Below are 230,686 nucleotides of genomic sequence, written 5' to 3' on the forward strand. Positions count from 1 at the left end.
AGAAAGCAAGAGAAATAGCAAAAGCTAAAGAAGAAGAGAAAACAAGAGAAATAGCAAAAGCTAAAGAAGAAGAGAAAGCAAGAGAAATAGCAAAGGCTAAAGAAGAAGAGAGAGCGAAAGAAGCATCTAAAAACAACATACAGTCTGCTAAACGTGAATTAACGGTAGTAGCGACAGCGTATACTGCTGATCCAAGTGAAAATGGTACATATGGTGGACGCGTTTTAACTGCGATGGGGCATGATTTAACGGCAAATCCGAATATGAGAATTATCGCAGTTGACCCGAAAGTAATCCCATTAGGATCTAAAGTATGGGTAGAAGGCTATGGAGAAGCGATCGCTGGTGATACTGGAAGTGCAATTAAAGGTAATCGTATTGATGTTTTAATGGGTTCAAAAAGTAAAGCTATGAATTGGGGAAGACAAACTGTTAAAGTGAAAATTTTATAATAACAATAATTATCCAAATAGAAGTCAGTTCTCTTTATTGAGGCTGGCTTTTATTTTGTTAGTAGAAGGATAATAGGATTTTTAAAGGGCTTATTACTAAATCTGTAATTAAGTTACCAGCTTCATTACCAAAAACAACGGTAAAGCTTATAAATATGAAAAATGAAGATATACCTACAGATGAAGATAGTTACTGGGAAGCTTTTGACTTGTTCGGTTCTGAATATGTATGTAGATTATTAGGGGCACCATTATATGCGGATCTTCCAGAGCATTTGGCGTGTCCAACTTGTTCTAAAGAGATGAAGTATGTTGCTACAATTACACAAGATATCGAGGAACGTGAACTTATTTCAGTAGTTGATTTCCAGTTTGGGGAAATGAATATATACTATTATTTATGTAAAGATTGTTCAATTATAAAAACGGAAACACAAAGTACATAACAAGACTAACATATTATATTAGTCTTGTTTTTGTATCGCAACATCATTAAGAATTGCATCAAATATATCTTTTTGCGTAAAGTTATCTGTAAAAATAGTTTCTGTGGCAACCTTAATAGTATCGTGCGGATTATACCATTTTTGTAGGGAATCCTCACCAAATTCATGTCGTTTGTCTCTTGTGTTATGTCGTCTAATAGTTTCCTCTAATGATAAATCAAAGTAATATGCAAATGCATTTTCATCAAAATAACGAATTAATTCTTTTAACATCTCACCATACCTATGACTGTTCAATATACCTTCTAAAATAACAAATTCACATTTTCCTTTTCCGTACTTCGTAATTTCAAATAGTAAATCATGTGATAAATTACCCATTGTGTCGTGTACTCTAAGCATATCTCTACGTACAACATCCTGTGATACTAAAAGTGTTCCTTGTCCGAAATGTTCTTGTAGTTGTTTTGCAATCGTTGTTTTACCACTTGAGGAGTTTCCTCTAAGAATGATTAAAGTGGATGTAAGTATAGGATTAGACATAATGTATTTCCCCCCAACAGCATTAATTATATAGAAAATTTTAACAAATAAAGTGAGGAAAGTGTATAATTAATATGATGGATATTTAAGGAGGGGGTAAGATGGGAGATATATTAAAAAATGCACAACCTATATGGAAACGGACTTGGTTTCGTTATCTAGGGGCATTTTTTATTGTTCAGTTACTGTTTACCCCGCATTAAAGGGCAGTAAGACCCCCACCTCAAAATTCAGCGAAAGCGAAGAAGTTAGGTGGGGGGATCAACTGCCCGTAAAAGCCCGATTGGTTCAACTAATAATCAGTGGGGGATGAACAAAACCCCCACTGATTAAAGTTTCACTTTATTTTGTGTGAAATCACTGCGTGGGCGCCAAACTTTAGGCCAGGCGGAGAGTTTTTTAATAGAATATTAAATTCTCAATTTTTCACTGAATGGTTCACACTCTATACAATCCCGCAATTTAACGTATTTACAGCATTTTTTGCGATTACATTACTACCATATGCATTAGTAGGTGCAATGAAAGATGTAACAGCAAGAAAAAATATAAAGAAATAATAGAGGTATAATATGCTTTTTCAAAAAGAAGGTTTATTGATTAGATACGTAATGGAAGATGATGCATCTATCATTTCTAAATGGTTAACGGACCCAGCAGTCCTGCGGTATTACGAAGGACGAGATAATCCGCAATCTGTAGAAAAGGTGCTTGATCATTTTATACATAGTCCAAACAGTAATGAAAAAAGATGTTTAATAGAATTTGATACCATTCCGATTGGTTACATACAAATGTACCCAGTGGATTCAGAGTGGAAAGCGTTATATGGCTATAAAGAATCGCAAAATGTATGGGGTATGGACCAATTTATCGGTGAACCAGCCTATTGGGGAAAGGGAATTGGAACAAAACTCGTTCAGGCAGCAATTACATATATTATGGGTGAAATGGGAGCAGAAGCAATTGCAATGGATCCGAAAGTAAATAATGAACGAGCAATAAAGTGTTATGAAAAAAGTGGATTTAAAAAAGTAAAGATTTTAAAGGAACATGAGTTGCATGAGGGGAAATTAGAAGATTGTTGGATGATGGAATATAAACAATAATAATGGCTTATACAAATAAAGGGGGATGTGTGAAATGAAAAAAGCATTAATCGTAATTGATGTGCAAGCGGGTATGTATACAGCTGGAATGCCAGTACATAATGGGGGAAAGTTTTTACAAACATTGCAAGAGCTTATTAGGGAATGTCGTTCAAATGATATTCCAGTTATTTATATCCAACATAACGGTCCTAAAGACCATCCGTTAGAAAAAGGTACGGATGGATGGCGAATCCATGCGGCCATCGCTCCGCAAGAAGGAGATAATATAGTTGAAAAGACGACTCCAGATTCATTCCATAATACAAACTTAAGCGAAGTGTTACAAGAGAAAGGAATTGAACATGTTATTCTTTCGGGAATGCAAACAGAGTATTGTGTAGATACGACAACGCGCAGAGCATGTAGTGAAGGGTATAAAGTAACGTTAGTGAGTGATGCGCATAGTACATTTAATACAGAAGTGTTACGTGCTGAAGATATTGTGAAACATCATAACGCAGTATTGGGAGCGTTTGCGGATGTTGTTGCAGTAAAAGACTTAAAAGTGGCTGCCTCTAAATAAGAGGCAGTTTTTTATTAGAAAAAATAGCGTCAAATATTGTTAGTAAGTCGGTATTTTGAAATAATCACTTATATAATTTCACGTACCATAATGAAAAAATACAAAAAAGGAGCACCACATAATTAAAAAGGGCGCTCCTGCATTAAAATGTTACTTTTTCTTATCTTTATCCAATATATTTTGTTCTTCAGCAAACTCTGTACCATATGCAAAGCGGCGATTAATACGAATGTTATCATTGTTGTGCCTTGTATGAGAGTTAGAGAAGCGATGAACGATTACTTCAGATAAAGTGAAGACGATGGCAGAAAGGATACTGCCCCATGCAATTTGCATATAGTTGTCTAATAAAATATTACCGAAAATCCATACGCTTAAATATGTTAATAAGAAATCCGACATAATGGCACCAGTATTGCCAATTCGATTTAAAATAATTTTATCAACGAACATGTAGGATACGATTGTAACAAAGAGACTGAATGAAATAATTTGAACAAACGTTGCAGGGAAAAATAAAGCAAGCCCAATGCTAAATGCAATAATGCACGATATAAACTTGATAAGCACTACTGTGAAATCATTCAAAATTTACACCTCCGATTTATACATAGTTTTTCAATAAATTCTGGAGTTCATACATTGTAACGGATTTATTTACATAAAACTTTTTCATGTTCGGAATTTAGTCTAAATATTATAAAAACAATGAAAAAATGTTATAGTAAAATGAGAGTGTATGACATTTTTAGGTAAGGGGGAATCCAAGATGTGGATTACTTCAGAAGTAGAAATTCCAGATGAGTTAATTGATCACCTTGAGCAAGGAAAGTTAGTGTTATTTGTTGGAGCGGGAGTTTCTATGAAAGGGAAATCAAACTTACCGAATTTTGATGATTTAGTTGATGAAATTGCAAAAACGTTATATGTCGAAAAACGTGAAATAACAGAGCCACATGATTATTATCTTGGCAAAATTGCGAAAACAAAAGATGTACATCAAGTCGCAAGAGATCTCGTTCATATAGAGAAATCAAAACCGAATCCATTGCATTATGCAATTCCAAGGTTATTTCCTTTAGATACAGATATCCGCATTGTAACAACAAATTTTGATCAACATTTTACAACTGCAATTAAAGAAATAAATAGAGATATCAATGTTTATTACGCTCCAGCTTTACCGACTGGAAGAGCTTTTAAAGGTCTTGCTTACATACATGGTAATGTAGAACAGGAGAAAGAGGCTTTAATTTTAACAGATGGTGATTTTGGAAGGGCTTACTTAACGGAAGGGTGGGCGAGAAGGTTTTTAGTTGATCTATTCTCAAATTACACCGTTTTATTCGTTGGATATAGTCATAATGACCCAGTAATGAAATATTTAGCAACTGGTTTACCGCCAAGTACAAGACGATTTGCTTTTGTCGCACAAGGAGAAAATACATACCACTGGGAACATTTAGGGATAAGACCAATTGTGTATCCGAATAAGGTGAATAATCATCAATCCCTTGTAAAAGCGGTAAAACGCTGGGCTGAATTAATGGGTGATAATTATATTACGAAAAGAATGCGTATTCGGGATATTGTAACGGTTCCCCCGTCAGTAGAACAGGAACAATTATCATACATAAAGCAATCAATTAAAAAAATTGAAACAGTACGTTACTTTGTGGAATTTGCTCATGATTATGAATGGGTCGAATGGTTAGAAGCAGAAGGTAAATTACAAAATTTGTTTATGCTTACGCCAAACTATAATGAAGTAGATGAATTACTTGCAGAATGGTTAGTGGAACAATTTCTTTTTAGTCATCAGAAAGAATTATTTCAATTAATTTATAAAAACTATTCTAAAATATCACCGTTATTATGGAGAACAATTTGTAACTACTTAAACGAAACGAAGAGTAAGATGGACCCGTTGTTGTTTGCAAGGTGGACACTCCTTTTATTAGAAACAGCTGAAAAAGATAGTAGCTCTATAGAAAAGATTTCTAAGTTACTGCAAAAATGTTCTTTTCCTGAGCATAAAGAAATTGCCTTATTGTTACTAACTTTTATTTTAGACGGAAAACTGAAGTTGAAACGTGTAAGGAAATGGGGAAATGATACGCAAGAATCAATAGAACTCGAGGAATCGAGTCGCTTACCAGTATCTACATTTTCTCATGTGGAGCAAATTTGGAACGAAAAGATGAGGCCATATATCGCTTATTATGCTGTTCCAATTATGATGATTGGATTAGAAAAATTGAGAATGTTGTCGTTAAGACAAACGGCACTGAAAAAAAGAAATAAGGAAAATGTAGAGAAAGAGTTTCATCAAAATGACCTTGCATTTTTAATACGAATTGTAAAAGAGTGTCTAACTTATTTATGCGAAAACAATGAGAAAAAAGCGGATTATTATATTACAGAAATGATAGAAGCAAATAGTGTACTTCAAAAGCAAATTGCAATTGATGCGATGAATAAAAATATTTTTGTTCGTGTAGATGACAAAATGAAATGGTTGTTACATGAAGGACTTCTTTTAGATTTCACTTATAAACACGAAGTTTTTCAACTTTTAAAAAGGCATTATGCACATTGTTTAGAAAAAACAAAAGAAGAAGTCACTCGAACTGTAATAAAGCATCTTACAGAAGAGAGGGTATTTGATGCATGTCTCGTATTAGACATATTATTCAAGTGTGATTCAAATAGTCCATCTACGGCAAATGGGTATGAGTTAATGAAGCAAAAGCATCCTCATTTTCATTCCGAACGATACAGTGTACAAAAGAAAGAGGATACAGAGCAAAGTATTACTTGTAATGTAACTGCTGACGGATTATTGCAACTGAAAGATGTTGAAATTATGAAGCAAGTTCAGCAATTTTCGCAAGATTGTGTTTTTGAACAACGCCATTTTTTAGAGATGTTATCAAAAGCATGTAAATTAAATACAGAGTGGAGTATTTCATTTGCATACCAATTAGTAGGAGTGCAAGAAATAAGTAATGAAGTATGGTTTGTTTGTATTAGAGAATGGCGAAATAATCGAGGATTGACAAATGATCAAATCCAAAAAATTATTCCGCTATTGCAGAAATTTGTTAGAAATACTGCTTTTCATTGGTTAATTAGTAGTTTTCTATATGAAATTAGTAATCGACTAGAAGAGTTAGAAGAGAATAGTATACGTGTTGTAAAACGATTTGCTTTTTCAGTGTTTCCTCAAGTTATGAAGAGTGATACAGACTTTAAGCTTGGGAAACAAGATTTTTACAATGAATCAATTCAGCATCCAGTTGGAAAAATGACAGCTGTATTATTAAAGTTGTTATCATATGATCATTTATACGATCGTAATGTATATGAATATTTATTTTTATTTGAAGAACAAGTAAGAGTTAATTCGGAACGAACAAACTTTATGTTTGCTCGTTTAATAGCAGATATTACATTTCTATATCATATTGAAAAACAATGGTGCCGAAAATATTTGTTACCATACTTAGATTTAAAAAAACAAAATGAGATTACGGAATATGCATGGGCCGGCTTATGTTACACGCAAATAAATTTACCTTTATTTACAGAAATGAAGCGATTTATTAAGTATGCGGTAGAACATTTGGAAGTATTACATCCGCATACGAGAGAAGCTTTCTTGAAGTGGCTTAGCTTTGTATTTATTAAATGTGTACTATATTGGGAGCAAAAAACAGATTGGTTATACCCGTTACTCATACTAGAAAATGAAGAAAATAAAATTAAGTTTATGCAGTTTTTATGCTATTACGTCAAAACATTAAGCGTAAAAGAACAACAAAAATTTTGGACAGCTTGGCTCAGTGTATTTTTGCGAGAACGACCAAAAATGGGTGAGATAACTGCGAGAGAATATGTAATGCTTTTACGTATTATTTTATACATGGATGAAATATTAGAAAAAGGATTATGTATTATGTCTCGTACATTTTCAAGTGTACATGGTAAATGTACAGGTGAGGAAATGAAGCGGTTATTGATTGAAATGCTTCATAAAAAAGAAAGTATGAAAGCGCATAAAGAAATGTTTGCAAATGTGTTTTTTATTTTACTACAAACATGTCACGAAGCCGTTTTATTTGAAAAAGAAATCATAAAAATAAAAGAATTATTAGTTCAGTATGAAGTAGAGGAATATGTTTTACATTTACTAGAAAATGAAATAATTCGCATAGGAATTGTAATGGGTGATTTACAAAAAGAATTATAGAACGAAAGTGGAATTTTAAAAAATATATAAAAAGTTGTTGACAGTGTTTTGAAAAGCGTTCTATAATACGAATCATACTTATTCAATTTCAAAAACATTTGAATAAACAAAGTGCAATGAAGAGATCACAGTAGTGGTTAGTCTTACTGTAACAGAGAGCTGGTGGTTGGTGTGAACCAGTACAGGGATAATCATGAATTACAGTCTTGGAGCATCTTTTTCGTAATAAAGATAGTTTTTCTTTATGAGGAAAAAGCGGTCAATTGATCGTTAACAGTGAAGAGAGGTAGACGGAAAGTTAGTCTACAACTAGGGTGGTACCGCGATAAATATCGTCCCTACTGATTTATTCAGTAGGGACTTTTTGTATTTTAGTGGTCCAACTTGAAAATTAAATAGTCATGCATTGAAAGGAAAAGCAGTAGTTGTTGTTTCCCTGTAACAGAGAGCTGGTGGTTGGTGCGAACCAGTACATAAACAAGAGCGAATTACAGTCCTAGAGCATCTTTTTCGTAGTAAAGATAGTATTGTCTTTATGAAGGGAAAGACGGTCAGATGATCGTTAACAATGAAGAGAGGTAGACGAAAGAAGTCTACAACTAGGGTGGTACCGCGATAAATATCGTCCCTACTGATTGGATCAGTAGGGCTTTTTTGTACAAAAAAGTGGATTTTTAACTAGTAGTTTATGTCTGTGTACGAATTATTAGTTTAAAATAAGAAGAGGTATCGATTCCACTATAAATTTGTATAATTAGTCAGTTCAGAAAATAGAGAATTTTTTATTCTCTTACTATACTTTTAAAACATTAGAGGAGGATTTCCAAATGGCAAATCATGAATTAGATCAATTACGTAAACAGGTAGATGAAATTAACTTACAACTATTACACCTTTTAAACAAACGTGGTGAAATTGTTCAAAAAATTGGAGAGCAAAAGCAAGTACAAGGCACGAAACGCTTTGATCCAGTACGTGAGCGTGAAGTACTTGATATGATCGCAGAGCATAACGAAGGACCATTCGAAACATCAACAGTTCAACATATTTTCAAAACGATTTTCAAAGCAAGCTTAGAGTTACAAGAAGATGATAACCGTAAAGCGTTACTAGTATCACGTAAAAAGAAACAAGAAAATACAATCGTTGATGTAAAAGGTGAATTGATTGGAAACGGAACACAAACGTTCATCATGGGACCTTGTGCAGTAGAAAGTTTAGAACAAGTTCGTCAAGTAGGGCAAGCGATGAAAGACCAAGGCTTAAAATTAATGCGCGGTGGTGCATTCAAACCGAGAACTTCTCCATATGATTTCCAAGGTTTAGGAGTAGAAGGACTTCAAATTTTACGTCAAGTAGCAGACGAGTTTGACTTAGCAATTATTAGTGAAATTTTAAATCCGAACGATGTTGAAATGGCATTAGACTACGTTGATGTAATTCAAGTTGGCGCACGTAACATGCAAAACTTCGATTTATTACGAGCTGTAGGTAAAGTTAACAAACCAGTATTATTAAAACGTGGATTAGCAGCAACAATTGATGAGTTCATTAACGCAGCGGAATACATTATTGCGCAAGGTAACGATCAAATTATTCTTTGTGAGCGCGGTATCCGCACATACGAAAGAGCAACACGTAACACATTAGACATTTCTGCAGTACCAATTTTAAAGAAAGAAACACATTTACCAGTTATCGTTGATGTAACACATTCAACTGGACGCAGAGATTTATTATTACCAACAGCGAAAGCGGCACTTGCAATTGGCGCAGATGCAGTAATGGCTGAAGTTCATCCAGATCCAGCAGTTGCATTATCAGATTCTGCACAACAAATGGACATTCCAGAATTCCATAGATTCATGGATGAGTTAAAAGGTTTCAAAAATAAATTATCTTAATTCCATATCATATATGCGTTGAAGAGGAAACAGTAGTGCTTATCTCACTGTTAAAGAGAGCTGATGGTCGGTGTGAATCAGTACAAAGGTAAGCATGAATTACAGCCTTGGAGCATCTTTCCCGACAACTTTTGGAGGGGAAGACGGTCAAACGATCGTTAAAGAAGAAGAGAGGTAGACGAAAGAAGTCTACAACTAGGGTGGTACCGCGATAAACATCGTCCCTACTGAGCGCTCAGTAGGGACTTTTTTGTACAAAAAAATAGTAAAGGGGCAAGAGAAATGAGATACATTACAGCTGGAGAATCACATGGACCGCAGTTAACAGTTATTTTAGAAGGTGTACCAGCAGGTTTGACACTTACGGCGGAACATATTAATAAAGAATTATTAAGAAGACAAAAAGGCCATGGACGCGGAAGACGTATGCAAATTGAAACAGATACAGTTGAAATTGTAAGTGGTGTTCGTCACGGGATGACACTTGGATCACCGATTACGTTAATTGTAAAAAATGATGATTTCAAACATTGGACGAAAGTAATGGGTGCAGAGCCAATTTCGGAAAAAGAAAGTAAAGACATGAAACGTACAATTACAAAACCACGTCCCGGACATGCAGATTTAAATGGAGCAATTAAATATGGTCATCGTGATATAAGAAACGTATTAGAGCGGTCATCTGCAAGAGAAACGACAGTTCGTGTAGCTGCTGGTGCAGTTGCAAAACAAATTTTAAGCGAATTAGGCGTGGAAATTGCAGGACATGTTCTTGAAATTGGTGGAGTAAAAGCAAAACATATTTCAAACTTATCAATTGAAGAAATTCAAACAATTACTGAAAACTCACCAGTTCGATGTTTAGATAAAGAAGTAGAGCAAGAAATGATGAATGCGATTGACAACGCAAAAAGTAGTGGAGATTCAATCGGTGGTATTGTGGAAGTCATTGCAGAAGGTATGCCGATTGGCGTCGGTAGTTACGTCCATTACGATCGTAAATTAGATGCAAAACTTGCTGGTGCAATTATGAGTATAAATGCATTTAAAGGTGCTGAAATCGGCGTAGGTTTTGAAGCGGCACGACAACCAGGAAGCAAAGTGCATGATGAAATTCTGTGGGATGAAGAAAAAGGATACACGAGAAGAACGAATAATGCCGGCGGTTTAGAAGGCGGTATGACAACAGGTATGCCAATTATCGTAAGAGGCGTGATGAAGCCAATTCCTACTTTATACAAACCGTTAGCAAGCGTTGATATTGATACGAAAGAAGCATTCCAAGCGAGTATTGAAAGATCTGATAGTTGCGCAGTACCAGCGGCGGGTGTAGTAGCTGAATCTGTTGTGGCATGGGAACTTGCAGATGCACTAGTCGAACAATTCGGAAAAGATCGTATGGAATTATTAAAACAAAACATTATGCAACACAATAACTACGCAAAAGAATTTTAATAAAAAGGTGGGTTTAACGTGCAAGTAAAAGATCAACTATCATCATTACAACCATATAAACCAGGTAAATCACCAGAACAAATGAAAGAAGTGTACGGAGATCATTCGTTTGTGAAATTAGCATCGAATGAAAATCCATTCGGCTGTTCGTCACGTGTTTTAGATGAGTTGCAAAAATCGTGGTTGGAACATGCTTTATATCCTGACGGAGGTGCTACAACGCTCCGTCAAACAATCGCAGATAAGTTACATGTGAAAATGGAACAAGTACTTTGTGGTAGTGGTTTAGATGAAATCATTCAAATAATAAGCCGCGCCGTATTACGAGCGGGAGATAACATTGTAACAGCAGGTGCAACATTCCCACAGTATCGTCATCATGCCATTATAGAAGGTTGCGAAGTGAAGGAAATTGCGTTAAATAACGGTGTATACGACTTAGAAGAAATTTCTTCAGTAGTAGATAACGATACAAAAATTGTATGGATTTGTAACCCGAACAATCCAACAGGCACATATGTGAATGACCGAAAATTGACTCAATTCATTGAAGGTATTAGTGAAAATACGTTAATTGTCATTGATGAAGCGTACTATGAATACGTAACAGCAAAAGATTTCCCAGAGACATTACCGCTTTTAGAAAAACATAAAAATATTCTTGTACTTAGAACATTTTCTAAAGCGTACGGATTAGCTTCTTTCCGCGTTGGATATGCGGTTGGACAGGAAGAGTTAATCGAAAAATTAAATGTCGTTCGTTTGCCATTTAACGTATCTTCATTAGCGCAAAAAGCAGCGACGACTGCTTTTGGTGATGACGAGTTTATTGAAGAAATAGTTCGTGTGAATATAGAAGGATTACAACAATACGAGAGCTTTTGTAGGGAAAATGATATTCCATTTTATCCATCGCAAACAAATTTCATCTTCTTGCCAGTTGAGAATGCTGGAGAGATTTATGAAGCTTGTGCACACGCAGGATTTATTATTCGTCCGTTCCCGAATGGTATCCGTATTACAGTCGGAACAAGGGAGCAAAATGAAGGGGTGATTTCAGTGTTACAACAACACTTTGAAAATAAAAAAAGAAAGTCTCGAGATGAGGAAAATGCGTAAAAAGGTAGTATTAATTGGAACTGGTTTAATCGGAGGCTCTCTCGCATTAGCAATTAAGAAAGAGCACGATGTAACGATAACAGGTTATGATATATTTCAAGAACAGGTAGAGCGTGCAAAAGAATTACACGTAGTAGATGAAATAGCAGTTGATTTACAGCTTGCATGTGAAAAGGCACATTTAATTGTTTTTGCTTCTCCAGTTGAAGAAACGAAGAAGCTATTACACAAACTTGCGTCATTCCGTTTACGAGAAGATGTTATAGTGACTGATGTTGGTAGTACAAAAGGCACGATTATGAATGAAGCAGAAACTTTATTTTCAAAGGAAGTATCTTTCATTGGTGGACATCCAATGGCAGGTTCTCATAAAACGGGAGTTGAAAGTGCAAAAGCGCATTTATTTGAAAATGCATTTTACATTTTAACACCGATGCATCATGTGCCAAATGAACATGTGGAAGAGTTAAAAGATTGGTTAAAAGGAACGGGGTCACATTTCCTTGTTTTAAATACAGAAGAACATGATTATGTAACAGGGATCGTTAGTCATTTCCCGCACCTTATCGCAGCAGGTTTAGTGAAGCAAGTAGAGAAACATGCAGGAGATAATCCGCTCATTCATCAGCTAGCTGCTGGAGGGTTTAAAGACATTACACGTATCGCATCTAGTAGTCCGAAAATGTGGAGTGATATTGTAAAGCAAAATCGTGAGCATTTAATGGTATTATTAAAAGAGTGGATCTCTGAAATGGAAGATTTATATAAAACAGTTTCTACCGGAGATGCATGCGAGATTCAAAACTATTTTGCAGATGCGAAAGAATACCGTGATTCTTTACCAGTAAGAAAGAGAGGGGCAATTCCTGCCTATCACGACTTATACGTCGATGTATTAGATAAGGTGGGGGCATTGGCTCATATTACGAGTATTTTGGCGCGCGAGGAAATTAGTATTACGAACTTGCAAATATTAGAAGCGCGTGAAGGACTGCTTGGGGTATTACGTATTAGCTTCCAAAGGGAAGAAGATCGTATGAAAGCAAAACTAGCGCTTGGAGAAGAAGAATACCAAACTTATGAAACAATTTAAATGAGAAGGTGAAAAACGTGAAAGAAAGAACAATACAACCTGTTAATAACGGATTGAATGGCAATATTACAATCCCAGGTGATAAATCCATTTCACACCGTGCTGTTATGTTCGGTTCTATTGCAGAAGGGAAAACAACAATTAAAGGTTTCTTGCCCGGTGCAGACTGTTTAAGTACGATTTCATGTTTTAAAGAAATGGGAGTAGAAATTACGCAAAACGGTGATGAGGTTACTGTAGTTGGTAAAGGATTAGAAGGTTTACAAGAACCGAAAGCTGTATTAGATGTTGGTAATTCTGGTACAACAATCCGATTAATGTCAGGTATATTAGCTAACACACCATTTTTCTCTTGCGTACAAGGTGATGAATCTATCGCAAAAAGACCGATGAAGCGTGTAACAAACCCATTAAAACAAATGGGCGCAAACATAGACGGCCGAGAAGAAGGAACATTTACACCGTTAACAATACGTGGCGGAGATTTAAAAGCAATTGAATATATTTCTCCTGTTGCAAGTGCACAAGTAAAGTCAGCTATTTTACTTGCAGGTCTTCGTGCAGAAGGTGTAACAGCTGTTACAGAACCACATATTTCCCGCGACCATACGGAAAGAATGCTTGAAGCATTTGGTGTTAAAGTAACTCGCGAAGGGAAAACAGTGAAGCTGTCAGGTGGACAAAAATTAACAGCAACAGACATTCAAGTGCCAGGTGACGTATCATCAGCAGCATTTTTCTTAGTAGCAGGTGCAATCATCCCAAATAGTAAACTAGTATTACAAAATGTAGGGATGAATCCAACCCGTACCGGTATTATTGATGTTTTAGAAAAAATGGGTGCTATGTTCACTGTAGATCTAATTAACGAAGGGGCATCGGAACCAGCTGCAAATATTACAATCGAAACATCTTCATTAAAAGGAATTGAAATTGGCGGAGATATTATCCCTAGATTAATCGATGAGATTCCTGTAATCGCATTAGCGGCAACGCAAGCAGAAGGAATTACAGTAATTAAAGATGCACACGAATTAAAAGTAAAAGAAACAAACCGTATTGATACAGTCGTTGCTGAATTAACGAAACTAGGAGCTCGCATAGAAGCAACTGATGACGGTATGATCATTTACGGAAAATCAGCTCTAAAAGGCAATACAGTAAATAGTTATGGTGATCACCGTATCGGAATGATGCTTGCAATTGCTGGTTGCCTGGCAGAAGGAAAAACAATTATTGAAGATGCAGAAGCAGTAGGTGTATCATATCCTGCATTCTTCGAAGAACTTCAAAAGTTAGCTAAATAAAGTGAAACTTTAATCAGTGGGGGGGCTTCATCCCCCACTGATTATTAGTTGAACCAATCGGACTTTTACGGGCAGTTGATCCCCTACCTAAATTCTTTGCTTTCGCTGAATTTTGAGGTGGGGGTCTTACTGCCCGTTAAAGCGGGATAAAGTAATGAGAAGCAGATACAGGATGTATCTGCTTTTTTATATTGAATTTGTGTCGTTAAGTCATTATAATTTCATTCACCGCACTGTAATATTTTAAATTATGGTACAATTCAAATAAAGGAGGGGGGAGAAACATATGAACGTTATACGATTAAAAGAAGATAAATTTAGAGAAGCACTACGCTTATCAGAATACGCTTTTCAATATAAAGTAGAAGAAGAACGAATGCAGCAACAACTTACAAAAATGAAGGAAAGTCATGAAGTATACGGTATTATGGAAGGTGAGGACTTAGCTGCAAAACTACACCTCATCCCGTTTCATATTTACATAGGTAAAGAAAAATTTAAAATGGGTGGCGTTGCAGGAGTAGCGACGTATCCAGAGTACAGAAGAAGTGGGTATGTAAAAGAGCTACTTCAACATTCACTTCAAAAAATGAAAAAAGATGGCTTTACAGTCTCTATGTTACACCCATTTGCTGTTACATTTTACCGTAAATACGGCTGGGAACTTTGTGCGAATCTTCTCGTATGTCATTTGACAAAGAGTGATTTAGTTATGAAAAAACAAGTGAATGGTACTGTGAAACGTTTCAATAAAGAAAATCACCCAGAAGAGGTCGAGAAGCTTTATGAAACATTTGCAGAACGTTTTTCTGGTATGCTAGTTCGCAATGAAAAATGGTGGTTACAAGCTGTTTATGAGGATTTAACATTAGCAATTTATTACGATGAAAATAAAACTGCAGCCGGCTATATGTTATATAAAATAGAAAACTATAAAATGACAGTAGATGAATTTGTTCCACTGCATAATGAAGCACGAAATGGTCTATGGAATTTTATTTGCCAGCATGATTCTATGATTAAAGAGCTTGAAATGACAGTAAGTGAAAACGAACAGTTGTTATATACATTGCAAGAACCACGTGTGAAAACAGAAATAAAACCATATTTTATGGGAAGAATTGTAGATGTAGAGCAGTTCTTAAAACAGTATGAGTTAAACTGGAACAATGTACAACAAGAAGTCATTTTACATATTACAGATTCATTTGCACCGTGGAATAATGTATCGGTGAGACTTGCAAATTATGAAATAGCAATTATAGAAGAACCAATGGATAAAGGGATCAACCTAGATATAAATGCACTATCTACAATACTGCTTGGATACAAACGCCCATTAGAACTAAATGAATTAGAATTAATTAGTGGAAGCGAAGAGGAAATACGGGCATTTGAGAATGTAGTACCAGTGCGCAAGCCGTTTATTTATGATTTCTTTTAATTTGCATATAAGATGGAGTTGTTTCGAACAAAATTTTGGGATAGCTCCATCTCATTGTATTAATTTTTGTCGGTAAGTTGATATATCCTGAAAATCGCTGATATAATTTTATTCACATACAAGAGAATAGAATCGCAACTATACGTTGTCACGCACTTGACTTTTATTCCCTGTAATTTATAATTAAAAACGGAATGAATTTTCATTCCTGAAAATAGAGGTGGAAAAAATGGCTAAAAACAAACAAGAGGATATTTTTGATGCTGCGATGCAACTTTTTGCAGAGCGTGGTTACGATGGTACGACAATTCCAATGATCGCTGAAAAAGCAAATGTCGGTGCGGGTACTATTTATCGCTATTTTGAAAATAAAGAGGCGCTTGTTAACTCATTATTTTCAAAAAGTATGTTACAGCTTTCTGAAATGATAAAAACGGATTTTCCTGTTGAAGCAAATATTCGTGAACAGTTTAGTCATACGTATAACCGTTTATTTGAATTTGCGAGAAACAATGTGGATGCTTTTTTATTTACAAATTCTCACTGTGATAGTTATTTTCTTGATGAGCAGAGTAAGAAAATATTTGACGATTTTATAGGCTTCTTTATGAATATTATTGAAGATGGAATCGCAAAAGGTTTGCTTCGTCCATTGCCTCCAGTTGCTTTAATTATTATTGTATATCAACCGTTAGAAAAATTAACGAAAGTAATTGCAACAGGGCAATTAGAATACTCGAAAGAGTTAGTAAAAGAATTGGAAGAAAGCTCTTGGAACGCTATTAGAATCATTTGATTCTATAGCTTTATAAGGACAGGAATGAATATTCATTCCTAAATAGAATTAAAAAATGAGAGTAGGAGAGGGTATTTGTGCAACTAAAGGAATGAATATTCATTCCGGAAAGACTAGTTTAATAGAGTTTACAAATAATGTAATAGAATAATAGGAATGAATATTCATTCCGTAACTAACGTAAATTTTAATCGCGGGAGATGATGCAAATGAGCAAGCTGAAAAATTGGAGAAGTTTATCTTTTCTATTATGGATAGTTATTACCATTACAATGATCGTAACGATGCCTAATATGGATAAATTAGTGAAAGAAAAAGGGCACATTACGATTCCTAATACAGAACAAAGTAGTATTGCTGACAAAATGATAAAAGAAATGGATAAAGACGGGACAGAAAAGTATGACATTATAGTTGTTTTTAATAGTGACAGTAAAACAGCTTTAACGACTGAGCAAAAAGAGGAAATAATAAAAACAATCAACGCTTTGCAAAATGAAAAAGAACAATTAGGAATTAAAGAAGTTGTTTCACATTTAGATAATAAAGAATTAGAGAAACAATTAGTTTCTAAAGATAATACGACTATTTTAACGCAAATATCGATAGATAAAAAGCATGGTGAAATATCGAAAGTTACAAATAACCTTCATAATAAAGTGAAAACGAAAGGGGTAACAACGTACTTAACAGGAAGTGATTTAATAGCAGGAGATTTCCTTACATCTTCTCAAGAGGGAGTGAAAAAGACTGAAGTTATTTCAATCATTTTCATTCTTGTAATATTAATCATTGTATTCCGTTCACCTATTGTTCCAATTGTTTCTCTTCTTACTGTTGGGGTATCATATTTAGTTTCAATGGGGATTATTGCTCATTTAGTAGATCAATTTAATTTTCCATTTTCTAACTTTACACAAGTGTTTGTTGTTGTTGTCCTGTTTGGGGTTGGAACAGACTATAACATTTTATTATTTACGAGATTTAAAGAAGAATTAAGTAAACAAGAAAACGCATTTTTGGCTACGAAAGAAACATTTAAATCGGCAGGGAAAACCGTTTTATATAGCGGGATAGCAGTACTAATTGGTTTTGCATCTCTTGCTTTAGCGAGTTTTAAACTATATCAATCTACTTCAGCGGTAGCAATTGGTGTCGCAGTTTTATTACTAGTATTAACTACGTTAAATCCGTTTTTTATGGTGCTTTTAGGAAAAGGGATGTTTTATCCCGTTAAAACATTTAAAGGTCATGAAGACAGTCGTCTATGGGGATTCTTTGCGAAAAACTCAGTAGTGAGACCATTTGTAGCTTTAATTATTGTATTCGTGATATCAATTCCTTTTATATTAAAATATTCTAATACACTTAATTACAACGATTTATTTGAAGTAGACAATAAATATGAGTCGAAAATGGGGATTAACGTAATAGAAGAACATTTTCCACCTGGTTTTTCTTCACCAAGTACGTTAGTCATTCAATCGAATAACAAGTTAGATGAGGCGAGTTCGCTTCAAACTTTAGATGAACTAACTGATAAGATTTTGAAAGTAAAAGGTGTTTCAGAAGTATATTCACCGACACGTCCAACTGGTGATAGGATTAAAGAACTATATATAAATAAACAAGCGGGTGAACTAAATACAGGTTTAGGAGATGCCAATGGTGGTATAAAGGAAATTAATGATGGATTAACTACTGCGAAAGATAAGATGGGTAATAAGGACTCAAATAGTCTTGCGAACGTTCAAAAGTTAATTGATGGAACAAATGAAGCGAAAAGTGGTGTATCAGCATTAGGAACAGCTTTAAATCAACTATCCAATGGCATAAATGACGGAGCACAAGGTGCGCGGCAAATTGAGAGTGGGTTAACTTCAGTAAATGAAAATATAAGTGTATTATCTCAAGCAACTTCACAACTTCATGCTGGCTATACACAGTTAGAAAAAGGTTTAAGTTCTTACGATCAATACTTCGGAAGTATTTCTCAAGCGATTGACGGTGCGAAGAAAGGTTATGAACAAATTGAAATGTTAATGACCAATTTCATTCAAACGAAACCAGAATTAGCAAATGATCCTAACATTCTGCAGACGATAGGAATTGCTAAAGAGGCTCAAAAGCAATTAGGTGGGCTTTCAAATGAATTAAATAAATTGAAAGCGCAGCATAATGCGGCGATGGGATCATTTAAAGAAGCGAATCAATCGTTATTGAAAGTGGATAATGGCTTAAAAGAAATGAACAATGGAGTTACTAAGTTACAAAAAGGAGCAGCTGATCTTAAAAATGGATTAAATGAAGGTGCTTCAGGTTCAAAACAAATTGCGAACAAGTCATCTGAGTTACAAACCGGATTAACGAAAATAAACGATGGGCAAGGTCAGCTATTAACCGGACTGAAAGACTTGCAAGAACAGATGGGTCAATTACAATCCGGACTAACTAAAAGTACAGAAGGCCTTGAAAAGGTAAGTAATGGCCTAGGGGATGCTCAGAAATATTTAGGAGAACTGAACGAATCAAAAAGCTCTGAGAAATTCTATATTCCAAAAGAAGTTTTGGAGGGAGAAGATTTCCAAAAAGCTTTGAATACGTACATGTCACATGATAGAAAGACTGCTAAAATGACAATCATTTTAGACGTAAATCCGTATTCAAAAGAAGCGATGCCAATTATTCAAGAAACCAATAACACAATAGATGGTACTTTGAAGGGGTCGGAATTAAATCATGCGAAAACAGCAATCGGAGGAACGACAGCTAGAAACGTTGATTTAAAAGAAGTAACTGGGCAAGATTTCTTACGTACAGCTACAATTATGTTAATTGGAATCGCGATTGTATTAATTGTGATTACACGTTCATTATTAAACACCATCTTTATTATTGGATCGTTACTATTAGCTTACTTTGCATCATTAGGGATAAGTGAACAAATTAGTACGCATATTTTACATGTAGATTCATTAAGCTGGAATGTTCCATTCTTTAGTTTCATAATGATTGTCGCTTTAGGAGTGGATTATAGTATTTTTGTAATGATGAGATACAATGAGTTAGAAGGGGACCCAGCGACGAAAATTGTAACTGCTTCTCGTCATATCGGAGGAGTCGTATTATCAGCGGCACTTATTTTAGGTGGTACATTTGCTGCATTAATCCCTTCAGGTGTATTAACGCTTATACAAGTAGCATCCGTAGTTGGCGTTGCACTTCTTCTATTAGCTTTAATTGTGATGCCGATATTATTACCGGCGTTAATAGGGTTAACGAGTAAAATGAAGAGTTACAAAGAGAAAATAAGAAATAAGAAGAGACTGTAGGGAATGATTTCTCTACAGTTTTTTCGGTATATAATATTTCAGATGAAAATGAATCCGATGTATGACAGAATGAGCAGTGAAAGGTTATATGAGAAAGAGGTCGATGATATACATACAATAGCTAGGGGAATGGACAAAAACTATCCGATTTCATTGTAGAAAGGTAATCAACCGTTGCTATTCATCCAGCTTCTACTATATAATAGCTATAGTCTACAATAATTGAGTCGTAATATGCGATTTTTTAAGACAATCGGTGAGAAAACGCTGAAATAAGCGGTATTAGTAGGAGGACACAAATGATTACAGTAAGTAACGTTAGTTTGCGTTTCGCGGATCGCAAATTATTTGAAGATGTTAACATAAAATTCACGCCAGGTAACTGCTACGGTTTAATCGGAGCAAACGGTGCTGGTAAATCTACATTTCTAAAGATTTTATCTGGGGAAATTGAACCATCAACAGGTGACATACATATTACGCCAGGTGAGCGTCTAGCAGTATTAAAACAGAACCATTTCGAATATGAAGAGTTCCCAGTATTAGAAACAGTAATTATGGGTCACACGCAACTTTACAAAGTAATGCAAGAGAAAAATGCTATTTACATGAAAGAAGACTTTAGTGATGAAGATGGTATGCGTGCTGCTGAACTTGAAGGTGAGTTCGCTGAGCTTAACGGTTGGGAAGCTGAGTCAGAAGCTGCAATCCTTCTTAAAGGTTTAGGTATTGGTGAAGATCTTCATGATAAGAAATTGTCAGAATTAACTGGGGCAGAGAAAGTAAAAGTATTACTTGCTCAAGCTTTATTCGGTCAACCTGACATTCTATTATTAGATGAGCCTACCAACCACTTGGACTTAAAAGCGATTCAATGGTTAGAAAACTTCTTAATGAACTTTGAAAACACAGTTATCGTAGTATCCCATGACCGTCACTTCTTAAATAAAGTATGTACGCACATGGCTGACCTTGATTTCGGTAAAATTCAACTTTATGTTGGTAACTATGACTTCTGGTATGAGTCAAGCCAATTAGCTTTAAAATTAACACAAGATGCTAATAAGAAAAAAGAAGAGAAAGTAAAAGAGTTACAAAATTTCATTGCACGCTTTAGTTCAAACGCTTCTAAAGCGAAACAAGCAACTTCTCGTAAAAAATTATTAGACAAAATTACATTAGATGATATTAGACCGTCATCACGTCGTTACCCATTCGTTGGCTTCACACCTGAGCGTGAAGTAGGAAATGACTTATTAACTGTTGAAGGTCTTTCTAAAACAATTGATGGTGAAAAAGTGTTAGATAATGTGTACTTCACTTTAAATAAAGGTGATAAAGTTGCATTTATCGGCCGTAACGATATTGCGATGACAACATTATTTAAAATTCTTATGGGTGAAATGGAGCCTGATAGCGGTTCATTCAAATGGGGTGTTACAACCTCTCAGTCTTACTTCCCAAGAGATAACTCTAAGTACTTTGAGAATAGTGATTACAACTTAGTTGAATGGTTACGTCAATTTTCTCCACAAGATGAGTCTGAAAGCTTCTTACGTGGTTTCTTAGGCCGTATGTTATTCTCAGGTGAAGAAGTTAAAAAGAACGTTTCTGTATTATCTGGAGGCGAAAAAGTTCGTTGTATGTTATCTAAAATGATGTTAAGTGGTGCGAACGTAATCACACTTGACGATCCAACGAACCACTTAGACCTTGAGTCAATCACAGCGTTAAACAACGGTTTAATTGCATTCAAAGGTACAATCTTATTCACATCTCATGACCATCAGTTCGTGCAAACAATTGCAAACCGCATTATCGAAGTAACACCAAACGGTGTAATCGATAAAGAGGCTACTTATGATGAGTTCTTAGAAAATGAGGAACTTCAAAAACAAGTAGATGCAATGTACAAAGGTCAATAATATATAATGAAAAAACTCGCTCTTTTTAGAGCGAGTTTTTTTGTCGAGAAAACGTAACATCGCTGGTCGGTCAAATGAATAATTATTCAAATATAATATTAATGAACAGGAGAATTTTTTCATGTATGAAGGGATGTAATGACTTTAAGATTTAAAGAGTTAGTTGAAGAAGGGAAATGTAAGTGGAGTAATATAATCAAATCGTATTATTTTGTCATGTGAAATATGTACCAAATTTGGAGATAGAATAGTTTGCGAATGAGTTTATAAAGGTATATAGTATGGGGTGTCATAATTAGGGGATGAATCTTGGGAGAAAACAGGAAATGTTACAAATTTATTTTGTTAAATAGAAACCAAGGTCAAAATGTCTAGAAAGAAATAGTTGAATAAATACTAGCTTCAAATTATAATTACTAATATTCTTCATATAGTTAAATAAAGATAATCTATTTGAAGAAGAAAATTTGAATAGAGAGACAGACTTATAAAAAAATAAGCCTTGGATGATCAAAAGAGGTGGAGAAATGAAACAGTTCTTATTAAAGAGCAAAAGTGTGTTAAGCAATCATTTTGGATTCTTTCTGTTTGCCGTTATTTTATTGTGGCTCAAAACATATGCAGCTTATGTAACGGAATTCAATTTAGGAATTTCAAACACAATTCAAAAATTCTTGCTGTTTTTTAACCCGCTTAGTTCAGCAGTTCTATTTTTAGGACTTGCATTATTTGCAAAAGGGAAACGATCTTATATTTGGTTAATTATCATTAATTTGTTATTGTCGATTCTTTTATACGCAAACGTAGTATACTATCGCTTTTTCAGTGACTTTATTACGTTCCCGACATTAACACAAACGAATAACTTTGGAGATTTAGGTGGTAGTATTCTTGCGTTGCTACATCTTTATGATCCATTATACTTCTTAGACACGATTATATTAATTGTGTTAGTCGCAACAAAATTTGCAAATCCAAAACCAATTCGTGTTGCGAAGCATAAATTATCTCTAGTATTTGTAGCAGGTATTTTATTATTCAGTGTTAACTTAGGTCTTGCAGAGTCTGACCGTCCTGAATTATTAACAAGAACGTTTGACCGTAATTATATTGTGAAATATTTAGGTGCATACAACTACACAATTTATGATGGAATTCAAAGTGCGAAAGCATCGACAGAACGAGCATTAGCTGATGGCGATAATATGACAGAAGTACGAAATTATTTAACATCAACTTATGCAAGTCCAAATCCTGAGTATTTCGGTAAAGGAAAGGGAATGAACGTAATTTACATTCATTTAGAGTCATTCCAAAACTTCTTAATTGATTACAAATTAAATGGTCAAGAAGTTACACCGTTCTTAAACTCATTTACAAAAGATGCGAATACACTTTATTTTGATAACTTCTTCCATCAAACAGGACAAGGGAAAACATCTGATGCGGAGTTTATGTTAGAGAATTCAATGTTTGGTTTACCGCAAGGTTCTGTCTTTACAACGAAATCTCATAATACGTATCAATCAGCACCAGCTATTTTAGGACAACAAGGATACACATCAGCAGTATTCCACGGTAACTACAAAACATTCTGGAACCGTGACGATATTTATAAATCATTTGGTTTTAATAAATTCTTTGATGCGTCATACTACGATATGAATGAAAAAGACGTAGTAAACTACGGGTTAAAAGATAAACCGTTCTTTAATGAATCTATTCCGTTATTACAAACGTTGAAACAACCGTTCTATACGAAGTTTATTACGTTATCGAACCATTTCCCTTATCCAATCGATAAGGCAGAAGCAACGATTGAACCAGCAACAACAGGTGATTCATCAGTAGATACGTACTTCCAAACAGCACGCTATTTAGATGAATCTGTAAAAGGCTTCATCGATTACTTGAAACAATCTGGTTTATATGATAACTCAATTATTGTTATGTACGGAGACCATTACGGTATTTCAGATAATCATAACGCAGCAATGTCAAAAGTAATGGGTAAAGAAATGAACTCATTTGAAAATGCACAGTTACAACGTGTACCATTAATCGTTCGTGTACCAGGAGTGAAAGGTGGCGTACAACATCAATACGGTGGTGAAATTGACGTTCTTCCAACGCTATTACACTTACTAGGTACAGATACAAAGAATTATGTTCAATTCGGTTCTGATTTATTATCACCAGATCATAAACAAGTCGTTGCGTTCCGTAACGGTAACTACGTAAGCCCAACAGTTACTGCACTAAACGGCAAATACTATGATACAACTACTGGAAAACCTGTAGAATTTACAGATGAAATAAAGAAAAATGAACAAATGGTTCAAAACTCACTAAAATACTCTGACCAAGTCGTGAATGGTGACTTATTACGATTCTACACACAGGAAGGATTCACTCCAGTAGATCGTTCGAAGTATAACTATAACAACCGCGATAAAAACAAAACGAAGGTAAAAACGACTCCGGAAGGGGAAGCTAAATAAATAATAAAAGGCGCTATTCATATGAATAGCGCCTTTTATTTGTAAATATACCATCATTATGAGACAGAACCAGCTGTTGCTTTTTGTTTAGCCTTTCCGAAGAAAACTACACCGATGATGATAATAATGATAAATGCCCATTTAACGAAAGGGTTACTTTCGAAAAATCCAGCGAACCATTTCTCATCTACAATCATTTTCGCGGCAGTATAAGCTAAAACGGCTGCTCCAATCGTAATGATGACAGGAAAACGATCTACCCATTTTAAAATCAATGTACTGCCCCATACGACTACTGGAATAGACACTAATAATCCGATGATTACTAAAGAAAAGTTACCATGGGCAGCTCCTGCAACAGCGAGTACATTATCGATGCCCATTAACGCATCAGCAATAATAATGGTTTTAATAGCAGACCAAAATCCTTCTTCGGCCTTAATATCATGATCTTTGCCTTCAGCAATTAATTTATAAGCAATCCATATAAGGAGTACACCACCAATTAGAAGTAGCCCTGGTATTTTTAACAACCAAACAACAACTAAGGTAGCGAGGGCTCTAATCGCGATTGCCCCGATAGTTCCCCATATAATAACTTTCTTTTGCTGATCTTTCGGTAATCTTCTTGCTGCTAATCCAATTACAATGGCATTATCACCGGCTAACACTAAATCAATTACAATGATGGCAAGTAGGGCGGACAAATATTCGGCTGAAAGAAAATCCATATACACATCACTCCTTAAGAGTAATATGTGCTAAAGTGTTGATAATATAAAAAATAGGATTGAATTTGTATATTCAATCCATAATTTCTTACTGTATTTTGATATATGTTTTAATTTCGTATAAGTCGCTTTTGTATTCTTTTTTGTTTATCGTTTCGCTTTCTTAATTTTCGATTCATCTTTTTAATGCGGTTTTCTTTTCTATTATCCCAGTTATCACTTCGAATTTTACTAATAGACTTATCTGTCTTAGCACGAAAACGTCTTACTTTTTTCACGAAGGAAAGGGGTGTTTTGCCGATAACACCTTGTTTTTCTAACGAATCCTCTTTACCTAGACACCAATCAGGATGAGATAATAAATAGTCGAAATCAAATATTATCCCGTATTCTTTATCCATATATGTATACCATTCATCTAAAGTACACTTATTTTTTGTATGTAAATATGTTGATCCATCAGTCATAGCACAGCACCAATAGTCAAAATAGCTCCATAGTACCCATTCTTTCGGTACATCTAGTGTTAAAATTACCATTTTTGAATTTGTTCTACCCCAAGCTTTATGATTTCGATTTGGGTAATTATTTGCTTCCCAGACCCAAATAGGATAGTTACCTTCGTAATGAGGCAATCTTGTTTTAGCGACGCGCACCATCCAGTCATATGAATATACATCGTCTGGATCGATGAATTCTTTATTACCTTCTAAATAACCAAGTTTCTTAAATTGTTTCCATGCTTCTTCAGTTTGTACTGTATATACGATCATATGGCACCTACTTATTTAAACTAAATTATAGTATAACATGTGATTTTGAATTTTTATTGATATTAGAGAAGGGGGAGTTTGAGTCGAATATACGAGGAGTAATTCCCAAAATGATAAAAAGACTTGATTCCCAGCTAAAGGAAATCAAGTCTTTTCATTACATACGATTATCATGCCAGAAGTTTAATGGGAAGTGTTCGTTCTCATTATATGCTTCTAATTCATATCCTTTTTCTTTCAGTCCTTTAATAATTCCAGGAACTGCTTTTACTGATTGTGGATGAATATCATGCATAAGGATAACTTCTGTTGGATTTGTAGCACCATGTAACACGTTTTCTACAATTTTAGCAGATGCAGCATCAACTTGCATTTTGTTATATTTCCAGTCTAAAGAATCAATTGTCCAATCCCAAACTTTTAAGCCATTTTCTACAACTTTGTTGCGAAGAGCTTCGTTTAATCCTGGCATAGAGCCGTAAGATGGACGAGTTAATACTGGTGATTTACCTAAAACACCAGCGATTAAGCCTTGGTCTTCCTTCATTTCATCTACGTAATGACCTTCAGTGTAAAGTTTCTTGTAGTTATGAGTCATACTGTGCATCCCAACGTAGTGACCTTCAGCATCTTCGCGTTTTACAAGATCAGGGAAAGCTTTTACGTTTGAACCAATTAGGAAGAATGTTGCTTTTGCATTTTCTTTCTTTAACATATCTAAAAGCTCAGCTGTGTATTTTCCAGGACCGTCATCAAATGTTAAATAAGCGACTTTTCTAACTTGCCCGTTATAATGTTTTGGAGCTTCTTTCGGAGCAAGAGATGTTTGAATCTCACTTACAAGTTGAACAGATTTTGCTTCATCCTCTGTACTAGCTAGAGCAGTATGTACTGATCCAAAAGCCACTTCGTATGTGAATAATACCCCCGCACAAACTAACATAGCCCTTTTTACTAAAGTTGTCATTCGAATTCCATTGTGCATAATTTTCCTTCTCTCTATAAAAGTTCTACTCTACTATATTAGCAATTATAGGTAGGGAAATGCAAAAAAACTTTTTTACAAGTGTAAAAAAGTTTACTCAAAAGTATGCAAGATTTTATATCAATTGCAGTTTTGAAAAATAGGATGAATTTAAACTTTATTATTTAAACTTTCAATCACCAAATCATACTTTCGTATCATTTCATTTTCGTTCCAATTATTGATTCGAATATTTTTGTTTTTTATTAAAATATTGGTAAAGAAACAATTACATGAAAAAAGGAGTGGGAATATGGATAATTATATTTGCACTACATGTGGAGTACAGTATCCCGAAAATGAAGAAGCACCTTCTCGCTGTAAAATTTGTAATGAGGAAAGACAATATGTTAATCCAATTGGGCAGTCATGGACAACATTAGAAACGATGCAAAATAGCAATTTATACAAAAACGAAATAATAAAAGAAGAAAGCGGTTTGTATAGCATTACTACTAAACCTAAATTTGCGATTGGACAAACAGCATTTTTAATACAAAGTAAAACTCTAAATGTTATGTGGGATTGCATTAGTTATTTAGATGATAAAACGATACAACGTATATATGATTTAGGTGGTATTCAAGCAATAGCACTTTCTCATCCACATTATTACTCTACACAAGTTAAATGGGCGGAAACATTCAATGTACCTATTTATATTCATGAAGATGATAAAGAGTGGGTGGTTCGTCCGAGTAAGCAAATTAAATTTTGGTCTGGGGAGCATCTGATATTATCGGAAGAACTTACATTGCATCGCTTAGGAGGCCATTTTAAGGGTGGAACTGTTATACATTGGAAAGACGGTAATGAAGGGAAAGGTATTTTGTTATCAGGTGATATTATACAAGTAGTTTCGGATCGGAAATGGGTAAGTTTTATGTATAGTTATCCCAATCTCATTCCATTACCAGCGAATAAAGTTAGAGATATGGCAGAGAAGGTAAAAGATATCCAATTTAGTCGACTATATAATGCATTTCATGGTGTGGTGGAAGATGCGAATAAAGCTGTACAAAGATCTGCTGATCGGTATATAAAGGCCCTGCAAGGAGAACTATTTCATACGTAATAGCTTGTAATTCATCTCTATATTTATATAACTAATTTTATATGAATTTTATACTAAAGTCCTATTGTTTATTAACTAATAGGTCTTTCAACTTAGGAAGTTCACACTAATGAGGGATGTTAAAGGGAATATATGTAACCTATACTAATTACTATAAAGCTTTGGAAAATGAAAAGGAGGAGATTTGCATGAAGAATTGGGTTCAATTTAGAATTGCAAGACCAACAGATAAATTTGAAGAAGTGATAAGTTTTTATGAAACAGGATTAGGTTTAAAACGTATAGGGGAATTTCACAATCATGAAGGATATGATGGGGTTATGTTTGGCTTACCAGATGAAGAGTATCATTTGGAGTTTACTACACATGTTAATGGAAGTCCATGTCCGGCACCGACAAAAGATAATTTACTAGTTTTTTATATGCCTATTAAAGATGAAATTGAAAAGATAGTGAATCGATTAAGTAATATGGGCTATCATGAGGTAGAACCTGAAAACCCGTATTGGATAGAGAAAGGAACCACAATAGAGGATCCAGACGGTTGGAGAATTGTGCTTATGAATGCATCTGAATAAGAAAACTATTTTCATATGAAATAGAGTGTAACAAAATGATTTAGACATAAATCCCTACAGTGTTTGTAGGGATTTTTATATAAGAAATTTTTATTGAGAGAGTTATTAAAATGTAGAAAGTATTTTGGCTAAGAACAAATGTAGTAAACATAATTTATGAAGGAGGTATAAAAGTATGATAGTAAACCATTTTGAAGCGTTTTCTAAACATGTTGGAAATACACCGCTCGTGAAATTAGAATGCAAAGAAACGAAGGATCTTTCTATCTATGCTAAATGTGAATGGCATAACCCTACAGGATCGATTAAGGATAGGGCAGCACTTGGAATGATTAATAAATATTTACAAGAAGCGGACAAAAAACAAAATATTTTAGAGTATAGTGGTGGAAGCTTAGCGAGGTCAATTGGGTGTATTTGTAATTATTTAGGGATTCAATGCACGTTAGTTTTAAGTTCTGGAACCGATAAATCTCTATTAAATGAACTTGATCGTTATGGTGCTAACGTAATCTTAGTTGATAAATGTAAAGGGTTCTACGCAGTAATTGAGAAAACAATAGAGATTAGCAAACAAAAGCCAGAATTATATTTTTTATTCCAACATTATAATAATGCAAATCTAGTAAGTCATATAGAAGGTACAGGGCGAGAAATTATTGCACAAATGATTGGAAAACCAATACATGCATGGGTAGCATCTGCTGGTACTGGTGGAACTCTAATGGGAGTCTATACAGCAATAAAGAATTATACAAAAAATGTTGAACTACATTTAGTAATGCCTGCTGAATTGCCTTATGGTTCGGAACAACCACCAAATGATTTAAAGAAATATGCTGGATCAGGTGGGTTCGGCTTAGGAAGGAAACAACATTTCATAGAACAGGAAGAAAATTTGATAGAAAAACAATGGACTTATTCATATGAAGATACCCTGTATGAAATGGCACGTTTTTACAAAGATACTGGTATAAAAATAGGAACTTCTGCGGCAGCGAATTTATTAGCAGCTAAACAAATTGGGAAAGAAAAAGGTGCGAATTTTAATGTAGTTACAGTTTTTCCGGACGCAGGGTCAATAGAAGAGTGGTCAGATGTAAAAAATTCAGTTGAAAAAATAGGTGATTGAGAGGACCATTAAAAGTTCTTTCGTAGTTTATATCTTATTCTACGCAAAATTGATACCATCAAAAAACTGTATGTTTAACATGTACAGTTTTTTGATGGTATAGCTGTGCAATGTTTAGAAATTTCACATACCGTATTTTAAAAATATATATAGGAAAAACAAAAAGTGATGTAGAATATATCGTACATACATATATACAGTCAACATAAAAGATAAAGAGGTGGGTATATGTTACTTGAGGAAGTAATGCAGCAACTAGAGGAATATGGAACAGAACAAAATCGAAAAACGTATAAAAACCACGGAGCGAAAGAGCCGTTATTTGGAGTTAGTTTTGCGAATTTAAAATTGTTAAAAAAGAAGATAAAAAAAGATCACGATTTAGCAGTTGAATTGTGGGAAACGAAAAATATGGACGCAATGACATTAGCAACTTATATTTTAGACCCGAAAAAAATAACGACAGAACAGCTTAATAGTTGGATTCAGGATGTTGATTATTACTGTTTAATGGATGTTCTGATGACATCTATATGTACTTCGCCAATTGCAATAGAAAGAATGGAAGAGTGGACAAAGTCTAATGATGAATGGATTGGAAGAGCTGGCTGGTCTTTATTAGCAAATATAGCGATTAAAAATAAAACGCTACATGATGATTTCTTCTCTCCGTACTTAGAAGAGATTAAAGAAAATATACATAATGAAAAAAATAGAAAAAAAGAAGCGATGAATAGTGCTTTAATCGCAATAGGAATTCGTAATGAAGACTTAGAGCGACAAGCGATTGAAATTGCAAGTGAAATTGGAAAAATAGAGGTTGATCATGGTGCAACATCATGTAAAACACCAGATGCAGAAAGCTATATAAAAAAAGCGAGAGAAAGAGCTGAAAAAAAGAAAGTGAAATAAGAAAAGAGGATCGGTTATGAAACCAATTGAAGCAGCACAAAACATAATTACATTACAATTTCCGAATTGTGATGTAGCTTTACTCGGCGGAAGCGTTGCACGAGGAGAAGCGACGAAAACATCTGACCTTGACATTGTAATAGTCGATCAAAGTTTAACTTCTTGTTATAGAGAATCTTTCTATAGTAATGGATGGCCTGTTGAGGTGTTTGTTCATAATTTCGAAACATATAAAACCTTTTTCAAAATGGATTGTGATCGAGGGAGGCCGTCGTTACCACAATTAGTTTCAGAAGGGATTGCCTTAAAAGGGGAACAGGAAATTGTTGAGAAATTAAAAAAAGAAGCGAATGATTTACTACATAAAGGACCAGCTAAATGGACCGAAGAAACGATTAAGCAGAAGCGATATTTTATTACGGATACTTTAGATGACTTTATTGGTGCAACAAAAAGAGAAGAAGAATTGTTTATCGCTAATTTATTAGCCGATTTAGTACATGAATATGTATTAAGAGTAAATGGTAAGTGGCTTGGGAGTTCAAAATGGTTTATTAGAGTGCTAAAAAGATATGATGAGCAATATGCAAACAAATTTGTAGCCGCTTTTGATCATTTTTATAAAACGGGAGGGAAAAATGAATTAATTCATTTTATAGAAAAGACGTTAGAACAGTATGGTGGAAGAGTGTTCGAAGGATTTTCTATTGGTAAATAAAGAGAGGAGAAAAAAATGAATGTACCATATGTTCAATTAAGAGAATTGACACTAGATGATGTAGAAGATCGCTATCAATGGTCATTAGATAGAGATGTAACAAAGCATTTAGTTTTACCAGATCAATATCCTCCGTTCACTCGTGGAGATACGAGAAACTGGATTGAAGCTTGTATAAGCCGAAAAAATGGTTATGAACAAAGGGCAATCGTTACTGAGACAGGTATACATATTGGATGGGTAGACCTTAAAAATTTTGATAAAACAAATAAAAATGCTGAACTAGGAATTGCGATTGGAAATAAAGACTATTGGGGTAAAGGATTTGGAATGGCAGCTCTAAACAGCATGTTACAAATAGGTTTTTCTCAGTTTGAATTGGAGAAAATTTGGTTACGTGTAGATGAAGATAATACAAAAGCTAAAAAGAGTTATGAAAGTGCCGGATTTGTATGCGAAGGGTTAATGAGAAATGATCGATTGAGACAGGGAAAGTTCATTCATCGCTATCGTTACAGTATATTAAAAGAAGAGTATGAATCAAAAAAATAATAACCTATAAAAATATTATGTAAATTAAAAAGGGGAAAATAAAATGATTCGATTACTTACAAAAGCGGATGCAAAAAAATATTGGGAGTTGCGTTTACAAGCACTACAAGTAAATCCAGAAGCATTTATAACGACTTATGAAGAAGCAGTACGTCAAGAAAACCCTCTTGAACGAGTTGCTAGTAATCTTTCATCCAACAGTAGTTTTACATTTGGTGCTTTTAATAATGAAAATCGTTTAGTTGGGGTTGTTACTTTATTAACAGAAGAAAAAGACGCATATAAGCATAAAGGACATATCGTTGCAATGTATGTAGATACTGAAAATCGAAGAAGTGGTCTTGCACGTGATTTAATACGTAAAGCAATTGAAAGGGCAAAAGAGATGAAGCTAGAGCAATTGAATTTAGGGGTTGTGTCAACGAACGAACCAGCCAAACGATTATATGAATCAATGGGATTTAAAACATACGGAATTGAAAAAAGGGCTATAAAAATGAATGGTGTGTATAGTGATGATGAACATATGGTGTTGTTCTTTTAAGAGAGGAAGTTTTGTATGAAAGATCTCCATTTAGAAAGAAAAATGGACCCTCAAGTAGCGATTTTGTATGCGACGGTTGCTGATACGTTTAATAGATTGCAAAGGTTAGTCGAAGGTACTGAAGAGAACGAACTATCCTATAAAGGGTCTGAAAATAATGAAAATAGTATTGGGCAGTTACTTCAGCATTTAGCAGTTGTTGATTTACATTGGGTGTATCGTTTCAAGGGAGAAGATGTTCCGCCAGCATTTGAAAATAAATATGGTCCTATGTTAAATGAAGTAGGAGAATTACCAAGTTTAAGAAAAAACACATTGCAAGAGTTAATGCAAGATTATGAAGCAGTGCAAAAATTGTTTTATGAAGAATGTATGAAACTAACAGAAACTGATTTAACGCGGGAAGTTTTGTATGAAAAAGGCGAAACTGCGACAATAAGATGGGGAATATGGCATATAGCAGATCATAATCGGTATCATCAAGCTCATATAAGTCGATTGAGGAAATTATACAGAGAATATAAACTACATATTCTTTAATTTTTGAATGAACGAACGCCCCTAAATAATAATTAAAGGAGGCGTTTGTTTTTATTCGTTCGCTTTTCTTCCCAAGCTATCATTAAATTTTTATGATAATCTTTTGGTTTCTCAATAGAAAACCAGTAAATTGAATGTGCAATAGTTGGTAGCCATCTTTTATAGCGGATGCGTATATTTTCATGGTGAGTATAGTGGGTCGAGATTAAAGTAGATTTTGACCCTTGAAAATTTTGATATGTAATGGCCTCGATTTCATACCAATGCACTTTATTCCCATGTAAATCTACTACAATTCCTTCATCATCCTAAAGTGAAATGTAAGTTTGAATGTAGATTTTTCATCGCGTATACTAAAATATAGGTCATAGAGATAAAAAATTAAATACAAGGGGTTTTACAATGAAAGCAATTGTTATAGGAATACTGGCATCATTTTTCTTTGCCTTTACTTTTGTTTTGAACAGGGCAATGGACTTAGAAGGTGGAAGCTGGATTTGGAGTGCATCATTACGGTATTATTTTATGGTTCCAATGCTATTACTTATTGTTATGTATAGAGGGAACTTAAAGCAACTCTTTCAATATATGAAAAACAATCCGAAAGAATGGTTAGTGTGGAGTATCGTTGGATTTGGTCTCTTTTATGCACCGCTTAGTTTTGCTGGAGCGTTCGGACCAGGTTGGCTCGTTGCATCAACATGGCAAATTACAATCGTTGCAGGGATTTTGTTAACACCATTTTTTGCGGTGGATCCACTACATAAAAAACTTCCGATGAAGGAATTAGTAATGTCGGGCATTATTTTATTCGGTGTCGTTCTCATGCAAGTAGAACATGCTTCTTCATTAGGTATTCGTGAAACCGTTTTATGTGTAGTTCCTGTACTTATTGCAGCATTTGCGTATCCTCTTGGAAATAGAAAAATGATGCAAGTTTGTAAAGGGGAATTAGATGTATTTCAGCGAGTACTCGGTATGACATTAGCAAGTTTACCATTTTGGTTTTTATTATCTGGTTACGAAGTATCAACAGGCGGATTACCGTCAAGTAGCCAAGTTTTTCAATGTTTTATTGTAGCAGTTAGCTCTGGGTTAATCGCGACAGTATTATTTTTCTTTGCAACAGATCTTGTGAAAGATGATCCGCAAAAATTAGCAACAGTGGAAGCGACGCAGTCTGGTGAAGTTTTATTTGCGCTAGTAGGAGAGTTGATTTGGTTATCTGCACCAATTCCATCATCATTATCTTGGATTGGTATGAGTCTCGTTATTATTGGAATGATACTTCATAGTTATGTGGCTGTCGTTGTAAAAAAAGAAGAAAAAATAACGGCGTAATGAGATTAGCTCTTTTTATTAAGAGCTAGTCTTTTTTCATAGAAAGGGATGAAAGTATGAATTTACAGTGTGTTAAACAAATTGAGAAAGATTCAATATTAAATGTGCTACAATATGCCGTCGGTCCAAATGAAATAAGCTTAAAGAAAGCAGTAATATTTTATCAAAGTAATAAAGGGACTTTGTACAAATATGAAGAAAAAGCTTGTCTAGGTATTGAAATAATCGGAGAAACTAAAGCACGCATATGTCATATAGCAGTGGCTCCAGATTATCGTCAAAAAGGAATTGCACTGCAAATGATTAAAGAAGTGGTAAGGATATATCAATTGACTTATATAGAAGCGGAGACAGACGATGGGGCGGTAGAATTTTATAAAAGAATTGGTTTTCAAGTTAAAAGTTTAGGAGAAAAATATCCAGGGATAGAAAGACTTCATTGTTACATGGAAAAATAGTATAAAAATATGTATATGGAGTATAGTTTGAAAAAATAGGATTTACATTTTTCTTCATTTCAAAAAAACTCTCGCTCATCATTATCTACGATTTTAATAGAGTTTTGAGGCTTCAGTATAATAATATACATATTTTTGTAGTAATGAATATGATTAAGTTAAAAATTGAGAAAAATATGATAATATATTTATATAAAAGTTTAAATTTACGTGGCTAGTGGGGGAACCAATATGAAAATGAATGAAATAGTAGCAAGTACACAATTTCCAAATACAATCGAAACAATAACAAAAGATTTAAAAGCATTAGGAGTCGAAAAAGGAATGACAATTATCGTTCATTCATCACTAAGTTCTATCGGGTGGATATCTGGTGGTGCCGTTGCTGTAGTAGAAGCATTAATGAAAGTTGTTACGGAAGAAGGAACGATAATAATGCCAACGCAATCTTCGGATTTGTCCGATCCGAAACATTGGTCAAGACCACCTGTACCGGAAGACTGGTGGCAAATTATCCGAGATAACGTCCCAGCATTTGATTCACGTATAACCCCAACAAGGGGAATGGGTGAAATAGTTGAATGTTTTCGTACATATCCGAATGTAGTACGTAGCAATCATCCGTTAGGAAGTTTTGCTGCATGGGGAAAACATGCAGTAGAAATAACAATGAACCATTCGTTATCAATGAGCTTTGGAGAAGAATCTCCATTAAGAAAAATATATGATTTAGACGGGTACGTATTATTAATTGGTGTTGGATATGATTCCAATACGTCTGTTCATTTATCCGAGGTGCGTTCTGGTGCATGTGAGTTAATACAAGTAGGAGCACCTATTATAGAAAACGGTGAAAGAGTGTGGAAAGAGTTTGTTGAAATGGATTACGAATCTGAGAAGTTTGTAGAAATTGGTGTGGAGTTTGAGCGAGAAGGAACTGTAAAAAATGGGAAGATAGGGAATGCAACGTGTCGTCTAATGAAACAGCGTGATATAGTTGACTTTGGAACAGAATGGTTTCGTAAGAAAAATTAGTAAGGGATGGTTACAATGAAGGGGAAAAAGGTATTAATTACGAGCGGTGGTTGTCTAGAAAAATGGGATCAAGTACGCGGGCATACGAATATGGCCAAAGGTACAATCGGAAGGATAATCGCAGAAGAACTTCTAGCTAAAGGGGCACATGTTATATATTTACACGGTTATTTTGCGGAGAAACCGAGTGATGTACATAGAGGGTTAGAATTACATCCATTTGAAGGAATCGTTGATTTACAAGATAAAATGAAAAGTATCATATCACATGAAAAGGTTGATGCAGTCATTATGGCAGCGGCTGGATCAGATTGGATTGTAGAGAAAATTTGTGATCAAGATGGTAATGTTCTTAATATGAACGGAAAAATTTCAAGTGATATAGCACCGATTATTCACTTTCAAAAGGCTCCAAAGGTATTAAAACAAATAAAAGAATGGGACCCAGAAACAGTACTTGTTGGTTTTAAACTTGAAAGTGATTTAAATGAAGAAGAACTGTTTGAAAGAGCAAAAAATAGAATGAAAGAAGCAAGGGCGAATGTAATGATTGCGAATTCACCACATTCTTTATATTCGCGCGGGGCTGTGCATTATGTAATTGGACAGGATGGTAAAGGAAAGTTGTGTAATGGGAAAGATGAAACAGCGAAAGAAATTGTCAAAAGCTTAGAGGTATTATGTAATCGTGTCACTGCTTTTTAAAATTAAGTTTTTAGATGAGAATGAATCCGCATAGTAATAAGTAAGCGAAACTTTAATTGGTGGGAATTTTACTTTTACACGAATGTGAAGCGTATACCAATCAAGAGCTATACACAGAATAATTGGTGAGGAGTGGATTCTATGGAACATTTATTAAAGCAAGCTATTAAACTTAGAAATGAAAAGAAATATGCGCAGTCTAAAGAGATGCTTATAGGATTAACAAACTTTACAAAGGATGCAGAAGTACTGTATCAGTGTGCGTGGATACATGATGTAATGGGGCTAGAAACAGAAGCAGTTCCGTATTATGAGCAGGCAATCGCAAATGGACTTGATGGCGAATCGCTTTGCGGTGCTTATATTGGTTTAGGAAGTACATATCGTTGTATAGGGGAATATGAAAAGGCAATTACAGTATTAGAAGCTGGGGTGAAAAAATTTCCAGAGAACGCTCCGATGAAAGTATTTTTATCATTAGCAAAATATAACGTAAACGATCACGAATCAGCGATGAAATTATTACTTGAAACTGTCGTGAAAGTAGAGGAAGTAAAAGAATTTGAACGTGCCATTTCATTTTATAAAGACCATTTAAATGAGGTTTTTAAATAAAGGAGTGAACGTATGAAGGTTACACTATCACGAAGGCGAAAAGGTATTTGGATTGGACTCGTCTCTTTAATTATGCTATCAAACTATTTATTGTATGCCCTTCCAATTGTACCAGTTGCGCCGAAAGAAGTTGTGCTTGGGTCATTATTAGATTGCTTGTTTGTCATTCCAATCATCACATATTTCTTCATTATTCGAAAAAGATACTCGTTAACATATATAGTTCCTGTTGTAATAGCTGGTTATATTTTTGCAAGATTTATTATTCCAAGTGATTATTTACAAGCTTTTTCATTCATCTCTTATATTATTGCTGCGGCTGAAATTGCATTTGTAGGTCTAGAATTATTCCTTCTCTATAAAATTGTTAGAGTGCTTCCTAAAATAATAAAAAAATATAAAGAATATAGAAGAGAAAATTATTCCTTTTCTTATGCAATTGATGCAGCGTTTGACGCTACTATGAAAAGAGGTAAGTTAATAGATGTCATTCTAACAGAGTGTAAGTTAATCTATTATGCGTTTTTATCGTGGCGTGAAAAAGTACCAACAGGTAAATCTGTATACTCATATCATAAAAAGACTGGTGCTATAGGTGTGTATATCATGATTATTCACGCAACAGCAATTGAAAGCATTGGTTTTCATTATTTACTACATCAGTGGAATCCAGTAATAGCATGGATTTTACTTATTTTAAATGTATACGCGATGATTTATTTTATAGCTGAAATACAAGCGATGCGCAAAAATCCACTTGTCGTAACAGAAGAACAAGTAATCATTCAAATCGGATTAGGAAAGAAAATTGTTATGCCATTTACACAAATTGATAATATTGCGTTCTACAAGGGTGAATTGCTAACGGCAAAAGAAGGGAAGCAGGTATTGGATGCAACTGTTATGGAGTTCATAAAAGAACCTGCTACTTTTGAAATAACATTAAAAGAGCCAGTGAAAGCGCAGTTGTTATACGGCTTTTCTAAAACAGTAAGTCGTGTTTACTTAAATGTTGATGAAGAACGAAAATTTTATGATGCGGTTAAGGAAAAGTTAAAACATGAGTAATAGTACTGTTAGTTGCATGAAAACAAATGAGTTTCCGTTAGAAGTGAAAAAATATGAAACATGGATAGTGAAAAACTCTTTCTAAATAAGAAGGAGTTTTTATTATGTACTTGTATAAATCATTATATAAAAAACTATACACTTCTTTATCACTACATAAATAGATATAATTGAGGATAGAACTAGCATAAGGGGAAACAAAATAATGAATAAGTTACTTACATCGAAAATTGAAATTATAGAAAGAAAAATCCGGTATAACTCAACAATAGTAGATCACAATTGCTTATTACTTGAAAAGCAATCACAAAGTATCGTTTTATTTCACGAGGTGCAGTATTCATTTACAATGACTGCAAATGATACTAAGTTAACAATCCCAAAAGGGAGTTATACAATCGCATATTACTGGAGAGATCGTCCGTACAATTTATACGTATGGAGAGATATAAAAGGAAAGTATTTAGGTTCCTATTTTAATATCGTAAAAAACACACAAATAAAAGATGAAGTGGTTTCCTTTGAAGATTTAATCATCGATATTATGGTACTTCCAAATGGAGAATATTTCATATTGGATGAGGATGAATTACCAGAACCATTAGGAAATTTCGAAGGTGGTTATGTGAAGAAAGCTCTTTATGAATTAAAAGAAATCATTCAAAAAGAGCTTCCACCAATAGTTTTGGAGACAGCCAGGGTGCGGAGGAAATAAAATTTAATTACATAAATATTTTGAATGGAAATGAGTAGTCTCAAGTTATATGATCTAACTTTTTTGATAAATCTAAGGTTAGTAGCATATCTCTTGAGATTACTCTTTTTTTGTAGAAATTTCGTCGCTTAGTTATTAAATCGATTTTAAATTTATGAAATAATATTGACTGAATCAAGTTCAGTCGTTTATGATTGAATCAGATTCAGTCGTGGTGAAAACATTGTAGGAGATGACGTATGAAAAGAATATCAAAAGAACCAGATGTAAGACGCCAAGAGTTAATGGATATTGGTTTTGAACTATATATGAAAAATGGTATGAAAGGATTTGGCATAAAAGATGTTGTGAATCATGCAGGTGTAGCAACGGGCTTATTTTATTATTACTTCAAGTCTAAAGAGAATTTTGTTGATGAAGTTTTAAATGACTGTATTGTGAAAAATATGGAGTTAATTGAAGAAATACTTGTTTCAAATGAACGGTCTGTCATGCAAAAGATGAAAGATTCACTAGATATATTTTGGACATTTATTGAAAAGTTAGCACCCTATAAAAATGTGAGTTCGTTTCAGACGGAACAACATTTTCAACTGGAACAGAAATTATTCGCACGTATGCAACCGTTAATTAGACAAGTAATTGAAGAGGGAGTAAACATAGGGGTTTTTTATACTGATAACTCATTATTAGCTTCTGGGTTTATTCTATACGGTCTTAGCAGTATTGCTCATTCAGAAGTAAAGTTGAATCTAGATACAAAACATGAAATGGTTAATTTAGTATTAACTACACTACGATACAATCAAAAGGAAGGAGAAAGTTTATGAAAATTATTATCGATGGAAATAATATCTCACAAGAGCAACTTATAAAATGGAAAAGAGAACGGATAAAAAAAGTATTATATATATTAGGACATAAAGAGCCTGAAATAAATGATACAGACGTCATGATAAAACAGCTAACGGAAATAAAGTTGCGATATACATACAATGAAATGTACGAAAAGTTGAAATCAAAACTTAGATTAAGTGCAATAGGTATGCGTATCTGTACTCTTTTATCTGGCGATAGACGAAAATTTTCAAAAACTAGTATTTATTTAGATGGGATTACAGCAGAAGAAGCCATACATGGAATTGATAGTTTGATGCTTGAACAATCACGTGAAAATAACAAAGTGAATTTATCTGCTTGTCCTGATCACTATGTACTAAGACCCTTTGGGGAAAATGAATTAGAGGTTATCGAAACTACTGGTAATTCTCCGTTTCCAGTTCAATTTTTCATTGTTTTTGGTGACGAAACCGGATTGAAAACACCGAGAGATAAATCTTATCAATACCAATCAACAGGTGTTGCACGTATGAAAGATGGTACTACTATTGGTGGAGTTCGACATCAATTTAAAGATACTGATACAGGGATAGAAGTAAGTCTAGTTGTTGAGTTCCCAGCCCTTTGTCCTAATAGTCTAATTAAATCCCATCAAATGCATTTAGCGTGTGAGTTTTCTTATTGGTTACAGTGGATTAAAGATCAGAAAAAATAGTAAGTAAACGTCGTTTAAATAAACAAAAGTAAAATGTTCAAACAAATCATATGTATGTTTTAATAAAACCTAGTTGACTTATCGGAAATATTTGTATAATATGTACTTAATTCCATAACGTATTGCTGATTGGAGAAACCAAAGGCATTTTATCAACAGATAAAATGCCTTTGGTTTTTTTATTGCACAAATACTGAATCTGTTCATTTATATGAATCATTTTAAGGAGGGAAAGAAATGACTGTTTCAATTGATGGGGTATCAAAATATTTTTTGAAACAAACTGGTACGGTTCAAGTGCTAGAGAATATTAATTTTCAATTAGAGGAAGGGGATTTTGTTACAGTAATTGGTCCGAGTGGGTGCGGAAAAAGTACATTACTAAAAATTGTTGCAGGTCTAGATAATGATTTTGAAGGTGAAGTTGTTATTGACGGGGAGCCTATCTTAAAAACGAGCAAGAAACAAGGTTTTATTTTTCAAGAACATAGGCTTTTTCTATGGTTAACAGTTGAAGAAAATATAGCGGCAGATTTGTCGTTAAAAGATAAGTATGTGAAAGATAAGGTGAGAGAATGGGTTGAAATCGTTCGGTTAGATGGCTTTGAAAAATCGTATCCGAAAGAAATTTCAGGCGGGATGTCACAACGTGTTGCGATAGCGAGAGCGTTATTAAGAGATCCAAATGTATTATTACTTGATGAACCTTTTGGAGCGCTGGATGCTTTTACTCGAAGTCATTTACAAGAAGTATTGCTAAATATTTGGGAGCAGAAGAAAACAACAATGATATTCGTTACACATGATATAGACGAAGCGATATATCTTTCAAACCGAATCATCATTATGAGTGCAAAACCAGGGAAAATACATAAAGTGATTGAAAATAATTTGCCTTATCCGCGAAATAAAACTTCTCAATCGTTCCAACAACTTCGAACGAAAGTATTACAGCAGTTTGAATATGGAGGGTTGATTCAAACAAGTATATAGGAAAAGGGTGATTTTATATGTATAAAAAATTTAAAATTCTTTCTTTTGCTTTAGCTATATCAGTATGTTTATTAGGATGTGAAAAAAGTACAGCAAGTAGTAAGAAAGAAGATGTAACAATACAAATTGGTATACAGCAAGGGTTAAGCCCGCTATTACTAGCAAAGAAAAAGGGGTGGTTTGAAGAGGAGTTTAAAAAAGAAGGAGTTAAAGTGAAATGGACAGAGTTCCAAAGTGGACCTCCTTATTTTGAAGCAATCGCATCAAACCGATTAGACTTTGGTGAAGTAGGGAATTCTCCAGTCATTTCAGCGCAAGCAGCAGGTATTGGATTTACCGAAATCGCCAATACAAGTTATGCGAGAAAAGGAACTGGAATTCTCGTTCAAAAAGATAGCAAGATTGCGAGTGTAAAAGAGTTAAAAGGTAAAAAAATTGCAGTAGCAAAAGGAAGTAGTGCCTTTAATTTATTGTATCGAGCACTTGATAAAGAAGGGATTGATGCAAAAGAGGTAAATGTCATTCAATTACAACCAGATGAAGCGCAGCCTGCATTTGAATCAGGATCAGTAGATGCATGGGCGATTTGGGACCCTTTCATATCATTACATACGTTAAATAAAGGTGCGAAGGTGATTGCAGACGGTGAAACATTAAATGTCTCTTCACCAGAATTTTTAATTACGAGAACAAAATTTGCGAAAGAACATCCAGAATTAGTTGAGAAATTCCTCAAAGTTTATGAGAAAGCACGTGTATGGCAAGATGCTAACTTAGATGAAGCAATAAAAGTATATACTTCTGTAAAAAAGATAGATGCGGAGATCGTAAAAGAAGTGTTTAATCACGACAAACCAATTTTAGTTCCGGTAACGAAGGAAATAATAGCAGAACAACAAAAGACAGCGGATTTTCAATATAAGCTCGGTTCTATAAAGAAAGAAACTAAGGCGGAAAAAGTTGTAGATAATTCTTTCGTAGAAAAAGCATTGAAAGCGAAGTGAAAAGAGGTTTTGTAAAGTGGAAAATACGAAAGCTGTTATGAAACCAGCGAGTATAACGATTGAGAAAAACAGAGTTAAGAATGTGCGAAAGTTAAATGTAAAAGTTTTAGTAAGGGCAATTACTATACCGGTTATTATATTAATAATTTGGCAGTTAGCTGGCGTATTCGGTCTTGTTTCTAAAACAGTTTTACCAACACCATTAGATATTTTTTTAGCTTTCCAAGAGCTTATTAAAACAGGAGAGTTATTCGGCCATTTAAGTATTAGTGTATTCAGGGCTGCGGCTGGTTTCTTTATTGGTGGGGGCTTAGGAATCATTTTAGGAACGATTGTTGGATTTTCAACGAGAAGTGAGCAATATTTAGATCCATCTGTGCAAATGTTAAGAACTGTACCTCATCTAGCTGTTGCGCCACTTTTCGTATTATGGTTCGGTTTTGGTGAAACATCGAAAGTGTTATTAATTGCAGATGGTGCATTTTTTCCTTTATACGTAAACGCATTTTTAGGTATTAGAGGTGTGGATTCAAAGTTATTTGATGTAGCGAGAGTGTTAGAGTTTAGCAAAAGAAAACTAATTACGAAACTCATTTTACCATCTGCATTGCCTAACCTTTTACTAGGAGCAAGGTTATCGTTAGGTGTTGCATGGGTGAGTTTAGTAGTAGCAGAACTTATGGGATCTACAGAAGGTATTGGTTATATGATTATGGATGCAAGGCAATTTTCAAATACAGATATCGTATTTGTCGGCATAATTATCTTTGCATTTGTTGGGAAGTTTTCTGACTCTCTAGTACGTTTACTAGAAGCGAAGTTTTTAAGATGGCGAGATAATTTTAAAGGTGAGACTGGGAATTAACATATAAATTATTAGGGGTAATTTATATAGAATGTGTTAGTATACGATTCAAAATAAATAAGGGGTGTGTAAAGGCATGGAATTATTATGGTTTATTCCGGCTTATGGAGATGGTCGATATTTAGGAACGACAAAACGAGGAAGAGCAGCTGAATATGGTTATTATAAGCAAGTTGCTGCGGCAGCTGATTATTTAGGATATACGGGTGTTTTACTTCCAACTGGTCAAGGATGTGAAGACCCTTGGGTGTTAGCTTCAGCTCTTGCTGCTGAAACAGAAAAACTAAAATTTTTAGTAGCAGTGAGACCAGGACTAATGTCCCCTACAGTTGCAGCGAGGATGGCATCTACATTTGATAGAATTTCAGATGGGAGACTGCTTATTAATGTAGTAGCTGGAGGAGATCCAGTTGAACTACAAGGAGATGGATTATATCTTGATCATGATGAAAGGTATGAAGCAGCGGATGAATTTTTAAAAGTTTGGAAATCGACATTGCAAGGTGAAACGATCTCTTTAGAAGGAAAACACATTCAAGTTACAGATAGTAAAGTTGTATTCCCACCAGTTCAAACGCCATATCCTCCTATATATTTTGGAGGATCATCAGCTGCTGGAAAAGAAGTAGCAGCTGAACATAGTAATGTATATTTAACGTGGGGAGAGCCGCCAGAGCAAGTAAAAGAAAAAGTAGAAGAAGTAAGAAAACTTGCAGAAGAGAAGGGGCGTACAGTCCGATTTGGCATTAGATTACACGTAATTGTAAGAGAGACAGAAGAAGAAGCATGGGAAGAGGCCGAACGTTTAATTCAATATGTGGATAATGAAACAATTGAGCTTGCTCAAAAGACATTTGCAAGATATGATTCGGTTGGTCAAAAACGGATGACACATTTAAATAAAGGTACGAGAGAGTCGTTAGAGATAAGCCCTAATTTATGGGCTGGTATCGGACTTGTAAGAGGTGGGGCAGGTACTGCACTTGTAGGCGATCCGCATACAGTAGCAGAAAGGATAAAAGAATATGAATCGTTAGGAATTGATACGTTTGTTTTATCAGGATATCCGCATTTAGAAGAAGCGTATGAAGTGGCAGAATTGTTATTCCCATTATTGAAAGACAAGAAGAAAGAAGAAAATAAAATTGTTGGTGAAATGATTGCTGATGCATATGCATTAAAAAAATAGTGAGAAATAAAGTTTCACTTATTTATTGCTTCATTTTGTTTACTGCCTGTTAATAGGGTATAAAAAATCCGCAAGTTATTCGCTTGCGGGTTTTCATCGTAAATTATTAGAAAATATGGTAAAATCAAAGGGTAACTTAAGGTGCGGTTGGTTGTTCAATTATCACTTCTCCGAGTAGGAGGGGGGTGATAATACGTGAGTGAAATAGCGTTGCTACTGCAGGGTGGACTGTTTCTCGTTGCATTGTTAACGTTCGTCGTCGTTTTAATAGACAAGCTCAAAAAATAACAACCCACCTATGCCTATAGAATGTGGGTTGTTTTGTTTGTAAGAAACAAATAGGATAAATGAACAATCCAATCTGCTAAGTTACGTGGACTAGTGTGTAGCCGCACACTAGTCTTTTTTATTTATATACAATTTATAATTGGTTTATGTGATTGTATTGTTCTTTTCATACTCATTATAACACAGTGTCTTTTCATCAAGAAAGGAGACCGTATGTTCTGGTATCTATTATATAGTAGGTGCTTTTTCTTTGAACAGCCCATCCATATACTGTTTTAAACTTTGGACATAAAATTTCTGTGTATTCACATTATTTACACCGACAATGGGTGATGGAAGGTCAAATCTTTTTTCTGATAAATGAACGACAACATCAAAGATGTCAAACAAGCGAATGAAGCAAAACAGACCGTCTTTATCGCTAAGTAAAATAAAGTAATGATTTTCACTACTTGTATTTAGCGTATTCCATAAAGAACTTTTGCTTAAATCACGTACAATGCTTTTTTCTTTTAGTTCCACGAAATCTGCATTTGAGAGAATGGTAGAGATATCAATTGCATCTTGATCTTCAAAGTAGCCATCAACTGCTTGTACAGCGAATGTATAAGCCATTTTTAATATACTCATTTTATATTTACGGTTATCTAATAGTAATTCACGTTGAATAGAACTCGCTACTTTCGTTACACGTTCCTCTTTCCAAATTTCATTATGTAAGGAAATATCGTGCTTTTTACATAGTTTCATAATTAATGCATTAGAATAAAGAATTTCGTCGCTTACTTCGACAACATCAGTCTCAGCAGCCGCAAGTTCCTCACCGTGCTCATTCGTATAGAGTGGGGAATCAATTTGTCTTTTCATTTGTTCAATCTTAAATTGACTCAATTTATGCCTAATTAAAGGACGATCAATATTTGTTGTCATTTGTTCATGACAAGTATCACAAATTGAGTTTGTGAAATAATATCCACATAATATTTCTGGAATGACATATTGTTCACTAAGTTCTTTCGTATCTTTTCTGCAAATGATGCATTGTGTCATTTTTATCACCTTTACCTGCAAATTTGTATGTAATCTCATTGTAGTGTATTTATTGGTATTTTGGAATATTGTAAAGGAAAATATTATGTGAAATTCATACTTATTTTGGTACAATGAAGAGAAGTGCTAGTTTAAAGGAGGCCATTTTTTTGAAATCAAAAGTGCACTTTTGGACATTAGAAGTGCTAATGGTTGTAGGAATCATATTTATTTGCACAAAAATATCATTTTTATTTCAACCGATTGGTATCTTCATATCAACATTATTTTTCCCAATCTTAATCGCGCTTTTTTTATACTTCATATTTAATCCTGTATTAATCTTTTTGGAGAATAAAAAAGTACCTAGAAATTTAGCGATATTGCTGTTATATCTTTTTATCATAACATTAACTGCGGTTGGCGTTGGAGTAGTTGTTCCTACGATTTCACAACAGCTAATGGACTTAGTAAAAAATATGCCAGGCTACATAAAAGAGGGAAAAGTATACATACAAGAATTATCACATCATAGGTTGTTTGAATGGTTATCTACACAAAACTACGTTTCCATTGAAACAATTGAAAAAAATGCGATTGAATACTTAAAAGATATACCAAATACAATTACGTCGAGTGCAACGGCTTTATTTGGTATTATCACGAACGTTGCATTAGTTGTATTTACTGTACCGTTCATTTTATTTTACATGTTTAAAGATGGACATGCCTTTCCAGGAAAAGCGGTAAGTTTATTACCAGAATCTTACCGTGAAGAGGGGCTTCGTATCATTAAGGAAACGAACGAAACATTATCTGCATATATTCAAGGGCAAGCGCTCGTTTGTATATTTGTAGGTGCGTTTACTTTTATCGGTTATTTAATTATTGATTTACCGTACGCTTTCGTTTTAGGAATTATCGCAGCATTTACAAACATCATTCCTAACTTAGGTCCATTTATCGGGGCAGCACCAGCTGTTATTGTAGGACTGTTCGTATCTCCGATGCAAGCCTTATACGTAATTATTATCGTAACAATTGTACAACAGTTTGAAAGTAATATTATTTCACCACGTATTATGAGCTCGAAATTAAATATTCATCCACTAACAATTATTATTTTAATTTTAGGGGTAGGTAACTTTGCGGGAATTATCGGAATGATTTTAGCAGTACCAGTTTATGCAGTAACAAAAACAGTTGTTTCGAACTTAGTGAGATTGTTTAAGACGAAGAGAAGTAACCGAAAATAGTAAAAACTGAGGAAGATACACCGCTTTTTAAGTGGTGTATCTTTTGTTTATAAATAAATAATTAAAAGTGGGTTAATTTGATTTTATTATATATTTTTTATACATCAAATTCAGTGATAAACTTGTGTGGTATAAGCTCTATAAAACTATGTGGAATCCCTCTGAACTATCCAAATCATTTCCTTACAGCGTGCTATCAACATCATAATCGACTCCTTTCAATTCCATATAGTTAAACGATTAAAGGTGAGTGTAGTATTTGCTTCTACGATCTCGAATTTCATTAATAACTTGTTTATATTGTCTTTCTTGTTTTAATTCATTTTGAGATATTGTTTCTTTTTGAATGGTAATGGTTAAAAAGAAAAGGTGAAACTTCATATGTGAATTCCTCCTTTCGAATTGGAATTACAGATGACTACAGTAATGACTTTGTCTTTCTTTTACAGAATTCATAGCCTGATTAATTTGTCGTTCATGAAGCATTTCAGACTCAGAAAATTTATTTTTTTGAATGGTAATGGTTAAAAAGAATACTTTAAATTTCATAAAATAATTGCCCCTTTATAAATGATTTAGAAAAAACGAGTGTAATAAGAAATTATAGGTGACTACAGTAATGACTTTGTCTTTCTTTTACAGAATCCATAGCCTGATTAATTTGTCGCTCATGAAGCATTTCAGACTCGGAAAATTTATTTTTTTGAATGGTAATGGTTAAAAAGAATACTTTAAATTTCATAAAATAATTACCCCTTTATAAGTGATTTAGAAAAGACGAGTGTAATAAGAAGATTGGCGCTCTTTTACTTCGTCCATAATGCTTTGGATGTGTTGTTCACGTAAAATCTCTTTCTGTGAAAACTTACGTTTTTGAATGGTGATGGTTAAAAAGAATGCTTTAAATTTCATGAATATATTACCCCTTTAAAATATATTTTTAATACATTTGAGTGTAGTATGAACTTTTAATGTCAGTTATTTTATCAGTCAGTTGTTTTAACTGTTGTTTACGATTGATTTCAGTTTCAGATAAAGTATGTTTTTGAAGCACAGTCGTAAAAAAGAAAATATGAAAAGTCATAAATGAATTCCTCCTTTCAAAAAGGAATTACAGGTGATCACAGTAAAGTGCTTGGCGCTCCTTAACATCATTCATAGCTTTTTCAATTTGCTCATTATGAAGAATTTCATCTTTGGAAATTGTATTTCTTTGAATCGTAATACTTAAAAACAATACGCTAATAGTCATTGAATGTTGCTCCTTTCTTAGAAAAATAATGTAAGAGACTAAAAAATCGCGCAAAAAAACCACAGGAAGATACAGTTCTCCTATGGCTGGGCGTGAAAAAGCCACAGGAAAGTATACGACCTCCTGTGGCGAATTTATGAATTAAATGAAATAAAGTACGATTTTCAATTCTCCATTAGGGTGGTCGAATTCATATTTAATTGTCCAGAAAACACAGGTGCAGTTAACGCTAAAGTTAATGCATGTAATTGTAATTTCATCATTTCCTTCGACCTCCTTTTAGAATTTTTTTCTTACGTTAGTAAGTATATACAATTAATGGATAATTGTAAACATAAAAAATGAAAATTTTTAATTTTGATTAAAATGCGTATATTTAAAAAGGGATTTGAAAGTAAATATTGTAATTAACGAAATATCGATAAAAATGGGGGATGCTAAATGAAATATATGCATCATAACATAATCGTTATGCTAACAATTTTTTTATTCATTACGGCTTGTTCTAACGGGGAAAGAATAAAAGATATATATGATGTTAGGTCAGATGATTTTAAGAAATATACTGGGACATACGTTGGTAATAATTCAGATGTGGTTGCAATTATTCATCATTTACCTGGTGGTGGAACAGTTCAAAGTATAAGTTTAGAAAATGAAAATATAAAAGTGAACTATGGTGCAAAAGAGAGTGGAGCTCTTACAGAAGAAATGATTGAGACGTATTGGTTTGATGAGAAAGATACGATGAAGAAGAATTTTCTCTTTAATGCTACCTATCTAGTAATTTTAGTACCAAACGCAAAAGCTTATGAGTTTCAAATAGAAAATAAAAACTTTAAGATAATGAGGGAAGAAATGTTATCAATTTTGCATAGGGAATTCGATGATTTTCCAAAAGAAAAAGATATATGGGATAAAAATAAAGTTATAAAGTTCTTTAACGGCAATGAAGAAAAAATTAAAATGCTTGTGGAAGATAAAGATTTTCGGAAATCTTTATTTGCTAAATATCCAGTGAGCCAGTTGAAATAATGGAGGGGAGAAGATGGAGTTAGTATACAAAATTTCTTATCATAGAATGCAGGATCATTATTTACCTAAATTAGTACAGGCAATTAGGCTCGTTAGTGAAGAAGATTTGTGGAAAAAAGAGACCTCTGTTAATTCAATTGGTGGAATCGTACTACATATTTGTGAACATTTACAGAGAAATACAAGGCGTTATAAGGATCCAAATACAGTTTTTGAAAATGGAATTGAAGAATATTTTCCAGTGAAACAAATAAGCTCTGAAGCTTTGTTAAAAACTGTTGAAGAAATATTTGATGAGTGGGGCAAAGCATATATACAGGTCTGGGAAGAAAAAAGGCATATTGATCTTCAAAGTCTATTACATTTGGTTGAGCATACAAGCTATCATTTAGGGCAAGTAGTAGATCGTACAAAATGTATTGAGGGACAACAGTTTAATTTTTGTCAAAATGGTATAAATGAAAAGAATTTGAGAACAAGAGTTGAAACTTCGAATTTTTAGAAAGAGAGACATTCTTAATTGAATGACTCTCTTTTTTGTAAAAGAAATTTATGGAAAAAAATAATTCTATGTGATATGGTTAATTACATAAGTAATGAACCTATGAACCTAAGGTGGTGAAAATGTGAAGCCGACTCTAGAACAAAATAAATTAATATACATACAAATTGCAGAAACGATTGAATCTGATATTTTAAAAGACATATTGCTTGAAGAAGAACAAGTTCCATCGACAAATCAATTTGCGAAGATGTTACAAATAAATCCGGCTACCGCAGCTAAAGGGGTGAATGTATTAGTGGATGAGGGAATTTTATATAAAAAGAGAGGGATCGGGATGTTTGTTGCAAAAGGAGCAAAAGAAGTTGTACTAAAAAAAAGACAAAATACTTTTATGACTGAATATTTACCTAAAGTGTGGGAAGAAGCGAAAGTACTAGAAATATCAAAAGATGAATTGATGGATATGATCCAAAAGATTACGAAGGAGGGGAAAGAGGGATGATTGCACTTGAAACGAAAGATGTAACGAAAAAGTATAAAAAGAAAATAGCTGTAAATGAAGTAACGATTTCATTGGAAGAGAATAAAATATATGGTTTGCTTGGAAGGAACGGAGCAGGGAAAACGACTTTATTAAATTTACTAGCAGGACAAATTACTTCAAGTAGTGGAAGTGTATCAATATTTGGTGAAGATGTTTTTGAAAATAGTAAAGCGATGCAAAATATTTGTTTCGTTAGAGTAAAAGAAGAGTCTCATTTAAGTTATAGCGTAAAAGAAATTTTTAAGATATGTAACATGTTTTATAAAAATTGGGATCAGAAGTTTGCTGAAGAACTGGCGGGTAAATTTCAGCTTAATATAACAGAGAAATACCATAAACTATCTCATGGCATGCAAACAGTTGTAGGAATTATTAAAGGGTTAGCAAGCAGAGCGACAATTACTATTTTTGATGAACCAACTACAGGATTAGACGCAGCACATCGTGAGTTATTTTATAGTTTACTACTAGAAGATTACGGGGAGTATCCCAGAACAATTATATTATCAACACATCTGGTAGAAGAAGTAACCCATGTTATTGAAGAAGTAATTATCATAAAAGAAGGTGCACTTGTTGTTCAATCAACAGTGGAAGATTTATTGCAACAAGGTCATATTATTTCAGGGCAAAAAGGTAAAGTGGAGGAGTTCTTGATTAATAAAAAAGTTATAAATAAAGAAATTTATGGGAATAAAGGTATTGCTGTTATATGGGAAGAGCTTTCTAATGAAGATTGTTACTCTCTTGAAAAAGAAGGTTTAGTAATTGATAGAATTACATTACAAAAACTATTTATTCACATGACTGGTGGTGAAGTGGAATGACGATGTTAATGAAACAATTGAGGTTACATATAAATTTTCATTATAAAGCAATTTTAATATTTTGGATTGTAGCTTTATTAATAAAAGGAGCTTTATATGCTGCTCATTTAAATGAAGCGAAAGTTGGTTATTTACCCGAAATTATCAATAATCCTTCAATTGCAATTATGATTTTTATAGTAGGGAGTGTTTTCATTGTTCAAGATGATTTATTTCGTTTAGCAGTTTCATTTGGTATAACGAGAATACAATATTTTATCGGAGCGATTTGTTATATTGTGTTGCAATCCGCATTGTTTTCATTCCTTCAAATACTATTTTTACAAGATATAAAATATAACTTAGTAAATGTTAACTTTGGAGAGCAATTAATACAACAGTTTATTTTACAATTTTTATTTTATGTTACGATAGCATGTTTCTTTCAAGTAGTAGTAATTTTTAAGCAAAGATTTCAATGGATTGGTCTCATGATTGGTGGGTCGCTTTTCCTTTCAACAAATAGTGTGCTGTATGGAGAAGTAGGGATAAAAGGATTGTTATTTACAAATGATGTATCTTTAATAGATATCCCTTATTTTATTGTTATTTCAATTGGATTAACAATTCTTTATATCATAACTAGTAGTATATTTATTCGTAAAGTATCATTTGAACGAACAGTTTAAAATAGTGATAGATTATTTTTTTAGGGAGAAGGAAAATATATGGGAGACACGTCCTCACTAATAACCGTCTTTTTATGCATTGCACTACTAATATTTTGGCGTCGTTATCGCTCCATGCATAAGTCAATAAAGGGATCAGGAAAACGTATTTTATGGCCATTACTATTTTTAACACCAGGTATTGTATGGTTTTTAAGTCCCGTACATCCAGCTATATTGCAAGTAAGTATAGCGGTATTCATTGGTGTACTTTTTGCTGTGCCGCTTATAGTATTAACAAATTATGAACGAAGAGATGATGGGAATATTTATACGAAAAAAAGTGCAGCTTTTTTAATTACTTTTATTGCACTTGTCGTTTTGAGATACGGTTCAAGAAAATATATTGTTGACTTAGATCAGCAAACAATAGGTTTATTATTTTATGTTGTTGCAGTATCGTATATTTTTCCTTGGAGAATTGCCTGTTATATAAAGTTTAGAAAAGTTTGGCAGGAAAATAATAATCATGCTATATGAAAACTTCTCATTTGAGAAGTTTTTTTATTTTTACAGGTAAGCAAAACAAGTTGTTGAAGGGCAGGCTGTCATAGAATATGATACATATTATAATGAGGAAAAGTTGAGGGGATAAAAATGCGTACAATTTTACTTTTTCTAAACAACATGTTCATTAGCGAAATCGAGGACATTAGGCAAAAACATGATCCTTTATTTGGATTAATTTCACCGCATATTACAATTGTATTCCCATTTGAAAGTTCGATTTCAAATGATGAGCTGAAATTACATATTATAAATGTATCAAAACCGATACAGAATATAGAAATTGAATTTACGAATCAAATTACAAGTGAAAGAGAATATTTGTTTTTACGAGTTGAAAAGGGGAAAGAACAAATAGAGGAACTACATAATATTCTATATACAGGACCTTTATTACAATTTTTGAAAGAAGACATTCCGTACATCCCGCATGTAACAGTCGGAAGAAAAGAAAGTGCCGAATTAGCTGCTGAAGTAGTGAAGGAGATTCCTAGTTTTCATGGGAAGTTAAATTGTGTGATTGATAGAATAAGCGTGGAGCGAATTGGAGAGAACGGGGAATCAATTATTGAATTTGAAATGCCATTTCTAAAAAGCTGACAAAAGTCAGCTTTTTATTTCGTAGCATGAAGTAATGCACCAATTGCACCGCTATTACCACCATCTTGTAAAAAGATTGGTGTTTTATTTTGATATTCGGTGTAGCTACTAATAATATGTTGAAGTTGTACGTTATTACATAAAGTCGAACCAATATAAATAATATGTTCAATGTTTTTTGTTTCAGCGAATTGAAGGCTTAATGCAGTAACGACTTCACCAACAAGTCCTTGTACAGTAGCTAGTATATCGGAGCTACTATTATTTGATTCTGTAATGGCTGCTTTTCCGAAGTTACTAGCAGTTAAGTTATTATCGATAGGGGAAAGAATACCACCATAAATATCTCCAACCGTAATATCTAGTTCTTTTCTAGATCCTACTTTTGTTAGAGGGATTACATCTTCAAAATGATCTATATTTGTTAACAATTTTGAAAGTCCCATAATAGTCCCACCACCAACTCCGGTTCCACCAGCGCGAATATATTGTTGATTATAAACGTAATGGATAGAAGTACCTGTACCGATATTGGTTAAAATAAAATTGCGTATAGCATGTTTTTCTTCTTTTAATATGTATTGGACACCTGCAAGAGTAGCTTCAAATTCGTTTAGCTCTATTATTTTATATGAACCTGTAAGCAGATGCTGTAATAGTTTCGATTTACCACCCGTAATACATATTTGTTTTATGCCATTGTTGTTTTTAATCCAATCTATTATTTTATGTTGTTCATGCGAATAAAATTTTTCAAAAGTTAATAGCTTTTTTTTGTTAAAATAAGCTATTTTCGTTAATGTGCCTCCAGCATCGATACCGATAGTACGTTCCATTTTCCTGCTCCTAACTACGTAATATGTTTTCCTATTTACTCAATCGGTTGAGAATAGATATTTCCAACTGATATAAGGAACACTTTAATCTGCTTGATATATTAATAGTTTTTCTATAGTTACAATAGGCTGGTCGTTTACAGTTGCAATACCTTTACCAAGAACAAAACCTCGGCGATTGCGCGTTAGCTCATAATGTAAATCAAGTTTATCACCGGGATATGCTTTTCCGTGGAATTCAACTCCATCTAAAGAGGAGAGGAATCCTAGTCCTTCAGAATCACTTGTATGTACAAATGCACTAAGCTGAGCAAGTGCTTCTACAATTAACATATGAGGCATATGTTTGTGACTATCATTTATAAACCATTCGTTATTTGTAATGAGTTTATATCCTGTAACGAATTCATCTTGTTTTACATTTGTTACTTTATCAATCATTAAAAATGGATAACGATGGGGAAGTGTGTCTTTAATATGCATATGAAAGTACCTCCAATTAATAATACCCCTGCTAAAGTTAAGCAGGGGAGCCGGAATTAATTTTTAACTAATTCATTTACTTTTTCAAGGACGAAAATGCCGCTATTTCTAATGTTTTCAACAACTTGTTGCAACACTTCTTTATCTTGAACGAGTGCAATACGTACGAAGCCTTCTCCGTGAGGTCCAAATGCATGACCAGGTGTAACAACGACATTCGCACGATCCATTAATGCATAAGCGAAGTCTAGAGAAGTCCATCCTTGTGGAATTTCTGCCCAGACAAACATACTACCAGCTGGCTTATCGACATTCCAGCCAAATGTTCGGAATCCATCGATTAGTGTATCTCTACGTTCTTGATAAATTTCACGGTTTTTCTCACAAAACGTAGCACCGTTTCTTAGTGCAGCACATGCCGCTTTTTGAATTGGTAAAAATACACCGTAATCGGTATTAGATTTAAATTGAGTAAGTGCACGAACAATTTCTTCGTTTCCAATCATATATCCAATACGGCTACCTGCTAAACTATAACTTTTTGACAAAGAATTGATTTCTACGCCAACTTCTTTAGCACCAGGTACAGAGAGGAAGCTAATTGGCTTATTACCATCAAAATAAAATTCGGCATAAGCAAAATCATGGACAACGATAATATTATGCTTTTTCGCGAATGCGATTACTTCTTTAAAGAAATCTTCATGAGCCATTGCTGGAACGGGATTCCCTGGGAAGTTTAAAATCATCATCTTCGCTTGATCGGCAATTTCTTCAGGGATGACTTCTAAGTCTGGTAAGAAATCATTCTCTTTCTTTAAAGGCATGTAGTAAGATATTGCACCAGCCATTTGAATACCTGTTTCATAAGCTGTATATCCTGGATCAGGAACTAATATAATATCACCTGGATTTGCATAAACCATAGGTAAATGAACGAGCCCGTCTTGTGAACCCATTAATAATAAAACTTCTTTATCCGCATTTAATAAAACGTTATGAGTATTGTTGTAATATTCAGTTACAGCTTCGTGAAATTCTTGAATACCTGATAATGTATACCCGTAGCTCTCTTTCTCACTCGCTGTATGTACCATTGTTTCTCTTACAAAATCAGCGGGCGGCATATCAGGATTTCCGATGCTCAAATCAATCATGTTATGACCTGCTGCAATTTTTTCTTTTTTATAGGCTCCTAATTCACTAAATATAGAAGATTGGAATGCTTTCATTCTAGTTGCTAACGTGTAAGTCATCAAAACCCCTCCTAAAACAGTGCTTTCATTCTGCGTTTTTAATTATTCTGAAAACACATGTTTATATTTTATCATTTTTTTATGAAAATTAAAATGATTGACAAATTTAGAGGAAGGATTAGCCTATTTTGAAAAGTATCGATGTAAATAGCGTAGATGTGTTAATTGAAATGTCTATTATAGGATTCATTTTATATAACTTAAGGTATTCTCTAGTTTTTATTAAGTATATTTCTCATGTTTTGAATGAAAAAGAATACGAAAACAAGGGCTATTTTTGTGGCCGATTTCTAAAGTGAAATAACGCAGAAAATATTTTCTGCGTCTCCTCTGAAATGTAATCATTTCTTTTTATATGTGCATAATTTTTCGGCTGTCAAAAAGTATACATTTAGTGTACCGTCGGCAACTTTTAAAGTTTGGTCCGATGTAAATGAATTACCATAATCAATGTGATATACATTAGAATTTTTGACAAATGAGCCTTTATATAAATCGTCTTTATTCTTTGTTGTTTGCATTTCTACTAAATTTTGCACAATTTCCTCTTTATTTTCTTTTTTGACAACTGTTTCAAATTTATAATATACAGGGCATTCACCATTTTTATTGTCAACGACTTCCCAAGAACCGTATATATCGTTATTGCTGCATCCACTAAGTAGGATGATTAGTATAGGAATTGTAAGTAGAACCTTTTTCATTTTGTGCTCCTTTCTTTTAAATTTGAATAAACGTGCGAATACGATAGGGATATTATAATAAATAAAGTTTAAATTTTTTTAAAGAATTATTTAATTTCATATAAAAATTTAGGAGAAATTAAATAAGCATGAATCTAGTGTAAAGTCAGATTCATGCTAGTACCATAGCCTATGTTATGTCTTTTTTGAGCATAAATAAAGAGGAAAGCAGAATCACTATTCCATTTAATATATATACGCTTGCGATCATAAAGGCTAACGTACCTGCGCCAAATCCTGCTTTATCGAATATAGAAGCAAATGTTGCGATAGTCAAAAAGATAATGGGAGTCAGTAGTAAAAATATGAAACCTGCCACGATTCTTTTTTTAAAACTATGTCCAGATAAGGAAATGGCTAAAAAGTTTAGGATGCTAAACAGAGCAATTGCAAAGAGCAGGACAATAAATACTTCGATGCCACCAGACATTTTACCACTCCTTTTATAAAGAGTATTTTTTATAATCTATTCGAAATTAAAGGAGGATACTCCTTTAGGTAATTTCAATAAACGTAATAAATAGGCGTATTATAAAACAAAGAAGTATGGATTCAATATTAGATCCATACTTCTTTGTTTATTTTATAAATTCGCAGATTGCGAATGCTGTTTTTCATAATGTTTCTGCTTAGAGAGGGAAATAGAAATAATCAATAATGAAACGACTCCGAAGATGAGAACCATATATTGTAACCCAATTGTATCTAAGAAGAAGCCTGTGCCAAGTAAGACGATTTGGAACATAACCCTCTCAAACATATTACGGAATGAGAAGAGGCGACCGTGATAACTTTTTTCCACTTTCGTTTGGAAAATCGTCGACATAATAGGGAAGAAGCAGCCAACACTAAACCCAAACAACCCAAATGATGTAAGAGCCATCCATTTTATATCGCTAAAGAACAATGACAGATGTGCAAAAGCAGTACAAACTGCGAAGAAATATAGTAATTTTTCAGGTTTGAAATGATCAGATAGACGTTTAATTACGAAGGCACCTATCATAAATGCGACACCTTCAATTGTATATATGAACCCTTTAATCGTAGGATCATGTTGCATTTCGCTAATGTTAATAACCATTAAATTAAACCCAGCTATAAATAATAGAGGGATGATACTTAATATAAGTGCTGTAAAAGCAATAGGAATTCCTTTTAAAATACGAAATACTTCCATAAAGCTATTATCTTTTGCAGCTTGTTTACTTGGTGTTGTTGATTTCTTGTCTTCGAATTGTAGGAAGAAAGTCGAGAGGAATAATAAGGCGTATGCTGCCATTGAGAAGGCATACATGTACTGTAAACTCATCACAACTAAAAGAATTCCACCTAGTGAAGTACCTGCAATACGAGCAATTGTACCAACATTCATATGTACACCGTTCATTTGTAATAACTCATGCTCACGTACGATGAGTGGAATTACAGATTGTAATGCAGGGAAATAAAATGCTGCTGAAATTTGAAGAGCAACCATAAATGCAATCATAAATGCGATACTTTCAAATTGAATAGCAAAAAACATGAAAATAACACTTAAAACTCGACCAAACCCAGCGTAAAGAAGAACCTTTTTCTTTTCATACTGATCGATGACACGGCCAGCCATAGGTCCAACTAGAACACCGGCTAATAGTCCGATAAATAATATAACTGATTTCATGAAATCAGAAGGGACATATTTTTGCATAAATTCAAGGTTGCCAAGAATACCAAGCCATAATCCTAGACCTGCAATAAACTCCCCAATTAAAACAATCCAAACGTTTTTATTACGCCACATAACATAAAACCTCTCCATCTTTTAAAATGAAAAACTCGTATATAAAACCTCCTTATTTATGTATTATTTTCATACGAACTTTTTTAGAGTCAGAGTCTATATTACGTGTTTCATAAGTGGATTTCAATCTTTTTGATTTGCCGAAAATTTGATTCGTTAATTGATGAAATAAGCAATTGAAATGTAAAAGACATATGGTTAAAAATAGGGGAAATAAAAAAGCAAGAACGTATAACTACGCCTCGCTTTTCTCAAGTACAAAATTAAATATTAGATTCACTTAGCAACATTTTTGCTCTTTTCCAATAGCTAAAGCGCTAAAAGATAGAGGACCAACAACTTCTGCACTAGCACCACTAGTAAGGTTTTCTACAGTTAATGAATATTCGTGTGTTCCACTGCTAACGTTTTGATCTATAGCTTGAAATGTTTGTACGTAAAATTGTTCAGAATCTGTAGATTCAATACCTACTTGTGCATTAAAAATTTCAATATTATCACGGAAAATTCGGAATAAAACTTGTGAAGTCCCAGTTATTCCTTCTACACCAATTGTAGCGATTAATTCTACTCGATTATTACGTGAATCTCTACTTGAAATTCTCAATTTCAAATTTGCTAGAATTGCTTTATTTGGAGAAGAGGGGATTGCAAAAGTTGTTTCACCAGTTTTACTAATAGGTTGAGTAGCTTGGTAATCAATGATATGAGTCATATTCTTCACTATTTTCATATACTAGAATATGAAAATAGTGAAGAATTAGCTTGGACAAATACTAGATTATTTAATAGAGTCAACAACAATTATTGAAAAGAAGAAATTCACATAAAAGCATTAAGAATATATCAAAATAAGATGATATTTTTCTTAATGCTTTTTGTAATTAAGCAGAGTATTCTTCTTTACGTACTTCAAAAAATTCATTACGTCGTAAGTAATTATAAATTTTCTCTGAAACCTCTTCTTCTTCAGACACCAAGAAACGATGATCAAAAGCGTAGAAAGATTGACCTTTAATTAATTTTACGTAATACATATTAAACGCCTCCTGACACTAGATTATTACTTGCTTCATATTTATGATGGCCTATATGTCTGCTAAAAATACTTGGAGTTTCAAAGGGGGTAAGCAGAGGGATGAAAGAGCTTACAATTCTGTAAGGTTTATGTCACCTTTTTCGATAGTTTACATTCGCTAATTTCTTCTATACTACAAATAAGTTACATAAAATAAGGGGGTAAAAAGATGGATGAAGTAATTGGAGAAGTTGTAGCAGGTATTTGTGAATTTGTAGTGGAAGTAACAGCGGATGCTATAGGAAATTTAGTTTCCGGAAATGATGAGGAAAAAGAAACATTATAATAATTTGTAAAAGAATAAAGTTGATCGAATTATAAAGGCTGATTTCTAAAGGGGATTCAGCTTTTTTATTTTTTACATTATATTAACTTAATTTGAATATTCATTTGTTATCATATTTAAGAAGCCTATATAAGGAGGTGAATAAACAAATATGTCGAATTCAGGGCCTGATTTATCTGTTTCTCGTTTGATTGTGGTAAATATAGAGGAAAAAGAATATCATTTTATTGTTCGTGAACATCCGATTGTAGGGAAATTTATATCGCTATTTGAAAATGGAAAAGAATATGGTTTAATAGATAAACAAATCGCTAATAAAGATAAATTTATTACATCGGAGCTTACTAAGTTAGATTATTTTAATATAGATGTTTTATATCTTACACCTGGGTGGATATGGATTGGTATGGATCAATTTGGTTTACATGCTCGTGAGGCTACTTATAACGAAGTAGATGTTATTATGAAGTTGAAAGAGGATTTATATTATATAGATATATATGAAGAAATAAAAATGTAGTAAATATTTAGTCAGGTTAGGGGGCAAGTTCCCGTAGCCTTTTTTGTTTAATAAAAGAACGTATAATCATATTATTTTGATTATAAGGGAACGTGATGAGAAGTGAGATGAAAAGAGGATTTGAAAATACATGAAGAGAATTGTAATAATTATATGAGTCGTATATGTAAATAACAATAGAAAGAAGATGATAATATGAGTAAAGAAGAGCTTGTGAAAAAACAGTTTGGCAGTAATGCAGATAAATATGTAAATAGTAAAATACATGCTAAAGGACTGGATTTACAATATGTAGTTCAACAAGTTGAGTCTCGTCATAATAATCGTCTTCTTGATGTTGCTACTGGTGGCGGACATGTGGCAAATATGTTAGCACCCATGTTTGAAGAAGTAGTTGCACTTGATTTAACAGAACAGATGTTAGAAAAAGCAAAAGTTTTTATAAAGCAGAATGGGCATGAAAATGTATCTTTTGTAGCAGGAAACGCAGAGGATTTACCATTTGCAGACCATTTTTTTGATACAATCACATGCCGGATTGCAGCCCATCATTTTACGAATCCGGCTCAATTTATTTATGAAGTAAATCGTACATTGAAGGATAATGGATTATTCATCTTAATAGATAATGTTTCGCCAGAAAATAATGAATATGATACATTTTATAATTTTATAGAAAAAAAGCGAGACCCAAGTCATGAACGAGCTCTAAAAAAGACAGAATGGCTTACTTTATTAGAAAAAAACGGTTTGCAAATGCAGTCATGTCTTACTTTTGATAAGAAGTTTGATTTTGACTGGTGGTGTAATATGATGGATGTCCCTTTACAAAAGCGTGAAAAATTAACAGAATGTATGATGAAAGCACCAAACGAAATGAAGGGATATTTTAATATTCAATTTAAAAATAATAAAGTAGAATCGTTCTATACTGAAATGGCTATGTTTATATGTAAAAAAAGTACAACGTTAAAAAGATAAATGTGTTGCAGTCTTTCTGAAGTACGATATACTTAGTACAGAGAAACTGAGAATTGAGGAATAGTTATAATGATTCGTGTACGCATTGAAGGTTCTGAGGAAGAAATGCTTGAATTTATGGGGAAAATGCCAGACATTCCTGGATTTGAAAAGACACATATGAGAGAGCCGAGAAAAGGAAATAACCCGAAATACGATTCAAGTAAAAATGTACTTGCATATTTGTCTTATAAAAAGATTGAAGTCGCCAATAAATAGGCGACTTTTTTAGTTTGCGCTGTTTCACCGCCTTGTCTTTTTCACATAATAATAATAGTAGATTATGCTTAAGAGGGGTGAGAATAGTTAATAAGAAAATTATCTTTTTTGGAGATTTTGGTATTGATGACGCCGTAGCGTTAATTTATGCAAATAAAACATGTAAATTAGATATTCTAGGTATTGTTGCTGAGTACGGGAATGTATCACGAGATATCGTTACGGAAAATGTTTATTTTTTAGAAAGGTACTATGCTACACAAGTGAAAATTATTGAAGGTGCGAGTAGACCGATGACAGCTGAAGAGCCTTTGTTTTTCCCTGAAATCCACGGGGATCACGGTTTAGGTCCTATTACTCCACCTGAGATGAGAATTTGTAAACGAGAAAATTTTTGTGAATTAATCAAATTAATCGAACCTTGTCCAGAAGATATTATAATTGTGGCGACAGGGAGACTAACGACGCTTGCTACGTTATTTTTATTGTATCCAAATATAATGGATCGTATTTGTTCGTATTATATAATGGGCGGCGCTTTCCTATTTCCAGGTAATGTTACACCAGTATCTGAAGCGAATTTTTATGGTGATCCAATTGCAGCAAATATTGTTATGAAATATGCGAAAAACGCTAGCATATACCCGTTAAATGTAACACAGGGCGCGCTTATTACGCCTGAAATGGCCAATATAATAGATAAACAAGGAACTGGACAGGCGAAACTCATTAAACCAATGATTGATTTTTATTATGAGAATTTCTATAAAAAAGAATATCCGGGTATTGGTGGAAGTCCTATACACGATTTACTACCGTTTATCTCGTTTATAAATGACAGTATTTTCGAATATAAAAAATCGGCAGTGTGGATTAGTACGACAAATGATGTGACTAGGGGCCAAAGTGTAGCAGACTTTAGAAAAATAGCTGAGCCAACAAGGTTTGATGATCGGCCGATTCAAAGAATTGCTGTTGGTTTTAACTATGCAGCTTTTAAAGAAGAGTTTATGCGAACAATATTGAAGCCAGATTGTTCTTAATGTGTGTAATAACAAGTCGGATAAATCGTTAGTTCAAAAAAAGGTTTAATCTGTGTGTATTATTCTCAAAAATCTTAAAGTTGAACAACATGAATAACTTATGAAAAATGTCACATAACTAATGGTAAGCAATTGTTTCTAATTATATTTTGATTGGTGAAATGTAAAGGAGGTTATTATATGATTTGGTCTTTAATCGTCGGTGGTATATTAGGATGGCTTGCGAGCTTAATTACTGGAAAGGACGTACCTGGTGGTGTAATTGGTAATATTATTGCTGGTATTATCGGTTCTTGGGTTGGTTCGAAATTACTTGGTAGTTTTGGTCCAGTCATTGGCGGATATGCAATTATTCCAGCTTTAATCGGTGCGATTATTTTAATTTTCATCGTAAGTTTCTTATTACGAGCAATGCGAAAATGAATGTAAGGACTGTTTACATTTGTAAGCAGTCCTTTTTATATGTTATGCTAGTATTATACAATCAGGAGGTGTCAGCATTGAAATCATTTACAGTAAATTTCCATCAAGAAGATAATGCAAAAGCGACAACAGTACATAAATTAAGTGAAGAGGACTTCAATAAAGCAACTGAAAAAGGTACTCGTCATTTATTTGATTTAGATACAAACGTTGGCTTCTTCGTATTCTTTGATGCAGAAGATGCAGAAGGAAATGATCAATACTTAATGTTACAATATGAAGGGGATCATGAAGAACCAACTGCATGCTACGGATTTGATTTAAAACTATACTATCAATTTTTAGCACTATACTTAAACGATCTTGAATTCCAAGGCGAAACAGATGAGGAAGAGGAAGAATACGGTCCAATTCATCATTTAGCGCATTTACTTTATCATATTGTTGAAGATGGTAAATCAATCGAAGTGTAATATACATATTTGAAGCTGCTCTTTTTGGGCAGCTTTTTTATATGACATTGAAATGGTGTACTGTAAGCTAAATAAGGTGAAATTTTAATCAGTGGGGGTTTTGTTCATTCCCACTGATTATCAGCCCTCACCAATTTAGCTTTTACGGGTAGCAGGGCCCCCACCTAACTTCTTTGTTTCCGCTGAATTTTGAGGTGGGGATCTTACTGCCCGGCAAATAGCGAGATAAATTAATAATAGAAATTTATTTATTACTTTCATGTTAGCGTCGTAAAACACCTGTTATAATGATTGTAATTAAATTCTTGGAGGCTAATTCTATGCTTGTAGATGTAAAAGCTTTTATTAAAGCTGCAGGTTTAACATGTATTTCATCATTAAGTGGAGATAACACGTTTGCTTATAATTTTGAAACAGTAAAAAACACTATCGCTACATTTTTTAAGAAGCTAAGATTTACCGTTTAATTTCATTTCAACCAGTAGGAAAAGAGTAATCACTTCCTACTGGTTTTTTTGTTTCAAGGAGCTGTTGTGACAGCATGTTTTAAGTTATAGATAGAGGATATTATCATTGAGAAGAGAAGGTTTAAAGAAGGAGATGAATACGATGATTAACAATATAATTCCAAGTTTTTTAAAATTATGGGAAAGTGACGATTTAGAATTAGAAGTCCTTAATTAATACTATACTTCGCATCCGGTTGATTATCGAAATGAATAAAATACAATAGGGGGTAAAAATGATGAAGGTATATTTGAAAATAGTTATGTTATTTCTTGCTTTTACATGCACATTTGCATTAGCAGCATGTAAAGGGACAGACGAAAAAAAGGAAGCAAATCCAGCCTCGGAAAATCATAAAAATGAACAAAGCAATTCTTCAGAAGAAAAGAAAAATCTTGAAGCAAAACCAAGTAATGAAAAAACAACAAAACCATCAGCTGAGCAAGATTCGAAAGATAGAACACTTAATCAAAAATCAATTAACCACGTTAAAGATTTGTTTGAACTAGCAAAAGAAGGAAAGGTACCTAATGTGCCATTTGGAGCCCATACAGGGGATATTGAAGAAATTGAAAAAGCGTGGGGGAAAGCAAATAAAACCGAATATGCAGGGAATGGAATGTACGCAACTTTTACAAATAAAAATGTTGTTTTCGGATTTAATAAAGGGTCACAAGTTTTTGATGTACGCTCATATCATGCAGAACTAAAATTGATTACATTACAAGAAATTGAAAAAGCATTAGGAAAACCATCTTCAGTTAAAGAGAATGGTGAAGATAAAATATATGTATACAAAGTAAATAACCAGTATGAATTGAAATTTGTCATTCCAAAATCGACTGGTAAGGTCGATCATATTTCCGTATTTTCGCCAGAGGATAGTATTAATAAAATGGCAGGATAAGAAATTAAGTGATTTCAAAAACACCTCAATTTCTTGAAGTGAGGTGTTTTTAGTTGTAAACAAGGAACGTCTCCTGTCATATAAAACATACTTTCATATGCGAAATACTTCACTTTTATTTTTTAGCATTTATCCAATAAGAAATGTTGATTTACTGAAAAAGTAGTAACCTATAAATTATGTGTAGGATGGTTCACGATTTTTTTACGTTCCAAACTTTGAACAAATAGCGCTTGAACAATACCTCCAACTAATAAGAAGCTAGCACAAATATAAAACAGCATACTTCCATTTAACTTACTTAATATAACTGCACCAATAACTGGTCCACACGTTCGAGATATATCCCAGTGTATACCGTAAATTGAAAAATATAAACCACGTTTATCATGAGGTGCAATTTCTGAAACGAATCGTAATAAATGGTTTAGAGCAATACTTTCTCCAATGACTAAAAAGAGTAAGGTGAAGAATAACGACAATATCGTCGTTGAATAACTAAAGCCAACTGCAGCTATTGTATAGCAGGCGTAAGAAATAAGGATGATTTTCGCCATAGAAAATCGTTCAGACCATTTTACGAGGAAGATTTGTAGAATGATTTCCAAAATGGCTTTGCATGTTGAAATAAATGCGAGTATGAATACGAGATTAGGAAATACATGTTCTGCAAAAATACGATAATTCGTCTCAGTTTGTGCATAAAAAAAGCTAATAGGAAGTGTAGAAACCATAAGACCGAATATGGCGTAATGTTTAAAAACAAATTGCTTTGGTGAACTTGCCTCAACTGTTTGTTTCGACTTACTTATAGGTGGAACAGTTTCTGGGAGCTGGGTCCAAACAACAACAGCATATATCGTAAGAGTTACACTTTGCACGATAAATAAATATTCTGGGTGAGTATTATAAAAACTTGCACCGATTAAAGGGCCGACTACGGATCCGATTGCTCCCATCGTTTGTAGGAGAGCAAAAATCTCTGCTTGCTGCTCTTGTTTTGTTAAATCAGCAATTTGTGCACGCTGAGCTGGAATGTATAAGGAACGGCCAATACCATTAATGACATATAACAGTGCAAATATAAAAACGGATTGAGCGAAAACGAAACTACCGATTGCAACACCTTGTAGTAATAATCCGAGTAACATAATCTTTTTTCGGCCATATTTATCAGTAATTCCTCCAGCAATAAGTGTAAATAAAATGTCTGAAAGTGGCTGCAGTCCGAAAATCAGCATAGTTATTATTACATTGCCGTTTAACATTTTATTGACGTAAATAATCATAATGAGAGCTAACATAGATTCAGTCGTTCGGGTTAATAATTCACCGCACAGTCTAATAAAAATAGGTTTATTGTAACGAAGTAAGAGATAATTCAATATTAATTCCTCCTTTCTATATTGAAATGATAAGATGAAAGGAGAGTTGGAAAAAGGGTAGAAACAATAGGGAGTATTTTTCACCTTTTAGGGGGAGTATGATGTTTATTTTAGATCAATACATTGAACTATGGATTGCTTATGGAAAAGGGAAAAAAGAGGGAGAACGATTGGAAGTAACAGTGCAAAATATATCTAGAACACTATTTTGTACAGAGCGTAATAGTAAATTAATTATAAAAAAATTAGATGAGTTAAATTGGATTAAGTGGTTTCCAGGTCGCGGCAGAGGAAATCGTTCTAAGTTAATATTTCAAAAGCACCCGATGTCTTTAATTTTAGATAGAGGAAAAGAAATAACGAAAAAAGGGGATGTGAAAAGCGGAAGCATATTTGTGGAACGCTATAGCTCACATTTTCCATCGGTAAAGGGAGAATATCACTCCTGGGTGGATTCAATATTTGGTCATAAGGTTGAAATGACATCTGAAGGGAGAAGAGATGTACTCCGGTTGCAAGTACAAATGAATTTAGATATCACATTAGATCCTGTATACGCTACAATGCGTTCAGAATGCCATATGGTAAAACATATATTCGACACACTCGTGTATGTAGACGGTAATACAAACATTATAGAGCCAAGACTTGCATTTCACTGGGAATATAATGACGCTGAAAAAATATGGACGTTTTACTTACGAAAAGGAGTTCACTTTCATAATGGAAAACAACTTACTGCACATGATGTTATATACTCGTTGAATCGATTTATGAAGCTGGAAAATAATGCACACGCATGGATGTTACAACACGTTGAAAATATCCGTTCAGTGGATGACTACGTTTTCGAAATTCAATTACATACGGAAAATCGAATGTTTTTACATATGCTAAGTGCAGAACAGTGTTCTATCGTGAATGAAGATGAAGCAGGAGGGTTAATTGGAACAGGGCCTTTTCAATTATATAAAAGTAATGAAAATCTGTTCATTTTAGAAGGACATCCTTTATATTTTCGTGAAAGACCTTTTTTAGATCGTATTGAGTTGTGGAATGTAGAACAAGGTGTAAGTACATACGATGTTTTAGTAAAGGCGCAGTATAAAGATAAAGAAAAATATAATAAAGAATTGTCTCGGCTTGAGTCGAACGTGACATATATAACATGTAATCTTACGAAAGAAGGACCAATGCAAGATGCGTTATTTCGGAAAGCGTTATATCAAATCATTCATGGTTATACAATCGTTCAAGAACTCGACGGAGAACGTGGAGAAGTGGCAAAGAAACTAATATTAGCAAATGAAAGCATAGTAGATATTGACGAAGATATCGAAAGTTTAATTAAAAGGAGTACTTATCATAGTGAAGTGCTACAACTCTACACATTTACAGGACGAGATCATGTTGAAGATGCACAATGGATACAAAAAGAGTGTGCGAAGTACGGGATTCGTGTAGAAAATAATTTTCTTGAGATAGAAGAGCTATTGGAAGTAAGTACGATACAAAAGGCCGATATGATGCATGATAGTGCCACAATAAGTGAACGAATAGAAGATAGTTTATTATATATGTTTCTTACAAAAAATAGTTTTATTCATGGACAAAGCAGCATGGACTTTCATGAAAAGTTGTCTCCTTATTTTAGACAAGAAGAATTAGAGAAAAGAGTTACACTGTTACGCGATATCGAGGATACTTTGTTACGTCAAATTCATATTATTCCTTTATATCGTAATAAACAAGAGGTAAGTACACATGAAAAAGTTCAAAATATAATGATTAATTCACAAGGTTGGATTGATTTTTATAATATTTGGTTTAAATCTTGATATATAAGGGCTTTTGCACATTTTCATAAGATGTGTAAGAGCCTTTTTTTATGTGAGAATAGGTTTGTTTTACACATTGTTACGCTACTTGTGATAAAAGTCTATTTACAGCGTAACAGTGTTATGTTACATTGTTATCAGGAAGGAGTGTTATACAGTTGAGTACAGATTTAATTTCAAAAAAAGATTTATTAGAACTAACTGGTATTTCATACGGACAGTTATATAGGTGGAAAAGAAAAAATTTAATTCCGGAAGATTGGTTTGTACGAAAATCAACGTTTACAGGTCAAGAGACATTTTTTCCGAAAGAAAAGATATTAGAGCGTATCGATAAAATCCAAACGATGAAAGAGGATTTATCACTTGATGAACTAGCGAACATGTTTTCACCGAGTGTGAGAGAAATTCTTTTAACAAAGGAAGAGATTTTACGCAAGGGGATTGCATCAGAACCAGTTTTACAATTTTTCATAGAACAAACGAATAAAACAGCAGAGTTTCAATTTGTAGACATTCTTTATGTGTACATGTTAGAAGAATTACTACAATCAGGAGAGATTAGTTTAGAAGAAGGAAAAATGGTCTTGCAAGTTTTACGTGAAAATTATGAAGCAATGAAACATAAAACTTGTGACTTAATCATTGTCCGAAAGTTAGGTATTTCGACATGTTTATTAGTTTCAAACGTGGACGATTTAATTTTTGAAAAAGGCACCAAAATCGTTTTACGCGAAGCGATTATGAAATATACCGAAGCATTAAAAACTAAATTGTTGTAGTGGAGGAGAAAGTATGCGTACAGATAATTTGATTATAAATGGTTACGGTTCATCGAATGGTGGCGAGTTTCATAAAGTGCAATTAAACGGAAAAGGAACTGTGAATGGAAATGTTGAATGTGAGCAATTTGAATGTAACGGTTACGGTGCAGTTACTGGCGATTTGAAAAGTAGCAGTGCACGAATTAGCGGATCTGGTAAAGTTGATGGCACAGTTCATGCTGAAACGATGCGAATTGATGGAAAAGCAACAATTACGCAAAATGTAAAAGCAAACAGTTTGAAAATTGCAGGAAAAGGTACGATAGGTGGAAATGTTACTGGTGAAGAATTTAAAGTCAATGGTCAAGCTACAATTGACGGTAATTGTGAAGTGGATACTTTTTCTTCAGAAGGACAATTTACAATCGGTGGTTTATTAAGCGCAGATGAAATTAATATAAATATTCACGGTACATGTCGAGCGAAAGAAATTGGTGGTCAAACGATTAAAGTAAGACATAGATCAGGTACATTTAGTAGGCTATTTAAAACAGTATTTGGCTTGCAGTTAGAAGCTGAACTATTAGAAGGTGACAATATCGATATTGATTATGCTCACATAAGAACGGTAAGAGGAAACAATGTTACAGTAGGAGCAAACTGTGAGATTGAACTGATTGAATATACGGGTGTTCTTACTGTTGATAAAAATGCAAATGTAAAAGAAATTAAGCAGGTTTAACGGAAGGGAGAAATCAGTATGGAACATCCACATAGTCTCACAGTAAATGGTTCTGGTAATTCAGCAGGCGGAGATTATAATAAAGTGAAGATTCGCGGTGAAGGAACAATTACCAATGATATGAGTTGCAATGAGTTTAAAACGTACGGAACGAGTGATGTACGCGGTAATGTGAAAGTGAAAAACTATGTCGTGTATGGAGATAACGAAGTACAAGGAAATGTAGATGCGGAATATGTAAAAGTATATGGTAATACACAAATTCATGGTGATGCTCATATTGAAAAAACAAAAGTTAGAGGTATGATAGATATTGCAGGAAAGTTTTCAGGTGATTTCGTAGATGTAAAAGGTGCTTTAAATGTGAAGGGAGATATTGAAATAGAAGATTTATCATTAACTGGTGGTCTTGAAAGTGCTGGATTACTTAATGCTGAAAATATTCAAATCTCACTTCGTTATGAAGGCAGTAAGGTAAGAGAAATTGGTGGTAAAAAGATTACTGTTCGTAAAAAAACGAGATTTATTCCTTTTACTAGTCATGCTGGAAACCTCCAAACTTCGATTGTTGAAGGAGATGATATCTATTTAGAACATACGATTGCTGAAGTTGTAAGAGGCAACAACGTCACAATTGGTCCTGGATGTGAAATTAGTGTTGTAGAATATCATACTAGTTTTAATCAAAAAGGTAATGCAGTCGTAAAAGAACATAAACAAATATAAGTAGTATGAGGGAGAGCAAGAGAGATGGTTGAGAAGAATAATAAGCTCGGCTTTGTTGTGGCGGGCTTATTGCTAGGTATTTTAATGGCATCGATGGATAATACCATTGTCGTAACGGCGATGGGAACAATCGTTGGTGACTTAGGAGGCCTCGAAAACTTTGTATGGGTCGTTTCTGCCTATATGGTCGCAGAAATGGCAGGCATGCCGATTTTCGGTAAGCTATCAGATATGTATGGTAGAAAGAGATTCTTTATTTTCGGTTTAATTGTCTTTATGATTGGTTCGGCACTTTGTGGTACTGCTGAAAATATTACACAGTTAGGTATTTATCGTGCCATTCAAGGTATTGGCGGCGGGGCATTAGTGCCAATTGCGTTTACTATCGTTTTTGATATTTTCCCACCTGAAAAACGCGGGAAAATGGGTGGCTTATTCGGAGCGGTATTTGGATTATCTAGTATTTTCGGGCCATTACTTGGCGCTTATATTACCGATTACATTAGCTGGCACTGGGTATTTTATATTAACTTACCACTTGGCATTTTAGCACTTATTTTTATTACATTCTTTTATAAAGAATCACGCGTTCATAGAAAGCAAAAGATTGATTGGTTTGGTGCAATTACTTTAGTTGGTGCAGTAATTTGTTTAATGTTTGCTTTAGAACTAGGTGGACAAAAATATGATTGGGATTCTAGCTTTATTTTAAGCTTATTTGGTGGATTCGCCATTTTAATCATCGCATTCATTTTTATTGAACGAAAAGTAGAAGAACCAATTATTTCATTTGAGATGTTTAAGCAGCGCTTATTCGGAATGAGTACAATTATTGCTTTATGTTACGGTGCTGCATTTATGTCAGCAACTGTGTACATTCCGTTATTTATTCAAGGTGTATACGGTGGTACCGCAACAAACTCAGGATTATTACTTTTACCGATGATGTTAGGATCAGTCGTAACAGCGCAGTTAGGCGGATTTTTAACAACTAAACTTAGCTACCGAAACATTATGATTATTTCTGCGGTTATTATGCTAATTGGACTATTCTTATTAAGCACGTTAACACCAGAAACAAGTCGTGCATTATTAACAGTTTATATGATTATTATCGGATTTGGAGTCGGTTTCTCATTCTCTGTACTAAGTATGGCAGCTATTCACAACTTCGGTATGGAACAGCGCGGGTCTGCGACTTCAACGAGTAACTTCATTCGTTCGTTAGGAATGACACTAGGCATTACAATCTTCGGAATGATCCAAAGAACAGGTTTCCAAGATCAATTAGAAGAAGCATTTAAAGGGATGAGCGGGGGAATGAATACAAACGCTTTAGGGGATTCAAGAGCTATTCTATCAGAATCGGCAAGATCTCAAATCCCTCCGCAAATATTAGATAAGATTATTGACGCTCTTTCTAGTTCAATTGTTCAAACATTCATGTGGGCATTGGTACCAGCTGGATTAGCATTCATATTCATTTTCTTTATGGGAAATGAGCGCATGGTAATTAAGAAACAACAAACGAATAAAAAGAGTGAAACATCAAAAGCGTAATGAAAAAGCTCCTTTCTAATTGGAAAGGAGCTTTTTCGTATGTACGGATTTAGATTAGCCTTCGATAATTTCGTATTCTTCGTCTGCTAATAGTAAAATTTGTGTTTTCTTACCTTTGTTTTGAACTTCGATTACATCGTAAGCACCTAAGTCTCTTACTTTGCTTTGAGAAGCGTTAACCATAACTTCAATAGAATCAATTAAGATATCTTCTTCAATGTATGATTCAGGCAATGCCATATCTTCAGTATCTAATACACATGCGTATAGATTTTGTAAGTTTTCAGCAGTTGGGTTTTGTTCCTCAACATCAATGATGTTTTTTACTGCTTCCATATTTTCCTCTTTTGCTTGGTATACTTTAATTTTAGCCATTGTTTTAATCTCCTTTATAACGTAATCGTAGAGGCTACACCTTATTATAACGTTTTTTTTATGAAAGATGAAATTGTTATATGTATTTATAGTAAAAATTATGTGTCCTTACTCAAAAATGGTGTGATTTCCATATAAATGTACGAGTAGGTAACGATATTACTACGTTAACGTTATATTGTCCAAGCTTTTCTTATTTTCTTCTCATATATATGTAGTAGCAATTCTATATAGAGAAGGGATGGAGTGTAAGTGGGGTGTGAACCGAAACGTGATTGTGGGTGTTGCCAAAATAGTATATGTGAGTTTTTACAGAGTCTAGAACCGTATACAAAAGTTGAAAGTATCATAATAGCAGGAAACGAAATTGCTGTATCTTATTTTCTTTCATTTAATAAGAAAACAGGTATCGTATCATTCGTACAAGAAGACAATGAGGTTATATTTGTCGATTGTTCAAAGATTGATGCAATTCGAATAGGGAAAGTATGTAGTTGCAAAACAAAAGTTAAATATATTGAAGAGGACTTTAGCTTGCTAGGAAATGTTTGCCCGCATTGTTTAACGGAGGGGAGTACAATCTTTTTCGATTTTAACAATCCTGAATTAAATGTGTCTTTCCAAGCAACAACAATTAATCCACCTAGATGTACTGAATTTACAGATGATCTCGGGAATGTAGTAAAGCAAATTACTATAGTAGGTGAGGCGAGAGTTTCTAGAGATTTTGTTCAAGTACCTGAACTGGTAGGTTTTCGATTACTTTTATCACATCCAGCTGGAGACCCTTTAAACTACGGATTATTATTTATTAATTTTCCTGATACGATTTTTATTTTTATATTGGCATCAAGCGGATACCTTTCCATTTCGAACTGTTTAAAAATAGAGGGCGGAACTGGTGATGCCGAAATAGAAGAGATGAAAAAAATGATAGAGGATGACGTTAACACGTACAAATCAGTTGTTAAATTGACTAAAGTATATAAGAACGGTGAGACGGAATCTTTTATTTATAAAAATGAGTTATAACACATGTATTTAAATGCACCCTCAAACTATTGTTGAGGGTTGTTACATAATTAATTATGTTGGTCCTTCAAACCGTTTGTTAACGGGTAAGAAATATATTTATTGTTGACTTATTTTATATGTTGATCATTTCATAGTTAGTAGATGTTATAATCATTTTATGTTTACTGATATTTTATAAATATTCGAAGTTTTAATTTAATAGTCAATTGCTTTTATGATGAACAGGTGGGTATGTATATGAATACGAATTATGGAGCGCTCATGAAAATGTTAAGAGTAGTTGATTCTAAAGAAGGCGGGAATGTAAATGATGTATGAAGCGAATATACATACAAGAAAAAAACTAGTTTCTATGTTTGAGGATTTCAATAACGTTGTTTTACTTTCTTATTTACAAGGGCATATGGGTACTGCTTGGGTAAATGATCTTGAAAATCCAAAAGTAGCACAAGTTACGGTAGGGATTTTTACATTTTACGCTGGAGACCCAAATACGAAAGAAACAGAAGAGTTATTACGTAATATTCCAGAAAGAATTTTAGTTATCGTAAATAGTGAAGAGTGGAAACAACGCTTAGAAACATTCCATGAAAGAAAAATAGATAAGTTTTTACGTTATAAATTCAAACGAAATCCAGAAGTTTTTAATCGTTCAAAATTAAAAACTTTTATATCAGCACTTCCAAAAGAATATGAGTTAAGAAGAATAGACGAGTATATCGCAAATAGCCCTACATTACATAAGATATCTGAAGATTTCACAAGTCAATTTCATTCGGTAGAAGATTATATAAACCGTGGTATAGGTTATAGCATTTTATATAACGGAGAAGTTGTATGCGGTGCATCCTCGTATAGTATTTATAATGATGGGATTGAAATTGAAGTTGCGACTGATCACAATCATAGAAGAGAGGGCTTGGCAACTGTAGTAAGTGCAGCTCTTATATTGGATTGCTTAGAAAATGGAAAGTATCCAAACTGGGACGCAGCGAATACTACATCTGCTAAACTAGCAGAAAAGTTAGGATATGAATTTGATAAGGCATATGATACTTATTTTGTGGATAATAGATGAGTGAAGGAGTTACATACTAAAAAATAAATACGCCCTAGTACGTAAGTCTAGGGCGCATTTATTAGTTGGTAAATATCTTCATAACAATCATATCATATTTTATCTTTTGAATGTTTGGAATTAAAGATATTTATGTGACTTTTTGAAAAAATAAAAGAGCAGCTAGCAAAAGCCAACTGCTCCTCTCCAAGGGGAAATGGAGAAATACAATCATCTTATCTATAGTATTGACGGAACATAGAGTTTTAATCAAAGCCCGATTGGTGAGGGATTTGATTAAAACTCCCACTGATTAAAGTTTCACTTTATTATATTTACAATTTAAATAGTAGAACGTGTTTATCGTAGTTCTCCAAACACCAATTATATTTTTTTAGAATAATTGGATGGACTGCTTCTGTCGTAGTATCGACTTCAGTATATCCATATTTCTTATAAAAGTTTTCTAATTCCTCAAAAGGAAGACAATATACATTTTGTATTTGTGATTTTTTCGCAGTTTCTACTAAAAATGAAACAAGCTCACCAGCTAATTGAAGCCCTCTAAATTGAGGCAGAATAAAAATCCCGCCCATTTCTAAAGTATCTTCATCTATTTGGACTAATCGGCCAACACCTGCATACTCGTTGTTATATGTAATAATTGCAACTTTATCTCTCTTTAAATCACTTCGTACAAATCCTATTGAGTCATATTGACTATTAATCCATTTTAAATCGTTAGATGTGGCCAATTGAATACTCATATATATCCTCCTTCGGAATACTAGCGCTCTCTTCATTATATAGAACATAAGATACTATATCAAAGGAACCTTGAGGTAGCCCATTTGTTTAAGTTATTAGTTAAAAGTGTGGGGTTGCTGGCATTGAAATGATGGATTCACCAAACATAGGATAATAATCTTGTGAATTTAGTGTTACATAGTCAAAATAAAAATTAATTCATGCGTTCGGTAACGCACGATGGTTTAAGTGTAGAGAAGATCATAGGGGTATTTTAATTAGTAGCTACTGTATTCATTGAAGTTATTAAGGAAATGTCGTAATCCCTAGCCTTAGTGATACAAATCAGGGTTTAGTAAAAAAACTCTTCCTGAAAAAGAGGGGGATTAAAGATAGGAGCACTTCGAAAAGTGCCCTTCAGTAAACGACTACTTATTCTAAAAAGAAAGGATGCAATATATTATATGAAGTTTAGTGTATTTAAGTATGGGTCTTTTATATAAATGTGAAATAAAAGAGGGGTGTCTTCTTATTAGAAGGCAGCCTTTTGTTATTAGAAAAAAGAATTAGAAGTAAAATAGAAAATCAAGTTACTTGTCCAAACAAATTTTTTAAAAATACATAAAATGCTAGTAGTTAGCCAATATTTTCATATTGCTAATTTTTTAGTCTAAAAGGGGTGATTTTATGTGTGAATGTGAAGTTTGTAGAAGAAAGAAAAATCGGGATCCATTAAACCGGGAGTTTGAGCCGAAAAAACGAGTTCCTGAGCCAAAAAAAGAGGATTGCGAGCCAAAAAAAGAAGATTGCGAATCATTAAATGATTATTCGTTTAGTAAAAATGCAAATTTTTTAGAGGAAGCTATACAAACAGATGAAATCGATCAAATTTCTGAGGAATATATTGAAATAGTTGATTCAGCAGATGTACAAGTTACTACTACAGATACAAAAGCTGCGCTATCTATCCAAGCGGCATTACAAGCAGCTATCGTAGTTGTAGTAAGTATTTCTATAGCAGATAGTGAAAAGGCAGATAAAATAACACAAGAATTATTTCAAAAATCAGCTATTAAACAAATTAATAGACAAAAAACATTTATTAAAAATTCTAGAAACGTAACCGTAACAACTACTGATACAGATATTGCAGTGAATATTCAAATTCTCCTTCAAATTTTATTAGCGCTACTAGTTAAACTAAACATTTTATAAAGTTTAGCTATAAGGGTTCACTCTAAGTAAATATTTTTTGTTGTAATATGTGGTACAAGCTTGGACTTCTCATTATGACCGAATTAATATTCAAGATTTATGGGAAATTAAGTGTGGAAAACTACACAATAACAAAGATGAACTTATTATTTAACAGTGAATAAAACTTAAATATGTGAAGTAAAGGAGGGCTGTCTTCGTATTAGAAGACAGCTTTTTGATTTTATTAGTAAAAAAAGTAAAAATAGAAGATTAAGTTACTTGTCCAAGCAATTTTTATTTAAATACATATAATGCTGGTAGTTATTTGAAATTTTTATAGAAAACTGATAGGAGTGAACATTGTAAATGGATGATTTAAATAAATTTTCTTCCTTTAAGTTTGATAAGGATCAAAAGAATATAATTATAGACCTTTTACTCTCAGATATTTTTAATAGGCATGGGATAAATGAAGAAAAATTAAAAAATTTATCACCAGAAAAAAAGCAGCAAATTAAAAGTATTGTTTCTGAAATACAATCACAAGTTAATAATTATTTAGATTGAAGGGGGGTGAACATATGGACAAAACATGTCATTCAGATGAAAATAAAAAGTGGAGTGCATTAGATTCCTCAAATCCTCATCCATCTTTTAAAAATGCTAGCGTTTCAGAAGCAGCTGCGCAAGAAAGTAAAACGTATCAAATTTCTGAAGAATCTATTACAATTGTAGATTCCGCAGATGTAGAAGTTACTACTACAGATACAAAAGCTGCTTTATCTATTCAAGCAGCATTACAAGCAGCTATCGTGGTTATAATAAGTATTTCTATAGCAGATAGTGAAAAAGCTGACCGTGTAGCACAAGAACTGTTTCAAAAATCATCTATTAAACAAATTAATAAACAAGAAACTGTTATTAGAAATTCTAGAAATGTTACAGTTACGACTACGGATACAGACATAGCAGTAAATGTTCAAATTCTTCTCCAAATTTTATTAGCTTTACTAGTAAAATTAAATATTTTATAAAATGTTTAACTTGTTTTTATCTAGTGATTCTTACAGGTGAATATTCACTGTTTTAATTATAGTACAGGCTATAAATATTTATCATAACTGGACTAATATTCAACATCACCAAAGTATGAATGTAAACAAACAATTTGATGGAAAATAAAGTTTGGTTATTTTATGAAAATGTAAAAGCCATTTCCTTTATTGGATTTGGCTTTTAAATTTTAAACAGTATGAATTTGAAAAGATTATATTAAGATAAAGAATTAAAATATAATGATACAAAATACTTATAAAATTATTCGTGTTTTAGAAAAATAATAAGAAAAAGGTGTTTAAAATAGAATCATTTTCATTAATAGTTCAAGTTTTGAAGAATAGTGCATACAATATAAAGTGTTTTCCTTTCTTCATTTAAGTTTTACGTATATAATTTAAAAGTACTATTTTTATTTTATTATTTTATATTTATAACAGAATAGAGGTTTAAAAATGGGTGTTAAAATCATTACGGATAGTGCGGCGGATTTACCAGTAGAATTGCTGCAAGCATATGATATTGATTTAATTCCACTCCGTGTATATGATGAAGCAGAAACAGAGTATTTAGATGGAGTAACATTAGAGTCAGTTACATTATTGCAAAAAATGAGAGAAGGCGCTGTTTATAGAACGTCATTGCCTTCACTTGAAACGTTCCAAGAAAAATTTGTTTCTTATGCAAAAGAAGGTAATCCTTGTATATATTTAGCTTTTTCATCTGAACTGTCTGGTACATATCAATCATCAGTTGTCATTAAAGAGGAAGTAAAAGAAACATATGCTAACTTAGATTTAGAAATTATTGATACGAAATGTGCTTCGCTTGGTCAAGGTCTTGTCGTTTTAGAAGCTGCTAAAATGGCAAAAGACGGCGCATCAAAAGAAGATATTTTAAAGCGTGTTGATTTTCTAATGAGCCATATGGAACATATCTTCACTGTAGCTGACTTACAGTACTTAGTGAGAGGTGGACGTTTAAGCAAAGTCGCAGGATTTATCGGTGGTTTACTAAACATTAAACCGATCTTAAACGTGGAAGAAGGAAAACTTGTACCACTTGAAAAGGTACGAGGGAAAAAGAAAGTATTAAGCCGTATTGTTGATATTATGGAAGAACGTGGTAAAGACCTTAAAGGTCAAACAATCGGTATGACTCACGGTGACGATTTAGAAACAGCGGAAGCATTAAAATCATTAATTACGGAAAGATTTGGCTGTGAAGTATTTATCGTAAATACAATTGGTGCAGCAATCGGTGCACATACAGGACCTGGCGTTATAACGTTATTTTTCTTAAATGAAGTAGAGTAAAGGATTGATCTTTTGATCAATCCTTTTTTATTTTTTAATCTGTGATAATCGGTCGATATGGTATTGATGAAGATAAAATCTTTGAAGTTTTCCTATATCAAATGCAATCTTGTAGAGGGAGTATTTTTTATATGTGTAATGATACTTAATGGTAGAAGAAAAGAGTATAAATAAGAATATATTTATAGGAATTTAAATATTTGGAGATATCAAAATTTTGCCATTTCATATATAATTGTGTGGGGAGAAATATCTGTAACTATTTGTAAAAATAGGAGGCGGCTATAAAAATGCAAGAAAGTGCTAGATGGGATTTAAATCGCTTGTATTTGAATGAGGATATTCTATTTCCGATTTTGGAGTTGAAAGAGCAATATTTTGTAACAAAAGATGTAGAGATTCTTTCAAAGCTTATACAAGCTATTGAAAAAGCAGAATACTATTTGTACTGTCGATCGGTTGAAGAAAGTGTTCCATCTGACCTTACTAAATTGACCGTGAAAGTGAAGGAACTAAAAAGTGAATTACAGCAAGTAATAAAACATAATGAAGTGGAAACTTCAGATAATACTAAGTTAATAAAAGATGAACTTAATGCGTGGGAAAATATGTACATACAATTACGGGATAGGATAGAAATAGAGCACAATAATAAACTATTATCCTTTGGACAAGCAAATACTATTGCAATGAATAGTGATAATGAAAAGGAAAGATTAGAAGTATTCGAGTCATTAACATGTGCTTTACATAAGGAAAAAGAAATCTTTGCTACTGTATTAAATCAAGTAGGGAGATTGCGTAATGCAAAGAGTAATGAAATAGAAGATAGAGAGATTTTAACACAATCTTTTCATGCGAATGGCATTTCAGAAACTGTATTATTCCAAATGTGGAATGCGACAGAAGAAAACCTTGATAAATTAGTAAGTGCTTTAAACGTGTATAAGAAAGGGAAAGCTTCAATTACATGGCATGCACTTATGACGGTAAAGGAAAGTAATGAGGTCATGATTCCTTTTTCAGTAGCAATACAAAACGTTTATGATGCATGTAAGAATATTGATGAAGAATTAGCAGAATTTGCACGTAATGCGATAGAAAGTGGTTGGGTAGATGCTGAACCGAGAGAGAATAAACCACCAGGTGGGTTTTGTGCTCCATTTTTCAGTGAGAAAGAATCGAGAATCTCCATGCGTTATGATGGGAGTATAGATAGTGTAAGAGTGCTCGCTCATGAATTAGGACATGCTTGGCATTTTTATAATATGAGTTTTGAACAATCTACATCTTTTTTAGATGATTATTTGCCGATGAGTACGGCTGAATCAGCATCTATTTTCTTTGAAACGGTACTCTTAAATTATCTAATTGAAACAACGGATAGTAAAGATATGAAAAAGTCATTACTTAGCTGGAAAATAAGAAATAGTTTTAATTATGTAATGGCAATACGAGCATCGTATCAGTTTGAAAAAACATTTTATGAAAAATGTAAAGAGGGTCCATTAAGTGCTGATGAAATTGAGAAATTATCTATAATGGTACAAAAAGAAGCTTATGGAAAAGCTTTAAGTGAATACCAGCCGTTTGTATGGATGAAATATATTCAATTTTATATAGCAGATGTTCCTTTTTACAATTATCCATACACATTTGGATATTTAGTAAGTTTTAGCTTATTAGAAATAGCTCAAGAAGGTAAAAGTACTTTTCATTCGAAATATAAAGAGTTCTTACGAGAAACAGGAAAGGCTCCAGTAGAGGAGCTTATGAAAAAACATTTTGAAATAGATATAAGAAATTATGAATTTTGGAATAAAGCTTTTATTCAAATTTCTAAAGACATTGATGAATATTTACAGCTTATGTAAGGGGAGAGTATAGTGGATCAGCAGTTTATAAAAGGTATACCTTTTTCAACTTTAGAATATGCAAAAGCTATAAGTTTATTAAAAGGTTGGCTACATGAACAACAAGAGAAACCAAGGTTTGTAGTAACTGCAAATCCTGAAATTGTTATGTCTGCAAAGGAAAATACGGAAAAATCAAAGCAGTTTAAAAAGATGTTACTATCTGCGGATTTAATAACAGCGGATGGGATTGGTGTCATAATTGGCTCGAAAATATTAAAAGGAACTTTGAAAGAACGTGTTACTGGGGCGGATTTAACTCACGATTTAATAAAATATTGTAACGACAATGAATATCGTGTCTTTCTTTTTGGAGCTGCGCCAGAAAGTAATAAAAAGGCATTAGAAAAATTAAATGAGCAGTTCCCAGGAGCACAATTTAAAGGACAGCATGGCTTTGTAAATGGTGAAGAAATAGAAGAAATAAAAATGAAAATTAAGCAATTCAAGCCGCATTTATTACTTGTAGGACTAGGTTCACCAAAACAAGAAGAGTTCATTTATGAAAACATACAAACATTAAACGTTCCGCTATCTATTGGTATCGGAGGAATGATTGATATAATATCTGGTACTGTAAAAAGAGCACCGAAAATAATGAGGGATACTGGAACTGAATGGCTGTATAGGTTACTCTCACAGCCGAAAAGATTAAAGAGACAACTTGTACTTCCGAAATTTTTATTGTCGGTTATGTCAGAGAGGATTAAAGGGATTAATTAATAAAGGGGACTACATACATGAACAGAATCGGCATTATCGGAGCAATGCAAATTGAAATAGATTTACTTTTAGAAAAGCTAGTAATACAAGAAGAACAGACAATAGCGGGAATGCCATTTTATATTGGAGAATTCATGGGAACAGAAGTAATTATTGCACGTTCTGGTGTAGGGAAAGTAAATGCAGCTGCATGTGCGCAAACATTAATTCATAAATTTAATGTAGACTCTATCATCAATACGGGCGTTGCTGGTGGATTACATCCAGATGTAAAAGTTGGTGATGTAGTTATTTCAACGAATGTTACTCATCATGATGTAAGTAAAAATCAAATGAAAAAATTATTCCCGTTTCAAGAGGAGTTTATTGCAAGTAAGGAATTGATAGAGTTAGCACGTAAAGCATGTAACAGTAATAGTTCAAATATTCAAGCTCACGAAGGAAGAATTGTAAGTGGTGAATGTTTTGTTGAAGATTCAAAGTTAAAGGCAAAATTAATAGACGAATACGCACCTCATTGTACAGAAATGGAAGGTGCAGCAATTGGACATGTTGCCTACATAAATGATATACCGTTTCTTGTTATACGATGTATTTCTGACAGTGCAGATGATGAAGCTCAAGTTTCTTATGATGATTTCGCGAAAACTGCTGCAAATTATTGCTCAGAAATTATTATTGAGATTCTTAAAAATATATCTGGTAAAACTATAGTCCAAAAGGAGAGATAAGAATGTTACAAGCATTAATTTTTGATATGGATGGAACATTATTTCAAACAGATAAAATTTTAGAATTATCGTTAGATGATACTTTTGATCACTTAAGATCACTTCAATTATGGGATACGGTAACACCGATTGAAAAATACCGTGAAATTATGGGTGTGCCGCTACCGAAAGTTTGGGAAGCTTTATTACCGGAACATTCTATTGAAATAAGAGAACAAACAGATGCATATTTTTTAGATAGACTAATTGAAAACATAAAAAGCGGAAAAGGCGCTTTATATCCAAATGTAAAAGAAATATTTATATATATAAAAGAAAATAATTGTTCAATTTACATTGCTAGTAATGGTTTGAAAGAATATTTACGAGCAATCGTAACGTATTATGCTTTAGACAAGTGGGTGACTGAAACGTTTAGTATTGAACAAATACAATCGCTAAATAAAGGTGACTTAGTTAAAAGGATTATGAACAAATATGATATAAAAGAGGCAGCGGTAGTCGGTGACCGGCTATCTGATATAAATGCAGCGAAAGATAACAGTTTACTTGCAATTGGATGCAATTTTGATTTTGCGCAAGAAGAGGAACTTGCTCAGGCTGATATAGTAATAGATGATTTAATAGATTTAAAGCGGATACTGCCTGCTGTACAGAGATAAATAAAGTGTGTGCATTTTTTTCGAGTCCTATATGTCTTATTTTATGGAGGGGAATATGCTTAAAAATAATTTTAAAATTAGTAATATTCCTGCGGTTTTGTGGGGAGATAAGAGTGAAAAAATTTTTATTGCAGTACATGGAAATATGTCAAATAAGGAAGATGCAGTTATTCAAATATTAGCTGAAGAAGCCGATCGAAAAGGTTATCAAGTATTAAGCTTTGATTTACCTGAGCATGGAGAAAGAAAGAATGATAACACTCCTTGTAAAGTACAGTTTTGTGTTAATGAATTATCTATAATTATGAACTACGCAAAAGAACATTGGAAAGAAATAAACGTGTTTGCATGTAGTATGGGAGCGTATTTTAGCCTTTTAGCTTTTCAAAATGATGTGATAGAAAAGGCATTATTTTTATCACCAGTAGTTAATATGGAACGAATTATCGAAAATATGATGAAATGGTTTAATGTAACACCGGAGCTTTTACAAAAAGAAATGACTATAGAGACACCTATTGGTCAAAAGTTATATTGGGATTATTTATGCTATGTAAAAGAGCATCCTATTAGTACATGGAATACAGATACATATATTATGTACGGAGCTAAGGATGAACTGTGCGAATTTGAAACTATTAACTATTTTACAAAAAAAAATCGTTGTGAATTAGAAGTTATGGAGACGGGTGAACATTATTTTCATACTGAAGAACAGTTAAAAATATTTGAACAGTGGTTACACAAACATATTGATTAACAAATTACAATTTATCTTGAACCTGTTAGAGAAGAATGGGGAATATATAAACTGATATTATATTTGAGAGACATTATAAATGTATATGTATTCATTTAAGTAAACAGGTGCTTTAGTTCAATAAGAATTACACAACTTTAAAGAGCCTTACCACACACTAGATTGTAGCAAGGCTCTTATATTTTCATAATAAAATTAATTAACTGTATTATCGATTTACATATGAAGTGAAGTATATGCATACTATGAATTAAATAAAGTAACAACCATAAAAATGCTCAGAATAAATGATTCTCGAGCATTTTTATGTATTTTCGTACTTAGGGGGAATGGACTTGAAAGATATACATATTCAACAAATAGAAAATTTAATGGAATATGAATTCAGTCATCTCGTTCAAGACAGTGAAGAAGAAGGGTTTAATTTCCTTATAAGACTAATAAATGAATATAAAAACAAAGTAAATGTATTCAATAAAACTGGAGAATGTTTATATGGTATTTTCCAAGGGGATATGTTAATCGGAGTTGGAGGTTTAAATAAAGATCCGTACACAAAAGACAATAAGATTGGGCGGTTAAGGAGATTTTATATTTCCAAGGATTATCGGCGTATAGGGTTAGGGAATTTATTATTAAATCAACTATTATGTCATGCGGAAAAGTATTTTGAAGTGATTGTTTTACATGCTGACACGAAGCAAGGGGATGTGTTTTATACTTCAAATGGATTTGTAAAAGGGGGATTATATAAGGGATCGAGTCACTACAAACTATTATAGAGATTGCTATCCAAAGAATAGCTACGGAAAGGTATTTTCGTTGATAAATCGATATATTTTAAAAATCCCTGATATATATGAAGGTGCGACCCTTATATTAAAAACAACTTTTATAATTTCATTTACCAAATTGTTATTATAAAAAAGAGCACCTTAGCTTTTAAAATTTAGCTTATAAGGTGACTCCTTTTCATTCAATTACATTTTAACCTTCATTTGTTTCAATAATAATCCTGGTTTACCTTTTACATAATAAAAATGCGGATTATTTTCATCATCATAAAGCATAATATAAGGCTTTTCTTTTAGTGGGAGTAGTATAAGTACTTCGTCTATTGTAGTGTGTAACCATTGATTAGTAATAGAAACCGGCTTAGATAAAGGGATTTTTATCATATAGCCATCTTTTGGAACGACATTTAAGTTTTTAAATGGACCAGTAATTGATTTAGCGTATTGAACTGCTTCTTTTTGGATTACTGGATCTAAAGATTGTTTTTGAATGACCATTTCTTTTTGACAATCAAATACTTCAATTTGTTGATTTGTATTTGCGAACGCATTTGTTGATAATAGAAATAGAAGAAGAGAAATGACCCCGATTTTTTTTATCATAGTACAACACCTCACCATTACTATCCCCTCAAAAGCTTTAAATATTTTTCTGTCACATTCATGTAACAAGGATGTTGTATGATACAATTGGTTTTTGTTTAAAAGCAATGGAGGAAAAAATATGAAAGTTTTAATTGCAGATGACGAACAAGATATGTTAAGGATTTTAAAAGCTTATTTTGAAAAAGAAGGCTTTGAAGTATTATTAGCGAAAGACGGAGAGGAAGCACTTCAAATATTTTATGATGAAAAAATTGATTTAGCTATTTTGGATTGGATGATGCCGAAACATAGTGGTATTACTGTCTGTCAGGAAATAAAAAAGAATTCAAGCGTAAAAGTATTAATGCTTACGGCGAAAAGTGAAAGTGAAGATGAATTAGCAGCGCTTCAAAGTGGGGCAGATGAGTACGTAAAAAAACCATTTCATCCAGGAGTACTAATTACGCGAGCGAAAAAACTTATTCAGCATGATGATATTATTCAAGTACAAGATGTAAAGATAAATTTTGCCAAAAATAAAGTATATAAAAATGATATAGAGTTAGAAATTACAAAAACAGAGCTCGAATTAATAAAATGCTTTTTAAATCATAAAGGAACTATTTTAACTCGTAAAAAATTGTTAGACATTGTATGGGGATTTGACTATTTTGGAGAAGAGAGAACGGTTGATACACATGTAAGAAGGCTGCGTAAAAAAATTGGAGAAAATATTATTAAGACGCATCGTGGGCTGGGTTATAGTTTGGAGGAACAAAGTGAATAAACTTGGGAAAAAGCTATTTCTCAGCATTTCTTTAACCGTTATTCTTATATTTACAATTTCTTTATTATTAATTAACTTTCTCCTGCCGAAATATAATATTTATAAAACACGTGAAAACTTAAATGAATTTACAACTCAAATACAAAATGCGCCAGTCAATGATTTAGAAGATGTTATTCATACAATTGAAAGTGAAAATAACGTTACAATTGCGTATACGCCAATTAATCAGTCAGAAGATGCTATGAACGACGCGTTACGCATGCAACTTACGAAAAAGAAAGTAACGTTAAATAAGCTTTGGATTACGAAAGACGAAGTTATGAAAGTGAAGACGGAAGGGCAATCGAATAAACTGTACGATCAAGGAAAGGTAAAAGCGAGTTTTTTTGCTAAATATATTGCGAAAGATGATACGATAATTTTAATTGGGACTTCCATTGCGAATTCAAATGAAATTATAAATACGTTAAATACATTTTACTTATATATCCTATGTTTCTCGCTCCTTCTTATTATTTTACTTGTGTGGATACTTTCAAAAATAATAACGACACCACTGAAAGAGTTAAGTGATGTGGCTCAGGATATTTCACATTTGCAGTTTAAAAGAACGAAAGTGAAAACGAATGATGAAATAGGAGAGTTGGCCAATAGTATTAATATCATGAGTGAAAAACTACATGAAGCACATCAAGACTTAACTGATCGTAATGAACATTTAAAACGATTTATGGGTGATGTAACGCATGAATTAAAGACACCGATCGCATTAGTAAAAGCATACTCTATGGGGATTAAAGATGGATTAGATGATGGGACTTACGTAGATACAATTATTAAACAAACAGATCAAATATCAAACTTAATTGAAGAACTATTACGATTTTCTAAACTAGAAAGAGATATTTTACAAAAAGAAGAATTCCCCATTGAACCACTGGTCCAGAGTATATTAGATAAGCATCAGATTGAACTGGATTCGAAAGAAATTAACTTGCAAGTAAATTGTAATGCGGGCAATACAATCGTTTATGCAGATTTAAATAAAATGAGAATGGTGTTTCAAAATTTAATTTCTAATGCGATAAAATATACAGCAAATCAAACCATAATAATTACATTAGAAGATAGAAATAAAAGTATATATTTCCAAATAAAAAATGGCATTCCTACGGATAAAATTAAGGATATCGAGAAAATTTGGGAGCCTTTTTACGTACTAGAATCTTCTCGTAGTAAAGAAAAATCAGGTACAGGATTAGGGCTAGCGATAGTGAAAAGTATTTTAGAAAGGCATGGTTTTGAATATGAAGTTTCCTCTATAGATGGAGAAATTCAATTTTATATAAATGTGAAAAAGGACTAATGAAAATATTAGTCCTTTATGCAGCTTTAGAGATTAGCGATATAGGATGAATCACCATAATTTTCAAAATTGATGTATTAAATGGAGAATTAGCAAATGTTCTACTTTCATTAAATTCACGTGAAGTTCACAGGAAAACGTTATATTTACATAGTTATATTTGAATTTAATGAAGTGAGGTATTCAGATTTGAAAAGAAAGAAATTAGTAATTGGTAGCATTTTAATGGGTATGACGTTATCTTTATCTGCATGTGGTTCATCAGATAATATTGTAACGACAAAATCAGGAAGCATTTCAGAAAGTGATTTTAACAAAAAATTAAAAGAAAACTACGGTAAACAGAATTTATCTGAAATGGTAGTAGAGAAAGTATTACATGATAAATATAAAGTTACGGATGAAGAGGTAACGAAACAACTAAAAGAATTAAAAGACAAGATGGGCGATAATTTTAATACATATATGGAATCCAATGGTGTGAAAAATGAAGATCAGTTGAAAGAGAAATTAAAGCTTACTTTTGCTTTTGAAAAAGCTATTAAAGCAACCGTAACGGAAAAAGATATTAAAGATCATTATAAGCCAAAGCTTCAAGTTAGCCATATTTTAGTAAAAGATGAAAAGACAGCAAAAGAAATTAAAGAAAAATTAAATAGTGGCGAAGATTTCGCGGTATTGGCTAAACAATATTCAGAGGATCCAGGTTCTAAAGAAAAAGGTGGGGAACTATCTGAATTTGGACCTGGTATGATGGTGAAAGAATTTGAGGATGCTGCGTATAAGTTAGAAGTTGGTCAATTGAGTGAACCTGTTAAATCTTCTTTCGGATATCATATTATTAAGCTAACGGATAAAAAAGAGCTTAAACCGTATGAGGAAGAGAAAGAGAATATTCGTAAAGAATTAGAACAGCAACGTATACAAGATCCTCAATTCCATCAACAAGTTACTAGAGAACTGCTTAAAAATGCAGATATAAAGGTATCTGATAAAGACTTGAAAGATACCTTTAAAGAGTTAGAAAAATAATAAATGGAATGTAAGGCAAGCGATAGAAATATCGGTTGTCTTTTTCTCTATTTATCCCGCTATTTGCCGGGCAGTAAGACCCCACCTCAAAATTCAGCGAAAGCAAAGAAGTGGCCCTGCTGATCGTAAACGCCCAATTGGTGAGGGCTGATTAAAGTTTCACTTTATAAAGAAGGTGGGAGTGGGAAAATAATTTCACACCTCCATTAAATTTTACTTAATAAGAAATCTTTGAGTTTCTCAACTTTTATATAAAAATAAAACTGAATTTTCAGTTATTTTGTTATATAGTAAAAGAGAACGAATAAGGGGAGGGAATATTTTGAGTAAAAAGAAAATGGCAATTACACTGTCAGCAATGCTATCTGCAACAATTATACCTAGCTTTACTATGGATGTGCATGCAGAGAAGAAGGAAGAGACTAAAAATACGAAAATTGAATTAGAAAATGGGATGACAAAACCGATTTATTCTCTCGATGAAGCTATTATCGAAAATTTATATGTAGAGACAGAAGTTGATAGTGATCGAGACGGTAAGAAAGACAGAGTATCGATAAAAGTTATGCGTCCAAAGACAGATCCGAATGTGAAAGTTCCTGTTATTTATGAAATGAGTCCATATCGATCTGGATTAAAAGATGTTCCTGTATATAATGTAGATGAAGAATTGTATGCGTATGAAGGAAAACCGTATGGAGCGATTAATCTTGGTTCGTATGGGAACTATTACGTGCCAAGAGGTTATGCAGTTATTTTAGGCGAAAGTATTGGTACTGGAAAATCAGATGGATGCCCTACAACTGGAGATGAACAAGAGATACTCGGGACAAAATCTGTTATTGATTGGGTAAACGGTCGCGCGAAAGCATTTACAGAACAGGGTGAGGAAGTTCAGGCAAATTGGTCTACAGGCAATGTAGGTATGACTGGAGTTTCTTATAATGGTACATTACCAAATGCTGTTGCGACTACTGGAGTTGAAGGTTTAAAAACAATTATTCCAATCGCAGCAATTAGTAGTTGGTATGATTATTATCGTGCAAATGGTGCAGTCATTGCTCCAGGCGGGTATCAAGGAGAAGATACAGATAATATGGCAGAAGCAGTACTGACAAGGGAAACCCCTGAAGTTTGCGGACAAGTTATAAAAGAGTTAACGGCTGGACAAGACCGAAAAACAGGTAATTATAATGATTTTTGGGATAAACGTAACTATGTAAAAGATGCTAAAAATGTAAAAGCGAGTGTATTTGTTGTTCATGGTTTAAACGATTGGAATGTTAAAACGAAACAGTTCGCGCAATGGTGGGAAGCACTTGGAGAAAATAATGTTCCGCGTAAAATGTGGCTACACCAAGGTGGTCATGGTGGGACATCAAGTAATAACTGGCAGCAAACACAAAATAAATGGTTAGATTATTGGTTGTACGGAATTGAAAATGGAATTATGGATGAACCAATGGTTGATGTGCAAAGAGAAAATAAAACGTGGCAAAAGATAAAAAATTGGCCAGATCCAGCGGCTGTACCTTCAAAAATCCGTATGTATTTAAGCAATAAATCAGTCAATTTGCCACTAAGTATGGGATCGGCTAATAAAGTTTTCTCATTCTTAGATGATGCACAAATAAAATCAAATCAATTAGTAGCAAACCCAGAATTAGAAGTAGCAAATCGATTAGTATATACAATGCCTGTACTGCAAAAAGATACGCGTATAAGTGGTACACCAAAGATTTCAATTACAGGAAATATTGATCGATCTGTATCAAATTTAACAGCGTTACTTGTTGACTATGGAGGAGCGAAGCCGGAAATCGTAACGAGAGGCTGGATGGACCCACAAAACGTAAAGAGTATAGAAAATTCAACAGCGATTCAACCGGGCAAAGATTATACATTCACATGGGACATGCAACCAGATGATTATGTATTTAAAGCGGGGCATCAAATCGGAGTTGTTTTAATTGCAAGTGATTATGATTATACAATTAGACCGAAAGCTGGCACGAAACTTACAGTGAAATTAAGTGAAGTGACATTGCCGATTGTGAAATAAATATTTTTTCTAAAGAGCTTACTAAATTAAGCTCTTTAATTTGTAGTCTGAATTTTTAATTTTTATATTTCGAATTGGAAGGTTATGTAATACAATATCATTATATTCTATGGAAAGTGAGTGATATATTATGATAGTCAGCTCTTTCGAAATCTCATTAAAATTAGAGGTACAGGAAGATTAGTTGAATTGAAATCTTCCGTACGTAAAAACGGAGGAGAAAATAAATGTTTAGCTTTTATAGTACACTTTGTACGGAACTGTATGATTACACAAAACCAGTCGGTTATTCTTTAAATGGTGATATTGAGTATTACAAAGAACGTTTAAAAGATTGTAGAGGAAGAATCCTCGAAGCTGCAGTAGGTTCAGGGCGTGTCATCATTCCGCTTCTAGAGGCTGGTTTTAAAGTGGATGGGATAGATTATTCGCCTGAAATGCTAGATTCTTGCCGTAAGCGCTGTAAAGAGAGAGGCTTACATCCTAATTTGTATGAAGGAAGCTTGCAACAATTTTCACTTCCGCATAAATATAACGCAATTATCATTCCTACTGGATCTTTTTGTTTAATTGAAAATCGTTTGGATTCTATAAATGCATTAAAATGTTTTTATGAACATCTTAATCCAGATGGACAATTAATCGTAGATATTATGCTTCCGCATGACTGGAAGACTGGAGAAATTCATACATCGACTTTCTCTTTGCCGAGTGGAGACGGAATCACATTAGAAAATAAATCAATTGAAATAGATTGGCTGAACCAAGTTACTGTATCATATTTGAAATATGAAAAGTGGAGTAAAGGACAGCTCGTACAAACAGAGTTACAACGTTTTGCGCTGCGCTGGTATGGAATAGTAGAGTTTAAACTCCTTTTAGAAAGTTTAGGTTTCTCTAACATTACTTACTCTGCTGAATATGATTATGAAAAAGAACCGTCAAATGCAAATCAAATGATTACTTTTGAAGCTGTGCGAAAAGAATAGAACTAAAACTATGAATAAAAAATAAGGCAATCGATTAAAAATCGGCTGCCTTATTTTTAATTTTATGTAATGGTTTATAGAGAAAGATTGGAGGGAAATAAATGAAACTTATATTAATATTTGGCCCACAAGCAGTTGGAAAAATGACAGTGGGGCAAGAATTAGCAACATTAACCGGTTTAAAACTTTTTCATAACCACATGACAATTGATTTAGTAAGTCCAATTTTTGATTATAGTACGAAAGAAGCAAAAAGACTAGTAAGTTTATTTCGTAATGAAATATTTGAAGAAGTATCTAAAAGTGATTTATCTGGAATGATTTTTACGTATATATGGGCATTTGACCTCCAAGAGGATTGGGATTATATACATCATGTAGAAAATATTTTTGAATCAAAAGGTGGGACAGTGTATTTTGTAGAGCTGGAAGCGGAATTAGATGAAAGATTAGAACGAAATAAAAGTTCGAATCGATTAGAACATAAACCGAAAAAAAGAGATATTGAGTGGTCTGAAAATAATTTGAAAGAAACGATGAAAAAGCATAGATTAAACTCTCTTCATGGTGAAATTGAAAAAGAAGAGTATATAAAAATTAATAACACGTATTTGAGTGCAAAAGAAGTAGCGGAAATGATTAAAGAGAAGTTTCAATTGTAAAATTCCCGAAGTCTATTTCGTTTCTATTGTCCAAGCATTCTCCTACTAATTACATATACTATTTATGTTAAAATCGGTCACTATTTTAGATGGTGCTATTTTAATATATATAACTATGCAGGGAAGAGGGGAGAATAAATTTGGAAAACGTAGAACAAGATAGAATTGAAAATCAAGTGTATTCAAATCGTGTAGTAAGATCAGAATTTGATGCGAATTGGGAAACTTGTATATCAAAGAGTGGTTATGTAATTTATATAGCAACAAGTAATAATGCTGAAGTAATAGTGCTTCTTGCAGATGGTTCAAGTAAATTATTAATTTTCGAAAAAGGCGGTAAAGTAGTTGTAGGTGGCGGTGGAACAAGTCATTACAGTAAGCCGCATATTGCAAGAAATATTTAAGATAGAGCATGTTAATTAAGAAGAAACTAGAAAACGGTTGTCATTCATGTTTAGGGCATGATAGACGAACCGTTTTTTATTTGTTTATAAATTTAGAAGAACTTCATTGATTACAAATACATCAGGATGAGCAGCGAAATTAGAAGAAAACTTGGCGGGTAATCGTACAAAATATTATGTACATTTGCAAGAATCTTACAGCGATATAAAAAAGCATTTCCTATTTGGGGAAACACTACTTCTATGTTATAGTATAATAGTGTTTTTAGATGGTACTATTTTAATATATCTATAATTTTGTTATGTATTATTTTCATATTAAATTAGCACCTAAAGTATTTTTTTATATAAGGAGTAGTAATTAGAGAAATGAAAAATATAGACTTTATACTAGAAAGTGACGAGGCATTAAAACCGTCTGAACGATTAGTACTATTATTATTAGAGAAGCATAGAATGTTATATACGAACGATCTATTGGCATTATCAAATTTATCATATAAAACATTAACAGATTCATTAACGGCGCTAGTTTTAAAATCGTATGTGTTAAAGGAAACAGGTAAGGGAAGAAGACAGAATTGCTATAGATTAGTATGATAAGGCAGCTGTTTTAGAAACTTTTACATATGTTTTTTCAATCGTAAGGTGAAATTGTATTTTTGTTTTCAAACGAAAAAATTACTATAAGAGGGGCTAAGATAGTAGTGTTTCATTTTTGTAAATATAATTATTTTATCATTGAAAATACAAAAATAAAATAAACCGCATAAAACAGAAATAAAAAAACAATCCATTTTAAAAATGGATTGTTTTTTTATTGGAATAATATTATTTGATACGTTGAAAGCATAAATAGCAGAATAAACATTACCTGTTTTAGTTCATGCAACTGAACAAATATGATGAAAACTATGTGTATAGTTTTTTGCTTGCTTTTTCAGTCACTCTAATGAAATTATGGTCTTCATTGTTTAAAGGCAGTATTTTTAACATTATTGCTATTCAGCATTAAGCACAAAAAAGTGATATATAATATTATTATGTAAACTTAAGATTTTAAAAGGAAAATATAATAATGAATAGAACATGTAGAAGGAGATGCTTAAATATTTTGAAGGATGGGAGATTATTATGGAGCATTTACAATCAATAGCACAAGCTGTTATAAGTGGTAATAAGGAAAAAGTAGTGAAGTTTATAAAGGCGAGTCCAAGTATTGTTAACGAATGTAGTGAAGATGGATGGACACCACTTCATTTAGCAGCTTATTTTGGACAGAAAGAAATAGCGAGTTTTCTTTTAGAAAGTGGTGCAGATATACATAGTAGAGCGAAAAACGAAAATGAAAATACGCCTTTGCAAGCGGCAATTGCGAACAAGCAAAGTGAACTTGTCGATTTCTTAATTGAAAAAGGATCAGATATAAATATTATGCAAAGTGGTGGCTGGACAGGACTCCACGAAGCAGCATTATTAGGAAATGAGGAAATAATTATGTTGCTCCTTAAAAATGGAGCTAATAAGATGATTAAGAAAAGTGATGGGAAAACAGCGTATGATATTGCATTAGAAAAAGGGTATGATCACCTTTTACATCATTTGAAACAGGAAGTGAACTTATGATGAATAAATGGAGTGTTGGTATATTTTTATTTAATGAAGTAGAAGTGTTAGACTTTGCAGGGCCATTTGAAGTTTTTTCTGTAACTGAGGTGAATGGAGAAAAACCATTTACTGTTTATACAGTTAGCGAGAATGGGGAAATGATTACAGCAAGGAATGGATTGAAGGTACAGCCAGATTATAGTATTGAAAATTTACCACCAGTGGATATTTTAATAATTCCGGGCGGGCTAGGTGCTAGAAAATATGAAATAAAAAATGAAATAGTAATAAAATGGATTCGCCAACAAATGAAAGAAGTAAAGCTGATGACTTCAGTTTGTACAGGAGCGCTATTACTGGCGAAAGCAGGTTTACTAGAAGGTTTAAAAGCAACAACACATTGGGCTAGTATTGAAAAGTTTAAAAATGAGTTTCAAAATGTTGAAGTTATAGAAAATGTAAAGTTTGTAGATGAAGGACATATTATAACATCTGCCGGAATTTCAGCTGGAATTAATATGGCATTTCATATTGTGAAAAACTTGTTAGGGGTGCATGTTGCGGAGGACACAGCGAAGCGAATGGAGTATGATATTAGTTTCCCAAATTAAAAAGCCCGGATTGGGCTTTTTATATTGAATGAATATAGTTAAGCTCTTCATCACTCAACATAGGGCGAACAGATGCATTTGCATTTTCTTGTGCTTGTATTCCTGTTTTGGCACCAGGAATTACAACACTTACTGCCGGATGAGAGAGTACATAGCGAAGTGCAAGTTGCCCTAAGGTCTGATTTTTATTTGAGAGCAACCGAAGTTTCTCTACAGTTTGTAAGTCTTCTTGAAACCAAGTTTCATTTGGCCAATCTTTACGTAAATCTCCATCCGGAAAAATTGTTTTATTTGTGAATTTTCCAGTTAAAATGCCCATTTTTAATGGACCACGAATAACAGCTCCTAAATTTTTCTCTTGTAAAAATGGTAATATATCTTTTTCTGGTTTTCGATTTAATATATTGTAATCAAGCTGTACGATATCAATTTCGTTGTTGTTATTGAAATGATGAATGTATTGTAAATCATGAGTCGAAACACCGACTGCCCTTACTTTTCCATCACGTTTTAATATGTCAAATGCACGTAGAAATGCTTCTGTTTCTCTACGATTATGCCACCAAATATGACAAAAATAAAGATCAATATAATCTGTTTGAAGACGTTGTAAACTTGTTTCAAATACGGCGATGATTTTTTCGGGAGTATCATATACAGGAACTCCATTAGGGTCGTAGTGGTGTCCGATTAAACCACCTTTCGTTGATAGGATAATATCATTACGATGTCCTTTAATCGCGGTAGCCACCAACTTTTCACTATGTCCTAAACCATACACATCCGCAGTATCAATAAAATTCACACCACACTCAATTGCTTTTTTTATAGCAGTTATAGATTGTTTATCGTTAACAGGTCCCCATTCATCACCACCGATTGCCCATGCCCCAAAACCTATTTCAGAAACAGTTATTCCAGTTTTACCTAATGTGCGGTAATGCATATTTCTCCTCCTTGTAAGCATGTTATAACATGGATATGTGGGGTAAGAATTTTGTGTGTGAAAAAACTCTTCTACAATAGTAGAAAAAGAATTACAGAAACTACTATTTTATAGCAGCATGTATAAAAAAAAACGGTGTAAATGTAGAAATGTCGTCGAATGCTATCTTTAATTGGTTAATTTATGGGATATTTTTGTGAAGGAGTTTATTTTATAAGAATAGAATTTAGTTTAGTAAGAAAACGTGCCGATGGTAGTGAAAAATATGGGTTAGGGGGATTTGAATGAGGAAACTCAAACGAGTAAATGTTCCTAATATACCAGAACAATCATCACAACCTAGTGACAAGCGTAAGATAAATAAAAAGAAGTTAAGGCGTCTTATTTTAATGGTCCTTTTTATTGCAGCAACTACTCTGTACGTTCAATATATTTTAACGAAACAACAAGAAGTAATTGATAAAAAGAAAGATACGATTATGGATCAAAAGAAACAATTAGTATCTTTAAAGAAAGATAAAGATTCTTTAAAGACTAACATAGAAAATTTAACAGACGATGAGGAAGAAATTTTGAAGTTAGCGAGAAAAGAGTATCAATTTTCTAAGTCAAATGAAACTATATTTGTGATGCCAAAGTAATAAAAAAACAGTTAGCCATTGAACTGCACCTCCAATTGTTAGGCAGCGTCTAACAATTGGAGGTGCAGTTTTTTATGTATGAATGTCATGGTACAAGGAACAATCACATATTGTAAAAATGAAGAGTTTAAGCTGTTTTCATAAATATGGAATATACACTAAAATAAATGTTGTTAAAATTCTGTCAATTATATTATAATACAAGGTAAGCGGATACATTTTTTAATCAACGTTGAGTTCCTCGCTCATACGACTATTAAGAAACCCGTTATCCTCGTATAAGAAAGGAAGATAGCTGTGTACGCTTCAAATACAATTTATATCGTAGGGGATGCGAAAGCACCTCAAAATAATCCCATTACTGAAAAGTTTAAAAGCTATTTCGTAGCATTTATCCTTGTTAAGGATACAGGGGAAATTGTAGATGCAGACTGCTCAGCGACAATTGCATTAACATCTCAATTTGTTAAATATTTATTTCTACATAAAAATATAAATGACCCGGCGTTAGTAATGGAAGTAAAGAACCGATATTTCGGTTCTTCTCAAAAAGCGTTACTTGTAGCGCTAAAAGATGCACAGAAAAAATATAATCAGCTTGCTGCTTTGTCTACTCAATCATAGACAAAATCCAGCCGTAAGAATCATTCTTATGGCTGGATTTTTTTATTTCACATTATCGTCCTACATTAAAAGTAAACGAAAATAAAGTAGAGAGATAGGAGAGTAAATGCCCAATGGGTTTACCTAATAATCCGTGGGTATAAATCTCCGGTGGATTAAAATTTCACTTCATTGGAGAACGAAAGGATGAACAAAATGAAAATTACAGATGTAAAAGTAAATCGTAGACGTGTAAAACTGCATACACCGTTTAAAACCGCGCTTCGTACTGTAACCGAAATTGAAAGTATAGATGTTTATATTCATACAGACGAAGGAGTGATTGGTAAGGGGGCTGCAGCCGCAACGCCAGTTATTACGGGGGATTTCACCAGCGGAATGGAAGAAGCGATTTTAGGGCCGATGCGTTCATGTTTAATTGGTCAAAATATCATTCAATTTCAGCAGTTACTACAGCGCATTCAAATGAGTTGTATTGGAAATTCAAGTGCGAAAGCAGCGGTAGATATCGCTTTATATGATGTATATTGCCAATATCAAAATGTGCCGTTATATGCATTGTTAGGCGGGAAGAAAGAAATTCATACCGATATTACAGTGAGTGTGGATGAGCCTGTATTAATGGCAAAAGAAGCGAAGAAACATATAGAAAAAGGATTTCAAACATTAAAGATTAAAGTGGGTAAAGAGGCGCATTTAGATTTGGAACGTATTGAGGCAATTCGAAATGTGGTACCAAGAAATACGACATTACGTTTAGATGCGAATCAAGGTTGGAGTCCAAAAGAAGCGGTCTCTATCATTCAAGAGATGGAAAATCGTAATTTAAATATAGAATTTATTGAACAACCAGTACACGCGAAAGATTGGGATGGGTTAAAGTACGTCAAAGATCGTGTGCAAACGCCAATTATGGCCGATGAAAGTATATTTTCAGCAAGTGACGCATTAAAGCTCGTTCAAGGAAGATATGCAGATTTTATTAATATTAAATTAATGAAATGTGGTGGCATACGTGAAGCATGGCGTATTGCTGATATCGCAGAAACAGCTGGTGTGAAGTGTATGGTGGGCAGCATGATGGAGTCTTCACTTTCCGTTAGTGCTGTTGCGCATTTAGCGGCAGCGCATCCTAATATTCATTATTTTGATCTTGATGCACCGCTTTGGTTAATGGAAGAGCCAGAAGGAATGACTTATTCTGGATCAAAAGTAAACCTTCAATCGACAGTGAATAGTAAATCTTAGTAGAAGAGACAAGTAAACTATCTTTTAAGGGGGATATATATGAAAAAAGTAGGAACTGCATTTTTAACAACTTTATTTATATTTTCATCGTTTACATCGGCAAATGCTGAAGAAAAGAAGGATAATAAAGCATTTATAGATGTATCTGCTGCAACGTTATGGACAGCACCTGATTCATTAAGACCAATCGATACACCGAGTGCAACAAATCCAGTGGATCTATGGAAATGGACGAAATCAATGACACTTGACGAGAAACTATGGTTAACAAATGCAAATAAATTAGAAACACAAGCTTTACTCGGTCAAGAAGTAACTGTTATTGATAAGAAAGGCGAATGGGTGAAGGTATTAGTGCATGGACAGCCAACACCACGAAATGAAGAAGGTTATCCGGGCTGGATGCCTGAAAAACAATTAACATATAATCAAGAATTTGCAGATAAAACAAATGAACCTTTTGTCTTAATAACTAAACCAACAGCGATTTTATATATAAATCCTTCTGAAAAACATAAATCACTTGAAGTCAGTTATAATACAAGACTGCCGCTATTAAGTGAAGACACAATTTCATACCGTGTATTGTTGCCAAATGGTCAGAAAGCATGGCTACGAAAAAATGATGGAACAGTTTACCGATCTCAAACTGATATTCCAACTCCGGCGGCCAATGATTTAATTAACACAGGGAAAATGTTTTTAGGCTTACCGTATATATGGGCTGGTACAAGTGGTTTTGGATTTGATTGCTCTGGCTTCACACATACGATCTATAAATCGCACGGCATTACAATTCCGCGAGATTCTGGACCGCAATCAAGAGCAGGGGTTGCAGTTGATAAAGAAAATCTACAAAAAGGAGATTTAATTTTCTTTGCACATGATCAAGGGAAAGGTAGTGTCCATCACGTTGCAATGTATATTGGTGATGGCAATATGATTCACTCACCAAGAGCTGAAAGGTCGGTAGAGATTATACCGCTAAATACACCAGGATATATAGAAGAATACGCTGGTGCTCGTCGTTACTTACCTTAAAAATAGAAGGGGGTTTTTAAATGAAAAAAGTTATTCGTTACTCATTAGTTAGTACTCTATTAGTTTCTTCATTTTTAGTTGGTTGCGCAAAAGAAAAAACTGCAACAAAGCCGAAAGATGAGAAGAAAGTATTACAGTTACTAGAAACAGGTGAAATTCCGTCGTTAAATTCAGGGAAAGTAACAGATGCAGTCTCGTTTAACGTTTTGAATAACGTAATGGAAGGACTATTCCGTCTATCAAAAAATGATGAAATAATTGAAGCCGGCGCACAAAAATATGAAGTGAGTAAAGATGGAAAAACATATACATTCCAATTGCGTGATGCGAAATGGTCTAACGGAGAGCCAGTAACCGCTCATGATTACGTATACGCTTGGAAGCAATTGATAAATCCAGATACTGCTTCTCAATATGCATACATTGCGTACGATGTAAAAAATGCTGAGAAGATAAATAAAAAACAACTAGGTCTAGATGAATTAGGAGTAAAAGCGAAGGATGATAAAACATTCGTCGTAGAGCTAGAACATCCTGTACCGTATTTTACGAAATTATTAATTTTACCATCCTTCTATCCAATTAACGAAAAATATGCGAAAGAGCAAGGTGATAAATATGGATTAGAAGCAAATAAAGCGGTATATAATGGACCGTTTACATTATCAGAGTGGAAGCATGAAGCTAGCTTTACAATGAAGAAAAACGATAAGTATTGGGATAAAAAAGAAGTGAAGTTAGATGAAGTAAACTATCAAATTGTAAAAGAAATTTCAACTGCGGTAAATTTATATGAAACAGATAAAGTTGATAGAGCTGTTATTTCTACAGAATTCGTAGATAAATATAAAAATAATAAAGAGCTAAAACAATATACAGATCCAGTTATGTACTTCTTCCGATTTAATGAAAATGTACCGATTCTTAAAAATAAAAATGCACGTCTTGCGCTAAGTACAGTTTTTGATAAGAAGGGACTCGCAGATTCATTTTTAAATGATGGATCGGTTGCAGCAAACTATTACGTACCAAAAGGATTTTTAAAGGGACCAGATAAAAAAGATTTTAGAAGTACGGCAGGTGAGTTTAATAAAACTGATGTAAAAAAAGCGAAAGAATATTGGGAAAAGGCAAAGCAAGAAACAGGTACAGATGAAGTGACGTTAGAACTATTAAATTATGACTTGGAAAACTTTAAAAAAGTTGGAGAGTACATTAAAGAGCAGCTTGAGAAAAACTTACCAGGATTAAAAGTGAATGTGAAATTACAACCACATACGCAAAAATTAGCACTTGAGAAGAAGAAAGAATATGAAATGTCGTTATCACGCTGGTTACCAGATTATCCAGATCCAATGACTTACTTAGAAGTATTCCTTTCTGGAAGTAGCGTCAATAATACAGAATATGCAAACCCAGAATATGATGCGTTAATTAAGAAGATTAAAACAGAATTAGGTAATGATGAAAAGGCTCGCTGGAAAGCAATGCAAGAAGCTGAAAAAATGCTACTTGATGATGCAGTAATTGCACCGGTATTCCAGCGCGGATTATCTTACTTACAAAAACCATATGTGAAAGATTTATATGTACATCAATTTGGTCCAGCTACAAGTTTAAAATGGGCAGATGTACAAAAATAAAAGAATGGAGAAACAGACTTCATGTATGTGATAGTCTGTTTTTCTTATTTAAAGTTAGAAAAATAGTTCATGGTATAATTTATTAGTCTGTAAACAGTATTTGGAGGGGAAATGATGTCTATGTTTGAAGAAGAGAAAGTAATTTATACAAAAAGATTATTTATGAGGAAACCAATTGTAGAAGATATTAATCAGTTTTATAACATATTAAAAAAAGATACTGTTGGCAAATGGTTGGCTAAATCAAGAGGAATGTCGAAGGAAGAAACAAATGATTATATTGGGCAACTTATCTTACATTGGGAACAGTATGACTTCGGGGTATGGTTGTTATTTAATAGTGAAACAGGAAAGCTTTTAGGACATTGTGGTTTAAGAAAGGTAGATGAAACAGGTGCAATAGAAATTATGTATCTCCTTGACCCAGAACATTGGAGGAATGGGTATGCATTAGAAGCAGCAGAGGCTTCCATTAAATATGCAATAGAGACTTTGAATGTAACAAGAATAATTGCTAGAGTTAAAGTAGCAAATGAGAGCTCGAAAAAACTTTTACGAAAGCTCGGGTTTATATATACTCATGAAGTTAATCATAGCGGGCGTTTATTATCATATTTTGAACTTCATACATCATCCGAAGAATTCTAGACATTTCATATGTTTTTTTATTGTTAAAAAATAAAATTATTACTAAAATTCCAGTGTGAAATTTATGTAGAATCTTGTATAATTAACATGTTTCTATGGAAACATTTTCTTGCGCTATTTATATAGGGCTTAATAGAACAAGGAAGGAAATACATACATGTATATAATAGATAAATAGAATGGAACATGTATAGAGACAAAGGAGAGAAAAGATGACGTGTCAAAAACAAGGGTTACAATTTAATAACGATAGAAAGAGGGACAGAAGATGAAAATGAAGCATGCTTTTGGTCCTATAATTTTAGCATGTGTGCTTTTTTTCATTATCATTCTAATCCCATCGAAAAGTTTAGTATCGCTTATTAGTGATAAGAAGGTAGAAGATGCGACAACTTCTTTACAAAAAGAGAAATTACAAAGTGTTTTCTTACAGCAAAAAATGTTAGAGAATTCACAGTATTTACCGATGTACGGTTCATCAGAATTTTTACGAATGGATGCATATCATCCGTCTAATTATTTCAAAGTAAATCCAGCTGGTTTTACACCGTTTTTAATTGGAACTGGCGGTACACAAAGTTTAGCTCATATTTTAAATATGACATCTACTATGGATGAATTAGAAGGTAAAAAAGTAGTCTTTGTTCTTTCACCACAATGGTTTACAAAGACTGGTGTCTCACAAGGGGATTTCACTAATAATTTCTCCAAACAACAAGCATATCATTTTGTTTTTAATGATGAGATAAATCCAGGAATGAAAAAGCAAATCGCGAAACGGCTATTAGATTATAAAGTTGTTCAAGAAGATGATATATTAAAAAATTCATTAGAAGGTATTGTATATAATGATACGAAACATAACATAAAAGCAGGTTTAGTTAAACCACTTGCTTATATGCATCGGAATATTTTAGATCATAGAGATATATTTAACTCTTTATTTAAAATCGAACCGATGAAGGAGAAAACAAATATCGGACTTCGTTCAATTTCTTGGGAAGACGCACGTAAACACGCAGAACAAGAAGGGAAAGCTGAGTCTACTACAAATACATTCGGAATTGAAAATCCGTATTATCATAAGAATAATCTGAAGAAAAAACTAAAAGGTTTAAAAAACTTTAGAGCAAATGAAACATATGATGAATCACCAGAATACGATGATTTACAAATTATTTTAGAGTTATTTAAAGAGAAAAATGTCAAACCACTCTTTATTTCTGTACCTGTAAATGGGCCTTGGTATGATTATACTGGCTTCCCGAAAGAACGCCGTGAAGTGTATTATAAAAAAGTTCGAGAACAGGTTGAGAAAGCAGGATATCCAGTAATTGATTTCTCTGGTCATGAATATGATAAGTATTTCTTAAAAGATACGATTCATTTGGGCTGGAAAGGTTGGATTTATTTTGATGAAGCAGTGCAGAAATTTTATTCTGAGAAATAAAGTATAGAAATCGGAATGGCTATGAGCCGTTCCGATTTTTTTAGTATAGAGGATTTTGGTGAGGACAATTTGGGAATGCATGTATATCTTGAATCTGTCTATAATCATAATGTTTCATTGCAAACTGAGCTTGATAAAGGTATTCATACACATATAATTGACCATCATGCGCTGAACATAATACACCAGAAGTTCCTTGCCCATTTATGAAGGAAATGCCGATAGGGCGTCCGATTAAGTACGGTATTTTTTGCTGCCAATGCATAGGGGAATCACTCCTTTTTGAGATAATATACGAAAGAAATGATCAAATGGTTGCTTATCCATGTAAATGTAGATGGAAAGGTATTATATAATTCCTGAAGATTAATTCATATATAAATAAAAAACCGCTATAATTCCGAATGAATTTATAGCGGTTTTTATTATATTCTTAAGCGAGATTTTTACGCTTTTTTGTCCATTTTTTTATAACGAAGTATAAAAGTATAAGTACGACGCCACCAATTGCGAATGATTTCACATACGGACCAGCAATATCATTTATATTCTCCCAATTTTCACCTAGTTTTTCACCTAAATAAATGAAAATAATAGACCAAGGGATAATCGCAAGTGCTGTTAATGTAGTGAAACGTAGTAATGGCATTTTTGTAATACCAGCAGGAATTGAAATCGCATGACGCACTACTGGAATGAAGCGTGCTGTAAAAATGACGCCAGTTCCGTAACGATTAAACCAATCTTCTGCAGCATCTATTTGTTTTTTATGTATGAAAATATATTTTCCGTAACGTTCTAATATAGGGCGTCCGCCGTATCGTCCAAGCCAATAAATAAAGATTTGAGCAATAACACCGCCAATTGTACCGAATACAACAGCGCCTATAAATGAGATACTTCCATTGAATACTAAGTATCCTGCATAAGCAAGGACAATTTCACTTGGGATAATTTCAATCATAAGTCCAAGCATAATGCCCCAATAACCTAATCCTTCAAAAAACGTTAATACTGAATGAATAAAACTACTTAACATTGTTGCACCTTCTAGTTTATGAATTTTTGAGTATAAGAACCTTTTATTTAATGACGTAAAAGGTTCACTATATGTAGATTATACCTTATTTACATAGGGGATTGCTATTTCAATTCTTTTATGTCTCTCATAATTATTATAGTAAAAGATATAAGCCACGTTTTCATGAAGGGTTAATGAAAAGATTATTAAAAATTTGTCATAAAAAATAGAAGCATTTCTGCTCCTATTTTTTAAGGCTTCACATCTAAGTTCTGTAAAAATAAAGTTGCTGTTACGTAACGTTTTGCTAACATTTGTACATATGCGGTATGTACAGAAAGGGTCGCAATAATAATAGCGTTACGAATTGCTTCGCGTTGTTCGTTATTAATTTGATCGAACTTGCTTGCGATTTTATCAGCTTTTTCTTTTACGATGTTTTCAATTGTATGAACGGTATCTGTTGCATTTAATTGTAAGCAATTCCCTTGATTGAGTTCTTCAAATAGAGAAGAGTATGCTACATATAAATGAACAGGATTGATTAAATCATCACTTCGATCGGCTGGGTCATTTACAATAAGGCGTAATAGCTTACGAATGGATTCAAAATCAAGTGCTGTTTTTAAATCTTCGACAATAAATAGTAAGGCTGCTTGTTCAATTGAATATTTTTTCCCCTTTTGAGGAGAGCCAATCATTTCTTTTATATCTCGTTTCACCCAGTTTTGCATAGCAGTTACAGAGAAACTTGTGTTTTCAATCTGATTGCCAAGCGCAACTATTTCATTTAAAGAAAAACCGACATCAGTATCGTCAATTTTAATCAGCTTTTCAAAAATAGGTGAAAGTGCGGTAGTAATAAAAGCTGTAACGCTTTGTCCGCTTTCAATATCTTTTTTATGTGACTTTGCCCAAGCTTCTTGTAAAATACCGAGAGGCTTTTTCGTATTCCATCCTCTTAGTGATAGAAGAAGGGTAGCCATTTCGTTTCGTGTGAGATGAAATGTTTCCATCTTTTCACCTCCAAAATAATAAAAAGTTCTTATGAACTTATAATATGTTTTGTTTCATTTAAAGTCAATTCTGTTTTGCTTAATTTTTCCTTTGTCACCAAACTGTCGGAAGTAAATAATACTTGCATATTTCGACAAAAGTTCATATAATAAGTTCATAAGAACCTTTAAAATGTTCTTAAAAACAAATCTATCATTCTGAATTTACTAGAAAGATAGATTTCACATATATCTATATAAAAGGAGAATGGATATAATATGTTGAAAAAACTTGTAGCAGTAATGACAGCATTCATGGTTATCTTTGGGGCTAGCAGCTTTATGTTCGTAGATCATGCGGCAGCGAAAAGTTACAAATCTGGTAAAAAATCATTTACACCAAGTTCAGGTCAAAAGTCAAAAGTTGATTTAAACAAAAAAGACTCAAATGTAAATTCTCAAAAAACGACTCCAGATTCAAAAACGAAAGCAACAAATACAGCACCAAAAAGTAATAAAGGAAGCTTTATGAAAGGTTTATTACTAGGTGGTCTTGGTGGTTTACTAATGGGTAGCTTATTTGCAAATATGGGAGCTCTTGGTTCTGTATTAGCGTTTATGGTAAATATGTTAGTAATGGCTGGTATCGTAATGTTAGCAGTTCGTGCATTTAAATACTTCAAAGACCAACGTAAGAAGAAGGCAGATGAAGTAGCATGGAAACAATAAAAATTTCTGAACAAGAGCTTATAAATGCGCTTTGTATATATATCGCTGAAAAAAGACAAGTGGGTCCAGAAGAAGTATTAGTTGAACTTATGTATGATGATGACTACGGTTTCTCTGCGGAAGTAGAGGTAAATGGTCGCCAGCAAATTTTAATTCAAGCAAACTTAATCGAAGCTTTACGCTTATTGCTTGACAGAGAATATAATGTCAATCCATTCGTAGCGAGATTGCAACTTGAATTAGATGATGAAGAAGGAATTTACGCATTAGCGAAATTTAATAACTCAGATGAGTAGAGAAAAGAGCTGTTGAGAATAATCTCAGGAGCTCTTTTTAGTATGTGCATATGTAGAAGAATAATCACGCCAAATTTCATTCATTTTTCGTCTACCGATATCTACCATCGGATTAAACTGAATTGCAGCTTTCTGACGAACAAAGTGAACGTTTTGCATGGCGTGAGATAATTGTTGGTCGACTATATCACGTTTTTTACTTGCATATTTTGCGATAGATAGACCTGCAACTGTTCCTTGCGCCATCGCAATTTTTCCGCTTTCAATGCCTGTAATATTGCCAGCTACAAATAAACCAGGAAGAGGAGTTTCCATTGTTTCGGAATGGAGAGGAACGTGTCCGCCTAATTCTGAAATGTAATGGAAGGGACAACCGGCTACAGCTGCAAGTTCGGCAAGTGGGTATAATCCCCCGGCAATACATACAAAATCTGCTTCATATATTTTCTCTGTTCCATTAATAACATTTCCTTTAGAGTCAATATTAGCAATACGTACACCTTCAACTTGATCTGTTCCGATAATTTCAAGAGCTGCTTTCCGAAGGTGAAGTGGCGTTCCGTTTATTTTCATTCCGTTGTTTGGATAGAATGTTAATCCAGCTTTTCGAATCCAATCAAATTTCATAAAGTGGCTACCTATTCGCAAGAAAGCAGAAGGAGCGAGGTGAGCTGCATTTAAAAGAGAGTTTAAAACTTCTTCAGGTTCACCAGCTTTTTGACTTAACTCGCTTTTCTCAGGGAGTACAATATGATCCACTGTAATTCCCGCTAATTGCAATTCACTTAAAATGGCGAAAGACAAAATGTTAGCACCAATAATAATTCCTTTTTTTCCAACTTGCACGCGATGAACATTTGTCATAACTTGAGCTGCTCCAATTGACATCACTCCTGGAAGTGTCCAGCCAGGAAGGGGAATAGAATATTCCGCAGCTCCAGTAGCAAGTAGTACGAAAGGTGCTTCTAATGTACCGATATTAGTATGTACAAACCAATTGTTTTCATCTCTATCTAAATTATAGACCGAAACACCGCACCTGATATGTACTGAAAGTGATTCTGCTTCTTCATGAAGTCGCTTCGATTCTTCTATTCCGTTCCACCATTCTCCAGTAGGCTCTTGATGCAACTGTCCTAACAATCTCCCGCCCGGCTTCATAAATTCATCAATAACGAGCACTTTTAGTCCGAAACGAGCACAAGAGATAGAAGCAGATAATCCCGCTGGCCCTGCACCTATAATAATTACATCACTCATCGCTTTTTCACCATCTCTCTCACGATATTCGGATGCTGTTTCCCGCTTTCAACAACCATGTTTTCTTCTACAACAGTTAAGCATGCGCGTACATTTGTTTGATTATTTACTGTCACGCGGCATTCGGAACAGTGCCCGATATTACAATAAATACCTCGCGGTGTTCCGCTATCTTCATGAACTCTTAATGTCCGTATTCCATTTGCTAACAGGGCAGCAGCTATCGTTTCATGTTCATATGCTTCGTATTGATGACCGTTAAATTGAAAGGTAATACGCTCACTACTTTGTAAAGTACCTAAAATAGGGTGATGTGTAATTCTACTCATTTACTTTCACCTACTGATCCAAAAGTAACTGCACGTATTGGTGGTTGATATTTTAACGGTAGTTCATTAAGAGTTACGTCAGGATTCGCATTTTCAATCATTCGATCTATCATTATTCTGCATGTGCGCCCACCGCAAAATCCCATGCCAGCACGTGTTCTTAGTTTTAATTCTCTTGCCGAGCAGTTATATTCAGCAATTGTCGATTGAAGTTGCCCATATGTAACCTCTTCACAACGACAAACGATTAAGTTGTTTTTATTTGTCATGTGTATTCCTCCTCTAGTTCGATTTTCACAAATTATATATGCAAAAATCATGCCAATATAGAGAGGAGATGGCTACCTGTAAACGCCTGATTGGTGCATAATGATTCTTTATTGAAGTCCAAGTTTCTTTAAACGGTTATATAAAGTAGCCCTTGTTACGCCAAGTTGTTTTGCGCATTCTAATTTATTCCCATTTAAAATTCGTAAAGCCCTTTCAATAACTTTTTTCTCATGCTCATCCATCTCTTCTTGTAAAGAAAGGATTGTATTATTGTTGCTGAGTAATAGGGAATGAGCTGTATGGTTGTCTAAAGTTTCAGTCGTATGAAATGGTAGATATTCTTGTTTTATAATTCCGTCTGTTGCGAATACCACAAGCCGTTCAACAACGTTTCGAAGTTCGCGAATATTACCTGGCCAATTGTAATGAAGCAGTTCATGCATAATGCTTGAAGGTAGGTCACGAATTGGTCGGTTATAGTTGATTGAAAAATCATTTAAGAAAGAATAAGTTAATTCAATAATATCCTCGCGTCTTTCGCGCAGCGGTGGAATATGCAGGCTAACTACATTTAAGCGGTAATATAAATCTTCTCGGAAAGTTCCTTTTCTCATTTCTTCTTGTAAATCACGATTTGTAGCAGCGATAATGCGGAAATCAATATTAATTTCTTTTTCACCACCAACTCGGTAATACTTTCGCTCTTGCAGTACACGTAACAGTTTTACTTGCATATCAAGTGGCATTTCACCTATTTCATCAAGAAATAAAGTACCGCCTTGCGCGAGTTCAATTTTCCCTTTTTTTCCTTTACTATTTGCTCCAGAAAACGCCCCACGCTCGTAACCGAATAATTCACTTTCAAATAACGCTTCTGGAATTGCCCCGCAGTTAATCGAAATGAAAGGCGCCTTCGCTGCCTCACTTGCTTCATGAATTGCTTTCGCAAATACTTCTTTTCCAACTCCGCTTTCCCCAAGTATTAAAACAGTTGATTTTACCGAACAAACTTTTCTAGCTAATTGTATCGTTCTTTGTATAACAGGACTTTTCCCATTCATCGCAAGGAATGGATCGGATTCATCTTTATACTTTGCCACTTCTTGTTCTAAACGGTGCATTTCATGTGACATATTGAATAGTTTTTCATTTAAAGCGACTTGATTTGTAACATCTGTTTCTGAAACGACTGCTCCTATAATTTCATCATTACAATAAACTGGATTTGAATTAATTAATACGAATAAATCGGGACGAGGCTGATGGAACTGAGCGACTATGCTTTTTCCATCATGTAAAGATTGTAAAATTTCCAAGTCTTTATAATCAAAAAAACGAGTAATCGGTTGCCCAATAATCTCATTATGGTTGACTGAAAATATTTTTTCAGCGCCATCTGTCCAAGTTCGAACGTATTCTTTACTATCAATGACTGTAACAGAAGAGTCAGTTGTTTGTATTACAGTGTCATAAAATGACTGTAGTTCATTGTAGGACTTATAAAGAAATGGAATCATTTGCTGAGAAGTTATACAGCATAGCGGCTCATCGTTTTCGTTAAGGATGATAACAGCTAATTCATAAGAAAAAGCGTCAATTAATGCAGTGAATGAGTCATCTACATAAATAATTGCGCAATTATATTCTTCTGTAGTAGAAGGGAGATAATAAAACCTTTCGTTTATTTTCTTAATGCGATCAAGGCTACATGTATGATTGATTAAAGCGCTTTCCAAAAATTCTTGTATAGTCGGAAATGAAAATGCCATAATGTCCTCCTGTTATGTATAAAAATTTTGACAGTGATAAAAAAATAATACACCTATTTACTATAAATTTAAAATATTTTTACAAATAAAAATATTATTTATAAAAATTGTATATGTACAGAATTGGCACGTCAATTGCATAAAAGAAAGTGAGAGGTTTAGGGAAAGGAGGAGTATAGTGTGAGGCACTGCGACGTTTTAATTATAGGTGGTGGAATAATAGGGTGTTCTATCGCTTATTACACTTCAAAATACGGAAGAGACGTAACAATCATTGAAAAAGGAGAATTTGTCAGCGGGACGTCTTCACGGTGTGATGGGAATATTTTGGCCATTGATAAAGACCCAGGGTTTGATAGTCAAATGTCTTTAGTAAGTCAAAAATTAGTAACTGATTTAAGTGAAGAATTAGAGCATTCATTTGAATATAGGGCACCAGGAAGTATTCTTGTATGTGAGTCAGACGAAGAGATGGAAGCTGCGCAGCAATGGGTAAATCGGCAAAAAGAAGCTGGATTACCGTTTCGAATGCTTGATAGGCAAGATATAAGAGAAGAGTCGCCTTTTTTTGCTGATGATTTATTAGGCGGTTTAGAATGTGCGACGGATTCAACTGTGAATCCATATCTCCTTGCATTCTCGCTTCTGTCAGAGGCACAAAAGTTTGGCGCAAAAGCTTTTAAACAGACCGAAGTAAAGAGTATAAACATAGATACGAATGGTTCATTTGTTGTAGAAACTACGAATGGAACTTTTACAGCACAACAAGTTGTAAATGCAGCGGGTGTGTGGGCTCCTAAGATTGGTCAGATGTTAAATATAAATATACCAATTGAACCGAGAAAAGGGCATATTATTGTAGCTTCAAGGCAACAACACGTAGGATGCCGTAAAGTAATGGAATTCGGTTATTTAATTTCTAAATTTGGCGGAAAACGAAAAGTAGATGCTTTAACTGAAAAATACGGGGTTGCGCTCGTATTTGAGCCTACTGAAAGTCAAAATTTCTTAATTGGAAGTAGCCGTGAATTTGTAGGGTTTCATACGAGAATAAACAATGAAGCCATTAAATGTATTGCAAATAGAGCGATTCGCTTTTATCCGAAAATGGCAGATATGATGGTAATTCGTTCTTACGCTGGTTTACGTCCGTGGACAGAAGATCATTTACCGATTATTTCACGAGTGGAACATATTCCAAATTATTTCATTGCCGCTGGGCATGAAGGGGATGGAATTAGTCTTGCAGCAGTTACTGGGAAAGTAATTGAAGAGTTATTAAATGAAAAAGAGACAATTATTCCTATTGAACCACTTCGTTTGAGTCGTTTTACAGAAAGGGTGTTAAACGGATGAAGTCACAAAGAGTCTTTACGACAATTGATACACATACGGGTGGGAATCCAACGAGGACATTAATTAGTGGACTTCCAAAGTTGATTGGAGAGACGATGGCAGAGAAGATGTTACATATGAAAAAGGAGTATGATTGGATTCGAAAATTGTTAATGAATGAACCGCGTGGTCATGATGTAATGTCAGGGGCATTATTAACAGACCCGTGTCATCCTGAGGCTGATATAGGTGTTATATACATAGAGACAGGTGGATATTTACCGATGTGTGGTCACGATACAATCGGTGTATGTACAGCGTTAGTTGAATCAGGTTTAATTCCGGTAGTTGAACCGATTACTTCTTTAAAACTAGATACACCGGCTGGCTTAGTTGAAGTAGATATTGCTGTTCAAGATGGAAAAGCAAAAGAAGTATCTTTCTGTAACATACCAGCTTTTTTATTAAAAAATATTACTGTACAAGTGAAAGACATTGGAACTATAGAAGCTGATATTGCGTATGGAGGGAATTTTTATGCCATTATTGATGCGAAATCAGTAGATCTAGAATTAGTACCAGAAAATGCATCTACAATCATCGATAAGGCGATTCATATAAGAAACACAATTAATGAGAAGTTTGAAATCACTCATCCAGAGTATTCGTTTATAAGAGGATTAACACATGTTGAATTTTATACAGATCCTACTCATGAATGTGCGCATGTGAAAAATACAGTTGTTGTACCACCAGGCGGAATAGATCGATCTCCATGCGGTACAGGAACATCTGCGAAGCTAGCTGTATTATACGCTCAGAAAGAAATCGAAATTGGTGAAGAGTTCATTCATGAGAGTATCGTTGGTTCTTTATTTAAAGGATATGTCATGAATACGACACATGTTGAAAATATTGAAGCTGTCATAACGAAAATTACGGGATCAGCTTGGCTTATGGGTATGCATAGATTTTTTTACAATGAAATGGATCCACTTAAAGAAGGATTTTTGCTAATTCCGCCGATGGAACATGAAACGGAGGATATAAAATGAACATTCAAAAAATGTATACAGCAGTAGACGTACATGTAAATGGCGAGGCATTTCGTGTAATGAAAGACGTACCATGCAAATACTACTACAGTTTGGAGCAATTAAATGAACAATTTTCAGGTGAATTAGCAGAAGAGATGAAGCTTTTATTAAATGAACCACGTGGTTTTATCGGTTTGAATGGGTGTATTGTCGTTCCATCTATCCATAATGAAGTGGATGCAGCTGTATTATTTTTTAATCATGAAGGTTCGATTCCGCTTCATTATGGAGGCATTGTTGCAGTAATAACGATGTTACTCGAAAGTGGGTATTTAAAAAAGAGAGAGTCCAATCAATACAAAATTGAAACGTTATCTGGAATATTTTTAGTTCATGCGTATGTAGAGAATGATGAAGTTATATCGGTTTCGTTTGAAAGCAAACTATGCTATTTGATTGAGGAAAATTTACAGGTTGGTAATGTAAGTTATTCTCTCATACAAGCAGATAAAGTATATGCAGTTGTAGAAAAAGGTGCGTATTCGCCAGAAATTCGTGTTGAAAACATTTCAGAATTGAAAAGATGGGGAGAAGCTACACTGCAGGCTATACAAAAACAGTCGCTAATAAAAAGGCTTATTTTAGTAGATCCTTCGCAAAAAGAAAAGAACCATATAAAGTCGATTACATTTCATGAAGATAACTTTATCGTACGTTCGCCAGGTTTTGTTTCTACTATCGTTTCCTATGTTCATGCGTTATTTAAAAATGATTATATGGCGGATAAACCTTTTAAAAATGAAAGTATATTTAATAGTTTTATAACTGTGGAAAAAGTGAAGAAGGAGGAACTAGGATACATTTTCCGTTTTGAAAGTAGAGGATTTATTACAGGAATGCAGACGTTTCTATTAGACCCTACGGATCCATTTCCGGCAGGTTTCTTATTAAAATAAAATGTGATAAGGAGAGATAAATATGCAAAAAATTAAAGGGGCATTTCCAGTATTAATAACACCGATGGATGAATTTCAGGAAATTAATTGGGATGGGGTAAAACAAAATGTAAATTACTTTATCGAACAAAAGGTTGCAGGTGTCATCATTAATGGAAGTACAGGAGAGTTTGTAAGTTTATCAAAAGAAGAACGATTTAAAATGGTAGAAACCGTGTTGAAAGAAATTGATGGCCGTATTCCAGTCATTGTTGGAACTGCAGCAGAGACGACGAAAGAAACAATTGAATATACGAAACATGCAGAAGCGCACGGAGCGGATTGTGCATTAATTATAAACTCTTACTATTGTAAACCGAAGGAAGAGGAGATTTATTTTCATTTTAAAGAAATCTCAAATTCTGTAAATATACCAATTATGCTATACAATAACCCATTTACTTCTGGTGTTGATATGAGTACAAAGCTAATGCTCCGTATTGGAAAAGAGTGTGAAAATGTTACACATATTAAAGAATCTAGCGGAGATATTCGAAAAGCGAGAGATTTAGTAAGACAAAGTGAAGGGGCTTTCCAAGTCTTCTGTGGTTCTGAAGATTTAGTTATGGAATCATATTTAGTTGGTGCTTCGGGATGGGTTTCAGTAGCAGGAAATATCGTTCCCGGTCTCGTTACAAAAATGTATGAGCATTTTCAAAATGGTGAATTAGAAAAGGCGTGGGAAATAAACGATGCTATTTTACCACTTTGCGAGTTTCTTGAAGGATCAGGGAAATATGTTCAAATCGTTAAACGTTCCATGGAATTACATGGGCAAGCGGGAGGACCTTCTCGCTATCCAAGACTAGGATTAACTGTTGACGAGGATCAAAAGCTTCAAACGATTTTATCAAATATTGCAGCTCATGTAGCTGTTTAAATAAGGAGGAGAACATAATGTTAAAGACAAATATTGAGCTGAAACCAAAAGTGGAAGCGTTTTTAAATGAAGAAATTAAAATGTTTATTAATGGCGAATTTGTTGCTGCTATTGGGGGAAAGACGTTTGAAACGTATAATCCAGCTACAGAAGATGTTCTAGCTGTCGTATGTGAAGCGCAAGAAGAGGATATTGATGCTGCAGTAAAAGCGGCAAGATCTGCATTTGAATCCGGTCCGTGGGCAGAAATGACTACTGCTGAAAGAGCGCATCTTATTTATAAATTAGCAGATTTAATTGAAGAACATAGAGAAGAATTAGCGCAACTAGAAGCTTTAGATAATGGAAAGCCATATCAAGTAGCACTTGATGATGATATTTCAGCAACTGTAGAAAATTATCGTTATTACGCAGGATGGGCTACAAAAATTATTGGGCAAACAATCCCAATTTCAAAAGATTACTTAAATTACACGAGACATGAACCTGTAGGTGTTGTAGGTCAGATTATTCCGTGGAATTTTCCGCTCGTTATGTCTTCTTGGAAAATGGGAGCTGCACTGGCGACAGGTTGTACGATCGTATTAAAGCCAGCAGAGCAAACGCCTTTATCTTTACTATATACAGCAAAACTCTTTAAAGAGGCTGGATTTCCAAACGGCGTTGTAAACTTTGTACCAGGCTTTGGTCCTGATGCAGGAGCGGCAATTGTAAATCATCATGACATTGATAAAGTTGCTTTTACAGGATCTACTGTTACAGGAAAGTATATTATGCGTCAGTCTGCAGAAATGATTAAGCATGTAACGTTAGAGCTTGGCGGAAAATCACCAAATATCATTTTAGAAGATGCGGACTTGGAAGAAGCAATTAATGGTGCATTCCAAGGTATTATGTATAATCACGGTCAAAATTGTAGCGCAGGATCACGTGTATTTGTTCATCGTAAACATTATGAAACTGTAGTAGATGCACTTATGAAAATGGCGAACAACGTAAAACTTGGAGCAGGTATGGAGAAAGGAACGGAAATGGGTCCACTCGTATCTAAGAAACAACAAGAGCGTGTGTTACATTACATTGAGCAAGGGAAGAAAGAAGGTGCTACAGTTGCGGCTGGTGGCGAACGTGCGCTTGAAAAAGGTTATTTCGTTAAACCAACTGTATTCACAGATGTTACAGACGATATGACAATCGTTAAGGAAGAAATATTTGGACCAGTTGTTGTTGTACTTCCATTTGATTCGACAGAAGAAGTAATTGAACGAGCGAACAACTCATCCTATGGCCTTGCTGCGGGTGTATGGACGCAAAATATCAAAACGGGTCATCAAGTGGCAAATAAATTAAAAGCAGGAACAGTGTGGATTAATGATTATAACTTAGAAAATGCAGCTGCACCATTTGGTGGATACAAACAATCTGGTATTGGCCGCGAATTAGGTTCATATGCGCTTGATAATTATACAGAAGTGAAAAGTGTTTGGGTAAATATAAAGTAATAGGGTGTTTTACTGACAAAAATTGAGGGATGAAATAATGAAAGATGCGGACAACTAGAAAGTTTGATAATAGTTGTCCGTTTTTTTATATACAAAATTGCTTTTCCGAAGAATGATAAGGGGGATTTGGATGGAGAATTTAGTAGAATGGTTAGTAGGGCAAGTGTGGAGTATCGGTTTAGTTGTTTTTGCATTAGGGGCAGGCGTATATTTCACGATTGCAACACGTTTTTTGCAAATTCGTTATTTTAAAGAGATGATTAAACTATTATTTGAAGGAAAGAGTTCCGAGACGGGAATATCATCTTTTCAGGCATTTTGTTTAGCCTTATCAGGAAGAGTTGGAATTGGTAATATTGCAGGGGTAGCGACAGCGATTGCTTTCGGCGGGCCTGGAGCTGTATTTTGGATGTGGGTAATGGCTTTGTTAGGGGCAGCGAGCGCGTTTGTAGAATCAACATTATCTCAAGTATACAAAAGTAAAGTAGGGAATGAATATCGCGGCGGTACTCCATATTTCATTGAGAAAGGTTTAAAAATGAAATGGTTTGCAGTCATTGTAGCGGTAGTTGTAACACTTTCATATGGCGTGTTATTACCAGGTATTCAATCTAGTAGTATCGCAGTTGGATTCGAAAACTCTAATGGTATTAGCAAATATATAACTGGTATATTTTTAGTCGTGTTACTAGCAGCAATTATTTTTGGTGGTGTAAAGAGAATTGCTGGCGTTTCTCAAATGCTTGTGCCATTTATGGCAATTGGTTATGTAATTGTTACATGTATCATATTAATTGCGAATGTAACGGAGATTCCAAGTATGTTTGCTTTAATTTTCTCTAGTGCATTTGGTGTAAATGAAATGTTTGGTGGAATTGTTGGTGCAGCTATTGCATGGGGCGTAAAACGTGCTGTATTTTCAAACGTTGCTGGTGTCGGAGAAGCGACGTATAGTTCGGCGGCTGCTGAAGTATCGCATCCTGCAAAACAAGGATTAGTTCAAGCGTTTTCCGTATATATCGATACAATTGTCGTATGTACAGCGACAGCTCTTATGATTTTAATAACAGGTATGTATAATGTTATACCTGAAGGGAAAACCGCTATTGTACAAAATATAGGAAATGTGGAAGCTGGTCCAATTTATACACAACAAGCAGTTGAAACTGTGATAACAGGGTTTGGTCCAATATTTATTTCAATTGCGATTTTCTTTTTTGCATTTACAACGTTACTCGCTTATTACTATATCGCTGAAACGACACTTACTTATTTAGATCGTCAATTGAAGTATGGCTGGTTAAAACCAGTTTTAAAATTTGGATTTTTAATTATGGTTTACATCGGTAGTGTTGAATCAGCGTCGCTTTTATGGAATCTTGGAGATTTAGGAATTGGTAGTATGGCATGGTTAAACTTAATCGCAATCTTACTTTTAAGTAAAACCGCATTAAAAGTGTTAAAAGATTATGAAACGCAGAAAAAAGAAGGGAAAGATCCAGTATTTAATCCTAAAAATATAGGGATTGAAGGATTAACATTTTGGGAAGAAAGAAGTAAAGAGGTTGAAAGAAAAAGTTCTAGAGAAAAAGTTATTGTAGATGATAATTTAAAATTATAACTTAAATTAACTGAAAATTCTTAATTTAAAAGAAGGTATATTGCCTCCATTTCATCACATACTACAATAGGTATGGATAATATGACTGGAGGGAATAAGATGGAACATGAGCAACATAGTTCGATAAATGATATTCTACATCATTATAAAGAAGGTATAGGTAGTTTTACAAATCAAATTCCTGAAATCGCTGAGACATATAATGCGTTCACGCAAGCTTGTTTTCAAGAGGGTGCTTTAACAAAAAGAGAAAAGCAACTTATTGCATTAGGAATTAGTTTAGCAACGCAAGATGAGTATTGTACAATTTATCATACAAAAGGTTGTCTTGATCAAGGATGTTCAGATAAAGAGATTCTGGAAGCATGTGGTGTTTCAGCAGCATTTGCTGGCGGAGCTGCGATGAGTCAAGCGGTAACTTTAGTGCAAGAGTGTTTAACAGAACTGAAAAATCAAAAGCATTGAATAAAAAACGTTTTAAACTTTATGTTTAAAACGTTTTTTATTTGAAATTAAATTTGTATTCAATTTAATATTCTATATCTTCATAAATAGATTTTTCTACATCAGGAAGAACTGTGTATATACTCTTACCGATTAAAGCTTCTAATTCTTTCTTAATCGCATAAAACCCTTTCCAATGTAAAGATGTATGAGATGTTGTACCATGACGCAAACCAACAGAAATTAATCTTCTTTCCAGCGTAGTAAAGCCACCCGCATCAGCAAGAGCGTCACAAAGAGTAATTACTTTATTGTATAAGTCGTAGTTACAATGTTCATTTAATATTTCAACTAACCGGCTTCTCATATGGTCAGGAACGAGACTCCATTCCGCTGCGATATCTATATGTTCATTTTTGCATGGGAATGAGTGTGTCACACAAATAACAGCGTTTCCTGTATACCCTAAATCATTCATATACATATAACCATCATAGGAATGAATGACCGATTTGGTAAAACCTTTGTATCTTCCGATATCATGCAAAAGGGCAGCGTTATATGCTATGTCAGCATCTAGGTTATACCCATTTTTAATAAGTTCTATAATTATGTTTTCAGTTGCATGAGCAACATGTAGTGAATGTTCAAACCAAGGGCCCGGGTTTTGTTCATATGCCCATTCGAGTAATTCTTTTGCGTACGTTCTATCTAATATATATTTCATATCGTTATCCTTTCACAAAAAATCATATCTTTCTATAAATTCATCTTATTATTTCATTATTCCTTCTTTAAAAATTGTTACAATGAAACAAAAGGGGGAAAAGTAATGCGAAATTTAGTAATTGAAGAAATAAAGCAACTAGAAAATGATATGGAAGAACTTTCGAAACTTTTGAAAATGGTTGTAAATGATGGGGCATCAATTGGTTTTTTGCCTCCACTGGAACAAAAAGACGCAACAAAGTATTGGCAAACAGTATTAGCGCCAGAAGTGATATTGTATGTGGCTAAAATAAACAACGAAGTAGCAGGGAGTATTCAATTACAATTAGTTACTAAGCCTAACGGAATTCATAGAGCCGAGATTTGCAAATTAATGACTCATCCAAACTTTAGACGTAACGGTATTGGACGATCGCTTATGCAAAAAGCAGAGGAACGAGCAAAGCAAGAAAACAGGTCTCTTTTAGTATTAGATACTAGAGAAGGAGATCCTTCCAATAAACTGTACAAATCACTAGACTACCAAGAAGTTGGAACAATACCAGGGTATGCAATTTCTCCGAATGGTAAGTTAGATGCTACGATTATTTATTATAAAAACATTTAAGGTATAATCAAACGGGGAGAGTGCTTAATTATTAGTAAGTGAATAATAAACGATTATTTTTAACACCGTCTATATTTTTCTGGCGGTGTTAAAATAGTTAATTATAATCTAATTAACGCACTAAATGAATTTGAGAAAGTTTTTAGAGGGTTCTTTTAGTAATGATTCTCGTCTTATAATAAATGTAGAGAAGATGACTAGCCAACTATAGTTATTTTCGCTTTATTATCGGAAGGGGATGAAAGTATGAAAAAGAATAGTTTACAAAAGATGAAGAAAGTTATTTTAAGTGGTGGAGTATTACTTACGGGATTATTAACATTTGGATTTTCAGAAAAGGCTTCAGCTCATGGATATGTAGAATCACCAGCGAGCCGATCTTATTTATGTAAGCAAGGGGTAAATGTAAATTGTGGACCGATTCAATATGAACCACAAAGCGTAGAAGGGATAGGTGGATTTCCGCAACTAGGACCTTCTGATGGACAAATTGCAGGGGCTGGTCATTTTCCCGCTTTAGATGTTCAAACTGTAGATAGGTGGAAGAAAGTTACGTTAAATGGCGGGACGAATACATTCAAGTGGAAACTAACGGCTCCTCATAGTACAAAAGAGTGGAAATATTATATTACGAAAAAAGGTTGGAATCCAAATAAACCTTTAACGCGATCAGATTTAGATTTAGTGCCATTCTATGTGAAAAATGACGGTGGAGCTAGACCAGGGACAACAGTAACGCACGAAGCAAATGTACCAACTGACCGTAGTGGATACCATCTTATTTTAGCTGTTTGGGAAATTGCAGACACTGGAAATGCGTTTTATCAAGTTATAGATGTAAACCTTTTGAATAATGGCTTATCCTCAAATTTCGCTTTTAACAATGTAGTGCAAGCTCCTACACTATTTTAATTGAAACATACATTTCGATCATCTAATTCATTTTAGATGATTTTTTTTATGAAAATGATGAAAAATATAGAAGAAAGTGCAATTATTTATAAAAAAATATGCTTTAAATATTGTCATATTTGCTTCTTTAAGATATCCTTTTCATGAAGAGGTGGAAAACATGGAAAAAGTACTAGTTTTCGGGCATAAAAACCCAGATACAGATGCAATTTGTTCTGCAATTGCTTATGCAGAATTGAAAAAAGAATTAGGAATGAATGCTGAGCCTGTACGTTTAGGCGAAATCAGCGGTGAAACTCAATTTGCGTTAGACTATTTTAAAGTAGCAGGACCGCGTTTTGTTGAGACAGTAGCAAGCGAAGTGGACAACGTTATTTTAGTTGACCATAACGAGCGTCAACAAAGTGCTAACGATATCGAATCAGTTCGTGTGTTAGAAGTTATTGACCATCACCGTATTGCTAACTTTGAAACAAGCGATCCTATATACTATCGTTGTGAGCCAGTTGGCTGTACAGCTACAATCTTAAACAAAATGTACAAAGAAAATGGCGTAACAATTCGTAAAGAAGTTGCAGGTTTAATGTTATCTGCAATCATTTCAGATTCTTTACTATTCAAATCTCCAACTTGCACAGAACAAGACGTAGCAGCTGCTCGTGAATTAGCGCAAATCGCTGGTGTAGATGCAGATAACTACGGCTTAGAAATGTTAAAAGCTGGTGCTGACTTAAGCGGAAAAACAATGGAGCAATTAATCTCTCTTGACGCTAAAGAATTCCAAATGGGTAATGCGAAAGTTGAAATCGCACAAGTAAACGCTGTTGATACAAACGACGTTCTTGTACACCAAGCGGAACTTGAAAAAGTAATCTCTGCAGTAGTAGAAGAAAAAGGTTTAGACCTATTCTTATTCGTTGTAACTGATATCTTAACTAATGATTCTGTCGGTCTTGCGATCGGTAAAGCAGCAAACGTTGTTGAGAAAGCATACAACGTATCACTAGAAAACAACACAGCTACTTTAAAAGGTGTTGTATCTCGTAAAAAACAAATCGTACCAGTATTAACAGAAGCATTCCAAGCTTAATCGTATTGCGTACAGATGAACAGTAAGGACAAGTAGTCAGATTGGCTACTTGTCCTTTTTTATCTCTAAAAAACAGAAAATTAAAAACGGGAGGATTGTGTATGTTTAATGATTTGGAGAGTAAATTACAGTCACTTTTAGAACGAAATATTACGTCGGTTTCAGAATTAGAGAGCTGGCTCTCGGAGGAGCTACGTTTAAACGCTGAAATACAGAAGTTGCGTTTGACTTTTTAGAAGAAAGGATATAAAGTACTGCAAGGGTCATTCTAAATTTGATTAACGAATTAAAATAAGGATAGCGTTAGCTATCCTTATAATCGTTTATTCGTAAGATTTTTTCTTGTTTATATAAAATGTAATTATAGCAGTAATGAAGAAAATAGGTATCGCATACACTTGCCCAACAAATAACTTCCAGCCGACATAATTATAGCCTTCAGATGCTGGGATGATAACGGAAATAACGCAAACAATAAAATAGACTAATAGTGCAGGGATAATATTTTTCATTTTTATGGACCTCCTTCCTAATTTAATTTATAAATCATAATATTTAAATTTAATTATAAAAATTTGAAGAAAAAAATGCAAAAATTTTTATGGTATTATAATATTTGCAATGAGAGTGATCCATAGTACATATATGGTAAAATGTGTAATTTAAACTTTTCAGAATTATTATATAGTATTTTGAGAGAAAAATGTACAAAATAACGAATTTTATTTACCAAAGTAAAGGGAGTAGAAATATATATGAAAAGGATATGTATAATTCCATGTGGAAAAAAGAAAATTTGGGATAAACATTCAGACTACGGACCGATGGAAGCAAAAGATGTGTATATTAGTCCGTTCGGAAAAGCATGTCAGGCGTACGCAACTATGTTTTTCGAAAACTGGGTTATATTATCGGCGAAACATGGATTTTTAAGACCAAATGATATTGTATTAGAAAACTATGATCTTGCATTTGATTCAAAAAGCGATGAGGTAATAAATATAGAGCAATTACAAAAACAGATGGTAGATAAAAGTTTATTACAGTTTGACGAAATCGTCTTACTAGCAGGGAAGAAGCATAAAAAAGTAGTGACAAAGTTATATCCAGAAGAAATGATTACATATCCGCTAGAGGGGTGTAAAGGGATTGGATATATGTTGCAGAGGTTGAAAGAAGCTGTGAAGGAAGGGGAGGAAATATAGGTGTAGTTTCAGTGATTTTAAACTCTATTTATTTAGGGAGCTGAAAAGTAAAATAGAGTTTTTAGGCATCGCCGAAAGGGTGATGCTTTTTTTTGTTCGTGTCGTCATTCATGTAAAAGTAATTTAGAGAATAAATCATTCGATTTATGAAGCGATAGCTTTTTTATATCGATAACAAATTGCTTCACTTCTAGAAAATGTAGGACATATGGGTACAGTTAAGATTGTAAGTAGGAATAGCAATAAGACAAGTTTTGAATATGATATTAAGAAAGGAGATGTTGATAAATAATGGCCAGATATAGCTTGCACGGAGGACACAATAGTATTGTTCAAGGTGCTAATTTTGGGAATCGGAAAGAACACGTTCTAGATAGGCAAGTTAAAGATGCTGTGGCGACTAAGTTAAGATCCCTAGGACACACGGTTTATGACGATACGGACGAGGTAGGGACAACTCAATCACAAAATTTAAATAATATCATTCGGAATAGCAATTCCCATGCTGTGGATTTAGTTATTTCTTTTCATCTTAACGCAAGTGATGGAAATGGACAGGGTGTTGAGGTTTTGTATTATGATCAGAAAGATTTGGCGGCTAAAATCTCAGCTCAACTAGCAAAAGATATTGGATGGCGTAATCGAGGTGCGAAACAACGTACAGATTTAGCAGTATTAAATGGAACGAAGGCACCGGCTATTCTTATTGAATTAGGATTTATTGATAATGAATCCGACATGGCAAAATGGAATGTTGATAAAATCGCTAATTCTATTGTATTTGCTCTTACAGGACAAACTGGAGGAGGTGCAGCGGATTTGCTCAAAGTAAAAACTGGTGGTGTAGCATTTAGTAATTTACAAGCTTTGGCTCAAGCTATGGTAGATGCGGGTATTGATGGACAAATTGTCGTTCAGAAAGATGGCATTGGTTATGCTATAACGAATGGCTATCCGTCTGGAAATATCGATAAATTTACAGCTTGGTTAGATGCACGAAAATGGTACTATGAGTACGTGAGATAAAATGAAAATTAGTTTGATTAAAAACTAAAAATTGTCTTATATTTAGTTAGCAAGTATATTAAGTAACTAATAATTAAGTAACTAATAATTAAGTAACTAATAATTATGTAACTATAAAAATATGGACAATGTATATGTAAATTAGTAAACAAAACCACCTGTCAGAAAGGTGGTTTTGTTTATCTAGCTATTTGTGGGCAGTAAAATTCTTATCTCAAAATTCGGATGAAGCTAAGAAATTAAGTGGGAATTTCACTGCTCGTAGCCTCCTACTAATTATAGTTTCACTTTATATAGTTTAGAGCTTTGTAAATCTTTACTTGTTAAACCTGTAATAATATTTTGTTTTCTCAATACATAAGCCGAATTTTAAATTATTACCCAATAATATACTACCTCTCATACTATTTATTAGTTGATAATAGCAAAAAAACAAGCTTTGAATATAATAATGAAAAAGGAGATGTTAAATAATGGGTTATATTGTAGATATTTCGAAATGGAATGGCGACATTAACTGGGATATCGCGGCACCACAATTAGATTTCGTAATTGCACGTGTGCAAGATGGTTCAAACTATGTAGATCCTTTATATAAAAATTATGTACAAGCAATGAAAGCAAGGAATATTCCGTTTGGTAATTATGCGTTCTGTCGTTTCGTTTCAGTAGAGGATGCACGGATAGAAGCAAGAGACTTTTGGAACCGTGGTGATAAAAATGCAACAGTTTGGGTAGCTGACGTAGAAGTAAGAACAATGAACGATATGAGAGCGGGTACACAAGCTTTTATTGATGAATTACGCAGATTAGGAGCTAAGAAGGCTGGTTTATATATTGCTCATCATATGTATGCTCCATTTGGAATGGCAAATGTCAATTCTGATTTTGTATGGATTCCTCGTTATGGTGGTAACAAACCGGCATATCCATGTGATATTTGGCAATACACAGAAACAGGCAATGTGGCTGGTATCGGCAAATGTGATTTAAATAAGCTGATTGGAAATAAGCCGTTAGCTTGGTTTACAAATCAAATTGTTGAGCCGATAAAAAAACAAGAAGGGGTTGGAATTATAGTGAATAAATATAACAAAGTAGTTACTTATGAATTTGGTGTAAATTTAATTCCTGACATGATTCAAATGATGGATAAGCTTGGATATACTTCTAAAATAATATCTCGTGGAGATAATCAAGGGCTTGTGTATTTCGAAACAGATTATCGTCAAGGGAACGAACTGGACAAAGCAACTGCTTGGTTAGATACGAAAGGAATTAAATATTTTTATACAAAAGAGTAGTTTGCTAAATAAAAAGCCGTCATGTGACGGTTTTTTATTTTTATGTAATCTTTTAACTCTACTTATAATATGGAGAAAATAGACTAATAAACAAGCCTTTGTATACTTTTAAACATAGAATATGATGAATTCTATTAAGGAGGAAGCAGATTCATGGGGAATACTTGTCATTGTGGGCATTCCCGAAATTGTAATACATTTTGGGATAATTTAATGTTTGGGAGATGTAGATGTAAACGCAATGATTTTCACGAATGTTGTTGCAAAGAGAAACCGAAATGTGAGTGTGAAAAATGTCATTGTAAAACAAAACCGAAATGCCATTGTATTCATGAAGAGGAAGGGTTTTAATAATAAAAAAGAGTACGATTGGTATTATCCCCTATAGGTAGACAGTAAAAAAAGAGTCCATCTGATATGATGGACTCAATACTGTTTTATCTGGAGGGGATTTTTTTATGGCAAGAAAAGGACAATCATTTCAAAAATATACAGAAGAACTAAAGCGAGAAGCAGTTCGTCTTCGATTAGAAGAGAGAAAATCATTGCGAGAAATTCGTGAACAACTCGGTGTGAAGAGCGATGCCCAGATTATTGAGTGGGTAAAACGTGCGCAACAGGGGGAGTCCTTTGATGATCAACGTGGTGTCTGGAATCGAAAGAATTTTAATAGTCTAGAAGAAGAAAATGCTTATTTGAAGGCACAGGTTGAGTATTTAAAAAAGCGCAATCCAAATCTACACGGGAAGGAATGGTCCTAAAGAAAGAACGATTTTCTCTTATCGATTCATTACGCCAAGCCTATCCACTCCGATAGTTGCTTCAAATCGCGGAAGTTTCTAAGGCTGGCTACTATAAATGGCGGAAATATCATAACGTGCAGCGTTTACGTCAGAAAAGGGATATGTGGCATAAAGAACATATTTTATCTATTCATCGTCAGCACCCTTACTATGGGTATAAACGTATGACTCGTGCTTTAGCTCGAGAAGGAATGGTAATGAATCATAAACGTGTTCGCCGTCTCATGAGAGAATTAGGTATCCAATCTATCATCCGAAAAAAACGTCCATTTTACGGAAGGAAAACATCGGTGATATTTAAAAATCATTTGAACCGAGAGTTTCAAGCGGACAAACAAAATCAAAAATATGTAACGGATATTACTTATGTACGAATTGGAGATCAGTTTGCTTATTTGTCAGCCGTGTTAGACCTATATAACAATGAAATTGTCGCTTGGAATCTATCTCGAAGAAATGATTTAGATTTGGTTTTAACTACATTACAACAATTAGAGGGGAAATCCTTATCCATTAAGCCCCTTTTACATTCAGATCAAGGGTTTCAATATACATCAAAATCTTACGCAAAGCAGTTAGAAAGATTAGGATTTGTCGGTAGTCATTCTAGACGTGGGAACTGTTTTGATAATGCATGTATTGAATCATTCTTCTCACATTTAAAAACAGAGAAGTTGTATTTAGTGCGCCCAAAAACATATGAAATGGCTTATCAAGCAATTCAAGAATATATTCAATTCTATAATACAGAAAGGTTCCAAGAAAAACTTCACGGCCTTTCCCCGATAGAATATCGGGAAAAGGCCGTGGCATAATACTCTTTTTATTACTGTCTACTTGACAGGGAGATGACCAGATACGTACTCTTTTTTTGGGTGATTATATTCCATCTTGAACAGATTTCTTTACAATTACCCATGTGTCTTTCTTTTTAACCGTTATAGCTACATTAGTTCCATTAGATTCCTTATAAAAGATATATCCATTGTTTGAGTTTACATATGTTACTGGTTCGCCTATGCAATCTCGCGAGCAGGATTTGTTGACCAGTTCAATTAGGGATAGTTCACTTGGATCGGTTTTGCTTGCTTCTATAACAGCATCAAGGCTTGTTTTTCGATAACCTTGCAAGTTTATATGAAAAAGCTGCTCTATTTCTCCTGTAATGCTAGTGTTCATTACTTCTACTGAATTCTTTTTTTCTTGAAGAAAGCCGTTTTCATAAAGTAATTTTGTATAGCCAATCCATGCTATTAACACTAGCATGAAAAACATACCCGTCATTTTAAGTATTCGAAGTCGTTTGCTTATAATTGTTTCTGAGTATTTCATTCACTCTAATCCTCCAATGTTTTTAATTTAAAATATGCTTGGATACATACTTTTAGAAGAGGATGAAAGTTAATGAGTTTTCAATAAAAAAGAAAACATCCAGAGTTAGATGCTTTCTTTTTTTTGTATTTTTGGCTATCTGTTCGTTACTTGTTTCATAAGTGGTCTTATTTCTTTAACTGGTGGTTTCTTATCATAGGCATCAACGTAAGAAAAGTAGTAGTTTAAGTTTCTTAGAAGACCTTTTCCTATTTTTGCACTTAAGAAAGGAAATACTTGTCCGGTATAATCATCAAGAGATTTACAGTAATATTTTTCATCTAAATATATACTGTATTTACATGTTAGTTCTACTAAAGGATTCCCTTCATCATCAAATACTTCTTTAGAATCAATAATATCTATTAGTGCAAATTTTTCATTTAAGTAAACTTTCTTTTTTTTCTCGTGTTTATTTGTAAGTATAAAAACGAGACCAATCGCGTTAATCAAACTATTTCCTCCTATAAAAAACGGATATTAATAAAATATATCGATATAAGCTAAATGTAAAGAGGAGAGGTGAAATATCATGGAGAGAAAACTAAATAAGCCGATTTATGTTTGGAAACCGACTTATTTTTATCAAGTATTACTTAGTAGTAATATCTACTCTGATTAAAGTTTCACTTTATTGAAATACTTGCGGGAATTGTTTTACGATTGCGTTTGTTATCATGTCGGCCATTTCTAATGCTTCTTTTTCAATTTTATCGTAAAGTTTTACTCCTGCTTCATAATCTTTATTTAGGAAGGCAAGTGCTTCTGCTTTCGTTAGTGCTAAATGTTCATAAAACATTTTTCTAAATTCTTCTTTATCTATATATGGGTTGATACTGTTAAGAAATTCAATAATTTCATCACCATTAGCGTACCATTTTTTCTCTATAGCGGCCGCTGCATTTTGATTACCAGCTTTTGCGGCTTTAACAAGATCCGCTGCAATTACTAAGTGATCTTTAATTAATGCACTATATTTTTTCACTGCATCCTCACCGTAAAATGGTTCAAGTGATAGTCCCATATGTGTTGCGTTTTGTAGAAGTCGTCCAACAGTAACGTTAACATCTGGTAAATTAAAGACTATACTTATAATAGCCAATCTCGTCCAAGCGACGTGTTGTTCCCATAAAGAACGCATATACCCTTTTAAAAAATTCTCATTTTTACTAATTCGGTAGTTCCGTACGGATAAATCATAGTTTACATAAGGGTTATGGTAGGGGGAGTAATACGATTGCCAATAAGAATACATAAATAGTAACACTCCTTTGAACATGTATAACTCAAAGTATGAGGAAGATTTATTTTTAGTTACGTGTCCTAGATTATTTTTAGGGAATTTGAAATGGAGAAATTCAATGAATGATGTTGTGGTATATATGAATAAATTGAATATAAAGTAAAAGAGGGTCTGCAAGGGAAGTTGCAGACCCTCAAAAGGGTATTGCCGAGATGTCGGACTCGACTACGTAATGTTATCATAAAATTCTTTTGAAAAACCCTGGTAAATGTGTCCAAATGAAATTAGGACCTTCATACAGTCAAAGGGACCTGCTTCCCGCGGCAGGCCCCAATAACTAGATAATGTCGATGAGCAAAAAACTCATCTGGAGTACTTTTATAGTAACAAGTAAAATGTCTTTTGTGTATTGAGAAAGAAGAATTGCATAATTATATGTGAACAATTTAACTCCCAACAATTCATGATAATCATGAATTGTTGGGAGTTAAATATGGTTATAAAATGGAGAAAAGACTTGGAAGTGAGATCGAGGTACACAGAAGTGTGTAATCATGAAAAAGACCTGCTAATATAAGCAGGTCAACTTAAGGGATTTATCCAACAGATTATTATATATGGTAACAACTGAATTGTAGTAAGTCTATACGTTTAATATTGAGAAAACTTCTGTGAATGATACATTTTTTGCGCATATATTAACGTCTAAAAAGTTGAGAAAGAAAATGTAAAAGCTTTTTATAAGAGAATAATGGCTGATACTTATAGTATGATTCATATTTCCACGCATCATTATTAGAGAATTGGAGTTTTTGTGTTTTCGTTTTCGCTGTGATGGAACTCATATTACGATGCTTCATATAGTAACCTCCTGAATTTATATGTATACGATTAGTAGTATTCAAGAAAGGGAAATAAAATGAACATTTAAATTGAAACTCTTTCTTCTTGTGTACTGGATTTACGTTATAAATGTTGTAAAACATATAAAACACGGATGCTAATTCATATTAAATATAGAATAATGAAAAAACAATAAGCGTTTATCCATCCCTTTCAAGTCGCATAAGTGATTGATATAATAGAAGTAGATGAAAGATAAAGAAAAGCAGGTGACTCTTTTTTGTTTACTAAAGCACAAGAACTTTTAGCGTCCTACTTTGGTTATTCTTCGTTTCGAAGAGGACAAGATGAAACAATTAAAAATGTACTAGATGGGAAAGATACGGTTTGTATTATGCCAACGGGTGGCGGTAAGTCAATTTGTTATCAAATTCCGGCATTAGTATTTGAAGGCACGACGTTGGTTATATCTCCTTTAATATCACTTATGAAGGATCAAGTAGATACATTGGTACAGAATGGCATTTCAGCTACATATATTAATAGTTCTATTTCGATTGCTGAAGCAAATCAGCGAATTCAATTAGCGAAACAAGGACATTACAAATTACTTTATGTCGCGCCTGAGCGTCTTGATTCGATGGAGTTTGTTGACCAACTTATCGATATGAAAATCCCTATGATTGCGATTGATGAAGCACACTGTATTTCACAGTGGGGACATGATTTCCGTCCAAGTTATTTACATATACATCGCATATTAGATTATCTTCCAGAAAAGCCGCTCGTATTAGCATTAACAGCAACAGCAACACCGCAAGTACGTGATGATATTTGTAATACACTTGAAATTAATAAAGAAAATACAATTATGACAACGTTTGAGCGTGAGAACTTATCGTTTTCTGTCATTAAAGGGCAAGATCGAAATGCATATTTGGCGGATTATATTCGTCAAAATCAAAAGGAATCTGGGATTATATATGCAGCTACTAGAAAAGTAGTCGATCAGTTATATGAAGATTTAATGAAGGCAGGAGTTTCTGTATCAAAATATCACGCTGGTATGAGTGATAGTGATCGAAATGAGCAACAAGAACTCTTTTTACGAGATGAAGTAAGTGTAATGGTAGCAACATCTGCATTCGGGATGGGTATTGATAAATCGAATATTCGTTACGTAATTCATTATCAGCTTCCAAAAAATATGGAAAGTTACTATCAAGAAGCAGGACGTGCTGGTCGTGACGGATTAGATAGTACATGTATATTGTTATATTCTTCTCAAGATGTACAAGTACAGCGTTTTTTAATTGATCAATCAACTGGAGAATCACGTTTTTCAAATGAACTTGAAAAATTGCAAAATATGACCGATTACTGTCATACAGAACAATGTTTACAATCATTCATTTTGCAATACTTTGGAGAAGAACCGAAAGAAGATTGTGGACGCTGTGGTAATTGTACAGACAATCGCGAGAGCATCGATGTGACAAGGGAATCACAAATGGTTTTATCATGCATGATTAGAACGAACCAACGCTTTGGAAAGCAAATGATAGCGCAAGTACTAACTGGGTCGAAGAATAAGAAAGTTATTGAATTTAATTTTCATACTTTACCAACGTATGGGCTTTTATCGAACCGTAGTGTAAAAGAGGTCAGTGAGTTTATTGAGTTTTTAATTTCAGACGAGTTAATTGCAGTTGAGCATGGCACTTATCCGACGTTAAAAGTAACAGAAAAAGGGAAAGAAGTATTACTTGGTAAAGAGAATGTTTTACGAAAAGAACGAGTAGAGACAAGACAAATTGTTCAAGACCATCCTTTATTTGAAGTGCTTCGTGAAGTACGTAAAGAAATTGCACAAGGAGAAGGTGTACCTCCGTTCGTTATTTTCTCTGACCAAACATTGAAAGATATGTGCGTGAAAATGCCGCAAAGTGATTCCGAATTGTTGACGGTAAAAGGTATCGGAGAACACAAACTTGTGAAATATGGCTCGCACTTCTTACAAGCAGTTCAGCATTTTATTGAAGAAAATCCAAATTATGCTGAAACGATTAAGACAGAAGTAGTTTCAGAGCGTAAAAAGTCAGGAAAAGCGTCCGCAAATTCTCATTTAGAAACGTATGAAATGTATAAACAAGGTATTGATTTGAATGAGATTGCAAAAGAACGTAACTTATCAAGACAAACAATCGAAAACCATTTAATTCGCTGCTATGAGGATGGAATGGAAGTAGATTGGAAAAGCTTTGTTCCAGCAGAGTATGAATCTCTTATTGAAACTGCCGTTCAAAATGCAGATGGTGGTCTGAAATCTATTAAAGAACAGCTTCCGAATGAAGTGAGTTACTTTATGATTCGTGCTTATTTACAAATAAGAAAGTAGAGGCATATAAAGGGGATAAGAATTTATGTATCATGTTTTCGTTTATGGCACGTTAAGAAGAGGACAAACGAATGCTCATTATATGCTAGGTGCAACATGCATCGCAGACAGAGCTTGGACATATGGCAAATTATTTGATACGAACGAAGGATATCCGGCCATGACTTATTCGATTGAAGAACAGGTGTATGGAGAAGTTTATGTAGTAAATGATGAGATATTGTGTAAGTTAGATGAACTAGAAGAATATACAGGTAATGCGGAGACTGATTTATATGATCGAATCACGCAAACAGTATATGTTGCTGATAGGGAAATTGAGGCATATGTGTATATCGCTCAAGATAAAAAGATGTTAAAGAAAGTGATAGACTCTGGTGACTGGCTTATGTATCAAAAAATATAATAAGGTAGTTTTAAAAATTGGAAAGCAGATAATGACGAATTCATTATCTGCTTTTTATTGTGTGAATAATTGTCGTTCTCTTTTTATTCTTATAGTTCTTAGTACGATTCCAATTCCGAGAAATAAAACAGTAGCAGCGACCCCGCTAATAGGATTTAACCAAAAATCACTACTGTTTGTAAGGGTAATAATCCCTGTTAGGGTAACTAAAACAGTAGGAACAGCATCCTCAATCGCATGCATGATAACGCATGGCCAGACGGATTTTGTAAGTCTATATATTTCAACATACATAATTGACCAACAAACCATAAGGATATAGCCAGATAGAAGCATATTTAATCTTGAGATAGATTCAAAATATTCATTTGAAGAGCCTCCTTTACTTTTATTTATCCTACTATTTATGGGCAGTAAAGCGCCCATTGATTAAATTCTTTAATTTTTACAATGTTTTTTAATAGATAAATTAAATAGGAGACAAATAGAAAGTAGTATCTTTTGCATGCATCATTATACTATATGTGTATTTGTGTGATTTAGATGTTGCATATTCTTTTTAAATTAGAAAGATGAAAAGTAAGTTTTTTCGGAAAATTTAAATGGAAACTATTGACTTTATGATTGGATTTTTAATACAATGATACTTCGACTGAAAAATTAGAACGGACAGGAGGGAATCGTCGAAATGAGCAACATATTTGAAGATGAGTTACAAAAAATGAAGGATACTTTACATACGATGGATAAGCAATTGGATAAGCTTGAAAAAATCCCAGTTTATTATGGAGAAGATTTTAAAGAGCAAATTCTTGAAAGTATGAGGGAGTCTAATAGACAAAACTTACGTATTGGTGTGCAAGAGCCGTACTTTGGAAGGTTAGATTTTCAGGAAGATGGAAAAGAAGAAGTTATGCCGATTTATATCGGAAAAGTAGGGGTTTCGGATATGGACACGATGAAGCCAATCATTATCGATTGGCGGGCACCTGTCGCAAGTATGTTTTATTCATTTACCGGTGGAGACGAATTAGCATTTTATCAATCACCAGATGGGTTAGTAGAAGGTGATGTGTATTTAAAACGAAACATTTCCATTCGAAAAAGAGAACTTGAACGTGTTGTTGATACATATGTAAAAGGAAATGAAGATGTATCGCATGCCGATGATTTTCTTCTATATCGATTAGGTGAGAATAAAGATAATAAGCTAAAGGATATTGTTTCAACGATTCAATCGGAACAAAATGATATTATTCGAGCGGAAAGAAATTTACCATTACTTATTCAAGGGGTTGCAGGGAGTGGAAAGACAACAATTGCTTTACATCGCCTTGCTTTTTTAATTTATGAATATCGTGAACAACTAGAAGCAGAAAGAATGATCGTATTTGCGCCGAATAGTCTGTTTTTAGACTATATTTCGAGTGTACTTCCTGAATTAGGTGTAGGGAATATTAATCAAACAACGTTTCCGGATTGGGCATTACGTACGTTAGATGATTCAGTGAAACTAAAGCAGACAGAAGAAAAATTGAAAGAAGCATTTTCAATTAGTCGTGATGAAAAGAAGGTAATGCTAGGTAAATTAAAGGGTACGTTGGAATTTAAGACGTTTATTGAAGAGAGAATGATCCAATTTGAAAATGAGTTAGTTCCGACAAAAGATTTTGAGGCGTGGGATAGAGCAATTATTCCAGTAGAAGATATTAAAAAATGGATGCAAGTTGAATATAAACATTATCCTTTACAGAAAAGAAGAGAACGATTAGTAGGACGAATGAAGCGCTGGATTGAAATTGAACTTAAAAAATTCGGGGAAACAAACGAGAAAAAATTACTTAAAAAAGAAGCGACTAAGAGACTGAACGCATATATGAAGTTTTGGCCGAAAATGAGTGCTCTTTCACTGTATAGTTCAATAGTAAAAAGTAAAGAAATACTTGAGGTATTACCTGAAGAACTTGTTAAAGAAACAGAAAAGAGTTGTCGTAAAAAAGAAGTGTATGTAGAAGATTTACCAGCTTTAATATACATACATCATCGTATAACAGGGATTGAAATCGGGCAGAAGTTTCATCACGTTGTTATTGATGAAGCGCAAGATTTTTCGCCTTTCCAAGTTTATGTATTAAAAGAAATTACATTAGGTAATTCTTTCACTATATTAGGTGATTTATCGCAAGCGATTTATGATTACCAAGGAATTGAAGATTGGAATGCTTTTAAGGAAGTATTCCAAGAAACCGGTTATTATGAATTGACAAGAAGTTATCGTTCTACAAAAGAAATTATTGAATTTGCAAATGAAATAATTAAAAATGCAGAAATCCCAGTAGGACTCGCAACACCAGTCTTCCGCAGTGGAGAAGATGTGAAAGTAATTCATGCAGAAAATCAATTTACTGAAATTGTGAAGACGGTAAAACATTTGCAAAATGCAGATGTGAAAACAATTGCGGTAATCGGAAGAACAGAAGATGAATGCCGTGATATATATGTGAAATTAACAAATGCAGGATTAACGGTCAACGTAATTGAAGCAAACCAAAGTAAATATGAAGGTGGTATATCAGTAGTACCTGTCTATTTAGCGAAAGGTTTAGAATTTGATGCGGTGCTTTTAATTGATGTGGATGAAGAACATTACAAAAACACAAAACATGATGCAAAATTACTATATGTCGGATGTACGAGATCACTTCATGACTTATGGATTTTCCATAGTGGGGAAGCGTCACCTTTAATTAAAGGATTAAAATAAAGTGGAACTATAATCAGTGGGGAGTTTTACTGCAAGCTAATGTGGGATAAATATAAAAAGAGGATTTCTATTACTGTCTACTTAACAGGGAGATGACTATGAAGATCCTCTTTTTATATTGAAATTAATGTTCAATTTTAAACGAATAAAGCCATTAATATTAAATTTTGATAGCTATCATCCAATTTTACACCCTTTGCTTTTCTACCCTCTTCAAAGAAGCCTAGATTCTTATATAACTGGATTGCACCTAGATTATCTTCCATTACCTCAAGACAAACTTTTTCAATCTTACTGTTATTTTTAGCCCAATTGATTAACGTTTCTAGAAGAGCTCTTCCAATACCATAATTTCGATATTCAGGTAGTATGGTCATCGCAAAAGCCCCTTGATGACTAATTTTTTCTTTGTTTCCGTTCTTAAAATCTATTGCACCGACTAACTTACCATCAACTTCAGCAATAAACTGTACATAATTTGGATTTTCATGATAAGCTTTTAACGTTTTTTGAATAGCATCGATACGTACCTTTTTTACATCCTCAACCGTACTTAGCATGTATGGAGCGTTTATTAAAGCTTTTGAAGCAGAATCTAGTATTCTTTCTGCATCCTGTTCTTTAGCTTCTCTAATTATTACTGTTTTTCCATCCTTAGATTTATAAGTAAAAACATTAGTTGATAAGATACTACACACACCCTTTCGGAATATAATTAATTAAAATTTTCAACTGTTTCGCGATTCTTAAGTAAGAAAAAGTCGTATCACCTTTTTCTGCAATCGTTCTGCTTCAACTTAATAATGATTATTTCAAATATTTATAATTTTTACAAGGATTCATTCCATTATATAGTCCGATTGTTGAATAACATGACTGGCGTTTTTCAAACAATTTTATTATGTTTTAAACAACTTTATTATCTCTGTACAAGATGAATTAACGACTTGAGCTGTTGTGTAAATAATATACAATGACCATTTCTAATTCCTTAGTTTGTTCTTTTTCCCATATACGAACAGCATCTACTGGAGTTTGTGTATGTTTTAACCAATCTAGAATAAGGTGTAGTTGTTCTTGTATTTGACCAATGTTTTGCTCCTTTATGTTCTTATTCTGAATTCTATTAATTAATTGAAGCATATAGGGAAGTTTTTCTATACATTCGCTTAAATCTCCGCAATAACCTGAAGGGAATTCATGTGTACCAAATTCTAAAGTATGGATGTAATTAGAAACTAGGTATATCATAGCTTCTTGTTCGGTATCACCACCTAATTCAATCGCTTTTCGAAGGAATTTTTCTAAATCGTCATCTTTATTGCTAGAGTCCATATAAATTCCTATCCATCTAAAAGGTCTTGAATCAAATGGGTTGTTTTCTGTCCATCTATATAGAATGTCTATTAGAAAACTATTTAGTGAAAAAGTTAAGACCTCATCTTTTTCGTTTAATGCATCTAAAATAGTAAACAGTGAAATGGCAAACTCTTCTTGATCTTTTGATTCCCATTTCTTTGCATTTGAAATAAATGTCTCTAAAGGTTTATAAGCTAATTTTCGAAGTCCCGCTTCGCGATGCTGACAATAACAAATAAAATCATGCCAATGTTCATTTGTATTCATATGTATAATAATAGTTTGTAATGCAGTGAGAGGTTTATCCATTATAAGTCCCCATTCTATTAAGCACGTGTTGAAAATTTATTGTTATTATATCATTACATAAATTAAAGTAGGAAGAATTTAAGATGGATTTTATTGGTCACGGAATCCAATCAATTGGTAATGTAGCGGTTCTAACAGGACTCATTATTGACTTTGAAGATGAAACGTAAAAAAGTTATTATGTTTATCTGAATATTGAGGGAATACAAGAATTTTATTTATTTAATTTTTAGAAAAAATAGACTATAACTTTAATGAATGGTATAATTTCCTTGTTATTGGAATTAAAATGAAAATATTAGAAGAAAAAGGATAGGGTTGGTTTTAATGGGGGATTCTGATCACAAAGAAACAAAGGCAATATTAAAGTTATGGTTTATTTATATACCACTTGCATTTGGAGAGTTTGTCTTTTCGAATATCATAGATTATTTAAAAAAATAAAGATTTTGCATTTGAAAAACAATTAACCTAATTTAATTGTTTTTTTATTTTTCTCTAATAAACCAAACAAAAATAAAGATTTTGAACAAGATGAAGTTTATGAAGGAAATAACGTTGATTAGGTGCTGAAAACGGGAATCATTCAAGCATGGTAATTCGCCATTTTTATAGCTTCCTATAGTGAAATGTTATGTTCACATCATATGTATACGATATTTGTAACTTAATATAGCATTACTGGAACTTCAAAATTAGTAGTTAGTGCTATAGATATATAACTTAGCTAAAAAAGCAAAAATCATATAATTTGCGCTTTTTATTATCCGTTTTTTGGTAAATGATTATAGTTTTTGTCACATTAATACTGTACGATACATAGTATAAAACACATACTGTATGACATATAGTAATGGAAATGAGGTGAGTGAATGGATACTTTATTAAACTCGTTAATTACTGAGTTAAGAAGAGGGACATTAACGTTAGCTGTTTTAAGTCAATTAAGAACGCCGCAGTACGGATATTCACTTGTCCAGTTATTGGAGCAATCAGGGATTACAATTGATCAAAGTACTTTATATCCACTACTTCGCCGATTAGAAAAGCAGGGGTTAGTGACGAGTAGTTGGGATAAAACAGAGAGTAGACCTCGTAAGTATTATGTTTTAAGTGAATATGGATTAGAGATATTTTTACAATTGAAAAAGCAGTGGGTAAAGGATTCGAAAGAACTTTATAACTTATTAAAGGAGGAGGACGAAAATGAGTTTGATTGATATGTATGTCCATGAAGTTGCGAAGAGATTGCCTGAACAAAATCGTGAAGATATTACACTTGAACTACGGTCAACAATAGAGGATATGTTACCAGACGATTATAATGAGGAAGATGTGAAGAGCGTACTCGAAAAATTGGGAAGTCCAGTTTCATTGGCTAATGGGTACTTGGATAGACCAATGCATTTAATTGGACCACGTTATTTTGATGTATATACGACGCTATTAAAAATGATTATACCAATTGCAGCTGTTATTGCGCTCATTTCAATGGTTGCAGAAAATTTTATAGGCTATAATGGTGATCAAGCGGTATTAAATGTTATTTTACAATTGATAGGTAAAGGTATAGGGGAAATTTTTGAAGTGGGTCTCCATGTATTTTTCTGGTTGACACTTGTGTTTGTTATTTTAGAAAGAACAGATAAAGACAAAGGTATCGAGCCGTTGACGACAAGTTTAAAAAAATGGACACCAGATGATTTGAAAAACATCTCGTATATCCCAAAGAAAAAAGCAATCTCGAAGTTTGAAGTTTTTGGAGGTTTAATGTGGACAGCAATATGGGCTACACTTTACTTTTATGCGAATCATCTTGTAGGCGTATATCATGGTACAGAAAACGGATTGAAGTTTGTCGCGCCAACGTTTAATCAAGATGTTTTGCTTCAATACTGGCCCCTAATTTTGGTTATGATCGTTTTCGAAGTAGCTATATCACTTTATAAGTTAGTACAGGGACAATGGACGAAAAGGTTGGCAATTGGAAATGCTATTCTTCAAGTAGTCGGAACAATCATATTCATTGTAATTGTAGTAAATCCACATTTATTAAACGAAGGATTCATTACGTATTTGGCAAATGCATTTACTATTTCCTCAGAGGAGTTTAAAACGTGGCTCATTGGGGGAGGAATTTTCTTCTACATGTTATCTGCTGCAATAAATATACTTGATGGTTTCCGAAAAGCTAGTATTCGTATGTAGATAAAAATCGGAAATTTCGATAAAATAAAACTATTGAAAAGATAGTGAAATAAGATGAACATGATGAAAGGAAGAAAACAATGATAAGGGAAGCAACGAAAAGAGATTTAGCATACATTTTAGATATTTATAACGATGCGATACTTTATACAACAGCTGTATATGCGTATAAACCTGTAACCCTTGAAAATAGAATAGATTGGTATGAACAAAAAAAGGCTGAAGGGTATCCAATTTTCGTATATGAATCAGATAATAAAGTAGTAGGATTTGCGACATTTGGACCATTTAGAGCTTGGCCTGCTTATAAATATTCAATTGAGCATTCGGTGTATGTTGATAAGGATTATAGAAAAAATGGGATTGGGACGTCTTTAATGAAAACATTAATCGAAATTGCAAAGGAAAGAGAGTATATGACCTTAATTGCTGGAATTGATGCAGAGAATGAGAAAAGTATTGCCTTGCATCAAAACTATGGATTTATTCATGCAGGAACAATAAAAAAAGCTGGTTATAAGTTTAATAAATGGCTAGATTTAGCTTTTTATCAGCTGGAACTTAACGGTCCTGAAAATCCTATAGAAGAATAAATATTTTTCGGTAGCAAGAAAAAATTCATGCTACCTTTTTCTTATTTTAATAGCTAATGAAAAGTTTTTTTACATTCAATGTTGAAATATTAGAAGTTAATATAACGATATAAAAAGAGGGATGGAAATGGAAACTGTTATAAATAAAATAAAAGAGGTACAATCTAATTATGTGGGAATGGCAATTTATTCTACAAAAGATAATCGGATAGTTGCTTCATATAATAATGAATTAAATATTCCGTTAGCATCAGCAGCAAAATTAGTCATTGGATTTGTAGTAACGCAAATGGTGAAGGAAAATAAACATAATTGGAATGATATACTTCATCACATTAAATTTAATCCGCATGAAGATAGTGCGCAGTTATATCCGCATTTACAAGGAAGAACTTCTTTAACACTTAGTCAAGCGGTAGAGGTAATGATTGCTTGTCATGATAGTTGCGTTGCACAGTCAGTTGTAATGCACTGTGGTGGATGGGATGCTGTGAAAATGTACGCACAAACGTACTTTTCAAAAATTTATATACAAGAGAATGCTAGAGATGAGAAAAATGTTGGAGAATTAAGTGAAGTTCTTGCCCTTTTCATACAAACCTTTCAAGGTTATAAATCAGAACCAGAATTATGGGAACCAATTATTTGCGGCATGGTAAGACAGCAAGGAGAGTATGAAGAAATCCCATATTATCATCTAGCTCATATGAAAGGTGGATTACTCACAGCTACAATAAATATTGGTATTATAGGAATGTTTAACGAATTTCCGCTTCTTTATGTGATGGGGGAAAAGATTTACCGAATCGCCGTGAAAATAAAGAGGTAGATGAAGCTTTTGCAGTAGTTTTAAAGTACATATACAAAGAATATAGTGAAAGCATGCTAGGAGTGAGCGATTGAAAAGAAACTTAAAGACTTCAACAATCATTATTTTAATTTTAACGATTATTGCTCTTGAAGTTGGAATCGCACTATATGATCACAATTTGTCATTAGATACAATTTACTTTGCAGCGATCCTTATTTGTATTGTATTGCTTTTTGGCACACGTGTTTCTGAAGTGAAAGAAAGTACATCGAAACGAGGACGAAGAAAAATAGCTGTTATATTTTGGCCATCTGTTTTATTGTCTATCGCTTGTTTTGCAGTTATAAGTTACATAAGGGTAGGCTATGTCTCTGTACCAGGGATAATTGGCTTTTCATGCTTTATTACATATGGTGGATTCGTTTTGATTAGTATTTTAAAAGGGAAAAATAAAATGTAGCTTACTAAGTTGAAAGGAAGCAATGTATATGAAACATATAGAGAACGGTACACGTATTGAAGGAGAATACATTAAAAATAAAGTTATTCAATATAATATGTCCATCTTAACAGATGAAGTAAAACAGCCGATGGAAGAAGTAAGCCTCGTAGTAAAAAATGAAGAAGGAAAAATATTTGGTGGTGTAACAGGTACGATGTATTTTTATCATCTTCATATCGACTTTTTATGGGTTGATAAATCAGTTCGTCATGACGGTTATGGTAGCCAACTTTTACATAAAATTGAAGAAATTGCGAAGGAAAAAGAGTGCAGATTAATATTGCTAGATTCATTTAGTTTTCAAGCACCAGAATTTTATAAAAAGCACGGTTACAGGGAGTATGGTGTCGTTGAAGATCATCCGAAAGGTCATAGTCAGCACTTTTTTGAAAAGAGATTATAATAATATTATGTATACTGATTGATGGGAGGAAGCATATGTACACGTATAAATTGCAACAAGAACAACCAATCTGTGCAGAAAAAATAAAGAAGCTTTATGATTCTGTCGGTTGGTGGCCAGAAAGAAAAGAAGTCGATATTGAAAAAATGTTAAAGAATAGTATAGCCATTGGAGTATGGGAAGAAAATGAATTAGTTGGATTTACTAGAGTCGTTTCTGATGGTGTTTTTCGAGCATACATTGAAGATGTTGTCGTACATGAGAGTGTAAGAAATAAAGGTATTGGAGAGAAAATGCTTACAATATTACTTCGAGAAATATCTCATATTGATATTGTTAGTCTATTTTGCGGTGAGAAGCTAATAAAGTTTTACGGTGAGCAGCAATTTCAAGCAACGAAGCAAATTGTGATGCATCGTAATCAAACAGGGAAAGAATAAGAGGTGCCAATTAAAATGAATGCAACAAGAGCGTACTGTTTATCGAAAAGAAAAGCGACAGAAGATTCTCCAGATGGCTGGAGTGCAACGTGTATGAGGCTTAATAATAAAATATTTGCGATAGTAAATCATGAAGAAGGCGAAAAAGCTGCGATTACATTGAAGTGTGATCCAGAAGTCGCATTAAGAATAAGAGAAGATTATCCAGAAACAATTATTCCAGGGTATCATATGAATAAAAAACATTGGAATACTGTTTATATTCATAAGGATATAGAGCAGGAGCAAATTAATAAAATGATTGATTGGTCGTATGATTTAGTACTACAATCATTTTCAAAGAAAAAGCAGCAGGAGTTAATGGATTAATATGTATTAGGAGTGTGTGTAATGAAAGATTCGATTAAAGATACGTATGATAAATTAGCGAGTACATATAAAGAAAATCTAGATTTCGCAAATCCATATAACAGTTATTATGAAAGACCGGCGATGATGGAGCTTATTCCAAAGGAACTAGAAGGAAAAAAGATACTAGATGCTGGATGTGCAGCTGGATGGTATACTTCTCAATTCATAAAAAGAGGAGCAAATGTTACAGCAATTGATGTAAGTCCTGAAATGGTAAAAGCAGCAAAAGAAAATATAGGAGAAGAAGCAAGGTTCCTTTGTCATGATCTGCAAGAAACATTGCCATTTAAAGATAATACATATGATGTGATTGTAAGTTCATTAACTCTTCATTATATAGAAAATTGGAATCAAGTATTTCAAGAATTTCGTCGTGTATTGAAGCCAGGTGGGGAACTTATTTATTCTATTCATCATCCTTTTATGGATTTCACAAAGTTTCCATGTGAAAATTATTTTGAAAAACAGTTATTAATAGATACTTGGGTTAAACCGAATATTACTATTGAAGTCAAGTTTTTTAGAAGATCATTACAAGACATACTAAATGAAACTACAAATTATTTTGTATTAGAAGAGATAGTAGAACCGAAGGCAATTGAAAAAATGAAAGAAGTAGACGAAAAATCATATTATTATCTAAATACGAATCCACATTTTCTTATCATTAAAGCAACTAATAAATAGCTAGTAAAATAACTTTGTTTTACTAGCTATTTACAGTTTTACATTACATATTAGGGGACTTTAAAATGAATACGAAACGAAATAGAGTAGTATATGCACTATTTACTATAGTTATTATTATTTTAGGTCTTAGCTCAAGAAAGTTTGCTTTTGCACTACCACATCTATTAAATGATTACTTAGGCGATGCTTTATGGGCATTAATGATTTTCACTGGCTTTGGATTTTTGTTTCCTAAAACAGAGACGAAGAAGTTGGCTTTTATTAGTTTAATGTTTTGCTACGGGATTGAAGTGAGCCAATTGTATCATGCGGAATGGATAGATAATATTCGTGCAACGACTTTAGGTGGACTTGTGTTAGGGTACGGATTTTTGTGGAGTGATTTAGTTGCTTATACAATTGGTGTTGGAGTGGGAGTACTGTGTGAGGTTATTTTTCGGAAGACATAAGAATTGTAAAAGGGGTATTTGTAAATGGAACAAGCACTGGAAATTGCAAAGTTTTGGTTTCAAAATGAACATGTCACAGCTACTGTAATTCAACAAAAAGTAGCGAAGGTTATATGCAAGAATAAAGAGTATATTTTAAAGAAAACAGGATCAATAAAGCAACTTCTAGTTGAATTCGATGTTTTGAAGCAACTGTATGAAAAGGGAATTAAAGTACAGAGAGTAGTAAAGACAGAAAATGATGAACAATATGTATTATATAAAGAAAAATATTATTGCTTATATGAGTATGTTGCCGGAAGTGTTTTAGAAATAAAAGATACGAATAAGCTGGAAAGGCTAGCAAGTACAATTGGAGAAGAAATAGCTAATCTGCACAAAGCATTACATTCGGTGAATAGTGACCATGAGTTAATAAAAAGAGATTTATATAGGATGGTATTTGAATGGGCTATACCGATTTTAGAAAAGAATGAGTATGTTCATCGAGAGGTAATTCAAAAGATGGAGCGAATGCACGCAGCTTTCAAGGAAACAGTCCATCCATTACCGAGACAAATTATTCATCGTGATATGCATCTATCAAATGTAATCTTTAAAGATGATAAACTGGAAGGGTTTATAGATTTTGAGATTTTAGAAAATAATGTAAAAATATTTGATTTATGTTATTGTTGTACAAGTATATTAAGCGAGCTATTTAGTGATGAAAGATTAAGAGGGAAATGGTTACATATCGTTAGCAAAGTCTTTGAAGGTTATTATAAACAAAATGATTTAACGAAAGAAGAACTAAAAGCCATTTGGTATGTTATGCTTTCAATTCAAATTATCTTTATTGCTTATTTTGTCCAGTTACCAGATTTATTAAAGTTAAATGAAGAAATGTTCTCCTGGATTTTCGCTAATAAGGAAGCTATTGAAGAAGTTATAGAAGGTATCGTAAAGGTATGAAAAAAATAATATTAATTGGTTCTGGTGGTTCAGGAAAATCTACATTACCAAGGCAGTTAGGGAATAAATTAAATATTAAGGTGCATCATCTTGATGCATTATTTTGGAAACCGAATTGGGAAGGTGTTCCGAGAGAAGAACAAATAGCAGTTCAAAATAACTTAATTAAAGATGAGAAGTGGATTATTGATGGGAATTATGGTGGGACGATGGGTATAAGACTGAATGCAGCTGATACAATTATCTTCCTTGATATTCATAGAACAATTTGTATTTATCGTGCTTTTAAAAGAATTGTAAAATACCGGAATAAAATAAGACCAGATATGGGCGCGGGATGTGAAGAAAGATTTGATTTGCAATTTTTTAAATGGATATGGGAATATCCTAATGCTAAACGACCTACAATTTTAAAAGGGTTAGAGCAATTGCCGGAAGAGAAAAAGGTTATTGTTTTAAAATCTCCAAATGAGGTTCGGAAATTTTTAGAGCACATATAATAATAGAATGTGACACAACAATTCTTTTTGGATCTTACCGATTAGTTTAATTAAACTAATCGGTTTTTATTATGAAAAATTTAACGCTTTTTGAAAATTGTATTTTGTAATGAGTATATGACTTTAAGTTCATATAAAATGAACGTTTGGAGGAATAGAAAATGACTAACGATTTAATTCAACTAATCGATTCATTAATGGTCAATATTCCAGCTGGAGAGGTAGTATTAACAGATGATCGAATAAAAAAAGAATGGCTAGTACAAATTCAACCATTTCTTCTTGCAAAGTATGCTGTAACAATGGAACTATATGATGCTATTACAAATAGTACATTAAATAATTTTGATAAAAATCATAAACCAGTTGTCAATATTTCATGGAACGATGCCATTGCGTTTTGTAATGTACTTTCAAAAAAAGCGGGATTAAAAGAATATTATTCTATTAGTGATGGTGGTCAAATTGTGAAATGTAATTTAGATTCAAATGGCTACCGATTACCATCTGAGGCGGAGTGGCAATATGCATGTAAAGCAAGTACAACCGGATATACATACGGGAAACTTCATGATATAGCGTGGTATAATGAAAATTCAAATGGAGAGATTCATGACGTTGGCCAAAAAGAACCGAATGCATGGGGACTTTATGATATGCTAGGGAACGTTTGGGAATGGTGTTATGATTTGTATGATGAAACAGTGTACGGATCATACCGTATTTTTCGTGGTGGTAGTTGGGCTGAAACAGCGAGAGGGTGCGGCGCTACTTGTCGTCGTCGAAGCCATCCTACATTTCATATAGATGATCTCGGTTTTAGACTCGCTAGGTCAATTTAGTAGGAACATGATACGAACAGCTAGGAAAAGAGTATGGAAAGAATCCGTACTCTTGCCAACATAGAAATGATTTAACGTAAGGAGTGTTTATTATGGCGCGTGTTTTATTTATTAATGCTGGATCAGAAGGACATATAAATCCAACTTTACAAGTTGTAGATGAATTGATTTCTCGTGGTGAAGAGGTCGTTTATTTTTCAATAGAAGCTTTCAGGGAGCGGATTGAGAAGACAGGTGCTACTGTACGAACGATTGATGATCAAAAATTTATAAAAACGTTTCTATCTGGAGGCAGAAATTATTTGCAGGAAAGAATAAATGGCCTTCTACATACAGCGGATATTGTAATACCTAGCGTTTTAGAACAAATTGAAGGTGAACATTTTGATTACATAATTCATGATTCTATGTTTGGCTGTGGCCATTTAATTGCTTAAATCCTTAAACTTCCAGCCATAAATTCATGCACATCTTTTGCGCAGGATGAAAAATCCTTTGAGCAAATGTTAGGTCATCTATCAAAAAATATCCCAGTAGAAATTTATGATAAAATACAGAATGATTTTCAAAACTTAACGAAGGGAATTGCTGAAAAATATGGTGTTGAAATAAAATCATCGTATGAAGTTTTCTGTAATCCTGCACCCCTTACTATTGTATATACAATTAAGGAGTTCCAGCCTTTTGGTGATACGTTTGATGAAACATATAAATTTGTAGGACCATCTATCTCTGCACAAATGAAAAACAGAGACGTTGATTTTACTTCAATTGAAGAAAAAAGTCCGATTTATATTTCATTAGGTACTGTTTTTAATGAAGCGATTGACTTTTATAAACTGTGTATGAAGGCCTTTGAGAATAGTGAGCATACAATTGTTATGTCTATTGGTAGTAAAACAAAAATAAGTGATCTAGGCGAAATTCCTAAAAACTTCATTGTGAAAAACTATGTACCCCAAACTGAGCTGCTTACATATACGAAACTATTTATTACACACGGCGGGATGAACAGTGCGCATGAAGGACTGTATAACGGGATTCCGCTCGTTGTAATACCGCAAAGTGCAGATCAGCCAGTAGTCGCAAAGCAAGTGGAGAGTCTTGGAGCAGGAATAAAATTACAAATGCAAGGATTAACTGCGGATCAACTAAGTGAAAGTGTAGAAATGGTATTAAATAATCCGTCATTTAAAGAAGTTGCTTTGAATTTGAAGAAATCTTTCCAAAAATCAGGTGGATATAAGGAAGCTGTTGATGAAATTTTTATATTTGTAGGTCAGTGAAAAAATGAAATTATACATTAGAAAAGCATCTAAATAGGATGCTTTTTATTTAACTTTATAATTCTTATTTTTAATATCTAGTATGGTTAAAACTAAGGCACTGAGAGATATAAGTATAAGAATAAAAGTTAACCAGTTAAATGTATTGTCAATTATGAAGTAAAGATGATAGATAAATATATTCGAATTTTATTTTAAAATGTTAGGACTTAGTTTTACATGTTAGTAATAATTTCACTGTTTCTGCACAACTTCTGCACATACTCAGGTAATTTCTATGTCATGATATATTCATAAAGTGAAATATTTCACAAGAAAAATATAATTTCACTGCGGTGTATGCATAATTAACACATACATCGGTACAAGTTTGTCTCTTGTTATTCTTTTACATCAAAGCCCACATTCCACTACAAAGTATAACAAGAAGGAGACATGAACATGAATAATCGATTTTTAAAACAACTACAAAATATGAAAATGAACAAAAAAAGTTTAGGAGCTGTAGCATTAACAGCTGGAATTATTAGTACGACACTTATTCCTCAAAATGCTTATGCGCACGGTTTTGTTGAAAAGCCCGGTAGCCGATCCGCTTTATGTAGTTCAACTTATGGTGCGCTAAATGTAAACTGTGGAAGTGTTATGTATGAACCACAAAGTTTAGAAGCTCCAAAAGGGTTCCCAGAAGGTGGTCCAGTAGATGGACAAATTGCTTCAGCAGGCGGAAAATTTGGTGGTATTTTAGATCAACAAACAGCAAATCGTTGGTTTAAAAATACAATCACTGGTGGGGAAAATACATTTACTTGGAAGTATACTGCGCCTCACTTAACGAGTAAGTGGCATTACTATATTACTAAAAAAGGATGGAATCCAAATAAAGCGCTAACAAGAGCAGATTTTGAACCAATTGGAACAGTACAACATGATGGTTCTGCAGCTTCAAATAATTTAACTCATAAAATCAATGTACCTACTGATCGTAGTGGATATCATGTGATTTTAGCAGTATGGGATGTAGCTGATACAGCAAATGCATTCTATAATGTAATTGATGTTAATCTTATTAATGATGTGAAACCAGACATAGAAGCGCCAAGTATTCCAAATGGACTTCAGACGCAAAAAGTAACAGCGAATAGTGTAGAACTAACATGGAACGCTTCTACGGATAATGTAGGGGTAAAAGGATATCAAATCTTCCGTAACGGAGAGATGATTGATACAGTACTAGGCACTCATTTTATTGATAAGAAATTACAACCAAGTACAGAATACTCTTATACTGTAAAAGCAATTGATGCAGCTGGAAATGTATCGAAAGAAAGTGCAGCGCTTACAGTAAAAACGACAGTTGAGACTCCTGATACAGAAGCACCAACACAACCAAAAGGATTACATAGTATGGGAACAACAGCGTCAAGTGTGGATTTAATGTGGAGTCCATCTGACGATAATATTGGTGTAGACCATTATGATATTTATAGAGAAACAGAAGGGGCAATGAAAAAGATTGCAACATCCAATACAACTTCTTATTTGGATAAAAATCTGCTCGCTAATACTACTTATAAATATGTAGTAAAAGCTGTTGATGTAGCTGGAAATGAATCCGTACAGAGTGATATACTCACAATTACTACAAAAACTGAAAGCGCTTCATATGAAGCGTGGGATGCAAAAAAAGCATATAAAAAGGGAGATAGAGTTCTACACGAAGGAAAAGTATATGAAGCAGTCCAGAGTTATCAAGGAAATGGTGATCCGAACTGGATTTATGCATTATCATTATGGAAAACAGTGTAAGCTTTACCTAGGTATGGACTAAGAGATGATGGGCTTTGATGAAAAAGGGAATCTTGAGAATTCACTTTTCTATTAATAAAAAAGGGTAGTGTATGAATACATAAGATTCATATACTACCCTTTTTATTATGATAACACTTTCGTCATAAGTATATGCGGAATGCCATCTTCCATAAATATATCAGAAGAAGTTTCATAACCTAATTTTTTATAAAATCCTTCAGCTTGTGTTTGCCCGTGTAGTTTCACTTTTGTAGCTTGTTCGTTACGAGCAATTTCTTCTAACGTTTGAATGATGACTTTACCTAATCCGTATGTACGATAATCTTTTAAAATGCAAATACGTTCTAATTTTCCGACGCCATCAACAAATCGTATACGCCCTGTACCTACAGGAAGCTCATGATAATAAACTAAAATATGTTTACATTGCTCTCCGATTTCATCGAATGTATCGAATTCATCTGCAAGAGGGACACCTTGTTCTTTTACAAATACTTCTTTTCGAATATGAAAGGCAGTTTCTAAATCAGTAAGTTCTGTTATAAGTTTGGATTGCAAAATGTTCAGTCCTTTCTAATGTAATCAGCTTGTGTTTTCATAGTATATCATAATAATGCGCTATAAAGAGAAGAACATACTAAAAAGCCAACTTTAAAAAGTTAGCTTTTATTACAATTCCTTTATCCCATTTTTAGTACCAATAATTGCTGTACTCGTCATACTTATAAACAACCCTGTTTCAACTACACCAGTAATCATTTTTAATTGAGTGTGTAAATGGGCAGGATTAGAAATATGATTAGGGAATATACAATCGATAATCATGTTATTGTTATCGGTTATATAGGTTTCATTGTTTTTCAAACGTAATGTTGTTTGACATCCTAAAGACTGAATTTTATTTTCGGTTTGTTTCCATGAAAAAGGGATGATTTCAATAGGTAATGGAAAAGTACCTAAATGTGTTACAAGTTTCGATTCATCAGCAATGATAATTAGTTCTTTAGAGGAAGAGGCAACGATTTTTTCACGAAGTAATGCACCGCCACCGCCTTTTATAAGTTGTAAATTTGAATCAATTTCATCCGCTCCATCAATTGTAAGATCAAGACTTTGTACGTCGTTTAACGAAATTAGGGGGATATTTAGTTGATGTGCTAATGCTTCAGTTTCCTTTGATGTCGGTACAGCTTGAAATGATAATCCTTCTTTTACACGCTCACCTAATTTTTGTATTGTCCAATATACAGTAGAACCTGTACCAAGCCCAATCTTCATGCCATCATTTACAAAGTTAGCGGCATATTCGCCAGCGAGCTGTTTTAAATTCATCGCTTTACTCCGCTGGACGCGGTCCAGCATCAAGACCTGAATTTTCAACTGTAAGTACCGGACGAACGACTATATCTTTATGTACACGCATTTGACAAGATAATCGTAAATGATCTTCAATCCCTTTTTCCGTCATTGCATGTTTCTCATTCGCACTCGCTTCACAGAAATCACCTGCTAGTATTTCTACTCTACAAGTTGTGCAACGTGCATTCCCGCCGCAACGATGAAGAATGTTGACACCGCTATCTTCAATTGCTAATACTAACTTTGTTCCTTCTTTCACATCAAAAGTTCCCGCACCTTCAATTGTTAATTTTGGCAAATTTGTTCCTCCTCACGTAAAATTGTACATAACATATTTATGACCGCGAATTATTGAACATAAACATTATTTTTTTATATCCCCGTAACTTTTTTTAATGTTGAATCGTTTATTAAGTAAGCGCTGAAAAGGAGTGGTTATTTTGTGCACAAAAGTAACTCATGTTTTAAAGAACCATATCGATATGAATCATTCAAATATAAACTTTTTAATTGAACAATATGGAGAGTTAAAAAGATACTGTACTTTTTTAACGAAAAACAAATGGGATGGGGAAGATCTCGCCCAAGAAACAGTGTGTAAAGTGCTTCAAAAATATAGAAATAAAGATATTTGTATGACACTCGTCTATAAAATAGCAAGAAATCGTTGGTTAGATCAGATAAAGTCTAAGTCTGTTCATGAAAAAATAAGAGAACAAATCACTTTTGAAGAACCACATGAGAACATTGCAGATTTGCATGAAATGGTAGGGAAAGTATTGTCTTCATTAAATGTACAGCAATCCGCAATTTTATTATTAAAAGATGTTTTTCAATATAGTATCGCTGATATTGCTAAAGTGTGTTCTGTATCAGAAGGTGCAGTAAAGGCTTCTTTATTTCGGAGTAGAAATAGGCTGAAAACTGTAAGTGAAGAAGGGATTGAGATAGTCGAATTCACAGAGGATATTGAAGTTGTTGTAACATCTATTCGTGAGGAAAGACCAGAATTGTTAACGAAACTTCTTCCGACAATAGATTTTACTAAGTTACCATCTAAACAGCCAGTGTTATTATTTAATGTGAAAAACCCTTCTTCCTACAGTTGTATGCTTTGCGCAGCATAACAAGTATTGGAGGAATTTAAAATGAATACAATTCCATATGTAGTAGAACAAACAAAATTAGGAGAACGTTCCTATGATATATATTCAAGGTTATTAAAAGACCGCATTATTATTATCGGATCAGAAATTAACGATCAAGTAGCGAGTAGTGTCGTAGCGCAATTATTATTTTTAGAAGCAGAAGATGCAGAAAAAGATATATATTTATACATCAATAGCCCAGGAGGTTCAACGACAGCAGGTTTTGCAATATTAGATACGATGAATTTAATTAAACCAGATGTGCAAACGCTGTGCATGGGCTTTGCGGCATCATTTGGTGCATTGCTATTATTATCTGGAGCAAAAGGAAAACGGTTTGCGCTCCCTAACAGTGAAATTATGATTCATCAGCCGCTTGGTGGTGCACAAGGGCAAGCAACAGAAATTGAAATAACTGCGAAGAGAATATTAAAGTTAAAGCATGATATTAATAAAATGATTGCAGAAAAAACAGGCCAACCGATTGAAAGAGTAGCACATGATACAGAAAGAGATTATTTTATGACTGCAGAAGAAGCGAAGGTATATGGGATTGTAGATGATGTTGTTACGAAAAAATAAGATGAAAAAGGCTAGAGGATATGTTAATTCTCTAGCCTTTTTATTAATCCTTTACCCATTCATCAACTAGCGCTTGATTGTTCTTAATCCATTTTCGTGCCGCTTCTTCGGGATCTTTCGTTTTATTTAACTCGACCATTAATGTACCAAGCTGCTCATCGTTCATTTTCCATTTATCAAAGTATTTTATGATATCCGGGTGATCTTTTTCGAAACCTTTACGAACGGAGTAATAAATGTCATCTTTTTCACCATATACTTTCTTAGGGTCTTTTAAATATTTTAAGTCAAATTCTGAAAAACCCCAATGCGGATTCCAAAGCGTAACAGCGATTGGTTTCTTTTTTGTATATGCTTTCTTTAGTTCACTCATCATCGCAGCTTCAGAAGATTGGACAAGTTTTAGTTTTATATCATATTCTTTCATTGCTTTATTCGTTAAATTCATAAGACTACTACCGGGTTCGATACCGACAATTTTATTATCTAGTTCATCTTTATGAGCATTTAAATCTTCGATACTGTTTATGTTTTTCATATAAGAAGGGACGACTAAACCTAGTCCAGTACCTTCGTACCATTTTGATTTTAAGACAATATCATCTTTATAACGATCGTTTAGCGGTTTATCTGTAACTGGTAGCCATACTTCTAAATTCGCATCAACATCGCCACGAGCGACACCAGTCCAAATTGCGGCTTTTTCTAAATACATGAGCTCAACTTTGTAGCCTTTTTCTTCTAATAAAACTTTCCACATGTTTGCAGTTGCAATATTTTCTTTCCAACTTGTTACACCAAGTTTAATTTTTCCTTTCGAATTTGCATTTGTTGCATTACATGAAGTGAAAATCATAGTAATAAATAATGCAAGGCATATAAACCAAATTTTCTTTCGCATCGAAAACCTCCTAAGTAACGTTTGCCTTATAAAATAAATGTATAAGTAAGCATTCTTATTATGAACGGAAACGAGAATTTTAAAGAAATCTTATGAATGTCATTTTTATGTAATATTTCTTTGTAAAATCGCAACACTATGTGAATAGATGGGTAGAAAAGGAGTAGTGACATGGATAATACAAAGGTGCGTGTTGAAAACGTAACAAAAGTATTCGGGAAACATCCGCAAAGAGCCCTTTCCTTATTAAAAGAAGGAAAAAGTAAATCGGAAATTTTAAAAGAGACAGGAATGAACGTTGGGGTGAAAAAAGCAACGTTTGAAGTTTACTCTGGAGAGATTTTCGTTATTATGGGTTTGTCTGGCAGCGGGAAATCTACGCTAGTTCGTATGTTAAATCAATTGATTAAACCAACTGCAGGTCATATATACATAGATGGTGAAGACATCGCAACGATGGGAAAAGAAGAGTTACGGAGAGTAAGAAGAACGAAAATGAGTATGGTATTTCAGAAATTTGCTCTATTTCCGCATCGTACAGTTATACAAAATGTTGCATATGGTTTAGAAATACAAGGAGTTCCGGTTGAAGAGCGAGAGAAAAAAGCGTTAGAATCGCTACAGTTAGTAGGACTCGATCATCATAAAGATAATTATCCAAGTCAACTTAGTGGTGGTATGCAGCAGCGCGTTGGAATCGCAAGGGCACTAACGAATAATCCAGATGTATTACTAATGGACGAGTCATTTAGTGCATTAGATCCACTTATTCGAAAAGAAATGCAAGATGAATTGTTAGAGTTACAAGATAAAATGGAAAAAACGATTATATTTATTACGCATGATTTAGATGAAGCGCTTCGAATTGGAGATCGTATTGCATTAATGAAAGATGGAGAAATCGTCCAAATTGGAACGCCAGAAGAAATTATGATGAGCCCCGCAAATGAATTTGTAGAAAAGTTTGTTGCGGACGTGAATTTAGGAAAAGTAATTACGGCTGAGTCTATTTTAAAACGACCAGAAACTTTATTAATTGATCGTGGACCTCGTGTGGCTCTTCAAATTATGAGGAATGCAGGCGTCTCAACTGTATATGTTGTAAACAAAAAGTATGAGTTTTTAGGTATATTAACTGCGGATGATGCTAGTAAAGCAGTACAAAAACAGTGGCCGATTGCTGATTTATTACTTAATGATATTCCGCATGTGTATTTGGATACTTTACTGGAAGAGACATATGCAAAAATGGCAGAGATGAAATATCCGTTACCCGTAATCGATGAGAAGAAAAGGCTAAGAGGAATTATTAAACGTGAAAGTGTCATTCAAGCTCTTGCAGGAAACATTGAGGAAGAGGTGAAAGACGATGAATAGTATACCACGTATTCCATTAGGGGAATGGGTCGACTCATTTGTTGCAAGTTTATATGAGCACTTTGAAGGCTTATTCCGAGGGTTCTCTTATATTATTGGTGGATTCGTTGATTTACTCACTAATTTTTTAACAATAATACCTGCCATATTGATGATTATTATCTTGTGTTTCTTCATTTGGTACACAACGAGGAAATTATCTTTAGTCATTTTTACGCTTATTGGATTATTATTCATTTTGAATATTAACTACTGGGCACAAACGATGCAAACATTAGCACTCGTACTTACGTCTGTTATTATTTCAATTATTGTCGGAATTCCAATTGGTATATTAGCATCTCAAAATGAACGTTTCTCAAAATTTTTAAAACCAACATTAGATTTTATGCAAACAATGCCTGCATTCGTATACCTTATTCCAGCGATTACATTTTTCGGAGTAGGTGTAGTACCTGGAATTATTGCATCAGTAATCTTTGCAATGCCACCGACAATTCGTTTTACTGACTTAGGAATTAGACAAGTTCCAGAAGATTTAATTGAAGCAGCAAATGCATTTGGATCCACGGCATCACAAAAACTATTTAAAGTACAATTACCACTTGCAACCGGAACGATTATGGCTGGTGTGAACCAAAGCATTATGCTTTCGTTATCGATGGTTGTAACAGCATCACTTGTAGGAGCTCCAGGACTTGGAGTTGATGTATATCGCTCTGTAACACAAGTTAATATCGGAATGGGATTTGAAGCTGGATTAGCTATCGTAGTGATCGCAATTATATTAGATCGAATTACACAAGGGTTCCATACGAAAAGAAAATAATGACCAAAAAACACACTTTTATAATACAAAGTGTGTTTTTTATTGCATCCAGATTACATACGAACGATAACAGAACCTCCAGCTGGTGCACAAACTTGGTTTTTTGTTGTTCCATTGATTGATTTAATTAATTGATTATTTTCCTCGATTAATGAGATTAATTTAGTTAATTGATTTTCAAGACTTGCGATACGTTGCATCATATATTGTGAATCATGATGCAATGTATTCCTTACGGGATGGGGGAATAAACATACTGTTAATTTATATTTGGATTCCAATGAGGATACATTTGAATTGTTACTCTTTCAATAAATTACGGATTTTTCTTATAGTAAAATGCCTATGTATAATTAATAGTTACTTGAAAATTTTTCAATATAAAAGGAGTATGTACAGAAAATGGAAAATATTATATGTGAAGTTAAAGCGCATTTTTTTTGAAATATTCAATCAAAATAGTGCGTATATTAATACATTCAAGTAAATGTATGTTATTTAGGGAGAAATGGTGGGAGGAGATGTAATTTTGGCTAAAAATAAAAAAAGAAATGATGCTTTGGCAATAGGTGTCGGTATAGGGGTTGTAATCGGTGTATTTCAAGGGCACTTTACAAATAATTTAGTAATCGGAATTGTGATTGGGATTATAATTGGGATTGCGTTTTTGAAGAAATAATGAGATGTAAATTCATTTCAAAAATTGTTGTATCAAAAGAATGAAAATTCGGAATACGAAACCTGTTTTTCCTTTTTTTGTGCTATTATATATGAAAAGGAAGGTGATGGATATGTCAACAAACAATCAAATAGAACAAAACTGTTTCATTTGCGAAAAACATAAAGGAAATATTATAGTTCCAGGTGGAGCTATTTACGAAGATGAACTCGTTTACGTTGGACATGTCCCTGGCCTTGCTGAACTAACAGATGAAGAAGCGAAAGCATTCGGACTTATAACAAGTAGAGTAAGTAAAGCGCTAAAAGCAAGTGAAGGTGCGGAACATATTTACACTTTTGTTTCAGGAAATGGTGTACCACATATGCATATGCACATCATACCGCGTTATGAAAATACACCAAAAGAGTTTTGGTCACCGACTGAAGTAGCGAAATGGAACGGTGCGCCTTATGGTGACGCAGGAAAAATCAAAAAACTATGCGAAAGATTACGAAAGTATATGGTGAGTGAATATGCATACAACAAATAATAGACAACATTCATGGGTTGGAAGTAGTGAAATGTGTTTAGACGAAGTTTCAGTAAAACAATATGGTGACATCGTGCTCGGTACATATGGTGGGAATATAAGTGCTGGAGCAAAAAAGAACGAAGATGGTGCGTTAGTTTGGTCAAATGGTGATTGGGAATTTGCAGCTATATTAGATGGACATAATAGTGCAGAAAGTGTTGATTTAGTAGTAAATACAATTCAAAAAGAATATGAAAATATAAAAGAAATGATGAATGAATCAATTGATATAGTATTTCGATCTATTGAAAATCATATTCTTACTATCTTTCAATCTTCTTCATTTAAGGAAAAGTGTCAAAGAATTAAAGGTGAAACAGCTTGCTTACTATGTGTAAGAAAAGAAAATTATATATGGTGGCTATCTATTGGAGACTGTTTAGTTTATGTATTTCATGAAGAGTTACATAAGTTAGGACAATATGCATTAAATCAACGTCATTTTTACGAATGGATTGGAAATGTAAACACATTTGATTTACCTGTTCCTTGTTATTCAACAGGCATTCGTGAATTACGTAATGGAAAGAATCGAATTGTAATGGTGACAGATGGAGTATTAGAATGCGGGGAACGTCGGTATGAAACTCCTGTAAATCTGTATAGTGATATGAATAGAAATAATAACGTACTTAAAGTAAATATCCATAATGTTTTAGAACACGTTCACCTGCAATTAGGAAGAGATAGTGCGACGATTATTAGTTGGGACATTGATAATAAAGGAAAAGCTACTTATCCGAGTGATCAGCCAGATAAAAAGTAAAGGAGGAGACATCACTGTTTTTAGTTAAAGGAATTTTATTAATAGTATGGATCATATTCTTAGTTGTTTTGGAAAAAGTAGTGAGAAAAAAATTAAATATACCGAAACAAACAGACTGGAATAGTAAATATGTAAACAACGCTCATAAATGGGGCACTAGGGCTCTTATCGTTTCTTATATAATTGTTACGCTGATATGTGCTACTTTAAATCCTATTTATATTAGTAATTTACCCATTTTATTTTTAATAACCTTATACTGCTTTCAATCATATATGGAATGGAAATTTGATAAAGAATCGAGGGAATATGTCATTTCTTTAGGAACGGTTCCGTTATTAATAATAACAGGAATTATGCTTAATCTTTTCTTTTATAGATATTGGATTTAATTATATATGGAATGAATGGGGAGACAAAATGAAAATGCCTAAATTACGTGCTGAAGCAATGATTGTAAATAAAGATCATTCTAAAGTACTAGTACAATGTGATTTAAGTGAAACATTTTATCGTTTTCCAGGAGGCTCTATTGAATTTGGGGAACCTGCAAAAGAAGCGATAATACGAGAATTAATGGAAGAATACGATTTGAAAATTGATGTCCAAGAGCTAGCTGTTGTAAATGAGCATATTTTCGAGTGGAACAACGAAAAAGGACATCATTGTACATTGATACATTGGGGAACTGTTCAAGAGATGGTTACAAATGAAATAAGGCATAAAGAACATGAGAATATTATATTAATATGGATGAGCATAGAGGAATTAAAGGAGAAGCCAACATATCCTGAAGGAATTGTAAGTTATTTAGAAGAGAATAACCATAATATAGTCCACTTTGTTTCTAAAAATATATAAAGTAATTGGAGGGATAACAATGGATACCTCTACAATTTTAATTATTATTATTGGACTGGGTATAGGTGGTTACTTTTTAGAACAGTTTTTAAGAAGAAAATTAAATATGGAGAAAAGAGGCTTCTTTGGATATAAGCATGTGAATAGTTTACATGTAAAATTAGAAATAGGTCTTATTATTATTTATGTAATAAGTAGTTGTTATTATATGTTTAAATTTGAAAACGCTAAAATGGCTCATGTCATGTTCACTTATTTAGGGATATCATGGACTTTAAGAGCATGGATGGAATGGAAATATGATAGAAAATCAAAAGAATATATACTTTCGATAACGGGAATGGTTTCTTTTATATTGATGCTCTCGATACTATTTTATTTCGTTCCACCTGCTGTATAATTAAAAATTTGATTATAAATAATGAGATAACTAATAAATAAGAAACCATTTACTGCTAAATGGTTTCTTATTTAATTTAAACATTTAATTTCGCTAATACGGATTTAATGAAATTTGTTTTATCCTCTGCATATTGATGTTTATCATTAGGATTAGCTTTTGAAAGTTGAATCTTCAACTGTTCATACTGTATACGAGCAGTCTTATTGTCTATTAAGTAATCACGAAATTGTAATTGTTCTATTAAATATGTATTCCCTTGTTCATACATATGAATTTGATGAGTTCTTGGTTCACCTTTATTAAAATAGTATCTTTCGGGTAATACTTCTTTTCTATATTTATAGTTTAGTAGTTCTAACTTTTTAATACAATGTATACCGTCCGTATAATTTTCTAATTCAATTGCTATATCAATAATTGGCTTTGCACTTAAATATGGAATAGAAGTACTACCAATATGGTGCATCGCTAAAATATGTTCGCCAATTTGTTCCTCAATGATTTGTTTCTCTTTCATAAACTCAATTTCCCATTCTTCAATCCACGGCACTAAAAACACTTTCCCATACGGTAAACCTAACATTTAATTAGCACCTCTTTCAAAATAGTTTTCAAAAAGTTTATTACATCTTCTTAAAGCTTCTCAAAACAAGGTATTCCCACAATCTCCAAGGAAGAATCTTCTTCGTAAAGATCATAAATTTTACACCTTTTCCAATAGGATATCGTAAAGTAGTACGCTTTGTTTCAGCAATTTCAACGATTTTATTAGCAACATCTATCGGATTACCAAATGTATCACTACCGCTATTAATATGTTTTTGTATTTTATCCATATATTCTTTGTAAGGAGATGTTGTATCAGATTGGTTTTCAGCTAGTTGTTTACCAACCTCCCATATATTTGTGTTGTAAGAACCAGGTTCAATTAAAGCGACATCTATTCCGAAAGCTTTTAATTCTAAGCGAAGCGATTCACTCCAGCCTTCTAATGCATATTTTGAAGATACATAAGGAGATAAACCAGGGAATCCAACTTGGCCGCTAATGCTGCTTATATTAATGATTTTTCCACTTCTTTGTTTTCTCATATCTGGTAAAACAAGCTGGGTAATTGATATAGCTCCAAAAAGGTTCGTTTCAAATTGCTTTCGATATTCGTCTACTTGGATTTCTTCTACAAAGCCCCCATTTGCATATCCTGCATTATTTATAAGGAGATCTATTCTATTAATTTCTTTTAAAAATAATTGGAAATTATGTATAGAATTTTGATCTGTTACATCTAATTGTTGAACTTTTATATTTTGTTGTAAGTTAAGTTGAGTAACTTGGGATAGTAAGGTTCCTTGTTTTTCAAGGTTTCGCATTGTAGCGATAACTAAATAATCTTTTTTTGCGAGTTCGAGTGTAGTTAATAGTCCAAATCCACTTGAGGCTCCAGTAATTATTGCGATTTTTTTATTCATTTTTCGCCAGCTTTCTTTTTCTTTTATCATAACGAGTTATGATAAGAAAATCTATTATTCTTACATTCATTATGAAATCAATTTGTATGTAAAAAAAGGGGATTATAGGGAATCAGCGTATATAGAGTAGTGTATATTAATATGATAATGAAATGAGGGAAGAAAAATGGTCCATGTAAAAGCTGTATTAGCAGATCAGCTATTAGCGAATGCAAATGATCCCAGTTGGTATATGCCATTTTCAGATGCAGTTAAGGATTTATCCGAGAGGGAAGCTTTCTGGAAACCGAATGAAGAGAGTAATAGTATAGCTGAAATCGTACAACATTTACTGTATTGGAACTCTACGTGGCAAACTAGGTATAAAGAATCAAATGTGAATGCAGTACCCGCTATAGGAGATAATAACAAAAGTTTTATGCTCTCAGATAATCAAACTTTCGATGAATTACGGGAAAAACTACTAGAAAAACTGTTACAATGGCAAAATCTCATAAATGAAGAAAAGGTTGAAAGTGATGTAGTGGGATTTCCTGTTTCTGCAAAGTGGTGGGAAGTGCTAGCGAATGTAACAACTCATAATGCATATCATATTGGTCAAATTATTTACATCCGAAAATTACAGAAGAGCTTTGATAATGAATAAAGTAACAATTCTCTTATTAAGGGAACAAAAGTGGACAAAACGAGACAAACGTCTCATTTTGTCCACTTTTTTATTGTTTAAAGATAGAGAAAACCTATTAAAACAAGGATTTGAAATTGGCACAATACTTGCAATATAAAAGACGAACAAGAAAATAGGAGGGCTGGACATGTTAAAAACAACTGAAAGTAAAGGGAATGAAATTACGAAAGAACAAGCTCGTTGGATGTACGAAAAAATGTTAGAAATTCGTAAGTTTGAAGATAAGGTGCATGAATTGTTCGCGCAAGGCGTTTTGCCAGGTTTCGTTCATTTATACGCAGGTGAAGAAGCGGTAGCAGTTGGTGTATGTGCCCACTTAACGGATAGTGACAGTATTACAAGTACACATAGAGGTCATGGACATTGTATCGCAAAAGGTTGTGATTTAAATGGTATGATGGCTGAACTTTTCGGGAAAGCGACAGGATTATGTAAAGGAAAAGGCGGTTCCATGCATATTGCCGATTTAGATAAAGGAATGCTAGGTGCGAATGGCATTGTAGGCGGCGGTTTCCCACTTGCTTGCGGTTCAGCATTAACAGCTAAATATAAAGGAACAAAAGATGTAAGTGTTTGCTTCTTCGGTGACGGAGCAAATAATGAAGGGACATTTCATGAAGGGGTTAATTTAGCGGCGATTTGGAAGTTACCAGTTATTTTTATCGCAGAAAATAACGGTTACGGTGAAGCAACTACATTTGAATATGCTTCAAGTTGTGATTCTATTGCTGATCGTGCAAAAGCTTATAATATTCCAGGTGTTCAAGTAGATGGAAAAGATCTTCTAGCTGTATATAAAGCTGCTGCAGAAGCAGTGGAACGTGCACGTAATGGTGATGGTCCAACAATTATTGAATGTATGACATATCGTAATTATGGTCATTTCGAAGGTGAAGCACAAACATATAAAACATCAGAAGAAAAAGAAGAACATTTAAACGAAAGAGATGCAATTGTGAATTTCCGTAAGCATTTAATTCATGAAGGTTTATTAACGGAATCTGAACTTGTTGATATGGAAAAAGCAGTAGATGATGCAGTACAAAGATCCATTGAATTTAGTGAAAATAGTCCATACCCAGACGATGAAGAATTATTAAAAGATGTATACGTTTCTTACAAATAAGAGGAGGGTGAAAAATTATGACTAGAACAGTAAGTATGTCAACTGCAATTAATGAAGCAATGAAAATCTCAATGCGTCGTGATGAAAATGTAATTTTAATAGGTGAAGACGTTGCAGGCGGTGCACAAGTTGATCACCTGCAAGATGATGAAGCTTGGGGCGGTGTGCTTGGTGTTACGAAAGGACTTGTACAAGAGTTTGGCCGAAATCGTATATTGGATACACCAATTTCTGAAGCGGGTTATATGGGAGCTGCGATGGCCGCTGCTGTAACTGGGTTACGTCCGATAGCTGAGTTAATGTTTAATGATTTTATCGGTAGTTGTCTTGACCAAGTATTAAACCAAGGTGCGAAATTCCGTTATATGTTTGGAGGTAAAGCAAAAGTACCCGTTACAGTACGTACGATGCATGGCGCTGGTTTTAGTGCAGCAGCTCAACATTCACAAAGTTTGTACGCATTATTTACGAGCATACCAGGTATTAAAGTTGTTGTTCCTTCCACACCGTATGATGCAAAAGGCTTATTATTAGCGGCAATTGAAGATGATGATCCAGTAATCTTCTTTGAGGATAAAACACTTTACAATATGAAAGGTGAAGTGCCAGAAGGATACTATACAATTCCATTAGGAAAAGCAGATATTAAACGGGAAGGTTCTGATGTAACAATTGTCGCAATCGGAAAGCAAGTTCATACAGCGCTTGCAGCTGCAAAGCAATTATCGAAAAAGGGGCTTGAAGTAGAAGTAATTGATCCACGATCTTTATCACCACTTGATGAAGATACTATTTTATCATCTGTTGAAAAAACAAATCGTCTTATCGTCATTGACGAAGCGAATCCTAGATGTAGTATTGCAACAGATATTGCGGCAATTGTAGCGGATAAAGGTTTTGATTTGTTAGATGCACCTATTAAACGAATTACAGCACCACATACACCTGTTCCGTTCTCACCACCACTTGAAAAGTTGTATTTGCCAACACCAGAAAAAGTAATTGAAACTGTATCAGAAATGATCGGAGACCAATCTTTATTACATGTGTAATAAAACGATGAGAAGGGAGAGAGAGACATGGCTGTAGAAGTTGTAATGCCGAAGTTAGGTATGGCGATGAAAGAAGGTATTATTACGAGCTGGAATATTAAAGCAGGCGATAATGTAGCAAAAGGAGAACTAATTGCTAGTATTAATTCAGAAAAAATTGAAACGGAAATTGAAGCGCCAGCTGATGGTACGGTACTTGATATAGCTGTAAGTGAAGATGAAGGAGTGCCGCCTGGTACTGTAATTTGCTACATCGGTAAACCGAATGAAAAGGTAGAAATGCAGGAAAGCACACATGTTGTAGAAGAAAAAATATCTAATATAGAAGTACAAAATGTACAAAATCAAGAAGCAAATGGGAAAGAAGTATCGAAGCAAAGAATTAAAATTTCACCTGTAGCCAAGAAAATTGCAAAGTCTGAAAATCTGGATATCAAGGCATTAGTTGGTACAGGTCCTGGCGGAAGGATTACAAAGGCAGATGTATTAAAAGCACTTGAGGTAAGAGTAAACGTTCCGGAAATATCTGAACAAGAAGAAAGTAACGTGATTCCTGTTACTGGTATGCGTAAAGCGATCGCAAATCGTATGCACGCAAGCTTACAAAATAGCGCACAATTAACGTTAACGATGAAAGTAGATGTAACAGATGTAGTTGCTTTACATAAAGAAATAGCGAAAGTTGTACAAAAAAGAGATGATAATAAATTAACCATTACGGATTTTGTCTCGCGTGCTGCTGTATTAGCACTTGGAGAGCATAAAGAAATGAACAGCGCTTATATAGATGATGCAATTCATCAATTTGAACATGTGCATTTAGGCATGGCAGTCGCATTAGAAAAAGGGTTAATCGTTCCAGCTATTCGCTTTGCAAATAATTTATCTTTAGTAGAATTGTCTAAAGAGATTAAGAATGTGGCACAAAAGGCGCGAGCAGGTAGCTTAAGTAGTGATGATATGCACGGAACGACATTTACAATTAGTAATTTAGGTAGCTTTGGTATTGAATATTTCACACCGGTATTAAATACACCTGAGACTGGCATTTTAGGTATTGGCGCAATTGAACATGTTCCTGTATATAAAGGGAAAAAATTAAAAAAAGGTAGTATGTTACCTTTAAGTTTAACATTCGATCATCGTGTACTAGACGGTGCACCAGCAGCTGCATTTTTACGCACAATTAAACATTATTTAGAAGAACCTATAACAATTCTTTTATAAAGAGAAGGTGAGAGAATGAGTAAACTAGTTGTAATTGGAGGCGGACCAGCTGGCTATGTAGCAGCAATTACCGCGGCTCAAAATGGCAAAGATGTCACTCTTATTGATGAAGCTGACCTTGGCGGAACATGTTTAAATGTTGGGTGTATGCCGACGAAATCACTGTTAGAAAGTGCTGAAATACATGACATTGTGAGAAAAGCGAATGATTATGGAGTTACGCTTAATACAGGAAGTATATCAATTGATTGGGATCAAATACAGGCGAGAAAATCACAAATCGTAATGCAACTCGTCCAAGGAATACAATATTTAATGAAGAAAAATAAAATTAAAGTTGTAAAAGGAAAAGCGAAATTCGAAACGGATCATCGTGTGCGAGTTGTACAAGGAAATAAAGAAGAAGTAGTTGATGGAGAGAGCTTTATTATCGCATCTGGTTCCGAACCTACAGAATTACCATTCGCTCCGTTCGATGGAAAATGGATTTTAAATAGTAGCCATGCCATGTCTCTTGAGAGTGTACCATCTTCATTGTTAATCGTTGGCGGTGGTGTAATAGGATGTGAGTTTGCAAGTATTTATAGTAGACTTGGCACAAAAGTATCGATAGTTGAAATGGCACCGCAATTACTACCTGGTGAAGATGAAGATATCGCGAATATTTTAAGAGAGAAATTAGAAAAAGATGGTGTGAAAATTTTTACGGGAGCAGTTTTAAAAGGATTAAATAACTATAAGAAGCAAGCTTCATTTGAGTACGAGGGAATTACTCACGAAGTAACTCCAGAATTTGTTCTTGTTTCTGTAGGAAGAAAACCACGAGTGCAACAATTAGGATTAGAAAAGGCAGGGGTTCTGTTTTCAAATAAAGGGATTGCTGTGAATGAACATATGCAAACGAACGTATCGCATATATACGCAGCTGGTGATGTAATCGGTGGAATTCAGCTTGCTCACGTTGCCTTCCATGAAGGAACGACAGCAGCATTACACGCAAGCGGAGAAGACGTGAAAGTAAATTATCATGCTGTGCCCCGTTGTATATACACAGCTCCAGAAATAGCTAGTGTCGGGTTAAGTGAAAAAGGTGCAAGAGAACAATATGGTGATATTCTCATCGGAGAATTTCCTTTTACAGCGAACGGAAAAGCTCTTATTTTAGGAGAACAAGTAGGTAAAGTAAAAGTCATTGTAGAACCTAAATACCAAGAAATTGTAGGGATTTCTATTATCGGTCCTCATGCAACTGAACTTATTGGTCAAGGAACCGTAATGATTCATACAGAAGTTACCGCTGATATAATGAGAGATTATATTGCAGCACACCCTACTTTATCAGAAGCAATTCATGAAGCGTTAATGCAAGCGGTAGGACATGCTGTACATGCTTAAATGGAAATATAATAAACCACTATTCTCTAAACAAATAAGAGAATAGTGGTTGGATTTTTTATTAATAGAATATCTTATTATTTTTTAATTTCAATCGCTGAAGTAATATCGTTCCAATCAGGAGCTAAATTAGCAGTTTTACCATACCAATCAGCGTGTTTAAATATAACACCTTTTCCATATCCTTGTGTTGAAGTGTGCTCCCAAAGTGTCGTTGAATAACTTGCAGAAGGTGAGGCTGTACTTACAGAAGAAATTCTGTCATTCCAGCTAGATGGTAAGTTTTTAAAGCCGCTGCTCCAGTAAATATATTGACCACCTTTATCTTTATGTTCGTAAAAATCAGTACTACCAGCACCGCTACCTAAAGGATTAATATTATTTTTAATTGCTTTTTTATCCTTTGCAATATACGCATCCAATGTTTCACGGCTAGTAAAACCATAAGCTAGCCAATCTCCATTTTCATTTTGCTCTGGTAATACCATAGTAATTTGGATATCTTTCTTATCCTGATCACTTAATTTTGCAAATGAATTAACATTTTGTTCATCCACTTTTAAATAATCAAATGACTTAATTGTGTTACTTTTTTCCTCAGCACTTACTGCACCTAGTCCTCCAGTTAATGCAAAACCCGCTACTAATGTCCCTGCTACTAATTTCTTCAACATATAACCATCCCTTTTTGTTTGAATTTTTGTACAGATGAATCTTGTACAGCTAAAATGTATTCTAATTTTATATTTTTGTAAATATTCTGAAGTTTTAGAAATAATAGGCGGAATATTTACATTTTTACATTATTTCTTTAGAAAAAATGGTTATTGGAATGATATAATAAATGGATGTATTGCTTTTACTGGATGTAAAGATATTTTAGGAGAGGTGTCATTGAAATATTTTACAAGAGAATGGTATAAAAAAATGCAAGTTTTAGAATTTATAAGTTTTATAGAGTCTATAAAAGAATGGTCGGAAATGGATATACAAAGTTTAAAGGAAGAAATAGAGGAAAGGAAAATAGATTTATTAAAATTCCTTCCTGAATCGATATACTCAATTATACAAAACATCACAATTAATTCAGAATACCCATCAGGTGAACTGAAAAAACTTATGCAAGAGTGGACAACAGATTATGAGAAAAGAATGGCAAAATTAGATCAATCATACGTAGAATATTTTAATTCCATTGAGAAAAAACTTCCGTCAAATGTCGCTCAGTTACACAAGACATTACTACACGATAGTGTAATTAAAGTAATAAAGAGAGAATCAGAAGATACTTTGTCTATCGTATTAGATTGCAGTGGTACTTTTAGTGAATTTGATAAACTTGGAGTAACCTTTATAGGAGTAACACAGTGTTCTATGCCGGAAAACTTTGAAAATGCTTGGTGGTTATATCATGAAATAGCTCTTACTGAAGATGGTTTTGAACTAGGCGTTTTATTTGACTCTCCGTTTAGAGAAGTGACGATTTGCGCAGCAGATGTATTACTTGTGAAGAAATAATGTTGTATGGAGCATTACAAACGTTTGACATAATAAAAAAATAAAGTTATTGTAGATATATGAAGTCTACAATAGGAGCTGTACTATGAAATATTCTAAAGCTACAAATTATGCTCTTCATACAATGCTTTTTCTGGCAAAGGCCACACCAAATAAGTTAGTTAGTGTTCACCAATTGGCAGAAATGCAAAATGTTTCACCAACGTACTTGTCTAAAATACTAACTAAGTTGACGAAGGAAGGGATGATACACTCATCATCTGGTCCAAAAGGCGGTTACTCGCTTAGTAAGAATTGGGAAGATATTTCATTTTTAGATATTATACATGCAATTGAAGGTAAAACATCATTGTTTGAATGTTGTTTACATGACAAACCGGGATGTTTAATTAATGAGGCAATGCTCGCAGCAGAAGAGAAAATGGAAGAAGAGTTACGAAATCAAAAAATCGTAGATCTTGCGAAAAAAATAAAAGTGGATTTTTAATCTGCTTTTATTTTTAAATTAATTAAGGATAAAAAGGCTCTTTGATATCTTTAATTGTAGTTAGAAAATGATATGAAGAAGGAGAGAAGATGATGACTAAATTTTGGAATGATCGATATAAATCAGATGAATATTTTTACGGGGAAGAACCTAATACATTTATTAAAGAACAAGCATTTCGTTTAGCAAATCACAATAAAGTAATAGCTTTCGCGGAGGGAGAAGGTAGAAATGCTGTATTTCTAGCAAGACAAGGGAACGAAGTAACAGCTATTGATTATTCGGAAGATGGATTAGAGAAGACAAAAAAATTGGCAGAGAAGCACAACGTAAACGTGCATACAAAAAAAGTAGATTTATTAGCTGATAGTTTGCCAGAAAATGAATATGATGCAGCAATTATGGTATTTGGACATTTTCATGATGATTATAAAAAAATGATATTAGGTAAAATGATACAAACGATAAAGCCTGGTGGTTTAATTATGTTTGAAGTTTACTCAAAAAAACAAATAAACTATAGTACTGGTGGACCAAAAGATGTTGATATGCTGTATGATCCAATTGATATCTTTACTTGGTGTGAAGAACATAAGGTAATTCATTTCTTTAATGGCGAACAAGAGCGAATTGAAGGGAAAGGGCACACTGGTTTAGCTGATGTTATTCAAGTTGTTATTAGAAAATTAATATAAGTGTTAATGAAAGTTAAATGTATGAATGTAAAAGACCAGTCATGTAAGACTGGTCTTTCTATTTAGATACTAAATTATCAAGCTTCCAATATGTATTTGTTAACGGCGCTGCTTTGCTATCTATGTATAAATACATATTATTTAAATCTTTTGGTGAAGTTTTCAGTTCAAATACAACGTCAGTAGTTAAAGAGAATTCGTGTGGAACATTTTTATAGTGCTCGTCATCTATCGGATGAGCTTCACCTTCATATTTCTCACCAGTTTTTTCATCTTGTATGAAATATTTTATTTCCGAAAGATCAATAGTTTGTCCATCGTCTCGAACATTATTAATCATAACACGAGTAGTAAGGCGCCGCTCTTTGTCTATTTTTTCAAACTTTGCATTCTCAACTGTCGCTCTATAGTATTCGTTTTTAACTATTTCTCCATAGTGCATTGCATTCTTTTCGAGAGCGCTCTTTTCTTGTTTTGATGTAGTATTGCTATTACATCCTGTTAATATTCCAGTAAATAATAATGCTGTACATGTCGTTTTGATTAATGATTTCATAGTAATCCCTTTCTGTATTAAAAAGTAAAACATAGGAATAATTTCACATCAACAGGAAGGTGAATGGAAGTATTTTTGCGTAATATACAGATATACATTTATTTGGTTGTCAAGTTAACAGGATAGAAAGAGGGAGAAGACTGTATAAAACGGAATAAATAAGAATTGAAAATATTGTAAAACGGAAGAGGCATGCATATAATTAAAATAAAGTTTAAGTTTCTGAACCTTCAATAACGGTGGTGATAACATGTTTACTGAAGAACGTCGAGAGAAAATTTTAGAACTACTTAATACAGATGGAAGAGTAATAGCAAAGGATCTTGCGGAAAGATTTGATATGTCTATTGATTCTATAAGAAGAGATTTGTCTATTATGGAAAAGGATGGTTTATTAAAAAGAACGCACGGAGGTGCAATTGAACTTACGCGAGTGAGAAACTTAGCTGCGGAACCAACTAAACGTTATAGTGATAGCTCAATATATGAGGACACAATTGCAAGAGTTGCGGTATCTTATATACAAGAAGGTGATTCAATTTTTATTGGTGGGGCTTCCGTTCATAATGCGATGCTGAAATATTTACCGGAAGTATCATTTACGGTTATTACGAATTCTATAGAAATAGCTGGTTATCTACGAGAATATAAGAATATTGATACGTATTTAATTGGCGGAAAAGTAAAACCTTCAGGGAATATTACTGATACACTTGCCTCTGAATTGATAAGTAGATTTTCTATTGATCTGTATTTCTCTACAGGTGGAGGCATTTCATTACAAGGTATTAGTACCGCAACACCTGAAGTTGCTTATTTTAGTAAAAGAGTAAGTGAAATTGCTAGAAGAAATATTTGTTTAGTTCCGCATAATAAACTTGGAATAGATTGTTTTATAAGAGGAGAGTCTCTAAAAAAAATTGACATTATTATAACTGACGAAGAGGCTAGTAAAGAAACTGTTCAGGACTTTGAGAAACAAGGTAAACAAATTGTAATAGCACCATTATATTCATTTGAAAGGAGTTTGACATGATTGTAAAAGAGCAAGAGTTTCATATTTCAATTGCACATGCGATTGAACGTGAATGTAGCATAAGAGTTCATCAAAATGAATTACACTTAATCCATCGTTTTTTAGATGTCATTGATAGTGATGAACAAGTAGTTATTTGTAATCATCGTGATGTTATCGTTTCTGCGAGTAAGAGCGTTCGGGAACGAGTAACTAATTGGTCAAGAATGAAACTTGAAGATTTAGTGCACCATGGATTGGAAACTAAATTAGAAATACCGGTATATAGTAATGAAAGAATGATCGGGAAATGTATGTATTTAAAGGAAAACAAACAAATGAATACATATTCTGCTTTCACATTTATAAAAGGAATTACTTTTCCAGGAGTTACCGGGACAAGCAAAGCATTTCAACACACACTAGAAGAAATTAAGCTTGTTTCACCGACTGATGCTAGTGTGTATGTATGTGGTGAGACAGGAGTAGGAAAGGAATATGTCGCGAGAGCGATTCATGAAAATAGTCCAAGAAAAGACGGGCCCTTTATAGCTGTTAACTGCGGTTCTTTGCCTAAAGAATTAATGGAAAGTGAATTGTTCGGTTATGCTGAAGGTGCGTTTACAGGTGCGCGACGTCAAGGATATAAAGGGAAATTTGAACAAGCGAAGGGAGGAACATTATTTTTAGATGAAATTGGTGAAGTACCACCAGAGATGCAAGTAGCCTTATTGCGTGTTTTACAAGAACGCACAATAACTCCAATAGGAAGTTCAAAAGAGGTACCAGTAAATATTCGTATTATTACTGCCACACATAAAGATTTACTAAGGTTAGTAGAAGAAGGGAAATTCCGTCAAGATTTATATTATCGTTTACATGTTTATCCACTATATGTTCCATCGTTAATAGAAAGAAAAGAGGATATTCCATATTTTATACAACACTTTTGCGAACGGAAGAATTGGAATGTTGTATTTCCGAAGAGTATTTGTAATCAATTTTTACAACATACATGGCCCGGAAATATTCGAGAACTAGTAAATGCATTAGAACGCATTTACATTTTGTCGCAAGGACGGGAAATATGCGAAAAACAAGTCGCTTTTTTGATACAAACAATGATGGGAAATCAACAACAACTTGAGTTACAAGTTGAAAATAAAACCGAACATACATTGAATTTTCGCGAAAAAATACAGCGTGATAGCATGATTGAAGCATTACAAAAGACAAACGGAAATGTTTCATTATCTGCAAAACTATTAGATGTACCCCGTAGTACATTTTATAAACGAATGCAAAAATATAAATTATAAAGTAGATTTTTGTAATCTACTTTTTCTTTGTGGGCTCATGTTCTGTCGGAATGTGCGCTTACCGGGGAAATAATAGAATTGTTAGAAGGGAAATTTCCTAATGGGGGTTAGTGTGTGAAGTACATTGAAATTGGAATCGGGAATAGGTGGTTCGTTCGAACGGAAACTGAAAATAAAGATGGAACTGAATTTGAAGAACGAGGAATTATAAAACCTATTTATTTTGAGTCACTATATGTACGAATGTGGTTTCGGAAAACGTGTTTAATTTTTGATACGAAAGAAGGATTTAAAAAGATTAAGAAGAAGAGGATTGAATATAAATTTATAGTTGGAATTGTAAGTAGACTGAATAAAGAAAAAGTGTGCTAACATACATAGTTATATTGGCCAGGAAATTCTATTGACTTATATCAAACTCATAAAAAGTAATTTTACTAAATATAAATTGTTAATAAAACCACTAAGGAAACTTAGTGGCTTCTTTTTTTATAGGAAGGATTTTCATATGAATAGGATCTTAACGATTGTACTTGCAATTATTGTAATGGGGTATTCCATTTATAGTTGGAATGCTGTTTCGGAACAGAGTATGCTAATTTTACAAACGCTTATAGGGATTATGTTAGTTAGTTTAGGAGTGCAAAATTTTTAAAAAAAAGAAAATAAAAGTATGGACATCGCTTGACTACTCGTTGCATTATATTGAATTGTTGTATTGTTAGTAAAACATTTTGCATGAATAAGTATTTAAATTATTTATTCATGATTTTCTTATTACGAAAAACATTCTCGCAATAAAAGTTAAAATTCCACTTGTATTTCACTATATAAAATATGGCATAATGATTTAGTTAAATAGAAATGGATAGGGTATTTGAGAGGGGCAGTATAATGAGTTTTGCAATTGAAATAGTAATAAAAGCACCAATGGATATTGTATGTGACTATATAATAGAAGATGAAAAAATAAAAGAATGGAATACGTTTATAATAGAAAATCGCTATCCTTCAAATATGGATAAAGAGAATCCACGTGTAGGAGATAAATATATTACTGTTCAAAAAGTCGGTAAGAAAATATTCGAGGCAGAAGTAGAAATTCTTGAATACGATACACCGCATATTATTTCACTTGGTAGTGAAATGAAGCAAGGATATTCAGCAATGACTTATATGTTAGAAGAAGATGAGGAAGGTACAGCACTAACATTAATTTCAGAATATGAACCTAGTAATTTTTATTATAAAATGATGTATAAGTTAACAGGTTGGATTTCACGAGGTTTAACTATGGAACAAATGGAACGTCTAGCAGAATGTGTAGAAGCTGCTTATCATAAAGAAGATTAATATTAAAATATATTAAGGTAAAAGCGTTACTCAATCTCATGAGTAACGCTTTTACTGTTTGAAGATTTTTCATTGAAAATCTCAATAGCTCTTTCATATATTTCTTTATCAACACAAAATCTTTCTGTTATCCAATAATTAAGTTCAGAAGATGTAATGATTTGTTCTCTTTTCTTACCTTGGAAATATCGTTTTAAAACATTATCATTAATAGAAGTTGGAATACCATCGATATAACCGAAAATCTGAATTTTCTTTAATACAGGAGATGTATGCCAATCGTTAGACTTTTTAACGAGTTCTTTCATACTTGATAAATGTATTGGATCTGTATGTAAGATTTTTGCTGGACCTGGATTTCTAGCAATTTTAATCCTATTATTTGAGACTTCATAAGTGAAAGTTTCTCTTACATTACTTACTTGAAATGATTCATAAAGTGGGTAAGCTTGGAATAAAGGTGCACAATAACCAACATCAACATAATAAGGTTGGTCTAAGTTAACCCGTAAGCATAAATGTCCGGGATCCATATACATATAATGAATATTAAAACCAAGATTTGATAATAACCAATGGAATCCAATTGAGTGCGTCCAACAAGTACCCCCGAGACCTTTTGTTGTAATACGGTTTATGTATGTCTCAATGGAAGGAAAATAATTACCTGTTTCATTACCCTTTTCCCAGTCAATTATTTTAGTAAGGGTTTCCCATTTTATTTTTTCTTGATGAGCTTTAATAAGCTCATTTAAAAACTTTAAGCTAGTAGGCTGTTTTGTCGTACCTAAAAATGATAGAAAGCTATTTACTAGTTGTACTTGGGTCATTTTCTTATCCTTTCTATATAGAAATTGCTATTGGTATTATTATACAATAGGTGTCAGAAAATACAGTTGTTTATTATTGGGGTGGGAGAGAATTATATGTCGATGTCGCTATATTATAAAAAAATCCGTGAGCAATTAGGCCATGAACTAATATTCATGCCAAGTGTAGCTGCAGTTATTAAAAACGAGCAGGGAGAAATCTTATTTCAATATCCTGGCGGAGAATATTGGAGTTTGCCGGCTGGAGCAATTGAACCTGGGGAAACTCCAGAAGAAGCAGTAATTCGGGAAGTATGGGAAGAAACAGGATTGAAAGTACGAGTAAAAAAACAAAAAGGGGTATTTGGAGGGGAAAGGTTCCGTCATATATATCCGAATGGCGATCAAGTAGAATATATTGTTGTTGTGTTTGAATGTGAAATTACTAGTGGAAAACTGAAATCGATAGATGGTGAATCTTTAAAACTACAATATTTCTCATTTTCTGAAAAGCCTACTTTAGCGCTACCATACCCAGATAATATATTTTTATAGATGTAAAATAACACACCTTACTTATTGAAGGTGTGCTATTTATATAACCCGGTCGTATACATCTCCGTTAACGTATACACAATTTCCTCTAAGTTAATCTTTTTATCATTTTGCGTAATAGTCCAAAGAAACGATTCATTCATCGCGAACCAACCGCGTGCTACAATCTCTTTATTTAAATTAGGTTGTGCTAATCCACTTTCTTGAGAGTAAGTAATATCCTGTTTAATACTTGTTATAAAACGTTTCCGAATCTCATCCCATTTTTGCCGTATTTCTCTTGATAATCCTATCGCTTCCTCTACAACTTGCAAAATAGCGCGTTCTTCATCTGCTAATTGCAGGAATGCTCTAACTTGATTTTGGATCATTATACGTGCTTCCTCTTTTGTTTGTGGAGAAAAAGAGCGCTCAGCAATATTATAAAATTGATTCATAACATCTTCCATTAAACTAATTAGGAGATCATCTTTGTTTTTGAAGTATACATATGCTGTTCCATAACCAGTTTCTGCATGTTTAATAATTTGTGTAATTGTCGTTTTTTGAAATCCATTATTTATAAAAATAGTGTAACCAGAGTGTAATAGTTTCTTCTTCGTTTCTAAGGAGCGGTGTTTTCTTGATGAAAGAGTAGAATTTTTCAAAGAATCACCTCTTTATACTGAAATATCTGAAAATATAACTGTATTGTAAAAGAAGTTCATATATAAAGTCAACTGACATAATATCATTGACGTTGTATCAATTAAGGTGATATATTTCAATTAGTTAGAATAAAAAGAAAATTAAGAGAAGGTGACACCATGTATAAAGAGCCATTTCAACCAACTTATGAGTATGCGCTTGAATGTGATAAACATGATGAACTGAAAGATTTTCAAACTGAATTCTATAAAAACGAAGGTACTATATATTTAGATGGAAACTCATTAGGGCTACTTTCAAAAAGAGCAGAGAAATCATTACTTACGTTGCTAGATTCGTGGAAAGAGTATGGCATTGACGGCTGGACAGAAGGTGAGCACCCGTGGTTTTTCCTTTCAGAGAAATTAGGTAAACTTACAGCCCCTCTTATTGGTGCTTTACCGGAAGAAACTATTGTAACCGGTTCTACAACTACAAATATACATCAAGTTATTGCGACGTTTTACGAACCAAAAGGAATACGTACAAAAATACTTGCGGATGAATTAACTTTCCCATCAGATATTTATGCACTTCAAAGTCAAATTCGTTTAAAAGGATTAGATCCAGAGGAGCATTTAGTAAGAGTGAAAAGCCGAGATGGTAGAACACTTTCTGAAGAAGATATTATTTATGCGATGGAAGATGATATCGCTTTAATTTTATTACCTTCTGTTTTATATAGAAGTGGTCAAATTCTGGATATGAAACGTTTAACAACGGAAGCTCATAAACGCGGCATTCATATCGGATTTGATTTATGCCATTCAATAGGATCTATTCCGCATCATTTCAAAGATTGGGACGTCGATTTTGCTGTTTGGTGCAATTATAAATATTTAAATGCAGGACCGGGTGGCGTTGCAGGAATTTATGTGAATAATAAACATTTTAATAGACTACCAGGGTTGTCTGGATGGTTTAGTTCTAGAAAAGATAAGCAGTTTGATATGGAGCATACATTAACAGCTGCTGATCATGCAGGTGCTTATCAAATTGGTACGCCGCACGTTTTAAGTACAGCACCATTAATTGGTTCACTTGAAATTTTCAAAGATGCTGGTATTGAACGTTTACGTGAGAAATCTTTACATATTACGAGATACATGCTGAATTTAATTGGACATGAATTAAAAGATTTCGAATTTACAATTGGAAATCCATTAGAGGATGAAAAACGAGGCGGGCACATTTATTTAGAGCATGCAGAAGCAGCACGTATATGTAAAGCACTAAAAGCAAATGGAGTAATTCCAGATTTTAGGGCGCCAAATGGGGTGAGACTTGCGCCGGTCGCTTTATATAACACATACGAAGAAGTGTGGAAATCTGTACAAATATTAAAGAAAATTATGAAAAATGAAGAGTATAAGCAGTTTGAAAATAAGCGAGAGGTTGTGGCATAAATATGAAAACATCAGAGTGGATTGATATTTCACAACCGCTAAATAATAATATTGCAACGTGGCCAGGAGACACACCGTTCTCGTATGAAGTTTCATGGTCAAAAGAAGAAAGTGGCTCAGTAAATGTCGGAAAGTTAACGATGAGTATTCATACAGGCACTCATATTGATGCACCATTTCATTTTGATAATGATGGAAAGAAAGTATTGGATTTAGATGTTCAAGTTTATGTTGGCCCAGCACGGATTATTGACGTTTCTAATCTTGAAAGCATCGGGAAAAAGGAATTAGAAAGCTTTCATTTAGAAGGTGTAGAACGATTATTATTACGTACATCTTCACATGGAAAAGCTGAAGAATTTCCAGAGGTGATCCCTCATTTACGTGCAGACATAGCGTCGTTTCTTTCAGAGAAAGGTATTCGTTTAATCGGAGTAGATGTACCATCAGTTGATCCGCTAGATGATAAAGAATTAGCAGCGCATCATCAATTATTTAAACATGGAATTCATATTTTAGAAAATGTCGTACTAGATCATGTAGCAGACGGTGATTATGAACTTATTGCATTACCACTTGCATTAACTGATGCAGATGGAAGTCCAGTTCGAGCCGTTATTAGACCAATATAAGTAGAATCATATAAAAGGGGCGTTTGGCTAATATGAAAGAAAATGAAAAAGTAATTATGGAAAAAGGGATTCATACGGATTTTAAAGAGAATATGACGTATGGGGAGTATTTACAATTAGATAGTTTACTATCTTCTCAAAAAAGATTATCGGACCATCATGATGAAATGTTATTTATCGTTATTCACCAAGCAAGTGAGCTTTGGATGAAGCTCATTTTACATGAGCTAAATGCGGCGATTGAATCTATTAAACAAGATAAATTACAACCAGCTTTTAAAATGTTAGCACGTGTATCAAAAATTCAGTCTCAAATTATTCAATCTTGGGATATTCTTGCGACATTAACACCATCAGAATATATTGAGTTTCGTGATTCACTCGGTCAAGCTTCAGGTTTTCAATCGTATCAATATCGTATGATTGAGTATGCACTTGGCTATAAAACGCCACACGCATTAAAAATTTATGAAAAGGATCCAGAATTACATGCACGACTTCATAAAGCGCTACATGCACCAAGTCTATATGATGTCGCGATTCAAGCATTAGTAAAAGAAGGATTCCCTATTCATAAAGATGTATTAAACCGTGATATTACGCAGCCTTATGAAGAAGATGCAACAGTAGAAGCAGCATGGTTGGAAGTGTATGCGGATGTGAAAAAATATTGGAATTTATATCAGCTTGCTGAAAAATTGATTGATATTGAAGACTGGCTACAACAATGGCGTTTCCGTCATATGAAAACAGTAGAAAGAATTATTGGACATAAAATGGGTACAGGTGGATCCTCCGGTGTTTCTTATTTAAAGCGAGTACTTGATCAACAATTCTTCCCAGAGCTTTGGAATGTTCGTACGAAATTATAAAAATAAACCTGTCAGTTCATTATGGCTGACAGGTTTATTTTTATTTGAGCACAATTATGTTTAAAATGAAGGAACAAGATATAATAAATGGAGTAACTATTTAAATGGAGGTAAAGTTTTTGGATTTCAAGCAACTAGAAAATAAATTCGAAAAGAAAAAAGTGAATACATTTCTTGTTTATCAAAAAGGGGAATTAACAACTGAGTATTATAAAACACCCGAATGTGCAAATAACTTATATAAAATAAATTCGATTACAAAAAGTATCGTATCTTTATTAATTGGTATTGCAATTGATAAGGGCTATATAAATGATATACATACATCAATTACAGAGTGGATTGAAAATGTACCTGGGGAAAAACATGATTTAACGCTATATCACTTATTAACAATGACTACTGGTGAGGACTGGAAAGAGTTTGGGAATGGAGTAGTATTCCCAAATGACTTTGTAGAATCAGAGAACTGGGTACAGTACATATTAGAAAAGCCAATAATTGAAGAACCTGCTACAAAAATGAATTATAATTCAGGTTCTTCTCATTTACTGAGCTATATTATTCAAGAAGCTACTGGAATGTCGACAGAGCGGTTTGCAAAGAAATATTTATTTGATCCATTAAAAATTAACGAATACGAGTGGCAACAAGATCCGCAGGGTATATATGTAGGTGGCTTCGGTATGAAAATGAAATCTACCGATTTATTAAAATTAGGAAAATTATGTTTGCAAAATGGATATTGGAATGAAAAAGAAATTGTATCAGCGAAATGGTTAGAAGAGTCAAGTAGGGCGCAATTTGAAACATATGAACATGTCGGCGCATATGGATATCACTGGTGGGTATTACATAACGAAAGATTTCACATACCGTATTGTATATATTTCGCTATGGGATACGGCGGACAATACATCGTTATCATTCCTCAATTAGAAGTAGTATCTATTATAAGTAGTCATATGCCAAAACGTGGGCTCGTTCCGTTAAATTTATTTATTGAGCATGTACAGGGAAATTCTAATTATATATAAGAAAAGGAGGGAATGTATGAAAGATGAAAAAATTTTATCTTTATTTAGACTATGTTTAAGCCTTCTAGCATTTAGTGCAATCATTACGCAATTTATAATACGGGCACAAGTGAAACCGTTCAATCCAGTTAACTTTTTTAGCTTCTTCACGATCGAAAGTAACATTTTAGTTGCATGTATTCTCCTTTTAAGTAGTATCGGAACAGCTACATTTGGTCGATCAGAACAGTTTGGTATACTTCGTGGTGCAGCAACGGTATACATACTTACGACTGGACTCATTTATTTTTTATTATTAAGAGGGTTAGAAGAATCACTTCAAACGGCAATACCATGGGTAAATACGGTGTTACATTATATCATGCCAATTGCTATGCTTTTAGATTGGATATTAAATCCACCAAATAAGAAAATCACTTGGAAACAAGCTTCAAGTTGGCTCTTATTCCCGTTTTTTTACGTTGTATATAGCTTAATTCGTGGTCCAATCGTGAATTGGTATCCTTATCCATTTTTAGATCCGAGAATAGGTGGATATGGTAGAGTACTTTTATACAGTATAGGGATAGCAATTGTAATTGGCACTATTTGTATATTGGTAAGATTTTTAGGGAATCGAAACTTTAGGAAAGAATTTTAGAAATGCAAGGAACCCCACTGTTTCCATTTTTAACAGTGGGGTTTCATTTTATCCCGCATTAACGGGCAGCCCGATTGGTGAGGACTGATTAAAGTTTCACTTTATCTGCTCGTCTTCTGAAACGACAACTTTATAAATTTCTCCGTCTTCGTTTCAAATTCTACATCAACAAAAACACCATATTCTTTTCCATCTTCACGTAACCACAATTTAAATTTTTCAACAGTTATTTGAACGGTTTTTGGTTTTCTACCTATATGAAGGTAATCAATAATCTCTGCTTTTGGGTACTGTTCTTTCGTTTTCTCTACAGCAAGCTTACCCCATTTTGCATACGGCGGCTGCGCATGAACAATTGATGAGCCTGTATATACATTTGAACATGTTGTTAGGAACAGAAGGACGAGTGCGACACGCTTTAACAAATTCTTCATGATGAACTCCTTTTATCCTTTTTTTTTATTGTTTACATTTTCTTTCTACGATATTAGTTTGGATTTTTTTGTCTTCTTTACATAAAAGCGAGGCTTTTACAAAACATAACCAAGAAATCATTTACATAATTAAGGAGGGAAAATTATGCGCCAAAAAGCTATGTTTAAAATAGCGGTTTTACTTGCGTTCATAGGACTGTCTTTAATGGTCAGTAGTATACAACTAAAGAATGTAGAAGCATTTTCTAATCAAGTCATTCAAAGAGGAGCATCGGGCGAAGATGTCATTGAACTGCAATCTCGTTTAAAATATAACGGATTTTATACGGGAAAAGTAGATGGTGTTTTCGGATGGGGTACATATTGGGCACTTCGGAATTTTCAAGAGAAATTTGGATTACCCGTTGATGGTTTAGCTGGAGCTAAAACGAAGCAAATGCTCGTGAAGGCAACGAAGTATGACAAATCAACTGCTAATAAAGGAACGACAACGAATAAAGGAAATAGTGGTGGCACTGCACAAGAGAATAAACCACCTCAAAATAAAGGGACAAATGTTCCGAACGGTTATTCTCAAAATGATATTCAGCTGATGGCAAACGCAGTATACGGAGAATCACGTGGTGAACCGTATTTAGGACAAGTTGCAGTAGCTGCTGTTATTTTGAACCGTGTTACAAGTGCGTCATTCCCAAATACTGTTTCAGGTGTAATCTTTGAACCTAGAGCATTTACAGCGGTAGCCGATGGACAAATATATTTAACACCAAATGAAACAGCAAAAAAAGCAGTTTTAGATGCGATTAACGGATGGGATCCAACAGGAAATGCTTTATATTATTTCAATCCAGATACTGCGACTAGTAAATGGATTTGGACTCGTCCACAAATTAAAAAAATCGGTAAACATATTTTCTGTAAATAGAGCGGAGGTGGGACAATGTTACGAGGTATTATCATTGTATTATTAACAGTCGGTGTAGTAGGAACAGGCTATTGGGGCTATAAAGAGCACCAAGAGAAAAATGCGGTTTTAATTCGAGCGGAAAATAGCTATCAACGTGCATTCCATGATTTAGCATACGAAGTCGATTTATTACACGATAAAATTGGCACAACACTTGCGATGAATTCACGATCATCTTTATCACCTGCATTAGCGGATGTATGGCGTTTAACATCTGAAGCTCGCTCAGATGTAGGACAACTACCTTTAACATTAATGCCATTTAATAAAACGGAAGAATTTTTAGCGAATATCGGTGATTTCAGTTACCGTGCAGCCATTCGTGATTTAGAAAAAGAGCCGTTAAATGAGCAAGAATATAAAACGCTACAAACTTTATATTCAAATGCAGGAAATATACAAGATGAACTAAGAAAAGTACAACATCTTGTTTTGAAAAATAATTTACGCTGGATGGATGTAGAAATGGCACTTGCATCAAATCGCGATCCAGCAGATAACACAATTATTGATGGATTGAAAACTGTAGAGAAAAACGTAACATCATATTCTTCTACAAACTTCGGACCGACCTTTACAAGTGCGCAAAAAAATAAAAAAGGTGGATTTGAAGCGGAAGGAAAGGCAATTTCTAAAGATGAAGCGGCGAAAATTGCCAAATCGTTTTTGAATTTAAAAGGAAATGAAAAAGTAGATGTTGAGAAAAGCGGAAAAGGTGCGAAAGAATCCTTCTATAGTGTGAAAATTAAAGATGAAGCAACGAACAATGAGTTCTATATGGATATTACCGGAAAAGGCGGATATCCAATTTGGGTTATGAATAACCGCGAAATTAAAGAACAGAAAGTTAGTTTAAACGATGCAGGTAGTAAAGGTTTGAAATTTTTAAAGGACCATAAGTTTAATAATATGGAGCTTTATGATAGCTCTCAATATGATAATGTTGGTGTATTTACGTATGTAGTAAATGAAAATGGAGTACGAATTTATCCAGAAGCAATCCAAATGAAAATTGCTTTAGATGATGGTTCTATCGTTGGGTTCTCCGCAAAAGAATACTTAGCGTCACATCAAAAGCGAACAGTTCCATCGGCAAAGCTAACTGCAGCAGAAGCAAGAAAGAAAATCAATCCGGATGTAAAAGTCATGGAAGAACGTAAAGCTTTAGTAGTCAATGATTTGCATAATGAAGTGCTTTGCTATGAATTTGTAGGCACTTTAGGAAAAGATACGTACCAAATATTCATTAATGCTAATAGCGGGGCCGAGGAAAAGGTAAAGAAAATGCAAGCTGTTGAAAAAATTTATGATTAAACCTTAATAGTGAAGTGGTGAAAATAATGAAAACTCTAATATATATATTGATGCTTTGCTTCGTTATAACTGGATGCAGTATTGGAAAAAAAGACAATCCAAACGAAAAGCCGGAACAAAAAAATGTTTCAATGAAAAATGTTAATTATACGAATAAATCAAATAAGCCAAATGAAAAAGCAGCAGATCATTTAGCATCTTTAGCAGCAAGTGTGCCAGGTGTGAATGATGCAACAGCGGTCGTTGTTGGAAAATATGCTATTGTAGGTATTGATGTAAAAGCAAAACTTGATCGAACTCGAGTTGAATCAATTAAATACTCTGTTGCAGAAAGTTTAAAAAATGACCCTGACGGTGCTAATGCAGTCGTTGTAGCAGATGTTGATACGTATGAACGCCTCAAACAAATCGGAAAGCAAATTAAAAAAGGAAAAACAGGTGAAGGTATACTAGATGAATTAGCCGCTATTGTGGGCCGAGTAATGCCACAAGTTCCAAATGATATGATAGAAAATAGAGAAACGAATCCAATTAAAGATAATGATAAACAATTACCAAAAGATGAAGAACAAGAGTTAAGAAAAGAACAGGATGATCAATCAAATAATCATTTGAATAAATGAATTAGCCTCGTACTTAATTGTACGAGGTTTTTAAATATAATATTAAATATTCAGTTTATTTTTAAGGGAATATATGGTTTAATTATCATGGGAGGGACAACTGTTATGATGAAAAAAAGCGCATGTATATTGTTTAGTTTATGCTTAGGTTTCAGTATGACAGCGTGTGAACAGAGAAAAGAAGTGAAAAACCAAACAGCAACTTCTTCTACTGTGATGGAAAGGCAACAGAAAGAGTCTATCAATATAAATCATTTCTCGAGTATAAATGAAGGAATGACTTATACAGAAGTGAAAGATTTAATTGGTTTTGAAGGAGATTTACTTATAGAAGAAGGGGTAGAGCATTCTACACAAATTAAACAAATTTTTGCTTGGAAAGGGAACGATCCAAATTCATTTGTTGAAATTACCTTTTTAGATGGAAGAGTGCATTCAAAAGCACAGCAAGGTATAAGTTAATAAGCTAAAAAATGGGAGAGTTTAGCATGAACATACACACAGGGGAAATTCAATTAGCTCCGTATAAGGAGAAATATAAAGAAGTTATACAAACATTTACTTTACCAAGTGAACAAGTTCAGTTTACATCAGATCCAAGCGCATTACTGGAGAAAGCAAAAAGTGATCATACAAAAAATGTGATTGTTATTTTAGATCACAATGGGGTACCGGTGGGTCTTTTCGCATTGGAAACGGGAGATAGAGTAAAGGAGTTCACAGATAATGAGGATGCTTTACTTTTAACGTCATTTTCTATTAATCACAATAGACAAAGAAAAGGATTCGCTAAAAAGTCATTGATATTATTAGAAGAGTTTGTAAAACGTTATTTTCCAATAAAAAATGAAGTTGTACTTGCTGTGAATGAAAGAAATATTCCTGCACAAAATTTATATGCAAAAGTTGGTTTCCAAGATAAAGGTTTTAGAAGAATGGGACCAATTGGCCAACAAATAATAATGCATTTATCTATAATGAAATAATGAGATAGAAAACTTACTCTTGAATATTCAAGTAGTAGGTTTTTTATTTTAACAATATATAATATATGTATATAAAATGAAACAGGAATGAAGGATATAAAAAATGAATCAAGATAGAAAATGGAATATCGTTGGAGGAAGAGTGATTAAAACTGGAATTGCAGTTTTTCTTACAGTGTTAGTTTGTGATTTTTTTAACATCCCAACTATTTTTGCTGTAATAACAGCAATTGTTACAATTGAACCAACTGCAACAGACTCAATAAAAAAAGGACTTATTCGCTTTCCGGCCTCAACAATTGGATCGGCATATGCCATGACTTTCACATTTTTCCTAGGCCACCAAGCAATTTCTTATGCATTAGCTGCAATGTTTACGATCGTTACATGTCAAAAACTAAGGTTACATGCGGGAACTTTAGTTGCAACTTTCACTGCCGTAGCAATGATTCCAATTACGGCAAATCATTATTTTACTGCATTTTTAATTCGTTTAGCTACTACATCTACTGGTATTATAGTATCTACTTTAGTGAATTTTTTCATTTTTCCACCCCACTACACGAAAATGATTTTTGGATGTACAGAGGATCTATTTGCTAAAACAGCAAATATTATGGAAGAATGGATTACTGCATTAGTTGCAGGAAAAGGTGTGAAAAAGGAGACTGCTCAGGATTTATCTAAATTGACTTTATTATTGCATAAGGCGATACAATTTGTTCAATATGAGCAGAAAGATTGGAAATATCATCAACATACAAAGAAGGAAATGAGAAGCTTTTTAACGATGCAGAAGCAACTTCATATATTACAGCAAATCATTTACCATATAGATAATTTAGCTCGGGTATCAATTGAGACTTGTGACTGGTCACAAAGTGAAAGAGAAATATTACAACGAACAATTCATTCTATAATTGCTATATTGAGAAACCGTTGTAATGAAATTGATGAGGAACATTTCAAACTTATTGCTGAATTAGACAAGCAATTTTGGAGTTATAAAAATGATTTAAAAGATTATAAACCAAATCATTATCATCACCATTTTTCAAGTGAATCTATTATTTTATTTGAGGTATTATCTATTCATGATATGTTAGAAGAATTAAAACAAATATCCGAGAAATATGAGTGGGAAAACCGATTCAATTGATAAGTTCATTTTACTGTGGGGGGGATAATATGACATTTTATATTGCATTACTAAGAGGAATCAATGTCGGTGGCCATAAAGTAATCAAAATGGCTGATTTAAAACGAGTGTTTGAATCAATAGGGTTAAAACAAGTGAAAACATATATACAAAGTGGTAATATTGTGTTCGAATCTGAGGAAGGTATAAACTTTCTAAAGGACCAAATACAATCTGAAATAAAAAAAGAATTTGATTTCGATGTTCCAGTCATGCTAAGAACACATGATGAATTTATAAATATTATTAAACAATGTCCATATGAAGTTCATTCATTGTTAGAAGGAGAAAGTGTTCATATTGCTTTTTTAGCTAATGTACTTTCTGAAGAAGAGAGTAGTCAATTGCTTACATTTAAAAGTGAACTTGAAGATTGCTATATAGATGAGAAGGTCGTTTATTTATTTTTCAAAAATAGCATTCGAAATTCTAAATTAATGAACCAGTTTCAGAAGTTACATACACCAGCTACAGTTAGGAATTGGCGGACTGTGAATAAATTAAAAGCAATTGTAGAGAGTATGTAAATATAAAAAGATGAGGTTTTCTACATGTAGAAAACCTCATCTTTTTACTTATATTGTTTTGCAACTATGAGTTCGACAATAGGATAAATAAAGAATGAAGAGCAAATTGCGATGAACAGGGGGAGGTTTTTTACTCCATCTAAATTAGCCCCCATAGAAAATCCTTCGGAGAAGATTAATAAAAGGAACATTACAACTACAAGCACAAAATACGCAATTTTAAAGCTTTTATATGTAATTTGTTGTCCCATCTCATCTTGACTTTCTTCTGACACACCGTGGGGATCTCCCCAAGTAATGTGATTAATTAAATTACTAAGTATTAACGAAATAGCAAAAATCGTACCACCTAAAATAGAACCTTCAGTTATGTATTTATATGTGCCATGTACTAGTATTGCAATTAATGCTAAAACAATGATTATAAAAATAGTTTTTTTAGTATTCAATAAATAATTGCCCCCTCGATTGTAAAAAACTCTTTACAAATATAAGTATAAAATTGGAAAAGTGTCATGTCAAATATTTTTTACACACAATATGTAAGTATGCAATATTTTGTTTTTATGATAAATAAAAAATTACAATACATTTGAATGTAAAAGAATGGGCTCGCATATATTTGGAAGGGATGTCAGATTAATTTAGGGGGTAGTTATGTCTATACTTTTAAAAGCTGGTGCAGATGCAGGAAACAACGGTTTGAAGTTAATGGTGAAAGGGCAAGACCCTATTTTTATTCCGAGTATTTATTCTTTATATATAGGTGAGCCTACAGGACTCTTAGATGAGGTAGATGTTTCATTATCTGAATTAGAAAACCACATTGATGTGACTATAAGTTCGCCATCGTTAATGCTAAATAATGTACGATATATCGTTGGAGAAAAAGTTATTCAAGATCAATTAAAAGGTACTGAGGTAGAGAAGAAATCGAATAAGTCAACGGATGAGTTAATGGTTATTACAATACTATCAGGTTTGGCGGTAAGCGCTATGCGTCAAAGTCCAACTTCTAGCCATATTAATATTCGTTATGATTTATCTGTCGCTCTTCCTATGCAGCTTATTACACAAGAAATAGCTGCTGAAAATGCAAAACGTTATATGGGAAATCATAAGGTTATTTTCCATTATCCGAACGGACGCGATGTGACAATTAATGTTTCAATTGAGTATTGTAAATGCCTGCCTGAGGGCGCTTCTGGTACGTGGGGCATTGTATACGATGAAGAAGGAAATGTTGTGAAACATAAAATAGAATGTGAGCAAAATCAAGTTTCTGAAATTGATTTTGTAGATAAAACTCTACTCTCTTTTGATATTGGTGCAGGGACGACAGAAGAAGTCGTTTCATTAGGGGTGAATTTCCGTCCGCAACTAAGTAAAGGTTTATCTTATGGTGTAAAAGAGACGTTACTACAAATTATTACGAGATGGAACCGGAAGTATCCAACTAAAACGATTGATAGTATTACAGAATTCAATCAAATTTATTTAAATGATAAGCATCCGAGAAATACCTTATTAGTTGAGGAATCACAGCCAGCGCTATTAGGTTTAGCAGCACGTGTTGCAACAGATATTATAAATAAAATTGATGATATGAAAGACGATCCATACGTGTTTATTTATGGCGGGGGTGCAGTAATTATTAAAAATAGTTTAAAAATGATTTTAAAGCAAAAAGGACGACTCAAAAATGTAATCTTTGTAGATAATCCGTTATTTACAAATGCACGAGGATTATTAGTTTATACTTGTTCGCCAAAATATAGAGAGCATAAGCAAAAAGAGTTAGGATTTACAAACTTAACGATAAGTTAGTTGGTGGAAGTATGCGATCTAGGCGATATAAACGTGGTGATCGAGTAAAAATCAATATTCATAAATCGGTATCACCTGAAATGCTTGCGTGGCTGAATAAACAATCAAATCCAACTAATTTCTTCTTTTTTGCTGCGCAGCAACTATTTAAACAAGTTGGAGATATTGACGTTTCAAAAGCTTTACCAAGCAGCCATGTTTTCTCATTATATGTGGAGCCTTCATCCTTATTAAAAGTCGAAGTAAACCCTTTTAAAAACATGACACTAGACACAAATACATCCACCGAAAATGCAAAAAAAAAATTATGGGAATCTGTTGATCAATTAGATTGTCCATTTTTTTAAACATAGAAAAATATAAAAAGTCCCCATCACTATACATACGAATACAGTGATGGGTTTTTGTTTGTAACTAGAAGGGGGCACAATTTGTGCCCCCTTCCATTAGTTATTTATCTAAATTTTAGATGTATATTTAGAAACAGCGTTAATTATGCTTTCCCAGTCATCTGGATGGTTTTCATGGCCTGCCCCTTTAAGAGTTAATAGTACTGAGTTTGGAATTTCATCAATTAGTGCGAGGCCATGTTCAAATGGGAGTGCTGTATCGTCTGTTCCGTGAATAACCAATGTTGGTGCTTGTATGGAGTGAAGTACACCTTCATATGCATCATCACCTTGAAGTAAAGCGTGATTAAATATACTTAATAAATTGTTTGCGCGTTCTATTTCTTGTTTTACTTGTGTATAAACTCTATTTTCATCAAATATTCGTTCTGATCCACATAATAGACGAGATCCTGAAACTAAATATTCTGCCACATCATTTTTATTTGTCCAATCTATACTTGCGCTCTTTACATGATGTGTTAAAATCCTTTCATCCATTGGGGGTAAATCGCGAGTATTATTATCAGATCCTATTACACTAGTCGCTAGTAAAGTTAGCGTCAAAATTCTTTCGGGATGTTTTACAGCGGCAATTTGAGCAATCATACCACCTAATGACATACCAAAAAGATGGGCTTTATCAATATGATAAGCGTCTAATACTCCGATTGCATCTTCAGCCATATCTGTTACTGAATAATTTGAAGTGCCAGGTTCATATGTAACAGAGCGTCCAACATCGCGATTATCAAAGCGAATAACAAATTTTCCTGTGTTCGCCAACTGTTCACAAAATTCTTCATCCCAATATATCATTGAACAAGTAGCTCCCATAATTAATAAAATAGCGGGATCATTAGAGTTACCGAAGCTTTCTGTACATATATCAATACCGTTTATTTTAAATATCTTTTCACTCATAACGTTAGCCCCATTTCTTTTGAATTTAATTAATAATACAGTTTTGAATAATTCTAAGATGTGTGTAAGATTCTTTTTGAAATTCATCCCGCTATTTGCCGGGCAGTAAGAGCCCGATTGGTGAGGAATGATTAAAGTTTCACTTTATAATGCTTTTTGCATAATTACCCCCAAAAATAAGTATATGGTAATTCAAAACAAAAAATTTTGAGAAATAATTGTATGTTATTAAAATAAACAGCAAGGAGGAGAGGAAATGAAAGCAATCGTTATTGATTGATATGGCAGTGTTGAAGAATTAAAAGAAAGACAAGTTTTAAAACCGATTGTTAAGAATAACGAAAAAGCTCAACAATAGATAATATCCCATACTATACATTTTCATTTGCGGGTATTATTTATTGTTGGCTAATGTGATATTGCTTCTAACAAATACTTTTTCGTATTGTATCATGTAATTTCTCTAATCCAATTTCCATATCTTTCTCGTTTAACATTGAATAGCTAATTCTTAATTGGTTATCATTTGTTTCGTAGTTTAATAGACAAGCTGTTCCTGGTAAAAAAGAGACATCTACTTCATTTGCTTTTTGTAATAAGGTAAAGGGATCTATCGAATCAGGTAGTGTCACCCATAAATTAAAACCTCCATTTGGTATTTCAAAGTGTAGTTCTTTTAATGGCGATAATATATCAATTGTTAAATCACGTCTCATTTGTAAAGCTGTACGTAATTTTTCTAAATGGTTTTTCATACGTTCTGCACGTAAAAACGGTAGAAGTGCCTTTTGTGTTAATAAAGGACTACCGATATCCATTGAACCTTTTACTGCATATAGCCATTCAAAAATAGGACCATCGGCAATAAGCGCCGCGATACGCAGTCCTGGTGCTAACGTTTTACTAAATCCTTTTATATATATTACGTGGCCATCCTTATCAAAACTTTTGATTGGGGGCGGGATTATAGCATCTTCAAAATATATTTCTCCGAAAGAATCATCTTCAATGATAAAAAATTGATATAGCCCCGCTAGTTCTATAAGTTCCATTCTTCGTTCTTTACTCATTACTGTACCTGTCGGGTTTTGGAAGGTCGGATTCGTATACAATAAAACGGGATTTTTACTTTGACAAATATCATCAATTAAGTCGGAGCGAACTCCATGATTATCAAGAGAAACAGGAATGATTTGAACACCTTTATTGATGAAAACATCAAGCGCGGCACTGTAACACGGACTTTCTACTAATACAGTATCTCCAGGTTTTAATAATGTTTGAGCAATTAAATCAATTCCTTGTTGTGCTCCGCTTGTAATTAATAATTGAGATGGGTCCGTCACTAATTTCTGGTGTTCATTTAAGTAATTTGCTATTTCAACTCGCAATTCATAATCGCCTTGAACTGGCCCATAAGTTGCTAACAACATCGGATTTTTATCCAGCAATTTATGCATTTCGTCTGCCAAAAATGGATTTGGTAACAGACGGGGATACAGAATTGCTTGTGAAAAATCATAATATTTACGGTGTTTATTCATTGCATATTGAGAACGCATAACATTAATAGATCTTGATTGTTGCCATTTATACGGTATCGGTTTGAAATCTTTCTTTACACGTTTATATATGTAAGCACCTTTTCCTTGTTCGATGCGTATATACCCTTTCGTTTCTAACTGTTTATAAGCTTTACGAACAGTTAATACATTGATTTGTAAATCTGTGGCCATACAACGTAAAGAAGGAAGGGATTCACCATGTGAAAGCATACCACTTTGTACTCTTTCAACAATTTGCATATATATTTGCTTGTAATACGGTATGTTTGATTCTTTACGCAATACAATCTTCATAGGTTCACCTATTTTTCTTTTTAATTTAATTAAAGCGAAAAATATATAGGGAATCAACTACAACTTGAAGTAACTGTTATATGTACCGATACACTGTTATACACCATAGCCTCTATACTCATTTTAAGAGTAAAAAGGAGGAAGTAAAATGGTCATTTTTAATTACATTTTAGTATGTATTATTTTCGGGACAACATTTTTAACGATTAAAATTGGAATTGAAGCAGGAGCGCCACCGTTGTTTTCAGCAGGAATTCGTTTCTTTTTAGCGGGTATAATCCTTATGATTATTTTTAAATTAAAGCGAAAAGAAATTATGCCACATATATTTTCAAAACGTATTATGTATGCTGGATTTTGTTTAACATTTATGACATTCGCAAGTTTATATTGGTCAGAACAATATATTTCTTCGGGATTAGCTGCTGTTCTTTCTGCTACGGGACCAATGATGATTTTATTAATACAAGCAAAGAGGAATAGGGAGAAATTACAAAAGGAACAACTCGTTGCTTTAGTTATTGCACTAATAGGTGTTATATTTGTTTCTTTACCAGGAATGCATCAACAAGTAAGTTTCATATGGAGTATTGCTTGTATTGTTTTAGTTATAGGGGAGCTATTTTACGCAATAGGCTCTATTCGTTCAAAAGAAATACTGTCAGATTTATCAAATGTATCACCATTTCTTATTAACGGTATTCAAATGTTTTATGGAGGGATTTTACTACTCATCGCATCTATTATTGTAGAACAACCAAATGTAACCGTATTAACTTCATGGAGTGTGCAATGGCCTATTTTATATCTCATATTTATCGGATCGATTGGTGGACACGGATTATATTACTGGCTCTTATCAAAAACAAATCCAGTATTTCCATCGACGTGGTTATATGTATCACCATTAATTGCAATAATTGTGGGATATATCATTTTAGGAGAGCCTTTAAATCCTACAATGGGAATGGGGGCTTGTCTTATATTGATTGGTGTATTTTTGGCCAATCGTTCAACGCTACGGACTTATTTCAAAAAAGGGCGGTTATTAGAGAAGGAGATGTAGTTTAATAAAGCAACAGCCCTGTATATTACAGGACTGATAAAATCAAAAACACAGTTGGAAAAATAACCAACTGTGTTTTTGATAATTAATTCACTTTTTTAATAAAGCCTTTATAATGACGTTTTACAAGCTGGCTTTCTAACGTCTTCATAGTTTCTAGTGCTACACCGACAATGATAAGTAAGCTTGTACCACCAATTTGAGCAGAAGGTGGTAACGTAGCAATTTTCGTGAATACGAGCGGTAATATAGAAATAGCACCTAAGAAAATTGCACCGATAAATGTTAAACGGTATAAAATTTTAGTTACATATTGTTCAGTTGCTTTACCAGGACGAATACCAGGAACATATCCATTTTGCTTTTTCAAATTCTCAGCCATTTGTTCAGGATTTACTTGAATAAATGCGTAGAAGTATGTGAAAGCAACGATAAGACCGACATAAAGTGTCATTCCAATTGGATGTGCGAAATCAAGATTTGCAACTAACCATTTTGATACGCTTGAATCAGGGAAGAGCTGCGCAATTGTACGCGGCGTCATTAAAAATGCAGAAGCAAAGATAACTGGTATAACACCAGCACTATTTACTTTAAGCGGTAAATGAGTGTTTTTTGCTCCTTGATATTGATTGTTTCCTGAAACAGCTTTTGCATATTGGATCGGTATTTTACGTACAGCTTGTTGAATGTAAATAACACCAACAACTATCGCTAAAATTACGAGTCCAATTAAAACAATTTTTATTATGTGCATAAATAGCTGATCGCCAGCATTTTGGAATTGTTGTAAATAAATTTGATTTGCAACATTTGGAATCGCGGCAACGAGACCTGCGAAGATAATCATCGAAATACCATTACCAACTCCGTTAGCGGTAATTTGTTCGCCTAACCAAAGTAAAAATGCAGTACCTGCAGTTAAAACTGTCGCAATAAATAAGTATGTAGTCCAGCTTTGATCTGTTATTAATTGTCCACCTGCTATATTATTAAAGCCATAAGACATTCCGATGGCCTGTATGAATGCGAGAATGATTGTAAAGTATCGAGTGAATTGAGCTGATTTCTTACGGCCCATTTCTCCTTGCTTTGCCCATTCCGAAAATTTAGGTATAACATCCATTTGTAGTAACTGTACTATGATGGAAGCTGTAATATATGGTGTAATACCTACAGCAAAGATTGAGAAGTGTTGCAATGCTCCTCCGCCAAATACGTTTAACATACCTAGAACGTTAGCTTGATCTTGTACTTTTAATACCTCTGCGTTAGTATGAGGAACTGGAATAAACGTGCCAATTCGAAAAACGATTAACATCGCTAGTGTAAAAAGGATTTTCCTTCTTATCTCAGCTACTCTCATGAAATTTGAAATCGTACGAAACATTATGTCGCCTCCTATATTTTTATCAGTAAAAAACTGATTATTATACCCTATGAAGTAACCACAAACCTCCTTCCGCACTAAATTCATTTGACAAATGGATTTTCATACACTTTGTAGTTTTCACGGATATAAAAATATAAGGTGTTATATAAGCGACCTATACACTTTACGTAATCATTCAATACCCATAATATATCGAATAAATTAACAAATGTACATACATACGCATTAAAAATGAATAAATAGGGTCATTTTTTACATTTATTTAATGATAAATTGATAGGACATTATTATTCAAGATTGTTATACATGTTATAAAAATAAAAGCGAGCCATTATGATTTATAACTAATATTCATTCAAATGTGTCAGCTAATAGCGTCTCCCAATCTTTAAAGGATAATTTATCAGTTATATGTTTTAGTGCGTTAGGTACAACAATATGACAAATAAGTTCTAAGCTATTACCATCTGGATCAATAAAATAAACAGATGCATTACCTTGATGTGGACGGACAAAGGGTTCAATAGATTCATTACTCCCAAACGGAACAGCTTTAATTTGAAGTGAGTGTAACCAATGTAATGATTCTTTTAAATCCTCATAGGAAACTCTAAATGCAATATGACGTAAAGAAGGATGATATTTTGTTTCGTATTCAGAGCCCGCCCATAATCCTAGCCAACTTTTCCCTTCCTCAATCCAAAAGAATGCTGTTGATTCATCGCTCCAGGCTAACTTCAACCCTAGTTTTTCATAAAATTCGATAGATTGTTGTAAATTACTCACTGGTAAATGCGCTTCGTATATTCCTTTAATCAATTAAAATCCTCCACCTTTTTATTTTCTTACAATTAATATATCGATTTAAAAAGAATGTAAAATCAAATAAAAGTATGAAAGTACATACTACTTTAGTAGTAATAGTAATCAATTATATTTCAATTCAAATTCATCTCCCGCTGATTAAAGTTTCACTTTATATGATTAGAGAATTCTTTTTATTTAAGAAGGAATAAATGTTAAAGAAAGCTAATTAAACAGTGTACATATTTATAGGGGAGAAGATATAAATGAAAGTTGTTATAAAAAAATTACCACCATTAGAAGTAGCGTATATAAGACGAACTGGTAGCTACTTTGAACCGCAAGATCACTGGGGAAAGTTACTGAATTGGTCAATTGAAAATAAACTGTATCCACCAGAGCAATCATTTATCGGAATATCATTGGATAATCCTGAACTTGTTGCAAGTCATAAGTGCCGGCATGATGCATGTGTTACGATTCCTGAAAACTTCGATAAAGAAAAGTATCATGATGTGCAATTTAAAAAATTAGATGGAGGTACATATGGTCTATACCAGTTCTATGATGAACCTCATAAATTAAGTGAAGCGTATCAATACATGTATGTAGAGTGGCTACCAAATAGTGAGTATGATGCAGATTATGATAGAGATAATTTAGAGTTTTGCTTAAATAATGTTGCTGAAGATCTAGACGGAAAGTTAAAGGTTGATTTATTTGTGCCAATTAAAAAGATATAAAAAAACAAATAAGTTCATTTGTGGCTTTAAAATAAAATTGGAATAGTAGTGAAAGAAAAACTTTTTTTGAAGATAATATCTCTAGCGTAGAAATTTAAGTATGTAGGTTGCAATGAAAGGAGAATCCACATGGATATATTTGTAAATGACAAGTTTTATGAAACGAGAGATCAATTATTTGAGGAAATTACTTTGTTGAGTGATGCTCAATTTAATAGGAAACCAGATAAGGATAAATGGAGTATTGCACAAGTTTGTCATCATTTAGTTTTATTAGATGAGAGAGTGATAACAGTTATTTCCTCAGGGTTAAAAAAGTTAGATAGTACCCAAAATGAGCGTAAAGAAATTCACACTATTTTATTAGATAGAACGAAAAAGTTTATAGCTCCAGAAATGATTGAACCAAGTATAGAACCATTTGAAGTGGAGCAAATGCTCAATATGCTAAACGAATCAAGAAAAGAATTGATGCGTTTCCTGAGTACAATAGAAGATGAGTCTATATTAGCGAAAAAATCAGTGATGCATCCAGCTCTTGGAGAATTATCCCTTGATCAGTGGATAGAATTGATCTATTTACATGAACAGCGTCATATTTCACAAATAAAAGAGATAAAATTGCTTTGTGAAATTGAAAAGTAAAAATTATTCCCTATTTATTGATACGTATTATAAACAGGGGAAACGGTTGATTCATATTGATTCAGAAGAAAACAAAAATAGAATGAAATTAGTTGAAAGTGACCAATAAGCTTAAGAAAATATGAAACTATCCGATTTTCTGTATAAGTGTAACCCCGTCTTAAATGAAGAGCGGGGTTATTTTTTTGAAAGTACACTTCACACGCTTAAGGAAGGAGTATTCTGTCAGAAAACGATAAAATACAATTCTGTTAGGGGATGTATGCAATTTATTCTCTTTATTTTTGCAACAGAACCACCTTCAAAATTATCTTTTGTAGTTGAAGTTTCCTGAATAATAAGTTACATTTTTAAAGTTCAAGCAACTTTATGAAAGTACAAAAAGGGGAGAAATATTATTATTATGCAAAAAATGAAATGGAAGAACTATGTATGTTACTTTGTAATTTTATTACTGCTTGGAACGGCAGTAATAGTCAAACCATCTATCTCTAAGGCTGAGGAATCTGAAGTTAATATTACATTGTTAGGTACTGCAGATATTCATGGTAGATTTATGCCTTGGGATTATGCGCTTGATGGAGCAAATATGAGTGGAAGTTTGACGCAGCTTTATACGGTTATAAAGAAGATCCGTCAAGAAAATCCAAATACCATATTAGTAGATGCCGGGGATACAATTCAAGGAAACTCAGTAGAATTATTCAACGATAAGCCACAATCGCCAATGATGGTAGCGATGAATACAATGGGATATGATGCCTGGGCATTTGGAAATCATGAATTCAACTTTGGATTAGATACATTGAAAAAAGTTAGTGAGCAATATAAGGGAAAAACGTTAGCAGGAAATATTTATAAGGAAAATGGAGAGCGCTTTCTTCCTGCATATACAATTGTAGAAAAAGGTGGAATTAAAGTTGGGATTATTGGTATGAATACACCAATGATTAGTGATTTTGAAAAAGGGACAGATCACTTAAATGGTTTAGTGGTGAAAAATCCGGTAGAAGAGACGAAAAAGGCAATTAAGGAATTAGAAGGTAAAGTAGATGTAATGGTAGGAGTTATGCATATGGGACTAGAAAATGAGAATGGTATCCCTGGTACTGGTGTTCAAGATATTGCAAATGCTTGTCCGGAACTAAGTGCTATTTTTGCGGCTCATATGCATAAACTTGTAAAAAAAGAAGTTGTAAATGGCGTAATTATTACAGAACCAGATAAATATGGAACACATATTTCACGTATTGACCTTACTTTTACAAAGCAAGATGGGAAGTTGGCTTTAAAAAATAAAACTGCTACCGCTATACCTGTAAAAAATGCTGATGGGACAACGATATTATCCGATCCTACACTTGAAGAAACATTAACACCTTTTCACGAATATGCGAGAGGAGATGCAAATGTTGTAGTCGCTCAATTAAAGGGTAGAAATCTTGTTCCTGAAAATGAAATAAAGGGTATTCCAAGTGTTCAGATTCAAGAAACACCTTTATCAGATTTCTTTCATGAAGTTATGCTCTACTACAGTAAAGCAGATGTAGTAGCCCATCAAATTGATAATGATTATGCCCGTTTAGATACAGGCCCTATTAAGAAAAAAGATATTGCGTACAATTACCAATATGCCTTGGGAGAAATTACAGTATATAAGATTTCTGGAAAAGATTTAAAAGACTATATGGAATGGGCAGCAGGATATTTTAACTCATCTCGTGCCGGAGATGTAACCGTTAGCTTTGATAAAACCCGCCGTGCATCTAAATACAGTACGAACGATTTCTTTGGAGGCGTAAAATACGAAATTGACTTAACAAAACCACATGGAAGCAGAATTACAAATTTACGCTCTATTCGTACAAACAAACCAATCAAAATGAGCGATGTTATGACGTTGGGAATGAATGCATATAGAATGGAGGCTCTTCAGGCAAAAGGTGGAGCTTTAGAGGGGCGTAAGTTTGAACAAATTTGGTCATCTAAACAAGAGAATGCATTTGGAGAAACAGGCGGAACCATTCGTAACCTTGCTATTACATATTTAAAAGAGGTAAAGAACGGTGTATACACACCAAAAGTTATGCATAATTGGAAAATTACTGGTGTAGATTTACATTCTTCAGAGCATAAGGCGGTAGTTGATCTTGTGAATAAAGGGATTTTAGAAATTCCAAAAACAGAAGACGGAAAATACACAAATATAGCATCTATAAATACGAAAGACTCAATTTCAAAAGAAGAGATTATATTACTCTCACAAAAAGCAAATATTAATCCAAATCAGTTTAATCATGTAAAGACAAAAGGTGAATTTTACAAAAAACTTAGTAGGATTACTAAAAGAATATAAATTATAAAATTTCTTATAGTAATTGTTATTTTAATAACATTAAACCCACTCTTACAATAGTAAAGAGTGGGTTTTTATGTTGTTATTTAGAGGTAAGTATACTTTTATTACAATGAATATAGATAATTAATAACTAACCAATTGGGTGAGCACCTATAAGGACTCTCTTTTATTCAAATTAATGTACATATGTGTTCCGTTCATTATTTATAATATTGACCACAATTTATGTAATTTTGCATAATGTTACATAAATTGTGTATTTTCTCTTTTTTTAGACATTAATAGACAGTATACTTTGTACAAGCTTTCTATTTCAAAAATTATACGAGGTGAAATAATGAAAAACAAAAAGACATTAACTAAGGTAGCATTAACAACAGGATTAGCTTTAACAGCTGTGGCACCATATGGGGTAGGTCATGCAGAGGAAACAGATCAACTACAAGTTCAAATTCAGGAGGAATCGTTCCGTTCGGGTGAACTTACACAGCCGTCACAAAAGGCACCAGAAAATGTAGTAAAGGATGCACTTAAGGAGAAAACAGAACAAGCTCTGTCCCAAAAACAAGTCAATGGAGAAGCAGGAGTAGATTATAAAGTCCTTCAAAAACGTGGTTCGTATGATGGAACTACACTTGTGCGTATGCAGCAAACATACGAAGGAAAAGAAGTATATGGACATCAATTAACTGCACACGTAGATAATAAGGGTGTTATTAAAAGTGTTTCAGGTGATAGCGCGCAAAATTTAAAACAAGAAGAATTGAAAAAACCTATTAATCTATCAAAAGATGAAGCAAAACAATATATTTATACGAAATACGGGAACGATATCAAGTTTATTTCTGAGCCAGAAGTTAAAGAGGTTATTTTTGTTGATGAAAATAATGGACAAGCTAGCAATGCATACCAAGTTACCTTCGAAGCTGCAACACCAAACTATGTTTCTGGTACTTATTTAGTAAATGCACAAAATGGTGATATGTTAAAAAATATGGTACAAGAATCTAACTTAAAGGCCAGTGACAAACTAGTTGGAGCTTTAAAGAAAAGTAAACAAAGCAGTCTTACATCATTAACCGGAACAGGAAAAGATGATTTAGGTATTAATCGTTCATTTGGTATCTCTAAACAAAGTAATGGCAAATATGCTCTTGCTGATTATACAAGAGGGCAAGGCATTGAAACATATGATGTGAATTACAGAGATATTACTAAAGAAGAAAGCTATTATCCTGGTACATTAGCGACAAGTACTTCGGCAACATTTAACGATCCAAAAGCAGTAAGTGCTCATTACTTAGCAACAAAAGTATTTGATTTTTATAAAGATAAATACAAGCGTAATAGCTTTGATAATAAGGGACAAAAGGTAGTTTCAGTTGTACACGCTTGGGATTCTGAAGAGACGAATGATCCGAAAAATTGGCAGAATGCATTAAGTGCTAATAATGGAAGTATGCTTGTATATGGCGATCCTATTGTTAAAGCATATGACGTAGCTGGACATGAATTTACACATGCTGTTACTTCTAGCGAATCTAATCTTGAATATTACGGGGAATCCGGTGCGATTAATGAGGCGCTATCTGATATTATGGGAACATCTATTGAGAAATACGTAAATAATGGAAACTTTAACTGGACAATGGGAGAACAAACGGGATCTGTTTTCCGTGATATGGAAAACCCAGCTTCTGTTCCATCTTCACTTGGAGTGCCTTATCCAGATGATTACAGTGAATTTAACGATTTTAATGGATGGGATCAAGGCGGTGTTCATTTTAATTCAAGTATTATTAATAAAGTTGCGTATCTGATTGCAAAAGGCGGAACTCATAACGGAGTAACTGTTAAAGGAATTGGTGAAGATAAAATGTTTGATATTTTCTATTATGCAAATACAGATGAGTTAAACATGACTTCTAATTTCAAAGAATTGAGATCAGCATGTATTCGAGTGGCAACTAATAAATATGGTGCGAATACAGCTGAAGTTCAAGCAGTTCAAAAAGCATTTGATGCAGCAAAAATTAAGTAATTTAGAAATATAGTTATCATTCATATATTAATACATTATGAAAAACAGCTAATGTTATTTTAAGGATATTAGCTGTTTTTTACGTGGCAATGTATCGTTGAAAATAAACTGACTAAGCAATAATGAGGCACTTTATCTGTAAGAAGTTGTGACAAATAAATAAGGTTTAAAATATATAAAAACAGAAAATTAATAATATATTGACCTCTTGATAGAAAGTCTATAAAATGAAAGCGATAACAAACGATTGCTTTAAAATGTTTTCCCTGATCTTTTAGTATTTACAAATATATGAAGGCATAAACAAATCTATTTTTTTAAGTACTAATGCAAACGTTTTCGTATTAAAAGGTCATTGAAATACATACGTGAAAATAGCCGATATGGAGGTGAAGTAAAAGAGATTTCTAGATTAATTTAAGCAGTGTTATTCAGTGTAAGCATAATAAATCGTTAGTAATATTTGAAGAAAGGGTGTATGTGATGCAAATTACAAAAAGATTAATCAACAAAACAGTTTTATTACTTACTTTAATCGTTATGTTATCATCTGTTTTCTCCTTTCAGAGTGTGAAGGCAGTTTCAAATTCGAAAACAACTGAAATTATCATTCATTACAAAGAAAAGCTTGGAAATACAAAAGACTGGAATCTTTGGTTATGGGGAGAAAATGCAAATGGTACATCTTATCAATTTACTGGTGAAGATGAATTTGGAAAATACGCTAAGATAAAAATAGACGGTGACTATAATCGTGTAGGATTTATAGTTCGAACAAATGAATGGGAAAAAGATGGTGGGGATCGTTGGATTGAAAATATAAAGGACGGTCGTGCTGAAGTATGGATCCTTTCGGGTGATGAAAAAGTATATAACTCTAAGCCTTCATCGGATCTCTCAATTCAAAAAGCAACTATTGATAGTTTCCATGAAATTACTGTAACGACTAATGTCCCGTTTAATATTAAGGAAAAGAAAATTGAAATTGAAGGCATTAAAATTAAGAATATTACTCCTTATGATATAAACAGTGGCGATATTACTAATAAGGTCAAAATAATTACGGAACAGAAAATTGATTTAAAACAAACATACAAAGTTAAAATAGAAAACTTAGCTGATACGAATACTGAAATTGGTAAAGTCATTCGTAGCGAAGAATTTGATAATTTATTTTATTATGGTGGTAACGATTTAGGAAATACATATACTCCGCAACATACAAAGTTCCGTTTATGGGCTCCTACTGCAAGCGAAGCGAAGTTAGTTACATATAAAAAATGGAGCGATAAAATAGGTGCTGAAATAAACATGCAACAAGGTGAAAAGGGAACTTGGACATCAGAACTAAAGGGGAACCAAACAGGGCTCTTTTATACGTATAAGGTCAAAATTGGTGATAAGTGGACTGAAGCGGTTGATCCATATGTGCGTGCTGCTTCTGTAAATGGGGATAAAGGTGCAGTCGTTAATTTAGAAGAAACAAATCCGAAAAAATGGAAAGCAAACAAAAAGCCAAAATTTAAAAATCCGGAAGATGCTATTATTTATGAGTTACATGTACGCGATCTTTCCATTCAACCTGAAAGTGGTATTAAACAGAAAGGGAAGTATTTAGGTGTAACAGAAAAAGGAACAAAAGGGCCAGAAGGTGTAAAAACAGGACTTGATCATATAAAGGATCTCGGTGTTACTCACGTTCAGTTTTTACCGATATTTGATTATGCTTCTGTAAATGAAGAGACTTTAAATGAACCGCAATATAACTGGGGATATGATCCTAAAAATTTTAACGTTCCAGAAGGCTCCTATTCTACAAATCCTTATGAGCCAACTGTGCGAATAACTGAATTAAAGCAAATGGTTCAAACACTACATGATAATAATCTTCGAGTGGTGATGGATGTAGTATATAACCATATGTATAACGCTGCTGAATCTAATTTCCATAAGTTAGTTCCAGGTTATTATTATCGTTACAATGAAGATGGAACATTTGCAAATGGAACTGGAGTAGGAAATGATACTGCTTCAGAAAGAAAAATGATGAGGAAATTTATGATAGATTCCGTCACATATTGGGCAAAAGAATACAATTTAGATGGATTCCGTTTTGATTTAATGGGTATTCATGATTATGAAACGATGAATGAAATACGTAAAGCTGTTAATCAAATTGACCCTTCTATTATACTACACGGAGAAGGATGGGATTTAAATACACCTCTTGCAGCTGAGCTGAAAGCAAATCAAAAAAATGCAGAGAAAATGAAAGGGATTGCTCATTTTAACGATAATATACGTGATGGGTTAAAAGGTAGTGTATTTGAGGAAAAAGAAAATGGTTTTATAAATGGAAAGGAAAATATGGAAGATCGTATTAAAAAAGGTATTACGGCAGGTATTGACTACGATACAAATTCGTCTACCTATCAAGATCCGGAACAGGTGCTAACTTATGTGGAAGCACATGACAATCATACATTATGGGATAAACTTGAGTTAACTAATCCAGGTGACAGCGATGAAGTGCGAACACAAATGCACAAATTGTCTTCTTCGATTTTATTAACATCACAAGGAATTCCATTTTTACATGCAGGGCAAGAGTTTATGCGGACGAAATACGGTGATCATAATAGTTACAAATCTCCAGACTCAATTAACCAGATGGATTGGCTGCGCCGTGCAACGTTTAATAATGAAGTAGATTATATGAAGGGTTTAATAGAATTACGCAAAAAGTACTCAGCTTTTCGAATGACATCTGCAGAGCAAATAAAACACACGTATCATTTATTGATGCTCCCAAAAATACTGTAGCTTATATAATAGAGGGGAATAAACATGAATACTTTACAGTGGCTCACAATGCAAATAGAGAAGCTGTTGAAATAACACTTCCATCGAAAGGGCCTTGGAAAGTACTAGTAGATGGCAAGCAGGCGGGAAGTAAACCACTTTATGTTGTCCATGACAATAAAATTAAAGTTCCTGCATTAAGTTCCATTGTTTTAAAATCAGAAAAACCAATTAAATAAAAGCGAAGAGTGTGGAAATAAATACTGAATTGAGCAAAGTTAATAAGGATTGCAAATGAAAAAAGCGAAGTGAAGATTATTCTCACTTCGCTTTTAAAGTTAATGTAATATAATTTCACATACTGTAATTATATTACAATTTAATAAAAGAAATAAGCAATAGATTATTTCTTTTATGACAGTAGGAGGAGAAGATATCTTTGAGTTTATTTATAAAATTACCTGAAATACATTCGTAATTCATATAATGTTTATTATATATTCGAACATATAACGAACTAGATGTTCGAGTTGTATTAACTCCTACAAATCGTTTAAAAATAACAAAGGCGTAAAAAGTATATGGAATTAAAATAGAGAAAAGACACCATTCAAGGTGTCTTTTCTCTATTTTGAATATGAAATGTAAGTAACTCGATTGTATGTAATAGTATGTGATATTTTCACACTAACTGATTAAGAAAAATTTAAAACTCTTTTCTTAATCTATTTGTAATAAATTACATCATAAAATTTTATCGATATAATAAATAAAACTTTCTCAACATTATTTGATTTAATAACTATATTCAACCGCTCTCCAATCCATTACAATAATTTCACATTGGAAATACATGAATATTCTCAATGTTATAAATGGTTTATACCTTATAGGATTACTATGGGAAAGGATGTGAAATATCCAAAAAGAAATCATTTTTTATGATGAAATAAAAAATTTTAATGAAGAAAAAGTTATTTCATTATTTTCAAGTTTCGTTAAAGTGCATGTATTTATAATCACTATGAGACAAGGAGCAGAATCTAAAAAAATTTTGTAAATTAGAAAATTGCATTTCAAAAATAAGTTAAACGTTTATGGAGGGTTATATGAGCGAGAAAATTTATTACTGGTCTCCGATTAAGCATTGGGAGAAGTTGCATAATGAAGTTTTGATAGGGGAAATGAGATTTACAGGTATTCTGTCTGAGTGGTTTCCTGATTTTTATTTTATGGCTCAAAAAGGTGTGAAAATTAGTGAACTAGTAGAGCGCTTTTCGTTAGGAAATGTAGAAGAGACACAAAAAAACATAGAGCTCATGATAAAAAATCGTGTGTTAGTAAGTAACATATTACACCCAAGAGAAGTATTTTCTTCACAAGAAAAGATTTTTCCAAATCCATATAGCAACCAGATTCGCTTTTCTAAAGAAGAGTTAGATAAGTATATGAGTGAACAATTAAATCGCACGCACGTTGCTGCACGGTCAACCGAAATTCAACTTGAAACAACAGATGAGCTACCCACTATAATCAAGGAACGTAGGTCTTGTCGTCAATTTGAAATGGAAAAATACATTAGTTTTTCGGAATTTTCCCAATTCTTATCAACTCTAAGACAGGTTAGGGAAGAAAAAATATACTATCATTACGCAAGTGCAGGCGGGCTCTATCCCATTGATATCTTTGTTTATATAAAACCAAAACGTATAGAGGGTATGAAAGCTGGATTTTATTATTATAACCCATCAAAAAATAGTCTTGTGATTGTAAACAACATTGATCAAGTGATCAAAAGTGATCATGAGTTAATTAATCAGGATTTATTTACTCAATCTGCATTCTCAGTTTATTTGGTTTATAATGCGAACGCTTCCATCCCGAAATACGGTTCAGATGGATATTTATTTGCTTGTATCGAGTCAGGCATTATCACTGCTACCTTAAATATGGTTGCTGAGACATTAAATTTAGGGGTTTGTTCAGTTGGTCATATGAAATTTGAAGAGATTCAGCAATTTTTATGTTTGGATAACCATCAAGTGTTTCTCCATGGGCTTGAAGTTGGCTTGAAAATTAACGAGTAGAAGAAATGAATATTAGGGGGATAAAGATAAAAATGCACATTAAAGATCGAAGTTCAATTCATGAAAATCAAGAAGTAGAAGCGTTTTGGAAGGAGCAATTATCTTCCGAGGTTCTCGATTTTTCTGTATTTAATAGCGATAACCAACTAAATAAAGAAACACCTTGTGAGTTCGTTCAAGTCATAGTGAATGTAGAGTTTAGTAAAAATATACAAAAAATATGTAAGTCTCAAGATTTATTATTATTTAGCTGGTTTCAAGCCGCTTTAAGGGTTTGTTTGGCACATTATACAGATCAAGAAAGAATTACTATTAGTATTCCTATAATTGAAAAGAATCTTGAACAAAGTGAGAATCTTAATAAGTTGATTCCTTTAGGAAGTGAAATTCATCCGCATCACACCTTTAAACAATTAGTAAATGAGATTGAACAAACGACTTTATTCGGGTATGAAAATCAGGAGTATCCGCTCTCTGAATTATTAGTTAAACACAATTTAACTCCTTTTCAAATTGTAATCGGGATGGAAGGATTACATAATGAAAATTCGCTAGAAGAATACGCAGAGAATAATTTAGTCCTATGGATACGAAGAAAATGGAATGAAATACATAATGAATTTGAATTTCAAATTTCTTGCAAGTCCCGTTCATTCTCTTCTTTGCAACAGTTTGCCAATTCGTATTGTTATGTTTTAAAGCAAGTTTCACAAAACCCGAATTTGGCATTGAAAGATATTTGTATTATTGCAGAAGAAGAAAAAGAGTTGCTAGAAGGATTGAATACTTTTCAAACGGGCATAGACTTGTTTCAATCATTTCAAGATTTGTTTGAAGCGCAAGTATTAAAAACTCCAGATCAAATTGCTGTTGTTTGTAATGATCAATCTTTGACATATAGAGAATTGAATAAGAAAGCGAATCAATTGGCTTCTATTCTTCAAAGTAAAGGTGTTTCAAAAGAAAGTATTATTGGCGTTATGGTAGATCGGTCATTAGAAATGATTATTGGTATGATGGGGATTTTAAAAGCAGGAGCAGCGTATTTACCAATCGACCCTAACTACCCAACTGAACGAATTGAATATATGTTACAAGATAGTCAAGCAAAATATTTACTTAGTAAGCGAAAAGAGGAAGTATTGCCGCAATTTGCGGGTGAAGTACTGTATCTTGATAAAGAATATCTTTTCCAAGGTGAAGAAAGTAATTTAGTACGAGAACATAATCCTAATGATTTGGCTTATGTTATTTACACATCAGGATCGACAGGAAATCCAAAAGGGGTAATGATCGAACAAAAATCGCTAGTTCATTTTTTAAATGTAATGAGAGAAAAAGTAAAAGCTAATCAATCATTCTTGTTTCTTGCTAGTGTATCTTTTGATATTTCCTTGTTAGAAATATGTCTTCCTTTAACGCAAGGTTCAAAAGTAGTAATTGCTACGGAGGACCAGTTTGCAACAAAAGAATTGGCTCATTTAGTCAAAAAACATAAGGTGGATTTATGGGAATCAACGCCATCGCGAATGGAAGTGATTTTGAGTGATCCAGAAGGGGCAAATTTTCTAAAAGATTTAAAATCTATTTTATTAGCAGGAGAAGCATTTTCCATTGATTTGGTTGAAAAAATTCGTTGTATCAGTGAAGCAACAATTTTAAATATTTATGGTCCCACAGAAACAACCATTTGCGCAACAGTAAAAGACTTGAGCACTTCCAAAGAAGTTACGATTGGCAAACCTAACCCGAATTATCATTCCTATATATTGAATAAGTATGGCCAATTAAAACCATTTGGAATTCCCGGTGAACTCTGCATTGCTGGCGTAGCGGTAGCACGAGGGTATCTTGGTAAAAATAAACTGACAGATGAAAAGTTTGTACCGAGTCCTTTTGCGGCAGGGGAAATGATGTATCATACAGGTGATCTCGTTCGTTGGTTGCCTAATGGAGAACTTGAATATTTAGGTAGAATGGATCATCAAGTGAAAATTCGGGGGTATCGGATTGAATTAAGAGAAATCGAAACTCAATTAAGGGAATATCCAGAAATAAACCAGGCTATCGTTGTTGATCAAGTGTATGGAAATAGGAAATTATTAGCTGCCTACTATGTATCGGATAACAAGGTGTCTTTTGATGAAATCAGAAAATATTTAAGTGATAAATTACCTGAGTTTATGATTCCTGAAAAAATGATTCAGGTAGAAGAGATTCCATTGAATCCAAATGGAAAAGTGGATAGAAAAAGATTGTTGGATATAACACAAACGGATTATGTATCAATTCCATACCTTGCTCCGCGCAATGAAATTGAACAAAAATTAGTGCGTGCATGGGAAAAAGTTATGGAGATCGAGGGAATCGGTATTCATGATAATTTTTTTGCATTAAAAGGAGAATCTATTAAAGCACTTCAGGTAATTAATTTATTAAGAAAAGACGGCTTAAAAATAAGTACAACAGATTTTTTTAAGCACCCCACAATCGCTCAACTGAGTTCTTGTGTAAAGCTAGAGCATAAAGAGGAAAACTTTGAAAGTAGACCAACTCATGTTAAAGATTTGTCTAAGCCATTTTCCTTAACAGAAGTTCAGACAGCGTATATGATAGGACGGAATTCACAGTTTGAATTAAGTGGTATTTCCCCTCAAACATATTTTGAATATGAAACAGCTTTGGATATCAATCGTCTTTCAAAAAGTTTTCAAAAGGTAATTCATCGTCATCCAATGTTGCGAGCTGTAATTTTACCAGAGGGAAAACAGCAAATATTACAAAGCGTTCCTGATTACGAGATTGAAATAGTGAGTCTCATAGATTTAGATGATAGGAATCAACATGCTCGCTTACAAGAAGAGCGTTCTCGAATGACTAACCATGTATTCCCTTTGGGGCAATGGCCTTTGTTTGAATTGAAAGCTTTTCTTTTAAAAGAAGACACGTATTTATTATGTTTTCGATACGATGCTTTATTAATGGACGGAGCAAGCATGAACATTGTTGGACAGGATTTGTTGCATTATTATTATAAACCAAATCAAAAATTAGAATCTTTATCTTTTGATTTTCAAGATTATATGTTTATCTATGATGAAATGGAACAAAGCGAAGAATATAAAACAGCAAAAGATTATTGGACAAGTAAGCTTCCTGACTTTCCGTTTGCACCATCTTTGCTGTTAAAAAAGGATCCAGCAGAGATTGCTACTCCTAAATTCCAATCACTTACAAAAATCCTGGATAATAAAAAATGGACAAAGCTACGAAAGTTAGCACAAGAGAAAGAGGTAACGCCTTCCGCTCTACTTTGTACAATATATGGTGATGTGTTGGCACATTGGAGTAATCAACGTCGATTAGCAATTAACTTGACTATATTTAACCGTTATCCTGTTCATGATGAAGTAGAACAGATTGTTGGAGATTTCACATCACTTATTTTATTGGATGTTGATGTAAAACCAGAGCAAACTTTCTTTACTAGAGTAAAAGAAACGCAAGCTACTTTATTAGATGGCCTTGAACATCGTCATTACGATGGAGTTAACTTTATTCGAGATTTTACTCGATATCATCAAATGACGCCAAAAGCAGTTATGCCAATCGTTTTCACCTCGATGTTAGCAGGTGCAGGTGCTTTCTCTTGGGAACAACTTGGTTCTCTTCGCTATATTCATGCTCGGACTCCACAAGTGTATTTGGATAATGTAGTAATTGAAAAAAATGGAGAGTTATTAATTAGCTGGAACTATGTTGAAGAGTTGTTTGATGTTGATGTAATAGAAGCAATGTTTTCCCAATTTGTTGACTTATTGGAACAATTGGTGAAACAAAGCGATATAACATCTTTGCAGATGAAAGAATCGGATCAAACTTTAATTAAGCAATACAATGAAACAACAGAAAAAATACCTTCAACTACTCTGTATCAATTATTTACAGACCAAGTAAAACGTACACCGGATGAAGTAGCAGTGGTATTTGAACAAGAATGGTTAACATACTCGGAACTTCATAAACGTTCTAATCAAATTGCCCACTTCTTAAAAGAGCAAGGCATTGGTCTAGGTGACAAAGTGGGTCTTTTAGCAAAAAGGCGAGTTGACACAATTGTTAATATGTTAGGTGTTTTAAAATCAGGTGCCGCTTATGTTCCGATTGATCCCGATCATCCTTTAGATCGCCAAACATATATTTTAAAAAATAGCTCATGCAAGCTTTTATTAGAACCTAGTCTTTATGAAGAAAATCATTTGTCATTTTATACAACAGAAGATATGCCCGCTATTGCTGGTCCAGAAGATATTGCCTATATTATATACACTTCAGGAAGTACAGGAAAACCAAAAGGAGTAATTATTACTCACCAAGCGGTTACAAATACTATTCAAGACATAAATCAAAAATATGAGGTGAATGAAGATGATCGTATTATTGGTATCTCTTCCATGTGTTTTGACCTATCTGTATACGATATTTTCGGAGCTTTAAGCACAGGTGCAATGTTAGTAATGATTCGTGATCCGAGAGACATGCAAGAATTAATCCGCACTGTCGAACGTAGAGGGATTACAATTTGGAATACAGTGCCTGCAATCATGGATTTGGCATTGGAGCAAGTAGGTTCTCATTTTGAATATCCTTCTTTACGTTTAGTTTTACATAGTGGAGATTGGATTCCGCTTTCTTTACCAGAAAAAATAAAACGACATTTTCCGATTGCAGAAGTAGTCTCACTAGGAGGGGCAACAGAAGCATCGATTTGGTCAATTTATTATCCGGTCAAACAGGTGGAATCACATTGGAATAGTATTCCATACGGGATGCCCTTGGCAAACCAAACGTATTATGTGTTGAACTATGAAAAGAAAATGTGCCCTGTTGGTGTAATTGGAGATTTATATATCGGGGGAGTGGGCCTTGCTAAAGGATATTTAAATGATGAAAAGAAAACAAATGAAGCGTTTGTGTCACATCCTGATTTTGGTCTTATATATAAAACAGGGGATTGTGGAAAAATGCATTCTGAGGGATATATTGAATTTTTAGGCCGCCAAGATTACCAAGTGAAAATTCAGGGATATCGAGTAGAGTTAGAAGAAATCTCTCATTGTCTTCTAACTTATAAACAAGTCGAACATGCTGTCGTAATTGATCAAACAGATGAGAACGGAATAAAATTTTTAGTTGCATATGTGGTAACTGAGCAAAATATTAGTACAACAGAACTACGAAAGCATTTGCAAGATCACTTGCCAGATTATATGATTCCTTCTTATTTTGTTTATTTGGACCAATTACCCCTGACTCCAAACGGGAAATTAGATAGAAAAGCGCTCCCTACTCCGGAGAAACAAAAAAATGAAGTATTTATTGCCCCAAAAACTGAAATGGAAAAAATATTAACTAGTATTTGGCAAGAAGTACTCAAAATAGATCAAGTTGGAGTAAATGATCATTTCTTCGCCTTAGGTGGAGATTCGATAAAAGCGATTCAAGTGTCCGTCAGACTGTATCGACAAGGATTCGAGCTTGAACCAAAAAATATATTTTCATTTCCTATATTAAGGGACATGGTTCAATTTGTTAAAAAGCTAGACCAGTTTTCAAGTTCACAAACAAATGATGTAAACATAATGAACGATAATAAAGCTACATTACTAAATGTTAAAGATAAACAACTTAATCAACATACACTTAACAAAATACAAGAAAAAATGCCGGATATAAAAATAGAACGTATTTACCCGTTAGCACCTTTCCAGGAAGTTATTTATGAGCATGCTACGAATGAACCTGATACAAATGCATATTTTGAACAAACAATTTGGGCACTTGAGGGGGAGCTGGATATTAAACTCTTTATTCAGTGTTTCCAACAATTAGTTGATCGTCATGATTCTTTAAGAACAATAATTGTGCAAGATGAACAAGCAAAACCTTGGCAAGCTGTTCTATATGATGTTCAAATAAATTCAGAAATAAAAAACTTGATTGAGATGACGAAACAAGAACAGCAAGAATTCCTAAAACAGTGGATGAATGAAAATTTAAGTCGAGGATTTAAAAATGATGAACTTATGACACGTCTCTGTATATTCCAACTAGGTAATAACGAGCATAAAGTAATTTGGAGTTCCCATCATCTATTATGTGATGGTTGGAGCGTCAGCATTTTGATAGACGAATTATTCCAGCTCTACGAAACTACAAATGCCGGAACTACGGCGGGGTTACCCATGGTAAAACCTTTTGAAACATTTATAGATTGGACTTTGGCACAAGATCATGAGAAAGCACGTCATTTTTGGCGAGATTATTTATCAGGATACAATCAGAAAATTAGTATTCCTAAAAAGAAAGTCCCATCTAAAAGTGAAGGGTTAAACTTCACTTTTATGGATTTAACATTAGACAAGGATTTGACTGATCAGTTACAAACATTTGTAACTAAAAATAATATAACTATGAATACGGCATTACTAGCTGTATGGGGAATATTGCTTGGCAAATTCAACGGAACGAGAGAAGTAGTATTGCCTAACCTAGTATCAGTCAGACCTCCCGAAGTAGAAGGAATTGAAAATATGTTCGGTCTGTTCACAAATGTTTTGCCTATCCGATTAGCATGGACAGAAACGCAATCTTTTGTGGACTTCCTGCAAAAGGTACAACTAGAGACATTGAAATGTAATGAGTATGTATACTATTCATTTGTTGATATACAAAAGCAAAGTGAATTAAAAACTGAGTTGACTGACCATCTTTGGGTTTTTGAAAACTATCCAACTAATCCAGCAATCTTTTCTTCAAATGAAAACAGACATTTTGCTATCACGGATTACGAAGTTGTTGATGAGCCACATGTAAAGTATGGAATTATGTGCTTCCCTGAAGAAAGACTTACAATAAAGTTTGGATATGATCAAACGGTATATGAAACAGAGAAAATACAGGAAATATTAAATCACATCCAGGGGTTAATCAACACGATTCTTCAAAATCCAATACAAACAATTTGTGATTACAAATTATAAAAAATGAAAAGGCGAGCAAGAACTCGCCTTTTTAAATAGAATAGGAGTAAATCAAATGACAAAAAAATTACAGTTATCAGCCGAAGAAATGCGTCAGTTAGGATATCAAGCGGTTGACTTAATTGTTGATCATATGAATCATTTAAAAAGTAAACCAGTTTCAGAAACGATTGATAGTAATATTTTTAGAGACAAGCTAATTGAAACGATTCCGGAAAACGGATCTAATCCAAAAGAATTACTTCATTTTCTTAATAACAATGTGTTTAATCAAATTACTCATGTGGATCATCCTCATTTTATGGCTTTTGTGCCAGGTCCTAATAATTATGTTGGTGTATTAGCAGATTTTTTAGCAAGTGGGTTTAATGTATTTCCTACAGCTTGGATAGTAGGTGCAGGTGCCGAACAAATTGAATTAACGACAATTAACTGGTTAAAATCAATGCTAGGATTCCCTGATTCAGCTGAAGGATTATTTGTCAGTGGTGGTTCCATGGCTAATTTGACTGCACTTACTGTAGCGAGACAGGTCAAGCTGAATAATGACATAGAAAATGCGATTGTTTATTTTTCTAACCAAACTCATTTTTCTGTAGATCGAGCACTTAAAGTATTAGGTTTTAAACAGCATCAAATTTGCCGAATTGAGACAGATGCAGACTTAAAAATTTCAGTTAGTACTTTAAGAAAACAAATAAAAGAAGATCGATTAAAAGGGAAAAAACCATTCTGTGTTATTGCTAATGCAGGGACAACGAATTGCGGAGCGGTGGACTCCCTCGATGAATTGGCTGATGTATGTGGTGATGAAGATATATGGCTACACGTGGATGGGGCTTATGGGGCTGCAGCAATTCTCAGTGAAAAAGGAAGGGAGTTATTAAGTGGAATTCATCGTGCCGATTCTTTAACGTTAGACCCGCATAAATGGCTTTTTCAGCCTTATGATGTTGGTTGTGTACTTATTCGAAATAGCCAATATTTAAGTGAAACATTCCGTATGATCCCAGAGTATATTAAGGATACAGAAACTAATATAGAAGAAAAAGTGAATTTTGGGGAGCGTGGAATTGAACTTTCTCGTAGATTTAGAGCATTAAAGGTATGGCTTTCTTTTAAAGCATTCGGAGTTACAGCTTTTCGTGAGGCAATTGATCATGGCATTATGCTAGCTGAACAAGTTGAAGAGTTTTTAAGGAAAGAAAAAGATTGGGAAGTAGTAACACCTGCCCAATTAGGAATTGTTACTTTTCGTTATATTCCATGTGAGCTAACATCTACAGATACAATTCATGAAATAAACAAAAAATTGGTGGAAGAAATTAATCAAAGAGGATTTGCTATGCTAAGTACGACTAAATTAAAAGAAAAAGTAGTAATTCGACTTTGCTCTATCAACCCAAGAACAACAAAAGAAGAAATACTTCAAATCATGATGAACATAAAAGCATTAGCAGAGGAAATAAACACATCGCCTAAACATCTTATATCTGTTTCTCAACCTTGATATATTAGGCGGATTTTACATATTAATAGCCGATTCTTATTTAGAATCGGCTATTATATTTAAATGATAAATACATATATACTATTTATAAGTGTTTCTCTTGTAATGGGATTAAGCCTCAACCTTGGATACTCGTTTGAAACCAGTCTTTATTGCTTGTACTATTTCGTTCACAGCATAAATAGATACATCGGCATTTGGATTTAACCCTTCAAACCAGTGATAGGCATTTGGATATAAATGAAACTCCACATCAACACCAGCTTGTGCTAGTTTGCTTACATAGGTTAATGTTTCGCTGCGGAATGGATCTAATTGACCAACAAATGTGTAAGTATACGGTAAGTCACTATAATCCTCAGCTCGAGAAGGTGCTGCATAGGCAGGGATTTGATCCGTTCCATACATTTCTCCTAAATACATTTTCCAGCCAGCTTCATTTGCCTTTTGGTTCCAAACAAATCCCTCTTTAATTTCATTCGCTGAAGGTGTATCATTTCTGTCATCAATCATTGGATATAGTGGCATTTGTAAACAAATTGAAGGATATTTTCGATCTCGTGCTAATAATGATAATGCTGCTGTTAGTCCACCGCCAGCGCTTACTCCTGCAACCCCAATTCGATTCGAATCAATGTTTAATGACTTTGCATTATCAGCAATCCATTTTAAAGCTGAATAACAATCCTCAATTGGTGCTGGGTAAGGGTGTTCAGGTGCTAAGCGGTAGTCTACAGACACGACCACACAGCTAGCTTCTTTTGCAAACCTCATACAAGTATCATCGTTATCATCTATAGACCCTAAGATATAACCTCCACCATGTATCCATAATAAGACAGGTAAAGATTCATGATTTGATTTTGGACGATAAATTCGTAATGGTAACGGATTATCATCAGGCCCAACAATGACTTTATCTATTAAAGAAAGGGAGTCATCAACAACGGTAGGTGGTCTCATTTGAGCTATTCCTTCTCTGATTGATTGCAAATTTTCTGGGCGTAAATCGAGATCCGGAAACATCTCTAACCCTTGTAATAATTCTGGATTTACTCTAGTTTTCATTTTAGCACCTCTATTTGTAATTGTTTTCAAATAAATGAAGTGTATTCTAAGTAGTTTAATTGTGAAAGAACACCACAATTAAATTGTAAATTGGATATGTTATAACAGTCAACAGAATATTCGGAAATTAAAAGCTTTCTCAAGAAGGAGTTTCATGCAATCAATAATACAAGTAGTGGATTTAAGAGCAAAGTGTTTTAATGGCGTTGTAATTATGTACATTAGAAAAATTTCTTTTCTAGACTCATGAAGAATTATGAAAAGCAAAATTTTATAGATAGTTATCTTAAAAATAAACAAAGAGAGAAGAACTAACCAATGTTCTTCTCTCTTTTTCATATGTAATTAGGGTATCCATAACTGTAAATACGGATGGTATAGATTAATGGATAAATAATTTATTTTATTTCATTTTCAATATTGTAAGGCTTGGGGCTAAGATTTACAAAGGTGACTAGTAAAAAATATAACAATATAAGTATAAGATTTTGTACTTAGTAATCTCGCGTTTTAAGGCATGGCGTTGGATAAGTGCGGGGAGTTCAATCGATTTTGAATAAAATTGATAGTATCAGTTGCAATTTTTTTACGTTTAAGAACGATCCCGGCATGCCCACATGTATAAATATATCGTGTAGGTCTTTCCCAAGATTCCCACAAGTAGTCTGTATCCTCAGAATGCACATATAGATCATGCTTACCTGAAATTAATAAAATATTTTCTTTTTTTACTTTTGGCAATGCTTGACTCGGTTCAGTGATTTTCCAATAATCTATTAAATCATCATACGTAACACCATGATGTTCCAAGTCTTCTCTAATAAATTTACCCGGAATTGTATTCCAAATAGAATAAGAAAGTCGATTTGCATAGAAAATGGATGCTAACACATCAATTTCTTCTTCAACAAGAGAGGTTAAGTTAGTAATAAATCCGCCTAAACTAATCCCTATTAGAATCAGGGGACCATTTTTATTTGCTTTAATCCATTTAATCAAAGCTCGTAAATCAGCTATCGCTTGTCTAGTTGCTTGTACTGTTCGTTCAATATTTGCACTTACCATATACTCTCCACTGAATAAGGATTGATCGGGTTTTCTTTCAAAATGATAGGGTAGAGTGAAATAATACATATTCCACTTCAGGTTGGTCATATGGTCGTGGAATATTTTTTTTACACGTTCGTTAGAATCCATTCTCCAACCGTGAACAAAGATAATATGAGGTGCATTTTCATTTTTATGTAAGAATAATTCCCCAGTTACAGAGTCGTTGCGTGAATCACCGGATTGAACCGAACTTTTATAGTTGAATTGCCCAACCATGTATTCATTTTCTTGCTTTGAATGCTTAATGTCAAAATGAATATGTGATGGTTTTACTTTATAAAAAGATTCTATGTCCTTTATATTTAATGAAGTGTTAGAAAGGGAAGTAAACTGAAACGCTACACTTCTTTTTTTGTGTAAATCATATAAGGCATACCGATCAATGAGTTTTGAAAAAATCAAATTAACTTCCTCCAAAATACATATTGTTTAAAAAATAGTAGGTGCTTGAATTATAAAAATAGAGGATAAATTTGTATATTATATTATAAAGCTTACAATAAAAAATTTATACTAAAATTTAAGAAGCAAGTTAATATTCTTATCCATATAAAAGAATATTAACTTGCTTCTTTTCTTATTAAAAGCTGTAATTTCTATGAAGAACAACTTACAATTCCCATATAGATATTCACAAATTGGTTCTCTATATTTATTGTATAGAAATTATACAATAAATATATTTTTTATGTTACATACATTAAATCAAGCTTAACCTCTCTTTTCTATAAGTCTCTTAGATTGACTAACTCCTTACCGAAATTTAAAAACGACTGTGTTTTTGAATTTGTGTTCTAGCTTTTCTGGAACAGGTAAATAACTACACATAAACTCCTTATATCTCTAGTTAAACTACCGATTAGCTCCATATAAACTCTAGATAACCTATATAGAATACAAGTTATCAAGGAGGTAAGAAAAATGAATTTTATGAAACGAGCAATTCTCAGTATGAAAAAAAGGATAGGAACATCATTAATTTTGATGGCAGTTTTTCTGATTGTTACAAATTTGGTTCTTTCAGGTTTTACAATCCAAAATGCGTCAAAAAAAGCAGCGGATGCTGCGAGAAAAAAACTTGGTGCAGATGTTACTTTAGGTCTTGATTTCGACAAATTAGGTCAAAAAGCTAAGGAAACTGGAGAAATGCCAAGTCCGCCGCAGCTCGATACAAAAGAAACAGAACAATTAGCGAAGTCCAAGTATGTAAAAGACTATAATTACATAGCTAACACTTTCGGTATTTCTGATGGACTTAAACTAGTAGGAGCTTCAGAAGGAGAAGAAGGTAAAGGTAAAGCGGGAATAGCGGCTGTGCGAGGCGGTTCAAGCTCTGGTACAGAAATAGATATGAATGCTTCTTTTATGATTGAGGGAGTCCGCAAGACTGCATTACAAGAAAGCTTTAAAAACGGAAAAAGTAAAATCATTGATGGAAAACCAATTACAGAGCAAATGAAGAATCAGAATGTAGCTTTAATGGAAAAACGATTAGCGGAATTAAACAATTTGAAAGTAGGAGACAAAGTTAAAGTGCAATCAGGGGATAAGAAGGAAACCCTTGAGGTTGAAATTATCGGTATTTACGAAACAAATGAGCAAGCAATGGGTCAACAGGCTCCTCCTATTATGGATCCGGCTAATAAACTATATATGCCGCATTCAACTATGAAAAAATTAGAAGTAGACCAAGGTATAAGTAGTGTTCAAGTCGTGTATTTCTTGAATGATCCACAATATATTGATGCATTTAAAAAAGAAGCAAAAAAATCTAATATTGATTTTAATTATTATAAATTAGATGCGCATGATTCATTGTACAAGCAAATGATTGGTCCTATTGAAAATATCTCTTCGACTTCTCAAATGATCATTTATATTGTATCGATTGCAGGTGCGATCATTTTAGGATTAATCATTATGCTATCAATTAAAGGGCGTCGTAAAGAAATGGGAATTCTATTGTCTATTGGAGAGAAAAAGTGGAAACTGATGGCGCAATTCGTAGTAGAAGTAGTGTGTGTCGCTATTTTAGCATTTGGATTATCCATAACAACAGGAGCTAAAGTTTCTCAATATATCGGGGATAATTTACTTTCGAATGAAATTGCTACTGCGAGCGAAGAAACAGATACCTCGCAACATGGCACTGTAATGATGGCTGGACCTGGTGGTACTCTACAAAATCAAAAAGAAGATCCAATTGATAAAATTGATGTAAGTGTAACAGGAGAAGATGTAGGGAAAATGGGGGGGATTGGACTAGGTATTGCTATAATAGCAACGCTTCTTCCAGCATTATCTATTCTACGTTTAAACCCAAAACAAATTCTTTTAAAAGATGAATGAGGAGGATCGATATGGAGACGATTTTACAGTTTAAAAATTTGGATTATTATTATGAAAGTAATGGAAAAAATGTAGCGATACTAGATAATGTTAACTTTTCTTTTCAAAAAGGACATTTCTACACGATTTTAGGACCATCTGGATCTGGTAAAACCACAACTCTAAGTTTAGGTTGTGGACTGGATGTCCCTAAAAATGGTTATGTACTGTATAATGGCAAAGATATTAGAAAAATTGGTTTGGATCGATACCGTAATCAAAATGTATCTGTAATTTTCCAATCTTATAACTTAATTACCTATATGACCGCTCTTCAAAACGTCTTAACAGCAATGGAAATTACAGGTGTTAAAGTGCAAAATAAAACAGCAAGAGCATTAGAATTATTAGAGAGGGTAGGACTCTCAGAAGCTGAAGCGAAACGAAACGTCCTGCAACTAAGCGGTGGACAACAACAGCGTGTAGCAATTGCTCGAGCACTATCGTGTAATGTTGATTTACTAATTGCAGATGAGCCGACAGGAAACCTCGACGAAGAAACCGCAATGGATATAATAGAACTGTTTCAAGAACTTGCACATAAAGAGAATAAATGCATTATTGTTGTGACGCACTCACAGGAGGTTGCTAAAAAATCAGATCGTGCAGTGTATTTAAGTAAGAAGAAGTTGGTCGTAAATGAAATCTAATATAAACATCATAACTGTTCAATTCACATAATTTTCAAAATCTATCTCTTTCAAAAGCTTATATTTGATTTATAATAAAATCAAGCCATAACCAAAATGGTCTCCCTGTACTGAATGTTAAAATAGTTTGTTGTTCCCGTTTTAATAATATTTGAAAAAGAACTTGTATGATATTCTACAAGTTCTTTTTATTATAATTGGTTACCTATATCATGGGATAATCACACATAGATATTGCAGAATTAAACCTACAATCATAATTAAACTAAATACTATTATCCAACCAAACACACAATAGCCAAAAATTCTAATCCATTTAGGTAATTGATTCATGTTAATTTTATTTGAGGGAACTCCCTGCATAGAAAACATCATTTTTTGATCTCTATCTCTATTATTTTGCTGTTCATACATAATATCATCACCTTTCCAGATATATTGAGTTTGTAGTATATCAACCTAAAGAAATTCATGTACAGAATAAAAGGGGATAGCATATATATTATGTGGTGGACTTTATAAATAAATGTATTTAATCACCATGGTTCTAAGCACTAATCCGTTATAAATACTGAAAAAGAGCCCTACATAAATAGGACTCATTTTCTTCAAATGTTAAGTTGCTGGATATAAATCAGAACCAAGGTAACGTTCTTTTATAATTTGAAGATGATGAAGCTCATGACCAGCAATGATGTATGCTAATGCACGAACTGTAACTTCAGAATTATTCGCATTTCCTCTTTGTGACCAAGCTTCTTTATCTAAGCTTCTAAGTAAATACAGGGTAGATTGGCGAACAACTATTAAATTCTCAAGAAGATCTTGCATAGATTGCTTATCAAAAGCAGCTCTAAGAACATACATATCATCATTATAGCCTGGAAGTTCTGCTGTCTCGCCTCGAGCGATTGATAGCAATCGATACGCCATAATCCGTTCTGTATCTGCTATATGACCCATTACTTCTTTTATACTCCATTTAGTAGGAGCATACCGGAAAAGTCCCTCACTATTAGAAATTTCCTTTAATAAGAGATTCGTTTCCTTCATTTGTTGTTCTAGAATATGTATGATATTTCCGTCTGATACCAAGTTGGTATACGTTGCATAATAGGAGTTATATTCACTTACTTGTGGCCTTATTTGCATACGAATCATCCTTTATGTTTTATGTTTAATCTTTACATATAGCTTACCATAAAAGAATTTTAAATTAATCTGAAAAATGGAGGGAAATATGCATTTTTCATCTTCCTTTTCAGTTTCATAGATGAAATGCATCTCAAATAAGAGAATCTAATTTGCTGCTAAGCGGAATTTCGTTTTTGCTGTTATAGTAGAAGATAAATATGTAAATTGAATACAGTTTGTCACTACTTATGATAATCGCCATTTAAGAAGCAGCATTTGTCCATTAAGTGAAAAACCTGTTAATAAGTTTATATTTACTACAAAAACAAACAAACTCGTCCTATTTAAAGGAGAGTTTGTTTGTTTTTGTGTTTAGATAATGGAATACTCATGCGAAATTGCACACTATGTTCCATATTTTTTATTGAATACTTTATATCTAGCGTTTCAAGAATTTGTTTAACAATATATAACCCCAAACCACTTCCTCCAGTATTTCGATTTCTTGATTTTTCAATTCGATAAAATGGTTTAAAAATTTGTTGTAAATCTTCATCTTTAATATTGACACCTGTATTTATAATTTGCATTTCGATTTGACTTTGTTTAGAATCCTCACTTAACTTTATATAGACTTTTTCATTATGTGGTGAATACATAACCGCATTATGGACAATATTTTTACATGCTTTTTCTAAAAGGGCACAATCTGTATAAATAGCAAGGCCAAAATCAATTTCTTTTATTATTTCGATGTTTTTTTGAGAAGCAAAAAATTCGAGATCTTTTGTAATTGTCCCTATTAATTTTGAAAGATTAACTTTCTCTACTTTTAGTTTGAAGGTGTGTTGTTCTAATTTCGATACGCTTAAAATTTCACGAACTAATTGTTCCATACTTTCAATAATTTGATGATTCTTCTTTAAATATTGATCGCGATTTTGATAAGGGCCAATATTGTATATCATTCCTTCTAAGTATCCTTTCATTACAGTAAGAGGGGACTTTAATTCATGTGCTATAATCGCAAAAAACTCTCTGCGTTTTGTTTCTATTTCTCTTTCTTTTTCAATATCATTTTTTAATTGTTCATTTGCTTTTTTTAAATCAAACATAGCTTGTTGCAAGTTAATAGACATGTCATTCAAACTATTAGATAATTCTCCTAACTCATCTGTAGAGCGAACCTCAATTTTTTCGGGGAAATCTAAATTTGCCATCTTTTGTGCACCTTCATTAATATAAATAAGTGGCTTTGTAATAAACCTGGAATAAAAATAAGCACTCCCTATACCAATAACAAGCACAATGATACTAATATAGGGGAGAAAGCGTACTAAAACCTGTGAAGCTTCATCAATCGGTTGAAATGTAGCAAACACTACAAGCGTTAAACTACCATCTTGAAATTGAATTGGTTTCGTAGCGTTATATGAATTGCTAAGGGTACTTGCATTCTCGAATCGTGTTGCTTTAGTAACTACTGTTTTTTGCGTACCACTTTGAATAAAAGAAAATGAAGGAGAGTAAATAATTACTCCTTCTTTATTTTGAAGATAAAGCATCGCATTATTTTTTTTTGCGTATTCATCAAAAAGTGGTATCGCATCTTGAAACGTAAGATTTTTAGATTTATCAATGATTTCGTTTATCCCTGTTTGAAGTTGATCTGTTTTATATTGCTCATAAAACGTAGGGAGAAAGAAGTATAAAGTTAAATAAATCAATACTGCAAAGGATAACAAAATGAGAGATGTAGTCATAAAGAGTTTGTAAGTAATTTGCTTCATCTTCATGAGTTTCACAATACTATTCATCAATTTTATAACCAATACCCTTTATTGTTTTAATATAAGGGATAGCTAATTTTTTACGTAGATTTTTAATATGTGTATCAATTATTCGTGTTTCTCCAAAATAATCGTACCCCCAAACCTTCTCTACGATATTTTCTCTTGTAAGTACTTTTCTCTCATTTTGAAATAGTAGTTGTAGAATTTCAAACTCTTTTGTCGTTAATATAATTTCAACGTCATTTACATATACTCTATATGCATCCACATCGATACGCACTTCTTTAAATATCAAATGATTATTTACATTTTTATCATAACTTCTTCTAAGTACAGCTTCGACTCGTCTAATCAAAACATGAAATGAAAAGGGCTTTGTTATATAATCATCGATCCCAAGGTCGAATCCTTTCATTTGATCTTCCTCTTCTTCCAACGCAGTTAGCATAATAATTGGTACGTTTGACTGACTTCGAATCATTTTAGAAACTTCAAACCCATTAAGATTGGGCATCATGACATCTAGAAGAATTAAATCAAATGATTGCTTATTAAATTGTGTCATACCCTCTAGTCCATCTGAAGCGACTACCACTGTATAATGCTGTGTCATTAAAAATTGTTTAATTAATTCCTGAATTTCTTGATCGTCCTCTACCACGAGAATATGATAGTTTTTCATAATATCACCTCTGGTAGTCATTATAGCCGTACTATCTGGAGTTTATGTGGAGATACAGTAGTAAACTTCATAGGACGTTTACTACTAAAAAATATTATTAGCTATATTACTTTTTTATGGAGAAATAATTGTTTAAAAAAACTTATCGTATGAATTGATGTACGATTAATATTTACGAAAAACTAATGTATAATAACGTGAATTGTATGTAGTTTCTTAAAATTCGCGAAAATATACTTTTGCTTCTTTACCAAAAGAGGAAAAGGAATTTCAATATAGAAGAAGCTACCGTAATACTAGAGTGTGTGCCAAGAACTTTGGATTTCTTTCATCTAGTTTCTATTTAATCGTTAATCACTACATAACAATGTTCTTGCTAAACCAAAAGTTTAAAGGTACAAACTTGGAGAGATTTATATAATGCTAGAAAGGTTGTGAAATGATTTGATGGGTTATAAAGCGATGCTGTTTGATTTAGATGATACATTACTTGATAGGGATAAAGCAGTAGAGGCATTATTTTTAATTGTTTTAGAAAAGTGTTATGAAAATGTAGATGGTGCGGCTAAAAGCAACATGTTACAGAAATTCAAAGAATACGATAAAAGAGAATATGGCATAAGTAATAAAACGACAGTTTTAGAATCATTGTTTGATGAATTCACGCCGAAGTATAGATTGCCAAGCAATTACATCCAAGATTTTTGGAATAATAATTTCCCTAGATGTTTTTCAATAGACCAAAATACTATTCATTTCTTAAATCAAATAAAGAAGCACTTTAAAGTTGGAATTATAACAAATGGCTCAACTCAGAGGCAAAAAGCTAAAATATTTAACACGAATTTAAATAGGTATTTTGAAACAATCATTATTTCTGAAGAAGTGGGATTTAGTAAACCTGATAAACGTATATTCGAACTAGCATTAAATAAGTTAAATTTACAACCGGAAAATACTTTATTTGTTGGGGATGACTTAGAAAAGGATATTGCTGGTCCTCAAAATGTAAATATAAAAGGTGTGTGGTTTAACCCTCAGAAGATCAAGAATACTACCAAAATACAACCGTATGCCGAGATTAACACTTTGGATAGTTTGTTAAGTTATGTTACTCCACAATATTTTTATAACAAGTAAAAGTAATTCCATATATATATATTTAAAAATACAAAAAAAGAGAAACTATCATTAATTTCATTGACCGTATTAGTAATAAAAAATAGATATTTACAACAAAAAATAGAGGCCATTTTAATAGCTGTGGCTAATTTAATCTATGATTAATACGAAGTTTTGTAAAACAATTTTACTCATACTGTGTAAATTATAAAGGGGGAGGACTATGGAAATAAAGAAAGTAGTAATCGATGGAATCAATATTGCGGTCATTAGAAACGATAAGGTATTAATATCGGATGTTCAGTCTGCATTAGATACTATGGCAGCAGTTCAATATGAGGTAGATGCGAAACATATTATTATCCATAAATCTTTAATAAGTGAAGATTTCTTTGACCTAAAAACACGGCTTGCGGGCGATATCCTTCAAAAGTTTATAAACTACAAGGTAAAGATTGCTATTGTTGGAGATTTCTCTATGTATACTAGTAAAAGCTTAAAAGATTTTATTTATGAATGTAATAAAGGAAATGACATTCTTTACTTAGCAACTGAACAACAAGCAATTGAAAAACTAAGTACATTAAAGTAATAATTATATCTTGCTAAATTCCCCCATTTCACTTAGTTCATAATTATATACGATATAGAAGAACTGATGTTTGTGGTAAACTAAGAGATGAATAAAGGGGGAGTTTTTTTGAACAATTTTAATAATATAATCCAAAATTTAAATAATATAGTTTACAAACCTAACAACTTAATGATTACGAATCTAAAAGAAGAAAAGCAAAACTCAGAATATGCCGGATGTTTATTCCACTTAAATAACAAAACCATTCGTTTTAGAAAATCAAAAGTTACACCTAATAAAATTGGTCAATTTGTTTCTTTTTGGGAGAAAGATGAAAATATGCGAAATAGAGCTTTCTCTTATGAAGCTGCTCCTGATTTATTAGTAATCACTTGTATTGCTGATAATAAACTAGGGCAATTTATTTTTCCTAAAGAGATTCTTCTTAAAGAAAAAATATTGAGAACACAAAGTCAAACAGGGAAAATGGCAATGAGGATTTATCCTGTTTGGGATACCACTGTTAGTAATCAAGCTAAAAAGAGCCAAACGTGGCAACTTCAATATTTTGTTGATTTAAGTGATAGTAATAATTTGCCTATAGATAAACTATTAAATTTATATTCGTAGCTTTTGATTTGCCCCAAAAAGAAGTAATTACAGAAAAGACATTTGTAATGACGCCTTCTATTAATTTACCTCGTGAATCGTAATTTTTGTACCGGTACAGTTAAATGAAATGTACATTGTTACAGTGCCCCTTAAAATTTACAATCAGCATATATTATTTAAACTTATAAATTTTTAAGGGGTGCTAAATATGACAAGTTTACAAGATCAGCTTTTCACAAGATTAAATCTTAAAAAACGTAATGATGTAACGTTTGAAGAATTACCTACCATACTCTTTTCGTTTGCGCATACTATACCATTTGAGAATTTAGATGTTATAGCACGAAATACGAATCAAATCTCTCTGGAAAACTTACGAGAGAAAATTTTAACTAGTTCCCGTGGTGGACTTTGCTACGAATTAAATACTCTTTTTTACTATTTCTTAAGAGACTGTGGCTATGATGTACAACTGGCATTAGGTACGGTTTATAAAAACGATATAAATGCATGGGCACTTGAGGATGGCCATATAACAATTATTTTAACTTATGATAATGTACAGTATTTAATTGATATAGGTATAGCTTCGTTAGTACCTCTTGTTCCTGTACCTTTTACTGGCGAGTCGGTTTCTTCAAAAAATGGTTCGTACCGGGTGAGACGAAAAGATACGAATAAAGGAAATTATGTTTTAGAAAGAATAGATGCTGCTGGAGAATGGAAAGTTTGTCATGCTTTTTATAAACATATTATTGATGAGATAGTAGTAAATGATGTTCAAAGAAGAGTGATAGAAGATGAGAAGTCTATTTTTAATAAAGGACCAATTGCAGTAAAGTTGACGAACTCTGGCCATATTTCATTAACGAATACAAGTTTAACCGAAATTATTCATGGGGAAAAAACTAAGCGTGAAATTACAGAAGATCAATATAAAGAGTTTTTATATACTTTATTTGCTATTAAGTTATGAATAATAAAGACAGCCGGTTCTTATTCAGAAGCGGCTATCTTTATTATTTTTGGTGTAAATGGTTTTCTTCTAATATGTTTCGGAAACTGCGGTATAGTTAATGTTTTTAATGTTTCCTCAGCTTCTTCATATGTATGAAAAATTGGTTCTTTTCCATCATCCCCTTATAAAACTAGCCCTTCATCTCGGATTACATATGGCATAAAACCACCCATCTAGTAAAGAATTATGTTCTTTTGCAGCAGAATAATACGATTTAAAGTTTGATTTTCTTAATACATATAATACACTAGAACAGTACGAAAAAGTATGTACAATGAATTTTGAATGTAAAGGAAGATTATTATGTCAGTTATTGATAAATTGAAACTTAATAAGTATACAAATATGGTCGTTATTAACGAACCAAGTGATTATGACATTTTTACAGGTAAAGAAACTGCATTCTCAAAAGAACACGATGCTATCTTTATATTTGTAGAAACGCTTGATGAAATGGTGAAACAAACGAATTTTATTATTAGTAATGAAGAATTACTAATTGAAAAAGGTTACGTATTCTTCGCATATCCGAAAAAAGGTAATGCGCGTTATAGTACGTTTATTCACCGTGATGAAATGTTTCCGGCATTAAACGTTGGAGAAGATGGTTATGTGGGAGAAAGCGATATTAAATTTGCACGAATGGTAAGTATGGATGAAGTCTTTACTGTTGTTGGTTTAAAACGTGAAAAGAAAAAAACAACAAAAACATCTGCTATGAGTCAATGTGTTGCCGATTATGCAGATCGAATTAAAGATGTTGAAGCATTATTAGCTAATCATCCGAATGAACTTAAGTTTTATCAAAGTTTAACGCCTGGATACCAAAAAGATTGGGCACGTAATCTTTTTTCTGTGAAACAAGAAAAAACACGTGAAAAACGTCTAGAGAAAATGATAGAAATCCTTTCACAAGGCTATAAAACAATTGAATTATTCCGTAAGAAGAAAAAATAATGATTAAGGAAGTCACAATGCTGCAACAATTAATTGTGATGAGTACATTGAAAAAAGCATTCCTTCCATTATACTAAGGAATGTTCTTATATTTATATAATTAGCAAAAGAGAAAAGGTGTTTGAAATGAAATCGTATATTGTAGTTGGATCAGGAATTTTAGGAGCGTCTACTGCTTATCATCTTGCTAAGGCAGGTGCGAATGTTACTATCGTGGATCGCCAACAATTAGGGCAAGCAACCGATGCAGGAGCAGGTATTGTATGTCCATGGCTATCACAGCGCCGTAATAAAGCATGGTATAAAATCGTTAAAGGCGGTGCACGTTACTATTCTTCGTTAATTCAGCAATTAGAAGAAGACGGTGAAACTGACACAGGATATAATCGTGTAGGTGCAATTAGTTTACATACTGACGAGAAAAAGTTAGATCAAATGGAAGAGCGAGCTTATAAACGACGTGAAGATGCCCCGGAGATTGGTGAAATAACTCGCTTATCAGCTGAAGAAACAAAAAAATTATTCCCAGCATTATCAGACGAATATAGTTCTGTTCATATTAGTGGTGCTGCACGAGTAAATGGAAGATTATTACGCAATGCATTAATAAGTGCTGCGAAAAAACATGGTGCAACTTTCATAAAAGGCGATGCTATGTTAGTCCGTGAAGGAAATCATATTACGGGAGTTACAGTAAACGATGAAACAATTTTAGCGGAAAAGGTTATTGTAACTGCAGGCGCATGGGCGAATGAAATCTTGAAACCATTAGGAATTAATTTCTTAGTTACATTCCAAAAAGGACAAATTGTTCATCTGCAAATCGAGAATACAGCAACAGAAAATATGCCAGTTGTTATGCCACCAAACGATCAATATATTTTAACGTTTGACAATGGTCATGTCGTAATTGGTGCAACACATGAGAATGATACTGGTTTCGATCATCGTGTAACAGCAGGTGGTTTACATGAAGTATTCCATAAGGCATTAGCAGTTGCACCTGGCTTAGAAAATGCTACAATGCTTGAAACGAGAGTTGGATTCAGACCATTTACACCAGGGTTCTTACCTGTTATCGGACCGCTACCTAAATTTGAAGGAATTCTCGTTGCGAATGGATTAGGGGCTTCGGGTTTAACAGCTGGTCCATATCTAGGAGCGGAACTTGCTAAACTAGCGCTCGGACAACCGATTGAATTAGATTTAAATGATTATGACGTTGCTGGCGCAATTGAATAATATGGAGTACTGCTAACATTTATGAAAAACCATGCTAAACAAATTCGACAGAGAATAAGTAGTTTTTCCTCTGTTAAGAGTAAGCCTGTTTATGAAAAATAAAATTATTTAAAAATAGAGGGCCGACATTATAAACCTGCATTAATAATGTAGAATTGTGATGTCGGCTCTTTATTCATATTGATTTAAAACTTATTTTCGAGAGGAGGTTAAGTAATGAGAGCGCCATATCAAGTATTGATATTTCCTTATATAAAAACTGCCGATTCTATTCAATATGCCATTTTTAACCGAAGTGATTATGGTTATTGGCAAGGAATAGCTGGTGGCGGAGAAGACGGTGAGATTCCTATTGAATCAGCAAAACGGGAAGCGTTTGAAGAGGCTCGTATTACAAGAGAATGTCCATATATACAATTAGATTCTGTGTCTTCACTACCAGTAGAGGATGTAGTTGGAGGATTCCGTTGGGGAGAAGAGGTTTATGTAATAAAAGAATTTTCTTTTGGAGTTAAAGTCCCTACAAAAAACATATCATTATCTAAAGAACACTTCAATTATAAATGGTTATGCTTTGAGGAGCAGTAACGCTTTTGAAATGGGATAGCAACAAAACAGCATTGTGGGAATTAAACAAAAGACTATTAAAACAATAAAAGTTTTAGCTAACAAAGATAGTAGTGGAACAAGAATTGAACCATTAACAAACCTTTGCTACACTTCTAAACAATGTTTTATAGATTTGGCATGGGTAATGAATGAAGAGAACTTGTACTAAGAAAAGCCCTATACAGTTGACTCTGAAAAAATGAAAATAGTTAGAAATATTTTTATATCGTACGGTTTTTGGCTATGAATAACGGAATAAATATTAAGTATTCAACAGTTTAAATAAAATGAGTTAGCTTTTTATTTTAAGAAGAAAGATGACTCGTTTTATGCTAAAATTCGCTTAGTGTATATTTTCGTTAAAATGTGGGTGGGCCCCCTTTTAGCAAAACCGGAGTGGGAATGATGAGTATAAATAGTTTTGTGGGATTGATAAATGACGAATTATTAAAAGAGGTAAGTATAAGAAGTGAGGATGAATTCGAGCCTGTAGTAGTTAAAGATATTCCTAGACTTTGGAAGTGTTTAGGAACAGGTAATTATGCCGCGGTATTCATGCACAGAGAATACAAAGATTGGGTAGTGAAAGTTTACGTGCGAGAAGGAGAAGGAATTGAAAAAGAGTCAGAAGTATACCGAAGAATTGGAGATCATCCTTCTTATTCAAAGCTTATATATAAAGGGGAAAATTTCATAGTATTGAAACGTTTAAAAGAAATTACCTTATACGATGCTATTCATAAGGGAATTAAAATTCCTAAGCAAGTAATACTTGATATTAATGAGGCTTTAGAGTATGCGAGGAAACAAGGGTTAACTCCTTGTGATGTTCACGGGAAAAATGTGATGATGGAAAAAGGAAGGGGATATGTAGTCGATGTATCTGATTTCTTAAAAACAAAAGAAGATAGTAAGTGGAGAGACCTAGAAAAGGCATATTTCACCTTTTATTTTCCTTTCATTTATAAATTGCCTTTCCCCGTTAAAATACCGTATTTTATGTTAAACATTGTTAGACGTTCGTACAGAAAATATAAGAAGCTTAAAAAGAAATTCAAATTGTAAAAGGACCACATATGTTCCTGAAAACGATTTGAATTCACATAAATAACTTTAGAAAAATTTAAAATTTTGTTTAGGGGCTACTTCAAGACCTTAGCTTGCTGGGTATGTGGTGCTACCCCATTACTATCAACTTAAGAATTGATAGTAATGGGGTATTTAATTTCTTATCTTGATGAGTATGGGATACTGCCAGCATTTCTTCTATCTTCTATATTCTTGTTGTAGGGTGTTATAAAATTCTTAAGTTAATAGGCCTTGAGTGGCATACATAGCAGAATTAACGAGTAAATGTAATAATCTCATCAACAGCTTTGATATAACCACCTGCCTCACGGAATGATTGACTAATTTTTTTGGCATTCTCTTTGTAAATCGAATGCTGCAACACTTCATTAACGGCATGTTTTAAATCCTCGGCCGATAATTGCTGGATATTTAACATAAATCCTGCGCCAAGTTCGTATACTCGCTCAGCAATCGTATGCTGATCATTTATAAATGGGAGCATAACTAGAGGTACTTCAAAATAAAGTGATTCACTTGTGCTATTCATTCCACAATGACTAATAAATACATCCGCTTGACGCAGTATATCTAATTGTGGAAGATAGTTACCAACAATAAAATTATCAGGTATATCTCCTAGCTGCTCCACTGTTAATTGTTTGCCTATACTAAGTACTACTTTCGCATTGAGATCTTTTAAACCGACGAAACATTTTTGATAGAATTCAGGCTGATTATTAATTATGGTTCCCATAGAAATATAAATCACACGTTCTCCTTTTAATTCATCAACCGAAAAATCATTTAGAGTTTCATTTTCAGCAATGGAAGGACCGATAAAAATATAGCCATCCTTAAAATCCTTGCTGTTTCTTTGAAAATAGCGAGAAGTAAAGACAATATTCAAATCGCCTGAACCCGGACAAAGTAAAAAATTATCAGATAGGGATACTTCATATTTTCCTTCTAAATATTGTTTCCTTTTTGCTATTTCTTCTAATTGCAAAAATGCTTGTAGCATGGCTAAACGTTCCTGTTTTTGTTCTATGTTTCTTGTTCCTGTCAGGTTCATATTTTCTTTTAGTTCTTGTGAAAAAGCAAACGTGGTCCAAGTTGCAATAGATGCTAAACCTCTATGGTGAGCAACCCATTTTCCAGGTAAAGACTGTGCATCATAGAGGATGTAATCGTATGTTTCTTTGGAGATTTCTTCAAAAATGGCATCAGTAATTCTTTCCATAGCATGAAGGAAGTGTAATAAGTACTCTTGAGGATGGGAAGTCATAAGATTCATAGTTTCCGAAAGCTCTCTTTGTGCCTCTTGATTGATGGGACGGAATTGCGCACCTGCTTTTTTGATTTTTTCTTCAAAATCATTTGATGAATAATAGACAATGTTGTCTCCACGTTGTACTAAATCCTGTACTAATCCTAATGTTGGATTTAAGTGTCCTTCTCCACCTATATTGATGTAAAGTGCTTTTTTCATCTTTATCCCCTCCAGTAAATTTGATATCGTTAAATATAAAATATAAACGATTTTTTATTTTGTTTGAATTATAACAAACAAAGTGAATAAATGTCTATTTTTACTTTTGAATATTCTTAATTTTTAGAGGGTATTTTATTTAGATAACTTGATGGATATGGCGAGACCCCACATCCATCAAGTTAAGAAAAAGAAACACCCCAAAAAACAAAAAAATGAGATGACTTCTCAAAGTAACTAACTGTAGAGAAAGAAAAATTTCATTTAGTGGGTACTTCAAAACCTTAGCTTAATGGCGATGGGTTCACCATATCAAAACAAGAAAATTGTGCGTATAGACATATTTTTCAACCGCTTCCTGTACGTTAAGGGAATAGTTATTTTTTTACAGTTTTTTTATTATGAAATTCAAAATAACTAATTATAATAGGTGAAAAAATAATCAATAGTTGGGTTACGGAAAGGATTCGAATTTACATTCTTTCTCAATACATATTATGGATAAATAAAGTAAAATATGGGTTAGGGTTATGTCTCATGTTGTGTTAATACTAACAATAACTAAGGGTACATAATATGCTTTCATACCTTTGAATAATTTTGTTATAGGAGGGATGGAGATTTAAATGGCTCAAATTGTTGGTATTGATAAATACCTTTGTACTGGGGCTTTAATCTATATGCATGAGGGTCTTTCCCTAAGTCTTGTCAGGAAGTAAGGAACAGTAAGCAAACACTTATACAATATGAATAGAGGAGAGGAATGCCTTATGAAAATACGTAGTCAAATTACATGTGCAAGTCTGGCCCTTTTAATAGCTGGAAGTTCCCTGTTATATACAACACCAACCTCAATTGTAAAAGCAGAGCCCACTCAAAATGTATCTAGTTCGTTACAAACAAATACGCAACGAGATCGTACTTCCGTCAAGCAAGCAATGCGGGATACATTGCAACTTGGATACCCGGGGATACTTGCTAAAACTTCTGAGGGTGGAAAAACGTGGGGGTATGCCGCTGGAATAGCGGATCTGAGAACTAAGAAACCAATGAAAACAGATTTTCGCTTTCGCATTGGAAGTGTAACGAAGACGTTCACCGCAACAGTTGTACTTCAATTAGTTGGAGAGAATCGCCTGAAGCTAGACGACCACATCGAAGACTGGTTGCCTGGTGTCATTCAAGGAAATGGATATGATGGTAACAAGATTACTATCCGGGAGATATTGAACCATACAAGTGGTATCGCTGAATACTCAAGGTCAAAAGACGTTGATTTTACGGATACAAAAAAATCGTATACGGCTGAAGAGTTAGTGAAGATGGGGATTTCTCTTCCCCCAGACTTTGCTCCAGGAAAGGGCTGGTCTTATTCAAACACAGGATACGTATTACTGGGTATCCTTATTGAAAAAGTAACTGGAAACAGCTATGCGGAAGAGGTTGAAAATCGAATTATTGAACCACTTGAATTGTCGAATACATTCCTACCAGGCAACTCAAGTGTTATTCCAGGCACTAACCATGCCCGTGGGTATGTCCAACCAGACGGAGCAAGTGAGCTAAAAGACGTTACTTATTATAACCCAAGTGCAGCTAGCTCTGCTGGAGATATGATTTCTACGGCTGAAGACTTAAACAAATTCTTCTCTTACTTGCTCGGTGGCAAATTACTGAAAGAACAGCAACTAAAACAAATGCTTACTACAGTTCCTACAGGAAAAGAAGGAATCGATGGATATGGTCTTGGAATCTATGAAACTAAGCTTCCAAGCGGTGTCTCGATATGGGGACACACAGGTGGCATTCTAGGGTTTACTACTCTTGTTGGAGGTAAACTTGGAGGCAAGCATACGTTGGTCGTCAATTGGAATAGTTTGGGTAGAATTGGCAGTCCTAATCCTTTTAAAAAAATTTTACTTGCTGAATTTAGCAAGTAGGAAAAAAGGAAAAATTTATCGTAGTTTTCATAGTTAAAAATATACTTTACTGTTTCAAAAGCCCCAACTTATTTTCAAGAAAAATAAGTTGGGGCTTTTTTTGTTTTGGTGGCGTTTATTCTTAAGTTGATAGATGTGTGGTGCTACCCCAAAATAAAAAGATTAGGAGTGAATCCTAATCTTTTTATTTATACATATTTTTGTTAGTTATATCACTATCAATTCCAAAACGGGATATTTTGAATAAATGAAACCGTCAAAATAAGTGTTGATGCGGAACCAGCAGTTACTAAAGTTACTATTTTTCGTCCATTCTGTTCTTTTGAAGGTTTTATAAGTTCTGTAATTAACACAATCCATATTATGATAGATACTATTGAAATAATATTTATAGACATATGTAACACGTCCCTTCGTACTTTTACATAAATATTTCTTCTTTTATAAAATAAAAGCAATTTAACAAGAAAATATGTAACGCATTACAAATCAATATTTTCCTGTTAAACCACCTTTTTTAAATAGAAATACGACTGATAAAACGATAACAACAGCCTTCAGACTGCCCCAATATGGATAAATAGCATGATTTGTTAGACTAGCATATTGAAAGATATTCTCTAAACCGAAAATTCCTATCATGACTGCTAAAAGGAATGAAGCTGATCCATACGTCCCGTTATGATAGAG

The 230,686-nt window shown here is 33.5% G+C and carries 238 protein-coding genes, 14 pseudogenes and 3 other annotated features (1 of these 255 cut by a window edge); of the genes and pseudogenes, 184 read left to right on the forward strand and 68 right to left on the reverse strand.

The window, feature by feature from the left end; genetic code table 11:
* Together ACTFSL_RS04285 and ACTFSL_RS04290 are read left to right on the forward strand one after the other, a co-directional pair.
* Positions 1–452, forward strand: a 452-nt coding sequence (locus tag ACTFSL_RS04285; RefSeq protein ID WP_440041239.1) for a 3D domain-containing protein, incomplete at its 5' end; no start/stop codon positions are given.
* A gap of 110 nt (positions 453–562) precedes the next feature.
* Positions 563–898 (forward strand): annotated as a pseudogene (locus ACTFSL_RS04290) (hypothetical protein); the annotation flags it as partial.
* An 18-nt stretch (positions 899–916) separates the two neighbouring features.
* Here the strand turns inward: ACTFSL_RS04290 and ACTFSL_RS04295 are convergent.
* Positions 917–1,441 carry a kinase gene (locus ACTFSL_RS04295; protein WP_016124739.1) on the reverse strand — a complete coding sequence of 175 codons (525 nt, stop codon included), beginning with the start codon at positions 1,439–1,441 and terminating at the stop codon, positions 917–919.
* A 101-nt stretch (positions 1,442–1,542) separates the two neighbouring features.
* On the opposite strand from ACTFSL_RS04295, the gene ACTFSL_RS04300 reads away from it, so the two are divergent.
* From ACTFSL_RS04300 to ACTFSL_RS04315, 4 genes and pseudogenes are all read left to right on the forward strand, one after another.
* Positions 1,543–1,644, forward strand: coding sequence for a YfzA family protein (locus tag ACTFSL_RS04300; RefSeq protein WP_000502345.1), 102 nt, complete (start codon positions 1,543–1,545; stop codon positions 1,642–1,644).
* Positions 1,645–1,782: 138 nt separating this feature from the next.
* Positions 1,783–2,001: pseudogene (locus tag ACTFSL_RS04305) on the forward strand (YfzA family protein); the annotation flags it as partial.
* 12 nt (positions 2,002–2,013) lie between these two features.
* Positions 2,014–2,550, forward strand: a complete 537-nt coding sequence (locus ACTFSL_RS04310) for a GNAT family N-acetyltransferase (RefSeq protein WP_000898772.1) — start codon at positions 2,014–2,016, stop codon at positions 2,548–2,550.
* 34 nt (positions 2,551–2,584) lie between these two features.
* Positions 2,585–3,115: a cysteine hydrolase family protein gene (locus ACTFSL_RS04315; RefSeq protein WP_000709539.1), complete on the forward strand. Its 531-nt coding sequence runs from the start codon at positions 2,585–2,587 to the stop codon at positions 3,113–3,115.
* 150 nt (positions 3,116–3,265) lie between these two features.
* Here the strand turns inward: ACTFSL_RS04315 and ACTFSL_RS04320 are convergent, their stop codons facing one another.
* Positions 3,266–3,703, reverse strand: coding sequence for a YndM family protein (locus ACTFSL_RS04320; RefSeq protein ID WP_000997702.1), 438 nt, complete (start codon positions 3,701–3,703; stop codon positions 3,266–3,268).
* A 181-nt stretch (positions 3,704–3,884) separates the two neighbouring features.
* Between ACTFSL_RS04320 and ACTFSL_RS04325 the strand changes: the two genes are divergently transcribed.
* The 11 genes from ACTFSL_RS04325 to ACTFSL_RS04375 all read left to right on the forward strand — a co-directional run bounded on the left by ACTFSL_RS04325 (position 3,885) and on the right by ACTFSL_RS04375 (position 24,243).
* Entirely contained in the window at positions 3,885–7,367 is a 3,483-nt protein-coding gene (locus ACTFSL_RS04325; protein ID WP_440041242.1) for a DUF4020 domain-containing protein, read from the forward strand.
* 107 nt (positions 7,368–7,474) lie between these two features.
* Positions 7,475–7,710 (forward strand) — a binding site (T-box leader).
* A gap of 54 nt (positions 7,711–7,764) precedes the next feature.
* Positions 7,765–8,000, forward strand: a binding site (T-box leader).
* A gap of 194 nt (positions 8,001–8,194) precedes the next feature.
* Positions 8,195–9,271, forward strand: coding sequence for a bifunctional 3-deoxy-7-phosphoheptulonate synthase/chorismate mutase (locus tag ACTFSL_RS04330; protein WP_001273575.1), 1,077 nt, complete (start codon positions 8,195–8,197; stop codon positions 9,269–9,271).
* A 9-nt stretch (positions 9,272–9,280) separates the two neighbouring features.
* Positions 9,281–9,500 (forward strand) — a binding site (T-box leader).
* A gap of 53 nt (positions 9,501–9,553) precedes the next feature.
* Positions 9,554–10,726, forward strand: coding sequence for a chorismate synthase (gene aroC / locus ACTFSL_RS04335; RefSeq protein ID WP_001269425.1), 1,173 nt, complete (start codon positions 9,554–9,556; stop codon positions 10,724–10,726).
* 18 nt (positions 10,727–10,744) lie between these two features.
* Entirely contained in the window at positions 10,745–11,845 is a 1,101-nt protein-coding gene (gene hisC / locus ACTFSL_RS04340; RefSeq protein ID WP_440041243.1) for a histidinol-phosphate transaminase, read from the forward strand.
* Positions 11,838–12,938, forward strand: coding sequence for a prephenate dehydrogenase (gene tyrA / locus ACTFSL_RS04345; RefSeq protein ID WP_001228140.1), 1,101 nt, complete (start codon positions 11,838–11,840; stop codon positions 12,936–12,938). Before hisC ends, tyrA begins: the two co-directional genes overlap by 8 nt.
* Before the next feature lie 17 nt (positions 12,939–12,955).
* Positions 12,956–14,245 carry a 3-phosphoshikimate 1-carboxyvinyltransferase gene (aroA, locus tag ACTFSL_RS04350; protein ID WP_440041245.1) on the forward strand — a complete coding sequence of 430 codons (1,290 nt, stop codon included), beginning with the start codon at positions 12,956–12,958 and terminating at the stop codon, positions 14,243–14,245.
* A 286-nt stretch (positions 14,246–14,531) separates the two neighbouring features.
* On the forward strand, positions 14,532–15,689 hold the full coding sequence (locus ACTFSL_RS04355) for a GNAT family N-acetyltransferase (RefSeq protein ID WP_440041246.1): 1,158 nt from the start codon (positions 14,532–14,534) through the stop codon (positions 15,687–15,689).
* A 229-nt stretch (positions 15,690–15,918) separates the two neighbouring features.
* Positions 15,919–16,485 (forward strand): TetR/AcrR family transcriptional regulator, encoded by a 567-nt coding sequence (locus ACTFSL_RS04360; protein WP_001107309.1) that lies wholly within the window; start codon positions 15,919–15,921, stop codon positions 16,483–16,485.
* A gap of 209 nt (positions 16,486–16,694) precedes the next feature.
* Entirely contained in the window at positions 16,695–19,817 is a 3,123-nt protein-coding gene (locus ACTFSL_RS04365; protein WP_440041248.1) for an MMPL family transporter, read from the forward strand.
* A 299-nt stretch (positions 19,818–20,116) separates the two neighbouring features.
* Positions 20,117–21,742, forward strand: a complete 1,626-nt coding sequence (locus ACTFSL_RS04370) for an ABC-F family ATP-binding cassette domain-containing protein (protein WP_000633864.1) — start codon at positions 20,117–20,119, stop codon at positions 21,740–21,742.
* Between the two features lie 527 nt (positions 21,743–22,269).
* Positions 22,270–24,243, forward strand: coding sequence for an LTA synthase family protein (locus ACTFSL_RS04375; protein ID WP_440041249.1), 1,974 nt, complete (start codon positions 22,270–22,272; stop codon positions 24,241–24,243).
* Between the two features lie 56 nt (positions 24,244–24,299).
* Here ACTFSL_RS04375 and ACTFSL_RS04380 read toward each other — a convergent pair whose 3' ends face one another.
* The 3 genes from ACTFSL_RS04380 to ACTFSL_RS04390 form a co-directional block, all read right to left on the reverse strand.
* Entirely contained in the window at positions 24,300–24,974 is a 675-nt protein-coding gene (locus tag ACTFSL_RS04380) for a TerC family protein (RefSeq protein ID WP_000346930.1), read from the reverse strand.
* Positions 24,975–25,084: 110 nt separating this feature from the next.
* Complete coding sequence (locus ACTFSL_RS04385; protein WP_000637705.1) at positions 25,085–25,747, reverse strand: DUF3841 domain-containing protein; 663 nt, start codon at positions 25,745–25,747, stop codon at positions 25,085–25,087.
* Positions 25,748–25,904: 157 nt separating this feature from the next.
* Positions 25,905–26,732 carry a peptidoglycan-N-acetylglucosamine deacetylase gene (locus ACTFSL_RS04390; RefSeq protein WP_000551452.1) on the reverse strand — a complete coding sequence of 276 codons (828 nt, stop codon included), beginning with the start codon at positions 26,730–26,732 and terminating at the stop codon, positions 25,905–25,907.
* 292 nt (positions 26,733–27,024) lie between these two features.
* On the opposite strand from ACTFSL_RS04390, the gene ACTFSL_RS04395 reads away from it, so the two are divergent.
* From ACTFSL_RS04395 to ACTFSL_RS04500, 22 genes and pseudogenes are all read left to right on the forward strand, one after another.
* Positions 27,025–27,846, forward strand: coding sequence for an MBL fold metallo-hydrolase (locus tag ACTFSL_RS04395; RefSeq protein ID WP_000371021.1), 822 nt, complete (start codon positions 27,025–27,027; stop codon positions 27,844–27,846).
* Positions 27,847–28,034: 188 nt separating this feature from the next.
* The gene (locus tag ACTFSL_RS04400) at positions 28,035–28,424 is read left to right on the forward strand and encodes a VOC family protein (RefSeq protein WP_000800667.1); all 390 of its coding nucleotides are present in this window, start codon (positions 28,035–28,037) and stop codon (positions 28,422–28,424) included.
* Between the two features lie 175 nt (positions 28,425–28,599).
* Positions 28,600–29,556 carry a PLP-dependent cysteine synthase family protein gene (locus ACTFSL_RS04405; RefSeq protein WP_017656505.1) on the forward strand — a complete coding sequence of 319 codons (957 nt, stop codon included), beginning with the start codon at positions 28,600–28,602 and terminating at the stop codon, positions 29,554–29,556.
* A 228-nt stretch (positions 29,557–29,784) separates the two neighbouring features.
* Complete coding sequence (locus tag ACTFSL_RS04410; protein WP_000923449.1) at positions 29,785–30,468, forward strand: DNA alkylation repair protein; 684 nt, start codon at positions 29,785–29,787, stop codon at positions 30,466–30,468.
* Between the two features lie 16 nt (positions 30,469–30,484).
* Positions 30,485–31,245 (forward strand): annotated as a pseudogene (locus ACTFSL_RS04415) (nucleotidyltransferase domain-containing protein).
* Complete coding sequence (locus tag ACTFSL_RS04420; RefSeq protein WP_001102491.1) at positions 31,202–31,738, forward strand: GNAT family N-acetyltransferase; 537 nt, start codon at positions 31,202–31,204, stop codon at positions 31,736–31,738. The pseudogene ACTFSL_RS04415 and the gene ACTFSL_RS04420 overlap by 44 nt, the downstream one beginning before the upstream one ends.
* Before the next feature lie 43 nt (positions 31,739–31,781).
* Positions 31,782–32,282 carry a GNAT family N-acetyltransferase gene (locus ACTFSL_RS04425; RefSeq protein WP_000620314.1) on the forward strand — a complete coding sequence of 167 codons (501 nt, stop codon included), beginning with the start codon at positions 31,782–31,784 and terminating at the stop codon, positions 32,280–32,282.
* 15 nt (positions 32,283–32,297) lie between these two features.
* Positions 32,298–32,822 carry a DinB family protein gene (locus ACTFSL_RS04430; RefSeq protein WP_000653845.1) on the forward strand — a complete coding sequence of 175 codons (525 nt, stop codon included), beginning with the start codon at positions 32,298–32,300 and terminating at the stop codon, positions 32,820–32,822.
* Positions 32,823–33,224: 402 nt separating this feature from the next.
* Entirely contained in the window at positions 33,225–34,163 is a 939-nt protein-coding gene (locus tag ACTFSL_RS04435) for a DMT family transporter (protein ID WP_000644594.1), read from the forward strand.
* A 56-nt stretch (positions 34,164–34,219) separates the two neighbouring features.
* Entirely contained in the window at positions 34,220–34,621 is a 402-nt protein-coding gene (locus tag ACTFSL_RS04440) for a GNAT family N-acetyltransferase (RefSeq protein WP_001053116.1), read from the forward strand.
* Between the two features lie 231 nt (positions 34,622–34,852).
* The gene (locus ACTFSL_RS04445; RefSeq protein WP_119683560.1) at positions 34,853–35,656 is read left to right on the forward strand and encodes an aminoglycoside N(3)-acetyltransferase; all 804 of its coding nucleotides are present in this window, start codon (positions 34,853–34,855) and stop codon (positions 35,654–35,656) included.
* Between the two features lie 15 nt (positions 35,657–35,671).
* Positions 35,672–36,361 carry a phosphopantothenoylcysteine decarboxylase domain-containing protein gene (locus tag ACTFSL_RS04450; protein WP_000676726.1) on the forward strand — a complete coding sequence of 230 codons (690 nt, stop codon included), beginning with the start codon at positions 35,672–35,674 and terminating at the stop codon, positions 36,359–36,361.
* Between the two features lie 141 nt (positions 36,362–36,502).
* Positions 36,503–36,976, forward strand: coding sequence for a tetratricopeptide repeat protein (locus ACTFSL_RS04455; protein WP_000400636.1), 474 nt, complete (start codon positions 36,503–36,505; stop codon positions 36,974–36,976).
* Between the two features lie 12 nt (positions 36,977–36,988).
* Complete coding sequence (locus ACTFSL_RS04460) at positions 36,989–38,044, forward strand: hypothetical protein (protein ID WP_119683559.1); 1,056 nt, start codon at positions 36,989–36,991, stop codon at positions 38,042–38,044.
* Between the two features lie 205 nt (positions 38,045–38,249).
* Positions 38,250–38,759 carry a DUF402 domain-containing protein gene (locus tag ACTFSL_RS04465; protein WP_001037883.1) on the forward strand — a complete coding sequence of 170 codons (510 nt, stop codon included), beginning with the start codon at positions 38,250–38,252 and terminating at the stop codon, positions 38,757–38,759.
* A 239-nt stretch (positions 38,760–38,998) separates the two neighbouring features.
* A complete protein-coding gene (locus ACTFSL_RS04470) occupies positions 38,999–39,589 on the forward strand; it encodes a TetR/AcrR family transcriptional regulator (protein ID WP_000822621.1) in 591 nt (196 codons plus the stop codon).
* The gene (locus ACTFSL_RS04475; RefSeq protein WP_000691330.1) at positions 39,586–40,314 is read left to right on the forward strand and encodes a hypothetical protein; all 729 of its coding nucleotides are present in this window, start codon (positions 39,586–39,588) and stop codon (positions 40,312–40,314) included. The genes ACTFSL_RS04470 and ACTFSL_RS04475 overlap by 4 nt, the downstream gene beginning before the upstream one ends.
* Before the next feature lie 237 nt (positions 40,315–40,551).
* On the forward strand, positions 40,552–41,307 hold the full coding sequence (locus ACTFSL_RS04480; protein ID WP_440041252.1) for an ABC transporter ATP-binding protein: 756 nt from the start codon (positions 40,552–40,554) through the stop codon (positions 41,305–41,307).
* A gap of 17 nt (positions 41,308–41,324) precedes the next feature.
* Positions 41,325–42,311, forward strand: coding sequence for an aliphatic sulfonate ABC transporter substrate-binding protein (locus ACTFSL_RS04485; RefSeq protein ID WP_060852027.1), 987 nt, complete (start codon positions 41,325–41,327; stop codon positions 42,309–42,311).
* 16 nt (positions 42,312–42,327) lie between these two features.
* Positions 42,328–43,176: an ABC transporter permease gene (locus ACTFSL_RS04490; protein ID WP_000432128.1), complete on the forward strand. Its 849-nt coding sequence runs from the start codon at positions 42,328–42,330 to the stop codon at positions 43,174–43,176.
* Between the two features lie 76 nt (positions 43,177–43,252).
* Entirely contained in the window at positions 43,253–44,365 is a 1,113-nt protein-coding gene (gene ssuD, locus ACTFSL_RS04495) for an FMNH2-dependent alkanesulfonate monooxygenase (RefSeq protein WP_000422246.1), read from the forward strand.
* A gap of 195 nt (positions 44,366–44,560) precedes the next feature.
* The gene (locus tag ACTFSL_RS04500) at positions 44,561–44,653 is read left to right on the forward strand and encodes a putative holin-like toxin (protein ID WP_001289320.1); all 93 of its coding nucleotides are present in this window, start codon (positions 44,561–44,563) and stop codon (positions 44,651–44,653) included.
* A 228-nt stretch (positions 44,654–44,881) separates the two neighbouring features.
* Here the strand turns inward: ACTFSL_RS04500 and ACTFSL_RS04505 are convergent, their stop codons facing one another.
* Complete coding sequence (locus ACTFSL_RS04505) at positions 44,882–45,703, reverse strand: HNH endonuclease (protein ID WP_000189709.1); 822 nt, start codon at positions 45,701–45,703, stop codon at positions 44,882–44,884.
* Between the two features lie 149 nt (positions 45,704–45,852).
* On the opposite strand from ACTFSL_RS04505, the gene ACTFSL_RS04510 reads away from it, so the two are divergent.
* A complete protein-coding gene (locus ACTFSL_RS04510; protein WP_000837892.1) occupies positions 45,853–46,938 on the forward strand; it encodes an AI-2E family transporter in 1,086 nt (361 codons plus the stop codon).
* A gap of 240 nt (positions 46,939–47,178) precedes the next feature.
* Here the strand turns inward: ACTFSL_RS04510 and ACTFSL_RS04515 are convergent, their stop codons facing one another.
* The 6 genes from ACTFSL_RS04515 to ACTFSL_RS04540 are packed head-to-tail and all read right to left on the reverse strand — an operon-like array spanning position 47,179 to position 48,190.
* On the reverse strand, positions 47,179–47,319 hold the full coding sequence (locus ACTFSL_RS04515) for a YrzI family small protein (RefSeq protein WP_000668498.1): 141 nt from the start codon (positions 47,317–47,319) through the stop codon (positions 47,179–47,181).
* Between the two features lie 27 nt (positions 47,320–47,346).
* On the reverse strand, positions 47,347–47,487 hold the full coding sequence (locus ACTFSL_RS04520) for a YrzI family small protein (RefSeq protein WP_000669806.1): 141 nt from the start codon (positions 47,485–47,487) through the stop codon (positions 47,347–47,349).
* Between the two features lie 52 nt (positions 47,488–47,539).
* Positions 47,540–47,680, reverse strand: a complete 141-nt coding sequence (locus ACTFSL_RS04525) for a YrzI family small protein (protein ID WP_000669805.1) — start codon at positions 47,678–47,680, stop codon at positions 47,540–47,542.
* A gap of 26 nt (positions 47,681–47,706) precedes the next feature.
* Positions 47,707–47,850 carry a YrzI family small protein gene (locus tag ACTFSL_RS04530; protein ID WP_440041253.1) on the reverse strand — a complete coding sequence of 48 codons (144 nt, stop codon included), beginning with the start codon at positions 47,848–47,850 and terminating at the stop codon, positions 47,707–47,709.
* Positions 47,851–47,878: 28 nt separating this feature from the next.
* On the reverse strand, positions 47,879–48,022 hold the full coding sequence (locus ACTFSL_RS04535; protein ID WP_000142712.1) for a YrzI family small protein: 144 nt from the start codon (positions 48,020–48,022) through the stop codon (positions 47,879–47,881).
* Positions 48,023–48,049: 27 nt separating this feature from the next.
* Positions 48,050–48,190: a YrzI family small protein gene (locus tag ACTFSL_RS04540; protein ID WP_000156193.1), complete on the reverse strand. Its 141-nt coding sequence runs from the start codon at positions 48,188–48,190 to the stop codon at positions 48,050–48,052.
* 441 nt (positions 48,191–48,631) lie between these two features.
* On the opposite strand from ACTFSL_RS04540, the gene ACTFSL_RS04545 reads away from it, so the two are divergent.
* The 7 genes from ACTFSL_RS04545 to ACTFSL_RS04575 all read left to right on the forward strand — a co-directional run bounded on the left by ACTFSL_RS04545 (position 48,632) and on the right by ACTFSL_RS04575 (position 52,915).
* Positions 48,632–49,225: a DUF4825 domain-containing protein gene (locus ACTFSL_RS04545; protein ID WP_440041255.1), complete on the forward strand. Its 594-nt coding sequence runs from the start codon at positions 48,632–48,634 to the stop codon at positions 49,223–49,225.
* 13 nt (positions 49,226–49,238) lie between these two features.
* Complete coding sequence (locus tag ACTFSL_RS04550; protein WP_000424637.1) at positions 49,239–49,727, forward strand: DinB family protein; 489 nt, start codon at positions 49,239–49,241, stop codon at positions 49,725–49,727.
* 124 nt (positions 49,728–49,851) lie between these two features.
* Positions 49,852–50,232: a GntR family transcriptional regulator gene (locus ACTFSL_RS04555; RefSeq protein WP_000805185.1), complete on the forward strand. Its 381-nt coding sequence runs from the start codon at positions 49,852–49,854 to the stop codon at positions 50,230–50,232.
* Positions 50,229–51,101 (forward strand): ABC transporter ATP-binding protein, encoded by an 873-nt coding sequence (locus tag ACTFSL_RS04560; protein WP_000560921.1) that lies wholly within the window; start codon positions 50,229–50,231, stop codon positions 51,099–51,101. Before ACTFSL_RS04555 ends, ACTFSL_RS04560 begins: the two co-directional genes overlap by 4 nt.
* On the forward strand, positions 51,098–51,769 hold the full coding sequence (locus ACTFSL_RS04565) for a DUF4052 domain-containing protein (protein WP_000178200.1): 672 nt from the start codon (positions 51,098–51,100) through the stop codon (positions 51,767–51,769). The genes ACTFSL_RS04560 and ACTFSL_RS04565 overlap by 4 nt, the downstream gene beginning before the upstream one ends.
* Before the next feature lie 39 nt (positions 51,770–51,808).
* Positions 51,809–52,288 (forward strand): CcdC family protein, encoded by a 480-nt coding sequence (locus tag ACTFSL_RS04570; RefSeq protein ID WP_440041257.1) that lies wholly within the window; start codon positions 51,809–51,811, stop codon positions 52,286–52,288.
* A gap of 117 nt (positions 52,289–52,405) precedes the next feature.
* On the forward strand, positions 52,406–52,915 hold the full coding sequence (locus tag ACTFSL_RS04575) for a 2'-5' RNA ligase family protein (protein ID WP_440041259.1): 510 nt from the start codon (positions 52,406–52,408) through the stop codon (positions 52,913–52,915).
* Between the two features lie 14 nt (positions 52,916–52,929).
* Here ACTFSL_RS04575 and coaW read toward each other — a convergent pair whose 3' ends face one another.
* The 8 genes from coaW to ACTFSL_RS04615 all read right to left on the reverse strand — a co-directional run bounded on the left by coaW (position 52,930) and on the right by ACTFSL_RS04615 (position 59,056).
* Positions 52,930–53,751: a type II pantothenate kinase gene (gene coaW, locus ACTFSL_RS04580; protein ID WP_086693133.1), complete on the reverse strand. Its 822-nt coding sequence runs from the start codon at positions 53,749–53,751 to the stop codon at positions 52,930–52,932.
* Between the two features lie 84 nt (positions 53,752–53,835).
* Complete coding sequence (locus tag ACTFSL_RS04585) at positions 53,836–54,234, reverse strand: 3-hydroxyacyl-ACP dehydratase FabZ family protein (RefSeq protein WP_000547649.1); 399 nt, start codon at positions 54,232–54,234, stop codon at positions 53,836–53,838.
* Between the two features lie 56 nt (positions 54,235–54,290).
* Entirely contained in the window at positions 54,291–55,490 is a 1,200-nt protein-coding gene (locus tag ACTFSL_RS04590) for an LL-diaminopimelate aminotransferase (protein WP_000222693.1), read from the reverse strand.
* A gap of 341 nt (positions 55,491–55,831) precedes the next feature.
* Entirely contained in the window at positions 55,832–56,194 is a 363-nt protein-coding gene (locus ACTFSL_RS04595) for a hypothetical protein (RefSeq protein WP_000757022.1), read from the reverse strand.
* Positions 56,195–56,363: 169 nt separating this feature from the next.
* Positions 56,364–56,663 carry a hypothetical protein gene (locus tag ACTFSL_RS04600; RefSeq protein ID WP_135277801.1) on the reverse strand — a complete coding sequence of 100 codons (300 nt, stop codon included), beginning with the start codon at positions 56,661–56,663 and terminating at the stop codon, positions 56,364–56,366.
* Positions 56,664–56,816: 153 nt separating this feature from the next.
* A complete protein-coding gene (locus ACTFSL_RS04605; RefSeq protein ID WP_000269258.1) occupies positions 56,817–58,019 on the reverse strand; it encodes an MFS transporter in 1,203 nt (400 codons plus the stop codon).
* 280 nt (positions 58,020–58,299) lie between these two features.
* Complete coding sequence (gene exsC, locus ACTFSL_RS04610; protein ID WP_135277803.1) at positions 58,300–58,734, reverse strand: exosporium protein ExsC; 435 nt, start codon at positions 58,732–58,734, stop codon at positions 58,300–58,302.
* A gap of 169 nt (positions 58,735–58,903) precedes the next feature.
* Positions 58,904–59,056 (reverse strand): YqbF domain-containing protein, encoded by a 153-nt coding sequence (locus ACTFSL_RS04615; protein ID WP_000291905.1) that lies wholly within the window; start codon positions 59,054–59,056, stop codon positions 58,904–58,906.
* A gap of 478 nt (positions 59,057–59,534) precedes the next feature.
* Between ACTFSL_RS04615 and ACTFSL_RS04620 the strand changes: the two genes are divergently transcribed.
* The 8 genes from ACTFSL_RS04620 (at position 59,535) to ACTFSL_RS04655 (ending at position 64,495) form a co-directional block, all read left to right on the forward strand.
* Positions 59,535–59,903, forward strand: a complete 369-nt coding sequence (locus tag ACTFSL_RS04620; protein ID WP_000071478.1) for a hypothetical protein — start codon at positions 59,535–59,537, stop codon at positions 59,901–59,903.
* Positions 59,904–60,098: 195 nt separating this feature from the next.
* Positions 60,099–60,884: a class I SAM-dependent methyltransferase gene (locus ACTFSL_RS04625; protein ID WP_075677168.1), complete on the forward strand. Its 786-nt coding sequence runs from the start codon at positions 60,099–60,101 to the stop codon at positions 60,882–60,884.
* Positions 60,885–60,953: 69 nt separating this feature from the next.
* Positions 60,954–61,142, forward strand: coding sequence for a DUF3970 family protein (locus ACTFSL_RS04630; protein WP_000621873.1), 189 nt, complete (start codon positions 60,954–60,956; stop codon positions 61,140–61,142).
* A gap of 77 nt (positions 61,143–61,219) precedes the next feature.
* Entirely contained in the window at positions 61,220–62,185 is a 966-nt protein-coding gene (locus ACTFSL_RS04635; RefSeq protein ID WP_440041262.1) for a nucleoside hydrolase, read from the forward strand.
* Between the two features lie 180 nt (positions 62,186–62,365).
* The gene (locus ACTFSL_RS04640) at positions 62,366–62,608 is read left to right on the forward strand and encodes a GlsB/YeaQ/YmgE family stress response membrane protein (protein ID WP_000638306.1); all 243 of its coding nucleotides are present in this window, start codon (positions 62,366–62,368) and stop codon (positions 62,606–62,608) included.
* A 77-nt stretch (positions 62,609–62,685) separates the two neighbouring features.
* A complete protein-coding gene (locus ACTFSL_RS04645) occupies positions 62,686–63,081 on the forward strand; it encodes a hypothetical protein (RefSeq protein ID WP_000834883.1) in 396 nt (131 codons plus the stop codon).
* A 320-nt stretch (positions 63,082–63,401) separates the two neighbouring features.
* A complete protein-coding gene (locus tag ACTFSL_RS04650) occupies positions 63,402–63,548 on the forward strand; it encodes a hypothetical protein (protein WP_000959548.1) in 147 nt (48 codons plus the stop codon).
* 275 nt (positions 63,549–63,823) lie between these two features.
* Positions 63,824–64,495, forward strand: a complete 672-nt coding sequence (locus ACTFSL_RS04655; protein WP_135277807.1) for a YjgB family protein — start codon at positions 63,824–63,826, stop codon at positions 64,493–64,495.
* A 170-nt stretch (positions 64,496–64,665) separates the two neighbouring features.
* Here the strand turns inward: ACTFSL_RS04655 and ACTFSL_RS04660 are convergent, their stop codons facing one another.
* Complete coding sequence (locus ACTFSL_RS04660) at positions 64,666–65,880, reverse strand: MDR family MFS transporter (protein WP_001108464.1); 1,215 nt, start codon at positions 65,878–65,880, stop codon at positions 64,666–64,668.
* A 101-nt stretch (positions 65,881–65,981) separates the two neighbouring features.
* Between ACTFSL_RS04660 and ACTFSL_RS04665 the strand changes: the two genes are divergently transcribed.
* The 5 genes from ACTFSL_RS04665 (at position 65,982) to ACTFSL_RS04685 (ending at position 71,510) form a co-directional block, all read left to right on the forward strand.
* Entirely contained in the window at positions 65,982–67,718 is a 1,737-nt protein-coding gene (locus ACTFSL_RS04665; protein WP_088338525.1) for an SgrR family transcriptional regulator, read from the forward strand.
* Between the two features lie 158 nt (positions 67,719–67,876).
* Entirely contained in the window at positions 67,877–68,500 is a 624-nt protein-coding gene (locus ACTFSL_RS04670) for a YhbD family protein (protein ID WP_000102257.1), read from the forward strand.
* A 13-nt stretch (positions 68,501–68,513) separates the two neighbouring features.
* The gene (locus tag ACTFSL_RS04675; RefSeq protein ID WP_001258384.1) at positions 68,514–69,224 is read left to right on the forward strand and encodes a bactofilin family protein; all 711 of its coding nucleotides are present in this window, start codon (positions 68,514–68,516) and stop codon (positions 69,222–69,224) included.
* Positions 69,225–69,242: 18 nt separating this feature from the next.
* Positions 69,243–69,950, forward strand: coding sequence for a hypothetical protein (locus ACTFSL_RS04680; protein ID WP_017673238.1), 708 nt, complete (start codon positions 69,243–69,245; stop codon positions 69,948–69,950).
* A 24-nt stretch (positions 69,951–69,974) separates the two neighbouring features.
* Positions 69,975–71,510, forward strand: a complete 1,536-nt coding sequence (locus ACTFSL_RS04685; RefSeq protein ID WP_000229612.1) for an MDR family MFS transporter — start codon at positions 69,975–69,977, stop codon at positions 71,508–71,510.
* Positions 71,511–71,564: 54 nt separating this feature from the next.
* On the opposite strand, the gene ACTFSL_RS04690 is transcribed toward ACTFSL_RS04685, so the two are convergent.
* A complete protein-coding gene (locus ACTFSL_RS04690; protein WP_001062733.1) occupies positions 71,565–71,885 on the reverse strand; it encodes a hypothetical protein in 321 nt (106 codons plus the stop codon).
* 252 nt (positions 71,886–72,137) lie between these two features.
* Here ACTFSL_RS04690 and ACTFSL_RS04695 point away from each other — a divergent pair, with 252 nt between their 5' ends.
* Together ACTFSL_RS04695 and ACTFSL_RS04700 are read left to right on the forward strand one after the other, a co-directional pair.
* Complete coding sequence (locus tag ACTFSL_RS04695) at positions 72,138–72,917, forward strand: BC_2878 family exosporium-associated protein (RefSeq protein WP_000501710.1); 780 nt, start codon at positions 72,138–72,140, stop codon at positions 72,915–72,917.
* A 310-nt stretch (positions 72,918–73,227) separates the two neighbouring features.
* Positions 73,228–73,998: a GNAT family N-acetyltransferase gene (locus ACTFSL_RS04700; RefSeq protein ID WP_088338710.1), complete on the forward strand. Its 771-nt coding sequence runs from the start codon at positions 73,228–73,230 to the stop codon at positions 73,996–73,998.
* A gap of 314 nt (positions 73,999–74,312) precedes the next feature.
* Here the strand turns inward: ACTFSL_RS04700 and ACTFSL_RS04705 are convergent, their stop codons facing one another.
* A complete protein-coding gene (locus tag ACTFSL_RS04705) occupies positions 74,313–74,744 on the reverse strand; it encodes a GNAT family N-acetyltransferase (RefSeq protein ID WP_000027166.1) in 432 nt (143 codons plus the stop codon).
* A 667-nt stretch (positions 74,745–75,411) separates the two neighbouring features.
* Here ACTFSL_RS04705 and ACTFSL_RS04710 point away from each other — a divergent pair.
* The 10 genes from ACTFSL_RS04710 (at position 75,412) to ACTFSL_RS04755 (ending at position 83,864) form a co-directional block, all read left to right on the forward strand.
* A complete protein-coding gene (locus tag ACTFSL_RS04710) occupies positions 75,412–75,939 on the forward strand; it encodes a spore coat protein (RefSeq protein ID WP_127064007.1) in 528 nt (175 codons plus the stop codon).
* Positions 75,940–76,287: 348 nt separating this feature from the next.
* Entirely contained in the window at positions 76,288–76,488 is a 201-nt protein-coding gene (locus tag ACTFSL_RS04715; RefSeq protein WP_000342253.1) for a spore coat protein W, read from the forward strand.
* Between the two features lie 14 nt (positions 76,489–76,502).
* The gene (locus tag ACTFSL_RS04720) at positions 76,503–76,955 is read left to right on the forward strand and encodes a spore coat protein (protein WP_000361676.1); all 453 of its coding nucleotides are present in this window, start codon (positions 76,503–76,505) and stop codon (positions 76,953–76,955) included.
* Between the two features lie 477 nt (positions 76,956–77,432).
* Positions 77,433–78,293, forward strand: a complete 861-nt coding sequence (locus ACTFSL_RS04725; RefSeq protein ID WP_000538278.1) for a DegV family protein — start codon at positions 77,433–77,435, stop codon at positions 78,291–78,293.
* Between the two features lie 290 nt (positions 78,294–78,583).
* Positions 78,584–80,167 (forward strand): M3 family metallopeptidase, encoded by a 1,584-nt coding sequence (locus ACTFSL_RS04730; RefSeq protein WP_017673241.1) that lies wholly within the window; start codon positions 78,584–78,586, stop codon positions 80,165–80,167.
* Positions 80,168–80,179: 12 nt separating this feature from the next.
* Positions 80,180–80,929 (forward strand): WecB/TagA/CpsF family glycosyltransferase, encoded by a 750-nt coding sequence (locus tag ACTFSL_RS04735; RefSeq protein WP_017673242.1) that lies wholly within the window; start codon positions 80,180–80,182, stop codon positions 80,927–80,929.
* A gap of 17 nt (positions 80,930–80,946) precedes the next feature.
* Complete coding sequence (locus ACTFSL_RS04740) at positions 80,947–81,660, forward strand: 5'-methylthioadenosine/adenosylhomocysteine nucleosidase (RefSeq protein ID WP_001079719.1); 714 nt, start codon at positions 80,947–80,949, stop codon at positions 81,658–81,660.
* Between the two features lie 2 nt (positions 81,661–81,662).
* Positions 81,663–82,322, forward strand: a complete 660-nt coding sequence (locus ACTFSL_RS04745; RefSeq protein ID WP_017673243.1) for an HAD hydrolase-like protein — start codon at positions 81,663–81,665, stop codon at positions 82,320–82,322.
* A 55-nt stretch (positions 82,323–82,377) separates the two neighbouring features.
* Positions 82,378–83,082 (forward strand): alpha/beta hydrolase, encoded by a 705-nt coding sequence (locus ACTFSL_RS04750; protein ID WP_326265178.1) that lies wholly within the window; start codon positions 82,378–82,380, stop codon positions 83,080–83,082.
* A gap of 287 nt (positions 83,083–83,369) precedes the next feature.
* On the forward strand, positions 83,370–83,864 hold the full coding sequence (locus ACTFSL_RS04755) for a GNAT family N-acetyltransferase (protein ID WP_113304098.1): 495 nt from the start codon (positions 83,370–83,372) through the stop codon (positions 83,862–83,864).
* Between the two features lie 198 nt (positions 83,865–84,062).
* Here ACTFSL_RS04755 and ACTFSL_RS04760 read toward each other — a convergent pair whose 3' ends face one another.
* Complete coding sequence (locus ACTFSL_RS04760) at positions 84,063–84,479, reverse strand: hypothetical protein (protein ID WP_000591771.1); 417 nt, start codon at positions 84,477–84,479, stop codon at positions 84,063–84,065.
* Between the two features lie 121 nt (positions 84,480–84,600).
* Here ACTFSL_RS04760 and ACTFSL_RS04765 point away from each other — a divergent pair, with 121 nt between their 5' ends.
* The 10 genes from ACTFSL_RS04765 (at position 84,601) to ACTFSL_RS04810 (ending at position 93,985) form a co-directional block, all read left to right on the forward strand.
* Positions 84,601–85,248, forward strand: coding sequence for a response regulator transcription factor (locus tag ACTFSL_RS04765; RefSeq protein ID WP_000865979.1), 648 nt, complete (start codon positions 84,601–84,603; stop codon positions 85,246–85,248).
* Entirely contained in the window at positions 85,241–86,617 is a 1,377-nt protein-coding gene (locus tag ACTFSL_RS04770; protein WP_088338704.1) for a sensor histidine kinase, read from the forward strand. Before ACTFSL_RS04765 ends, ACTFSL_RS04770 begins: the two co-directional genes overlap by 8 nt.
* Positions 86,618–86,806: 189 nt before the next feature.
* Positions 86,807–87,649, forward strand: coding sequence for a peptidylprolyl isomerase PrsA (locus ACTFSL_RS04775; RefSeq protein WP_088338711.1), 843 nt, complete (start codon positions 86,807–86,809; stop codon positions 87,647–87,649).
* A 322-nt stretch (positions 87,650–87,971) separates the two neighbouring features.
* Positions 87,972–89,711: a Xaa-Pro dipeptidyl-peptidase gene (locus tag ACTFSL_RS04780; RefSeq protein WP_088338703.1), complete on the forward strand. Its 1,740-nt coding sequence runs from the start codon at positions 87,972–87,974 to the stop codon at positions 89,709–89,711.
* Positions 89,712–89,938: 227 nt separating this feature from the next.
* Positions 89,939–90,700 (forward strand): class I SAM-dependent methyltransferase, encoded by a 762-nt coding sequence (locus ACTFSL_RS04785; protein ID WP_088338702.1) that lies wholly within the window; start codon positions 89,939–89,941, stop codon positions 90,698–90,700.
* Between the two features lie 101 nt (positions 90,701–90,801).
* Positions 90,802–91,362 carry an AAA family ATPase gene (locus tag ACTFSL_RS04790; protein WP_440041268.1) on the forward strand — a complete coding sequence of 187 codons (561 nt, stop codon included), beginning with the start codon at positions 90,802–90,804 and terminating at the stop codon, positions 91,360–91,362.
* 140 nt (positions 91,363–91,502) lie between these two features.
* Positions 91,503–91,766 (forward strand): hypothetical protein, encoded by a 264-nt coding sequence (locus tag ACTFSL_RS04795; protein WP_000432421.1) that lies wholly within the window; start codon positions 91,503–91,505, stop codon positions 91,764–91,766.
* A gap of 369 nt (positions 91,767–92,135) precedes the next feature.
* Positions 92,136–92,366, forward strand: coding sequence for a hypothetical protein (locus ACTFSL_RS04800; RefSeq protein WP_000789031.1), 231 nt, complete (start codon positions 92,136–92,138; stop codon positions 92,364–92,366).
* A gap of 534 nt (positions 92,367–92,900) precedes the next feature.
* Complete coding sequence (locus tag ACTFSL_RS04805) at positions 92,901–93,392, forward strand: ankyrin repeat domain-containing protein (RefSeq protein WP_002182823.1); 492 nt, start codon at positions 92,901–92,903, stop codon at positions 93,390–93,392.
* Positions 93,389–93,985, forward strand: coding sequence for a DJ-1/PfpI family protein (locus tag ACTFSL_RS04810; RefSeq protein ID WP_088345580.1), 597 nt, complete (start codon positions 93,389–93,391; stop codon positions 93,983–93,985). Before ACTFSL_RS04805 ends, ACTFSL_RS04810 begins: the two co-directional genes overlap by 4 nt.
* Positions 93,986–94,004: 19 nt before the next feature.
* On the opposite strand, the gene ACTFSL_RS04815 is transcribed toward ACTFSL_RS04810, so the two are convergent.
* Positions 94,005–94,931 (reverse strand): aldo/keto reductase, encoded by a 927-nt coding sequence (locus tag ACTFSL_RS04815; RefSeq protein ID WP_000559357.1) that lies wholly within the window; start codon positions 94,929–94,931, stop codon positions 94,005–94,007.
* A gap of 284 nt (positions 94,932–95,215) precedes the next feature.
* Here ACTFSL_RS04815 and ACTFSL_RS04820 point away from each other — a divergent pair, with 284 nt between their 5' ends.
* The 7 genes from ACTFSL_RS04820 (at position 95,216) to dltD (ending at position 102,226) form a co-directional block, all read left to right on the forward strand.
* Complete coding sequence (locus ACTFSL_RS04820; RefSeq protein ID WP_001228737.1) at positions 95,216–95,572, forward strand: FtsB family cell division protein; 357 nt, start codon at positions 95,216–95,218, stop codon at positions 95,570–95,572.
* A 297-nt stretch (positions 95,573–95,869) separates the two neighbouring features.
* Complete coding sequence (locus ACTFSL_RS04825; RefSeq protein WP_000271313.1) at positions 95,870–96,196, forward strand: DUF3870 domain-containing protein; 327 nt, start codon at positions 95,870–95,872, stop codon at positions 96,194–96,196.
* A gap of 186 nt (positions 96,197–96,382) precedes the next feature.
* Positions 96,383–97,444 carry a dipeptide epimerase gene (locus tag ACTFSL_RS04830; protein WP_001038463.1) on the forward strand — a complete coding sequence of 354 codons (1,062 nt, stop codon included), beginning with the start codon at positions 96,383–96,385 and terminating at the stop codon, positions 97,442–97,444.
* 39 nt (positions 97,445–97,483) lie between these two features.
* A complete protein-coding gene (locus ACTFSL_RS04835) occupies positions 97,484–98,485 on the forward strand; it encodes a C40 family peptidase (protein ID WP_000755417.1) in 1,002 nt (333 codons plus the stop codon).
* Between the two features lie 20 nt (positions 98,486–98,505).
* Positions 98,506–100,128 (forward strand): peptide ABC transporter substrate-binding protein, encoded by a 1,623-nt coding sequence (locus ACTFSL_RS04840; protein ID WP_000755968.1) that lies wholly within the window; start codon positions 98,506–98,508, stop codon positions 100,126–100,128.
* 114 nt (positions 100,129–100,242) lie between these two features.
* On the forward strand, positions 100,243–100,776 hold the full coding sequence (locus tag ACTFSL_RS04845; RefSeq protein ID WP_000061617.1) for a GNAT family N-acetyltransferase: 534 nt from the start codon (positions 100,243–100,245) through the stop codon (positions 100,774–100,776).
* Positions 100,777–101,044: 268 nt separating this feature from the next.
* Positions 101,045–102,226 (forward strand): D-alanyl-lipoteichoic acid biosynthesis protein DltD, encoded by a 1,182-nt coding sequence (gene dltD, locus ACTFSL_RS04850; protein WP_431140533.1) that lies wholly within the window; start codon positions 101,045–101,047, stop codon positions 102,224–102,226.
* 40 nt (positions 102,227–102,266) lie between these two features.
* Here the strand turns inward: dltD and ACTFSL_RS04855 are convergent, their stop codons facing one another.
* The 3 genes from ACTFSL_RS04855 to ACTFSL_RS04865 form a co-directional block, all read right to left on the reverse strand.
* On the reverse strand, positions 102,267–102,491 hold the full coding sequence (locus ACTFSL_RS04855; protein ID WP_000558689.1) for a hypothetical protein: 225 nt from the start codon (positions 102,489–102,491) through the stop codon (positions 102,267–102,269).
* 168 nt (positions 102,492–102,659) lie between these two features.
* Positions 102,660–103,265 (reverse strand): DedA family protein, encoded by a 606-nt coding sequence (locus tag ACTFSL_RS04860; RefSeq protein ID WP_000952913.1) that lies wholly within the window; start codon positions 103,263–103,265, stop codon positions 102,660–102,662.
* Positions 103,266–103,498: 233 nt separating this feature from the next.
* Entirely contained in the window at positions 103,499–104,263 is a 765-nt protein-coding gene (locus ACTFSL_RS04865) for a DUF1836 domain-containing protein (protein ID WP_000447231.1), read from the reverse strand.
* 258 nt (positions 104,264–104,521) lie between these two features.
* Here ACTFSL_RS04865 and ACTFSL_RS04870 point away from each other — a divergent pair, with 258 nt between their 5' ends.
* Both ACTFSL_RS04870 and ACTFSL_RS04875 read left to right on the forward strand, forming a co-directional pair.
* Positions 104,522–104,971, forward strand: coding sequence for a hypothetical protein (locus ACTFSL_RS04870; RefSeq protein WP_000914478.1), 450 nt, complete (start codon positions 104,522–104,524; stop codon positions 104,969–104,971).
* Positions 104,959–105,267: a YxcD family protein gene (locus ACTFSL_RS04875; RefSeq protein ID WP_017673256.1), complete on the forward strand. Its 309-nt coding sequence runs from the start codon at positions 104,959–104,961 to the stop codon at positions 105,265–105,267. The genes ACTFSL_RS04870 and ACTFSL_RS04875 overlap by 13 nt, the downstream gene beginning before the upstream one ends.
* A gap of 24 nt (positions 105,268–105,291) precedes the next feature.
* On the opposite strand, the gene ACTFSL_RS04880 is transcribed toward ACTFSL_RS04875, so the two are convergent.
* The 4 genes from ACTFSL_RS04880 to ACTFSL_RS04895 all read right to left on the reverse strand — a co-directional run bounded on the left by ACTFSL_RS04880 (position 105,292) and on the right by ACTFSL_RS04895 (position 108,895).
* On the reverse strand, positions 105,292–106,527 hold the full coding sequence (locus ACTFSL_RS04880; protein WP_440041272.1) for an NAD(P)/FAD-dependent oxidoreductase: 1,236 nt from the start codon (positions 106,525–106,527) through the stop codon (positions 105,292–105,294).
* Positions 106,524–106,856: a (2Fe-2S)-binding protein gene (locus ACTFSL_RS04885; RefSeq protein WP_000087065.1), complete on the reverse strand. Its 333-nt coding sequence runs from the start codon at positions 106,854–106,856 to the stop codon at positions 106,524–106,526. The genes ACTFSL_RS04880 and ACTFSL_RS04885 overlap by 4 nt, the downstream gene beginning before the upstream one ends.
* Positions 106,853–107,125, reverse strand: a complete 273-nt coding sequence (locus tag ACTFSL_RS04890; protein WP_000182619.1) for a (2Fe-2S)-binding protein — start codon at positions 107,123–107,125, stop codon at positions 106,853–106,855. The genes ACTFSL_RS04885 and ACTFSL_RS04890 overlap by 4 nt, the downstream gene beginning before the upstream one ends.
* Positions 107,126–107,233: 108 nt before the next feature.
* On the reverse strand, positions 107,234–108,895 hold the full coding sequence (locus ACTFSL_RS04895; protein WP_000885732.1) for a sigma-54 interaction domain-containing protein: 1,662 nt from the start codon (positions 108,893–108,895) through the stop codon (positions 107,234–107,236).
* Between the two features lie 180 nt (positions 108,896–109,075).
* On the opposite strand from ACTFSL_RS04895, the gene ACTFSL_RS04900 reads away from it, so the two are divergent.
* From ACTFSL_RS04900 to ACTFSL_RS04930, 7 genes are all read left to right on the forward strand, one after another.
* On the forward strand, positions 109,076–110,251 hold the full coding sequence (locus ACTFSL_RS04900; RefSeq protein WP_440041273.1) for an NAD(P)/FAD-dependent oxidoreductase: 1,176 nt from the start codon (positions 109,076–109,078) through the stop codon (positions 110,249–110,251).
* Positions 110,248–111,285 carry a proline racemase family protein gene (locus ACTFSL_RS04905; RefSeq protein WP_000842048.1) on the forward strand — a complete coding sequence of 346 codons (1,038 nt, stop codon included), beginning with the start codon at positions 110,248–110,250 and terminating at the stop codon, positions 111,283–111,285. Before ACTFSL_RS04900 ends, ACTFSL_RS04905 begins: the two co-directional genes overlap by 4 nt.
* Positions 111,282–112,223 carry a proline racemase family protein gene (locus ACTFSL_RS04910; protein WP_001025560.1) on the forward strand — a complete coding sequence of 314 codons (942 nt, stop codon included), beginning with the start codon at positions 111,282–111,284 and terminating at the stop codon, positions 112,221–112,223. Before ACTFSL_RS04905 ends, ACTFSL_RS04910 begins: the two co-directional genes overlap by 4 nt.
* 22 nt (positions 112,224–112,245) lie before the next feature.
* Positions 112,246–113,142 (forward strand): 4-hydroxy-tetrahydrodipicolinate synthase, encoded by an 897-nt coding sequence (gene dapA, locus ACTFSL_RS04915; protein WP_001169456.1) that lies wholly within the window; start codon positions 112,246–112,248, stop codon positions 113,140–113,142.
* 17 nt (positions 113,143–113,159) lie between these two features.
* On the forward strand, positions 113,160–114,644 hold the full coding sequence (locus tag ACTFSL_RS04920; protein ID WP_440041275.1) for an aldehyde dehydrogenase family protein: 1,485 nt from the start codon (positions 113,160–113,162) through the stop codon (positions 114,642–114,644).
* A gap of 130 nt (positions 114,645–114,774) precedes the next feature.
* Complete coding sequence (locus ACTFSL_RS04925) at positions 114,775–116,265, forward strand: alanine/glycine:cation symporter family protein (protein WP_135277835.1); 1,491 nt, start codon at positions 114,775–114,777, stop codon at positions 116,263–116,265.
* Positions 116,266–116,337: 72 nt separating this feature from the next.
* Positions 116,338–116,730, forward strand: a complete 393-nt coding sequence (locus ACTFSL_RS04930) for a carboxymuconolactone decarboxylase family protein (RefSeq protein ID WP_001999958.1) — start codon at positions 116,338–116,340, stop codon at positions 116,728–116,730.
* A gap of 64 nt (positions 116,731–116,794) precedes the next feature.
* On the opposite strand, the gene ACTFSL_RS04935 is transcribed toward ACTFSL_RS04930, so the two are convergent.
* Positions 116,795–117,436, reverse strand: coding sequence for an HD domain-containing protein (locus tag ACTFSL_RS04935; protein WP_000875112.1), 642 nt, complete (start codon positions 117,434–117,436; stop codon positions 116,795–116,797).
* Between the two features lie 105 nt (positions 117,437–117,541).
* Between ACTFSL_RS04935 and ACTFSL_RS04940 the strand changes: the two genes are divergently transcribed.
* From ACTFSL_RS04940 to ACTFSL_RS04955, 4 genes are all read left to right on the forward strand, one after another.
* Positions 117,542–118,045: a GNAT family N-acetyltransferase gene (locus ACTFSL_RS04940; protein ID WP_078385980.1), complete on the forward strand. Its 504-nt coding sequence runs from the start codon at positions 117,542–117,544 to the stop codon at positions 118,043–118,045.
* A 246-nt stretch (positions 118,046–118,291) separates the two neighbouring features.
* Positions 118,292–118,957, forward strand: coding sequence for a lytic polysaccharide monooxygenase (locus ACTFSL_RS04945; RefSeq protein ID WP_000742279.1), 666 nt, complete (start codon positions 118,292–118,294; stop codon positions 118,955–118,957).
* A 160-nt stretch (positions 118,958–119,117) separates the two neighbouring features.
* The gene (gene ppaC / locus ACTFSL_RS04950) at positions 119,118–120,047 is read left to right on the forward strand and encodes a manganese-dependent inorganic pyrophosphatase (RefSeq protein ID WP_440041277.1); all 930 of its coding nucleotides are present in this window, start codon (positions 119,118–119,120) and stop codon (positions 120,045–120,047) included.
* A gap of 101 nt (positions 120,048–120,148) precedes the next feature.
* Complete coding sequence (locus ACTFSL_RS04955) at positions 120,149–120,283, forward strand: hypothetical protein (protein ID WP_000481362.1); 135 nt, start codon at positions 120,149–120,151, stop codon at positions 120,281–120,283.
* A gap of 87 nt (positions 120,284–120,370) precedes the next feature.
* On the opposite strand, the gene ACTFSL_RS04960 is transcribed toward ACTFSL_RS04955, so the two are convergent.
* Positions 120,371–120,559 (reverse strand): DUF4017 family protein, encoded by a 189-nt coding sequence (locus ACTFSL_RS04960; protein ID WP_000789485.1) that lies wholly within the window; start codon positions 120,557–120,559, stop codon positions 120,371–120,373.
* Positions 120,560–120,802: 243 nt separating this feature from the next.
* Between ACTFSL_RS04960 and ACTFSL_RS04965 the strand changes: the two genes are divergently transcribed.
* From ACTFSL_RS04965 to ACTFSL_RS04980, 4 genes and pseudogenes are all read left to right on the forward strand, one after another.
* Positions 120,803–121,252: a DUF6884 domain-containing protein gene (locus ACTFSL_RS04965; RefSeq protein WP_000820903.1), complete on the forward strand. Its 450-nt coding sequence runs from the start codon at positions 120,803–120,805 to the stop codon at positions 121,250–121,252.
* 291 nt (positions 121,253–121,543) lie between these two features.
* Entirely contained in the window at positions 121,544–122,278 is a 735-nt protein-coding gene (locus ACTFSL_RS04970; protein WP_000135298.1) for an N-acetylmuramoyl-L-alanine amidase, read from the forward strand.
* A gap of 473 nt (positions 122,279–122,751) precedes the next feature.
* Complete coding sequence (locus tag ACTFSL_RS04975) at positions 122,752–123,582, forward strand: GH25 family lysozyme (protein ID WP_000540616.1); 831 nt, start codon at positions 122,752–122,754, stop codon at positions 123,580–123,582.
* A 458-nt stretch (positions 123,583–124,040) separates the two neighbouring features.
* A pseudogene (locus ACTFSL_RS04980) lies at positions 124,041–125,200 on the forward strand (IS3 family transposase).
* A 64-nt stretch (positions 125,201–125,264) separates the two neighbouring features.
* On the opposite strand, the gene ACTFSL_RS04985 reads toward ACTFSL_RS04980, so the two are convergent.
* The 4 genes from ACTFSL_RS04985 to ACTFSL_RS05000 form a co-directional block, all read right to left on the reverse strand.
* On the reverse strand, positions 125,265–125,717 hold the full coding sequence (locus ACTFSL_RS04985; RefSeq protein WP_000877572.1) for a hypothetical protein: 453 nt from the start codon (positions 125,715–125,717) through the stop codon (positions 125,265–125,267).
* Between the two features lie 135 nt (positions 125,718–125,852).
* Positions 125,853–126,209 (reverse strand): hypothetical protein, encoded by a 357-nt coding sequence (locus ACTFSL_RS04990; protein WP_000606231.1) that lies wholly within the window; start codon positions 126,207–126,209, stop codon positions 125,853–125,855.
* A 178-nt stretch (positions 126,210–126,387) separates the two neighbouring features.
* Positions 126,388–127,011, reverse strand: coding sequence for a hypothetical protein (locus ACTFSL_RS04995; RefSeq protein WP_000287728.1), 624 nt, complete (start codon positions 127,009–127,011; stop codon positions 126,388–126,390).
* A gap of 686 nt (positions 127,012–127,697) precedes the next feature.
* Positions 127,698–127,859, reverse strand: coding sequence for a hypothetical protein (locus ACTFSL_RS05000; RefSeq protein WP_000682744.1), 162 nt, complete (start codon positions 127,857–127,859; stop codon positions 127,698–127,700).
* A 263-nt stretch (positions 127,860–128,122) separates the two neighbouring features.
* On the opposite strand from ACTFSL_RS05000, the gene recQ reads away from it, so the two are divergent.
* Both recQ and ACTFSL_RS05010 read left to right on the forward strand, forming a co-directional pair.
* The gene (recQ, locus tag ACTFSL_RS05005) at positions 128,123–130,240 is read left to right on the forward strand and encodes a DNA helicase RecQ (protein WP_072770035.1); all 2,118 of its coding nucleotides are present in this window, start codon (positions 128,123–128,125) and stop codon (positions 130,238–130,240) included.
* Between the two features lie 25 nt (positions 130,241–130,265).
* Positions 130,266–130,646: a gamma-glutamylcyclotransferase family protein gene (locus tag ACTFSL_RS05010; protein ID WP_000274908.1), complete on the forward strand. Its 381-nt coding sequence runs from the start codon at positions 130,266–130,268 to the stop codon at positions 130,644–130,646.
* Positions 130,647–130,700: 54 nt separating this feature from the next.
* Here ACTFSL_RS05010 and ACTFSL_RS05015 read toward each other — a convergent pair.
* A pseudogene (locus tag ACTFSL_RS05015) lies at positions 130,701–131,015 on the reverse strand (CPBP family intramembrane glutamate endopeptidase); the annotation flags it as partial.
* A 319-nt stretch (positions 131,016–131,334) separates the two neighbouring features.
* On the opposite strand from ACTFSL_RS05015, the gene ACTFSL_RS05020 reads away from it, so the two are divergent.
* A complete protein-coding gene (locus ACTFSL_RS05020; protein WP_440041280.1) occupies positions 131,335–133,410 on the forward strand; it encodes a HelD family protein in 2,076 nt (691 codons plus the stop codon).
* A gap of 137 nt (positions 133,411–133,547) precedes the next feature.
* Here the strand turns inward: ACTFSL_RS05020 and ACTFSL_RS05025 are convergent, their stop codons facing one another.
* Positions 133,548–134,108, reverse strand: coding sequence for a GNAT family N-acetyltransferase (locus tag ACTFSL_RS05025; RefSeq protein WP_000337118.1), 561 nt, complete (start codon positions 134,106–134,108; stop codon positions 133,548–133,550).
* A gap of 241 nt (positions 134,109–134,349) precedes the next feature.
* The gene (locus tag ACTFSL_RS05030) at positions 134,350–135,078 is read right to left on the reverse strand and encodes a hypothetical protein (RefSeq protein WP_440041282.1); all 729 of its coding nucleotides are present in this window, start codon (positions 135,076–135,078) and stop codon (positions 134,350–134,352) included.
* Between the two features lie 92 nt (positions 135,079–135,170).
* Between ACTFSL_RS05030 and ACTFSL_RS05035 the strand changes: the two are divergent.
* From ACTFSL_RS05035 to ACTFSL_RS05110, 16 genes and pseudogenes are all read left to right on the forward strand, one after another.
* Positions 135,171–135,245 (forward strand): annotated as a pseudogene (locus ACTFSL_RS05035) (DUF6944 family repetitive protein); the annotation flags it as partial.
* Positions 135,246–135,950: 705 nt separating this feature from the next.
* On the forward strand, positions 135,951–136,298 hold the full coding sequence (locus ACTFSL_RS05040) for a PadR family transcriptional regulator (RefSeq protein ID WP_103621491.1): 348 nt from the start codon (positions 135,951–135,953) through the stop codon (positions 136,296–136,298).
* On the forward strand, positions 136,285–137,286 hold the full coding sequence (locus tag ACTFSL_RS05045) for an HAAS signaling domain-containing protein (RefSeq protein ID WP_440041284.1): 1,002 nt from the start codon (positions 136,285–136,287) through the stop codon (positions 137,284–137,286). Before ACTFSL_RS05040 ends, ACTFSL_RS05045 begins: the two co-directional genes overlap by 14 nt.
* An 80-nt stretch (positions 137,287–137,366) precedes the next feature.
* Positions 137,367–137,879 carry an N-acetyltransferase family protein gene (locus ACTFSL_RS05050; RefSeq protein WP_440041286.1) on the forward strand — a complete coding sequence of 171 codons (513 nt, stop codon included), beginning with the start codon at positions 137,367–137,369 and terminating at the stop codon, positions 137,877–137,879.
* Positions 137,880–138,006: 127 nt separating this feature from the next.
* Positions 138,007–138,782, forward strand: a pseudogene (locus ACTFSL_RS05055) (serine hydrolase).
* The gene (locus tag ACTFSL_RS05060) at positions 138,779–139,150 is read left to right on the forward strand and encodes a hypothetical protein (RefSeq protein ID WP_440041287.1); all 372 of its coding nucleotides are present in this window, start codon (positions 138,779–138,781) and stop codon (positions 139,148–139,150) included. The pseudogene ACTFSL_RS05055 and the gene ACTFSL_RS05060 overlap by 4 nt, the downstream one beginning before the upstream one ends.
* A gap of 28 nt (positions 139,151–139,178) precedes the next feature.
* Positions 139,179–139,595, forward strand: a complete 417-nt coding sequence (locus ACTFSL_RS05065; RefSeq protein WP_000680416.1) for a GNAT family N-acetyltransferase — start codon at positions 139,179–139,181, stop codon at positions 139,593–139,595.
* A 35-nt stretch (positions 139,596–139,630) separates the two neighbouring features.
* Positions 139,631–140,035: a GNAT family N-acetyltransferase gene (locus ACTFSL_RS05070; RefSeq protein WP_440041289.1), complete on the forward strand. Its 405-nt coding sequence runs from the start codon at positions 139,631–139,633 to the stop codon at positions 140,033–140,035.
* 15 nt (positions 140,036–140,050) lie between these two features.
* A complete protein-coding gene (locus tag ACTFSL_RS05075; RefSeq protein WP_000994620.1) occupies positions 140,051–140,404 on the forward strand; it encodes an MmcQ/YjbR family DNA-binding protein in 354 nt (117 codons plus the stop codon).
* A 21-nt stretch (positions 140,405–140,425) separates the two neighbouring features.
* Positions 140,426–141,133, forward strand: a complete 708-nt coding sequence (locus tag ACTFSL_RS05080) for a class I SAM-dependent methyltransferase (protein WP_440041291.1) — start codon at positions 140,426–140,428, stop codon at positions 141,131–141,133.
* A 65-nt stretch (positions 141,134–141,198) separates the two neighbouring features.
* Positions 141,199–141,585 (forward strand): DUF2809 domain-containing protein, encoded by a 387-nt coding sequence (locus ACTFSL_RS05085; RefSeq protein ID WP_088338685.1) that lies wholly within the window; start codon positions 141,199–141,201, stop codon positions 141,583–141,585.
* A 24-nt stretch (positions 141,586–141,609) separates the two neighbouring features.
* Positions 141,610–142,539 carry a phosphotransferase enzyme family protein gene (locus ACTFSL_RS05090; RefSeq protein WP_000434081.1) on the forward strand — a complete coding sequence of 310 codons (930 nt, stop codon included), beginning with the start codon at positions 141,610–141,612 and terminating at the stop codon, positions 142,537–142,539.
* The gene (locus tag ACTFSL_RS05095; RefSeq protein ID WP_088338684.1) at positions 142,536–143,039 is read left to right on the forward strand and encodes a DNA topology modulation protein; all 504 of its coding nucleotides are present in this window, start codon (positions 142,536–142,538) and stop codon (positions 143,037–143,039) included. The genes ACTFSL_RS05090 and ACTFSL_RS05095 overlap by 4 nt, the downstream gene beginning before the upstream one ends.
* Positions 143,040–143,200: 161 nt before the next feature.
* Positions 143,201–143,881: a formylglycine-generating enzyme family protein gene (locus ACTFSL_RS05100; protein WP_088338683.1), complete on the forward strand. Its 681-nt coding sequence runs from the start codon at positions 143,201–143,203 to the stop codon at positions 143,879–143,881.
* Positions 143,882–143,973: 92 nt separating this feature from the next.
* Positions 143,974–145,167, forward strand: a pseudogene (locus ACTFSL_RS05105) (macrolide family glycosyltransferase).
* A 441-nt stretch (positions 145,168–145,608) separates the two neighbouring features.
* The gene (locus tag ACTFSL_RS05110; RefSeq protein ID WP_440041294.1) at positions 145,609–146,976 is read left to right on the forward strand and encodes a lytic polysaccharide monooxygenase; all 1,368 of its coding nucleotides are present in this window, start codon (positions 145,609–145,611) and stop codon (positions 146,974–146,976) included.
* 126 nt (positions 146,977–147,102) lie between these two features.
* On the opposite strand, the gene ACTFSL_RS05115 is transcribed toward ACTFSL_RS05110, so the two are convergent.
* From ACTFSL_RS05115 to ACTFSL_RS05125, 3 genes are all read right to left on the reverse strand, one after another.
* The gene (locus ACTFSL_RS05115) at positions 147,103–147,537 is read right to left on the reverse strand and encodes a GNAT family N-acetyltransferase (RefSeq protein ID WP_063536573.1); all 435 of its coding nucleotides are present in this window, start codon (positions 147,535–147,537) and stop codon (positions 147,103–147,105) included.
* Positions 147,538–147,648: 111 nt separating this feature from the next.
* On the reverse strand, positions 147,649–148,311 hold the full coding sequence (gene rpiA, locus ACTFSL_RS05120; RefSeq protein WP_440041295.1) for a ribose 5-phosphate isomerase A: 663 nt from the start codon (positions 148,309–148,311) through the stop codon (positions 147,649–147,651).
* 4 nt (positions 148,312–148,315) lie between these two features.
* Positions 148,316–148,636, reverse strand: coding sequence for a 2Fe-2S iron-sulfur cluster-binding protein (locus ACTFSL_RS05125; protein ID WP_001125388.1), 321 nt, complete (start codon positions 148,634–148,636; stop codon positions 148,316–148,318).
* Between the two features lie 142 nt (positions 148,637–148,778).
* Here ACTFSL_RS05125 and ACTFSL_RS05130 point away from each other — a divergent pair, with 142 nt between their 5' ends.
* Together ACTFSL_RS05130 and clpP are read left to right on the forward strand one after the other, a co-directional pair.
* Complete coding sequence (locus tag ACTFSL_RS05130; protein ID WP_000337509.1) at positions 148,779–149,465, forward strand: RNA polymerase subunit sigma-70; 687 nt, start codon at positions 148,779–148,781, stop codon at positions 149,463–149,465.
* 21 nt (positions 149,466–149,486) lie between these two features.
* On the forward strand, positions 149,487–150,068 hold the full coding sequence (clpP, locus tag ACTFSL_RS05135) for an ATP-dependent Clp endopeptidase proteolytic subunit ClpP (protein WP_001092373.1): 582 nt from the start codon (positions 149,487–149,489) through the stop codon (positions 150,066–150,068).
* Between the two features lie 43 nt (positions 150,069–150,111).
* On the opposite strand, the gene ACTFSL_RS05140 is transcribed toward clpP, so the two are convergent.
* Positions 150,112–150,969 (reverse strand): glycine betaine ABC transporter substrate-binding protein, encoded by an 858-nt coding sequence (locus ACTFSL_RS05140; RefSeq protein WP_001227613.1) that lies wholly within the window; start codon positions 150,967–150,969, stop codon positions 150,112–150,114.
* A 171-nt stretch (positions 150,970–151,140) separates the two neighbouring features.
* Here ACTFSL_RS05140 and ACTFSL_RS05145 point away from each other — a divergent pair, with 171 nt between their 5' ends.
* On the forward strand, positions 151,141–152,346 hold the full coding sequence (locus ACTFSL_RS05145) for a quaternary amine ABC transporter ATP-binding protein (protein WP_000370606.1): 1,206 nt from the start codon (positions 151,141–151,143) through the stop codon (positions 152,344–152,346).
* Positions 152,339–153,175 (forward strand): ABC transporter permease, encoded by an 837-nt coding sequence (locus tag ACTFSL_RS05150; RefSeq protein ID WP_001084759.1) that lies wholly within the window; start codon positions 152,339–152,341, stop codon positions 153,173–153,175. The genes ACTFSL_RS05145 and ACTFSL_RS05150 overlap by 8 nt, the downstream gene beginning before the upstream one ends.
* 53 nt (positions 153,176–153,228) lie before the next feature.
* Here ACTFSL_RS05150 and ACTFSL_RS05155 read toward each other — a convergent pair.
* Positions 153,229–153,467 (reverse strand): annotated as a pseudogene (locus tag ACTFSL_RS05155) (hypothetical protein).
* Positions 153,468–153,686: 219 nt separating this feature from the next.
* Here ACTFSL_RS05155 and ACTFSL_RS05160 point away from each other — a divergent pair.
* The 6 genes from ACTFSL_RS05160 to ACTFSL_RS05185 all read left to right on the forward strand — a co-directional run bounded on the left by ACTFSL_RS05160 (position 153,687) and on the right by ACTFSL_RS05185 (position 156,455).
* Complete coding sequence (locus tag ACTFSL_RS05160; protein WP_000508470.1) at positions 153,687–153,854, forward strand: hypothetical protein; 168 nt, start codon at positions 153,687–153,689, stop codon at positions 153,852–153,854.
* 91 nt (positions 153,855–153,945) lie between these two features.
* Positions 153,946–154,386: an HIT family protein gene (locus tag ACTFSL_RS05165; RefSeq protein ID WP_243821055.1), complete on the forward strand. Its 441-nt coding sequence runs from the start codon at positions 153,946–153,948 to the stop codon at positions 154,384–154,386.
* Positions 154,370–155,194: a PP2C family serine/threonine-protein phosphatase gene (locus ACTFSL_RS05170; protein WP_000557581.1), complete on the forward strand. Its 825-nt coding sequence runs from the start codon at positions 154,370–154,372 to the stop codon at positions 155,192–155,194. Before ACTFSL_RS05165 ends, ACTFSL_RS05170 begins: the two co-directional genes overlap by 17 nt.
* Positions 155,195–155,262: 68 nt before the next feature.
* Positions 155,263–155,586, forward strand: a complete 324-nt coding sequence (locus tag ACTFSL_RS05175; RefSeq protein ID WP_002197847.1) for a DUF4181 domain-containing protein — start codon at positions 155,263–155,265, stop codon at positions 155,584–155,586.
* A 28-nt stretch (positions 155,587–155,614) separates the two neighbouring features.
* On the forward strand, positions 155,615–156,055 hold the full coding sequence (locus tag ACTFSL_RS05180) for an NUDIX domain-containing protein (protein ID WP_440041298.1): 441 nt from the start codon (positions 155,615–155,617) through the stop codon (positions 156,053–156,055).
* 19 nt (positions 156,056–156,074) lie between these two features.
* Positions 156,075–156,455 (forward strand): DUF4181 domain-containing protein, encoded by a 381-nt coding sequence (locus ACTFSL_RS05185; RefSeq protein ID WP_000381557.1) that lies wholly within the window; start codon positions 156,075–156,077, stop codon positions 156,453–156,455.
* A gap of 76 nt (positions 156,456–156,531) precedes the next feature.
* Here the strand turns inward: ACTFSL_RS05185 and ACTFSL_RS05190 are convergent, their stop codons facing one another.
* Together ACTFSL_RS05190 and ACTFSL_RS05195 are read right to left on the reverse strand one after the other, a co-directional pair.
* The gene (locus ACTFSL_RS05190; RefSeq protein ID WP_440041300.1) at positions 156,532–157,041 is read right to left on the reverse strand and encodes a GrpB family protein; all 510 of its coding nucleotides are present in this window, start codon (positions 157,039–157,041) and stop codon (positions 156,532–156,534) included.
* Positions 157,042–157,081: 40 nt separating this feature from the next.
* The gene (locus tag ACTFSL_RS05195; protein ID WP_440041301.1) at positions 157,082–157,927 is read right to left on the reverse strand and encodes an oxidoreductase; all 846 of its coding nucleotides are present in this window, start codon (positions 157,925–157,927) and stop codon (positions 157,082–157,084) included.
* Positions 157,928–158,093: 166 nt separating this feature from the next.
* Between ACTFSL_RS05195 and ACTFSL_RS05200 the strand changes: the two genes are divergently transcribed.
* From ACTFSL_RS05200 to lpdA, 6 genes are read left to right on the forward strand one after another with little or no spacing between them, the layout of a single operon-like run.
* Positions 158,094–158,573 (forward strand): DinB family protein, encoded by a 480-nt coding sequence (locus ACTFSL_RS05200; protein WP_000233778.1) that lies wholly within the window; start codon positions 158,094–158,096, stop codon positions 158,571–158,573.
* Complete coding sequence (locus tag ACTFSL_RS05205) at positions 158,566–158,712, forward strand: hypothetical protein (RefSeq protein ID WP_001045412.1); 147 nt, start codon at positions 158,566–158,568, stop codon at positions 158,710–158,712. The genes ACTFSL_RS05200 and ACTFSL_RS05205 overlap by 8 nt, the downstream gene beginning before the upstream one ends.
* 30 nt (positions 158,713–158,742) lie before the next feature.
* Positions 158,743–159,741 carry an acetoin:2,6-dichlorophenolindophenol oxidoreductase subunit alpha gene (gene acoA, locus ACTFSL_RS05210; RefSeq protein WP_000921277.1) on the forward strand — a complete coding sequence of 333 codons (999 nt, stop codon included), beginning with the start codon at positions 158,743–158,745 and terminating at the stop codon, positions 159,739–159,741.
* A 17-nt stretch (positions 159,742–159,758) separates the two neighbouring features.
* A complete protein-coding gene (gene acoB / locus ACTFSL_RS05215) occupies positions 159,759–160,793 on the forward strand; it encodes an acetoin:2,6-dichlorophenolindophenol oxidoreductase subunit beta (protein ID WP_440041303.1) in 1,035 nt (344 codons plus the stop codon).
* A 27-nt stretch (positions 160,794–160,820) separates the two neighbouring features.
* Positions 160,821–162,020 (forward strand): dihydrolipoamide acetyltransferase family protein, encoded by a 1,200-nt coding sequence (locus ACTFSL_RS05220; RefSeq protein WP_440041305.1) that lies wholly within the window; start codon positions 160,821–160,823, stop codon positions 162,018–162,020.
* Between the two features lie 15 nt (positions 162,021–162,035).
* Positions 162,036–163,415, forward strand: a complete 1,380-nt coding sequence (gene lpdA, locus ACTFSL_RS05225; protein ID WP_440041307.1) for a dihydrolipoyl dehydrogenase — start codon at positions 162,036–162,038, stop codon at positions 163,413–163,415.
* Positions 163,416–163,492: 77 nt separating this feature from the next.
* Here lpdA and ACTFSL_RS05230 read toward each other — a convergent pair whose 3' ends face one another.
* Positions 163,493–164,089, reverse strand: a complete 597-nt coding sequence (locus ACTFSL_RS05230; protein WP_000914433.1) for a hypothetical protein — start codon at positions 164,087–164,089, stop codon at positions 163,493–163,495.
* 220 nt (positions 164,090–164,309) lie between these two features.
* On the opposite strand from ACTFSL_RS05230, the gene ACTFSL_RS05235 reads away from it, so the two are divergent.
* From ACTFSL_RS05235 to ACTFSL_RS05245, 3 genes are all read left to right on the forward strand, one after another.
* The gene (locus ACTFSL_RS05235) at positions 164,310–164,933 is read left to right on the forward strand and encodes a DUF4085 domain-containing protein (protein WP_440041309.1); all 624 of its coding nucleotides are present in this window, start codon (positions 164,310–164,312) and stop codon (positions 164,931–164,933) included.
* Positions 164,934–165,018: 85 nt separating this feature from the next.
* The gene (locus tag ACTFSL_RS05240; RefSeq protein ID WP_440041310.1) at positions 165,019–165,420 is read left to right on the forward strand and encodes an Rrf2 family transcriptional regulator; all 402 of its coding nucleotides are present in this window, start codon (positions 165,019–165,021) and stop codon (positions 165,418–165,420) included.
* 89 nt (positions 165,421–165,509) lie between these two features.
* Positions 165,510–166,115: a class I SAM-dependent methyltransferase gene (locus tag ACTFSL_RS05245; RefSeq protein ID WP_440041311.1), complete on the forward strand. Its 606-nt coding sequence runs from the start codon at positions 165,510–165,512 to the stop codon at positions 166,113–166,115.
* Between the two features lie 58 nt (positions 166,116–166,173).
* Here ACTFSL_RS05245 and ACTFSL_RS05250 read toward each other — a convergent pair whose 3' ends face one another.
* Complete coding sequence (locus ACTFSL_RS05250; RefSeq protein ID WP_053564253.1) at positions 166,174–166,671, reverse strand: hypothetical protein; 498 nt, start codon at positions 166,669–166,671, stop codon at positions 166,174–166,176.
* A 250-nt stretch (positions 166,672–166,921) separates the two neighbouring features.
* Between ACTFSL_RS05250 and ACTFSL_RS05255 the strand changes: the two genes are divergently transcribed.
* From ACTFSL_RS05255 to ACTFSL_RS05275, 5 genes and pseudogenes are all read left to right on the forward strand, one after another.
* Positions 166,922–167,707 (forward strand): DeoR/GlpR family DNA-binding transcription regulator, encoded by a 786-nt coding sequence (locus ACTFSL_RS05255; protein ID WP_119683515.1) that lies wholly within the window; start codon positions 166,922–166,924, stop codon positions 167,705–167,707.
* A 26-nt stretch (positions 167,708–167,733) separates the two neighbouring features.
* Positions 167,734–169,005, forward strand: a pseudogene (locus ACTFSL_RS05260) (sigma-54 interaction domain-containing protein); the annotation flags it as partial.
* A gap of 114 nt (positions 169,006–169,119) precedes the next feature.
* The gene (locus tag ACTFSL_RS05265) at positions 169,120–169,377 is read left to right on the forward strand and encodes a DUF3977 family protein (RefSeq protein WP_000873847.1); all 258 of its coding nucleotides are present in this window, start codon (positions 169,120–169,122) and stop codon (positions 169,375–169,377) included.
* A 136-nt stretch (positions 169,378–169,513) separates the two neighbouring features.
* Positions 169,514–169,693 (forward strand): annotated as a pseudogene (locus ACTFSL_RS05270) (DUF3953 domain-containing protein).
* Between the two features lie 206 nt (positions 169,694–169,899).
* Positions 169,900–170,358 (forward strand): SRPBCC family protein, encoded by a 459-nt coding sequence (locus ACTFSL_RS05275; protein WP_119683512.1) that lies wholly within the window; start codon positions 169,900–169,902, stop codon positions 170,356–170,358.
* A 26-nt stretch (positions 170,359–170,384) separates the two neighbouring features.
* Here ACTFSL_RS05275 and ACTFSL_RS05280 read toward each other — a convergent pair whose 3' ends face one another.
* Positions 170,385–171,188, reverse strand: a complete 804-nt coding sequence (locus ACTFSL_RS05280; RefSeq protein WP_119683511.1) for an arylamine N-acetyltransferase — start codon at positions 171,186–171,188, stop codon at positions 170,385–170,387.
* A 96-nt stretch (positions 171,189–171,284) separates the two neighbouring features.
* On the opposite strand from ACTFSL_RS05280, the gene ACTFSL_RS05285 reads away from it, so the two are divergent.
* Complete coding sequence (locus ACTFSL_RS05285) at positions 171,285–171,722, forward strand: NUDIX hydrolase (protein WP_119683510.1); 438 nt, start codon at positions 171,285–171,287, stop codon at positions 171,720–171,722.
* A gap of 35 nt (positions 171,723–171,757) precedes the next feature.
* On the opposite strand, the gene ACTFSL_RS05290 is transcribed toward ACTFSL_RS05285, so the two are convergent.
* Positions 171,758–172,369, reverse strand: a complete 612-nt coding sequence (locus ACTFSL_RS05290; RefSeq protein ID WP_098583847.1) for a TetR/AcrR family transcriptional regulator — start codon at positions 172,367–172,369, stop codon at positions 171,758–171,760.
* Between the two features lie 159 nt (positions 172,370–172,528).
* Here ACTFSL_RS05290 and kynU point away from each other — a divergent pair, with 159 nt between their 5' ends.
* The 5 genes from kynU (at position 172,529) to ACTFSL_RS05315 (ending at position 176,996) form a co-directional block, all read left to right on the forward strand.
* Positions 172,529–173,815, forward strand: a complete 1,287-nt coding sequence (gene kynU, locus ACTFSL_RS05295; protein WP_000276307.1) for a kynureninase — start codon at positions 172,529–172,531, stop codon at positions 173,813–173,815.
* 2 nt (positions 173,816–173,817) lie between these two features.
* Positions 173,818–174,447: an arylformamidase gene (gene kynB, locus ACTFSL_RS05300; RefSeq protein WP_000858074.1), complete on the forward strand. Its 630-nt coding sequence runs from the start codon at positions 173,818–173,820 to the stop codon at positions 174,445–174,447.
* A 32-nt stretch (positions 174,448–174,479) separates the two neighbouring features.
* Complete coding sequence (gene kynA / locus ACTFSL_RS05305) at positions 174,480–175,319, forward strand: tryptophan 2,3-dioxygenase (RefSeq protein WP_000661957.1); 840 nt, start codon at positions 174,480–174,482, stop codon at positions 175,317–175,319.
* A 119-nt stretch (positions 175,320–175,438) separates the two neighbouring features.
* Entirely contained in the window at positions 175,439–176,356 is a 918-nt protein-coding gene (locus ACTFSL_RS05310) for a serine hydrolase domain-containing protein (RefSeq protein WP_000346250.1), read from the forward strand.
* 16 nt (positions 176,357–176,372) lie between these two features.
* Positions 176,373–176,996 carry a Pr6Pr family membrane protein gene (locus ACTFSL_RS05315; RefSeq protein ID WP_440041312.1) on the forward strand — a complete coding sequence of 208 codons (624 nt, stop codon included), beginning with the start codon at positions 176,373–176,375 and terminating at the stop codon, positions 176,994–176,996.
* Between the two features lie 101 nt (positions 176,997–177,097).
* Here ACTFSL_RS05315 and ACTFSL_RS05320 read toward each other — a convergent pair whose 3' ends face one another.
* The gene (locus ACTFSL_RS05320; RefSeq protein ID WP_440041313.1) at positions 177,098–177,430 is read right to left on the reverse strand and encodes a DUF3889 domain-containing protein; all 333 of its coding nucleotides are present in this window, start codon (positions 177,428–177,430) and stop codon (positions 177,098–177,100) included.
* Positions 177,431–177,575: 145 nt separating this feature from the next.
* Between ACTFSL_RS05320 and sleB the strand changes: the two genes are divergently transcribed.
* The 7 genes from sleB to ACTFSL_RS05355 all read left to right on the forward strand — a co-directional run bounded on the left by sleB (position 177,576) and on the right by ACTFSL_RS05355 (position 183,045).
* Positions 177,576–178,355 (forward strand): spore cortex-lytic enzyme, encoded by a 780-nt coding sequence (sleB, locus tag ACTFSL_RS05325; RefSeq protein ID WP_001249063.1) that lies wholly within the window; start codon positions 177,576–177,578, stop codon positions 178,353–178,355.
* Between the two features lie 15 nt (positions 178,356–178,370).
* A complete protein-coding gene (gene ypeB / locus ACTFSL_RS05330) occupies positions 178,371–179,711 on the forward strand; it encodes a germination protein YpeB (protein ID WP_000943727.1) in 1,341 nt (446 codons plus the stop codon).
* A gap of 26 nt (positions 179,712–179,737) precedes the next feature.
* Complete coding sequence (locus tag ACTFSL_RS05335) at positions 179,738–180,334, forward strand: YhcN/YlaJ family sporulation lipoprotein (protein ID WP_000854053.1); 597 nt, start codon at positions 179,738–179,740, stop codon at positions 180,332–180,334.
* 105 nt (positions 180,335–180,439) lie between these two features.
* The gene (locus ACTFSL_RS05340; RefSeq protein ID WP_000976446.1) at positions 180,440–180,796 is read left to right on the forward strand and encodes a hypothetical protein; all 357 of its coding nucleotides are present in this window, start codon (positions 180,440–180,442) and stop codon (positions 180,794–180,796) included.
* A gap of 11 nt (positions 180,797–180,807) precedes the next feature.
* Complete coding sequence (locus ACTFSL_RS05345) at positions 180,808–181,320, forward strand: GNAT family N-acetyltransferase (RefSeq protein ID WP_121868266.1); 513 nt, start codon at positions 180,808–180,810, stop codon at positions 181,318–181,320.
* Positions 181,321–181,423: 103 nt separating this feature from the next.
* Positions 181,424–182,479, forward strand: a complete 1,056-nt coding sequence (locus ACTFSL_RS05350) for an aromatic acid exporter family protein (protein ID WP_440041315.1) — start codon at positions 181,424–181,426, stop codon at positions 182,477–182,479.
* 29 nt (positions 182,480–182,508) lie between these two features.
* Positions 182,509–183,045, forward strand: coding sequence for a DUF1697 domain-containing protein (locus ACTFSL_RS05355; protein ID WP_000145145.1), 537 nt, complete (start codon positions 182,509–182,511; stop codon positions 183,043–183,045).
* 44 nt (positions 183,046–183,089) lie between these two features.
* On the opposite strand, the gene ACTFSL_RS05360 is transcribed toward ACTFSL_RS05355, so the two are convergent.
* On the reverse strand, positions 183,090–183,494 hold the full coding sequence (locus ACTFSL_RS05360; RefSeq protein WP_001093141.1) for a hypothetical protein: 405 nt from the start codon (positions 183,492–183,494) through the stop codon (positions 183,090–183,092).
* Positions 183,495–183,702: 208 nt separating this feature from the next.
* Between ACTFSL_RS05360 and ACTFSL_RS05365 the strand changes: the two genes are divergently transcribed.
* Positions 183,703–184,872, forward strand: a complete 1,170-nt coding sequence (locus ACTFSL_RS05365) for a ParM/StbA family protein (protein ID WP_000025622.1) — start codon at positions 183,703–183,705, stop codon at positions 184,870–184,872.
* An 11-nt stretch (positions 184,873–184,883) separates the two neighbouring features.
* Complete coding sequence (locus ACTFSL_RS05370) at positions 184,884–185,219, forward strand: hypothetical protein (protein ID WP_001257760.1); 336 nt, start codon at positions 184,884–184,886, stop codon at positions 185,217–185,219.
* A 111-nt stretch (positions 185,220–185,330) separates the two neighbouring features.
* On the opposite strand, the gene ACTFSL_RS05375 is transcribed toward ACTFSL_RS05370, so the two are convergent.
* Positions 185,331–186,185, reverse strand: coding sequence for an alpha/beta fold hydrolase (locus ACTFSL_RS05375; RefSeq protein WP_440041317.1), 855 nt, complete (start codon positions 186,183–186,185; stop codon positions 185,331–185,333).
* A gap of 425 nt (positions 186,186–186,610) precedes the next feature.
* The gene (pdxR, locus tag ACTFSL_RS05380) at positions 186,611–188,044 is read right to left on the reverse strand and encodes a MocR-like pyridoxine biosynthesis transcription factor PdxR (RefSeq protein WP_000706780.1); all 1,434 of its coding nucleotides are present in this window, start codon (positions 188,042–188,044) and stop codon (positions 186,611–186,613) included.
* A gap of 148 nt (positions 188,045–188,192) precedes the next feature.
* On the opposite strand from pdxR, the gene ACTFSL_RS05385 reads away from it, so the two are divergent.
* Complete coding sequence (locus ACTFSL_RS05385) at positions 188,193–189,110, forward strand: DMT family transporter (RefSeq protein WP_440041319.1); 918 nt, start codon at positions 188,193–188,195, stop codon at positions 189,108–189,110.
* Between the two features lie 85 nt (positions 189,111–189,195).
* Here the strand turns inward: ACTFSL_RS05385 and secY are convergent, their stop codons facing one another.
* Both secY and ACTFSL_RS05395 read right to left on the reverse strand, forming a co-directional pair.
* On the reverse strand, positions 189,196–190,500 hold the full coding sequence (gene secY / locus ACTFSL_RS05390; RefSeq protein WP_000490135.1) for a preprotein translocase subunit SecY: 1,305 nt from the start codon (positions 190,498–190,500) through the stop codon (positions 189,196–189,198).
* 354 nt (positions 190,501–190,854) lie between these two features.
* Positions 190,855–191,322: a VOC family protein gene (locus ACTFSL_RS05395; protein WP_000589640.1), complete on the reverse strand. Its 468-nt coding sequence runs from the start codon at positions 191,320–191,322 to the stop codon at positions 190,855–190,857.
* A 251-nt stretch (positions 191,323–191,573) separates the two neighbouring features.
* On the opposite strand from ACTFSL_RS05395, the gene ACTFSL_RS05400 reads away from it, so the two are divergent.
* The 8 genes and pseudogenes from ACTFSL_RS05400 (at position 191,574) to ACTFSL_RS05435 (ending at position 210,537) form a co-directional block, all read left to right on the forward strand.
* On the forward strand, positions 191,574–192,050 hold the full coding sequence (locus tag ACTFSL_RS05400) for an AraC family transcriptional regulator (protein WP_000869612.1): 477 nt from the start codon (positions 191,574–191,576) through the stop codon (positions 192,048–192,050).
* Between the two features lie 129 nt (positions 192,051–192,179).
* Positions 192,180–192,695 carry a DinB family protein gene (locus tag ACTFSL_RS05405; protein ID WP_440041320.1) on the forward strand — a complete coding sequence of 172 codons (516 nt, stop codon included), beginning with the start codon at positions 192,180–192,182 and terminating at the stop codon, positions 192,693–192,695.
* Between the two features lie 403 nt (positions 192,696–193,098).
* Positions 193,099–195,051 carry a bifunctional metallophosphatase/5'-nucleotidase gene (locus ACTFSL_RS05410; protein WP_440041322.1) on the forward strand — a complete coding sequence of 651 codons (1,953 nt, stop codon included), beginning with the start codon at positions 193,099–193,101 and terminating at the stop codon, positions 195,049–195,051.
* Positions 195,052–195,391: 340 nt separating this feature from the next.
* The gene (locus ACTFSL_RS05415; RefSeq protein ID WP_000791447.1) at positions 195,392–197,095 is read left to right on the forward strand and encodes a M4 family metallopeptidase; all 1,704 of its coding nucleotides are present in this window, start codon (positions 195,392–195,394) and stop codon (positions 197,093–197,095) included.
* Between the two features lie 483 nt (positions 197,096–197,578).
* Positions 197,579–200,136: pseudogene (gene pulA / locus ACTFSL_RS05420) on the forward strand (type I pullulanase).
* A gap of 870 nt (positions 200,137–201,006) precedes the next feature.
* Positions 201,007–201,984 carry a SagB/ThcOx family dehydrogenase gene (locus ACTFSL_RS05425; RefSeq protein WP_001290959.1) on the forward strand — a complete coding sequence of 326 codons (978 nt, stop codon included), beginning with the start codon at positions 201,007–201,009 and terminating at the stop codon, positions 201,982–201,984.
* 32 nt (positions 201,985–202,016) lie between these two features.
* On the forward strand, positions 202,017–209,027 hold the full coding sequence (locus ACTFSL_RS05430) for an amino acid adenylation domain-containing protein (protein WP_440041323.1): 7,011 nt from the start codon (positions 202,017–202,019) through the stop codon (positions 209,025–209,027).
* A gap of 55 nt (positions 209,028–209,082) precedes the next feature.
* On the forward strand, positions 209,083–210,537 hold the full coding sequence (locus ACTFSL_RS05435) for a pyridoxal phosphate-dependent decarboxylase family protein (protein ID WP_440041324.1): 1,455 nt from the start codon (positions 209,083–209,085) through the stop codon (positions 210,535–210,537).
* Positions 210,538–210,648: 111 nt separating this feature from the next.
* Here ACTFSL_RS05435 and ACTFSL_RS05440 read toward each other — a convergent pair whose 3' ends face one another.
* Entirely contained in the window at positions 210,649–211,605 is a 957-nt protein-coding gene (locus ACTFSL_RS05440; protein ID WP_103622010.1) for an alpha/beta hydrolase, read from the reverse strand.
* Between the two features lie 510 nt (positions 211,606–212,115).
* A complete protein-coding gene (locus ACTFSL_RS05445; protein WP_440041325.1) occupies positions 212,116–213,117 on the reverse strand; it encodes an alpha/beta hydrolase in 1,002 nt (333 codons plus the stop codon).
* A gap of 519 nt (positions 213,118–213,636) precedes the next feature.
* Here ACTFSL_RS05445 and ACTFSL_RS05450 point away from each other — a divergent pair.
* Positions 213,637–215,064: an ABC transporter permease gene (locus ACTFSL_RS05450; RefSeq protein WP_001010221.1), complete on the forward strand. Its 1,428-nt coding sequence runs from the start codon at positions 213,637–213,639 to the stop codon at positions 215,062–215,064.
* A gap of 11 nt (positions 215,065–215,075) precedes the next feature.
* Positions 215,076–215,753 carry an ABC transporter ATP-binding protein gene (locus ACTFSL_RS05455; RefSeq protein ID WP_000447852.1) on the forward strand — a complete coding sequence of 226 codons (678 nt, stop codon included), beginning with the start codon at positions 215,076–215,078 and terminating at the stop codon, positions 215,751–215,753.
* Between the two features lie 210 nt (positions 215,754–215,963).
* On the opposite strand, the gene ACTFSL_RS05460 is transcribed toward ACTFSL_RS05455, so the two are convergent.
* From ACTFSL_RS05460 to ACTFSL_RS05475, 4 genes are all read right to left on the reverse strand, one after another.
* Positions 215,964–216,167, reverse strand: a complete 204-nt coding sequence (locus ACTFSL_RS05460) for a hypothetical protein (RefSeq protein ID WP_440041327.1) — start codon at positions 216,165–216,167, stop codon at positions 215,964–215,966.
* Positions 216,168–216,368: 201 nt separating this feature from the next.
* Positions 216,369–216,905: a DinB family protein gene (locus tag ACTFSL_RS05465; RefSeq protein WP_001167135.1), complete on the reverse strand. Its 537-nt coding sequence runs from the start codon at positions 216,903–216,905 to the stop codon at positions 216,369–216,371.
* Between the two features lie 326 nt (positions 216,906–217,231).
* Entirely contained in the window at positions 217,232–218,683 is a 1,452-nt protein-coding gene (locus tag ACTFSL_RS05470; protein ID WP_440041378.1) for an ATP-binding protein, read from the reverse strand.
* Between the two features lie 13 nt (positions 218,684–218,696).
* Complete coding sequence (locus tag ACTFSL_RS05475; RefSeq protein WP_000800727.1) at positions 218,697–219,362, reverse strand: response regulator transcription factor; 666 nt, start codon at positions 219,360–219,362, stop codon at positions 218,697–218,699.
* 447 nt (positions 219,363–219,809) lie between these two features.
* On the opposite strand from ACTFSL_RS05475, the gene ACTFSL_RS05480 reads away from it, so the two are divergent.
* The 4 genes from ACTFSL_RS05480 (at position 219,810) to ACTFSL_RS05495 (ending at position 222,646) form a co-directional block, all read left to right on the forward strand.
* Positions 219,810–220,502 (forward strand): HAD-IA family hydrolase, encoded by a 693-nt coding sequence (locus ACTFSL_RS05480; protein ID WP_440041329.1) that lies wholly within the window; start codon positions 219,810–219,812, stop codon positions 220,500–220,502.
* Positions 220,503–220,707: 205 nt separating this feature from the next.
* A complete protein-coding gene (locus ACTFSL_RS05485) occupies positions 220,708–221,076 on the forward strand; it encodes a DUF4180 domain-containing protein (protein WP_088338178.1) in 369 nt (122 codons plus the stop codon).
* A 108-nt stretch (positions 221,077–221,184) separates the two neighbouring features.
* The gene (locus ACTFSL_RS05490) at positions 221,185–221,688 is read left to right on the forward strand and encodes a MepB family protein (protein WP_135277853.1); all 504 of its coding nucleotides are present in this window, start codon (positions 221,185–221,187) and stop codon (positions 221,686–221,688) included.
* Positions 221,689–221,878: 190 nt separating this feature from the next.
* Complete coding sequence (locus tag ACTFSL_RS05495) at positions 221,879–222,646, forward strand: arylamine N-acetyltransferase family protein (protein WP_000202746.1); 768 nt, start codon at positions 221,879–221,881, stop codon at positions 222,644–222,646.
* Between the two features lie 20 nt (positions 222,647–222,666).
* On the opposite strand, the pseudogene ACTFSL_RS05500 reads toward ACTFSL_RS05495, so the two are convergent.
* Positions 222,667–222,849 (reverse strand): annotated as a pseudogene (locus tag ACTFSL_RS05500) (hypothetical protein).
* Between the two features lie 142 nt (positions 222,850–222,991).
* Here ACTFSL_RS05500 and ACTFSL_RS05505 point away from each other — a divergent pair.
* The 4 genes and pseudogenes from ACTFSL_RS05505 to ACTFSL_RS05520 all read left to right on the forward strand — a co-directional run bounded on the left by ACTFSL_RS05505 (position 222,992) and on the right by ACTFSL_RS05520 (position 226,561).
* Complete coding sequence (locus ACTFSL_RS05505) at positions 222,992–223,645, forward strand: YdeI/OmpD-associated family protein (RefSeq protein WP_000110844.1); 654 nt, start codon at positions 222,992–222,994, stop codon at positions 223,643–223,645.
* Between the two features lie 126 nt (positions 223,646–223,771).
* Complete coding sequence (locus tag ACTFSL_RS05510) at positions 223,772–224,887, forward strand: NAD(P)/FAD-dependent oxidoreductase (RefSeq protein WP_088338211.1); 1,116 nt, start codon at positions 223,772–223,774, stop codon at positions 224,885–224,887.
* Between the two features lie 216 nt (positions 224,888–225,103).
* Positions 225,104–225,543: pseudogene (locus ACTFSL_RS05515) on the forward strand (NUDIX hydrolase).
* Positions 225,544–225,901: 358 nt separating this feature from the next.
* Positions 225,902–226,561, forward strand: a complete 660-nt coding sequence (locus ACTFSL_RS05520; protein WP_017673315.1) for a serine/threonine protein kinase — start codon at positions 225,902–225,904, stop codon at positions 226,559–226,561.
* A 277-nt stretch (positions 226,562–226,838) separates the two neighbouring features.
* Here the strand turns inward: ACTFSL_RS05520 and ACTFSL_RS05525 are convergent, their stop codons facing one another.
* Entirely contained in the window at positions 226,839–228,056 is a 1,218-nt protein-coding gene (locus ACTFSL_RS05525; RefSeq protein ID WP_088338180.1) for a macrolide family glycosyltransferase, read from the reverse strand.
* A gap of 770 nt (positions 228,057–228,826) precedes the next feature.
* Here ACTFSL_RS05525 and ACTFSL_RS05530 point away from each other — a divergent pair.
* A complete protein-coding gene (locus ACTFSL_RS05530; protein WP_440041332.1) occupies positions 228,827–229,996 on the forward strand; it encodes a serine hydrolase domain-containing protein in 1,170 nt (389 codons plus the stop codon).
* A 218-nt stretch (positions 229,997–230,214) separates the two neighbouring features.
* On the opposite strand, the gene ACTFSL_RS05535 is transcribed toward ACTFSL_RS05530, so the two are convergent.
* Complete coding sequence (locus tag ACTFSL_RS05535) at positions 230,215–230,394, reverse strand: hypothetical protein (RefSeq protein ID WP_000026325.1); 180 nt, start codon at positions 230,392–230,394, stop codon at positions 230,215–230,217.
* A gap of 91 nt (positions 230,395–230,485) precedes the next feature.
* A protein-coding gene (locus ACTFSL_RS05540) for a hypothetical protein (RefSeq protein WP_017657242.1) crosses the window boundary here: on the reverse strand, positions 230,486–230,686 show its 3' portion. It continues 57 nt past the right edge of the window; only the last 201 of its 258 coding nucleotides appear in the window; its start codon lies off the right edge, out of view — the gene reads right to left on this strand; its stop codon occupies positions 230,486–230,488.

Origin of the sequence: Bacillus cereus group sp. MYBK108-1, from assembly GCF_051917185.1 — a bacterium.
GTDB classification, from domain to species: Bacteria; Bacillota; Bacilli; order Bacillales; family Bacillaceae_G; genus Bacillus_A; species Bacillus_A cereus.

Coding starts and splice junctions, on each gene's coding strand:
- ACTFSL_RS04830 (WP_001038463.1), top strand. CDS start 96,383: ATGAACAAAATGAAAATTACAGATGTAAAAGTAAATCGTAGACGTGTA.
- ACTFSL_RS05075 (WP_000994620.1), top strand. CDS start 140,051: ATGAATGCAACAAGAGCGTACTGTTTATCGAAAAGAAAAGCGACAGAA.
- dapA (WP_001169456.1), top strand. CDS start 112,246: ATGCAAAAAATTAAAGGGGCATTTCCAGTATTAATAACACCGATGGAT.
- ACTFSL_RS04420 (WP_001102491.1), top strand. CDS start 31,202: ATGAATGTACCATATGTTCAATTAAGAGAATTGACACTAGATGATGTA.
- ACTFSL_RS04315 (WP_000709539.1), top strand. CDS start 2,585: ATGAAAAAAGCATTAATCGTAATTGATGTGCAAGCGGGTATGTATACA.
- ACTFSL_RS04920 (WP_440041275.1), top strand. CDS start 113,160: ATGTTAAAGACAAATATTGAGCTGAAACCAAAAGTGGAAGCGTTTTTA.
- ACTFSL_RS04525 (WP_000669805.1), bottom strand. CDS start 47,680: ATGAAATTTAAAGTATTCTTTTTAACCATTACCATTCAAAAAAATAAA.
- ACTFSL_RS05195 (WP_440041301.1), bottom strand. CDS start 157,927: ATGAATAAAAAAATCGCAATAATTACTGGAGCCTCAAGTGGATTTGGA.
- ACTFSL_RS05510 (WP_088338211.1), top strand. CDS start 223,772: ATGAAATCGTATATTGTAGTTGGATCAGGAATTTTAGGAGCGTCTACT.
- ACTFSL_RS04800 (WP_000789031.1), top strand. CDS start 92,136: ATGAAAAATATAGACTTTATACTAGAAAGTGACGAGGCATTAAAACCG.
- ACTFSL_RS05045 (WP_440041284.1), top strand. CDS start 136,285: ATGAGTTTGATTGATATGTATGTCCATGAAGTTGCGAAGAGATTGCCT.
- ACTFSL_RS05505 (WP_000110844.1), top strand. CDS start 222,992: ATGTCAGTTATTGATAAATTGAAACTTAATAAGTATACAAATATGGTC.
- ACTFSL_RS04675 (WP_001258384.1), top strand. CDS start 68,514: ATGCGTACAGATAATTTGATTATAAATGGTTACGGTTCATCGAATGGT.
- ACTFSL_RS04390 (WP_000551452.1), bottom strand. CDS start 26,732: ATGCACAATGGAATTCGAATGACAACTTTAGTAAAAAGGGCTATGTTA.
- kynB (WP_000858074.1), top strand. CDS start 173,818: ATGAAAACATCAGAGTGGATTGATATTTCACAACCGCTAAATAATAAT.
- ACTFSL_RS04485 (WP_060852027.1), top strand. CDS start 41,325: ATGTATAAAAAATTTAAAATTCTTTCTTTTGCTTTAGCTATATCAGTA.
- ACTFSL_RS04755 (WP_113304098.1), top strand. CDS start 83,370: ATGATTCTCGAGCATTTTTATGTATTTTCGTACTTAGGGGGAATGGAC.
- ACTFSL_RS04395 (WP_000371021.1), top strand. CDS start 27,025: ATGGATAATTATATTTGCACTACATGTGGAGTACAGTATCCCGAAAAT.
- ACTFSL_RS04515 (WP_000668498.1), bottom strand. CDS start 47,319: ATGAAGTTTCACCTTTTCTTTTTAACCATTACCATTCAAAAAGAAACA.
- ACTFSL_RS04930 (WP_001999958.1), top strand. CDS start 116,338: ATGGATAATATGACTGGAGGGAATAAGATGGAACATGAGCAACATAGT.
- ACTFSL_RS04545 (WP_440041255.1), top strand. CDS start 48,632: ATGAAATATATGCATCATAACATAATCGTTATGCTAACAATTTTTTTA.
- ACTFSL_RS04375 (WP_440041249.1), top strand. CDS start 22,270: ATGAAACAGTTCTTATTAAAGAGCAAAAGTGTGTTAAGCAATCATTTT.
- ACTFSL_RS04450 (WP_000676726.1), top strand. CDS start 35,672: ATGAAGGGGAAAAAGGTATTAATTACGAGCGGTGGTTGTCTAGAAAAA.
- ACTFSL_RS04750 (WP_326265178.1), top strand. CDS start 82,378: ATGCTTAAAAATAATTTTAAAATTAGTAATATTCCTGCGGTTTTGTGG.
- ACTFSL_RS04955 (WP_000481362.1), top strand. CDS start 120,149: ATGTTTAATGATTTGGAGAGTAAATTACAGTCACTTTTAGAACGAAAT.
- ACTFSL_RS05525 (WP_088338180.1), bottom strand. CDS start 228,056: ATGAAAAAAGCACTTTACATCAATATAGGTGGAGAAGGACACTTAAAT.
- ACTFSL_RS05185 (WP_000381557.1), top strand. CDS start 156,075: ATGGATACCTCTACAATTTTAATTATTATTATTGGACTGGGTATAGGT.
- ACTFSL_RS04405 (WP_017656505.1), top strand. CDS start 28,600: ATGATAGTAAACCATTTTGAAGCGTTTTCTAAACATGTTGGAAATACA.
- ACTFSL_RS05370 (WP_001257760.1), top strand. CDS start 184,884: ATGCGATCTAGGCGATATAAACGTGGTGATCGAGTAAAAATCAATATT.
- ACTFSL_RS04835 (WP_000755417.1), top strand. CDS start 97,484: ATGAAAAAAGTAGGAACTGCATTTTTAACAACTTTATTTATATTTTCA.
- ACTFSL_RS04845 (WP_000061617.1), top strand. CDS start 100,243: ATGTCTATGTTTGAAGAAGAGAAAGTAATTTATACAAAAAGATTATTT.
- ACTFSL_RS04935 (WP_000875112.1), bottom strand. CDS start 117,436: ATGAAATATATATTAGATAGAACGTACGCAAAAGAATTACTCGAATGG.
- ACTFSL_RS04690 (WP_001062733.1), bottom strand. CDS start 71,885: ATGGCTAAAATTAAAGTATACCAAGCAAAAGAGGAAAATATGGAAGCA.
- ACTFSL_RS04820 (WP_001228737.1), top strand. CDS start 95,216: ATGAGGAAACTCAAACGAGTAAATGTTCCTAATATACCAGAACAATCA.
- ACTFSL_RS04370 (WP_000633864.1), top strand. CDS start 20,117: ATGATTACAGTAAGTAACGTTAGTTTGCGTTTCGCGGATCGCAAATTA.
- ACTFSL_RS04400 (WP_000800667.1), top strand. CDS start 28,035: ATGAAGAATTGGGTTCAATTTAGAATTGCAAGACCAACAGATAAATTT.
- ACTFSL_RS04435 (WP_000644594.1), top strand. CDS start 33,225: ATGAAAGCAATTGTTATAGGAATACTGGCATCATTTTTCTTTGCCTTT.
- ACTFSL_RS04650 (WP_000959548.1), top strand. CDS start 63,402: ATGCTTGTAGATGTAAAAGCTTTTATTAAAGCTGCAGGTTTAACATGT.
- ACTFSL_RS04605 (WP_000269258.1), bottom strand. CDS start 58,019: ATGTGGCGTAATAAAAACGTTTGGATTGTTTTAATTGGGGAGTTTATT.
- ACTFSL_RS04625 (WP_075677168.1), top strand. CDS start 60,099: ATGAGTAAAGAAGAGCTTGTGAAAAAACAGTTTGGCAGTAATGCAGAT.
- ACTFSL_RS05435 (WP_440041324.1), top strand. CDS start 209,083: ATGACAAAAAAATTACAGTTATCAGCCGAAGAAATGCGTCAGTTAGGA.
- ACTFSL_RS05110 (WP_440041294.1), top strand. CDS start 145,609: ATGAATAATCGATTTTTAAAACAACTACAAAATATGAAAATGAACAAA.
- ACTFSL_RS05095 (WP_088338684.1), top strand. CDS start 142,536: ATGAAAAAAATAATATTAATTGGTTCTGGTGGTTCAGGAAAATCTACA.
- ACTFSL_RS04445 (WP_119683560.1), top strand. CDS start 34,853: ATGAAAATGAATGAAATAGTAGCAAGTACACAATTTCCAAATACAATC.
- ACTFSL_RS05145 (WP_000370606.1), top strand. CDS start 151,141: ATGGATAATACAAAGGTGCGTGTTGAAAACGTAACAAAAGTATTCGGG.
- ACTFSL_RS04310 (WP_000898772.1), top strand. CDS start 2,014: ATGCTTTTTCAAAAAGAAGGTTTATTGATTAGATACGTAATGGAAGAT.
- ACTFSL_RS05405 (WP_440041320.1), top strand. CDS start 192,180: ATGGATATATTTGTAAATGACAAGTTTTATGAAACGAGAGATCAATTA.
- ACTFSL_RS04355 (WP_440041246.1), top strand. CDS start 14,532: ATGAACGTTATACGATTAAAAGAAGATAAATTTAGAGAAGCACTACGC.
- ACTFSL_RS04630 (WP_000621873.1), top strand. CDS start 60,954: ATGATTCGTGTACGCATTGAAGGTTCTGAGGAAGAAATGCTTGAATTT.
- ACTFSL_RS05455 (WP_000447852.1), top strand. CDS start 215,076: ATGGAGACGATTTTACAGTTTAAAAATTTGGATTATTATTATGAAAGT.
- ACTFSL_RS04480 (WP_440041252.1), top strand. CDS start 40,552: ATGACTGTTTCAATTGATGGGGTATCAAAATATTTTTTGAAACAAACT.
- ACTFSL_RS04805 (WP_002182823.1), top strand. CDS start 92,901: ATGGAGCATTTACAATCAATAGCACAAGCTGTTATAAGTGGTAATAAG.
- ACTFSL_RS04885 (WP_000087065.1), bottom strand. CDS start 106,856: ATGAGTAGAATTACACATCACCCTATTTTAGGTACTTTACAAAGTAGT.
- ACTFSL_RS04465 (WP_001037883.1), top strand. CDS start 38,250: ATGAATAAGTTACTTACATCGAAAATTGAAATTATAGAAAGAAAAATC.
- ACTFSL_RS05495 (WP_000202746.1), top strand. CDS start 221,879: ATGACAAGTTTACAAGATCAGCTTTTCACAAGATTAAATCTTAAAAAA.
- clpP (WP_001092373.1), top strand. CDS start 149,487: ATGAATACAATTCCATATGTAGTAGAACAAACAAAATTAGGAGAACGT.
- ACTFSL_RS04600 (WP_135277801.1), bottom strand. CDS start 56,663: ATGTCTGGTGGCATCGAAGTATTTATTGTCCTGCTCTTTGCAATTGCT.
- ACTFSL_RS05385 (WP_440041319.1), top strand. CDS start 188,193: ATGGTCATTTTTAATTACATTTTAGTATGTATTATTTTCGGGACAACA.
- ACTFSL_RS04975 (WP_000540616.1), top strand. CDS start 122,752: ATGGGTTATATTGTAGATATTTCGAAATGGAATGGCGACATTAACTGG.
- ACTFSL_RS04740 (WP_001079719.1), top strand. CDS start 80,947: ATGAACAGAATCGGCATTATCGGAGCAATGCAAATTGAAATAGATTTA.
- ACTFSL_RS04295 (WP_016124739.1), bottom strand. CDS start 1,441: ATGTCTAATCCTATACTTACATCCACTTTAATCATTCTTAGAGGAAAC.
- ACTFSL_RS04945 (WP_000742279.1), top strand. CDS start 118,292: ATGAAAAAGAATAGTTTACAAAAGATGAAGAAAGTTATTTTAAGTGGT.
- ACTFSL_RS04385 (WP_000637705.1), bottom strand. CDS start 25,747: ATGATCGTATATACAGTACAAACTGAAGAAGCATGGAAACAATTTAAG.
- ACTFSL_RS05070 (WP_440041289.1), top strand. CDS start 139,631: ATGTACACGTATAAATTGCAACAAGAACAACCAATCTGTGCAGAAAAA.
- ACTFSL_RS04330 (WP_001273575.1), top strand. CDS start 8,195: ATGGCAAATCATGAATTAGATCAATTACGTAAACAGGTAGATGAAATT.
- ACTFSL_RS04590 (WP_000222693.1), bottom strand. CDS start 55,490: ATGACTTACACGTTAGCAACTAGAATGAAAGCATTCCAATCTTCTATA.
- ACTFSL_RS04925 (WP_135277835.1), top strand. CDS start 114,775: ATGGAGAATTTAGTAGAATGGTTAGTAGGGCAAGTGTGGAGTATCGGT.
- ACTFSL_RS04475 (WP_000691330.1), top strand. CDS start 39,586: ATGAAAATTATTATCGATGGAAATAATATCTCACAAGAGCAACTTATA.
- ACTFSL_RS04575 (WP_440041259.1), top strand. CDS start 52,406: ATGCGTACAATTTTACTTTTTCTAAACAACATGTTCATTAGCGAAATC.
- ypeB (WP_000943727.1), top strand. CDS start 178,371: ATGTTACGAGGTATTATCATTGTATTATTAACAGTCGGTGTAGTAGGA.
- aroC (WP_001269425.1), top strand. CDS start 9,554: ATGAGATACATTACAGCTGGAGAATCACATGGACCGCAGTTAACAGTT.
- ACTFSL_RS05430 (WP_440041323.1), top strand. CDS start 202,017: ATGCACATTAAAGATCGAAGTTCAATTCATGAAAATCAAGAAGTAGAA.
- exsC (WP_135277803.1), bottom strand. CDS start 58,734: ATGACTCATATCATTGATTACCAAGCTACTCAACCTATTAGTAAAACT.
- ACTFSL_RS05465 (WP_001167135.1), bottom strand. CDS start 216,905: ATGCAAATAAGGCCACAAGTAAGTGAATATAACTCCTATTATGCAACG.
- ACTFSL_RS04685 (WP_000229612.1), top strand. CDS start 69,975: ATGGTTGAGAAGAATAATAAGCTCGGCTTTGTTGTGGCGGGCTTATTG.
- ACTFSL_RS04550 (WP_000424637.1), top strand. CDS start 49,239: ATGGAGTTAGTATACAAAATTTCTTATCATAGAATGCAGGATCATTAT.
- pdxR (WP_000706780.1), bottom strand. CDS start 188,044: ATGAAGATTGTATTGCGTAAAGAATCAAACATACCGTATTACAAGCAA.
- ACTFSL_RS04895 (WP_000885732.1), bottom strand. CDS start 108,895: ATGGCATTTTCATTTCCGACTATACAAGAATTTTTGGAAAGCGCTTTA.
- ACTFSL_RS04725 (WP_000538278.1), top strand. CDS start 77,433: ATGGGTGTTAAAATCATTACGGATAGTGCGGCGGATTTACCAGTAGAA.
- ACTFSL_RS04865 (WP_000447231.1), bottom strand. CDS start 104,263: ATGGAAACATTTCATCTCACACGAAACGAAATGGCTACCCTTCTTCTA.
- ACTFSL_RS05485 (WP_088338178.1), top strand. CDS start 220,708: ATGGAAATAAAGAAAGTAGTAATCGATGGAATCAATATTGCGGTCATT.
- ACTFSL_RS04535 (WP_000142712.1), bottom strand. CDS start 48,022: ATGACTTTTCATATTTTCTTTTTTACGACTGTGCTTCAAAAACATACT.
- ACTFSL_RS04655 (WP_135277807.1), top strand. CDS start 63,824: ATGATGAAGGTATATTTGAAAATAGTTATGTTATTTCTTGCTTTTACA.
- ACTFSL_RS04380 (WP_000346930.1), bottom strand. CDS start 24,974: ATGGATTTTCTTTCAGCCGAATATTTGTCCGCCCTACTTGCCATCATT.
- ACTFSL_RS04700 (WP_088338710.1), top strand. CDS start 73,228: ATGATGTATGAAGCGAATATACATACAAGAAAAAAACTAGTTTCTATG.
- ACTFSL_RS04765 (WP_000865979.1), top strand. CDS start 84,601: ATGAAAGTTTTAATTGCAGATGACGAACAAGATATGTTAAGGATTTTA.
- ACTFSL_RS04665 (WP_088338525.1), top strand. CDS start 65,982: ATGTTTATTTTAGATCAATACATTGAACTATGGATTGCTTATGGAAAA.
- ACTFSL_RS04905 (WP_000842048.1), top strand. CDS start 110,248: ATGAAGTCACAAAGAGTCTTTACGACAATTGATACACATACGGGTGGG.
- ACTFSL_RS05230 (WP_000914433.1), bottom strand. CDS start 164,089: ATGTTGAAGAAATTAGTAGCAGGGACATTAGTAGCGGGTTTTGCATTA.
- ACTFSL_RS04705 (WP_000027166.1), bottom strand. CDS start 74,744: ATGAGTATTCAATTGGCCACATCTAACGATTTAAAATGGATTAATAGT.
- kynU (WP_000276307.1), top strand. CDS start 172,529: ATGTATAAAGAGCCATTTCAACCAACTTATGAGTATGCGCTTGAATGT.
- ACTFSL_RS04565 (WP_000178200.1), top strand. CDS start 51,098: ATGACGATGTTAATGAAACAATTGAGGTTACATATAAATTTTCATTAT.
- ACTFSL_RS04790 (WP_440041268.1), top strand. CDS start 90,802: ATGAAACTTATATTAATATTTGGCCCACAAGCAGTTGGAAAAATGACA.
- ACTFSL_RS05250 (WP_053564253.1), bottom strand. CDS start 166,671: ATGAAATCATTAATCAAAACGACATGTACAGCATTATTATTTACTGGA.
- ACTFSL_RS04585 (WP_000547649.1), bottom strand. CDS start 54,234: ATGCATATTAAAGACACACTTCCCCATCGTTATCCATTTTTAATGATT.
- ACTFSL_RS05280 (WP_119683511.1), bottom strand. CDS start 171,188: ATGACCCAAGTACAACTAGTAAATAGCTTTCTATCATTTTTAGGTACG.
- ACTFSL_RS05170 (WP_000557581.1), top strand. CDS start 154,370: ATGCATACAACAAATAATAGACAACATTCATGGGTTGGAAGTAGTGAA.
- ACTFSL_RS04745 (WP_017673243.1), top strand. CDS start 81,663: ATGTTACAAGCATTAATTTTTGATATGGATGGAACATTATTTCAAACA.
- ACTFSL_RS05000 (WP_000682744.1), bottom strand. CDS start 127,859: ATGAAGCATCGTAATATGAGTTCCATCACAGCGAAAACGAAAACACAA.
- ACTFSL_RS04875 (WP_017673256.1), top strand. CDS start 104,959: ATGGAAACAATAAAAATTTCTGAACAAGAGCTTATAAATGCGCTTTGT.
- ACTFSL_RS04530 (WP_440041253.1), bottom strand. CDS start 47,850: ATGAAATTTAAAGCATTCTTTTTAACCATCACCATTCAAAAACGTAAG.
- ACTFSL_RS05140 (WP_001227613.1), bottom strand. CDS start 150,969: ATGCGAAAGAAAATTTGGTTTATATGCCTTGCATTATTTATTACTATG.
- ACTFSL_RS05165 (WP_243821055.1), top strand. CDS start 153,946: ATGAAAAGGAAGGTGATGGATATGTCAACAAACAATCAAATAGAACAA.
- ACTFSL_RS05480 (WP_440041329.1), top strand. CDS start 219,810: ATGGGTTATAAAGCGATGCTGTTTGATTTAGATGATACATTACTTGAT.
- ACTFSL_RS04360 (WP_001107309.1), top strand. CDS start 15,919: ATGGCTAAAAACAAACAAGAGGATATTTTTGATGCTGCGATGCAACTT.
- ACTFSL_RS05100 (WP_088338683.1), top strand. CDS start 143,201: ATGACTAACGATTTAATTCAACTAATCGATTCATTAATGGTCAATATT.
- ACTFSL_RS05205 (WP_001045412.1), top strand. CDS start 158,566: ATGAATAAAGTAACAATTCTCTTATTAAGGGAACAAAAGTGGACAAAA.
- ACTFSL_RS04720 (WP_000361676.1), top strand. CDS start 76,503: ATGGACAAAACATGTCATTCAGATGAAAATAAAAAGTGGAGTGCATTA.
- ACTFSL_RS04520 (WP_000669806.1), bottom strand. CDS start 47,487: ATGAAATTTAAAGTATTCTTTTTAACCATTACCATTCAAAAAAATAAA.
- ACTFSL_RS04560 (WP_000560921.1), top strand. CDS start 50,229: ATGATTGCACTTGAAACGAAAGATGTAACGAAAAAGTATAAAAAGAAA.
- ACTFSL_RS04810 (WP_088345580.1), top strand. CDS start 93,389: ATGATGAATAAATGGAGTGTTGGTATATTTTTATTTAATGAAGTAGAA.
- ACTFSL_RS04615 (WP_000291905.1), bottom strand. CDS start 59,056: ATGTATTACGTAAAATTAATTAAAGGTCAATCTTTCTACGCTTTTGAT.
- ACTFSL_RS05275 (WP_119683512.1), top strand. CDS start 169,900: ATGAGTTTTGCAATTGAAATAGTAATAAAAGCACCAATGGATATTGTA.
- ACTFSL_RS04460 (WP_119683559.1), top strand. CDS start 36,989: ATGAAGGTTACACTATCACGAAGGCGAAAAGGTATTTGGATTGGACTC.
- ACTFSL_RS04890 (WP_000182619.1), bottom strand. CDS start 107,125: ATGACAAATAAAAACAACTTAATCGTTTGTCGTTGTGAAGAGGTTACA.
- ACTFSL_RS04855 (WP_000558689.1), bottom strand. CDS start 102,491: ATGCATTGGCAGCAAAAAATACCGTACTTAATCGGACGCCCTATCGGC.
- ACTFSL_RS04455 (WP_000400636.1), top strand. CDS start 36,503: ATGGAACATTTATTAAAGCAAGCTATTAAACTTAGAAATGAAAAGAAA.
- ACTFSL_RS04505 (WP_000189709.1), bottom strand. CDS start 45,703: ATGACACAATGCATCATTTGCAGAAAAGATACGAAAGAACTTAGTGAA.
- ACTFSL_RS05460 (WP_440041327.1), bottom strand. CDS start 216,167: ATGTATGAACAGCAAAATAATAGAGATAGAGATCAAAAAATGATGTTT.
- ACTFSL_RS05335 (WP_000854053.1), top strand. CDS start 179,738: ATGAAAACTCTAATATATATATTGATGCTTTGCTTCGTTATAACTGGA.
- ACTFSL_RS04940 (WP_078385980.1), top strand. CDS start 117,542: ATGCGAAATTTAGTAATTGAAGAAATAAAGCAACTAGAAAATGATATG.
- ACTFSL_RS05030 (WP_440041282.1), bottom strand. CDS start 135,078: ATGGATAAACCTCTCACTGCATTACAAACTATTATTATACATATGAAT.
- ACTFSL_RS05415 (WP_000791447.1), top strand. CDS start 195,392: ATGAAAAACAAAAAGACATTAACTAAGGTAGCATTAACAACAGGATTA.
- kynA (WP_000661957.1), top strand. CDS start 174,480: ATGAAAGAAAATGAAAAAGTAATTATGGAAAAAGGGATTCATACGGAT.
- rpiA (WP_440041295.1), bottom strand. CDS start 148,311: ATGAATTTAAAACAGCTCGCTGGCGAATATGCCGCTAACTTTGTAAAT.
- ACTFSL_RS05440 (WP_103622010.1), bottom strand. CDS start 211,605: ATGAAAACTAGAGTAAATCCAGAATTATTACAAGGGTTAGAGATGTTT.
- ACTFSL_RS05180 (WP_440041298.1), top strand. CDS start 155,615: ATGAAAATGCCTAAATTACGTGCTGAAGCAATGATTGTAAATAAAGAT.
- ACTFSL_RS05410 (WP_440041322.1), top strand. CDS start 193,099: ATGCAAAAAATGAAATGGAAGAACTATGTATGTTACTTTGTAATTTTA.
- ACTFSL_RS04425 (WP_000620314.1), top strand. CDS start 31,782: ATGATTCGATTACTTACAAAAGCGGATGCAAAAAAATATTGGGAGTTG.
- ACTFSL_RS05520 (WP_017673315.1), top strand. CDS start 225,902: ATGAGTATAAATAGTTTTGTGGGATTGATAAATGACGAATTATTAAAA.
- ACTFSL_RS05470 (WP_440041378.1), bottom strand. CDS start 218,683: ATGAAGATGAAGCAAATTACTTACAAACTCTTTATGACTACATCTCTC.
- ACTFSL_RS04965 (WP_000820903.1), top strand. CDS start 120,803: ATGAAAAGGATATGTATAATTCCATGTGGAAAAAAGAAAATTTGGGAT.
- ACTFSL_RS04785 (WP_088338702.1), top strand. CDS start 89,939: ATGTTTAGCTTTTATAGTACACTTTGTACGGAACTGTATGATTACACA.
- ACTFSL_RS05350 (WP_440041315.1), top strand. CDS start 181,424: ATGAATCAAGATAGAAAATGGAATATCGTTGGAGGAAGAGTGATTAAA.
- ACTFSL_RS05010 (WP_000274908.1), top strand. CDS start 130,266: ATGTATCATGTTTTCGTTTATGGCACGTTAAGAAGAGGACAAACGAAT.
- ACTFSL_RS05355 (WP_000145145.1), top strand. CDS start 182,509: ATGACATTTTATATTGCATTACTAAGAGGAATCAATGTCGGTGGCCAT.
- ACTFSL_RS04710 (WP_127064007.1), top strand. CDS start 75,412: ATGTGTGAATGTGAAGTTTGTAGAAGAAAGAAAAATCGGGATCCATTA.
- ACTFSL_RS04470 (WP_000822621.1), top strand. CDS start 38,999: ATGAAAAGAATATCAAAAGAACCAGATGTAAGACGCCAAGAGTTAATG.
- ACTFSL_RS04960 (WP_000789485.1), bottom strand. CDS start 120,559: ATGAAAAATATTATCCCTGCACTATTAGTCTATTTTATTGTTTGCGTT.
- ACTFSL_RS05315 (WP_440041312.1), top strand. CDS start 176,373: ATGAAAGATGAAAAAATTTTATCTTTATTTAGACTATGTTTAAGCCTT.
- ACTFSL_RS04870 (WP_000914478.1), top strand. CDS start 104,522: ATGTTGAAAAAACTTGTAGCAGTAATGACAGCATTCATGGTTATCTTT.
- lpdA (WP_440041307.1), top strand. CDS start 162,036: ATGAGTAAACTAGTTGTAATTGGAGGCGGACCAGCTGGCTATGTAGCA.
- ACTFSL_RS04300 (WP_000502345.1), top strand. CDS start 1,543: ATGGGAGATATATTAAAAAATGCACAACCTATATGGAAACGGACTTGG.
- ACTFSL_RS04760 (WP_000591771.1), bottom strand. CDS start 84,479: ATGATAAAAAAAATCGGGGTCATTTCTCTTCTTCTATTTCTATTATCA.
- ACTFSL_RS04910 (WP_001025560.1), top strand. CDS start 111,282: ATGAACATTCAAAAAATGTATACAGCAGTAGACGTACATGTAAATGGC.
- ACTFSL_RS04880 (WP_440041272.1), bottom strand. CDS start 106,527: ATGAGTGATGTAATTATTATAGGTGCAGGGCCAGCGGGATTATCTGCT.
- ACTFSL_RS04680 (WP_017673238.1), top strand. CDS start 69,243: ATGGAACATCCACATAGTCTCACAGTAAATGGTTCTGGTAATTCAGCA.
- ACTFSL_RS04540 (WP_000156193.1), bottom strand. CDS start 48,190: ATGACTATTAGCGTATTGTTTTTAAGTATTACGATTCAAAGAAATACA.
- ACTFSL_RS05425 (WP_001290959.1), top strand. CDS start 201,007: ATGAGCGAGAAAATTTATTACTGGTCTCCGATTAAGCATTGGGAGAAG.
- ACTFSL_RS05400 (WP_000869612.1), top strand. CDS start 191,574: ATGAAAGTTGTTATAAAAAAATTACCACCATTAGAAGTAGCGTATATA.
- ACTFSL_RS05150 (WP_001084759.1), top strand. CDS start 152,339: ATGAATAGTATACCACGTATTCCATTAGGGGAATGGGTCGACTCATTT.
- acoB (WP_440041303.1), top strand. CDS start 159,759: ATGACTAGAACAGTAAGTATGTCAACTGCAATTAATGAAGCAATGAAA.
- ACTFSL_RS05450 (WP_001010221.1), top strand. CDS start 213,637: ATGAATTTTATGAAACGAGCAATTCTCAGTATGAAAAAAAGGATAGGA.
- ACTFSL_RS04815 (WP_000559357.1), bottom strand. CDS start 94,931: ATGCATTACCGCACATTAGGTAAAACTGGAATAACTGTTTCTGAAATA.
- ACTFSL_RS05320 (WP_440041313.1), bottom strand. CDS start 177,430: ATGAAGAATTTGTTAAAGCGTGTCGCACTCGTCCTTCTGTTCCTAACA.
- ACTFSL_RS05040 (WP_103621491.1), top strand. CDS start 135,951: ATGGATACTTTATTAAACTCGTTAATTACTGAGTTAAGAAGAGGGACA.
- ACTFSL_RS05255 (WP_119683515.1), top strand. CDS start 166,922: ATGTTTACTGAAGAACGTCGAGAGAAAATTTTAGAACTACTTAATACA.
- ACTFSL_RS04595 (WP_000757022.1), bottom strand. CDS start 56,194: ATGAAAAAGGTTCTACTTACAATTCCTATACTAATCATCCTACTTAGT.
- ACTFSL_RS04860 (WP_000952913.1), bottom strand. CDS start 103,265: ATGTTAAGTAGTTTTATTCATTCAGTATTAACGTTTTTTGAAGGATTA.
- ACTFSL_RS05065 (WP_000680416.1), top strand. CDS start 139,179: ATGAAACATATAGAGAACGGTACACGTATTGAAGGAGAATACATTAAA.
- ACTFSL_RS04640 (WP_000638306.1), top strand. CDS start 62,366: ATGATTTGGTCTTTAATCGTCGGTGGTATATTAGGATGGCTTGCGAGC.
- coaW (WP_086693133.1), bottom strand. CDS start 53,751: ATGGAACGTACTATCGGTATCGATGCTGGAGGCACATTAACGAAAATA.
- ACTFSL_RS05200 (WP_000233778.1), top strand. CDS start 158,094: ATGGTCCATGTAAAAGCTGTATTAGCAGATCAGCTATTAGCGAATGCA.
- ACTFSL_RS04365 (WP_440041248.1), top strand. CDS start 16,695: ATGAGCAAGCTGAAAAATTGGAGAAGTTTATCTTTTCTATTATGGATA.
- ACTFSL_RS05340 (WP_000976446.1), top strand. CDS start 180,440: ATGATGAAAAAAAGCGCATGTATATTGTTTAGTTTATGCTTAGGTTTC.
- ACTFSL_RS05535 (WP_000026325.1), bottom strand. CDS start 230,394: ATGTCTATAAATATTATTTCAATAGTATCTATCATAATATGGATTGTG.
- ACTFSL_RS04730 (WP_017673241.1), top strand. CDS start 78,584: ATGCAAGAAAGTGCTAGATGGGATTTAAATCGCTTGTATTTGAATGAG.
- ACTFSL_RS04840 (WP_000755968.1), top strand. CDS start 98,506: ATGAAAAAAGTTATTCGTTACTCATTAGTTAGTACTCTATTAGTTTCT.
- ACTFSL_RS05240 (WP_440041310.1), top strand. CDS start 165,019: ATGAAATATTCTAAAGCTACAAATTATGCTCTTCATACAATGCTTTTT.
- ACTFSL_RS05375 (WP_440041317.1), bottom strand. CDS start 186,185: ATGAGTGAAAAGATATTTAAAATAAACGGTATTGATATATGTACAGAA.
- ACTFSL_RS04620 (WP_000071478.1), top strand. CDS start 59,535: ATGTCGAATTCAGGGCCTGATTTATCTGTTTCTCGTTTGATTGTGGTA.
- ACTFSL_RS05365 (WP_000025622.1), top strand. CDS start 183,703: ATGTCTATACTTTTAAAAGCTGGTGCAGATGCAGGAAACAACGGTTTG.
- ACTFSL_RS04325 (WP_440041242.1), top strand. CDS start 3,885: ATGTGGATTACTTCAGAAGTAGAAATTCCAGATGAGTTAATTGATCAC.
- ACTFSL_RS05050 (WP_440041286.1), top strand. CDS start 137,367: ATGATAAGGGAAGCAACGAAAAGAGATTTAGCATACATTTTAGATATT.
- ACTFSL_RS05345 (WP_121868266.1), top strand. CDS start 180,808: ATGGGAGAGTTTAGCATGAACATACACACAGGGGAAATTCAATTAGCT.
- ACTFSL_RS04715 (WP_000342253.1), top strand. CDS start 76,288: ATGGATGATTTAAATAAATTTTCTTCCTTTAAGTTTGATAAGGATCAA.
- ACTFSL_RS04430 (WP_000653845.1), top strand. CDS start 32,298: ATGAAAGATCTCCATTTAGAAAGAAAAATGGACCCTCAAGTAGCGATT.
- ACTFSL_RS05085 (WP_088338685.1), top strand. CDS start 141,199: ATGAATACGAAACGAAATAGAGTAGTATATGCACTATTTACTATAGTT.
- ACTFSL_RS05080 (WP_440041291.1), top strand. CDS start 140,426: ATGAAAGATTCGATTAAAGATACGTATGATAAATTAGCGAGTACATAT.
- ACTFSL_RS05090 (WP_000434081.1), top strand. CDS start 141,610: ATGGAACAAGCACTGGAAATTGCAAAGTTTTGGTTTCAAAATGAACAT.
- sleB (WP_001249063.1), top strand. CDS start 177,576: ATGCGCCAAAAAGCTATGTTTAAAATAGCGGTTTTACTTGCGTTCATA.
- ACTFSL_RS05530 (WP_440041332.1), top strand. CDS start 228,827: ATGAAAATACGTAGTCAAATTACATGTGCAAGTCTGGCCCTTTTAATA.
- ppaC (WP_440041277.1), top strand. CDS start 119,118: ATGGAAAAAGTACTAGTTTTCGGGCATAAAAACCCAGATACAGATGCA.
- ACTFSL_RS05190 (WP_440041300.1), bottom strand. CDS start 157,041: ATGTTAGGTTTACCGTATGGGAAAGTGTTTTTAGTGCCGTGGATTGAA.
- ACTFSL_RS05475 (WP_000800727.1), bottom strand. CDS start 219,362: ATGAAAAACTATCATATTCTCGTGGTAGAGGACGATCAAGAAATTCAG.
- ACTFSL_RS05220 (WP_440041305.1), top strand. CDS start 160,821: ATGGCTGTAGAAGTTGTAATGCCGAAGTTAGGTATGGCGATGAAAGAA.
- ACTFSL_RS05245 (WP_440041311.1), top strand. CDS start 165,510: ATGATGACTAAATTTTGGAATGATCGATATAAATCAGATGAATATTTT.
- tyrA (WP_001228140.1), top strand. CDS start 11,838: ATGCGTAAAAAGGTAGTATTAATTGGAACTGGTTTAATCGGAGGCTCT.
- ACTFSL_RS04970 (WP_000135298.1), top strand. CDS start 121,544: ATGGCCAGATATAGCTTGCACGGAGGACACAATAGTATTGTTCAAGGT.
- ACTFSL_RS04440 (WP_001053116.1), top strand. CDS start 34,220: ATGAATTTACAGTGTGTTAAACAAATTGAGAAAGATTCAATATTAAAT.
- dltD (WP_431140533.1), top strand. CDS start 101,045: ATGAAAATGAAGCATGCTTTTGGTCCTATAATTTTAGCATGTGTGCTT.
- ACTFSL_RS04995 (WP_000287728.1), bottom strand. CDS start 127,011: ATGTATTCTTATTGGCAATCGTATTACTCCCCCTACCATAACCCTTAT.
- ACTFSL_RS05285 (WP_119683510.1), top strand. CDS start 171,285: ATGTCGATGTCGCTATATTATAAAAAAATCCGTGAGCAATTAGGCCAT.
- acoA (WP_000921277.1), top strand. CDS start 158,743: ATGTTAAAAACAACTGAAAGTAAAGGGAATGAAATTACGAAAGAACAA.
- ACTFSL_RS04570 (WP_440041257.1), top strand. CDS start 51,809: ATGGGAGACACGTCCTCACTAATAACCGTCTTTTTATGCATTGCACTA.
- ssuD (WP_000422246.1), top strand. CDS start 43,253: ATGGAATTATTATGGTTTATTCCGGCTTATGGAGATGGTCGATATTTA.
- ACTFSL_RS05020 (WP_440041280.1), top strand. CDS start 131,335: ATGAGCAACATATTTGAAGATGAGTTACAAAAAATGAAGGATACTTTA.
- ACTFSL_RS04985 (WP_000877572.1), bottom strand. CDS start 125,717: ATGAAATACTCAGAAACAATTATAAGCAAACGACTTCGAATACTTAAA.
- secY (WP_000490135.1), bottom strand. CDS start 190,500: ATGTTTCGTACGATTTCAAATTTCATGAGAGTAGCTGAGATAAGAAGG.
- ACTFSL_RS04410 (WP_000923449.1), top strand. CDS start 29,785: ATGTTACTTGAGGAAGTAATGCAGCAACTAGAGGAATATGGAACAGAA.